At 60.1% G+C, this 229,840-nt stretch carries 206 protein-coding genes, 1 tRNA gene and 1 pseudogene (2 of these 208 running past the window's edge); 122 read left to right on the forward strand and 86 right to left on the reverse strand.

The window, feature by feature from the left end; all coding sequences use genetic code 11:
- The 10 genes from LAB08_RS04310 to LAB08_RS04355 form a co-directional block, all read left to right on the forward strand.
- Positions 1 to 327, forward strand: partial view of an MFS transporter gene (locus tag LAB08_RS04310; protein WP_096513367.1) — the 3' portion only. Its footprint begins 774 nt before the window's first position; 327 of the gene's 1,101 nt are visible here — the last part of the coding sequence; its start codon lies beyond the left edge, outside the window; it ends in the stop codon at positions 325 to 327.
- A gap of 42 nt (positions 328 to 369) precedes the next feature.
- A complete protein-coding gene (locus LAB08_RS04315) occupies positions 370 to 1,650 on the forward strand; it encodes an ATP-grasp domain-containing protein (protein WP_096515563.1) in 1,281 nt (426 codons plus the stop codon).
- 50 nt (positions 1,651 to 1,700) lie between these two features.
- On the forward strand, positions 1,701 to 2,195 hold the full coding sequence (locus tag LAB08_RS04320; protein WP_096513366.1) for a RidA family protein: 495 nt from the start codon (positions 1,701 to 1,703) through the stop codon (positions 2,193 to 2,195).
- Between the two features lie 71 nt (positions 2,196 to 2,266).
- Positions 2,267 to 2,734, forward strand: coding sequence for a cupin domain-containing protein (locus LAB08_RS04325; RefSeq protein WP_096513365.1), 468 nt, complete (start codon positions 2,267 to 2,269; stop codon positions 2,732 to 2,734).
- A gap of 279 nt (positions 2,735 to 3,013) precedes the next feature.
- Positions 3,014 to 3,658, forward strand: coding sequence for a glutathione transferase (gene yfcF, locus LAB08_RS04330; RefSeq protein ID WP_096513364.1), 645 nt, complete (start codon positions 3,014 to 3,016; stop codon positions 3,656 to 3,658).
- A gap of 30 nt (positions 3,659 to 3,688) precedes the next feature.
- Entirely contained in the window at positions 3,689 to 5,041 is a 1,353-nt protein-coding gene (locus LAB08_RS04335) for a KamA family radical SAM protein (RefSeq protein ID WP_096513363.1), read from the forward strand.
- A gap of 44 nt (positions 5,042 to 5,085) precedes the next feature.
- Positions 5,086 to 5,958, forward strand: a complete 873-nt coding sequence (locus LAB08_RS04340) for a branched-chain amino acid aminotransferase (protein WP_096513362.1) — start codon at positions 5,086 to 5,088, stop codon at positions 5,956 to 5,958.
- 21 nt (positions 5,959 to 5,979) lie between these two features.
- Positions 5,980 to 6,738 (forward strand): TauD/TfdA family dioxygenase, encoded by a 759-nt coding sequence (locus LAB08_RS04345; protein ID WP_096513361.1) that lies wholly within the window; start codon positions 5,980 to 5,982, stop codon positions 6,736 to 6,738.
- 56 nt (positions 6,739 to 6,794) lie between these two features.
- Positions 6,795 to 7,754, forward strand: coding sequence for a diiron oxygenase (locus tag LAB08_RS04350; RefSeq protein WP_096513360.1), 960 nt, complete (start codon positions 6,795 to 6,797; stop codon positions 7,752 to 7,754).
- Between the two features lie 14 nt (positions 7,755 to 7,768).
- Entirely contained in the window at positions 7,769 to 8,569 is an 801-nt protein-coding gene (locus tag LAB08_RS04355) for an N-acyl homoserine lactonase family protein (RefSeq protein WP_096513359.1), read from the forward strand.
- 110 nt (positions 8,570 to 8,679) lie between these two features.
- On the opposite strand, the gene LAB08_RS04360 is transcribed toward LAB08_RS04355, so the two are convergent.
- The 8 genes from LAB08_RS04360 to LAB08_RS04395 all read right to left on the reverse strand — a co-directional run bounded on the left by LAB08_RS04360 (position 8,680) and on the right by LAB08_RS04395 (position 17,151).
- The gene (locus tag LAB08_RS04360; RefSeq protein WP_096513358.1) at positions 8,680 to 10,110 is read right to left on the reverse strand and encodes an aminotransferase-like domain-containing protein; all 1,431 of its coding nucleotides are present in this window, start codon (positions 10,108 to 10,110) and stop codon (positions 8,680 to 8,682) included.
- Positions 10,111 to 10,452: 342 nt separating this feature from the next.
- Positions 10,453 to 11,157 (reverse strand): hypothetical protein, encoded by a 705-nt coding sequence (locus LAB08_RS04365; RefSeq protein ID WP_096513357.1) that lies wholly within the window; start codon positions 11,155 to 11,157, stop codon positions 10,453 to 10,455.
- Between the two features lie 152 nt (positions 11,158 to 11,309).
- Positions 11,310 to 11,810: a hypothetical protein gene (locus tag LAB08_RS04370; protein ID WP_096513356.1), complete on the reverse strand. Its 501-nt coding sequence runs from the start codon at positions 11,808 to 11,810 to the stop codon at positions 11,310 to 11,312.
- Between the two features lie 127 nt (positions 11,811 to 11,937).
- Positions 11,938 to 12,765, reverse strand: a complete 828-nt coding sequence (locus LAB08_RS04375) for an ABC transporter permease (protein WP_096513355.1) — start codon at positions 12,763 to 12,765, stop codon at positions 11,938 to 11,940.
- Between the two features lie 7 nt (positions 12,766 to 12,772).
- Positions 12,773 to 13,645: an ABC transporter permease gene (locus tag LAB08_RS04380; RefSeq protein ID WP_096513354.1), complete on the reverse strand. Its 873-nt coding sequence runs from the start codon at positions 13,643 to 13,645 to the stop codon at positions 12,773 to 12,775.
- A gap of 10 nt (positions 13,646 to 13,655) precedes the next feature.
- Positions 13,656 to 14,768: an ABC transporter substrate-binding protein gene (locus tag LAB08_RS04385; RefSeq protein ID WP_096513353.1), complete on the reverse strand. Its 1,113-nt coding sequence runs from the start codon at positions 14,766 to 14,768 to the stop codon at positions 13,656 to 13,658.
- Positions 14,769 to 14,859: 91 nt separating this feature from the next.
- Entirely contained in the window at positions 14,860 to 15,951 is a 1,092-nt protein-coding gene (locus LAB08_RS04390; protein ID WP_096513352.1) for an ABC transporter ATP-binding protein, read from the reverse strand.
- Positions 15,952 to 16,245: 294 nt separating this feature from the next.
- Entirely contained in the window at positions 16,246 to 17,151 is a 906-nt protein-coding gene (locus tag LAB08_RS04395) for a LysR substrate-binding domain-containing protein (protein ID WP_096513351.1), read from the reverse strand.
- Between the two features lie 151 nt (positions 17,152 to 17,302).
- On the opposite strand from LAB08_RS04395, the gene LAB08_RS04400 reads away from it, so the two are divergent.
- The 4 genes from LAB08_RS04400 to LAB08_RS04415 all read left to right on the forward strand — a co-directional run bounded on the left by LAB08_RS04400 (position 17,303) and on the right by LAB08_RS04415 (position 22,428).
- The gene (locus LAB08_RS04400; protein WP_096513350.1) at positions 17,303 to 18,904 is read left to right on the forward strand and encodes a 5-guanidino-2-oxopentanoate decarboxylase; all 1,602 of its coding nucleotides are present in this window, start codon (positions 17,303 to 17,305) and stop codon (positions 18,902 to 18,904) included.
- Positions 18,905 to 18,983: 79 nt separating this feature from the next.
- The gene (locus LAB08_RS04405) at positions 18,984 to 20,729 is read left to right on the forward strand and encodes an amidohydrolase (RefSeq protein ID WP_096513349.1); all 1,746 of its coding nucleotides are present in this window, start codon (positions 18,984 to 18,986) and stop codon (positions 20,727 to 20,729) included.
- On the forward strand, positions 20,729 to 21,676 hold the full coding sequence (locus LAB08_RS04410; protein ID WP_096513348.1) for a CobW family GTP-binding protein: 948 nt from the start codon (positions 20,729 to 20,731) through the stop codon (positions 21,674 to 21,676). The genes LAB08_RS04405 and LAB08_RS04410 overlap by 1 nt, the downstream gene beginning before the upstream one ends.
- Entirely contained in the window at positions 21,673 to 22,428 is a 756-nt protein-coding gene (locus LAB08_RS04415) for a class II aldolase/adducin family protein (protein ID WP_096513347.1), read from the forward strand. Before LAB08_RS04410 ends, LAB08_RS04415 begins: the two co-directional genes overlap by 4 nt.
- A gap of 253 nt (positions 22,429 to 22,681) precedes the next feature.
- Here LAB08_RS04415 and LAB08_RS04420 read toward each other — a convergent pair whose 3' ends face one another.
- Both LAB08_RS04420 and LAB08_RS04425 read right to left on the reverse strand, forming a co-directional pair.
- Positions 22,682 to 24,196: a sensor histidine kinase gene (locus tag LAB08_RS04420; protein WP_096513346.1), complete on the reverse strand. Its 1,515-nt coding sequence runs from the start codon at positions 24,194 to 24,196 to the stop codon at positions 22,682 to 22,684.
- Positions 24,193 to 24,912 carry a response regulator transcription factor gene (locus LAB08_RS04425; protein ID WP_096513345.1) on the reverse strand — a complete coding sequence of 240 codons (720 nt, stop codon included), beginning with the start codon at positions 24,910 to 24,912 and terminating at the stop codon, positions 24,193 to 24,195. Before LAB08_RS04425 ends, LAB08_RS04420 begins: the two co-directional genes overlap by 4 nt.
- 268 nt (positions 24,913 to 25,180) lie before the next feature.
- Between LAB08_RS04425 and msrB the strand changes: the two genes are divergently transcribed.
- From msrB to msrA, 3 genes are read left to right on the forward strand one after another with little or no spacing between them, the layout of a single operon-like run.
- Complete coding sequence (gene msrB / locus LAB08_RS04430; RefSeq protein ID WP_096515561.1) at positions 25,181 to 25,693, forward strand: peptide-methionine (R)-S-oxide reductase MsrB; 513 nt, start codon at positions 25,181 to 25,183, stop codon at positions 25,691 to 25,693.
- 33 nt (positions 25,694 to 25,726) lie between these two features.
- Complete coding sequence (locus LAB08_RS04435; protein WP_096513344.1) at positions 25,727 to 27,502, forward strand: cytochrome c biogenesis protein DipZ; 1,776 nt, start codon at positions 25,727 to 25,729, stop codon at positions 27,500 to 27,502.
- Between the two features lie 31 nt (positions 27,503 to 27,533).
- Entirely contained in the window at positions 27,534 to 28,241 is a 708-nt protein-coding gene (msrA, locus tag LAB08_RS04440; protein ID WP_096513343.1) for a peptide-methionine (S)-S-oxide reductase MsrA, read from the forward strand.
- A gap of 16 nt (positions 28,242 to 28,257) precedes the next feature.
- Here msrA and LAB08_RS04445 read toward each other — a convergent pair whose 3' ends face one another.
- Both LAB08_RS04445 and LAB08_RS04450 read right to left on the reverse strand, forming a co-directional pair.
- A complete protein-coding gene (locus tag LAB08_RS04445) occupies positions 28,258 to 29,271 on the reverse strand; it encodes a sensor domain-containing diguanylate cyclase (RefSeq protein WP_096513342.1) in 1,014 nt (337 codons plus the stop codon).
- A gap of 75 nt (positions 29,272 to 29,346) precedes the next feature.
- Complete coding sequence (locus LAB08_RS04450) at positions 29,347 to 30,252, reverse strand: LysR family transcriptional regulator (protein WP_096513341.1); 906 nt, start codon at positions 30,250 to 30,252, stop codon at positions 29,347 to 29,349.
- A 102-nt stretch (positions 30,253 to 30,354) separates the two neighbouring features.
- On the opposite strand from LAB08_RS04450, the gene LAB08_RS04455 reads away from it, so the two are divergent.
- The gene (locus tag LAB08_RS04455) at positions 30,355 to 31,530 is read left to right on the forward strand and encodes an aspartate aminotransferase family protein (RefSeq protein WP_096513340.1); all 1,176 of its coding nucleotides are present in this window, start codon (positions 30,355 to 30,357) and stop codon (positions 31,528 to 31,530) included.
- A 106-nt stretch (positions 31,531 to 31,636) separates the two neighbouring features.
- Here the strand turns inward: LAB08_RS04455 and LAB08_RS04460 are convergent, their stop codons facing one another.
- The 4 genes and pseudogenes from LAB08_RS04460 to LAB08_RS04475 form a co-directional block, all read right to left on the reverse strand.
- Positions 31,637 to 32,128 (reverse strand): P-loop NTPase family protein, encoded by a 492-nt coding sequence (locus LAB08_RS04460; RefSeq protein ID WP_096513339.1) that lies wholly within the window; start codon positions 32,126 to 32,128, stop codon positions 31,637 to 31,639.
- A gap of 125 nt (positions 32,129 to 32,253) precedes the next feature.
- Positions 32,254 to 32,454 (reverse strand): annotated as a pseudogene (locus LAB08_RS04465) (alkaline phosphatase family protein); the annotation flags it as partial.
- Positions 32,455 to 32,768: 314 nt separating this feature from the next.
- Positions 32,769 to 33,026, reverse strand: a complete 258-nt coding sequence (locus LAB08_RS04470) for a hypothetical protein (RefSeq protein ID WP_096513338.1) — start codon at positions 33,024 to 33,026, stop codon at positions 32,769 to 32,771.
- Positions 33,016 to 33,807: an MlaA family lipoprotein gene (locus tag LAB08_RS04475; protein WP_096513337.1), complete on the reverse strand. Its 792-nt coding sequence runs from the start codon at positions 33,805 to 33,807 to the stop codon at positions 33,016 to 33,018. Before LAB08_RS04475 ends, LAB08_RS04470 begins: the two co-directional genes overlap by 11 nt.
- 166 nt (positions 33,808 to 33,973) lie before the next feature.
- Here LAB08_RS04475 and LAB08_RS04480 point away from each other — a divergent pair, with 166 nt between their 5' ends.
- From LAB08_RS04480 to LAB08_RS04495, 4 genes are read left to right on the forward strand one after another with little or no spacing between them, the layout of a single operon-like run.
- Positions 33,974 to 34,684, forward strand: a complete 711-nt coding sequence (locus LAB08_RS04480; RefSeq protein WP_096513336.1) for a response regulator — start codon at positions 33,974 to 33,976, stop codon at positions 34,682 to 34,684.
- Positions 34,681 to 36,042: an ATP-binding protein gene (locus LAB08_RS04485; protein ID WP_096513335.1), complete on the forward strand. Its 1,362-nt coding sequence runs from the start codon at positions 34,681 to 34,683 to the stop codon at positions 36,040 to 36,042. The genes LAB08_RS04480 and LAB08_RS04485 overlap by 4 nt, the downstream gene beginning before the upstream one ends.
- A gap of 55 nt (positions 36,043 to 36,097) precedes the next feature.
- The gene (locus tag LAB08_RS04490) at positions 36,098 to 36,238 is read left to right on the forward strand and encodes a hypothetical protein (RefSeq protein ID WP_157755745.1); all 141 of its coding nucleotides are present in this window, start codon (positions 36,098 to 36,100) and stop codon (positions 36,236 to 36,238) included.
- A 38-nt stretch (positions 36,239 to 36,276) separates the two neighbouring features.
- Complete coding sequence (locus LAB08_RS04495; protein ID WP_096513334.1) at positions 36,277 to 36,618, forward strand: potassium channel family protein; 342 nt, start codon at positions 36,277 to 36,279, stop codon at positions 36,616 to 36,618.
- Positions 36,619 to 36,755: 137 nt separating this feature from the next.
- On the opposite strand, the gene LAB08_RS04500 is transcribed toward LAB08_RS04495, so the two are convergent.
- The 8 genes from LAB08_RS04500 to LAB08_RS04535 all read right to left on the reverse strand — a co-directional run bounded on the left by LAB08_RS04500 (position 36,756) and on the right by LAB08_RS04535 (position 44,400).
- Entirely contained in the window at positions 36,756 to 36,974 is a 219-nt protein-coding gene (locus tag LAB08_RS04500; protein WP_096513333.1) for a formate dehydrogenase subunit delta, read from the reverse strand.
- Entirely contained in the window at positions 36,971 to 39,847 is a 2,877-nt protein-coding gene (gene fdhF / locus LAB08_RS04505) for a formate dehydrogenase subunit alpha (RefSeq protein WP_096513332.1), read from the reverse strand. The genes LAB08_RS04500 and fdhF overlap by 4 nt, the downstream gene beginning before the upstream one ends.
- Positions 39,844 to 41,400, reverse strand: coding sequence for a formate dehydrogenase beta subunit (locus LAB08_RS04510; RefSeq protein WP_096513331.1), 1,557 nt, complete (start codon positions 41,398 to 41,400; stop codon positions 39,844 to 39,846). The genes fdhF and LAB08_RS04510 overlap by 4 nt, the downstream gene beginning before the upstream one ends.
- On the reverse strand, positions 41,400 to 41,876 hold the full coding sequence (locus LAB08_RS04515; RefSeq protein WP_096513330.1) for a formate dehydrogenase subunit gamma: 477 nt from the start codon (positions 41,874 to 41,876) through the stop codon (positions 41,400 to 41,402). The genes LAB08_RS04510 and LAB08_RS04515 overlap by 1 nt, the downstream gene beginning before the upstream one ends.
- Positions 41,877 to 42,360: 484 nt before the next feature.
- Positions 42,361 to 42,801, reverse strand: coding sequence for a hypothetical protein (locus tag LAB08_RS04520; RefSeq protein WP_096513329.1), 441 nt, complete (start codon positions 42,799 to 42,801; stop codon positions 42,361 to 42,363).
- Between the two features lie 385 nt (positions 42,802 to 43,186).
- Positions 43,187 to 43,687 (reverse strand): DUF3916 domain-containing protein, encoded by a 501-nt coding sequence (locus LAB08_RS04525; RefSeq protein WP_096513328.1) that lies wholly within the window; start codon positions 43,685 to 43,687, stop codon positions 43,187 to 43,189.
- A 146-nt stretch (positions 43,688 to 43,833) separates the two neighbouring features.
- Positions 43,834 to 44,163: a hypothetical protein gene (locus LAB08_RS04530; RefSeq protein ID WP_096513327.1), complete on the reverse strand. Its 330-nt coding sequence runs from the start codon at positions 44,161 to 44,163 to the stop codon at positions 43,834 to 43,836.
- Positions 44,164 to 44,315: 152 nt separating this feature from the next.
- A tRNA-Leu gene (locus LAB08_RS04535) sits at positions 44,316 to 44,400 on the reverse strand.
- A gap of 107 nt (positions 44,401 to 44,507) precedes the next feature.
- On the opposite strand from LAB08_RS04535, the gene queA reads away from it, so the two are divergent.
- The 6 genes from queA (at position 44,508) to LAB08_RS04565 (ending at position 50,610) form a co-directional block, all read left to right on the forward strand.
- Positions 44,508 to 45,557: a tRNA preQ1(34) S-adenosylmethionine ribosyltransferase-isomerase QueA gene (gene queA / locus LAB08_RS04540; protein WP_096513326.1), complete on the forward strand. Its 1,050-nt coding sequence runs from the start codon at positions 44,508 to 44,510 to the stop codon at positions 45,555 to 45,557.
- A gap of 14 nt (positions 45,558 to 45,571) precedes the next feature.
- Positions 45,572 to 46,687, forward strand: coding sequence for a tRNA guanosine(34) transglycosylase Tgt (gene tgt, locus LAB08_RS04545; protein WP_172901690.1), 1,116 nt, complete (start codon positions 45,572 to 45,574; stop codon positions 46,685 to 46,687).
- A 43-nt stretch (positions 46,688 to 46,730) separates the two neighbouring features.
- Entirely contained in the window at positions 46,731 to 47,069 is a 339-nt protein-coding gene (gene yajC, locus LAB08_RS04550; protein ID WP_007916913.1) for a preprotein translocase subunit YajC, read from the forward strand.
- A gap of 63 nt (positions 47,070 to 47,132) precedes the next feature.
- Positions 47,133 to 49,001 (forward strand): protein translocase subunit SecD, encoded by a 1,869-nt coding sequence (secD, locus tag LAB08_RS04555; protein ID WP_096513324.1) that lies wholly within the window; start codon positions 47,133 to 47,135, stop codon positions 48,999 to 49,001.
- Between the two features lie 9 nt (positions 49,002 to 49,010).
- Positions 49,011 to 49,925, forward strand: coding sequence for a protein translocase subunit SecF (secF, locus tag LAB08_RS04560; RefSeq protein WP_096513323.1), 915 nt, complete (start codon positions 49,011 to 49,013; stop codon positions 49,923 to 49,925).
- A gap of 133 nt (positions 49,926 to 50,058) precedes the next feature.
- Positions 50,059 to 50,610, forward strand: a complete 552-nt coding sequence (locus tag LAB08_RS04565) for a glycine zipper 2TM domain-containing protein (protein ID WP_096513322.1) — start codon at positions 50,059 to 50,061, stop codon at positions 50,608 to 50,610.
- A gap of 271 nt (positions 50,611 to 50,881) precedes the next feature.
- Here LAB08_RS04565 and suhB read toward each other — a convergent pair whose 3' ends face one another.
- Entirely contained in the window at positions 50,882 to 51,700 is an 819-nt protein-coding gene (gene suhB / locus LAB08_RS04570) for a type III secretion system regulator SuhB (RefSeq protein WP_007982736.1), read from the reverse strand.
- Between the two features lie 146 nt (positions 51,701 to 51,846).
- On the opposite strand from suhB, the gene trmJ reads away from it, so the two are divergent.
- From trmJ to LAB08_RS04675, 21 genes are all read left to right on the forward strand, one after another.
- Entirely contained in the window at positions 51,847 to 52,617 is a 771-nt protein-coding gene (gene trmJ / locus LAB08_RS04575; protein ID WP_096513321.1) for a tRNA (cytosine(32)/uridine(32)-2'-O)-methyltransferase TrmJ, read from the forward strand.
- 2 nt (positions 52,618 to 52,619) lie between these two features.
- Entirely contained in the window at positions 52,620 to 53,396 is a 777-nt protein-coding gene (gene cysE / locus LAB08_RS04580) for a serine O-acetyltransferase (RefSeq protein WP_096513320.1), read from the forward strand.
- A 195-nt stretch (positions 53,397 to 53,591) separates the two neighbouring features.
- Positions 53,592 to 54,083 (forward strand): Fe-S cluster assembly transcriptional regulator IscR, encoded by a 492-nt coding sequence (gene iscR / locus LAB08_RS04585; protein WP_003227911.1) that lies wholly within the window; start codon positions 53,592 to 53,594, stop codon positions 54,081 to 54,083.
- Between the two features lie 50 nt (positions 54,084 to 54,133).
- On the forward strand, positions 54,134 to 55,348 hold the full coding sequence (locus LAB08_RS04590) for an IscS subfamily cysteine desulfurase (RefSeq protein ID WP_096513319.1): 1,215 nt from the start codon (positions 54,134 to 54,136) through the stop codon (positions 55,346 to 55,348).
- An 83-nt stretch (positions 55,349 to 55,431) separates the two neighbouring features.
- Positions 55,432 to 55,818 (forward strand): Fe-S cluster assembly scaffold IscU, encoded by a 387-nt coding sequence (iscU, locus tag LAB08_RS04595; RefSeq protein WP_007974006.1) that lies wholly within the window; start codon positions 55,432 to 55,434, stop codon positions 55,816 to 55,818.
- Between the two features lie 34 nt (positions 55,819 to 55,852).
- Complete coding sequence (iscA, locus tag LAB08_RS04600) at positions 55,853 to 56,176, forward strand: iron-sulfur cluster assembly protein IscA (protein ID WP_003227904.1); 324 nt, start codon at positions 55,853 to 55,855, stop codon at positions 56,174 to 56,176.
- An 8-nt stretch (positions 56,177 to 56,184) separates the two neighbouring features.
- Complete coding sequence (hscB, locus tag LAB08_RS04605; protein WP_096513318.1) at positions 56,185 to 56,706, forward strand: co-chaperone HscB; 522 nt, start codon at positions 56,185 to 56,187, stop codon at positions 56,704 to 56,706.
- A 51-nt stretch (positions 56,707 to 56,757) separates the two neighbouring features.
- The gene (gene hscA, locus LAB08_RS04610) at positions 56,758 to 58,620 is read left to right on the forward strand and encodes a Fe-S protein assembly chaperone HscA (RefSeq protein ID WP_096513317.1); all 1,863 of its coding nucleotides are present in this window, start codon (positions 56,758 to 56,760) and stop codon (positions 58,618 to 58,620) included.
- Between the two features lie 2 nt (positions 58,621 to 58,622).
- Positions 58,623 to 58,964 carry an ISC system 2Fe-2S type ferredoxin gene (gene fdx, locus LAB08_RS04615; protein ID WP_085715824.1) on the forward strand — a complete coding sequence of 114 codons (342 nt, stop codon included), beginning with the start codon at positions 58,623 to 58,625 and terminating at the stop codon, positions 58,962 to 58,964.
- Between the two features lie 14 nt (positions 58,965 to 58,978).
- Complete coding sequence (iscX, locus tag LAB08_RS04620) at positions 58,979 to 59,179, forward strand: Fe-S cluster assembly protein IscX (RefSeq protein ID WP_096513316.1); 201 nt, start codon at positions 58,979 to 58,981, stop codon at positions 59,177 to 59,179.
- An 88-nt stretch (positions 59,180 to 59,267) separates the two neighbouring features.
- Complete coding sequence (gene ndk / locus LAB08_RS04625; protein WP_007903599.1) at positions 59,268 to 59,693, forward strand: nucleoside-diphosphate kinase; 426 nt, start codon at positions 59,268 to 59,270, stop codon at positions 59,691 to 59,693.
- 28 nt (positions 59,694 to 59,721) lie between these two features.
- A complete protein-coding gene (gene rlmN, locus LAB08_RS04630) occupies positions 59,722 to 60,867 on the forward strand; it encodes a dual-specificity RNA methyltransferase RlmN (RefSeq protein WP_096513315.1) in 1,146 nt (381 codons plus the stop codon).
- Between the two features lie 16 nt (positions 60,868 to 60,883).
- Positions 60,884 to 61,642, forward strand: a complete 759-nt coding sequence (pilW, locus tag LAB08_RS04635; protein ID WP_096513314.1) for a type IV pilus biogenesis/stability protein PilW — start codon at positions 60,884 to 60,886, stop codon at positions 61,640 to 61,642.
- Complete coding sequence (locus LAB08_RS04640; protein WP_096513313.1) at positions 61,642 to 62,673, forward strand: RodZ domain-containing protein; 1,032 nt, start codon at positions 61,642 to 61,644, stop codon at positions 62,671 to 62,673. The genes pilW and LAB08_RS04640 overlap by 1 nt, the downstream gene beginning before the upstream one ends.
- Positions 62,674 to 62,676: 3 nt before the next feature.
- Positions 62,677 to 63,786 carry a flavodoxin-dependent (E)-4-hydroxy-3-methylbut-2-enyl-diphosphate synthase gene (ispG, locus tag LAB08_RS04645; RefSeq protein ID WP_003185136.1) on the forward strand — a complete coding sequence of 370 codons (1,110 nt, stop codon included), beginning with the start codon at positions 62,677 to 62,679 and terminating at the stop codon, positions 63,784 to 63,786.
- Positions 63,787 to 63,808: 22 nt separating this feature from the next.
- The gene (gene hisS / locus LAB08_RS04650) at positions 63,809 to 65,098 is read left to right on the forward strand and encodes a histidine--tRNA ligase (protein ID WP_096513312.1); all 1,290 of its coding nucleotides are present in this window, start codon (positions 63,809 to 63,811) and stop codon (positions 65,096 to 65,098) included.
- 42 nt (positions 65,099 to 65,140) lie between these two features.
- Positions 65,141 to 65,782, forward strand: coding sequence for a tetratricopeptide repeat protein (locus LAB08_RS04655; RefSeq protein ID WP_096513311.1), 642 nt, complete (start codon positions 65,141 to 65,143; stop codon positions 65,780 to 65,782).
- A complete protein-coding gene (bamB, locus tag LAB08_RS04660) occupies positions 65,775 to 66,926 on the forward strand; it encodes an outer membrane protein assembly factor BamB (protein ID WP_096513310.1) in 1,152 nt (383 codons plus the stop codon). Before LAB08_RS04655 ends, bamB begins: the two co-directional genes overlap by 8 nt.
- Before the next feature lie 139 nt (positions 66,927 to 67,065).
- Positions 67,066 to 68,535 (forward strand): ribosome biogenesis GTPase Der, encoded by a 1,470-nt coding sequence (gene der / locus LAB08_RS04665; RefSeq protein WP_095193769.1) that lies wholly within the window; start codon positions 67,066 to 67,068, stop codon positions 68,533 to 68,535.
- 224 nt (positions 68,536 to 68,759) lie between these two features.
- Positions 68,760 to 69,908 (forward strand): pyridoxal phosphate-dependent aminotransferase, encoded by a 1,149-nt coding sequence (locus LAB08_RS04670; protein ID WP_096513308.1) that lies wholly within the window; start codon positions 68,760 to 68,762, stop codon positions 69,906 to 69,908.
- Positions 69,896 to 70,687, forward strand: a complete 792-nt coding sequence (locus LAB08_RS04675; RefSeq protein ID WP_096513307.1) for an amidohydrolase — start codon at positions 69,896 to 69,898, stop codon at positions 70,685 to 70,687. The genes LAB08_RS04670 and LAB08_RS04675 overlap by 13 nt, the downstream gene beginning before the upstream one ends.
- Before the next feature lie 202 nt (positions 70,688 to 70,889).
- On the opposite strand, the gene leuA is transcribed toward LAB08_RS04675, so the two are convergent.
- Entirely contained in the window at positions 70,890 to 72,569 is a 1,680-nt protein-coding gene (gene leuA / locus LAB08_RS04680; protein WP_096513306.1) for a 2-isopropylmalate synthase, read from the reverse strand.
- 164 nt (positions 72,570 to 72,733) lie between these two features.
- Between leuA and LAB08_RS04685 the strand changes: the two genes are divergently transcribed.
- Together LAB08_RS04685 and LAB08_RS04690 are read left to right on the forward strand one after the other, a co-directional pair.
- Complete coding sequence (locus LAB08_RS04685; protein ID WP_096513304.1) at positions 72,734 to 72,931, forward strand: hypothetical protein; 198 nt, start codon at positions 72,734 to 72,736, stop codon at positions 72,929 to 72,931.
- Positions 72,932 to 72,959: 28 nt separating this feature from the next.
- Complete coding sequence (locus tag LAB08_RS04690; protein WP_096513303.1) at positions 72,960 to 73,316, forward strand: hypothetical protein; 357 nt, start codon at positions 72,960 to 72,962, stop codon at positions 73,314 to 73,316.
- 107 nt (positions 73,317 to 73,423) lie between these two features.
- Here the strand turns inward: LAB08_RS04690 and LAB08_RS04695 are convergent, their stop codons facing one another.
- A complete protein-coding gene (locus LAB08_RS04695; protein ID WP_096513302.1) occupies positions 73,424 to 74,245 on the reverse strand; it encodes a peptidoglycan DD-metalloendopeptidase family protein in 822 nt (273 codons plus the stop codon).
- 3 nt (positions 74,246 to 74,248) lie between these two features.
- Positions 74,249 to 75,628 carry an exodeoxyribonuclease VII large subunit gene (gene xseA / locus LAB08_RS04700; RefSeq protein WP_096513301.1) on the reverse strand — a complete coding sequence of 460 codons (1,380 nt, stop codon included), beginning with the start codon at positions 75,626 to 75,628 and terminating at the stop codon, positions 74,249 to 74,251.
- A gap of 189 nt (positions 75,629 to 75,817) precedes the next feature.
- On the opposite strand from xseA, the gene LAB08_RS04705 reads away from it, so the two are divergent.
- Entirely contained in the window at positions 75,818 to 76,579 is a 762-nt protein-coding gene (locus LAB08_RS04705) for a sulfite exporter TauE/SafE family protein (protein ID WP_096513300.1), read from the forward strand.
- A 69-nt stretch (positions 76,580 to 76,648) separates the two neighbouring features.
- On the opposite strand, the gene LAB08_RS04710 is transcribed toward LAB08_RS04705, so the two are convergent.
- The 3 genes from LAB08_RS04710 to LAB08_RS04720 are packed head-to-tail and all read right to left on the reverse strand — an operon-like array spanning position 76,649 to position 79,026.
- On the reverse strand, positions 76,649 to 77,038 hold the full coding sequence (locus LAB08_RS04710) for a DNA polymerase III subunit chi (RefSeq protein WP_096513299.1): 390 nt from the start codon (positions 77,036 to 77,038) through the stop codon (positions 76,649 to 76,651).
- Positions 77,039 to 77,046: 8 nt separating this feature from the next.
- Positions 77,047 to 77,475: a DNA polymerase III subunit chi gene (locus LAB08_RS04715; protein WP_096513298.1), complete on the reverse strand. Its 429-nt coding sequence runs from the start codon at positions 77,473 to 77,475 to the stop codon at positions 77,047 to 77,049.
- Positions 77,476 to 77,535: 60 nt separating this feature from the next.
- A complete protein-coding gene (locus LAB08_RS04720; RefSeq protein WP_096513297.1) occupies positions 77,536 to 79,026 on the reverse strand; it encodes a leucyl aminopeptidase in 1,491 nt (496 codons plus the stop codon).
- Positions 79,027 to 79,422: 396 nt separating this feature from the next.
- Here LAB08_RS04720 and lptF (LAB08_RS04725) point away from each other — a divergent pair, with 396 nt between their 5' ends.
- From lptF (LAB08_RS04725) to pdxJ, 8 genes are all read left to right on the forward strand, one after another.
- On the forward strand, positions 79,423 to 80,541 hold the full coding sequence (gene lptF, locus LAB08_RS04725; RefSeq protein ID WP_096513296.1) for an LPS export ABC transporter permease LptF: 1,119 nt from the start codon (positions 79,423 to 79,425) through the stop codon (positions 80,539 to 80,541).
- Entirely contained in the window at positions 80,534 to 81,595 is a 1,062-nt protein-coding gene (gene lptG, locus LAB08_RS04730; RefSeq protein WP_096513295.1) for an LPS export ABC transporter permease LptG, read from the forward strand. Before lptF (LAB08_RS04725) ends, lptG begins: the two co-directional genes overlap by 8 nt.
- A 171-nt stretch (positions 81,596 to 81,766) precedes the next feature.
- Positions 81,767 to 83,566 (forward strand): translation elongation factor 4, encoded by a 1,800-nt coding sequence (gene lepA, locus LAB08_RS04735; protein WP_008020289.1) that lies wholly within the window; start codon positions 81,767 to 81,769, stop codon positions 83,564 to 83,566.
- 5 nt (positions 83,567 to 83,571) lie between these two features.
- Positions 83,572 to 84,426 (forward strand): signal peptidase I, encoded by an 855-nt coding sequence (gene lepB, locus LAB08_RS04740; protein ID WP_096513294.1) that lies wholly within the window; start codon positions 83,572 to 83,574, stop codon positions 84,424 to 84,426.
- 184 nt (positions 84,427 to 84,610) lie between these two features.
- On the forward strand, positions 84,611 to 85,300 hold the full coding sequence (rnc, locus tag LAB08_RS04745; RefSeq protein WP_018927089.1) for a ribonuclease III: 690 nt from the start codon (positions 84,611 to 84,613) through the stop codon (positions 85,298 to 85,300).
- Positions 85,293 to 86,195, forward strand: coding sequence for a GTPase Era (era, locus tag LAB08_RS04750; RefSeq protein WP_053162286.1), 903 nt, complete (start codon positions 85,293 to 85,295; stop codon positions 86,193 to 86,195). The genes rnc and era overlap by 8 nt, the downstream gene beginning before the upstream one ends.
- 153 nt (positions 86,196 to 86,348) lie before the next feature.
- Positions 86,349 to 87,032, forward strand: coding sequence for a DNA repair protein RecO (recO, locus tag LAB08_RS04755; protein WP_096513293.1), 684 nt, complete (start codon positions 86,349 to 86,351; stop codon positions 87,030 to 87,032).
- 49 nt (positions 87,033 to 87,081) lie between these two features.
- Positions 87,082 to 87,828, forward strand: a complete 747-nt coding sequence (gene pdxJ, locus LAB08_RS04760) for a pyridoxine 5'-phosphate synthase (protein ID WP_096513292.1) — start codon at positions 87,082 to 87,084, stop codon at positions 87,826 to 87,828.
- A gap of 126 nt (positions 87,829 to 87,954) precedes the next feature.
- Here the strand turns inward: pdxJ and mltF are convergent, their stop codons facing one another.
- Positions 87,955 to 89,415 (reverse strand): membrane-bound lytic murein transglycosylase MltF, encoded by a 1,461-nt coding sequence (gene mltF / locus LAB08_RS04765; RefSeq protein ID WP_096513291.1) that lies wholly within the window; start codon positions 89,413 to 89,415, stop codon positions 87,955 to 87,957.
- 285 nt (positions 89,416 to 89,700) lie between these two features.
- Here mltF and purL point away from each other — a divergent pair, with 285 nt between their 5' ends.
- On the forward strand, positions 89,701 to 93,597 hold the full coding sequence (gene purL, locus LAB08_RS04770) for a phosphoribosylformylglycinamidine synthase (RefSeq protein WP_096513290.1): 3,897 nt from the start codon (positions 89,701 to 89,703) through the stop codon (positions 93,595 to 93,597).
- A 5-nt stretch (positions 93,598 to 93,602) separates the two neighbouring features.
- Positions 93,603 to 93,914, forward strand: a complete 312-nt coding sequence (locus LAB08_RS04775; RefSeq protein WP_096513289.1) for a YqfO family protein — start codon at positions 93,603 to 93,605, stop codon at positions 93,912 to 93,914.
- 226 nt (positions 93,915 to 94,140) lie between these two features.
- On the opposite strand, the gene LAB08_RS04780 is transcribed toward LAB08_RS04775, so the two are convergent.
- Together LAB08_RS04780 and LAB08_RS04785 are read right to left on the reverse strand one after the other, a co-directional pair.
- On the reverse strand, positions 94,141 to 94,644 hold the full coding sequence (locus tag LAB08_RS04780) for a L,D-transpeptidase family protein (protein WP_096513288.1): 504 nt from the start codon (positions 94,642 to 94,644) through the stop codon (positions 94,141 to 94,143).
- 49 nt (positions 94,645 to 94,693) lie between these two features.
- Complete coding sequence (locus LAB08_RS04785; RefSeq protein WP_096513287.1) at positions 94,694 to 95,242, reverse strand: NUDIX hydrolase; 549 nt, start codon at positions 95,240 to 95,242, stop codon at positions 94,694 to 94,696.
- Positions 95,243 to 95,389: 147 nt separating this feature from the next.
- Between LAB08_RS04785 and LAB08_RS04790 the strand changes: the two genes are divergently transcribed.
- The 8 genes from LAB08_RS04790 to guaA all read left to right on the forward strand — a co-directional run bounded on the left by LAB08_RS04790 (position 95,390) and on the right by guaA (position 102,794).
- Positions 95,390 to 95,989, forward strand: coding sequence for a CoA pyrophosphatase (locus tag LAB08_RS04790; RefSeq protein ID WP_096513286.1), 600 nt, complete (start codon positions 95,390 to 95,392; stop codon positions 95,987 to 95,989).
- Positions 95,990 to 96,037: 48 nt separating this feature from the next.
- Entirely contained in the window at positions 96,038 to 96,562 is a 525-nt protein-coding gene (locus LAB08_RS04795; protein ID WP_007954617.1) for a gamma carbonic anhydrase family protein, read from the forward strand.
- The gene (locus LAB08_RS04800; protein ID WP_096513285.1) at positions 96,559 to 96,774 is read left to right on the forward strand and encodes a DUF1289 domain-containing protein; all 216 of its coding nucleotides are present in this window, start codon (positions 96,559 to 96,561) and stop codon (positions 96,772 to 96,774) included. The genes LAB08_RS04795 and LAB08_RS04800 overlap by 4 nt, the downstream gene beginning before the upstream one ends.
- A 151-nt stretch (positions 96,775 to 96,925) precedes the next feature.
- A complete protein-coding gene (locus LAB08_RS04805) occupies positions 96,926 to 97,393 on the forward strand; it encodes a VUT family protein (protein ID WP_096513284.1) in 468 nt (155 codons plus the stop codon).
- A 99-nt stretch (positions 97,394 to 97,492) separates the two neighbouring features.
- Entirely contained in the window at positions 97,493 to 98,674 is a 1,182-nt protein-coding gene (purT, locus tag LAB08_RS04810) for a formate-dependent phosphoribosylglycinamide formyltransferase (protein ID WP_096513283.1), read from the forward strand.
- A 217-nt stretch (positions 98,675 to 98,891) separates the two neighbouring features.
- The gene (locus LAB08_RS04815) at positions 98,892 to 99,440 is read left to right on the forward strand and encodes a sugar ABC transporter ATPase (protein ID WP_096513282.1); all 549 of its coding nucleotides are present in this window, start codon (positions 98,892 to 98,894) and stop codon (positions 99,438 to 99,440) included.
- 207 nt (positions 99,441 to 99,647) lie between these two features.
- On the forward strand, positions 99,648 to 101,117 hold the full coding sequence (guaB, locus tag LAB08_RS04820; protein ID WP_077047833.1) for an IMP dehydrogenase: 1,470 nt from the start codon (positions 99,648 to 99,650) through the stop codon (positions 101,115 to 101,117).
- Between the two features lie 99 nt (positions 101,118 to 101,216).
- On the forward strand, positions 101,217 to 102,794 hold the full coding sequence (gene guaA, locus LAB08_RS04825; RefSeq protein WP_096513281.1) for a glutamine-hydrolyzing GMP synthase: 1,578 nt from the start codon (positions 101,217 to 101,219) through the stop codon (positions 102,792 to 102,794).
- A 125-nt stretch (positions 102,795 to 102,919) separates the two neighbouring features.
- Here guaA and LAB08_RS04830 read toward each other — a convergent pair whose 3' ends face one another.
- The gene (locus LAB08_RS04830) at positions 102,920 to 106,027 is read right to left on the reverse strand and encodes a membrane-targeted effector domain-containing toxin (protein ID WP_096513280.1); all 3,108 of its coding nucleotides are present in this window, start codon (positions 106,025 to 106,027) and stop codon (positions 102,920 to 102,922) included.
- Between the two features lie 218 nt (positions 106,028 to 106,245).
- On the opposite strand from LAB08_RS04830, the gene LAB08_RS04835 reads away from it, so the two are divergent.
- Together LAB08_RS04835 and tadA are read left to right on the forward strand one after the other, a co-directional pair.
- Positions 106,246 to 107,622, forward strand: a complete 1,377-nt coding sequence (locus LAB08_RS04835) for a multicopper oxidase family protein (RefSeq protein ID WP_096513279.1) — start codon at positions 106,246 to 106,248, stop codon at positions 107,620 to 107,622.
- Positions 107,622 to 108,119, forward strand: coding sequence for a tRNA adenosine(34) deaminase TadA (gene tadA / locus LAB08_RS04840; protein ID WP_096515558.1), 498 nt, complete (start codon positions 107,622 to 107,624; stop codon positions 108,117 to 108,119). The genes LAB08_RS04835 and tadA overlap by 1 nt, the downstream gene beginning before the upstream one ends.
- A 135-nt stretch (positions 108,120 to 108,254) precedes the next feature.
- Here tadA and cmoB read toward each other — a convergent pair whose 3' ends face one another.
- From cmoB to LAB08_RS04875, 7 genes are all read right to left on the reverse strand, one after another.
- Complete coding sequence (gene cmoB / locus LAB08_RS04845) at positions 108,255 to 109,211, reverse strand: tRNA 5-methoxyuridine(34)/uridine 5-oxyacetic acid(34) synthase CmoB (protein ID WP_096513278.1); 957 nt, start codon at positions 109,209 to 109,211, stop codon at positions 108,255 to 108,257.
- On the reverse strand, positions 109,208 to 109,987 hold the full coding sequence (gene cmoA / locus LAB08_RS04850; protein WP_172901630.1) for a carboxy-S-adenosyl-L-methionine synthase CmoA: 780 nt from the start codon (positions 109,985 to 109,987) through the stop codon (positions 109,208 to 109,210). The genes cmoB and cmoA overlap by 4 nt, the downstream gene beginning before the upstream one ends.
- Before the next feature lie 153 nt (positions 109,988 to 110,140).
- The gene (locus LAB08_RS04855; protein ID WP_096513276.1) at positions 110,141 to 110,776 is read right to left on the reverse strand and encodes a lysoplasmalogenase; all 636 of its coding nucleotides are present in this window, start codon (positions 110,774 to 110,776) and stop codon (positions 110,141 to 110,143) included.
- 2 nt (positions 110,777 to 110,778) lie between these two features.
- Positions 110,779 to 111,171, reverse strand: a complete 393-nt coding sequence (locus tag LAB08_RS04860; protein WP_096513275.1) for a protease inhibitor I42 family protein — start codon at positions 111,169 to 111,171, stop codon at positions 110,779 to 110,781.
- 949 nt (positions 111,172 to 112,120) lie between these two features.
- Complete coding sequence (gene lon, locus LAB08_RS04865) at positions 112,121 to 114,538, reverse strand: endopeptidase La (protein WP_096513274.1); 2,418 nt, start codon at positions 114,536 to 114,538, stop codon at positions 112,121 to 112,123.
- Positions 114,539 to 114,852: 314 nt separating this feature from the next.
- On the reverse strand, positions 114,853 to 117,261 hold the full coding sequence (locus tag LAB08_RS04870; RefSeq protein ID WP_096513273.1) for a glucose/quinate/shikimate family membrane-bound PQQ-dependent dehydrogenase: 2,409 nt from the start codon (positions 117,259 to 117,261) through the stop codon (positions 114,853 to 114,855).
- A 212-nt stretch (positions 117,262 to 117,473) separates the two neighbouring features.
- Positions 117,474 to 118,856 carry a carbohydrate porin gene (locus LAB08_RS04875; RefSeq protein WP_096513272.1) on the reverse strand — a complete coding sequence of 461 codons (1,383 nt, stop codon included), beginning with the start codon at positions 118,854 to 118,856 and terminating at the stop codon, positions 117,474 to 117,476.
- Between the two features lie 277 nt (positions 118,857 to 119,133).
- Here LAB08_RS04875 and LAB08_RS04880 point away from each other — a divergent pair, with 277 nt between their 5' ends.
- Entirely contained in the window at positions 119,134 to 119,364 is a 231-nt protein-coding gene (locus LAB08_RS04880) for a VF530 family protein (RefSeq protein WP_095193720.1), read from the forward strand.
- Between the two features lie 2 nt (positions 119,365 to 119,366).
- Positions 119,367 to 120,011, forward strand: coding sequence for a Pr6Pr family membrane protein (locus LAB08_RS04885; protein ID WP_096513271.1), 645 nt, complete (start codon positions 119,367 to 119,369; stop codon positions 120,009 to 120,011).
- 110 nt (positions 120,012 to 120,121) lie between these two features.
- On the opposite strand, the gene LAB08_RS04890 is transcribed toward LAB08_RS04885, so the two are convergent.
- The gene (locus tag LAB08_RS04890) at positions 120,122 to 120,913 is read right to left on the reverse strand and encodes a siderophore-interacting protein (RefSeq protein WP_096513270.1); all 792 of its coding nucleotides are present in this window, start codon (positions 120,911 to 120,913) and stop codon (positions 120,122 to 120,124) included.
- Positions 120,910 to 121,485: a PadR family transcriptional regulator gene (locus tag LAB08_RS04895; protein ID WP_096513269.1), complete on the reverse strand. Its 576-nt coding sequence runs from the start codon at positions 121,483 to 121,485 to the stop codon at positions 120,910 to 120,912. Before LAB08_RS04895 ends, LAB08_RS04890 begins: the two co-directional genes overlap by 4 nt.
- Before the next feature lie 505 nt (positions 121,486 to 121,990).
- Here LAB08_RS04895 and LAB08_RS04900 point away from each other — a divergent pair.
- From LAB08_RS04900 to LAB08_RS04925, 6 genes are all read left to right on the forward strand, one after another.
- Complete coding sequence (locus tag LAB08_RS04900; RefSeq protein ID WP_096513268.1) at positions 121,991 to 122,494, forward strand: CS1 type fimbrial major subunit; 504 nt, start codon at positions 121,991 to 121,993, stop codon at positions 122,492 to 122,494.
- A 121-nt stretch (positions 122,495 to 122,615) separates the two neighbouring features.
- The gene (locus tag LAB08_RS04905) at positions 122,616 to 125,138 is read left to right on the forward strand and encodes a TcfC E-set like domain-containing protein (protein ID WP_096513267.1); all 2,523 of its coding nucleotides are present in this window, start codon (positions 122,616 to 122,618) and stop codon (positions 125,136 to 125,138) included.
- A 27-nt stretch (positions 125,139 to 125,165) separates the two neighbouring features.
- Positions 125,166 to 126,413, forward strand: a complete 1,248-nt coding sequence (locus LAB08_RS04910) for a hypothetical protein (RefSeq protein WP_096513266.1) — start codon at positions 125,166 to 125,168, stop codon at positions 126,411 to 126,413.
- Positions 126,414 to 126,471: 58 nt separating this feature from the next.
- Positions 126,472 to 127,212, forward strand: coding sequence for a pilus assembly protein (locus LAB08_RS04915; RefSeq protein ID WP_096513265.1), 741 nt, complete (start codon positions 126,472 to 126,474; stop codon positions 127,210 to 127,212).
- Positions 127,213 to 127,270: 58 nt separating this feature from the next.
- Positions 127,271 to 127,759 carry a CS1 type fimbrial major subunit gene (locus tag LAB08_RS04920; protein ID WP_096513264.1) on the forward strand — a complete coding sequence of 163 codons (489 nt, stop codon included), beginning with the start codon at positions 127,271 to 127,273 and terminating at the stop codon, positions 127,757 to 127,759.
- Positions 127,760 to 127,806: 47 nt separating this feature from the next.
- Entirely contained in the window at positions 127,807 to 129,063 is a 1,257-nt protein-coding gene (locus LAB08_RS04925) for a hypothetical protein (RefSeq protein ID WP_096513263.1), read from the forward strand.
- A 27-nt stretch (positions 129,064 to 129,090) separates the two neighbouring features.
- On the opposite strand, the gene LAB08_RS04930 is transcribed toward LAB08_RS04925, so the two are convergent.
- Together LAB08_RS04930 and LAB08_RS04935 are read right to left on the reverse strand one after the other, a co-directional pair.
- Positions 129,091 to 132,204: a transglycosylase domain-containing protein gene (locus tag LAB08_RS04930; RefSeq protein ID WP_096513262.1), complete on the reverse strand. Its 3,114-nt coding sequence runs from the start codon at positions 132,202 to 132,204 to the stop codon at positions 129,091 to 129,093.
- 323 nt (positions 132,205 to 132,527) lie between these two features.
- On the reverse strand, positions 132,528 to 132,986 hold the full coding sequence (locus LAB08_RS04935) for an REP-associated tyrosine transposase (RefSeq protein WP_096513261.1): 459 nt from the start codon (positions 132,984 to 132,986) through the stop codon (positions 132,528 to 132,530).
- Between the two features lie 655 nt (positions 132,987 to 133,641).
- Between LAB08_RS04935 and LAB08_RS04940 the strand changes: the two genes are divergently transcribed.
- On the forward strand, positions 133,642 to 135,063 hold the full coding sequence (locus LAB08_RS04940) for an amino acid permease (RefSeq protein ID WP_096513260.1): 1,422 nt from the start codon (positions 133,642 to 133,644) through the stop codon (positions 135,061 to 135,063).
- A 63-nt stretch (positions 135,064 to 135,126) separates the two neighbouring features.
- On the opposite strand, the gene LAB08_RS04945 is transcribed toward LAB08_RS04940, so the two are convergent.
- Positions 135,127 to 136,251 (reverse strand): OpgC family protein, encoded by a 1,125-nt coding sequence (locus tag LAB08_RS04945; RefSeq protein ID WP_096513259.1) that lies wholly within the window; start codon positions 136,249 to 136,251, stop codon positions 135,127 to 135,129.
- 242 nt (positions 136,252 to 136,493) lie between these two features.
- On the opposite strand from LAB08_RS04945, the gene LAB08_RS04950 reads away from it, so the two are divergent.
- Genes LAB08_RS04950 through LAB08_RS04960 form a run of 3 tightly spaced genes read left to right on the forward strand, consistent with a single transcriptional unit; the run spans position 136,494 to position 139,316 of the window.
- On the forward strand, positions 136,494 to 136,868 hold the full coding sequence (locus LAB08_RS04950) for a GtrA family protein (RefSeq protein ID WP_096513258.1): 375 nt from the start codon (positions 136,494 to 136,496) through the stop codon (positions 136,866 to 136,868).
- Positions 136,865 to 137,806 carry a glycosyltransferase family 2 protein gene (locus tag LAB08_RS04955; RefSeq protein WP_096513257.1) on the forward strand — a complete coding sequence of 314 codons (942 nt, stop codon included), beginning with the start codon at positions 136,865 to 136,867 and terminating at the stop codon, positions 137,804 to 137,806. Before LAB08_RS04950 ends, LAB08_RS04955 begins: the two co-directional genes overlap by 4 nt.
- Before the next feature lies 1 nt (position 137,807).
- The gene (locus LAB08_RS04960) at positions 137,808 to 139,316 is read left to right on the forward strand and encodes a glucosyltransferase domain-containing protein (RefSeq protein ID WP_096513256.1); all 1,509 of its coding nucleotides are present in this window, start codon (positions 137,808 to 137,810) and stop codon (positions 139,314 to 139,316) included.
- 24 nt (positions 139,317 to 139,340) lie between these two features.
- Here LAB08_RS04960 and LAB08_RS04965 read toward each other — a convergent pair whose 3' ends face one another.
- Together LAB08_RS04965 and LAB08_RS04970 are read right to left on the reverse strand one after the other, a co-directional pair.
- Complete coding sequence (locus LAB08_RS04965) at positions 139,341 to 140,960, reverse strand: FMN-binding glutamate synthase family protein (protein WP_096513255.1); 1,620 nt, start codon at positions 140,958 to 140,960, stop codon at positions 139,341 to 139,343.
- A gap of 158 nt (positions 140,961 to 141,118) precedes the next feature.
- On the reverse strand, positions 141,119 to 141,919 hold the full coding sequence (locus LAB08_RS04970; RefSeq protein ID WP_096513254.1) for a helix-turn-helix transcriptional regulator: 801 nt from the start codon (positions 141,917 to 141,919) through the stop codon (positions 141,119 to 141,121).
- 119 nt (positions 141,920 to 142,038) lie between these two features.
- On the opposite strand from LAB08_RS04970, the gene LAB08_RS04975 reads away from it, so the two are divergent.
- The 5 genes from LAB08_RS04975 to LAB08_RS04995 all read left to right on the forward strand — a co-directional run bounded on the left by LAB08_RS04975 (position 142,039) and on the right by LAB08_RS04995 (position 146,286).
- Complete coding sequence (locus LAB08_RS04975; protein ID WP_096513253.1) at positions 142,039 to 142,860, forward strand: carbon-nitrogen hydrolase family protein; 822 nt, start codon at positions 142,039 to 142,041, stop codon at positions 142,858 to 142,860.
- 277 nt (positions 142,861 to 143,137) lie between these two features.
- Positions 143,138 to 144,463 (forward strand): APC family permease, encoded by a 1,326-nt coding sequence (locus LAB08_RS04980; protein ID WP_096513252.1) that lies wholly within the window; start codon positions 143,138 to 143,140, stop codon positions 144,461 to 144,463.
- A gap of 213 nt (positions 144,464 to 144,676) precedes the next feature.
- On the forward strand, positions 144,677 to 145,111 hold the full coding sequence (locus tag LAB08_RS04985) for an NUDIX hydrolase (RefSeq protein ID WP_096513251.1): 435 nt from the start codon (positions 144,677 to 144,679) through the stop codon (positions 145,109 to 145,111).
- Between the two features lie 36 nt (positions 145,112 to 145,147).
- Positions 145,148 to 145,786, forward strand: coding sequence for a LysE family translocator (locus tag LAB08_RS04990; RefSeq protein ID WP_096513250.1), 639 nt, complete (start codon positions 145,148 to 145,150; stop codon positions 145,784 to 145,786).
- A gap of 2 nt (positions 145,787 to 145,788) precedes the next feature.
- A complete protein-coding gene (locus LAB08_RS04995) occupies positions 145,789 to 146,286 on the forward strand; it encodes a GNAT family N-acetyltransferase (RefSeq protein ID WP_096513249.1) in 498 nt (165 codons plus the stop codon).
- A gap of 119 nt (positions 146,287 to 146,405) precedes the next feature.
- Here the strand turns inward: LAB08_RS04995 and metR are convergent, their stop codons facing one another.
- The gene (gene metR / locus LAB08_RS05000; protein WP_096513248.1) at positions 146,406 to 147,323 is read right to left on the reverse strand and encodes a transcriptional regulator MetR; all 918 of its coding nucleotides are present in this window, start codon (positions 147,321 to 147,323) and stop codon (positions 146,406 to 146,408) included.
- A gap of 110 nt (positions 147,324 to 147,433) precedes the next feature.
- Here metR and metE point away from each other — a divergent pair, with 110 nt between their 5' ends.
- Positions 147,434 to 149,746: a 5-methyltetrahydropteroyltriglutamate--homocysteine S-methyltransferase gene (metE, locus tag LAB08_RS05005; protein WP_096513247.1), complete on the forward strand. Its 2,313-nt coding sequence runs from the start codon at positions 147,434 to 147,436 to the stop codon at positions 149,744 to 149,746.
- 117 nt (positions 149,747 to 149,863) lie between these two features.
- Here the strand turns inward: metE and LAB08_RS05010 are convergent, their stop codons facing one another.
- The gene (locus tag LAB08_RS05010; protein ID WP_096513246.1) at positions 149,864 to 155,434 is read right to left on the reverse strand and encodes a dermonecrotic toxin domain-containing protein; all 5,571 of its coding nucleotides are present in this window, start codon (positions 155,432 to 155,434) and stop codon (positions 149,864 to 149,866) included.
- A 207-nt stretch (positions 155,435 to 155,641) separates the two neighbouring features.
- On the opposite strand from LAB08_RS05010, the gene LAB08_RS05015 reads away from it, so the two are divergent.
- Positions 155,642 to 156,673, forward strand: coding sequence for an alpha/beta fold hydrolase (locus LAB08_RS05015; RefSeq protein ID WP_096513245.1), 1,032 nt, complete (start codon positions 155,642 to 155,644; stop codon positions 156,671 to 156,673).
- 179 nt (positions 156,674 to 156,852) lie between these two features.
- Positions 156,853 to 157,521, forward strand: a complete 669-nt coding sequence (locus tag LAB08_RS05020) for a DsbA family oxidoreductase (RefSeq protein ID WP_096513244.1) — start codon at positions 156,853 to 156,855, stop codon at positions 157,519 to 157,521.
- A gap of 138 nt (positions 157,522 to 157,659) precedes the next feature.
- On the opposite strand, the gene LAB08_RS05025 is transcribed toward LAB08_RS05020, so the two are convergent.
- The 6 genes from LAB08_RS05025 to LAB08_RS05050 all read right to left on the reverse strand — a co-directional run bounded on the left by LAB08_RS05025 (position 157,660) and on the right by LAB08_RS05050 (position 165,098).
- Complete coding sequence (locus tag LAB08_RS05025; protein WP_096513243.1) at positions 157,660 to 159,051, reverse strand: sigma-54-dependent transcriptional regulator; 1,392 nt, start codon at positions 159,049 to 159,051, stop codon at positions 157,660 to 157,662.
- Positions 159,041 to 160,813 carry a sensor histidine kinase gene (locus LAB08_RS05030; protein WP_436799354.1) on the reverse strand — a complete coding sequence of 591 codons (1,773 nt, stop codon included), beginning with the start codon at positions 160,811 to 160,813 and terminating at the stop codon, positions 159,041 to 159,043. The genes LAB08_RS05025 and LAB08_RS05030 overlap by 11 nt, the downstream gene beginning before the upstream one ends.
- Before the next feature lie 10 nt (positions 160,814 to 160,823).
- Complete coding sequence (locus LAB08_RS05035) at positions 160,824 to 161,951, reverse strand: GNAT family N-acetyltransferase (protein WP_096513241.1); 1,128 nt, start codon at positions 161,949 to 161,951, stop codon at positions 160,824 to 160,826.
- Between the two features lie 174 nt (positions 161,952 to 162,125).
- Complete coding sequence (locus LAB08_RS05040) at positions 162,126 to 163,016, reverse strand: alpha/beta hydrolase (RefSeq protein WP_096513240.1); 891 nt, start codon at positions 163,014 to 163,016, stop codon at positions 162,126 to 162,128.
- Positions 163,013 to 164,407, reverse strand: coding sequence for an aspartate aminotransferase family protein (locus tag LAB08_RS05045; protein ID WP_096513239.1), 1,395 nt, complete (start codon positions 164,405 to 164,407; stop codon positions 163,013 to 163,015). The genes LAB08_RS05040 and LAB08_RS05045 overlap by 4 nt, the downstream gene beginning before the upstream one ends.
- Positions 164,400 to 165,098, reverse strand: coding sequence for an HAD-IB family phosphatase (locus LAB08_RS05050; RefSeq protein ID WP_096513238.1), 699 nt, complete (start codon positions 165,096 to 165,098; stop codon positions 164,400 to 164,402). The genes LAB08_RS05045 and LAB08_RS05050 overlap by 8 nt, the downstream gene beginning before the upstream one ends.
- A 217-nt stretch (positions 165,099 to 165,315) precedes the next feature.
- On the opposite strand from LAB08_RS05050, the gene LAB08_RS05055 reads away from it, so the two are divergent.
- A complete protein-coding gene (locus LAB08_RS05055; RefSeq protein WP_096513237.1) occupies positions 165,316 to 166,077 on the forward strand; it encodes a MipA/OmpV family protein in 762 nt (253 codons plus the stop codon).
- Between the two features lie 67 nt (positions 166,078 to 166,144).
- On the forward strand, positions 166,145 to 167,011 hold the full coding sequence (locus tag LAB08_RS05060; RefSeq protein WP_096513236.1) for a fatty acid desaturase family protein: 867 nt from the start codon (positions 166,145 to 166,147) through the stop codon (positions 167,009 to 167,011).
- Between the two features lie 45 nt (positions 167,012 to 167,056).
- On the opposite strand, the gene LAB08_RS05065 is transcribed toward LAB08_RS05060, so the two are convergent.
- From LAB08_RS05065 to LAB08_RS05115, 11 genes are all read right to left on the reverse strand, one after another.
- The gene (locus LAB08_RS05065; RefSeq protein ID WP_372237720.1) at positions 167,057 to 167,440 is read right to left on the reverse strand and encodes a DMT family transporter; all 384 of its coding nucleotides are present in this window, start codon (positions 167,438 to 167,440) and stop codon (positions 167,057 to 167,059) included.
- A 31-nt stretch (positions 167,441 to 167,471) separates the two neighbouring features.
- A complete protein-coding gene (locus LAB08_RS05070; protein WP_096513234.1) occupies positions 167,472 to 167,846 on the reverse strand; it encodes a DMT family transporter in 375 nt (124 codons plus the stop codon).
- Positions 167,843 to 168,763, reverse strand: coding sequence for an arginase family protein (locus LAB08_RS05075; protein ID WP_096513233.1), 921 nt, complete (start codon positions 168,761 to 168,763; stop codon positions 167,843 to 167,845). The genes LAB08_RS05070 and LAB08_RS05075 overlap by 4 nt, the downstream gene beginning before the upstream one ends.
- Before the next feature lie 225 nt (positions 168,764 to 168,988).
- A complete protein-coding gene (locus LAB08_RS05080) occupies positions 168,989 to 169,318 on the reverse strand; it encodes a GlpM family protein (RefSeq protein WP_172901689.1) in 330 nt (109 codons plus the stop codon).
- A gap of 8 nt (positions 169,319 to 169,326) precedes the next feature.
- Positions 169,327 to 170,655 (reverse strand): two-component response regulator AauR, encoded by a 1,329-nt coding sequence (gene aauR / locus LAB08_RS05085; protein ID WP_096513230.1) that lies wholly within the window; start codon positions 170,653 to 170,655, stop codon positions 169,327 to 169,329.
- A complete protein-coding gene (gene aauS / locus LAB08_RS05090; RefSeq protein WP_096513229.1) occupies positions 170,652 to 172,553 on the reverse strand; it encodes a two-component sensor histidine kinase AauS in 1,902 nt (633 codons plus the stop codon). Before aauS ends, aauR begins: the two co-directional genes overlap by 4 nt.
- 145 nt (positions 172,554 to 172,698) lie before the next feature.
- Positions 172,699 to 173,433 carry an amino acid ABC transporter ATP-binding protein gene (locus tag LAB08_RS05095; RefSeq protein WP_096513228.1) on the reverse strand — a complete coding sequence of 245 codons (735 nt, stop codon included), beginning with the start codon at positions 173,431 to 173,433 and terminating at the stop codon, positions 172,699 to 172,701.
- Positions 173,430 to 174,101: an amino acid ABC transporter permease gene (locus tag LAB08_RS05100; protein WP_096513227.1), complete on the reverse strand. Its 672-nt coding sequence runs from the start codon at positions 174,099 to 174,101 to the stop codon at positions 173,430 to 173,432. The genes LAB08_RS05095 and LAB08_RS05100 overlap by 4 nt, the downstream gene beginning before the upstream one ends.
- Positions 174,101 to 174,847 carry an amino acid ABC transporter permease gene (locus LAB08_RS05105; RefSeq protein WP_096513226.1) on the reverse strand — a complete coding sequence of 249 codons (747 nt, stop codon included), beginning with the start codon at positions 174,845 to 174,847 and terminating at the stop codon, positions 174,101 to 174,103. Before LAB08_RS05105 ends, LAB08_RS05100 begins: the two co-directional genes overlap by 1 nt.
- Before the next feature lie 191 nt (positions 174,848 to 175,038).
- The gene (locus tag LAB08_RS05110) at positions 175,039 to 175,953 is read right to left on the reverse strand and encodes a glutamate/aspartate ABC transporter substrate-binding protein (protein ID WP_096515557.1); all 915 of its coding nucleotides are present in this window, start codon (positions 175,951 to 175,953) and stop codon (positions 175,039 to 175,041) included.
- 277 nt (positions 175,954 to 176,230) lie between these two features.
- Positions 176,231 to 177,856, reverse strand: coding sequence for a glucan biosynthesis protein D (locus tag LAB08_RS05115; protein WP_096513225.1), 1,626 nt, complete (start codon positions 177,854 to 177,856; stop codon positions 176,231 to 176,233).
- Between the two features lie 414 nt (positions 177,857 to 178,270).
- Here LAB08_RS05115 and LAB08_RS05120 point away from each other — a divergent pair, with 414 nt between their 5' ends.
- On the forward strand, positions 178,271 to 178,456 hold the full coding sequence (locus tag LAB08_RS05120) for a hypothetical protein (RefSeq protein WP_096513224.1): 186 nt from the start codon (positions 178,271 to 178,273) through the stop codon (positions 178,454 to 178,456).
- 203 nt (positions 178,457 to 178,659) lie between these two features.
- Here the strand turns inward: LAB08_RS05120 and LAB08_RS05125 are convergent, their stop codons facing one another.
- The gene (locus LAB08_RS05125) at positions 178,660 to 179,172 is read right to left on the reverse strand and encodes a BRO-N domain-containing protein (RefSeq protein ID WP_096513223.1); all 513 of its coding nucleotides are present in this window, start codon (positions 179,170 to 179,172) and stop codon (positions 178,660 to 178,662) included.
- A 441-nt stretch (positions 179,173 to 179,613) separates the two neighbouring features.
- On the opposite strand from LAB08_RS05125, the gene LAB08_RS05130 reads away from it, so the two are divergent.
- Both LAB08_RS05130 and LAB08_RS05135 read left to right on the forward strand, forming a co-directional pair.
- Positions 179,614 to 180,867, forward strand: a complete 1,254-nt coding sequence (locus tag LAB08_RS05130) for an AAA family ATPase (RefSeq protein WP_096513221.1) — start codon at positions 179,614 to 179,616, stop codon at positions 180,865 to 180,867.
- Between the two features lie 2 nt (positions 180,868 to 180,869).
- Complete coding sequence (locus LAB08_RS05135; protein WP_096513220.1) at positions 180,870 to 181,496, forward strand: RloB family protein; 627 nt, start codon at positions 180,870 to 180,872, stop codon at positions 181,494 to 181,496.
- 58 nt (positions 181,497 to 181,554) lie between these two features.
- On the opposite strand, the gene LAB08_RS05140 is transcribed toward LAB08_RS05135, so the two are convergent.
- The 8 genes from LAB08_RS05140 to LAB08_RS05175 form a co-directional block, all read right to left on the reverse strand.
- Complete coding sequence (locus tag LAB08_RS05140) at positions 181,555 to 183,039, reverse strand: APC family permease (protein WP_096513219.1); 1,485 nt, start codon at positions 183,037 to 183,039, stop codon at positions 181,555 to 181,557.
- Between the two features lie 251 nt (positions 183,040 to 183,290).
- Positions 183,291 to 184,715, reverse strand: coding sequence for a gamma-aminobutyraldehyde dehydrogenase (locus LAB08_RS05145; RefSeq protein ID WP_096513218.1), 1,425 nt, complete (start codon positions 184,713 to 184,715; stop codon positions 183,291 to 183,293).
- A gap of 181 nt (positions 184,716 to 184,896) precedes the next feature.
- The gene (locus LAB08_RS05150; protein WP_096513217.1) at positions 184,897 to 185,706 is read right to left on the reverse strand and encodes an ABC transporter permease; all 810 of its coding nucleotides are present in this window, start codon (positions 185,704 to 185,706) and stop codon (positions 184,897 to 184,899) included.
- A complete protein-coding gene (locus LAB08_RS05155; protein WP_096513216.1) occupies positions 185,696 to 186,643 on the reverse strand; it encodes an ABC transporter permease in 948 nt (315 codons plus the stop codon). The genes LAB08_RS05150 and LAB08_RS05155 overlap by 11 nt, the downstream gene beginning before the upstream one ends.
- Position 186,644: 1 nt before the next feature.
- On the reverse strand, positions 186,645 to 187,682 hold the full coding sequence (locus LAB08_RS05160) for an ABC transporter ATP-binding protein (RefSeq protein WP_096513215.1): 1,038 nt from the start codon (positions 187,680 to 187,682) through the stop codon (positions 186,645 to 186,647).
- 214 nt (positions 187,683 to 187,896) lie between these two features.
- Entirely contained in the window at positions 187,897 to 189,048 is a 1,152-nt protein-coding gene (ydcS, locus tag LAB08_RS05165) for a putative ABC transporter substrate-binding protein YdcS (protein ID WP_096513214.1), read from the reverse strand.
- An 83-nt stretch (positions 189,049 to 189,131) separates the two neighbouring features.
- Positions 189,132 to 190,619: a gamma-aminobutyraldehyde dehydrogenase gene (locus LAB08_RS05170; protein ID WP_096513213.1), complete on the reverse strand. Its 1,488-nt coding sequence runs from the start codon at positions 190,617 to 190,619 to the stop codon at positions 189,132 to 189,134.
- 102 nt (positions 190,620 to 190,721) lie between these two features.
- Complete coding sequence (locus LAB08_RS05175) at positions 190,722 to 191,636, reverse strand: LysR family transcriptional regulator (protein WP_096513212.1); 915 nt, start codon at positions 191,634 to 191,636, stop codon at positions 190,722 to 190,724.
- Between the two features lie 258 nt (positions 191,637 to 191,894).
- Here LAB08_RS05175 and LAB08_RS05180 point away from each other — a divergent pair, with 258 nt between their 5' ends.
- The 15 genes from LAB08_RS05180 (at position 191,895) to LAB08_RS05250 (ending at position 208,179) form a co-directional block, all read left to right on the forward strand.
- A complete protein-coding gene (locus tag LAB08_RS05180) occupies positions 191,895 to 192,332 on the forward strand; it encodes an acyl-CoA thioesterase (protein WP_096513211.1) in 438 nt (145 codons plus the stop codon).
- Between the two features lie 204 nt (positions 192,333 to 192,536).
- Complete coding sequence (locus LAB08_RS05185; RefSeq protein ID WP_096513210.1) at positions 192,537 to 194,159, forward strand: methyl-accepting chemotaxis protein; 1,623 nt, start codon at positions 192,537 to 192,539, stop codon at positions 194,157 to 194,159.
- The gene (locus LAB08_RS05190; protein WP_096513209.1) at positions 194,159 to 194,695 is read left to right on the forward strand and encodes a chemotaxis protein CheW; all 537 of its coding nucleotides are present in this window, start codon (positions 194,159 to 194,161) and stop codon (positions 194,693 to 194,695) included. The genes LAB08_RS05185 and LAB08_RS05190 overlap by 1 nt, the downstream gene beginning before the upstream one ends.
- Entirely contained in the window at positions 194,692 to 195,987 is a 1,296-nt protein-coding gene (locus LAB08_RS05195) for a CheR family methyltransferase (protein ID WP_096513208.1), read from the forward strand. The genes LAB08_RS05190 and LAB08_RS05195 overlap by 4 nt, the downstream gene beginning before the upstream one ends.
- Positions 195,984 to 196,667: a chemotaxis protein CheW gene (locus LAB08_RS05200; RefSeq protein ID WP_096513207.1), complete on the forward strand. Its 684-nt coding sequence runs from the start codon at positions 195,984 to 195,986 to the stop codon at positions 196,665 to 196,667. The genes LAB08_RS05195 and LAB08_RS05200 overlap by 4 nt, the downstream gene beginning before the upstream one ends.
- Positions 196,664 to 198,958 carry a hybrid sensor histidine kinase/response regulator gene (locus tag LAB08_RS05205; RefSeq protein WP_096513206.1) on the forward strand — a complete coding sequence of 765 codons (2,295 nt, stop codon included), beginning with the start codon at positions 196,664 to 196,666 and terminating at the stop codon, positions 198,956 to 198,958. Before LAB08_RS05200 ends, LAB08_RS05205 begins: the two co-directional genes overlap by 4 nt.
- The gene (locus tag LAB08_RS05210) at positions 198,955 to 199,965 is read left to right on the forward strand and encodes a chemotaxis response regulator protein-glutamate methylesterase (RefSeq protein ID WP_096513205.1); all 1,011 of its coding nucleotides are present in this window, start codon (positions 198,955 to 198,957) and stop codon (positions 199,963 to 199,965) included. The genes LAB08_RS05205 and LAB08_RS05210 overlap by 4 nt, the downstream gene beginning before the upstream one ends.
- A 48-nt stretch (positions 199,966 to 200,013) precedes the next feature.
- Positions 200,014 to 201,015 (forward strand): response regulator, encoded by a 1,002-nt coding sequence (locus tag LAB08_RS05215; protein ID WP_096513204.1) that lies wholly within the window; start codon positions 200,014 to 200,016, stop codon positions 201,013 to 201,015.
- Between the two features lie 230 nt (positions 201,016 to 201,245).
- A protein-coding gene (prfB, locus tag LAB08_RS05220; RefSeq protein ID WP_121103560.1) for a peptide chain release factor 2 occupies positions 201,246 to 202,341 on the forward strand; the annotation gives its coding sequence in 2 pieces (ribosomal slippage) (positions 201,246 to 201,317 and positions 201,319 to 202,341; 1,095 coding nt in all).
- Between the two features lie 109 nt (positions 202,342 to 202,450).
- A complete protein-coding gene (lysS, locus tag LAB08_RS05225; protein WP_096513202.1) occupies positions 202,451 to 203,953 on the forward strand; it encodes a lysine--tRNA ligase in 1,503 nt (500 codons plus the stop codon).
- A gap of 117 nt (positions 203,954 to 204,070) precedes the next feature.
- Entirely contained in the window at positions 204,071 to 204,775 is a 705-nt protein-coding gene (locus tag LAB08_RS05230; RefSeq protein WP_096515555.1) for a TetR/AcrR family transcriptional regulator, read from the forward strand.
- A 160-nt stretch (positions 204,776 to 204,935) separates the two neighbouring features.
- A complete protein-coding gene (locus LAB08_RS05235) occupies positions 204,936 to 205,490 on the forward strand; it encodes a hypothetical protein (RefSeq protein ID WP_096513201.1) in 555 nt (184 codons plus the stop codon).
- 25 nt (positions 205,491 to 205,515) lie between these two features.
- Complete coding sequence (locus LAB08_RS05240) at positions 205,516 to 206,793, forward strand: flavohemoglobin expression-modulating QEGLA motif protein (protein ID WP_096513200.1); 1,278 nt, start codon at positions 205,516 to 205,518, stop codon at positions 206,791 to 206,793.
- A gap of 145 nt (positions 206,794 to 206,938) precedes the next feature.
- Positions 206,939 to 207,853 carry an alpha/beta hydrolase gene (locus LAB08_RS05245; protein WP_096513199.1) on the forward strand — a complete coding sequence of 305 codons (915 nt, stop codon included), beginning with the start codon at positions 206,939 to 206,941 and terminating at the stop codon, positions 207,851 to 207,853.
- Positions 207,850 to 208,179, forward strand: a complete 330-nt coding sequence (locus tag LAB08_RS05250; RefSeq protein WP_096513198.1) for a PA3694 family proteiin — start codon at positions 207,850 to 207,852, stop codon at positions 208,177 to 208,179. Before LAB08_RS05245 ends, LAB08_RS05250 begins: the two co-directional genes overlap by 4 nt.
- A gap of 97 nt (positions 208,180 to 208,276) precedes the next feature.
- Here the strand turns inward: LAB08_RS05250 and LAB08_RS05255 are convergent, their stop codons facing one another.
- The 4 genes from LAB08_RS05255 to LAB08_RS05270 form a co-directional block, all read right to left on the reverse strand.
- Positions 208,277 to 209,452: a metallopeptidase domain-containing protein gene (locus LAB08_RS05255; RefSeq protein ID WP_157755744.1), complete on the reverse strand. Its 1,176-nt coding sequence runs from the start codon at positions 209,450 to 209,452 to the stop codon at positions 208,277 to 208,279.
- 170 nt (positions 209,453 to 209,622) lie between these two features.
- Positions 209,623 to 210,414, reverse strand: coding sequence for a lipotoxin F family OmpA-related lipoprotein LptF (gene lptF / locus LAB08_RS05260; RefSeq protein WP_096513197.1), 792 nt, complete (start codon positions 210,412 to 210,414; stop codon positions 209,623 to 209,625).
- A 48-nt stretch (positions 210,415 to 210,462) separates the two neighbouring features.
- A complete protein-coding gene (locus LAB08_RS05265; RefSeq protein WP_096513196.1) occupies positions 210,463 to 210,876 on the reverse strand; it encodes a DUF4398 domain-containing protein in 414 nt (137 codons plus the stop codon).
- A gap of 303 nt (positions 210,877 to 211,179) precedes the next feature.
- On the reverse strand, positions 211,180 to 211,524 hold the full coding sequence (locus LAB08_RS05270) for a pilin assembly protein (RefSeq protein WP_096513195.1): 345 nt from the start codon (positions 211,522 to 211,524) through the stop codon (positions 211,180 to 211,182).
- A gap of 200 nt (positions 211,525 to 211,724) precedes the next feature.
- Here LAB08_RS05270 and ppc point away from each other — a divergent pair, with 200 nt between their 5' ends.
- From ppc to LAB08_RS05300, 6 genes are all read left to right on the forward strand, one after another.
- Entirely contained in the window at positions 211,725 to 214,355 is a 2,631-nt protein-coding gene (gene ppc, locus LAB08_RS05275; protein WP_096515553.1) for a phosphoenolpyruvate carboxylase, read from the forward strand.
- 289 nt (positions 214,356 to 214,644) lie between these two features.
- On the forward strand, positions 214,645 to 215,292 hold the full coding sequence (gene adk, locus LAB08_RS05280; RefSeq protein WP_096513194.1) for an adenylate kinase: 648 nt from the start codon (positions 214,645 to 214,647) through the stop codon (positions 215,290 to 215,292).
- 108 nt (positions 215,293 to 215,400) lie between these two features.
- Complete coding sequence (gene tsaB, locus LAB08_RS05285; RefSeq protein ID WP_096513193.1) at positions 215,401 to 216,075, forward strand: tRNA (adenosine(37)-N6)-threonylcarbamoyltransferase complex dimerization subunit type 1 TsaB; 675 nt, start codon at positions 215,401 to 215,403, stop codon at positions 216,073 to 216,075.
- Positions 216,076 to 216,307: 232 nt separating this feature from the next.
- Positions 216,308 to 216,610: a hypothetical protein gene (locus tag LAB08_RS05290; protein ID WP_096513192.1), complete on the forward strand. Its 303-nt coding sequence runs from the start codon at positions 216,308 to 216,310 to the stop codon at positions 216,608 to 216,610.
- Complete coding sequence (locus tag LAB08_RS05295; protein WP_096513191.1) at positions 216,610 to 217,470, forward strand: DUF72 domain-containing protein; 861 nt, start codon at positions 216,610 to 216,612, stop codon at positions 217,468 to 217,470. The genes LAB08_RS05290 and LAB08_RS05295 overlap by 1 nt, the downstream gene beginning before the upstream one ends.
- Before the next feature lie 34 nt (positions 217,471 to 217,504).
- Positions 217,505 to 218,326, forward strand: a complete 822-nt coding sequence (locus LAB08_RS05300) for an isocitrate lyase/PEP mutase family protein (protein WP_096513190.1) — start codon at positions 217,505 to 217,507, stop codon at positions 218,324 to 218,326.
- A gap of 3 nt (positions 218,327 to 218,329) precedes the next feature.
- Here the strand turns inward: LAB08_RS05300 and LAB08_RS05305 are convergent, their stop codons facing one another.
- The gene (locus LAB08_RS05305) at positions 218,330 to 218,953 is read right to left on the reverse strand and encodes an energy transducer TonB (RefSeq protein WP_096513189.1); all 624 of its coding nucleotides are present in this window, start codon (positions 218,951 to 218,953) and stop codon (positions 218,330 to 218,332) included.
- 93 nt (positions 218,954 to 219,046) lie between these two features.
- Between LAB08_RS05305 and LAB08_RS05310 the strand changes: the two genes are divergently transcribed.
- On the forward strand, positions 219,047 to 219,829 hold the full coding sequence (locus LAB08_RS05310; RefSeq protein ID WP_096513188.1) for a class I SAM-dependent methyltransferase: 783 nt from the start codon (positions 219,047 to 219,049) through the stop codon (positions 219,827 to 219,829).
- 148 nt (positions 219,830 to 219,977) lie between these two features.
- Here the strand turns inward: LAB08_RS05310 and LAB08_RS05315 are convergent, their stop codons facing one another.
- Complete coding sequence (locus LAB08_RS05315; RefSeq protein ID WP_096513187.1) at positions 219,978 to 220,622, reverse strand: TetR/AcrR family transcriptional regulator; 645 nt, start codon at positions 220,620 to 220,622, stop codon at positions 219,978 to 219,980.
- 93 nt (positions 220,623 to 220,715) lie between these two features.
- Here LAB08_RS05315 and LAB08_RS05320 point away from each other — a divergent pair, with 93 nt between their 5' ends.
- From LAB08_RS05320 to LAB08_RS05330, 3 genes are all read left to right on the forward strand, one after another.
- Entirely contained in the window at positions 220,716 to 221,816 is a 1,101-nt protein-coding gene (locus tag LAB08_RS05320; RefSeq protein WP_096513186.1) for an efflux RND transporter periplasmic adaptor subunit, read from the forward strand.
- 6 nt (positions 221,817 to 221,822) lie between these two features.
- A complete protein-coding gene (locus LAB08_RS05325) occupies positions 221,823 to 224,888 on the forward strand; it encodes an efflux RND transporter permease subunit (protein WP_096513185.1) in 3,066 nt (1,021 codons plus the stop codon).
- Positions 224,889 to 225,877: 989 nt separating this feature from the next.
- Positions 225,878 to 226,063: a DUF6124 family protein gene (locus tag LAB08_RS05330; RefSeq protein WP_254007537.1), complete on the forward strand. Its 186-nt coding sequence runs from the start codon at positions 225,878 to 225,880 to the stop codon at positions 226,061 to 226,063.
- A 129-nt stretch (positions 226,064 to 226,192) separates the two neighbouring features.
- Here the strand turns inward: LAB08_RS05330 and LAB08_RS05335 are convergent, their stop codons facing one another.
- The 3 genes in view from LAB08_RS05335 to plsB are tightly spaced (at most 52 nt apart) and all read right to left on the reverse strand, a layout consistent with a single transcriptional unit that may run on beyond the window.
- Entirely contained in the window at positions 226,193 to 226,882 is a 690-nt protein-coding gene (locus LAB08_RS05335; RefSeq protein WP_096513184.1) for a DUF4197 domain-containing protein, read from the reverse strand.
- Positions 226,883 to 226,908: 26 nt separating this feature from the next.
- Entirely contained in the window at positions 226,909 to 227,307 is a 399-nt protein-coding gene (locus LAB08_RS05340) for a YbaY family lipoprotein (protein ID WP_096513183.1), read from the reverse strand.
- A 52-nt stretch (positions 227,308 to 227,359) separates the two neighbouring features.
- A protein-coding gene (gene plsB, locus LAB08_RS05345; protein ID WP_096513182.1) for a glycerol-3-phosphate 1-O-acyltransferase PlsB crosses the window boundary here: on the reverse strand, positions 227,360 to 229,840 show its 3' portion. Its footprint extends 15 nt past the window's final position; the window shows 2,481 of its 2,496 coding nt (coding positions 16-2,496); its start codon lies off the right edge, out of view; the stop codon is at positions 227,360 to 227,362.

The following is a 229,840-nucleotide window of genomic DNA, read 5'->3' on the forward strand; positions in this document are numbered from 1 at the left end:
GCGGTGATCGGGATTATCGTCGGTGGTTTTGCAGTGTTGTCGTCACCGGCCGCGTTCCATGTCGAAACCCTGGTCGGCGCGCTGATCTGGGTGGCGCTGCTGTCCCTCGCCGAATGCGCGTTCAGCTACCTCGATTACTTCTCGGTCAAGCAGAACAACATGTTCGTCAAGGAAGTATCCCTGGGCGTCGGTGCCGGGTTGACGGTGCTGGTCATGCGGGTCGTGCCGGCGCCTTACAACGCCCTGGTGCTGGCGGTCATCGGTGCCGGCGGGATCCTGGCCTGGTACTGGTTCAACCGTAAATCCAGTGCGTCGTTGCACGACTGAGTCATCGCGGCTTGGGTTTTCACTTTGCAGGTCGAGGGCATCATGAATACGACTTCATGTGTAGTAGTAGTCGGGTACAACGGCAATCGGGTTCACGACATCCAGAAATTGCGCGACCTGTGCAAGTCGCTCTACAACGCGCGGCTGATTTTGCTGGTCGAGCAGATTCAGCCCCATGACGAGCAGGTGGCCGATCACGTCTGCAGCACATCGCTGGCCGAAAAGGACGTGGCGGCCTCCCTTGAACTGGTGGTCGGCTGCTTGAGCGGCGACCGCTGGAAACTGATCGGCGTGCTGCCGTTTTCCGATCGCGGTGTATTGCTCGGTGCGGCCCTGGCCGGCCACTTCGGTTTGCCCGGCATCACCCGCGCCGAGGCGCGGGCAGGGTTGGACAAGCAGGTATTTCGCCATCTCGAAGCGACGGCTGAAACGTCGCCGGAAGATTATCGCCCTGTGTTTTCCGGGCGGGTCGAGAGCCTGCCGGAACTGCGCCAGCGGGTGGTTGAACTGGGTGGCAAGGCCTTCATCAAACCGGCCTGCGAAGGTGCCAGCCGCGGCTGCCGCGTGATCCATCACCCGTCTGAATGCGATGAGGCCTGGCACGCGCTCAAGCCTTACCGCGAGGGCGGCATTGTCCTCGAAGAGTTGATCCAGGACGCCCGGGAATACAGTTGGGACTGCGTGGCCGGCAGCACCTGGGTCACCGAAAAAACCACCACCGAAGGCGCCTATCGCGCCGAGATCCAGCAAGTGGTGCCCGCGCCGTTGCCGGCGGATGTGCAGACCCGATTGATGGCTGCCGGTCGGCATATGGCCGGCCTGGTCTCCCAGAACAACGGCGCGTGGCACAACGAAGTGTTCCACAGGGCCGACCAGTTGACCTCGGCCGTGGAAACCAACATGCGCCCCGGTGGCATGCACATCTGGGACCTGGCCAAGCGCGCCTTCGTCGATTTCAACCCGTGGGAGCGCTGGGTGCGCTGGGCCGTGGAAGGCCGGATCGAGCACCACGAGCCGGTACCGCGCGGCTATTGCGGCATTCGTCTGCTGAGGGCGCCGGCGGGTGGAATCCTGCGCTCCACGCCCGATATCGAAGCCCTGGCCCGGGCGCTGGACATCGAAGTGGTGGAAGCCACGTTCGCCAAGCGCGTCGGTGATTCGGTCAGTGCACTGGTGAAAGACAACTTCTCGTTTATCGGCCACATCGTGTTGTTCAACGAACACTACGGGCAGCTCAGCAATGACTTGTTACGCCTGGCCGATGCCATCGAAACAAAGGTCGGGATCACCAGCCTGGCACCGCCCGTGAGGGCTGTGGGTTAAGCCCCGGGGATCGATGTTTTTTTGCAGTATTGATCAAGAGGATTTGGAAAATGATTGAACACATGACCTGTGATGAACGCTTCATCGCCCTGGCCAGGGAATTCGGTTATGACATTTACGGCGAGAACACCGCTGGCGGTCATTACGCCCCCCTGATTCGCCATCACGACGAACTGTATATCAGCGGCATGGTGCCGCGCATGAACGGCAAGATTCACTACCCCGGTCGGGTCGGGCTCGACCTCAGCCTGGCGGATGCGCAAGCGGCGGCCAGCATCAGCGCGATGCGCGGCCTGGCACTGATGGTCGATGCCATTGGCTCACTGGATAAAATCAAATCGCTGATCCGGGTCACTGTCTACGTGAAATCCACGGCAGACTTTGTCGATCTCAGTGAGGTGGCCAACGGTGCCTCGGATGTCTTCAGTCATGTGTTGGGCGATGCCGGGAAACATACAAGAACCACCGTGGGTGTTTATCAGTTACCGAAAAATGCTGCCGTGGAAGTTGATATGATCGCGGCGTTGCGGCCTTCGGTTCTGTAAGTGGCTTTACAGGGGGTTATTGTTTATCTAGTGTCTGCTTACTTAAATCGCCGGTAAGTCAGGATTCGCGGATGAATAATACTAAAGGTGAGTTTTTTTCTTATAAGGATTTTCGCGAGAGTTTGCAGCCCCCGCCTGTCAGTGCGCGGGTGTGGAAACAAGGTGAACTTGCCGACATGCGCCAGAGCCTTGCGCAAAGTGAGGTCGATATTGTCGCGCTGGCCCACGACAACAGCCTCGAAGGGTGCAGGTTGACGCCGGGAATGGCAGTGTCCATGCAATGGTTGATACCCGGCGCGGAGCTCAATGGCCATGCTCATTCCTGGTGGCACCTGTTCATCATTCAGTCCGGCATCGGCGCATTGACCCTGGGCGATGCCGATGCCGTGAATGTTGGCCCAGGCGACGTGTTGCTGGTGCCGGCCTGGACCCGGCATGGCTTCGTCAACACCAGCGCCACGGAGCCGCTGGCCATGCTGAACATGAGCAACATGCCGCAAATGGCGATGCTCTCCAACCTGGCAACCGCCACGGGCTGACCCTCCCCAAATTTCCCCCACCCCTGTAGGAGCGAGCTCTGCTCGCGATGAAATCGAAGACGCCGCGGGCTGTCAGGCTTCCCGCGTTATCGTTGGCGACCATCGTCGGAACGCCGCCCGGAGCCGAGCTCGCTCCTACAGGGGCGCAGATTTCCCTGCGTCATCAACTTTCTGTATCCGTAGAAACAGATAATTTCTGTATCTGTTCAGCGTTTATTCAACTTAATACGATCGCTTCCAATGCAACGGATTCATGTGGTTAGTGCAAGGGAGCGTTCTATGGAAAGTACGAAACTGCAATTGTATGTTGGCGCGGATTTTGTCAGTGCTTTTGCGATGTCGGCATTTGTGGCATTGAAAGAAAAGCAACTTTCATTCGAGTTGGTCACGGTGGATTTGAAAACACGGGAGAATTATAAAGCGACTTATCATGATCTTTCCCTGACCAATAAAATTCCAACGTTAGTTCATGAAGGTTTTGCCCTGTCGGAATCTTCCGCCATCGCCGAATACCTGGATGAACTATCACCAGGGTCCAAAAAGCTGCTCCCCCATGACATCAGGCAGCGCGCCCGTGCCCGTCAGCTTCAGGCCTGGTTGCGCAGCGATCTGTTGGTGGTGCGCAAAGAGCGCCCGTTTGACCTGGTGTACTTCGGCAAGAAAGACAACCCGCTCTCCGACGAAGCCCGTGCCGCGGTCGACCGTTTGTTCTTCGTGGCGGACCGCTTGCTGCAAGAGGGTGCCGAGCATCTGTTCGGTGACTGGAGCATCGCCGATACCGACCTGGCAATCATGCTCAACCGACTGGTCGCCAATGGTGATCCGGTGCCTTCGCGACTCGTGGCCTATGTGCACCGCCAGTGGGATCGCGACAGCGTTCGGGCATGGATGGACATAGAGCGCGTAGCGCCAGCCATCCAGTGACAACTGCCAGCCAACACCAGGAGCGCTGCCATGCAGGGAATGTCGGAGCAGGAAAGATACAAACCCTATAACTCACGCACCATCCGCGACACGCCGTACTGGCACAAGCTGACGCCGGCCTTGCAGGAAGCCATGACCGTCGTGGCGCGTGTCATGCCGTTTCGCACCAACGAATACGTACTGGGGACGCTGATCGACTGGAACAACATTCCGGACGATCCGATTTTCCGCATGACCTTTCCCCACAAGGACATGTTGCTGCCGGACGAATATGCGTCGCTCATGCAATTGATCGAGCAGGATGACGCCGTTGCCATCAAGCGGCGGATCGAGGCGATCTGGCTGCGCATGAACCCCCATCCGGCCGGGCAGCTGACACACAACAACGCCACCCTCGACGGAAAAGTCCTACCGGGCATTCAGCACAAATACCGCGAGACCGTGCTGTTTTTTCCCGGTGCCGGTCAGACCTGTCATGCGTACTGCACCTTCTGTTTCCGCTGGGCACAGTTCATCGGTGAGGAAGAACTCAAGTTCAACGCACGGGAATCCCAGGCGCTAGTGAGTTACCTGCGGGTGCACACGCAAGTGACCGATGTGCTGATCACCGGGGGCGATCCGCTGATCATGAACACCCGTTCGCTGGCCGGATACATCGAGCCGTTGCTGGAACTGCCGCATCTGAAAAGCATCCGCATCGGCACCAAGTCCGTGGCGTATTGGCCGCAGCGCTTTGTCAGCGACAAGGACGCACCCGAGTTGCTCGATCTGTTCCGGCGGATCGTCGCGGCCGGGAAAAACCTGTCGATCATGGGCCACTACAACCACCCGGTGGAGATCCGCCAGGACATCGCCCGGCAAGCCGTCGAACGTATTCGTTCCACCGGCGCCACCCTGCGCATGCAGGCGCCGGTGATCCGCCACATCAATGAAAACCCCGCGGATTGGGCCGAGCTGTGGACCGAAGGCGTGCGGCTTGGGGCCGTGCCGTACTACATGTTCGTCGAGCGCGATACCGGCCCCAGCCATTACTTCGCGATGCCGCTGGCGCGGGCGTTCGAGATCTTTCAGGCGGCGTATCGCACGGTGTCCGGGTTGGCGCGCACGGTACGCGGGCCCTCCATGAGCACCTTCTACGGCAAGGTGTTGATCAACGGCATCGAGACCGTCGCCGGGGAAAAAGTCTTCGTGCTGCAGTTCCTCCAGGCCCGGGACCCGCAGTGGGTCTTGCGTACCTTCTATGCGCGCTTCGATCCACAGGCGACCTGGTTCGACGAGTTGCGCCCGGCGTTTGGCGAGCGCGCCTTTTTCTTTCAGAACGAGCCTGAGTTGTTGCTGGCACCTAAGCCGGAATTGATACCGGTGCTGCTGCAAACGGCGTAGGACCGTTCTTGCATAAAGCGCTTGAATACTGGGGAGACAAGGACATGAGCGGTATCCCGTTTGATCAACGCGAAGGATGGATCTGGTTCGACGGCGAGTTCGTCGAATGGTCCCAGGCGCGCCTGCATGTGCTGAGCCACGGCTTGCATTACGCGAGCACGGTGTATGAAGGGGAGCGCGTGTACAACGGCAAGGTCTTCAAGCTGCGCGAGCACACCGAGCGACTGTATCGCTCGGCGCAGCTGATGGATTTTGCCATCCCGTTCGAACCCGCCGAACTGGAAGCGGCCAGCCACCAATTGCTGCAACGCAACCAGGTGGTCGAGGGTTATCTGCGGCCGGTGGCCTGGCGTGGCAGCGAGATGATTTCCACCTCGGCACGTTTCAACCGCGTGCATGTGGCGATCGCCTGTTGGCAATGGCCGAGCTATTTCGACCCGGCGGCACGCATGGCCGGCATTCGCCTGAAGACGGCAACCTGGCGCCGTCCGCCACCGAGCAGCAGCCCCTTCGAAGCCAAGGCGTCGGGGCATTATCAGATCGCCACGCTGAGCAAGCACGACGCGGAAAACAACGGCTATCACGATGCACTGATGCTCGACTGGCGCGGCCACGTCGCCGAAGCCACCAGCGCCAACGTGTTCTTCGCCAAAGGTCGGACCTTGTACACGCCGGTGCCGGATTGTTTCCTCGACGGCATTACCCGTCAGACCGTCATCGAACTGGCCAGGGCCCTGGATTACCAGGTGATCGAGACGACGATTTTGCCTACGCAACTGGGCGACTTCGACGAGTGTTTTCTGACCGGCACCGCCGCCGAAATCACTCCCGTGCAGAGCATCGATGAACAGCACTACCGACCGGGCACCGCTTGCCGCGAATTGATTGCCGCTTACACCTCAACCGTCAACGCCTGATAAACAGCCAGGAACCTCACCATGTCAGATCAAGGGATTGTTGCGTCCAAACCTTATGTTTCGCTGGGCCATCGCCATGAGGAATTGTCGAGCCGTGGCTGGACGGTGCTGACGTCGGGGGAGTTTGCCCACGACGTTGTTGGCACCCTGCACGAGTTCGGCCCGGTCATTCCGCAGTTCAACGGGCAGACGGCTTTCGCCATCACCCGCAAACCAGGCTACGAAGACCTGCCGTACTCCCAGAGCATGAACGGCATCGGCCCGCACACCGAAGCGCCGGTGTATGGCCCGCCGCCACGTTACCTGGCATTGCATTGCCATCGGCAGGCAACCTGCGGTGGCGGGCACACTGGCTTGGTGGATGGCTATGAGTTTCTGAAGTCGCTGGAGCGCACCGAGCCTGAGTTGCGCGAATGGCTGGATGATACCCCGGTGGAGTTCGTCGCCACCGCCAAACCCGGCGAACCTGCGCAGACTCGGGTCAAGGAATACATCCTGACGCCTACAGAGGACGGCGACATTTTCCGCTTCAGTTACAACCAGTTTCACTACGGCGATGTGAACCCGTCCAAGGAAGCCTTGCAGCAGTCCCAGGTCGCCAACAACGACTCGCCGCTGGCCAGATTTGCCGTGCTCGGCGAAGCGTATTTCGTCGAGCACAATGTTCCGGTGCTGATTCCCGACGGCTGCCTGCTGATTTGGGACAACTGGCGCATGATCCACGCCCGCAGCCGATACACTGACCCGGCGCGCCACCTGACCCGCTACTGGCTGGCCTGAACTCTCATTCCATCGGCGTACCCGTGAGCGGGTACGCGTCCTACAGGTATCGCGTCATGCAAACAGCAATCGAGATCGCCAAGGTCGATCATCAACTGATCGTGCGGCTCAATCAGGCCTGGACCCGGCGTGCCACGGTGTGCTCGCCGGAGAAGATGTCGGTCGACGAAGTGTTCGACCCGTCGCGCCCGGACTACCCGGAGCGCATGGTGCCGTTTTTTCACCACCCGAAATTCCAGGCCTTGAGCGAGACGCTCAAGAGCAGCGTGGTGACCTGGGGCTGGATCGGCTACAACCTGCGCACCGTGACCGCCGAGGAGCACGTGGTGAACCCGGCGCTGAGCGTCATTGCCAATCAATACCTGGGCAAGGATGACTGGCATTTTCGCGAGGCCATGCAGCAGACCTTGATCGACGAGCACTACCACACGCTCATGCACCTGCGGGCCATCGAGCGGACCAAACTGGAGCGCGCGCTCGATCAGGATCTGGACTTGCCGCCGTCAGTCACCTATCTGCGGCTGTTGGCCTTGCGAGAAATGCTGGCCGAGCAATGGCAGAAAGACCTGGCGGCAATCACCTTTGCAGTGGTGGCCGAGATCAGCGTCAACGCTTACCTGGATCTGTTGGCGGACGACCAGAGTATCCAGCCGCAAAACCGCCGCGTGGCTGAAATGCATAACCGCGACGAATATGCCCACAGCAAGGTGCTCGCCGAAGTCGCCAAGGTCATGTACGCCAACATGCAGCCCGTGCAGCGGGAATTTTTCGCACGCACCTTGTCTGTAGCGCTGAGTGCGTTTGTCGCCCAGGACTACTCGATGTGGGAGGCGATTCTGACCCAGCTCGGGGTTGATGAGGCCGAGTCGATCATTGCCGACACCCGTGAGAGCAACAAGAACGCGACGATCATGCGCGACTACAGTGGCCTGCATAAATTGGCGCAGGACCTGGGCATCAGCGATCAGATCGATTTCGATTTTCGTCCGACCTTGAAAGCCACTGCGGCGGCCTGAATCAGGAGGTGTGCATGTCTGTTCCTGTGTACGAAGTGTTCGCCATCCGTGTGGGCGCCAACGCCCAGCGCACCGCCAGGGAGAATTTTCTCTACGACGCCTGCTGCGGTGATCCGAATGCGCCGATGCCGCTGGATTACTACTTCTGGGTGATCCGTAACGAGCAGCAAGTGATCGTGGTCGATACCTGTTTTCAACCGGCCACGGCGGACCGGCGCAATCGTCAGATGTATCGCCTGCCAGAAGAATCCCTGCGGCAACTGGACATCGATCCGGCACAGGTCGAGCAGCTGATTCTCACTCATTTGCACTGGGACCATGCCGGCAACCTGGGGCTGTTTCCCAATGCCACGGTGCATTTGCAGGAAGCGGAGCTGCGCTTCTGCACCGGGCCGAAAATGGCCCATCGCACGGTGAACAAAACCTACGAGGTCGAGGACGTGATGTCGGCGCTGCCGCCTCTGTTCGAAGGGCGCATGCGCTTGCACAGTGGCACGGCCCAAGTGCTGCCCGGTGTCACTGTGCATGCGGTGGGGGGGCATACGCCCGGCAGCCAGGTGGTGCGGGTGAACACCGGGCGTGGCTGGATCGTGTTGGCGTCGGATGCCGCGCACCTGTGGGTCAACATCCGTCAGCGCAGCCCGTTTCCGATCCTCGATGACCTGGCACAAACCCTTGAAGCCTTCAGCGAAATCGACCGTCTGGCCGATAGCGAAGACCACGTCATCCCGGGCCACGATCCATTGATCGCCGAGCGCTTCCCGCACTGGAATGATGATCCGCATATCATCTGCCTGCACCAGAACCCAAGTTGACCAGTTCCCCCCTGTGGGAGCGAGCCTGCTCGCGAAGACGCCAGCACATTCAATATTCATGTGCCTGATACATCGCCTTCGCGAGCAGGCTCGCTCCCACAGGGTATATGTCAGCTCGGCCTTTTGAGCATTTGGCCAAGGGTTCGCAGGGCCTCGTCGATACGAGGCGAATACGGCGCGCCGCACCCAATCCGCACAAAGTGACCGAAACGCCTGGCATTGGAAAAGATATCCCCAGGGGAAATCAGGATGCCGACCTTCAGGGCCTCGTGAAACAACGCCATGGACGAATATTCACGGGGCAATTCCACCCACAGCAATGTCCCGCCTCGTGGGTTGGTCACGCTCGTGCCTTGGGGAAAGTAACGCTGGATTGCCTCGCTCATGTGCTGGCGCTGTAGCGTCAGGGTTTTGCGCAAACGACGCAGGTAGCGTTCGTAGGACGGTGTCCCCATGTAGGCACTGACCGCCAGTTGCGACAGGGCTTCGCAACCATGGGACTGGGTGTGCTTGAGCATCTCGACGCGCTCGTGCCATTTGCCGGCGCTGATCCAGCCCAGGCGCACGCCCGGTGCCAGGGTTTTGTTCAATGAAGCGCAATAGATCAGGCTATCGGTGCGGTCCCAGTGCTTGAGTGTGGACAAGGGGTGTTCGGTTTCCACCAGATCGCCATAGGTGTCGTCCTCGATCAGCACGGTGTCGTGCCCGGCGCACAGTTGTACCAGTCGCGCCTTGTTGGCGTCGGGCATGATGCTGCCCAACGGGTTGTGCAGGTTGGGAATGACGATCAACGCCTTGATCCGCTCGGGGCCTAGCAACAATTGTTCGAGGGCCAGCAGATTGATCCCGCTGTGGGGCGAGGCCGGGACTTCCAGTACCCGCAGGTTGAGGCTTTCGAGAATCTGCAGCAAACCGTAGAAGGTCGGCGACTCCACCGCCACGGTATCGCCTGGGCGGGTCACCGCGCGCAACGCCAGATTGATCGCTTCGGTTGCGCCGTTGGTGATCACGATGCGCTCGGCGGTGAGGTGGGTTTTGGTCGTCAACGCCCGGCGCGCCAGGATGTTGCGCAGCGCGATGTGGCCGCAGGTCGAGCCCGCGGTATCGAGCAAATGCGGGTCCTGGCGCAACGTCCTGAGCATGTTGTCCTGCAGGGTCTTGAGCGGATAAAGCTGCGGCGCGCAGTAGGCGCTGGCGAAGTTGACCTTGATCGTCGCCCGCTGACTGGCCTTGAGCACCGATGACACCTGTTGGTGGATGCCCACATAGGCCTCGGCATCCAGCGGCGGGGGCAGGGCGAGCGGTGCCGGTCTGGCCGGCGTGTCGGGTTGGCGAATGTAGTTGCCGGAGCGTGGTCGCGCTTCCAGCACACCATAGTCTTCAAGTTCCCGGCATATCTGCACCGCGGTCGACAGGCTGACGGCATGTTTTTCCATCATCAGGCGAATCGAAGGGAAGCGCTCACCGGTTTTCAGGGTGCCGCTGCGAATGGCGTCCAGGTAATGGTTCGCCAACTGACGGTATAAAGGAGTCGTGTTCATGATGACCTCAGCAGTCGCACCACTGAGGTCTCTGGCTGGAAAGTGAGGTTGACGCTCCACGACCTTCATCAGAGCAGGCGGACCCGTGGTGCTGAAGGGTTAAGGGAAGGATGTTTCTGGCGTCGATACTGGAAGAGTAATCGCGGATTTGCCCGAATCACGGGCAATAAAAAGCCCCGCTCGGGGGCGGGGCTCTTAAGTGAGGCTGTGAGGTACCTGTGGCGAGGGAGCTTGCTCCCGCTTGAGTGCAGAGCACTCACCAAAATCTGCAATTGCTGTCAGATTTTTGGGGCCGCTGCGCAGCCCAGCGCGAGCAAGCTCACTCGCCACAGGGTTTCACGGTTACTGCGCGGCGATGCTGTAGCCGTCGAACGCGGTCTGCTGTTGCAGGGCGGTGATGATGTTCTTGCGGTTGGCGGCTTGTTCGGCGCCGGTGTTGTCCAGGAAGGTCTCGCTTTGCAGCTCGGCTTCTTCGCCTTCGCCAACAAAAGTGAAGCCAAGGAATTCCAGGGCTTCGCGGTCGACGTTCAGGCGCGAGCGCGGCGTGCGCAGCGGCAGGGTGACGCTCATGCCGTCCTTGCTGATGGTGAACACTTCGGCTTCTTTCTTGACCCGCGCAGCCTTGCTCTTGCCGCCGCTCGGGTTGCTGATCGCCTGATGCGTCTGGTTCAGCACCTTCAATGCCAGACCGTAGACGATTTCCTGAAACGCCGGGTCGTCCTTGAAGCTGGAGAGAATGCGGCTGATCGGGAACTTGCTGCTCAAGTCCTCCAGGGCGGCAATGTCGGCGGCCTCGGCATCCTTGAGCTGCTTGAGCTGGCCCATCAGTTCATAGGCTTTGTCGTCGTCGAAGCTGTCATGTGCCTGGCGGATCGCGGTGCGCAGTTCGCGGATCTGGTCGCTTTCGCGGCTCGACTGGAAAGCGTCCAGCACCATCTCGCTGATGGTTTTGGCCTGTGGCACGTGCTGTGAAAGATTGATGGAGTTTTCGTATTCCGCTTTGGACGACAAGGTGACTACGGATTCAGCGGTGTTGGAATCGGACATTGAAATTTCACTACTTCTTTAAACTTGAATTGAGGCGAGAAAGCACGGGGGCCTTTTCAGGCCGACTAATCTATTGGACCGGGACGGCATTGTCACGGTCCAACGGGCGGATGGGCAAAATCCTTGTGGGGTAGGAGCTGGCAAGCCAGCTCCTACAAAGGCGCGGCCTTGAGGAATCGGAACACCTGATAAAACCTGATCGCCCGTCCACAAAACAGGCCGCTGGCAAAGCCTGATGCACACGCCTTGAGCAAAACCATCGGCAGCGTCGCCGAGTATTGCGGATGCACTTCGGCCTGATAGGCAAAGTAATAGTTGATGAAAAAAAACAGCAGGTAGAGCGCCAGGGTCTTGGCTGTTCCCCGCAATATCAACCCGGATCCCCGTTCGTCCAGCACAACGCCCTGGCGTGAAAAGATCACCTGTGCCGCGACACTCGCCACGATCACAGCGGTTACCCAATAGCCCAAGGTCAGCAGTGGATGGTCCGTCAAATCCAGCGAATACAACGACCAGACCAGCAGAATCGGCGGGGTGAGCATCAACGAGATTTTGCTTTCGCGGGTCGGGAAGAGGGCTTTGATGCCCAGGTAACAGAGCAACAGAAAAACCGCGTACACCCATAACGGTGTGTTTTGCAGGGTATTGATCATCAGGCAGTATCCTTTGCCAACAATGTGTGTCCGGATTTTACCCATTTCACTGAGAACCGCCGCAAAAAAATGCCCCGTGTTTGTAACAAACACGGGGCATTTTCCATTCGGTCGCGAGATAGCGCGTTTAGGGGGGCAACAGCTTCTGCGCCCGTTTGTCCGCCAGGTGCTGAACCACCAGCCGCCCGATCAGCACCATCAGGGTCAGGGTGATCAGCAGCACCGAAATGGCCGCAACGCTCGGATCGACGTTATCGCGCAGGCCGCTCCAGATGCGTTTGGGCAGTGTGTCGACGTCGACGCTGGTGATGAACAGCGTCACCGCGACCTCTTCCCACGACAGGGCAAAGCCCAATAGTGCAGTGGAGGCCAGGCCCAGTTTCAGGTTCGGCAGGATCACCATGAAGGTGGTCTGCATCAGGCTGGCGCCGAGGTTGCGCGAGGCCAGTTCGATGCGTCGGTCAATCTGGCTGAGGGCGACCAGCATGGTCACCACGCCGTAAGGGACGACCATGATCACATGGGCAATCACCACGCCGGGCAGGGTGTCATAACCCATGCCCGGAGCGAATCGGCCGAGCTTGGTTTCCATGAAGTACAGGACCAGCGCGGAAATCACCGGCGGAATCGCCATCGGCAACAACACCAGGCCGATCAGCGCCGTGGCCAGTTTCGAACGCATGTACCAGATGCCGAGGCTGAAGCTGGCCGCCAGCAAGGTAGCGATCACGCTGGTGGCGAAGGCGATGGTCAGGCTCTGGCTGATGGCGTGGAACCAGTCAGGATTGCTGACCAGCGCTTCGTAGTGCCGTAGCGACCAGTTGCCTTCCGGCATCGACAGAAACCGCTTGCTGGTGAACGACACCGGAATGACCGTCAGCAGCGGGAACAGCATGAAGGCCATGGCGACCACGGCCAGCAGCCGAGTGCTCAGGCTAGTGCGATGAGTGTTCATAGTTGTCTCAGCCTACCAGTCGGTTCACGCGGGTCATTTTCAGCAGCACCCAGATCAACGCGCTGACCAGGGCCAGCAGTACCACGCTCAGTGCAGCCCCCAGGCCCCAGTTGCTGGTCTGGAACATTTGCAGGAACACATACTCAGCGATCATCACCGTTTGCCCGCCGCCCAACAGCACCGGGGTGATGAAGAAGCCCAGGCAGAACACGAACACCATGATGAACGCCCCCAGCATGCCCGGCAGGGTCTGCGGCAGCAGCACTTGCCAGAAGGTGCGCAAGGCACCGGCGCCCAGGCCGCGCGAGGCCATGAGCACCCGTTGATCCAGTTGACGCATGGTCGACAGCAGCGGGAACACCGCGTACGGGATCATCACATGGAGCATGCCGATAACCACGCCGATTTCATTGCGGCTCAGTTGCAGCGGTTGATCGATCAGGCCCATGCCCATCAGGCCGTTGTTGAGCACGCCGTTGCTGCGCAGGGCGATCAGCCAGCCGAAGGCCCGGACCAGCACGGAAATCCAGAAGGGAATGAAGATGCAGATCTCCACCACCCGCTGCCAGAACGGCGGGCTGAACACCCAGCAGTAAGCCAGCAAGTAACCGATCACCAAGGCCAGGCAGCTGACCGTCATGCACAGGCGCAAGGTGCGCCAGAGCATTTCGTGGATCGCGGGGTCGGTGGCGATGCGCTGGTACTGTTCGATGCCCGGCGTCGGCAGCGAGAAACTCCAGCCGACCACACCGAGAAACGGCAACACATAGAAAATCAGCAGCAACACGGGCAGCGGGAACAGCAGCAAGCCACGCTCCAGGCCCGGCGAGCTGAAGCGGGGCTTGGGGGCGCTAAGGGTAGTGGTCAGGGTCGTCGTCATGGTCGATGGCTCACTTGGACAACCGCGTCAGATACTCTTCGAGGGCTTTGGAGTAGTTGTCGGCGTACCACTGGGCATTGAGGGCGATCTGTTTTTTCAGGTTCGCTTCGGAGGCGCAGTTGGCTTCCAGCTGCTTGGCCGACATCAGTTTTTCGGTGGCGCTGTTCGACGGCCCGTTGCCCAGCAGTTCGAACAGTTTGAGCTGGCCTTCAGGCGCAAACGCATTCTGGATGAACTGCATGGCCGGTTGCGTGCCCGCCGGGTTGCCTTGCAACACGGCCCAGCTGCTGGAGTTGATGAAGCCATTGTCGAAACTCCAGCGCACGCGGTTGTCGGTGTCTTCGCTGAGCAGCTTGGCGCGGGTATGCCAGATCGCCCCCACCGAGACTTCGCCATCGACCATCAGTTGCTGGCTCTCGGCGCCCGAGCTCCAGAACGACAGCACGTGGGGTTTGATCTCGTCGATCTTCTTCATCGCCCGCGGTACGTCCAGCGGGTAGAGCTGATCGGCCGGAACACCGTCGGCCAGCAACGCCGCTTCGAGCATCCCGTTCATCCATTTGTACAACGTGCGCTTGCCGGGGAATTTCTTCACGTCCCAGAAATCGGCCCAGGTCTTGGGTCCGTTGTCGCCGAATTTGGCGCTGTCCCAGGCCATCACGTAGCTGAATTGATAGCTGGCGATACCGAAGTCCGAGGCGAGCGCCGGGGCCACCTGATCGCGCTTGATAACGTTGTAGTCCAGTGGTTGCAGGATCTTTTCGCGGCCCAGCACGAGGGCGCTGTAGCTCTCGACATCGACCACGTCCCAGCTCGGTTGACCGCTGGCCAGTTGCGAGCGGATCGCGCCTTCGGTGGGGCCGGCGCCGTCGATGCGCACTTGAATGCCGGTGTTCTTGGTAAAGGTGTCGGTCCAGGCCGAGCGGAAGGCATTCAGGGCATCGCCACCCCAGTTGACCACCACCAGCGGCTTGTCGGCCGACCAACTGATGCCACTGCGCAGCGCCAGTGGTACCGCGGCCAGCAGGCCCATGGCCTGGATGAAGGTGCGACGGTTGATCTGACCGTCACGGGCCTTTTCGATCAGCACTTCAATGCAGTCTTGTTGGTGATTCTGGCGCATGGGCAAGTCCTCGTTTGGCGGGTGTCGCGGCGGACACCAGCCTTTATTGTTGTCAGGGGAAGAGCGCTATTTCAGGCAAGTTCTTGCGGCTTCAGGCCGGCAGCAGGAAGCTCTGCTGCACCGGCCAGCTCAGCCACACGGGGGCGCCGCCGGGCATCAGGGCACCCGGGTGATTGCCGGGCACGGACAGGTTGATCGGCAGGGTATCGCCACCGACCTTGAGCGCCAGATGGGTGCTTGAACCCTGGTAGACCTTGTCCGTGAGTTGCGCGGGCATCACGTTGTAGCCGTCGCGGGTCGGGCATTCGCTGTGCAATTCCATGTGCTCGGGACGCACGGCCAGCACAATAGGCTCCCTGCCCAAGGGCGCGGGGGCGAGGGCGTGCAGAACGCTGGTGCCGCAGCGCCCGCTGGCGGTCGGACCATTGCGGGACAAGTCGGCCAGCGGGAACAGGTTCATCTTGCCGAGGAACTCGGCGACGAAACGGCTCTCGGGGCGGTTGTAGATGTTTTCCGGGGTGTCGACCTGGGTCAGCTTGCCATGGTTGAAAATCGCGATGCGCGACGACAGCGCCAGGGCTTCGTTCTGGTCGTGGGTGACGAACACGAAGCTGGTGCCGACCTGACGGTGGATGCGTTGCAACTCGGTTTGCAGTTGTTCGCGCAGGTTCTTGTCCAGTGCCGACAGCGGTTCATCGAGCAACAGCAGTTCCGGTTCGAACACCAGCGCCCGGGCAATCGCCACACGCTGTTGCTGGCCACCGGACAGTTCGGCGGGCTTTTTGTGCATGTGTGCACCAAGGCCGACCACTTCCAGAATGCGCTTGACCCGGCGCTGGCGTTCTTCGGCTGCGACTTTTCGGATGCGCAGCGGATAGGCCACGTTGTCCTCCACGCTCATGTGCGGGAACAGCGCATAGCCCTGGAACACCATGCCGAAATTCCGCTTCTCGGCTGGGCGCCTGATGATGTCGACGCCTTGTTCCATCAGTTTGCCCGCGGTCGGGCTGAGGAAGCCGGCCAGGATCATCAGCAAGGTGGTTTTGCCCGAACCGGAAGGGCCCAGCAAGGTAAGGAATTCGCCTTGGCGAACGTCGAGGTCGACGTTATCCAGCGCTGCGAAACGACCGTAATACTGGCTGATACCTTGTGCGCTGAGCTGAATCGCTGAACGGCTGGACACAATGAGGTTCCTCTTTTTATTGCCCACATGACGTACGAGGACGGATGTAAATCCGACATGGGCTTTGGGCTCATTATTGTTAAAAATATCGCTACATCAATGGAATTATTTTGCTCGTATTGGTTAGTTTTATTACTCAATCTCCCGCCTTCATTAAACCAACGCGACCTGTGGGGAAACCGTGAACCTGTGGGAGCGAGCCTGCTCGCGAAAGCAATTTTTCAGACGACATCAATGTTGAATGTAAGGGCCCCTTCGCGAGCAGGCTCGTTCCCACAGGGGATGCTGTGAGTGTCAGAGGGGGTCCTGCCAGGTCTGGTGCGACGATTGCAGCTGGGTCTTGACCCAGTTACTGAACGCCTGGACCACCGCGCGCTCGGCCTTCTGCGGGTCTGCCGCCAGGTAATAGCCGCGGTGCAGGTCGATGCTGATGTCGAACGGGCGCACCAGCAAACCCTTGGACAAGGCATCGCCGCTGATCAGGTTGTCGCCAATGGCGATGCCCTGGCCGGCAATGCAGGCGGATTGCGCGCAGTGCGCATCGGAGAACAAAATTCCGCTCGCCGCGTTGACCCCCGAGGCGCCGGCTGCGGTCAGCCAGACACGCCAGTCCGAATAGTCGGTCATGTGCAGCAGCGGGAAGTGACTGAGTTCCTGCGGGCTCTTCAAGCCGCTCAACGCATTGATCAAGCGCGGGCTGCACACCGGAAAGAAGCGCAGCGCGACGACCTCTTCAACCCTCATTTCCGGCCAGTCGCCAATTCCGTAGGCGATGAACAGATCCACGCCGGGGTTGTTGATGTCGTCCGGCGTGCGCGGGGAAATCAGCTGCAACTGCACCTGCGGGTATTGACGCAAGAACGCGCCGATGTGGTGGCACAACCAATAGGTGGCGAACCCCGGCGCGCAACTGACGCACAGGCGACCGGAGATTTCCTGGTCGTCGATGAGCTGCCCGGCGTCGAGCAGGTCCAACAAAATCCCATGCACCTCGCGCGCATAGCGTTCGCCTTGATACGTCAGGCCGATCCCCCGGCCGATGCGCTCGGTGAGGGCGAAGCCGACACATTCCTCAAGCTTGCTGATCTGGTGGCTGATGGCGCTGCGAGTCAGGTTCAGTTCACGGGCGGCGACCGACACGCTGCCCAAGCGGGCAACCGCGTCCAGCGCGCGAAGGGCTGTCATCGAAGGAAAACGCATAACTCATTCCGCTGTGAGTGGAGGGTGGGCTATATGGTGATGGAAATTGAACAGTCAGGCCAAAAAAAATCGATTGTTGTATCGGTTGATTCAACAATACTAACCCAGCTTGTCATCGGGCCGGTCCGGCCCATCTTCAAAGAGGTGCTGCATGACCCGTTGTGCCCAGGCGCTCGTTCAGTTGCTCGAAGGCTATGGCGTCGAACACGTCTTCGGCATTCCCGGCGTGCACACCGTCGAGCTTTATCGTGGCCTGCACGGCAGCCGCCTGACGCACGTCAGCCCGCGTCACGAACAGGGTGCCGGGTTCATGGCCGACGGTTATGCCCGTGCCAGTGGCAAGCCCGGGGTGTGCTTCATCATCACCGGCCCCGGCATGACCAACATTCTCACCGCCATGGGCCAGGCCTACGCGGATTCGGTGCCGATGCTGGTGATCTCCACCTGCAACCGGCGTGAACACCTGTGTCTGGGCCATGGTCACTTGCATGAACTGCCCGATCAGCGTGCGCTGGTCGCCGGGGTTTGTGCCTTCAGCCACACCGTGCAGCACCCCGACCAGTTGCCGGAAGTGCTGGCACGAGCCTTTGCCTTGTTTCGCTGCACACGGCCACGACCGGTGCATATCGAGATTCCGCTGGATGTGCTGGAAATGTCCGCAGACGGCCTGGACTTAAGTCCTCGCCCGTTGCCGGCCGCACCGGCCCCGGCGCCAGAGGCCATTGAAGCGGCGCTCGCCCTGATCAATGCCGCGCAACGTCCCTTGATCCTCGCCGGTGGCGGCACCCGCCGCAGCGCCGAAGCCCTCACATTGCTTGCCGAACGCTTGCAGGCCCCCGTCGCACTGACCACCAACGCCCGAGGCTTGCTGGCGCCGGACCATCCCTTGCTGCTCGATGGCGTGCAGTCGTCAGCTCATGGTCGCGAACTGTTCGCCGAGGCGGACGTGGTGCTGGCCATCGGCACGGAACTGGGTGAAACCGACTACGACTTTTTTGGCCTCGGTCCCTTGGCGTTCAAGGCGCCATTGATCCGTCTCGACATTGACCCGATGCAAGTGCTGGGCGCCCAACCGGCCCGGGTCGGTTTGCTGGGTGATGCCGAACACGGTTTGCGTGCATTGCTGGCGCGACTGCCACAACGTCAGGCCGATCCTGCCTGGGCGAGTGAGCGGGTGACGCGGGTAAACGCGCTGGAACACGCCGGCTGGAACGCGAAGCAAGGGCGCCTTCAGGCGCTGCTCGACACGGTTCGCGACGCCTTGCCGCAGCCGCTGATCGTTGGCGACTCGACTCAACCGGTGTACCAGGGCGCCCTGGGTTATCGCGCGCCAACACCCAACAGTTGGTTCAACGCCGGCAGTGGCTACGGAACCCTGGGTTACGGGTTGCCCGCTGCCATCGGTGCCAAACTGGCCCGTCCGCAGCGTCCGGTGGTGGCGTTGGTAGGGGACGGTGGCCTGCAGTTTTCCAGCGCCGAACTGATCGCCGCCAAAGAGGCGGGCGCCGGTGTGATCCTGCTGTTGTGGAACAACGCCAGCTACGCCGAAATCCGCGATTACATGAACGCCCGGTCGGTGCCGTTGCTGGGGGTGGACATCCTTACGCCGGACTTCGCTGCCCTGGCGCAAAGTTGCCACGTGGCCCATCACCGGGCGCGCGATCTGGACAGCCTGCGCGAGTTGCTTGGCCGACTCGACAGCGGTGGCGAGCCGGTGATGATCGAGCTGGATGCCGCGGATTTCCTCGAATAGAACAACAAAAATTTTCAGGTCCTCCAGCTGCGCAAAGCGCGAGGGACCTTTCTACTGCCCTGAACTCAAGGTGGCTTACATGGCTGAGTCCGACAACTTTTCCTCGACCCATTCCACACAAGGAACCCATGCCGATCTGATCCTCGGCAACGGTCGCATCTACACCCAGGATCCGGCGAACCCCTGGGCCGAGGCCGTGGCGATCCGCGACGGCAAGTTGATCGGTGTCGCCAGCCTCGGCGAGCTTGAGGTATTCAAGGGACCGAACACCCGGGTGCATGACTTACAGGGCGCGTTCTGCATGCCGGGCCTGCACGACATGCACACCCATCCCGACCTGGCCCTGGCGCCGCGCTACAGCGACGACCTGGACGTGGGTATCGAAGACCCGACCCCGGAGCAACTGCGCGCAAGCATCCTCGCCTACGCCGACAGCCATCCGGGCGACGGCTGGATCTACGGTCAGTACTGGGTGCGCTACACCTTCCGCGAAGCCGGCCTGACCCCGGGCCGGGCGTGGCTCGACAGCGTCATGCCGGACCGCCCCGTGGCACTGCTCGACCGCATGTGGGGCACCATGATGGTCAACTCCAAGGCCCTTGAACTGGCCGGCATCGATCGCCACACGTCCGACCCGCGCAACGGGTATTTCGAACGTGACGAACTGACCGGCGAGCCCACGGGCCTGATGATCGATGGCGCCTACGCGATGATTCACGCCGCGATGCCGCCGACCCCGGTCAGCGTGTTGCGTCGCGCCTATCGCGATGGCGTGCACTTCCAGAGTTCGCGCGGCGTCACGGCGAGCAAGTACGTGCACGTGTGTGAACAGCGCTTGCAAGCCTTGAAGGAACTCGACGACAGCGGCGAACTGACGGTACGGATCGAAGCCGCGATCAGTTGGCAGGACGATATCTTTCCGGTGCGTCGTCGCTGGGAACTGTTGGCAGGTGAACGTCACTACTATCGCAGTGCACGGCTGAGTGCCAACGCGGTGAAATTCCACTTCGACGGCACGGTCGAGCCGAAGTCTTCGTACCTGCTGACCCCATGGCCGCAGGAGTCGAGCTGGCGCGGCAAGCTCAACCTGACCCCCGAGCACATCACCGACATGGTGGTGGACATGGACCGCAAAGGCATCCGCGTGATCGCCCACTGCACCGGTGATGGCGCGTCCGACGTGTTCCTCGATGCCGTGGCCGAGGCCCGTCGTCGCAACGGTTTCAGTGGCGTGCGCCACCAGTGTGCGCACAGCACCTTGCTGCATCCGGGCAACCTGCCGCGCTTCAAGGAATTGAACGTCATCGCCGAATTTTCCCCGGCCGCCTGGTATCCGACGCCGTTCGCCAGCGGTGCGCGTTCGGGCTATGGCCAGGAGCGACTCAAGCGCATCTACGACTTCAAAGGCGTGCTGGAAGCGGGCGGTACTGCTGTCATGGGCACCGACTGGCCGGTGGCGTCCATCGACCCATGGCTGGCGCTGGAAACCATGGTCACCCGCCAGAATCCCTGGAACGACGACCCGGCGTGCTTCGGCGAGCCGATCAGCCTCGAACAGGCACTGAACGTGGTCACCCGCAACGGTGCCGTGGCCATGGGTCTGGAAAAATCCACGGGCAGCCTGGAAGTCGGCAAGTCGGCGGACCTGATCGTGATCGACCGCGACCTGTTCGCCGAACCTGCGCGCAATTACATCCATCAGACCCAAGTGCTGCTGACGTTCGTTGAAGGGCAACTGGTTTACGACCGCCATTCGACACTGGCGTCGGCAGGGTTGAAAGCAGTCTGGCAGGGAGAACCGCCGGTGCTGGAGGGCAAGGCGTAATGGACACACAACGCATCGCAGTCACCGTGGTATCCGGATTTCTCGGTGCCGGCAAAACCACCTTGCTCAATCGCATGGTGCGCCGCGCCGAAGGCAGTCGGCTGGCGGTGATCGTCAACGATTTCGGCGAGCTGAACATCGATGCCGCCATCGTTTCCGAAGTCACCGATGCGGTGTACAGCCTGCAAAACGGCTGCATCTGCTGCACGGTGCAGGAAGACCTGCTGGCGCAGCTCGGCAGCCTGGCGCAGTTGCAGCCGCGGCTGGAGCGCATCGTTATCGAGTGCAGCGGCGTGTCCGATCCGCAGCGCATCGTGCAAACCCTGGCCTACCCGCAATTGCGCAGCCAGATGCAGCTGGACATGGTCATCACCGTGGTCGACGCCACCCGTCATCTGCAACTGGAAGGCGAGTATGCGCGACTGGCTCGGGCGCAGGTGGCCGCTGCCGATCTGCTGTTGTTGAACAAGACCGATCTGGTTGACGAGCAACAATTGCGGGCGCTGCGCGAGGCATTGGGGTTGAGGACCCGGGTGCACGAAAGTGTGCAGGCCGAGTTGCCCGATGCGCTGTGGCTGGACACGGAGCTGGAGCTTGAACATCGGGCGGTGAAGCCGTTGACGCGGGTGTCGCTGGACGATCACAGCGAGATGTTCAGCAGTTGGCTGTGGCAGAGCACTGCGGCGCTGGATGTCGAGGGGTTGCGAGGCTGGTTGCAGGCGCTGCCCAGCGATGTGTTTCGGGTCAAGGGGCTGGTGGTCCTGGCTCAAGGCAACAAGGCCCACTGGTTGCAACACGTCGGCACCCGCAGTCAGTTCTCCCCGGCAACCGATGAGGCGCAGGCCAGTGCGACGCGGTTAGTGTTTATCGCTCGCCGTGGTTTTGAGGGATGGGATGCATTGGGGCGTGGGTTGGATGCCTGCCTGACGGAGAGCGGGAGAACATGAACCCGACCGAACAACGGTTACGTGAAGAGCTGGCAGCCTGTTATCGACTGGTTGCGCACTTTCGCATGACCGACCTCATCTTCACCCATATCTCGGTGCGCCTGCCGGGGCCGGAGCATCACTTCCTGATCAACCCTTATGGGCTGATGTTCGACGAGATTACCGCATCGAATCTGGTGAAGATCGACTTGAAGGGGCAGGCGGTCGAGCCGTCACCTTATCCCGTCAATCCAGCGGGGTTCGTGATTCACAGCGCGATCCACGGCGCCCGGGAAGACGCGCAATGCGTATTGCACACCCACACCAAATCCGGCTGCGCGGTGGCTGCGTTGAAGTGCGGGTTGTTACCAGTGAATCAGATTTCCATGGAGTTCTATGGACGGGTCGCTTACCACGACTACGAAGGCGTGGCGCTGGACATGGGCGAGCAACAACGGTTGGTGCAGGACCTCGGCGACAAGCCTGTTTTGATGTTGCGTAACCATGGCTTGCTGACGGTGGGCGAGACGGTGAGCCAGGCGTTCATGCGCATGTACTACCTGGAAAAGGCTTGCGACATTCAGCTGGCCGCGCAAGCCGCCGGAGAGCTGGTGCTGCCGCCTGCCGAGGTGTGTGAACACACGGAGCGGCAGTTCAATGATCCCGGGCGGCCGCTGGATGATGGGGAACTCAGTGATCCGGATGCGATGCAGTTGGCCTGGGCGGCGCTGTTGAGGATGCTGGAGCGGGTGGCACCGGGGTATCGGGACTGATCCGGGCCCTGTGTTGTAAGGGCTGACGCCATCGCGGGCAAGCCTTGCTCCCACAGGGATTGTGTCGTTGTACAGATTCATGCCCGACACTGATTCCCTGTGGGAGCAGGGCTTGCCCGCGATGGCGGTGTGTCAGGCAGTGCTGATGTTGAGGCTGCCGGCCTCTTCGCGAGCAGGCTCGCTCCCACAGTTGAAATGCATTCCATTGTGGGAGTGAGCCTGCTCGCGATGGGCGCGCCACGGTCTGTCAGGCCTACCCCGGTGTATTGAGGTTCATCGAACGCTCGGCCAGTGCCGAAGCCGTGGCTTCATCCACCGCCAGCGAGAAACGGAAAGTCGCCCCCCGCCCAGGCACGTCGATCAACTGAATCTCGCGACCATGCAATTGCAAAATGCGGTGCACAATCCTTAATCCCAACCCGCCATCACGCCGCGCGCCGCCAATGTTGAACGGGCGCAGGAACAGCCCTTCGCGCAGTTCGGGGGCGATGCCGGGGCCGGTGTCGCTGACGGTCACTTCGATAAACGATCCCTGGGGCCGCAGGCTGAGTTCCACCTCTCCACCTGGCGGGGTATGGCGCAGGGCGTTGTCGAATAAATTGGTCAGCACCCGCTCGATCAACCCCAAATCAGCACAGGCCGCCGATACGTTGGGCGCGAACGTGGCCTTGAGTTCGACCTGCCGCGCTTCGGCGGTGAGTTCGAATTTCTGGAAAATGTCCTGGGCCAGGTCGGTCAGGGAAAATCGCTCCAGCACCGGTTGCACGAAGCCGTGTTCCAGGCGAACCAGTTCCAGCAACGACTGCGCCAGCCCACCGACCTTGCGGCTTTGATCCAGCGCGATGCCCAGGTAGCGGCGGCGGTCGGCGGGGGACAGCGTGGCGTCCTTGAGCGACAGGGTTTCCAGATAACCGTGCAAGGACGCCAGCGGCGTGCGCAGGTCGTGGGAAATATTCGCCACCAGCTCGCGGCGTTCCTGGTCCTGACGGGTCAACGAACGCCACTGCTCGCCGAGGCGCACCTGCATCTGCCGGAACGTGGCATCGAGGATGGCGATTTCATCGTGGCTGGCGGCTTTTTCCACCAGTGTGGTGGCGGGTGGCGCGACCGGCACGCCGTCAATGTCGAAGTGGCTGACGGAGTCGGTCAGGCGTCGCAACGGCCGGGTGATCAGGGCAAACGCCGTGAGACCGGCAATCAGGCACAGCAGCGCCACCAGGCCGATTGATAGCAGGGCGGTATTGAGCGCGGCGCTGGTGGCGCCGCGTTCGGCGATGCGGTCATGGTCTTCCCCGAGCAGGACCACGTAGAGATAACCGGCCGGCTTGCCATCGACCTTCAGCGGTGCGGCGCTGAACACCTTGCGCGCATCGACGCTACGCGGATCGTCGCCGAGAATCGGCAAGGCATCGCCCTTGAGCAGGCGCCGGACCGGTGCCAGGTCGACCTGTTCCCGACGTATGCGCCCCTCGGGCGCGGCGCTGCCGACGATCTTGCCCTCGGTGTCCAGCAGGTACACCTCGACGCTGGGGTTGACTAGCATCAGTTGGCTGAACAGGTCACGCACTGCATTGGGCATCAGGCCCTGGGTGTCCATCAGCACCGTGTCGCGGGCGATGTGTTGCGCCAGATCCCGCGACAGCCCCTGCACCACTTCCTGTTCATGCATCTGGTTGGAGCGCACCTGCATCCACGCCGAGGTGCCGCAGCACACCAGCAGCAGCACGGCGAATACCAGCGACAGGCGTTGTGTGAGGGTCAACCTCATGGTTGCGGCTCCTCGCTGGCGGCGAACTTGTAGCCGCGGCCCCAGACCGTGAGGATGCGCACCGGTTGCGCCGGATCGGTCTCGATTTTCGCGCGCAGGCGATTGATGTGGGTATTGACCGTGTGTTCGTAGCCTTCGTGGCTGTAGCCCCAGACGGCATTGAGCAGGTCCATGCGCGAAAACACCTTGCCGGGCTGGCGCGCGAAAAAGTACAGCAGGTCGAACTCCCTTGGTGTGAGGTCCAGGCGGCGACCGTCTAGGGTCACTTCGCGGGTGATCGGGTCGATGGCCAGGCCATCGATGTTCAGGCTGCCGGCGTCCATCTTCAGGTTGCGCGCCATGGCATCGACCCGGCGCAGCAGCGCCTTGACCCTGGCGACCAGTTCGAGCATGGAAAACGGTTTGGCCAGGTAGTCGTCGGCGCCGAGTTCGAGGCCGAGAATCCGGTGCACTTCGCTGGAGCGGGCACTGGTAATGATGATCGGGGTATAGCGGGCCATGGCGCGGGCGCGCCGGCAGATTTCCAGGCCGTCGACGCCTGGCAGCATCAGGTCGAGAATCAGTGCATCCCAGCTTCCTTGCTGCAGCAGACGCATGCCCTCGTTGCCATCGGCGCAATGCACCACCTCGAACTGCTCATCGCGCAGATGCAGGCAGATAAGGTCGGCGATATGCAGGTCGTCCTCGACCACGAGGACGCGTTTGTTCTGTTCCATCCACTCATCCTTTGGCTATTGCGATTGCGCTGTAGCTCTTTACCTGTAGGAGCGAGCCTGCTCGCGATGAGCTCAAGAGCGCCGCGTTCAGTCCGGTAGCCACGCGTCATCGTTAACGACCATCGCGAGCAGGCTCGCTCCTACAGGCATTGTGCGGTGTTTTCAGGCGTCGAGTTATCACGAATTGTTTAACTTCCCGTGAGGATTTGGCGATCACCCCAAGCTTAGGCTGAGTTCCATGAAAGGCCTCAGGACTTCGGAGATGACCATGTTCTCAAGACGACAATTTCTATGGGCGAGCGGCGGGCTGGGGGTTGCAGCCCTGGCGATGGGTGTATTGCCAAAATTTGCCGCAAGGACTGCGCTGATCAGCGATGCCGACGCGGCGGAGGTTTTCGAAGTGACCCACAGCGACAGCGAATGGCACACCATCCTCAGCGATGAGCAGTATGAAATTCTCCGGGAAGAGGGCACCGAGCGGGCCTACAGCAGCCCGCTGAACAACGAGCACCGGGACGGTACGTTCGCCTGTGCCGGCTGTGACCTGCCGCTGTTTTCCTCGGCGACCAAGTTCGACAGCCGCACCGGCTGGCCGAGTTTCTGGGCGCCGCTGGACAAGGCCGTGGCCACCCGCCAGGACCGTTCCTTCGGTGTAGTACGTGAAGAAGTGCACTGCCGACGCTGCGGCGGCCATCTGGGCCATGTCTTCGACGACGGCCCGAAACCGACCGGGCTGCGCTACTGCATGAACGGCTTGGCGATGAAGTTCCAGCCGGTCTGATTCCTTTCACTCACTTTTTTGCAGGTAACCACCATGTGGCTTCTGGTCCTCGCCTATCTCGGCGGTGTTCTGACAATTGTCAGCCCGTGCATTTTGCCGGTACTGCCCTTTGTCTTCGCCCGCACCGGGCAGCCGTTCGTGAAGAGCGGCTTGCCGTTGCTCGCGGGCATGGCACTGACCTTCGCTTTTGTCGCCACGCTGGCGGCGGTGGGCGGTGGCTGGGTGGTGCAACTCAATCAGTACGGGCGCTGGCTGGCGCTGGTATTCGTGGCGCTGTTCGGTCTCACGCTGCTGTTGCCGCAATTGGCCGAGCGCCTGACCCGACCGCTGGTCGCGGCGGGCAGTCGTTTGTCCGAGGCAGCAGGTGCCGATGCCCGGCCACGTCCCGGCGCTTCGTTTTTGATCGGGGTCGCCACTGGGCTGTTGTGGGCACCCTGCGCCGGTCCGATTCTGGGCCTGTTGTTGACTGGCGCGGCGCTGCAAGGCGCCAGCATCGCGACCACGTTGTTACTGCTGGCGTATGCCGCTGGTGCCGCGACCTCGCTGGCGGTGGCGTTGCTGCTGGGCGGCAAGGTCTTCGCCGCGATGAAGCGTTCGATTGGTGCCGGGGAGTGGCTGCGTCGCGGCCTCGGCGCGGCGATGCTGGCCGGCGTGGCAGCCATTGCCCTGGGGCTGGATACCGGGGTTTTGGCGCGATTTTCGACGGCGTCTACCGGAGGCATCGAGCAGGCCTTGGTGGAGCAATTGGCCGGCAAATCACCCCGCAATAGTGCGGCGATGATGGCGCAAAACCCGTCGCCCGAAGGCGCGGTACAAGTGGCCGAAAAAACGCCAGGCACCTTGCCAGTCGAAGGCAACCTTCCACCGCTGGAGGGTGCCGTGCAATGGCTCAACTCACCACCGCTCGATGCCCAGGCACTGAAGGGCAAAGTGGTACTGGTGGACTTCTGGACCTACTCCTGCATCAACTGCCTGCGTTCGCTGCCCTATGTGAAAGCCTGGGCCGAGAAATACCGCGACCAGGGCCTGGTAGTGATCGGCGTGCATGCGCCGGAGTTTGCCTTCGAGCGCAATGTCGACAACGTCACCAAGGCCATGAAAGACCTGGGCATCCATTACCCGGTGGCTATCGATAACGAGTTCAAGATCTGGCGCGCATTCAACAACGAATACTGGCCGGCGCACTATTTTGCCGACGCCCAGGGCCGCATTCGTTATCACCACTTTGGCGAAGGCGAGTACGCCGAATCGGAGCGGGTCATCCAGCAGCTGCTGCGCGAAGCCGGTGCCGGCAAAGTGTCGGATGGCCTGATCAACGCCAGGGCCGAAGGCGTGCAAATGGCGCCGGACAACAATGAAGTGCAATCGCCGGAAACCTATGTCGGCTATCAGCGTGCCGAGCATTTTGTACCCGAAACCGCATTGGTGCCGGACAAGGTGGCGGCCTACAGCCCGCCGGCGCAATTGGCCCTCAACGACTGGAGCCTTGGCGGGCAGTGGCACGTCGGTTCGGAGCGGGCCACGGCCAGTGCGCCGGCCAGTCGCATCGTCTACCGCTTCCACGCTCGCGATCTGCATCTGGTGCTTGGCCCTGGCGCGGACGGCAAACCGGTGCGCTTCAAGGTGCTGATCGACGGCAAGGCTCCCGGGAATGATCACGGCATGGACGTGGCGCCCGACGGCAGTGGCACGGTGACTGACCAGCGCCTGTATCAGCTGGTGCGCCAGAATGGCGGCGTGCAGGACCGGACCTTCAGCATCGAATTTCTTGATCCGGGTGCATCGGCCTACGCCTTTACCTTCGGCTGATCATCCCTTCAATCATTCAGGAGTGCGCACCATGAAAACCCTGTTCACCTGGCGCCGTACGTTGTTGGGGCTGATGGCTGCCGGCGTCATCGGCCAATGCACGGCATTCTCTTTCGGCCGAGCCGAAGAAGCGGTCATCATTCCGCCGCCAACCCTTGACGAAACCACCCAGGCCCACAGCGAAACCGCCGTCTTTGCCGGCGGCTGTTTCTGGGGCGTTCAAGGTGTGTTCCAGCATGTCAAAGGCGTGAAAAATGCCGTCTCCGGATATGCGGGCGGTGCGGCCAATACCGCCCAATACGAGCGTGTCAGCAATGGCGATACCGGCCATGCGGAGTCCGTGGAAGTCACGTTCGACCCGAGCCGGGTCAGCTACGGCACCTTGCTGCAAATCTACTTTTCGGTGGCCCATGACCCGACCGAACTCAATCGTCAGGGACCGGACACCGGCACCCAGTATCGTTCGGCCATTTTCACCAAAAGCAGCGAGCAGCAACGGGTCGCACAGGCGTACATCGCCCAGCTCGACGCCGCCCATTCGTTTAACAAACCGATTGTGACCAAACTGGAAACCTACAACGGTTTCTACCCGGCGGAGGAGGAACATCAGGACTTTCTGACCGAGCACCCGAACTATCCCTACATCGTGATCAACGATTTGCCGAAGGTGGCGCAGCTCAAGCAGCTGTATCCGGATCGCTATCAGGAAAAACCGGTGTTGGTGAAGGCGGGGATGTAAGTGTGGGGGATGGCGGTTATACGGAGATCACATTCTTGCCGGCGATCTTGGAGCGATACAGCGCCTGATCGGCACGGGCCATCAGGCCGGTCTGTTGTTCTTCATCAAAGCGCTGGACCACGCCAAAACTCATGGTCACCTGGAAGTCGCCCACAGGCAGCAAGTCCGCCAGGCCATGGCGGATGGCCTCGGCGAGGGTCCGGGCGTCGGCCAATGGGGTGTTGGCCAGGATCATGATGAATTCGTCGCCACCCCAACGGGCCAACAGATCGCCTTCGCGCACGAAACGTTTGATGTTTTCAACCACGTGCACCAATGCCGCGTCACCCAGTGCATGGCCGTAGTGATCGTTGATGTTCTTGAAGTCATCGACGTCCATGGCGATCAACGACAGGGGTTCGCGGAAACGCTGGGCGCGTTCGCAGGCCTGGGGCAGCACCTGTTCCAGGCGATAACGATTGGCGATGTCCGTCAGGGTGTCGGTGTGCGCCAGTTTGCGGTTTTCTTCGAGCTGGAGTTGCAGCTGCTGATTGACCCTGGACAGTTCCCGCGTACGCTCTTCGATCATCGCTTCCAGCGAGTGATTGCGCCGTTCGAGTTCTTCAACCAGGCGTCGCTTGTCTTCGATGCTTCGGTGAACGCCGACCATGCGCGCCACCGAGCCGTCGGCATTGCGTACCAGCACCTGACCGCGGTCTTCGATCCAGACGTAACTGCCGTCCTGTGTCCGACAGCGATACTCGACCTGATAAACAGGACTGCGCCCGCTCAGGTGATCATCGATCCGGGCCATGACCCGTGGATAATCTTCGGGGTGAATGACGTTTTCCCAGGCCAGCACCGTGTTGTCCAGGGCGTGGGGCGAATAGCCGAGCATTTCGTACCAGCGGGCGTTGCGGTAAACGAAACCGGTGTTGGCGTTCCAGTCCCAGATACCGTCGCTGACCAATTCGAGGAGGGTGTGCAGCATGCTGTCGTTCATGTCCGACACATTGAACTTCACTGGTTCGATGTTCGATGCGTCGCCCATCGCTGCTCTCCCTGCTGCCCTGATATCAAAATGACTTAACTGCCACGGAGATTAGATCATGGCGCATCCGCCCGGCTAGTGCTTGCCCCACATCCCCATGGCGAAATCGACGAAACGACGCAGTTTCGGCAGGCGGTAGCGATCCTGGGCATACACAAGGTGCATCGGTCGGCTCGGCAGTTGATAACGCTGCAACAGAGGCACCAGTGTGCCGTTCTTGAGATCCTGCTCTACCAGCGCATCGGGCACCATCACGATACCCATTCCGGTTCGGGCTGCTTGATGCAGGCCGGCTGAGCTGTTGATCACCATCGGACCGCTGACCGCCACCACGATTTCGCTCTCGGGACCATTGAGGCGCCATTGCCGTGCCACCGATTGCCAGTCGTCGCCGGCCGGATAGGCAAACGCCAGGCAGTCGTGCTGTTGCAGGTCTTCAGGTTTTTCCGGGGTACCCCGGCGCGCCAGGTAATCCTTTGAGGCGCACATGGTCAGGGTGTAGTCGATCAGCGGGCGTGCGATCAGGTTGGAGGGTTCGAGTGCGCCCAGGCGAAAGGCCACGTCGAAACCATGATCCAGCAGGTCCGGACGCCGATTGGTCAGTACCACGTCCAGTTTCACCCGCGGATTTTTCAGGCTGAACTCACTCAGGGCCGGCGCCAGGCGTTCGGTGCCGAAGGTCAGTGGCGCGGTGATGCGCAGGGTGCCGCTCGGCTCATCCAGGGTCTGCTCCGCCAGGCGTTCCGAGTCCGCCACCAGCCCCAGCACTTCCAGGCAACGCTGGTAATACGCGCTGCCGAATTCCGTGAGGCGCTGGCGCCGCGTCGTACGGTTGAGCAGGCGTACACCCAGACGCTGCTCCAGCGCCTTGAGGTGATTGCCGACCATGGTCGTGGACATTTCGCACTGCTGCGCGGCGGCGGTCATGCTGCCGGCTTCCACCACCCTGACGTACACAGTCATTGCTTGGAACAGATCCATTATCAAGCCTGGCTTTTAAATGATCGAAGTTTTGCGCAGTTTATCCAGTTCAGGTGGCTAACCATACTGCCAAAACACCGACAATTGATGGAGCCTGATGTCATGACCGCCGCCTGCCTGATGAGCACTTACCAACCCCTGGCCTTGAGTTTCGACAGAGGCCTGGGCACGCGCCTGTGGGACCTGGCCGGTCGTGAATACCTGGATGCGGTGGCGGGGGTGGCGGTGACCAACGTCGGTCATTCCCATCCGAAAATCGTCGCCGCCATCAGTGCGCAGGCCGGGCTGCTGCTGCACACGTCCAACCTCTACAGCATCGACTGGCAGCAGCGGCTGGCGCACAGACTCACTCAGCTCTCCGGCATGGGCCGGGCGTTTTTCAACAATTCCGGTGCCGAGGCCAACGAAACGGCGCTGAAAATCGCACGCCTGTATGGCTGGCACAAAGGCATCGAACAACCGCTGGTGGTGGTCATGGAAAACGCCTTTCACGGGCGGACCCTCGGCACCTTGTCCGCCAGCGATGGCCCGGCGGTGCGGTTAGGTTTCAACAAGCTGCCGGGGGATTTCATCAAGGTGCCGTTCGGCGATCTCAAGGCGCTGGAGAGGGTGCAGCAGGCCCACGGCCCGCGCATTGTGGCGATTCTGATGGAGCCGATCCAGGGCGAAAGCGGCGTTCAACTGGCACCACCCGGCTATCTGAAAGCCGTGCGCGAACTGTGCACCCGGCGTGCCTGGCTACTGATGCTCGACGAAATCCAGACCGGCATCGGCCGTACCGGCCAGTGGTTCGCCTGCCAGCATGAAGGCATCGTCCCCGACGTCATGACCCTGGCCAAAGGCCTGGGCAATGGCATCCCGATCGGCGCCTGCCTGGCTCGCGGTAAAGCCGCCGAGCTTTTCACCCCCGGCAGCCACGGCAGCACCTTCGGCGGCAACCCTTTGGCGTGCCGCGTCGCCTGCACCGTGCTGGAAATCATCGAAGAACAGGGCCTGCGCGATAATGCCCGGCGCCAGGGCGAACGGCTGCTCGACCGGTTGCGCACGGAATTGGCCAACCAACCGAACGTCCTGGCGATCCGCGGCCAGGGCCTGATGATTGGCATCGAACTCAAACAACCCATCCGCGACCTGACCCTGATCGCCGCGCGGGATCATGGCTTGCTGATCAATGTGACCAGGGGCCAGACCATCCGCTTGCTGCCGCCGCTCACGATTGATGAGGGGGAGGTGGAGATGATTGTGAGAGGGGTGAGTCGGGCGATTGCAGCAGCTTGAAATGCATCCCCTGTAGGAGCTGGCTTGCCAGCGATGATCGTTAACGATGTCGCGTTTCAACCGGGTAAACGCGGCGCTTTCGAATCCATCGCTGGCAAGCCAGCTCCTACAGGTGCCTGATGAAAGCTGTGATTTCAGGCTGCGCGATCAATTGGAGCTTCGAGCCGCCAAACGCATCGAACAGCCGCTGATGCGCCGCAAACCCACTAGCCCCGTCACGCGTGCGATAACTGCCGGCCCATTCCAGCAAGGCAACCAACAACTCATCGTTCTCGTCCCGTTTCGCCTCGCGTTGGCGAATGTTGGCAATGCATTCCTCATCCTCAACAGTCAGCCAGATCAATGCAGTCGCCCGGGGTAAGAGCTCGCTGACGATCCAGTCGTAAACACCCTCGATCACCCAACGCTCTTCACTGGCCGCAATGCGCGCCATGGCCAATGCTTCGTTTCGGGGACGGGCGATGCTGTGTTCGTCGGATAGCCAGTGGATTTGATCAAGATCGATCCAGGGAGCCTGCAACTGCTCGGACAGCCGTCGGGCCAGCCAGCTTTTGCCGGAGCCGGAGTTGCCGATGATCAGGGTTCGGGTGAGATCCATGGATGACACCAATCAACTGTGGGAGCGAGCCTGCTCGCGATGGCGGTATGACAGTCACCACTGCAGGGACGGACAGATAGCATTCGCGAGCAGGCTCGCTCCCACAGGTTTTGCGGGTCATGCCCTTAATCCGATTGCTCCGGCGCCACCATTCGCGTCCTCGGCGCACCGTTGGCATTGTGCTGGAAGATATCCCGCGGTTGCCCTTTTTCATTAAAGAACACCTGCCCGATCCCCGCCGAATTCCACAACCGCTCACCCGCCTCGGCATGTTCAGGGATGTGCGGCACGATGCGCATGCGTCGGCGTTTGGTCAGCCAGTTGAGCGTAATAACCGATCTGACTGAGTTTGCGTTCGGCGCGAGCAACGTCAGTGATTTCCATGCCTCGACGGGCGAGCAATGCGGACAGGTCGCAGTAGGATCGAAATGGCTTCGGCGGGGCTAATTGCTGCAACAGTCCATGTCCCAGAAAAAAGAAGGCCCAAACATAATGCCGGACTGAGCCAGCACCAGAGGTTCGGGCGCGATTGCGGTGATTGTCTGTGATGGGTACAGCCGAGTCAACACGACCGACACTATGTACACCCGCGTGAATGCTCCGATTATGTAACCGCGCTTCTATTCCCCCTTTTCCGACATCAAGACAGCGACCGACTGTCGGATTTCATGACGACTGCCTCTCCATTGGCCATCAACCAGCGAAGCAAATCACTCACCGACACCGTGTGATTGTGCTCGATCCAACTCTGCGCCGCCGGGCCGTAGTGCTCGGTATAGCTGCTGAGCACCAGTTGGCGACAGTCTTCTGACAGTCGCAGGGTAGTTTCCTGGCAGTGCAGATTGGTTGCGTCGTCCCGGCTCACCCATTGCTGCAAAATCAAGCCATCAGAAGCCATCGGTCGGCGTTCCTGTGCATTGAGGGTTGGACTTCTGCGTCGAGCCTTGCTTGCCATCGGCCACGTAAGCGGCGCGGCGCGCGGCGACTACATCGCGCAACGCGCTGTAATAATCCGGCAGTTGTTGCAGGCTGTCGGTCAGCGGCAAGGCTTGCGCGCGACCATCGACAACGCCGCCGACGGTATTGACGGTGGACAGTGTGTCCACGGTATCGCTGTTGTCGCCGAACGGATCGACCATGAAGCTCAGCACGCGACCGGTGGCGTCCCGGCTGTTGGACGTGCCGAGCAATGGCAGCTCGACAGTCGGGCCGTTGCCAATGCCCCATACGCCAAAGGTCTGGCCGAAGTCCGCGTTGTGACGGGGGACCCCGGCCTTGCCGGAAACATCAATCAGGCCCGCTACACCGAGCGTGGTGTTGAGCAGGAAACGCCCCATTGTATTGGCCGAGCGTCCCGGATTGCCCTGCAACAGGTCATTGATAAAGACCTTGGGTTCGCCGAAGTTCGCCACGAAGTTATGCACACCGGTCTGGAAAAAATCCGGGGTGTAGCGATAACCGCGAGCGACCGGCGCCAGGGCATAGTCGTCGACCACCCGGTTAAAGGCGAAGACACCACGGTTGAACGGTTCCGCAGGGTCGTACACCGAGTAGTCGGTGTCGGCGCAGGTCAGGGTAGTCGCGGGCGTTGGCTGGCTGCTGCAACCCGCGAGCCCAACGGCCAGCATGGCAATCGAGGTACGACGGGCCAGCCAGGGGGCACACTTCAAAGGCAACATGGACGCAAGTCTCGGGAAGAATTTGCCAGGATGCTGAGCCCCGAGCCTTGCGCAAAGATGTCTGGTTTATTGCGGCGCTGACGCTTTATTGCAGGATTGAAATAAATGACGCGCTGCCGCGAATGGTTTTAGATAACGGTTCCATTCGCCCCGTAAGTGACCTTTGGTGAACAGCCTTTTAATAGTCGACGACGACGTTGAAGTCCTCGATCTCCTGAAAAAATTCTTCGTGCAGCACGGCTACAGCGTCGAGGTCGCCACCGACGGCGCATCGCTGTGGGCAGCCATCGAGCGCCAGGCGCCCGACCTGATTATTCTCGACGTGATGTTGCCCGGCGACAGCGGCTTGATCCTCTGCCAGCAACTGCGGATTCGTTACACCATCCCGGTGATCATGCTCACGGCCATGGGCGAACTCAGCGACCGGGTAGTCGGCCTCGAACTGGGCGCCGACGATTACCTGACCAAACCCTTCGACGCCCGCGAGCTGCTGGCGCGGGTGCGCGCCGTGCTGCGCCGCGTGGACGACCGCCGTCCGCTGGCGCAGGAACGGCCACGACCGCTGATCGACTTCGCCGACTGGCACCTGGACGTCACCCGCCGTGAACTGCGCTCGCCGGACAACGTGATGATCCCGCTCTCGGCCGGCGAATTCGACCTGCTGCTGGTCTTCGTCGAACACCCGCAACGCGTCCTCACCCGCGAACAGTTACTGGACCTGGCGCGTGGGCATTGCCATGACGCTTTCGATCGCAGCATCGACGTGCAGGTCAGCCGCCTGCGGCGCAAACTCGAATCCGACACCAAGCGCCCGGCGATGATTCGCACCGTGCGCAATGGTGGGTACCTGTTCACCCCCAGCGTGACCCGGCGATGAGCTGGCTGACGCGGTTTCGCCGGGACACGGTGGGGCGCTGGATCGCGCTGACGATCATCCTGGCGATGCTCATTTCACTGGCGCTCAACGGCCTGTTTATCCAGGTGGCCGGCGTCTGGGCGCGCCCGCCGCTGACCGAAACCGGCCTGCTGGAAAAAGCCGCTGCCATCACCCGCGTCATCGAAGCCGCCCCGGTGCCATTGCGCAACCAACTGGCGCAAGCCGCCGGCGAGAATGGCTTCATCGTCAGCTGGCACCCTGACCGGCGGAATCTCGACTTGCCGGCGGTGGACGATGCCAAGTCGGAAATCGGCTCGTCCATCCTGCAACCCATGCTCAAAGCCCCTGATCGGCGCATCGAGGCTTATGAACCGGCTGACTGGACCGAGCACAAGGCAGACGCCCATTACGCGCTATTGATCGAGTTGGCCGACGGCTCATGGGTGATGTTCTCCGCGCCCTCGCGCAGTTGGGGGCTCGACGAGGCGCCACGCTACCTGATCGTCATCCTGCTGGTGTTGATCTCAACCGCCCTGGTCGCCCTGATCGCCACCCGCCGCCTCGCCACGCCGCTGCAACGCTTCACCGAAGGCGCCCGACGCTTCGGCACCGACTTCCGGGCACCGCCCATCGAACCCCTCGGCCCCCAGGAAATTCGCCAGGCCATCCTCGCCTTCAACGCCATGCAGGCCCAGTTGCAACACTTCATTCGCGACCGCACGCAAATGCTCGCCGCCATCTCCCACGACCTGCGCGCGCCCCTGACGCGGATGCGCCTGCGTGGTGAATTCATCGAAGATGCCCAGCAGCAGCAACGGTTGTTTCGTGACGTGGATGAAATGCAGGCAATGATCAACTCGGCGCTGGAATTCTTCCGTGACGACGCCCGGCTGGAACCCGCGACCCAGTTTGACCTGGCGGAACTGCTGCACACCTTGCTGGATGATTACCGGGATCAGGGGGTCGAGATTGCCTACAGCGGGCCATTGCGGCTGGTGTATTTCGGGCGGCCGTTGGGACTCAAGCGAGTGATGACCAACTTGCTGGAGAACGCGATCAAGTACGGTGCCGAGCCGGCGGTGGAGCTGATGGCCGATGCCGGGCAGGTGCGGATCAGGATGCTGGACCGTGGGCCGGGGATTCCCGAGTCGAATCTGGAGCAAGTGTTCACGCCGTTCTTCCGTCTGGAAGGCTCGCGCAACAAAAGCACGGGCGGGGTTGGCCTGGGGTTGTCGGCGGCGCGGGCGATTGTGCTGGAGCATGGCGGGGAGTTGACGTTGCGCAACCGGTCGACGGGCGGACTGGAAGCGTTGGTGGAGTTGCCGGTGCATTCGAGTACGGGATTCGGACTACAGTAAGTGATCCATGCACCTTGCGGGCACTCGGCAAGGTACTGACCAGAGGATAGAAATAATGACCAGGATCATCCTGCCGGCACTGGCCATTTTTATCGCTACTCAATTGCCGGCCTACGCCATCAACGACAAGTACCGCAAACAGCTTGAGCAGTCTTGCCTGGTCCGTCTTCATATTCCAGAGCTTGTGCCAAGCTGATGGGGCGCCAATTCGCCGGTCGTTCAGGAAGCCATGACATGAAGCACGCCCATCCGTCGCACATCCGTCGAGAGTTCTACAAATCCGTCGGCTTCTACCTTCGACTGGCTTGGCCGATCTTTTCCACGATGCTGATAATTATCGTTACGGTTGGCTTGATCATCAGTTATCTGGAGGGCTGGGATCCGTTTGACGGCATCTACTTTGGCTTCGTGACCGGCTTGACCATTGGCTATGGCGAACTCGTGCCGAAACTGCCGCTTTCGCGGATATTGGCGATATTGCTTGGATTTAATGGCGTGTTGCTGACGGCGATCTTTGCGGCGATCAGCGTGCGGGCGATCGAGACGGCTGTGCGGGTGACAGAGGGAGATAAATAAGGCGGGCAAACACTACACACAACCCGTGTGGGAGCGAGCCTGCTCGCGAATGCAGAGTGTCAGCCAACATAATTGTGACTGACACACCGCTTTCGCGAGCAGGCTCGCTCCCACAGGTTTTCCACAGTTCCTCTTATCTAAGCCTCCCACCCCGCCCCACTGACCGCCGCTTGCGCCAGCGGATGCAAGTCCGCCGGGTGCTCCGTTTGCCAGGCCAGCAATTCCTTGCGCATGCCGGGCGTCCAGTACAGCTGCAGATGATTTCGCACCCCGAGCACGGCCTGTTGCTGGTCCGGCTCGCTGGCGAAGTACTGGGCGATCTGGTTGGCCATTTTGATCAGGTTGGCAGTGCTCATCGGCGTACCTCCGCTTTGGCAGTTTGACGGCGTTCCTTGAGCAAACGGTGCTGTTCTTCCGTGAACGCCTGGAAGCGTTTTTGCCACTCCGAAGGGTGGTAGACACGACTGACTTCCACGGCGGTGACCTTGTATTCCGGACAGTTGGTGGCCCAGTCGGAGTTATCCGTGGTGATCACGTTGGCCCCCGATTCCGGGAAGTGGAACGTGGTGTACACCACGCCTGGCGCAACCCGTTCGGTGACCCGCGCACGCAATACGGTCTGGCCGGCGCGGCTGCCGATGCCGACCCAGTCGCCTTCGTTGATGCCACGGCTTTCGGCGTCGGTTGGATGGATTTCCAGGCGGTCTTCGTCATGCCAGGCGACGTTGTCGGTACGCCGGGTCTGGGCACCGACGTTGTACTGGCTGAGGATGCGCCCGGTGGTCAGCAGCAGCGGATAGCGGCTGTTGACCTTTTCCTCTGTGGGCACGTAGCCGGTGAGCATGAAGCGCCCCTTGCCGCGCACGAACTGCTCGATGTGCATGGTCGGCGTGCCGTCCGGTGCGGCGGCGTTGCACGGCCATTGCAGGCTGCCGTGGCGATCCAGTTCGGCGTAACTGACGTTGGTGAAGGTCGGCGTCAGGCTGGCGATTTCATCCATGATTTCCGATGGGTGTTTGTAATCCATCCGATAGCCCAGCGCATTGGCCAGGGCCACGGTGCCTTCCCAGTCGGCCTTGCCGCCCAGCGGCTCCATGACCTTGCGAACCCGCGAGATACGCCGCTCGGCGTTGGTGAAGGTGCCGTCCTTTTCCAGGAACGAAGCGCCGGGCAGGAACACGTGGGCGAACTTCGCCGTTTCGTTGAGGAAGATGTCCTGCACCACCACGCATTCCATGGCCGACAGGGCCGCGGTGACGTGTTGGGTATTCGGATCGCTCTGGGCGATGTCTTCGCCCTGGCAATACAGGCCCTTGAAGGTGCCGGCCAGCGCCGACTCGAACATGTTGGGAATGCGCAGGCCCGGGTCGGGTTGCAGAGTGACGTTCCACGCCTGTTCGAACTCGGTCCGCACCGCCACATTGGAGATGTGCCGGTATCCGGGCAACTCATGAGGGAAGGAGCCCATGTCGCAGGAGCCCTGAACGTTGTTCTGCCCCCGCAGCGGATTCACGCCCACGCCTTCGCGGCCGATGTTGCCGGTGGCCATGGCGAGGTTGGCGATGCCCATCACCGAGGTGCTGCCCTGGCTGTGTTCGGTGACGCCCAGGCCGTAGTAGATCGCTGCGTTGCCGCCGGTGGCATACAAACGTGCGGCGGCACGGATGTCGGCAGCGGCCACACCGCAGATAGGGCTGATGGCTTCCGGCGAGTTTTCCGCGCGGCTGACGAATTCGCTCCAACGGGCGAAATCGTTGCCCTCGCAACGGGCGTCGATAAAGGCCTGGTCTTGCAGGCCTTCGGTGATGATCACGTGGGCCAATGCGTTGAGCATGGCCACGTTGGTGCCGGGGCGCAGGGCCAAGTGATAGTCGGCACGGGCGTGCACCGTGTCCACCAGATCGATGCGTCGTGGATCGATGACGATCAGCCGCGCGCCTTCACGCAGGCGGCGCTTGAGCTGCGAAGCGAACACCGGGTGGGCATCGCTGGGGTTGGCACCCATCACCAGCACCACGTCGGCCTGCATCACCGAGTCGAAACTCTGGGTGCCGGCGGATTCGCCCAGGGTTTGCTTCAGGCCATAACCAGTCGGCGAATGGCAGACCCGGGCACAGGTGTCGACGTTGTTGTTGCCGAACGCGGCGCGTACCAGTTTCTGCACCAGATAGGTTTCTTCGTTGGTGCAGCGACTGGAGGTGATGCCACCGATGGAGTCGCGACCGTACTTTTGCTGCAGCCGACGGAATTCGCTGGCGGCGTAGGTCACCGCTTCGTCCCAGCTGACCTCTTGCCACGGGTCGCTGATGTGTTTGCGGATCATCGGCTTGGTGATGCGATCCGGGTGGGTGGCGTAGCCCCAGGCAAAGCGCCCCTTGACGCAGGAGTGGCCGTGGTTGGCTTGGCCGTTCTTGTCCGGAACCATGCGCACCAACTGGTTGCCTTTCATCTCGGCGCGGAACGAACAGCCCACGCCGCAATAGGCGCAGGTGGTGATCACGCTGCGTTCCGGCTGGCCCATTTCGACCACGTTTTTTTCCATCAAGGTCGCGGTGGGGCAGGCCTGCACGCAGGCGCCGCAGGACACGCACTCCGAGTCGAGGAAGTTCTCGCCACCGGCAGCGGCCACGCGGGATTCAAAACCGCGCCCGGTAATGGTCAGGGCAAAGGTGCCCTGGGTTTCTTCGCAGGCGCGCACGCAGCGGTTGCAGACGATGCACTTGCTCGGGTCGTAGTCGAAGTAGGGGTTGGAGGTGTCCTTCACGTCGGCCAGATGGTTCTCGCCTTCATAGCCATAACGCACTTCCCGCAGGCCGACCTGACCGGCCACGGTTTGCAGCTCGCAGTTGCCGTTGGCCGAGCAGGTCAGGCAATCCAGCGGGTGATCGGAGATGTACAACTCCATGACATTGCGACGCAGGGTCGCGAGCTTCGGCGTCTGGGTGTGCACCGTCATGCCTTCGGTGACCGGCGTGGTGCAGGACGCGGGGTAGCCGCGCATGCCGTCGATCTCCACCAGGCACATGCGGCAGGAGCCAAAGGCTTCCAGGCTGTCGGTGGCACAGAGTTTGGGAATGGTGGTGCCCATCAATGCAGCGGCGCGCATCACCGAAGTGCCTTCGGGCACGGTGATGCTGCGGCCGTCGATGTTCAGGGTGACTTGCACATCGCTTTCGCGGGCAGGAGTGCCAAGATCGATGTCGGTTTTCGGATCGAATACAGTGATCATTGCTCGGCCTCCGAGGCTTGCAGACCGAAGTCGGCGGGGAAGTACTTGAGGGCACTGGCGACCGGATAGGAGGTCATGCCGCCCAACGCGCACAGCGAACCGTATTGCAGCGTGTCGCACAGGTCCTTGAGGATGATCACCTGCTCATCACGACTGGCCTGATCCGGCGCGGCCAGCAGGCGGTCGATCACCTCTACGCCGCGGGTCGAGCCGATGCGGCAAGGGGTGCATTTGCCACAGGATTCCTCGGCGCAGAACTGCATGGCAAAACGGGCCATTTGGGCCATGTCGAGGCTGTCGTCAGCCACCACCACGCCACCGTGACCGAGCATCGCGCCGATGGCGGCGAAGGCCTCGTAATCCAGTGGCGTATCGAATTGCGACGGCGGCACCCAGGCACCGAGGGGGCCGCCAACTTGCGCGGCCTTCAGCGGACGACCACTGGCGGTCCCGCCGCCGTAGTCTTCCACCAGTTCGCGCAGGGTCAGGCCAAAGGCCCGTTCCACCAGACCGCCGTGGCGAATATTGCCCGCGAGCTGGAAGGGCATGGTGCCCAGTGAGCGGCCCATGCCGTAATCGCGATAGAACTGCGCACCCTTGGCCAGAATCAGCGGCACCGAGGCCAGGGTCAGCACGTTGTGCACCAGGGTTGGTTGGCCGAACAGGCCCTGCAGCGCGGGGATCGGCGGCTTGGCGCGGACGATCCCGCGTTTGCCTTCCAGCGAGTCCAGCAGGGCGGTTTCTTCACCGCAGATGTAGGCGCCGGCACCGACGCGCACTTCCATGTCGAAAGCCTGGCCGCAGCCGCCGACATTGGCGCCCAGATATCCGGCCTCACGGGCGATGTTCAGCGCTGCGCGCAGGGTGGCAACGGCGTCGGGGTATTCCGAGCGTACATAGATGTAGCCGAAGGTGGCGCCGACGGTAATGCCGGCAATGACCATGCCTTCGATCAGCAGGAAAGGGTCGCCTTCCATCAACATGCGGTCGGCGAAGGTACCGGAGTCGCCTTCGTCGGCGTTGCAAACAATGTACTTCTGCGCAGCCTGAGTGCCGCGCACCGTGCGCCATTTGATCCCGGCAGGGAAGGCCGCGCCGCCACGGCCACGCAGGCCTGAATCGAAGACTTCTGTTGCGGTCTGTTCACCACCAACGGTGATGGCCCTTTTCAGACCCTCGAAACCGCCGTGGGCTTGGTAATCCTCAAGCGACAGCGGCCGGGTAATGCCGGCGCGGGCGAACAGCAGGCGTTGTTGGGATTTGAGATAAGGCAGCTCTTCCACCAGACCCAGGGCCAGGGGATGACTGGAGTCTTTTTGCAGCGCATCGAGCACTGAAGGCACATCGTCTGCGGTCAGCGGGCCGAAGCCAATCCGGCCTTGCGGGCTGTCCACTTCCAGCAGCGGTTCCAGCCAGTACAACCCGCGCGAACTGGTGCGCTGTATCTCCAGCGGCAGATTAAGCGCTTTGGCCTGAGTGATCAGGGCCACGGATACCTCATCGGCACCTACGGCACGGGCAATGGAATCACAGGGCAGATAGAGAGTCGGCATCACACGTCCTCCCGGCAAGCGTCGAGCAGGGCATCTAGACGCTCAGCGCTCAGCCGCGCATGCACCCGTCCATCCAGCTCCAGGGCAGGCGAACAGGCGCAGGCACCGAGGCAATACACCGGACGCAAACTGATGCTGCCATCGGCACTGCTGCCGTGGTCATCCAGTTGCAGACGCTCGCGCAACTGCGCGGCCAACTGCTCGGCACCACGGCTCTGGCACGACTCGGCGCGGCACAAACGCAGAATATGGCGGGCCGGCGGCGAGGTACGGAAGTCATGGTAAAAACTGATCACCCCGCGAACCTCCGCCTGACTCAGGTTCAGCACATGGGCAATCTCGGGGACGGCCGCATCGGGGACGTAACCGATGCGTTCCTGAATATCATGAAGAATGGGCAACAGCGCGCCCGGAGTACCCTTATGGCGCTCCAGCAGACTGTTGACCACAGGCAGGTGCAAACTCTCATCAGGCATTCAGCAATCCTCACGGTCACGGACACACCAGAAGGTCGTCGGTCGTCCGAAAGTGTCGGCTGCGGCATTCACACCACGTCACGGTATCGTGGCATTTTCAGGCCGTTGGCCAGGGCACCCTGAATGGGCATCTTGTTGTGCCCGGCGCGGTCTTTGCCGCACATCGGTAAGGGCATAAAAGCCAGATTGCCACGCCGCCTTTGATTTATCCGCACCAGAGCGACGTGTTTGGTTCTGTCTACGACCTTGTATTGAGTCTAGAAGAACGCGGCATCAGGCGCCGTGCTTGAGGGGAGGTTGCTGGAGTTATGCACAGCGGATTGCCTGTGGAGAAGGTAACGATCAAGCCCACTGTAGGAGCGAGCCTGCTCGCGAAAAACGCAGGTAATCAACATCTGCTGTTGAATGAGCACCGTCATACTGCAAACAGCCTGAGAGGGATAATCCCCCGCTCCCACGTTATGCATGGAAGCGGGGAAAACCCTTAACCAAGCTCACCACAGAAAATATCGGGATTCCCGTCGGCCGGGCTTGTCCGCATCACCAGCGCGTATCCGCCGGACCGCAGCGAGTCATAAGCCAAAGGCACGCTCTTCCAGAGTTGGATGCCCGCCTGCTCGTTGAAGTTGTCAGTCACGATGCGATTGAGTGAATAGACCGGCTTGGGCTCGTGCCTGGCGCAGCTTCCCGAGTAGATATAGGTATACAAGTGCGCCGGAATTGCAGTGCCATTGGGTACACCGCCGACGAACAACGAGAGCGCCGTTTCACTACTGCTCAAGGGGGTCAGAATGGCCTGAGCGATATGCCCGGCATTGTAAGTAGTTGCATTCAAGGGAACGGCAACGATTTGCTTCGGGGCTGCACCAACCACTGAGATCCATCCTGCCGCTACCAGCAACGCCAGCGAAGTTACGACCTTCATCGTAAAACCTCCCGCCTTGTAAGGGCTCGTTGAAGAGATCCCCCACTGAATTTTAGTCAGCGGTCGGTCCAATCGCCATTGGGTTGTAGCAAACCCACTGTAGGAGCGAGCTCGCTCGCGAAAAACGCAAGACATCCACAAATCCCGCTGAATACCCCGGCCACCGCAACCAAGCCCGCTCTCACAGCGTCACGTCTGACTTTTGAAACCAAAAACCATTCTGGCGCCTCGCCCACTGCCCAGGCGTGGCGGTCGGTGTCTGTGGCGTAGGCAGCATCTTCAGTGAGAAGGGAAAAGGGGACGGATTTATTTTCACGCACTCGAGCCAAGCGATGCTTGTCGGATCATCACAATCTCTATGGGGCTAGCCTGCTCGCCAAAGCCGTCAGACCGGTTCCCCAATGCACCACCATTGTACTGCGACCTCATCATCAGGTTGAGTTACGTCATGCCCATGCTCGATGAAGTGCGATGGCTTTTGCAGTGCAAGAGCGTGGCTGATCCGCTCTGGCTTGAGCGTGTTGGTTTCTCCGAGAAAACCCAAATAGTAATTCCGGTCGTAGAAAATGGTGATCTCGCTCTGATGAACCCATGGCCACACCAGCAGGCAAGCGACGCGATAGTAACCCTGTGAGTGGTCAGCAGCGTTGGACAGGTGGCTAGCGGCTTCGAGCAGTTGTTGAATGCAGAAGGCTTGAACTTCAATCCTGGCTCGAGGGCCTTCGACCAGGGCCTCGTGCACCGGGATCTTCCAGTTTGTATAGCGCTCCATGCGCTCGGTTCGCGGGTGAAATTCGTCGCGAAAAGTGGAGGCCCAGTGTTCCAGAGCGCGGAGGCGGCGGGGAATGCCTCTGAGTGGTTTGTTGCTGAGGGCGATTTGCCGCATTGATACGTCCTTGTGAGCTGAAAGGGTCTTTCGTTGCTGTCTGCTGACGCAATTGAAAAGTGGGCAGATATACTTCCATATCAGCCAAAACCCTAGCCAGTATCAGTCGGTGTAAAGAGTTACCAAACGTTCCCTAACACGATCATTCACTGAATATCTTTCAAGTAATCCTTAAGTGCAATGAGCGGAGTATCGAGCTGCTCCAGCGTCTGCGCAGCACTGAAATCAGCTGACAATCTATTCAACTCTCGTCCCAATGGCTTACCGGCTCCACCTATGGCCTCAAGCGCCAGCCCCACGCATTCAGCTACTTTGCCCTTGATAGTCGCGACATCATCTCTGCGCACCAGCAACTCAAACACATCCCGCTGGTAATCCCCCATCACCAAGTCATCCCGCAAAATCGGACTCTGATCTTCCGTCTCATAAGCCAGCTTAAGAGAGAAGAGGGCGACGGTTTCCAGTTGCGATTCCATGGGTGAAGTCCTTGATGAGTGTCTGACTGACCGAGGGTGGGGAAAATCAAAAAAGCATCGCCAGCAGGCTGGCTCCTACAGGGCCGCGGGGTGTCAGGTGCTTTTCTGCAGGCGAAAAAAAAGGCCTTGCTAAGCAAGACCTTTCTTAATTTTGGTGCCCCGAGGGAGACTCGAACTCCCACTCCTTTCGAAAACGGATTTTGAATCCGCCGCGTCTACCAATTCCGCCATCAGGGCTCAATGGCGGCGAAGTATAGAGATGAGATAACCGTCGGTCAATCAGGTACATGGAGAATTTTTGATATTTCCGCTAGACTTCCCGGCCCTGCTAGACGAACCCCATCATGCGCGTTGCTGACTTTACTTTCGAGCTCCCTGATTCGCTGATCGCCCGCCATCCTTTGGCCGAGCGTCGCGGTAGTCGCCTGTTGACCCTGGATGGGGTTAGCGGCGCCCTGGCACACCGTCAATTCACTGATTTGCTGGAGCATTTGCGCCCCGGCGATTTGATGGTGTTCAACAATACCCGGGTGATTCCGGCGCGGCTGTTTGGCCAGAAGGCTTCCGGCGGCAAGCTGGAAATCCTGGTGGAGCGGGTGCTGGACAGTCATCGCGTGCTGGCCCATGTGCGCTCCAGCAAGTCGCCGAAGCCGGGGTCGAAGATCCTGATCGATGGCGGTGGCGAAGCCGAGATGCTGGCGCGTCACGATGCGTTGTTCGAGCTTGGGTTTGCCGAAGAGGTGTTGCCACTGCTCGACCGTGTCGGGCACATGCCGTTGCCTCCTTATATAGACCGCCCGGATGAAGGCGCGGACCGCGAGCGTTATCAGACCGTCTACGCCGAGCGTTTGGGCGCGGTGGCGGCGCCGACGGCGGGGCTGCATTTCGATCAGGTACTGATGGAGACGATTGCCGCCAAGGGTGTCGAGACGGCGTTCGTGACCCTGCACGTTGGCGCTGGCACGTTCCAGCCGGTGCGCGTCGAGAAAATCGAAGACCACCATATGCACAGCGAATGGCTGGAAGTCGGCCAGGACGTGGTGGATGCGGTTGCCGCCTGTCGCGCGCGCGGCGGTCGGGTGGTGGCGGTGGGGACCACCAGCGTTCGTTCCCTGGAAAGCGCTGCCCGTGATGGCGTGCTCAAGCCGTTCAGTGGCGATACCGACATCTTTATCTACCCGGGCCGGCCGTTTCATGTGGTCGATGCCCTGGTCACCAACTTCCATTTGCCTGAATCCACGTTGTTGATGCTGGTCTCGGCGTTCGCCGGTTATCCCGAGACCATGGCCGCCTATAAAGCCGCCGTCGACAACGAATACCGTTTTTTCAGCTACGGTGATGCGATGTTTATCACCCGTAACCCCGCACCACGTGGCCCTGAGGACAAAGAATGAGTCGCCAATGTCGTATGTCGTTTGAGTTACTTGCTACTGACGGCAAGGCTCGTCGTGGTCGCCTGACCTTCCCGCGCGGTACCGTCGAGACCCCGGCCTTCATGCCCGTGGGCACCTACGGCACGGTCAAGGGCATGTTGCCGCGGGATATCGAGGCCACTGGCGCTGAAATCATTCTGGGCAACACCTTCCATCTGTGGCTGCGTCCGGGCACGGAAGTGATCAAGAAGCACGGCGACCTGCACGATTTCATGAAGTGGAAAGGCCCGATCCTGACCGACTCCGGTGGTTTCCAGGTGTTCAGCCTGGGCGCCATGCGCAAGATCAAGGAGGAGGGTGTGACCTTCGCCTCGCCGGTCGACGGTGCCAAGGTGTTCATGGGGCCGGAAGAGTCGATGCAGGTTCAGCGTGACCTGGGCTCGGACATCGTGATGATTTTCGACGAATGCACGCCGTACCCGGCTGACGAAGACGTCGCTCGCGTATCCATGGAGTTGTCGCTGCGTTGGGCCCAGCGCTCGAAAAACGCTCATGGCGACAATACGGCGGCGCTGTTCGGCATCGTTCAGGGCGGTATGCACCAGGACCTGCGCATGCGCTCCCTGGAAGGCCTCGATAAGATCGGTTTTGACGGCCTGGCCATCGGTGGTCTGTCGGTGGGCGAGCCCAAGCATGAAATGATCAAGGTGCTGGATTACCTGCCGGGCCAGATGCCGGCTGACAAACCTCGTTACCTTATGGGCGTTGGCAAACCGGAAGATCTGGTGGAGGGTGTGCGCCGCGGTGTGGACATGTTCGATTGCGTGATGCCAACCCGTAATGCCCGCAATGGGCATCTGTTCATTGACACTGGCGTGATCAAGATCCGTAACGCGTTCCATCGCCATGATGATTCGCCGCTGGATCCGACCTGCGATTGCTATACCTGCCAGAACTTCTCCCGCGCTTATCTGCATCACCTGGACAAGTGCGGCGAAATGCTCGGGAGCATGCTCAATACCATCCATAACTTGCGCCATTATCAAGTGCTTATGGCTGGTTTGCGCGAGGCTATTCAACAGGGTACATTGGCCGCCTTTGTCGATGCCTTCTACGCCAAACGCGGGCTTCCCGTTCCGCCTTTGGACTGAGTTTTCTGACCCCAAGATTCAACATTTGCAACTGGAGTGCTAAATGAGCTTTTTTATCTCTAATGCCATGGCCGACGCTGCTGCACCGGCAGCTGCTGGCCCTATGGGCGGCGGCTTCGAGTGGATTTTCCTGGTCGGCTTCCTGGTCATCTTCTACCTGATGATCTGGCGTCCACAGGCCAAACGCGCCAAAGAGCAGAAGAACCTGCTGAGCAGCCTGCAAAAAGGCGACGAAGTTGTGACCACCGGCGGCATCGCTGGCAAGATCACCAAAGTGGCTGATGATTTCGTTGTTCTGGAAGTTTCCGACACTGTCGAAATGAAGTTCCAGAAAGGCGCTATCGCCGCCACGCTGCCCAAGGGCACGCTGAAAGCGATCTAAGTTTCAACTTCTACTCAATCGACGGGGCGCGCAAGGCGCCCCGCGTCATAAGCGGGCGGCGTGATGCTGAACAAATACCCTCTGTGGAAATACATTCTGATCCTGGCGGTGCTGGCGATCGGTCTGATTTATTCCGCTCCCAATCTTTATCCTGATGACCCGGCCATCCAGGTCAGCGGTGCAAGCACTGCGCTGCAGGTCAATCAGGCTGATCTGGACCGTGTGAGCGCTGCGCTCAAGGAATCCGGGATCGACGTCAAGGCCGCCACCCTGGCTGCCGGCGGCAAGGGCGGTCTGATTCGCCTGGTCAAGGCTGAAGACCAGTTGCCTGCCAAGGACGTCGTGCGCAAGACCCTGGGTGATGACTACGTCGTTGCCTTGAACCTGGCACAAACCACCCCGCAATGGCTGCGCAGCGTTGCCGCGCACCCGATGAAGCTGGGTCTGGACTTGTCCGGTGGTGTGCACTTCCTGCTTGAAGTGGACATGGAAAAAGCCCTCGATGCGCGCCTGAAAGTCTACGAAGGCGACGTCAAGAGCCTGTTGCGTAAAGAGAAACTGCGCTATCGCAGCCTGCCGCAACTGGGCGGTGCCATTCAGTTGGGCTTCTCCGATGAAGCGTCCCGCGAACAGGCCCGTACGATCATCCGCAAGAACTTCAACGATTTCGACATTGTTCCGGCCGACCTCAATGGTCAACCGGTGCTGCGTCTGGCGATGACCCCGGCCAAGCTGGCGGAAATCCGCGAATACTCCATCAAGCAGAACTTGACCACGGTACGTAACCGAGTCAACGAGCTGGGTGTTGCCGAACCGATTGTCCAGCGTCAGGGCGCCAACCGTATCGTGGTTGAGCTGCCGGGCGTGCAGGACACCGCGGAAGCCAAGCGTATCCTCGGCAAGACGGCCAACCTCGAGTTCCGTCTGGCGGCCGAGCCTGGCGCTTCGAAAGCCACTTCCGAAACCTTCGAGTTCCGTGAGGGCAAGCGTCCGCCGGCACAGATCGAGCGTGGCCTGATCATCACCGGTGACCAGGTGACTGACGCCAAGGCTGGCTTCGGCGAGCACGGCACGCCGGAAGTGAACATTCGCCTGGACGGTCACGGCGGCGAGCTGATGAGCCGTGCGACCCGTTCGAACGTGGGTCGCAGCATGGCGGTGATCTTCATCGAGCAGCGTCCGGTCACCACTTACACCAAGCAAGTGGTCGACGGCGTCGAGAAAGAAGTGGCGGTGCAGTCGTTCAAGGAAGAGAAGAAGATCATCAGCCTGGCGACCATTCAGTCGCCATTGGGCGCGCAGTTCCGCATCACTGGCCTGAATGGCCAGGGCGAATCGTCCGAACTGGCGCTGCTGCTGCGTGCCGGTGGTCTGGCGGCACCGATGTACTTCGCTGAAGAGCGCACCATCGGCCCAAGCCTGGGTGCGGACAACATCACCAAAGGTATCGATGCATCGCTGTGGGGCATGTTGTTCGTCTCGCTGTTCATCATCGCCATCTACCGCTTCTTCGGCATCATCGCCACCGTCGCGCTGGCGGTGAACATGGTCTTGCTGCTGGCCGTGATGTCGCTGCTGGGTGCCACGCTGACCCTGCCGGGTATCGCCGGTATCGTATTGACCATGGGTATGGCGGTCGACGCCAACGTACTGATCTTCTCGCGGATTCGTGAAGAGATCGCGGCGGGCATGAGTGTGCAGCGGGCAATCAACGAAGGTTTCGGTCGCGCATTCACTGCGATTCTCGACGCCAACCTGACCACCTTGCTGGTGGGCGGGATCCTGTTTGCCATGGGTACAGGTCCGGTCAAGGGCTTCGCAGTGACCATGTCCCTCGGGGTCTTGACCTCGATGTTCACGGCCATCATGGTCACCCGCGCGATGGTCAACCTGATCTTCGGCGGTCGTGACTTCAAGAAGTTGTGGATTTAAGGGGCTGCCATGTTACGTACAATCAACTTCATGGGCGTTCGCAACTTCGCGTTCGGCGTCACATTGTTCCTTACGGCACTGGCCATTTTCAGTGTCTTCCACAAGGGCATGAACTGGGGCCTGGACTTCACCGGCGGTACGCTCATCGAGCTGACCTACGAGCGTCCGGCCGACGTGACCAAGGTGCGCGAGCAGCTGGTTTCGGCCGGTTATCACGAAGCCGTGGTGCAGAACTTCGGCGCCACCACCGATCTGCTGGTGCGCATGCCTGGCGAAGACCCGCAACTGGGTCACCAGGTGGCTGGCGCGCTGCAGAAGGTCGGCGGCGACAACCCGGCGACGGTCAAGCGTGTCGAGTTCGTCGGCCCGCAGGTGGGTGAAGAGCTGCGCGACCAAGGCGGCCTCGGCATGCTGATGGCGCTGGGCGGCATCCTGATCTACCTGGCGTTCCGTTTTCAGTGGAAATTCGCTGTTGGTGCAATCGTTTCGCTGATCCACGACGTGATCGTGACCATCGGTATCCTGTCGTTCTTCCAGATCACCTTCGACCTGACGGTGCTGGCGGCGGTACTGGCGATCATCGGTTACTCGCTCAACGACACCATCGTGGTATTCGACCGGGTTCGCGAGAACTTCCGCGTACTGCGCAAGGCCAGCCTGATCGAGAACATCAACATCTCGACCACGCAAACGCTGCTGCGGACCATCGCGACTTCGGTCTCCACCTTGCTGGCGATCGCGGCACTGCTGTTCTTCGGTGGCGACAACCTGCACGGCTTCTCCCTGGCGCTGCTGGTGGGGGTTCTGGCGGGTACTTATTCGTCGATCTACATCGCCAACGTGGTGCTGATCTGGCTGAACCTGAGCTCCGAAGACCTGATTCCTACGGTGAGTGCCGAGAAGGAAGTCGACGACCGTCCTTGAAGGCTCTCTAATCCAGAGCAGCTCTTCCAGAGATGTAGTCCAAAAAGGCGCGAGTTGAACTCGCGCCTTTTTTTGTGCTCCAAGGCTGGGAGAAGCGCGGGTTTATCCCGCATTTGATGGTCAGGAGGTTCATGTGAACAAGTCGATGCTGGTTGGTGCTGTACTGGGTGCTGTCGGTGTGACTGCCGGGGGTGCTTTGGCCACCTACAGCCTGGTTAAGAAAAGCGGCCCTGAGTATGCGCAAGTACTCGCCGTTGAGCCGGTCAAGACGCAAATCAAGACTCCACGTGAAGTGTGCAAGGATGTCGCGGTAACCCGGCAAGCGCCGGTTAAAGATCAACACCAGATCGCCGGTACGGTGGTCGGTGCAGTGGCAGGTGGTTTGCTGGGCAACATGGTTGGCGGTGGTAATGGCAAGAAGCTGGCCACTGTCGCGGGTGCGGTTGGCGGCGGTTACGCCGGCAACAAGGTGCAGGAAGGCATGCAGGAGCGTGACACCTACACCACGACCCAAACCCGTTGTAATACGGTGAACGACATCAGTGACAAGGTCGTGGGTTACGACGTGCGGTACTCGCTGGACGGCAAGGAAGGCAAGGTGCGCATGGATCGTGATCCGGGGAATCAGATTCCTGTGGATAAAGAGGGCAAGTTGATCTTGTCGGAGAATCAGCAGGCTCATTGATCCGCTGAAGGCAGATTCAAAAAAAAGCACCCTGCGGGGTGCTTTTTTTGTGCCTGAAATACAGCTTCGAAAACACTGTAAAAACCTGTGGGAGCGGGCTTGCCCGCGATGACGGTATCACTTGCGCCCTATGCGGCGACTGATCCACCGCTATCGCGGGCAAGTCGAATCGTCGCACCGCCGCTCCCACAGGGATCTACGGTGTTATTGAGGGCGAATCGCAGGCATAAAAAAAGCACCCCGAAGGGTGCTTTTTTCTGTCGCTGGAAGCTTAGCGCTTCAGCGAGGCCGGCAGGTGCGGCTGGATCGCCGTCAGCACTGCCTTGAAGCATTTGGTGTTGCCGGCAACGACGTGGCCTTTTTCAAGGAAGTCGTGACCACCGGTGAAGTCGCTCACCAGGCCGCCTGCTTCTTGAATCAGCAGGGCGCCTGCAGCCATGTCCCACTCGGACAGGCCCGATTCCCAGAACGCATCGAAACGACCGGCGGCCACGTAGGCCAGGTCCAGGCTCGCGGAACCTGCGCGACGGATGCCAGCTGTCTGGCCAACCAGGGCGCGGAACATGCCCAGGTAGTTGTCGAGGTTGTCCATCTGGTCGTCACGGAACGGGAAGCCGGTACCCAGCAGGGCGCCGTCCAGGCTGGTGCGGCCGCTGACGCGCAGGCGACGACCGTTCAGTTGGGCGCCGCGACCACGGCTGGCGGTGAATTCTTCCTGGCGAACCGGATCCAGAACAACGGCGTGTTCCAGGCGACCGCGGTATTTGCAGGCGATGCTGACAGCGAAGTGAGGAATGCCGCGCAGGAAGTTGGTGGTGCCGTCCAGTGGATCGATGATCCACAGGTACTCTTCGCCTTCGATGCCGGTGCCGGCGTGCATGCCGGTTTCTTCACCCATGATCGAGTGATTCGGGTAAGCCTTGCGCAGGGCGTCGATGATTTTCTGTTCGGCGGCGCGGTCCACCTCGGATACGTAATCCTTGGCGTCTTTTTCGTCGACCTTGATGGTATCCAGGCGCTCGATGGAGCGGAAGATCAATTCACTGGCGCTGCGGGCGGCGCGCAGCGCGATATTCAGCATGGGCTGCATGGATGTGTCACCTAAGGTTGTTAAAGAAAGCCGGGCATTCTATCAGAAAGTTTCTACAGGAGAAGGACGACGTTCGCTTTCATGGCTTAACGGTAGTTTGAGCTGTAAGATTCTGCTCCCCCTGTCTATGTTCGAGAGCGCCTCCCTTGCTGCAAAACATTCGTGTCGTCCTGGTCAATACCAGCCATCCGGGCAATATCGGCGGGACCGCGCGCGCCATGAAAAACATGGGGCTGTCGCGGCTGGTGCTGGTCGAGCCACGCTTGTTCCCGCACCACGAGGCCGACGCACGTGCTTCCGGCGCCGGTGACATCCTTGAAAAAGCGCAAGTCGTCGCCACCTTGGAAGATGCCTTGGTCGGTTGCAATCTGGTGCTGGGCACCAGTGCTCGCGATCGTCGGATTCCCTGGCCGCTGCTCGATCCCCGCGAATGCGGTGCGAAGGTGGTCGAGGAAGCGGCGCAGGGCGCCGAAATCGCCCTGGTGTTCGGTCGCGAAGATTCCGGCCTGACCAATGAAGAGCTGCAGCGATGTCATTATCACGTGCACATCCCATCCGACCCTGAGTTCAGTTCGCTGAACCTTGGGGCGGCGGTGCAGGTGTTGAGTTATGAAGTGCGCATGTCCTGGCTGGCGGCTGAAGGTCAGCCGAGCAAGGTCGAGAAGGAAGAGGTGGCATCGGTCAAAAGCGCTGAGCTGGCGACCATGGACGAACTCGAACGATTCTACGAGCACCTGGAGCAAACCCTGGTGGCGATTGAATTCCTCGATCCGGAAAAGCCACGGCACTTGATGGCGCGCCTGCGCCGGTTGTACGGACGCAGCTCGGTCAGCCGGGCGGAAATGAATATATTGCGTGGCATCCTCACGGAAACCCAGAAAGCGGCCCGTGGTGAGCTTCTAAAGCGGAAGGATTAATGATGTTTGAGCGTTTGCGTGAAGATATCCAAAGCGTATTTCATCGAGACCCGGCGGCGCGTAACGCTTTTGAAGTCCTGACGTGCTACCCGGGCATGCACGCCATCTGGATTCACCGTTTGTCGGCGGCCCTGTGGCGCGCAGACCTGAAATGGCTGGCGCGCCTGGTGTCGAACTTCGGTCGCTGGTTGACCGGGATCGAGATTCATCCAGGCGCCAAGGTCGGTCGCCGTTTCTTTATTGACCATGGCATGGGCATTGTCATCGGCGAAACCGCAGAGATCGGCAATGACGTCACTCTCTATCAGGGTGTGACCCTGGGTGGCACCAGCTGGAACAAGGGCAAGCGTCACCCGACCCTTGAGGATGGCGTAGTAGTTGGGGCAGGCGCGAAGGTGCTGGGCCCGTTCACCGTCGGTGCCGGGGCCAAGGTCGGTTCCAATGCCGTGGTCACCAAGGCGGTTCCGGCGGGTGCGACTGTTGTCGGTATCCCGGGGCGGATCATCGTCAAGTCCGACGAAGAGCAGGACGCCAAGCGCAAGGCCATGGCCGAGAAAATCGGTTTTGATGCCTATGGTGTCAGCGAAGACATGCCTGACCCGGTGGCGCGCGCCATCAATCAACTGCTCGATCATCTGCAGGCGGTCGATGGTCGCCTGGAGGGCATGTGCGGGGCGTTGAAGGATCTGGGCAGTAATTACTGTGCCAAGGATCTGCCTGAGCTGCGCGAAGAAGACTTTGCGTGTGTGAAGGACAAGGATCAATCCCGGGCCAGCTGATGCCTTTGTAGGAGCTGCCGCAGGTCGTATTCAGGCAATGGCACAGCGCTAAGCGGTGTGCCATTAAGCCGCAGACCCTGATATCATGCGCCCGCTCTTCGCGGGTAAACCCGACTAAAGCACTAGGTCTTATAGTTGACTTAAATACTCGGGAATTGCATACTCGCCTCATTCCGAACTCCGTGGTAATTGTCCATGCGACTGACTACAAAAGGCCGATACGCCGTGACCGCCATGCTCGATCTGGCGTTGCACGCGCAGCACGGGCCCGTGTCCCTGGCCGATATCTCCGAGCGCCAAGGCATCTCCCTGTCCTACCTCGAGCAGCTTTTCGCCAAGCTGCGCCGCAGCAATCTGGTGTCCAGTGTTCGTGGTCCAGGCGGCGGCTACCAGCTGTCTCGCGACATGCAGGGTATCCAGGTCGCCCAGGTGATCGATGCGGTGAACGAATCGGTCGATGCCACCAAATGCCAGGGGCAGGGTGATTGCCATTCGGGCGACACCTGTCTGACCCACCACTTGTGGTGCGATCTGAGCCTGCAGATACACGAATTTCTGAGCGGTATCAGCTTGGCTGACCTTGTGACTCGCCGTGAGGTGCAAGAAGTAGCCCAGCGTCAGGATCAACGCCGTTGCAACAGCAAGGCGCCACGCCTGGACAAGATTGAAGCGTCCGCCGTCGAATGACAGCCATAGAGCTAACGGCGCGCCAGCCAGCCTGATTTAGGAGATAGTCCATGAAATTGCCGATTTACCTTGATTACTCTGCGACGACCCCGGTTGATCCGCGTGTCGCGCAAAAAATGAGTGAATGCCTGCTGGTCGACGGAAACTTCGGTAACCCGGCGTCCCGTTCCCACGTGTTCGGCTGGAAAGCTGAAGAGTCCGTCGAAAACGCCCGTCGTCAGGTGGCCGACCTGGTCAATGCCGACCCGCGTGAAATCGTCTGGACCTCCGGTGCCACCGAATCCGACAACCTGGCAATCAAGGGTGCGGCACATTTCTACGCCACCAAAGGCAAGCACCTGATCACCACCAAGATCGAGCACAAGGCTGTCCTGGACACCATGCGCCAGCTGGAGCGTGAAGGTTTCGAAGTCACCTACATCGAGCCTCGTACCGATGGCCTGGTCACTCCGGAAATGGTCGAAGCCGAACTGCGTGACGACACCATCCTGGTTTCGGTCATGCACGTGAACAACGAAATCGGTACCGTGAACGACATCGCCGCCATCGGCGAACTGACTCGTTCCCGGGGCATCCTGTTCCACGTTGACGCCGCTCAGTCCACCGGCAAGGTCGACATCGACCTGCAGAAACTGAAAGTCGACCTGATGTCGTTCTCCGCCCACAAGACCTATGGCCCTAAAGGCATCGGCGCCCTGTACGTGAGCCGCAAGCCGCGTGTTCGCATCGAAGCGACCATGCACGGCGGCGGTCACGAGCGCGGCATGCGTTCCGGTACCCTGGCGACCCACCAGATCGTCGGCATGGGTGAAGCCTTCCGCGTGGCCAAGGAAGACATGGCTGCCGAGAACGTGCGCATCAAGGCCCTGAGCGACCGCTTCTACAAGCAGGTCGAGCATCTGGAAGAGCTGTACGTCAACGGCAGCCTGACCGCCCGCGTTCCGCACAACCTGAACCTGAGCTTCAACTACGTTGAAGGCGAGTCGCTGATCATGGCGCTCAAGGATCTGGCGGTGTCGTCCGGTTCGGCCTGCACCTCGGCTTCGCTTGAGCCTTCGTATGTGCTGCGCGCCCTGGGCCGCAACGACGAACTGGCACACAGCTCGATCCGTTTCACCTTCGGCCGTTTCACCACCGAAGAAGAAATCGACTACGCCGCGCAGAAAGTCTGCGAGGCCGTTACCAAGCTGCGCGCTCTGTCGCCGCTGTGGGACATGTACAAAGACGGTGTCGACATTTCGAAAATCGAGTGGGCGGCACACTGATTTCAAGTCGCCGCGAACCGGCCCCGTGGACTCAGGTTCCGGGGCTCAAAGAGCGACTCTCTGATGAGTGAGGATTAAGCATCATGGCTTACAGCGAAAAGGTCATCGACCACTACGAAAACCCGCGCAACGTCGGCAAGATGGACGCGGAAGATCCTGATGTCGGCACCGGCATGGTCGGCGCTCCGGCGTGCGGCGACGTGATGCGCCTGCAGATCAAGGTCAACGACGCCGGCATCATCGAAGATGCCAAGTTCAAGACTTACGGCTGCGGTTCGGCTATCGCCTCCAGCTCCCTCGCCACCGAGTGGATGAAGGGCAAGACCCTGGACGAAGCAGAAACCATCAAGAACACCCAGCTGGCCGAAGAACTGGCCCTGCCGCCAGTGAAAATTCACTGCTCGGTACTCGCTGAAGACGCCATCAAGGCCGCCGTTCGCGATTACAAGCAGAAGAAAGGCTTGATCTGACTTTCAGGATTTGGCGACGAGTAAGGAGTCACCGATGGCTATCAGCATGACAGAAGCGGCTGCTCGACACGTGCGACGCTCCCTCGACGGGCGCGGCAAAGGTGAGGGGATTCGCCTGGGTGTTCGCACCACAGGCTGCTCCGGCCTTGCCTACGTGCTGGAGTTTGTCGACGAGGTGGTTGCAGAGGATCAGGTGTTCGAAAGTCACGGCGAGAAAGTGATCATCGACCCGAAAAGCCTGGCCTACCTGGACGGCACCGAACTCGATTTCGTCAAGGAAGGGTTGAACGAAGGCTTCAAGTTCAACAACCCCAACGTACGCGGTGAATGTGGCTGCGGCGAAAGCTTCAACATCTGAGGCTGCTCGTGGGTACTCCTTGTCATTTCGCTTTATTTGAGCTGCAACCGAGTTTCAACCTGGATCTCGATCAGTTGGCTTCGCGTTACCGCGAGCTGGCGCGCAGCGTTCATCCGGACCGCTTTGCTGACGCCTCCGAGCGTGAGCAGCGGCTGGCGCTAGAGCAATCCGCGAGCCTCAACGAGGCCTACCAGACGCTCAAGAGTCCCCCCAAGCGCGCGCGTTACCTGCTCGCCTTGAGTGGTGGCGAGCTGCCGCTGGAGGTTACGGTGCATGATCCGGAATTTCTTCTGCAACAGATGGAGTTGCGCGAAGAGCTCGAGGACCTGCAGGACAGCGCCGACTTGTCGGGTGTTGCTGCGTTCAAGCGCCGCCTCAAGTCTGCTCAGGATGAACTGAACCAAAGCTTCGCAGCTTGCTGGAACGATGTCGCGCAACGTGAACGGGCCGAACGCCTGATGCGGCGCATGCAGTTTCTCGACAAGCTCACCTACGAAGTGCGCCAGTTAGAAGAGCGCCTCGACGATTAACCCAGTGCCGCTCCGGTCGCACGCCTGATATACAGATAAGTCCTGATAACGATGGCCCTACTGCAGATCGCCGAACCCGGCCAAAGTCCTCAACCGCACCAGCGTCGTCTGGCTGTGGGGATCGACTTGGGCACTACCAATTCGCTGGTCGCTGCATTGCGCAGTGGTCTTTCCGAGCCTCTGGCTGACGCAGAAGGGCGGGTCATCCTGCCGTCTGCCGTGCGCTACCACGCCGATCGCGTTGAGGTCGGCGAGTCGGCCAAGCTGGCTGCCGCCACCGATCCCTTGAACACCGTGCTGTCGGTCAAGCGCTTGATGGGTCGTGGTCTGTCCGACGTCAAGCAATTGGGCGACCAGTTGCCCTACCGTTTTGTCGGTGGCGAATCGCACATGCCGTTCATCGACACGATCCAGGGTCCGAAAAGCCCGGTCGAAGTCTCTGCCGATATTCTCAAGGTCCTGCGCCAGCGCGCGGAAGCGACCTTGGGCGGTGAATTGGTAGGTGCGGTCATCACCGTTCCGGCCTATTTCGACGACGCTCAGCGTCAAGCCACCAAGGATGCGGCCAAGCTGGCCGGCCTCAACGTGCTGCGTTTGCTTAATGAGCCGACCGCGGCAGCGGTGGCTTACGGCCTGGACCAGCACGCCGAAGGCCTGGTCGCCATTTATGACCTGGGTGGCGGCACCTTCGATATTTCGATTCTGCGCCTGACCGGCGGTGTCTTCGAAGTGCTGGCCACTGGCGGCGACAGTGCATTGGGCGGCGATGACTTCGATCACGCGATCGCTGGCTGGATTATCGAGGGCGCCGGCCTGTCCGCCGACCTCGATCCAGGCGTGCAACGCAACTTGCTGCAAATCGCCTGTGCCGCCAAGGAAGCCCTGACCAACGCCGCGTCGGTAGAGGTCGCTTATGGCGCCTGGAAGGCCGAGCTGAGCCGTGAAGCCTTCAATGCGCTGATCGAGCCGATGGTCGCCCGCAGTCTGAAAGCCTGCCGTCGTGCGGTGCGTGATTCCGGAATCGAACTGGAAGACGTGCATGCCGTGGTCATGGTCGGTGGTTCGACTCGCGTTCCTCGCGTTCGCGAAGCCGTCGCCGAAGCCTTCGGTCGCCAGCCGCTGACTGAAATCGACCCGGATCAAGTGGTGGCCATTGGTGCTGCGATCCAGGCCGATACCCTGGCCGGCAACAAGCGTGACGGCAGTGAGCTGCTGTTGCTGGACGTGATTCCGCTGTCCCTGGGGCTGGAGACCATGGGCGGCCTGATGGAGAAGGTGATTCCGCGTAACACCACCATCCCTGTCGCCCGCGCCCAGGACTTCACCACTTATAAAGACGGCCAGTCGGCCATGGCCATTCATGTCTTGCAGGGCGAGCGCGAGCTGATCAGTGACTGCCGCTCCCTGGCGCGCTTCGAATTGCGCGGTATCCCGGCGATGGTGGCGGGTGCGGCGAAGATTCGCGTGACCTTCCAGGTCGATGCCGACGGTCTGCTGAGCGTCTCCGCTCGTGAGCTGGGTTCGGGCGTTGAGGCCAGCATCCAGGTCAAGCCGTCCTACGGTCTGACCGATGGCGAAATCGCCAAAATGCTCAAGGATTCGTTCCAGCACGCCAATGACGACAAGGTGGCCCGCGTACTGCGCGAGCAGCAGGTCGATGCCCAGCGTCTGATCGAAGCGGTGCAGGCTGCCCTGGAAGCCGACGGCGAGCGCCTGCTCGATGCCGATGAACGCATGGTCATTGACATGCAGGTGCAGGAACTGGCCGAACTGATGAAAGGTACCGATGGCTACGCCATCGAGCAGCAGACCAAGCGTCTGTCGCAAGTGACCGATGCCTTTGCTGCCCGCCGCCTGGATTCGACGGTGAAAGCCGCGCTGGCGGGGCGCAACCTGAATGAGATTGAGGAATAACGATGCCGCAGGTCATTTTTCTGCCACACGAAAAGTTTTGCCCGGAAGGCATGGTCGTGGAGGCTGAGACCGGTACGTCCATCCTCGAACTGGCTCATGAGCACCATATCGAGATGGAAAGTGCCTGTGGCGGCGTCTGCGCCTGCACCACCTGCCACTGCATCATCCGCGAGGGTTTTGACTCGCTGGAAGAGGCCGATGAGCTGGAAGAAGACTATCTTGACAAGGCTTGGGGGCTGGAAGCTCAGTCGCGCCTGGGCTGTCAGGCAAAGGTCGGTACTGAAGACCTGACCGTCGAAATTCCGAAGTATTCGCTCAACCACGCAGCCGAAGCACCGCACTGATTCAAGGAATTGTCATGAAACTCAAGTGGACTGATGTGCTGGAGATCGCGATCCAGCTGGCAGAAAGCAAGCCCGACGTGGACCCTATGTCGGTCAATTTCGTCGATCTGCGTAAATGGGTGATGGAATTGCCCGAGTTCGACGACCACCCTGAGCATTGTGGCGAAAAGATCCTGGAGGCCATTCAGGCCCACTGGATCGAAGAACGCGACTGAGCCACGCCGCAGGTTAGGCAATACCCGAGAACCCGCGTATAATTCGCGGGTTTAATTTTTCGTAAATTACCGTTTCTGGAGTTACACCATGGCTGTTCAACGTACTTTCTCCATCATCAAGCCTGACGCCGTTGCTAAAAACGTGATCGGCGAGATCACCACTCGTTTCGAAAAAGCAGGCCTGCGCGTTGTAGCTTCGAAACTGAAGCAACTGTCCAAAGCCGAAGCCGAAGGCTTCTACGCTGAGCACAGCGCTCGTGGTTTCTTCAACGACCTGGTTGCTTTCATGATCTCCGGTCCGGTTGTCGTTCAGGTTCTGGAAGGCGAAAACGCTATCGCTCTGAACCGTGAGCTGATGGGCGCTACCAACCCTAAAGAAGCTGCTGCCGGCACCATCCGTGCTGACTTCGCTGACTCCATCGACGCCAACGCCGTACACGGTTCGGACTCCGAAGCCGCTGCTGCTCGCGAAATCTCGTACTTCTTCGCAGCTACTGAAGTAACCACTCGCTAAGCATTGGCTTAAGAGTGAAGGTGAATCCATGACTACATCGACTGTTAAAACCAACCTGCTGGGTCTCACCCAGCCGGAAATGGAAAAATTCTTCGACTCAATCGGGGAGAAGCGTTTCCGTGCCGGTCAGGTAATGAAATGGATTCACCACTTTGGCGTGGATGATTTCGACGCCATGACGAACGTCAGCAAGGCCTTGCGCGAAAAGCTCAAGGCTGTTGCTGAAGTTCGCGGTCCGGAAGTGGTCAGCGAGGACATCTCCAGCGACGGCACCCGCAAGTGGGTGGTGCGCGTGGCGTCCGGCAGCTGCGTCGAGACCGTGTACATTCCCCAGGGCAAACGCGGCACCTTGTGCGTTTCGTCCCAGGCAGGCTGTGCCCTGGACTGCAGTTTCTGCTCCACCGGCAAGCAAGGCTTCAATAGCAACCTCACCGCCGCCGAAGTGATCGGCCAGGTGTGGATTGCCAACAAATCCTTTGGCAGCGTCCCGGCAACCGTCGACCGTGCCATCACCAACGTGGTGATGATGGGCATGGGTGAGCCGCTGCTGAACTTCGACAACGTCATTGCCGCCATGCATCTGATGATGGATGACCTGGGCTACGGCATTTCCAAGCGCCGCGTGACCCTGTCCACCTCGGGCGTGGTACCGATGATCGATGAGCTGTCCAAGCACATCGACGTCTCCCTGGCGTTGTCCCTGCACGCACCGAACGACGCATTGCGTAACCAATTGGTGCCGATCAACAAGAAGTATCCGCTTAAGATGCTGCTCGAGTCGTGTCAGCGCTACATGTCGTCCCTGGGCGAAAAGCGCGTGCTGACCATCGAGTACACCTTGCTCAAGGACGTGAACGACAAGGTCGAGCACGCCGTTGAAATGATCGAGCTGCTCAAGAACATCCCGTGCAAGATCAACCTGATTCCATTCAACCCGTTCCCGCACTCCGGGTACGAGCGGCCGAGCAACAACGCCATTCGTCGGTTCCAGGATCAGCTTCATCATGCCGGTTTCAACGTCACTGTCCGCACCACCCGTGGTGAAGACATCGACGCAGCCTGTGGTCAACTGGTAGGGCAGGTGCTGGATCGCACCCGTCGCAGCGAACGTTATATCGCCGTGCGTGAGTTGAACGCCGACAGCGATCTGGCGCAGAACGCCGCGAACAAGTAATCAAGAGAGGATCTCTATGTCCCTGCGCTTTGCGCTGCTTTTGCTATTGGCCAGCCTCTGTGCTGGCTGTGTGCTTTCGGGCGATTACAACCCGATGAAGACCAGCAAGGGCCGCGACGAAGCGCGTGAGGCGTATGTGCAACTGGGCATCGGCTATCTGCAACAGGGCATGACCGAACGGGCAAAAGTGCCGTTGAAAAAAGCGCTGGAGCTGGATGATGCGGACCCGGACGCCAACGCGGCACTGGGGCTGGTGTTCCAGGCCGAGATGGAGCCGGAACTGGCTGACCAGCACTTTCGCAAGGCGTTGTCTTCCCGTCCCGCCGATGCACGGATCCTCAACAACTACGGCAGTTTTCTTTTCGAGCAAAAACGTTACAAGGAAGCCTACGAGCGCTTTGAGCAGGCCGCCGCCGATACCCTGTATCCTGAGCGTTCGCGAGTGTTCGAGAACCTGGGCATGACCGCTTCGATGCTCGGCCAGCGCGACCTGGCCCGGCAGCAACTGGAAAAAGCCCTGCGTTTGAATCGCCAACAACCACGTGCATTGCTGGAAATGGCTGAGTTGTCTTACGAAGACAGGCATTATGTGCCCGCGCGTGACTACTACGATCGTTTTAGCCTGCTCGCCGAGCAAAATGCACGTAGTCTATTGCTCGGCGTTCGGCTGGCAAAAGTGTTTGAAGATCGCGACAAGGCCGCCAGTTTTGGCCTGCAATTAAAACGACTCTATCCCGGTACACCGGAATATCAGCAATACCTGTCGGAGCAATGATGAAAGCGGCGCATCCCGAAGTTGTAGCAGCGAATCGCGTTAACCCCGGTGAGACCTTGCGCCAGGCCCGCGAAAGCAATGGCTGGTCGCTGGCCGAAGTGGCCCTCAAGCTCAACCTCACCGTCAGTTCCCTGAGCAATCTGGAAGCCGGCGATTTCGACAAGCTGCCCGGGCACACCTTTGCTCGCGGCTATATTCGTGCCTATGCCAAATTGCTCGGCATGGACCAGGCCGTTCTGGTCCAGCAGTTCGACCAATCCACCGGCACCGACTCCCAGGGTAGCAGCGTGCATAGCCTGGGTCGTATCGAAGAGCCGGTCCGGGTTTCCCACACTATCCTGCGCATTGTCAGCCTGTTGCTGCTGGTGGCGGTGATTGGCGGTGGTTTTGTCTGGTGGCAGGATCAAACCTCGCTGCGCACCAAGGACCTGGTCAGCCTGAGCCCTGAACACGTGGAAGTCGAAGGCGCGGACGGCACTACCCAGATTCATCCGCTGGACGAGCCGGAAGACCAGGCTGTCGCGGAAGGTCAGGCTGAAAGTTCCACTGCCCTGGCATTGCCACAGGCCGAGACTTCGGCTGAAGCACCGGCTGAAACTCAAGTTTCGGCACCTGCGGCTTCGGTGCCAACAGCACCGGTGCACAGCCCTGCTCCGGTTGTCGCGACGCCTGCGACTCCAGCCCCGGCTGTTCCCGCCGTACCGGCACCGACTGTGACAGCACCGATTGCCCCGAGCATTCCCGCACAAGCCGCTGCCACACCGGCTCCGGCAGCTGCTCCGGTTGCCGGCCAGGGTCAGGTTAAATTGCAATTCACCGCCGATTGCTGGACACAAGTGACCGACGGCGGTGGCAAGGTGCTATTTAGTGGTCTCAAGCGTAAAGGCGACAGCCTTTCCGTCAGCGGCAAGCCACCGTTTGCCGTACGCCTGGGCTTCGCCCGTGGCGCGCAGGTCAGCTACAACGGCCAGGCGGTCGATGTAGCTCCGTTCACCAGTGGCGAGACTGCTCGCCTGAAGTTGGGTCAATAACTCATGCACGGCGAATCTCCAATCAAACGTCGCGAGTCCCGCAAGATCTGGGTCGGTAACGTGCCTGTTGGCGGCGATGCACCTATCGCTGTACAGAGCATGACCAACAGCGACACCAATGATGTCGCTGCCACCGTGGCGCAGATCAATCGTCTGGAAGCGGCTGGTGTCGATATCGTGCGGGTATCCGTACCGGACATGGATGCCGCCGAGGCCTTCGGCAAGATCAAGCAACTGGTCAAGGTGCCGTTGGTGGCCGATATCCATTTCGACTACCGCATTGCGTTGCGCGTCGCCGAATTGGGTGTCGACTGCCTGCGAATCAATCCGGGCAACATCGGTCGTGAAGATCGCGTACGCGCCGTGGTCGATGCCGCCCGTGATCGCGGGATTCCGATTCGCATCGGCGTCAACGCCGGTTCCCTGGAAAAAGACCTGCAAAAGAAATACGGCGAGCCGACCCCGGCCGCGCTGGTCGAGTCGGCCCTGCGCCACGTCGAGCACCTTGAACGCCTGAACTTCCAGGACTTCAAGGTCAGTGTGAAAGCCTCCGACGTGTTCATGGCCGTCGAAGCCTATCGCCTGCTGGCCAAGGAAATCGTCCAGCCGTTGCACCTGGGCATCACCGAAGCCGGTGGTTTGCGTTCTGGCACGGTGAAATCCGCCGTGGGCCTCGGTATGCTGCTCGCCGAAGGGATTGGCGATACTATCCGCATCTCGTTGGCGGCTGATCCGGTCGAGGAAGTGAAAGTCGGCTACGACATTCTCAAATCCCTGCACCTGCGTTCCCGTGGCATCAACTTCATCGCCTGCCCGAGTTGTTCGCGGCAGAACTTCGATGTGGTCAAGACCATGAACGAGCTGGAAGGGCGCCTTGAAGACCTGCTGGTGCCGCTGGATGTTGCGGTCATCGGTTGCGTGGTCAACGGGCCGGGTGAAGCCAAGGAAGCCCATATCGGCTTGACCGGCGGCACGCCAAACCTGATTTACATCGACGGCAAGCCGTCGCAGAAACTGACGAATGACAATCTGGTGGATGAGCTTGAACGCTTGATCCGCCAGAAAGCGGCCGAAAAGGTCGAAGCTGACGCTGCCGTCATCGCGCGCGGCTGATCGAACGAATTAAGGAAATTTTGTGAGCAAGTCTCTGCAAGCCATTCGTGGCATGAACGACATCCTGCCCGAACAGACCCCGCTGTGGCGTCATTTCGAAGGCAAAGTTTCGCGCCTGCTGGATAACTACGGTTACAAGCAGATTCGTATGCCGATCGTCGAGTTCACCGAGCTGTTCAAGCGCTCCATCGGTGAAGTGACCGACATCGTCGAAAAAGAGATGTACACCTTCGAAGACCGCAACGGTGATTCCCTGACCCTGCGTCCGGAAGGTACCGCGGCCTGTGTGCGTGCTGTGCTGGAACACGGCATCACCGGCGGTGGCCAGGTGCAGAAGCTTTGGTACATCGGTCCGATGTTTCGCCACGAGCGTCCACAGAAAGGCCGTTACCGCCAGTTCCACCAGATTGGCGTCGAAGTGTTCAACCTCGACGGTCCGGACATCGATGCCGAACTGATCGTGCTGACCTGGCGCCTGTGGGGCGAGCTGGGCATCCGCGATGCGGTCAAGCTTGAACTCAACAGCCTGGGCACCAGCGAATCCCGTGGCCGTTATCGTGAAGCCCTGGTCGAGTTCCTGTCCGGGCATCTGGACAAGCTGGACGAAGACAGCCAGCGTCGCCTGAAAACCAACCCGCTGCGGGTACTGGACACCAAGAACGCCGACACTCAGGCGATCCTGGTCGATGCACCGAAAATGGCCGACTACCTCGACGAAGAGTCCCGCGTGCACTTCGAGGGCCTCAAGGCTCGTCTGGACGCCGCCGGTATTCCTTACGTGATCAACCCGAAGCTGGTTCGCGGGCTGGATTACTACAGCAAGACCGTTTTCGAATGGGTCACCGACAAACTGGGTGCCCAGGGCACCGTGTGTGCCGGTGGTCGCTACGACGGCCTGGTCGAGCAGATGGGTGGCAAGCCGACCACCGGTGTCGGTTTCGCCATGGGCATCGAGCGCCTCGTCCTGCTGCTGGAAACCCTGGAGCAGATCCCGGAAGAGATCTCCCGTCAGGTGGATGTCTACCTCTGCGCCTTCGGTGAAGAAGCCGAGCTGGCCGGTCTGGCCCTGGCCGAGCGTGTGCGTGACCAATTGCCCAACCTGCGCCTGCAAGTGAATGCCGGCGCGGGCAGCTTCAAAAGCCAGTTCAAGAAAGCCGACAAGAGCGGTGCGCTGTATGCACTGATCCTCGGTGACGACGAGATGGCCCAGCAAGTGGTAGGTTTCAAACCCCTGCGTGGCCAGGGCGAACAACAAAGTATTGCCTGGGATGCGCTTGCTGCACACCTGGCCACCTGCGTCGTGCAGGGTTGAAGCTGTCATAAACAGCCGAATTAGCGATTAAGGAGTATTGGGGTGTCGAGTACCGAAGAGGAACAGCTGGCGGATTTGAAGGACTGGTGGTCACGCAACGGCAAGCCCCTGGTCACTGGCGGCCTGTTGGCGCTGGTCATCGTGTTCGGCTGGCAAGCCTTTCACAAGTATCAGAGCAATCAGTCGCAAGGCGCCTCGATGCTCTATCAGCAATTGCTGGAAACCACGCTGACGCCTAGTGGCAAGCCTGATGCGGCCCGTGTTTCGGACCTGGCGGCCAAGCTCAATAGCGAGTTCGGCGGTAGCGCCTATGCGCAATACGGCAGCCTGTTCGTAGCGAAAGTCGCCGTCGACAGCGGCAAGCTCGATGACGCAGCCAGCGAGCTGAAAGCCATCGTTGCCAAGCCAGCCAATCCGGCGCTGGGCGAAATCGCCCGTCAGCGCCTGGCACAGGTGCTGGCCGCGCAGAACAAGGCCGACGAAGCCCTGAAACTGCTCGAAGGCGATGCCGACAAGGCCTTCCTGGCTACTCGCGAAGAACTCAAGGGCGACCTGCTTGTGCAGTTGGGTCGTACCGATGAAGCGCACGCGGCGTATCAAAAAGCCAAGGCGGCACTGTCGGATGAAGCGGCGGTCGGTGGCCTACAAATCAAGCTGGACGACCTGGCCAAAGGGGATGCGTGACGTGATTCGTTGGAAACATGCAGCATTGCTGGCTCTGGCCATTCTGGCCGCGGGTTGCAGCAGCAACAGCAAGAAAGAACTGCCACCGGCCGAGTTGACCGATTTCAAGGAAGAAGTGGTTCTGAAGAAACAATGGAGTCGTTCGATCGGTGACGGTCAGGGCGAAACCTACAACATGCTGGTACCGGCCATCGATGGCGATACCATCTATGCCGCCGATGTGACCGGTGTGGTGATGGCGCTGAATCGCAGCAACGGCGACGTCAAGTGGAAGAAAGATCTCGAACTGCCTGTTTCCGGTGCCGTTGGCGTTGGTTACGGTCTGCTGACGATTGGTACGCTCAAGGGTGAAATCGTTGCCCTGGACGCCATCAACGGTGAAGAGAAATGGCGCGCTCGCGTGTCCAGCGAAGTCCTCGCACCACCCGCCAACAATGGTGATGTGGTCGTGGTCCAGACCCAGGACGACCGTCTGATCGGCCTGGATGCCGCGACCGGCAACCAGCGTTGGTTGTACGACAGCACGCCTGCGGTACTGACTCTGCGCGGCACCAGTGCGCCGATCGTCACCAACCGCCTCGCGGTGGCTGGCTTGTCGACCGGTAAAGTGGTCGCTCTCGACATTTCCAACGGCGTGCCGGTGTGGGAACAGCGTGTAGCGATCCCGCAAGGTCGTTCGGAGCTGGAGCGCGTCGTCGATATCGACGGCGGCCTGCTGCTGTCCGGCGACAAGATTTATGTCGCGAGCTATCAGGGTCGCGTTGCGGCACTGGACCTGCAAAGCGGTCGTCAGCTGTGGCAGCGTGATGCTTCCAGCTACGCTGGCGTCGCCCAGGGTTTCGGCAGCGTCTATGTGAGCCTGTCTTCGGGCACCGTTGAAGGCGTCGACGAGCGTTCCACCACTGCCCTGTGGAGCAACGATTCGCTGGCCCGCCGTCAACTGTCGGCACCGGAAGTGTTCTCCAGCTACGTTGCAGTCGGTGACCTGGAAGGTTACCTGCACCTGCTGAGTCAGGTGGACGGTCGTTTCGTCGGCCGCGAACGCATCGACAGCGACGGCCTGCGTGCCCGTCCGCTGGTGGTGGGTGACACGATTTATGTATATGGCAACAGCGGCAAACTGGAAGCCCTGACCATTAAGTAAAGGTTTGACTATGCTTGGGGTTAACCCCCAAGCGGCCCCGATATACGGGGTTTGCAGCGTTTGCATACGCTGCCCCGAGCACCAGCCGCTGCCTCGCAGCGGCTTTTGTATTTTCTGAAATAACGAAGTGGAGAGCCGCATGGTTCCCGTAATCGCCCTGGTGGGCCGACCGAACGTCGGCAAGTCCACCTTGTTCAACCGCCTGACCAGGACTCGCGACGCCATTGTCGGCGACTTGTCCGGTCTGACCCGTGATCGCCAGTACGGTGAGGCCAAGTGGCAAGGGCGTTCCTACATTCTGATCGACACCGGCGGTATCTCCGGTGACGAACACGGTATGGACGAAAAAATGGCCGAGCAGTCGCTGCTGGCCATTGAAGAAGCGGATGTTGTTCTGTTCCTGGTAGATGCCAAGGCCGGTTTCACCGCCGCCGACCAGATGATCGCCGAGCACTTGCGCAAACGTAACAAGCGTTCCCATGTGGTCGCCAACAAGGTCGACAACATCGACCCTGAAATGGCCCGCGCAGAATTCGCCCCGTTGGGCATGGGCCACGCGATTCCGATTGCCGGCGCCCATGGTCGTGGCATCACCCAGTTGCTGGAAGCGGCACTGAGTGAATTCCCGAAAGACGAAGACGAGCTGGAAGAAGGCGAGGAAGAGGATGTTGCCGAAGGCGAAGAAGCCAAGCGCATTCCTGGTCCGAGCGAAAAAGACGGGATCAAGATCGCCATCATCGGCCGGCCGAACGTAGGCAAGTCGACTCTGGTCAACCGCATGCTCGGTGAAGACCGGGTGATCGTTTATGACCAGCCCGGCACCACCCGCGACAGTATTTACATCCCGTTCGAGCGTAACGACGAGAAGTACACGCTGATCGACACCGCCGGTGTGCGCAAGCGCGGCAAGATCCACGAAGAAGTCGAAAAATTCTCCGTGGTCAAAACCCTGCAGGCCATCAAAGACGCCAACGTGGTGATCTTCGTGATGGACGCCCGCGAAGGCGTGGTGGACCACGACCTCAACCTGCTGGGCTTTGCCATTGAGTCGGGTCGTGCGCTGGTCATCGCGATCAACAAGTGGGACGGCATGACGCCGAGCGAGCGTGACTTCGTGAAGGTCGAGCTGCAACGTCGACTGTTCTTCGTTGACTACGCCGACATCCACTTCATCTCGGCACTGCACGGCACGGGCGTGGGCAACCTCTACGCTTCGGTGCAGAACTCGTTCAAGTCCGCGGTCACCCGCTGGCCGACCAACCGCCTGACCCAGATTCTGGAAGATGCGGTCGGTGAGCACGCGCCACCGATGGTCAACAATCGTCGGATCAAACTGCGTTATGCCCACTTGGGTGGCGCGAACCCGCCGATCATCGTGATTCACGGTAACCAGATCGAGAAGGTGCCGAAGTCTTACGTTCGTTACCTTGAAAACACCTATCGCCGTGTCCTGAAGCTGGTTGGTACGCCGATCCGCATCGAATTCAAGGGCGGCGAGAACCCGTACGAAGGCAACAAGAACTCGCTCACCGACCGTCAGGTCAACAAGAAGCGTCGCTTGATGTCGCACCACAAGAAGGCCGACAAGAAGCGTCGCGACAAACGCTGATTCAAGGCTTGCCTGCTTTCTGTGGGAGCAAGGCTTGCCCGCGATGAACGATAACGCGGTGTGTCAGAACAACCGCGGTGTGGCAATCGCGGGCAAGCCTTGCTCCCACAGGGTCAGGGTGAAAAAAGGGTGCCTCCGGCGCCCTTTTTTTATGGGCGCCGGATGGGCTATCCTCGGGCTCTCCCGCGCCGCCGTAGAGCCGGGTGTAGAGCAGGGAACCACCGATGATCACCAGTAAGCTGCCGAATGTCGGCATCACTATCTTCACTCAGATGTCTCAGCTCGCGGCTCAGACCGGCGCGCTCAATTTGTCCCAGGGCTTTCCGGATTTTGCTGCCCCGCAGGCCCTGTGCGATGCGGTCGGTCGGCATATCGCCAGCGGCCATAACCAGTACTCGCCAATGACCGGGCTGCCGGTGTTGCGTCAGCAAATCGCGGCGAAGATCGCCCGCAGTTACGGTGCGCAGGTGGATGTGGATACTGAAGTCACGGTCACCCCAGGCGCGACCGAAGCGATTTTCTGTGCCATTCAGGCGGTTATCCACAGCGGCGACGAAGTCATCGTGTTTGACCCGGCATACGACAGCTACGAGCCCTCGGTAGAGCTGGCCGGCGGTCGTTGCGTGCACGTGCAACTGGGCCTGAACGATTTCAGTATCGACTTCGAGAAGCTTGCCCAGGCACTGAGCCCGCGCACGCGGATGATCATTCTCAACTCCCCGCACAACCCCAGTGGTGCGCTGATCAGTCGTGCCGAACTCGATCAGTTGGCAGCGTTGATCCGTGATCGCGATATCTATGTGATCAGCGACGAAGTCTACGAACACCTGGTATATGACGGCGTGCCCCACGTCAGCGTGCTGGCTCATGAAGAGCTGTATCAGCGTGCCTTCGTGGTCAGCTCCTTCGGCAAGACTTACCATGTCACCGGCTGGAAAACCGGCTATGTGGTCGCGCCACCGGTACTGACGGCGGAATTGCGCAAGGTGCACCAGTACGTCAATTTCTGTGGTGTGACACCGCTGCAATATGCCTTGGCCGATTACATGGCCGAGCACCCTGAGCACGTCGAAGAGTTGCCGGGCTTCTATCAGGCCAAGCGCGATTTGTTCTGCGATCTGCTGGCGCCGTCGCGCTTCAGCTTCACCCGAGTGACAGGCACCTACTTCCAGTTGGTGGATTACTCGCAGATACGCCCGGATCTCAATGATGTCGAGATGGCGCTGTGGATGACCCGCGAACATGGCGTCGCGAGCATTCCAATCTCTGTGTTCTACCAGAAGCCGCCTGAAGGCCAGCGCCTGGTGCGGTTATGTTTTGCCAAGCGTGAGGAGACCCTGCGTGAAGCGGCGGAAAAACTATGCGTGATTTAAGTGCGTTGCCGAAGCTGACCGTTGCGCTGGTTCAGACTTCCCTGGCCTGGCATGACCGCCAGGCCAACCTGGAACATTTCGAGCCGTTGCTGGAACAGGCCCGTGGCGCCGATCTGATCATCTTGCCGGAAATGTTCACCACCGGTTTCTCCATGGAGTCGGAAACGCTGGCCGAGGCGGAAAACGGCCCCACCAGCAAATGGCTGCGGGCTCAGGCGTTGAGTCTCGATGCGGTGATCACCGGTAGCGTTATCGTTCAGGCTGCGGATGGCAGCCATCGCAATCGCCTGTTGTGGGCGCGGCCGGACGGCGAAGTGTTGCACTACGATAAGCGCCATCTGTTTCGCATGGCTGGCGAGCACCACCACTACACCCCCGGCGAGCGTCAGGTGCAGTTCGAACTCAAGGGCTGGCGGGTGCGACCGCTGATTTGCTACGACCTGCGCTTCCCGGTGTGGAGCCGCGACGCACAGGACACGGACCTTCTGCTGTACACCGCCAACTGGCCCGGTGCGCGGCGCCAGCACTGGAATCGTTTGTTGCCGGCCCGGGCGATCGAGAATCTGTGTTATGTGGCGGCGGTGAACCGTATTGGCACTGACGGCAAAGGCTTTGCCTATACCGGTGACAGCCAGGTACTGGATTTCCAGGGCGAGACATTGCTCAGCGCAGGGGAGGCGGACGGGGTGTTCAAGGTCGTGCTGGATGCGGCGGAATTGGCGGCTTATCGCACAAGGTTTCCGGCGAATCTGGATGCGGATACCTTCGAGCTCACCTGAGGTTTTCGGCGTCTGAAGCGGCCCCATCGCGGGCAAGCCCGCTCCCAGAGGTTCTCTGGTGTACAAAAAACTTGAGTACACACTGATCATTGTGGGAGCGGGCTTGCCCGCGAAGGGGGCGGAGCAGGTAACACAAAAACTGCAGGCAAACAAAAAGGCCCCGAGGTTCGCACCCCGGGGCCTTTTGCATTGCAGCGAAGGTTTACGCCGCTTTCGCTTCCGGCTGGCTCAACGAGCGGTTCAGCGCGCTGAACAGGGCCTTGAAGCTGGCAGTGGTGATGTTTTCATCGATGCCCACGCCGTGCACCGCGCGCTCGCCATTCACCCGCAGTTCAATGTAGGCCGCTGCCTTGGCGTTGGTGCCCGCGCCGATGGCGTGTTCGTTGTAGTCCATGATTTCCACCGGAATCGGCAGACCGGCCACCAGGGCTTCCAGGGCGCCGTTGCCCTTGCCGCGCCAGTGCAGGTTGGTCTCGCCCTGGCCTTTGCTGGCGACTTCCACTTCGACGGCGCTGTGACCGTTTTCTTCCTGCAGGCGATGGCTGACCAGCGCGTACGGGGTGTTCGCTTGCAGGTATTCGCTGATCAACAGCGAGTGAATCTGCTTGGCGGTCATTTCCAGGCCCAGGCGATCGGTTTCACGCTGCACGACCTGGCTGAACTCGATCTGCATGCGACGCGGCAGGCTGATGCCGTATTCCTGTTCCAGCAAGTAGGCGATACCACCCTTGCCCGACTGGCTGTTGACGCGGATGACCGCCTCGTAGCTGCGGCCGATGTCGGCCGGGTCGATCGGCAGGTACGGCACTTCCCACAGGGCGTCCGGTTTCTGCTGGGCGAAGCCCTTGCGGATCGCATCCTGGTGCGAGCCGGAGAATGCGGTGTGTACCAGGTCGCCGACGTACGGGTGACGCGGGTGAACCTGGATTTGGTTGCACTCTTCGACGACCTTGCGTACGCCGTCGATGTCGGAGAAGTCCAATTGCGGGTCAAGACCCTGGGTGTACATGTTCAGGGCCACGGTCACCAGATCGACGTTACCGGTGCGCTCGCCGTTGCCGAACAGGCAGCCTTCGACACGGTCGGCGCCGGCCATCAGGCCCAGTTCGGTGGCGGCAACGCCGGTGCCACGGTCGTTGTGGGTGTGCAGGCTGATGATCACGCTGTCACGACGGTTGATGTGACGGCCGAACCATTCGATCTGGTCGGCATAGATGTTCGGGGTCGCGCATTCGACGGTGGCCGGCAGATTGAGGATCATCTTGTGCTCGGGCGTCGGGTTCCAGACTTCGATCACCGCGTCGCAGACTTCCTTGGCGAACTCAAGCTCGGTGGCGCTGAAGGTTTCCGGCGAGTACTCGAAGGTCCATTCGGTTTCCGGTTGCATGGCAGCGTATTTGACGAACAGCTTGGCCGCGCTCACGGCGATTTCCTTGATCCCGTCCTTGTCCTGGTTGAAGACAATGCGGCGGAAGGAAGGGGAGGTCGCGTTGTACAGGTGAACGATGGCTTTTTTCGCCCCGCGCAGGGATTCGAAGGTGCGGGCGATCAGGTCTTCACGGCCTTGGGTCAGCACCTGGATGGTGGTGTCGTCCGGGATGTGGCCGCCTTCGATCAGGGTGCGCACGAAGTCGAAGTCGGTTTGCGAAGCGGCCGGGAAGGAGGCTTCGATTTCTTTCACGCCCACCTGCACCAGGGTTTTCCAGAAGCGCAGCTTCTTGACGGCGTCCATCGGCTCGATCAGCGACTGGTTACCGTCACGCAGGTCGGAACTGCACCAGATCGGGGCGGCGGTGATGGTTTTCGACGGCCAGGTGCGGTCCGGGATGTCGATGGTCGGGAAGGCGCGGTATTTGGAAGACGGGTCTTTGAGCATGCTCATCGGGAAATCCTTATTGTGTGGGCCGAAAAAAGGCGGCCTGCCGGTGGATCGAATGTACTGGGTAAAGCGTAGGACGAGGCGCCGCGATTCAGCCCGGCAGTCGTGCGCTGACAAGGCACAGGCTGCGGTGCTGGCGGAGCTGAATGAGGGTGTGAGAGGTTTTCATGCCTTCAACCCTAACCGCGGGGGGGAAGGATGGCAAGCAGTCGAAAAAAATTGAGAGGAATACTCGTCATGGCGCATTTATCGAGATTTTATTGCTTGGGATTTGTTTAAGGTTCAAGTTGTTTGCGCAAGGTTTGAGCGATGCGCAATCGGTTGTTTTAGCGCCTGATCCCCGCAGCGGGGCTATTCTTCTTTAAAGCCTCGACTGGCAAGCGGGAGTCGGCGATGAACGAGTCCGATTGGAAACAGTATTGCGTATTGCGTCCGGTGGCCCATGAGCGGATGTGTGCCCGGATCATGGCGGATGTCGAAAAGATCGTACTGGACAAGAGTATCGAGCCCTACGAACGGATCGAAGCCAGCGAGGAATTGCTTAAAGGCGGGCAAAAAGAGCTGTATTGGGCGTTTGGTGTTTTCAGGTTTTCGCGCCATGAAGCCCGCTCGCACTTGCTGGGTTTGTGTGCGCGGGAGTTGATTACGGCCGAGGAATTGACCTGGTTTTCAGCGGAGACGCAGGAGTGGGTCAGGCACTGTCTGGCGGACCGGGAAGTCCACGGGATTGAGGATCTGGAGGCAGAATAGGTGGTGTCTGTGATGCCGCTTTCGCGAGCAGGCTCGCTCCCACAAGGATCACCGAAAACCTGTGGGAGCGAGCCTGTTCGCGAAGAGGTCGGCAGCCAAACCGAAAACTAAGGCTGAAACGCCCCGATAAAAATCGCCGGATCCACCCGCGCATCATTCAGGCTGACATTCCAGTGCATGTGCGGCCCCGTCGCCCGCCCGGTAGCACCAACCTTGCCGACCACGCCACCGCGAGCCAGCTGCTGGCCAACCTTCACGTCAATCTTCGACATGTGGCAGAACATGCTGATGAAGCCCTGGCCGTGGTCGACAAACACGGTGTTGCCGTTGAAGAAATAGTTGCCGATCAGGATCACCTTGCCCGCAGCCGGCGTCTTGATCGGTGTGCCAGCGGGCACGGCGAAATCAAGGCCCGAATGGGGATTGCGTTCTTCGCCATTGAAGAAGCGGCGCACGCCGAACTTGCTCGACAGCGGGCCGTTGACCGGCTTGTCCAGCAGCAGGTTGCTCGGCGTATTCGGGCTGAACGTGCGGTAGGCAGCGATCTGCTCGGCCAGTTCGCGCTCGATGCGCTTGAGGTTTTCCGGGTCTGGATTGACCTGTTGGGTGTTTTTCAGGGTGATGTGCTGTTCCGGGTATTTCTTGTTGCCGACGGTGAAACCCAGGTTACGGCCGCTGCTGTTGATGGACTGGGCACCGGGCTTGACCGTCAGTGGTACGCCGACAATGGCCAGCCAGTTGTTCTGCTCCTTGACCACCAGCACCGGTTTACCCTGATAACTGGCTTTCGGCGTTTGTGCGGAAGTGCCCAGGTCCACCACGGCGACGCCGCCGGGCACTGGTTTGTTCAACAGACGCGTAATGTAGCTGTCTGCGTGGGCATTGAAGGTCAGGCACAACAACAGACACGAAGCAAAAAAACGCGGCATGGATCAATCCAGTAAAGAAAGGGTGACGGGTGTCAGTTGATTGTCTTCGACCCGCACTTGCAGTTCGCCTTCACCCAGTTTGGCCTTCAGGCGCTGGCCGGTATGGGTTTGCCCGGCGCTGCGGATCGCGTTGCCGCGCTCGTCGAGCAAAATGCTGTAGCCGCGGCCGAGGGTCGCCAGGGGGCTGACCACATGCAGTGTCTGCATCTGGCTTTGCAGTTGCAGGCGACGGCTTTTCAATCCCTCGCGCATGGCGCGGGGCAAACGTTCGGCGAGGCTGTCGAGCCGTTGACGCAGCATCGCCAGTTGCCGGCCGGGATGCTGCGCGGCCAGGCGGGTTTCCAGACGGATCAGCCGTTCGCGGCGAGTATTGAGGCTGCGCTCGAAGGCCCGGCGCATACGCATGTCCAGATCGTCCAGCCGTTGCGCTTGCTGACGCAGGCGTTCGCCAGGATGACGCAATCGGCGGGAGATACCCTCCAGGCGCAGCCGATCACGCATCAGGCGGTCGCGCATGCGCATCACCAACCGGCGGTGCAGGCTCTCGACCCGACGCAGCAAGTCGCTGGAGTCCGGCGCCAGCAGTTCGGCGGCCGCCGAAGGCGTGGGTGCGCGAACATCGGCCACGAAATCACTGATCGACACATCGGTTTCATGGCCGACGGCGCTGACAATCGGTGTCACGCAGGCATCCACGGCGCGGGCCACGGCTTCTTCGTTGAAGCACCAGAGGTCTTCCAGAGAGCCGCCGCCACGGGCCAGGATCAAGGCATCGAAGCCCCGGGCGTCCGCCAGTTTCAGTGCGCGGACAATCTGCGCGGTGGCCTCGCGGCCCTGCACGGCGGTGGGGATCAGCGTCAGTTGCACCTGCGGCGCGCGGCGGCGAAACACGCTGATGATGTCGCGAATCACTGCGCCGGTGGGCGAACTGATGATGCCGATGCGTTGCGGATGCGCCGGCAGCGGCACCTTGCGTTCGGCACTGAACAGGCCTTCGGCGCTGAGTTTTTCCTTCAAGGCATCGAAGGCCAGGCGCAACGCACCGTCGCCGGCGGGCTCCACGGTGTCGAGGATCAGCTGATAATCGCCGCGTCCCTCGAACAAGGAGACTTTGCCTCGCACCTTGACTGCCAGACCGTCCTTCAACGCCTGGCGTACCCGAGCGGCGTTCTGCCGGAAGAGTGCGCAACGTACTTGGGCGCCGCTGTCCTTGAGGGTGAAATACACGTGGCCGGACGCCGGGCGGGCGAGGTTGGAGATTTCGCCTTCGACCCAGATATTGCTGAACACGTCTTCGAGCAACACCCGCGCGCGGCCGTTGAGCTGGCTGACGGTCAGGACTTCGCGGTCCAGGCCGAGTCTTGCAAAGGGATCTTTAATCATGGGGCGCAGTTTAAAGGCATTCGGTGAACAATCTCCATGAGTCCGCATAAATCCCTTGTGGGAGCGAGCCTGCTCGCGAATGCATAGTGTCAGTCAACGAATGTGTTGAATGGAAAATCGCATTCGCGAGCAGGCTCGCTCCACAGGGGTTAGAGTCGTCAGTGATATTCAAGGAAGAAGGGGAAGTGTGTGTTTGATTTGTTGAGTCAGTGGCCATTCGGCGCAGTGGATTGGCTGGTGATCGGGACAGGCGTCGCCCTGGCCTACATCGTGTTCGGCATCGCCGGGTTCGGCACGGCATTGGTGGCGGGGCCGATTCTGATCCTGTTCATGCCGTTGTCCAAAATCGTGCCGCTGCTGGTGCTGCTGGATTTCGTCGCGGCGTTCGGCAATCTGTTGCCTTCGCGACGAAATGTGGCCAGGCCGGAGTTGCTGCGATTACTGCCGTGCATGGCCGTGGGTTGCACCCTGGGGGTGATTTTCCTGCTGAACCTGAAATCCGACCTGTTGCTGCTGTTGATGGGACTGTTCATCAGTGCCTATGCGGTCTACAGCCTGTGGATAAAGTCCCGTCCGGAACAATTGTCCGCCGTTTGGGCGCTGCCGATGGGCACTGTGGGCGGGATGTTTGGCGCATTGTTTGGTAGTGGCGGCTTTTTGTATGCGATCTATCTGAACAGTCGGCTATCCAAGGACGAAGCGCGGGCGACGCAAAGCGCGCTGATCAGTTGCAGCACGGTGGTGCGTTTGAGTCTGTTTGCGGTCGCGGGGGTGTATGCCGAACTGCCCTTGCTGGTACTGGCGCTGTGCCTGTTGCCGGCCATGGCGCTGGGGCTGTGGATTGGCCGGCGGTTGACCATGCGCTTGTCGCGCGAAGCCTTTGTGCGGCTGGTGACGTGGTTGGTGCTGGCGAGCGGGATTGCGCTGATTGGGCGTTATCTCAACACCTGACCATGGCCTGGCCGGTTTTTCTGTAGGAGCAAGCCTTGCTCCCACAGAAGAATCGCACGCTGTAACAGTTCAATCGTTGTACTGACTCAACAACCGCTCCAGCCGCGCGCTGAGGCGGCGTTTGATTTCGGTTTCGATGTGCGGCGCGAAGTCGTCGATCACGTCTTGCATGATTAATTGCGCGGCGGCACGCAGTTCGCTGTCGAGGTATAGCAAGGCGTCGGCGTTCTTGCTGGCGCTGGGCGCCGGTTCGGCGGCAGGCTCGGGAGGTGTCGGCTCGACGGTCGGCGCGGGTTCGCTGACAGTGTCGAACAGCATGGGAATCTGTTCCTGGTCACCTTCTTCGACCGTGTCGGTCAGCAGCGGTGGTTGCAGGTTGTCATCGCCGAGCAATTGGCGGATCGACTCAAGGTCGTCCAACAGGTGCGCGGACTTTTGCAGCGGTTTTGGAGTGTCCATCGGAAGGCTCAGAGTCGCTGTAAACGGTGATCTTGCAGAGGATAGCCCTGTTCGCGGTAGAAACGGAAACTCTCCCGCGCAGCCTGGCGAATCACCGGATCTTCGACCACCACTTCCGCCACGCGGGCGAAGCGTTGGGCAAAGGCCGGGACCTTCAGGTCGAGGTTGACCAGCAAATCCTGGTGCTGGCCGCAATCATCGCCAAACCCCAGCACGATCAGGCTGTCCGGTTCGCTTTCAGCGGGGCCGTGGGGCACGAAGCTTTCGCCCTTGAAGGCCCATAGGCGTGCGTCGAGATCATCGCGCTGGGTGGCGTCGCTGCAATGCAGATAGACGCGGTGGCCCATGCGCCAGGCTTTTTCGGTGAGCTTGCAGGCGAAATCCAGCCGTGCCGAAGGATCGGCGCTGGGCAGGATATAGAAGTCGACTTTGGTCATTGCGGTTCCTGAGCTTCAGGCGGCGTCACCCGAGAGTGACGCCGCCTGAAGTCATCGGTTTCAGGCTTTGGCGCGGTCCAGCAGGTATTGGGTCAGCAGGGGAACCGGACGGCCAGTGGCGCCCTTGTCCTTGCCGCCGCTGGTCCAGGCGGTGCCGGCGATGTCCAGGTGCGCCCAGTTCAGGTTCTTGGTGAAGCGCGACAGGAAGCAGGCAGCGGTGATGGTGCCGGCTTTCGGACCGCCGATGTTGGCGATGTCGGCGAACGGGCTGTCCAACTGTTCCTGGTATTCATCGAACAGCGGCAGTTGCCAGGCGCGGTCGTCGGCGGCCTTGCCAGCGCTCAGCAGTTGGCCGATCAGTTCGTCGTTGTTGCCCAGCAGGCCCGAAGTGTGGGAACCCAGGGCAACCACGCAGGCACCGGTCAGGGTGGCGATGTCGATGACCGCTTGCGGCTTGAAGCGCTCGGAGTAGGTCAGGGCGTCGCACAGCACCAGACGGCCTTCGGCGTCGGTGTTGAGGATTTCCACGGTCTGGCCGCTCATGGTGGTGACGATGTCGCCAGGGCGCGAAGCGTTGCCGCTCGGCATGTTCTCGGCGCAAGCCAGGATGCACACCAGGTTGATCGGCAGCTTCAGTTCGAGCACGGCACGCAGCGTACCGAACACGCTGGCGGCGCCGCCCATGTCGTATTTCATTTCATCCATGCCGGCGCCAGGCTTGAGGCTGATGCCGCCGGTGTCGAAGGTGATGCCCTTGCCGACCAGTGCGTATGGCTTCTCGGATTTCTTGCCGCCGTTGTATTGCATGACGATCAGGCGCGGCGGCTGGGCGCTGCCCTGGCCGACGGCGTAGAACGAGCCCATGCCCAGTGCCTTGATCTTCTTCTCGTCGAGGACTTCGACTTTCAGATCCTTGAATTCTTTGCCGAGGTCTTTGGCTTGCTCGCCGAGGAACGTCGGGTGGCAGATGTTCGGCGGCAGGTTACCCAGGTTGCGGGTAAAGGCCATGCCGTTGGCGATTGCGGTGGCATGGGTCACGGCGCGTTGCACTTCAGCCTGGGCGGCCTTGATGGTCAGCAGGGTGATTTTCTTCAGGGTGCGGGGTTCGGCTTTCTGGCTCTTGAACTGGTCGAACTGGTACTCGCCGTCGACCAGGGTTTCGGCCAGCAGGCGGGTCTTGCCGTAGCTGTCACGGCCCTTGACCACGATTTCGTCCAGGGCCAGTACCGCGTCGCTGCCACCCAGGCCTTTCAGGGTGTTGAGCAGGCCGGCGATGATTTTACGGAACGGGCCATCGCCCAGTTCTTCATCCTTGCCCACGCCTACCAACAGTACGCGCTCGGCTTTCAGGTTCGGCAGGCTGTGCAGCAGCAGGCTCTGGCCAACTTTGCCGGCCAAATCGCCGCGCTTGAGAACGGCGCTGATTGCGCCGCCGCTGAGCTCATCGAGTTGCTTGGCGGCAGCGCCGAGCTTGCGGCCTTCGGCGACGGAGACCACCAGCGTGGCGGTCTTCAACGTTTCCGGGTTTACGCTTTTTACAACCAGTTCCATGTCCGGGTCCCTGAATTGATGGTCAACTCGCAAGCGCTCGACTGCGGGTGCGCGTCGCTTGCGTGCATTTAAATAGAAAGGCGCCGATACCGATCGGCGACGAAGGCCGCAGTTTGAACCTCGCCGGAGGCGCCTGACAACCCTCGACAACATTAATGTAGGTGCGAGCCTGCTCGCGATAGACGTCCAGGCAACGCTGGCTTTCAGACAGTCCGCGACATTGTTGACGGCTATCGCGAGCAGGCTCGCTCCTGCATGGGGGAGATGCATTGCGCAGTGACAGGCGCACCCAATCACAGGATAATGCGCCATCTTTTTTCAGCGGCTCTGCTAGCGAGCTGTCTGATACGTTTGCTTGTTTGGCCGCCCTAGCCTGACAACCCTGGAGTGTCTGGTTTGATTGTCTTCCGTTATCTTTCCCGCGAAGTCTTGTTGACCTTGAGCGCCGTCAGTGCCGTGCTGCTGGTCATCATCATGAGCGGTCGTTTCATCAAATACCTCGCGCAAGCGGCCTCGGGTCTGCTGGATCCGGGCTCACTGTTCCTGATCATGGGCTTTCGCCTGCCCGGGTTTCTCCAGCTGATCCTGCCGCTGGGGCTGTTTCTCGGAATCCTGCTGTCCTATGGTCGCCTGTACCTCGAAAGCGAAATGACCGTACTCTCGGCCACTGGCATGAGTCAGGAGCGTCTGTTTTGCATGACGCTGTTTCCGGCCACGCTGGTCGCACTCGTGGTGGCCTGGTTGAGCCTGAGCCTGGCACCACAGGGGGCCAATCAATTCCAGTTATTGCTGAACAAACAAGACGCCCTGACCGAATTCGATACCCTTGAGCCAGGTCGTTTCCAGGCCCTGCGCGACGGCACCCGGGTCACCTACACCGAGCGCATGTCGGACGATCGCGTCAATCTGGGCGGCGTGTTCATCTCGCAGAAAAACATCAGTTCCAACAACAAGGATCGCGGGATTTCAGTGCTGGTGGCCGAAAAGGGGCGCCAGGAAATCCGTCCGGATGGCAACCGCTACCTGATCCTCGATAACGGCTATCGCTATGACGGTAATCCGGGGCAGGCCGATTACCGGGCGATCAAGTACGACGAGTACGGTGTATTGCTGCCAAAGCCGGACGTCAGCGACGAAGTTACCGACCGCGATGCGATGACAACCCGCGCCTTGATGGGCAGTGATGACATTCGTCTGCGTGCCGAACTGCAATGGCGTATATCGTTGCCGTTGCTGGTGTTTGTCGTGACCTTGATGGCGGTGCCGCTGTCGCGGGTTAACCCGCGCCAGGGCCGGTTCCTCAAATTGCTGCCGGCGATTCTTCTTTACATGGCATACCTGACCATCCTGATTGCTGCTCGCGGTGCCCTCGATAAAGGCAAGATCCCGGCGGTGATGGGCTTGTGGTGGGTGCACGGGATATTCCTGGCCATTGGTCTGGGCCTGCTTTATTGGGAACCTTTGCGTTTGAAGAGGGCGAGTCGCCGCAGCGCGCTGGAGGTGGCCCGTGGTTAAGCTGGATCGCTACATCGGTAGCAGCGTACTCATATCAATTCTGGCCGTCCTGGGGATCATTCTCGGTCTGGCGACCCTGTTCGCATTCATCGACGAGATGGGTGAAGTCAGTGATACCTACACCCTGCTCGATGTCCTGAGCTATGTGACGCTGACCGCGCCGCGCCGTCTCTACGACATGCTGCCGATGGCGGCGCTGATCGGGTGCCTGATCGGTCTGGGTACACTGGCCAGTAACAGTGAGTTGACCATCATGCGCGCCGCCGGCGTGTCCATCGGTCGAATCGTCTGGGCGGTCATGAAGCCAATGCTGGTGTTGATGCTTGCCGGCGTACTGATTGGCGAGTACGTCGCCCCGCCTACCGAAAACATGGCTCAGGCCAATCGCTCGCTGGCTCAGGGTGGCGGCGATGCACAAAGCTCCAAGCACGGAATATGGCACCGCCAGGGTGATGAGTTCATCCACATCAACTCGGTACAACCAAACGGTATCTTGTACGGTGTGACCCGTTATCGCTTCGACAACGAGCGGCATATGCTCTCGGCGAGTTTTGCCAAGCGTGCGGACTTCGATAAGGATCACTGGCAGTTGACGGACGTCACCACGACGTTGTTCCACGACAAGAGCACTGAAGTGGTGTCTGCCCCGGTCGAGCGCTGGAACGTGGCGTTGAGCCCGCAATTGCTAAGCACCGTTGTGCTGACGCCGGAGTCGCTGTCGATAAGTGGCCTGTGGGGTTACATCCACTACCTGGCGGATCAGGGGCTGAGCAATGGCCGGTACTGGCTGGCATTCTGGGTCAAGGTTTTGCAACCCGTGGTGACGGCAGCCTTGGTGCTGATGGCCATTTCCTTCATTTTCGGCCCATTGCGTTCGGTGACCCTCGGCCAGCGAGTATTTACCGGCGTGCTGGTGGGCTTCACATTCCGTATTGTTCAGGATCTGCTGGGGCCTTCGAGCTTGGTATTTGGCTTTTCACCATTGTTTTCGGTACTGGTGCCAACCGGTGTTTGTGCCTTGGCAGGGCTCTGGTTACTGCGTCGAGCAGGTTGATGACGGGTTTTTCCCGACCTTGCTCATGATGAAAAACGCCTCTGTCGCAAGACCGGGGCGTTTTTGTACGCGCCGTCTGACCTGTGAACGTGACGCTTGCGCCGTGGATCAGGTACAATTCCCGGCTATTTTTCGGCGGGCTATGCCTGCAGCCTTTTTGAGTGTTGATCCGTGAGTGATTTGAGTCATATCCGCAATTTCTCCATCATCGCCCACATTGACCATGGCAAGTCGACGCTGGCCGATCGCTTCATCCAGATGTGCGGCGGCCTGGCCGAGCGTGAAATGGAAGCCCAGGTACTGGACTCCATGGACCTTGAGCGTGAGCGCGGAATCACCATCAAGGCGCATAGCGTCACCCTGTATTACAAAGCCAAAGATGGTATCAACTACCAGCTGAACTTCATTGACACCCCCGGCCACGTTGACTTCACCTACGAAGTCAGCCGTTCGTTGGCGGCCTGTGAAGGCGCGCTGCTGGTGGTCGATGCCGGTCAGGGCGTGGAAGCACAGTCGGTTGCCAACTGCTATACGGCAATCGAGCAGGGCCTGGAAGTGATGCCGGTGCTGAACAAGATCGACCTGCCACAGGCCGATCCGGAGCGCGTCAAGGAAGAAATCGAAAAAATCATCGGCATCGATGCCACCGACGCGGTCACCTGCTCTGCCAAGACCGGTCTGGGCGTCGATGAGGTGCTCGAACGCCTGGTGACCACCATTCCGGCACCGACCGGCAACATCGAAGATCCGCTGCAAGCGTTGATCATCGACTCCTGGTTCGACAATTACCTGGGCGTTGTGTCTCTGGTTCGCGTGCGCCATGGCCGCGTGAAGAAAGGCGACAAGATCCTGGTCAAGTCCACCGGCAAGATCCACCTGGTGGACAGCGTCGGTGTCTTCAACCCGAAACACACCCCTACCGCCGACCTGAAGGCCGGTGAAGTGGGTTTCATCATCGCCAGCATCAAGGACATTCACGGGGCGCCAGTGGGCGACACCCTGACCTTGAGCTCGACGCCGGACGTCGACGTGCTGCCGGGGTTCAAACGCATCCAGCCGCAGGTCTACGCGGGCCTGTTTCCGGTCAGCTCCGACGACTTCGAAGACTTCCGCGAGGCGCTGCAAAAGCTCACCCTCAACGATTCGTCGCTGCAATACACCCCGGAAAGCTCCGACGCACTGGGCTTCGGCTTCCGTTGCGGCTTCCTCGGCATGCTGCACATGGAAATCATCCAGGAGCGCCTCGAGCGCGAGTACAACCTGGACCTGATCACCACGGCACCGACGGTAATCTTCGAACTGCTGCTCAAGACCGGCGAGACGATCTACGTCGATAACCCGTCCAAGCTGCCGGACCTGTCCGCCATCGAAGACATGCGCGAGCCGATCGTGCGCGCCAACATTCTTGTGCCGCAAGAGCACCTGGGTAACGTCATCACCCTGTGCATCGAAAAGCGCGGTGTGCAAGTAGACATGCTGTTCCTCGGCTCCCAGGTACAAGTGACCTACGACCTGCCGATGAACGAAGTGGTGCTGGACTTCTTCGACCGTCTGAAATCCACCAGTCGCGGCTATGCTTCTCTGGACTACCATTTCGATCGTTACCAATCGGCCAGCCTGGTGAAACTGGACGTGCTGATCAACGGCGACAAGGTCGACGCCCTGGCGCTGATCGTGCACCGTGACAATTCGCACTACAAAGGTCGCCAGTTGACCGAGAAGATGAAGGATCTGATTCCGCGGCAGATGTTCGACGTGGCAATCCAGGCCGCCATTGGCGGGCAGATTGTGGCGCGGACAACCGTCAAGGCGCTCAGAAAGAACGTATTGGCCAAATGCTACGGTGGTGACGTCAGCCGTAAGAAAAAGCTGCTGGAAAAGCAAAAGGCCGGTAAAAAACGCATGAAGCAGGTCGGTAACGTGGAAATTCCACAAGAAGCCTTCCTTGCGGTGCTCAGGTTGGATAGCTAGGTCCTATGTCACTAAATTTCCCGCTGTTGCTGGTCATCGCCGTGTTCGTTTGCGGCCTGTTGGCGTTGCTCGATGTGCTGTTCCTGGCGCCGCGTCGTCGGTCTGCCATTGCCTCCTATCAGGGCAGCGTCAGTCAACCTGATAGTGTGGTGGTCGAGAAGCTGAACAAGGAGCCGCTGCTGGTCGAGTACGGCAAATCGTTCTTCCCGGTGTTGTTCATCGTGCTGGTGCTGCGTTCGTTCCTGGTGGAGCCGTTCCAGATTCCGTCCGGTTCGATGAAGCCAACCCTGGATGTCGGTGACTTCATTCTGGTAAGCAAGTTTTCCTACGGGATCCGCTTGCCGGTGATCGACAAGAAAGTCATCGAAGTTGGTGATCCGCAGCGCGGCGATGTCATGGTGTTCCGTTACCCGAGCGATCCGAACGTCAACTACATCAAGCGTGTGGTTGGTTTGCCGGGCGACACGGTTCGTTACACCGCCGACAAGCGTCTGTTCGTCAACGGTCAATCGATTGCCGAGCAATTGGTCGGCTCCGAGCCGGGCACGCTGGGCAGCGCTGAGCTGTACAAGGAAAAACTCGGTGCGGTTGAGCACATGATCCGCAAGGAAATGAGTCGCTACCGCGCAATGCCGGACCATTCGTGGACCGTGCCTGCCGGGCATTACTTCATGATGGGCGACAACCGCGACAACTCGAACGACAGTCGCTATTGGGATGACCCAAACATTCCCAAGGATCTGCTGGGCATGGTTCCCGACAAGAATATCGTCGGCAAGGCCTTTGCAGTCTGGATGAGCTGGCCGGAACCAAAACTCAGTCACCTGCCGAATTTCTCGCGGGTTGGCCTGATCCAGTAATCAAACACGGCGCTGTTGAACACAGCGCCGAATGCATTTCTGGAGCCGGCACAATCGGCGACAGAAGCATGAAGCCAATGATATTCAGGACGTTATTTTTGAACACAGCGTTAATTGTCCCAAGCCTGCGTCGACTCCCGGCGATGGCGGTGGAATCCAACCACGAACTCAGCGTGGGTAAACCGTGAGCGTCTCCTTAAGCCGTCTCGAGCGTCAGCTCGGCTACACCTTCAAGGATCAGGAACTGATGGTCCTGGCCCTGACTCACCGCAGTTTTGCCGGGCGCAACAACGAACGCCTGGAGTTCCTCGGTGACGCCATCCTCAACTTTGTCGCCGGCGAGGCGCTGTTCGATCGCTTCCCGTTGGCGCGTGAAGGCCAGTTGTCGCGTTTACGCGCACGCCTGGTGAAAGGTGAGACCCTGGCCGTGCTGGCCCGTGGCTTCGATCTGGGCGAATACCTGCGCCTGGGGTCGGGCGAACTGAAAAGCGGCGGTTTTCGCCGCGAATCGATTCTGGCCGATGCCCTGGAAGCGTTGATTGGTGCGATCTACCTGGACGCTGGCATGGAAGTGGCACGCGAGCGCGTACTGGCCTGGCTGGCCGGCGAGTTCGAAGGCCTGACGCTGGTCGACACCAACAAAGATCCGAAAACCCGTCTGCAGGAGTTTCTGCAGTCCCGTGGTTGTGAGCTGCCGCGTTACGAAGTGGTGGATATCCAGGGTGAACCGCATTGCCGGACGTTTTTCGTCGAATGCGAGATCATCTTACTGAATGAAAAAAGCCGAGGTCAGGGTGTGAGCCGTCGTATTGCCGAACAGGTAGCGGCCGCCGCAGCACTGATTGCCCTGGGTGTGGAGAATGGCAATGACTGATACAAACGCAACTCGCTGTGGCTATGTTGCCATCGTCGGCCGTCCGAACGTGGGCAAGTCCACGTTGTTGAACCACATCCTGGGTCAGAAGTTGGCGATCACCTCGCGCAAGCCGCAAACCACCCGTCACAACATGCTCGGCATCAAGACCGAAGGCGATGTGCAGGCGATCTACGTCGACACGCCTGGCATGCACAAGGGTGGCGAGAAGGCACTGAACCGCTACATGAACAAGACCGCTTCGGCGGCGTTGAAAGACGTCGACGTGGTGATCTTCGTGGTTGACCGCACCAAGTGGACCGAAGAGGACCAGATGGTCCTCGAGCGCGTGCAATACGTGACCGGCCCGCTGATTGTCGCGCTGAACAAGACCGACCGCATCGAGGACAAGGCCGAGCTGATGCCGCACCTGTCCTGGTTGCAGGAACAGTTGCCGAACGCACAGATCATCCCGATTTCGGCTCAGCACGGGCACAACCTCGATGCGCTGGAGCGAGTGATCGCTGATCATCTGCCGGAAAACGATCACTTCTTCCCGGAAGACCAGATCACTGACCGCAGCAGTCGCTTCCTGGCCGCTGAATTGGTGCGTGAAAAAATCATGCGCCAGATGGGCGCCGAGCTGCCGTACCAGATCACCGTTGAAATCGAAGAGTTCAAGCAGCAGGGGAAAACCCTGCACATTCATGCCCTGATTCTCGTCGAGCGTGACGGCCAGAAGAAAATCATCATTGGCGACAAGGGCGAGCGCATCAAGCGCATCGGCACCGAGGCGCGCAAGGACATGGAGTTGCTGTTCGACTCCAAGATCATGCTTAACCTCTGGGTGAAGGTTAAGGGTGGCTGGTCCGACGATGAGCGTGCTTTGCGCTCGTTGGGTTATGGCGACCTGTAAGCCAACATAGATCTACTGTGGGAGCGAGCCTGCTCGCGAAGAGGGTGTAGCATTCAGCATTGATGTTGACTGTCACACCGCTTTCGCGAGCAGGCTCGCTCCCACAGTGGTTTTTGGCTGTTTGAAAAATTGCGTTCTGTCATTGAGAGCTCCATGTCCCAGCCAATCGGCCAACCCGCCTACGTCCTCCATAGTCGCGCCTACCGCGAAAGCAGTGCTCTGGTGGACTTCCTCACGCCGCAAGGTCGGCTGCGGGCGGTGTTGCGCAGTGCGCGGGGCAAGGCCGGGACACTGGCGCGGCCGTTCGTGCCGCTGGAAGTGGAGTTTCGCGGGCGAGGCGAGTTGAAGAATGTCGGGCGCATGGAAAGCGCCGGCGTTTCCACCTGGCTCAATGGCGAGGCGCTGTTCAGTGGCCTGTATCTCAACGAACTGCTGATTCGCCTGTTGCCCGCCGAAGACCCTCTTCCCGGCGTATTCGATCACTACGCTGCGACTTTGCTGGCCCTGGCCGAAGGTCGTCCGCTGGAGCCGTTGTTACGCTCCTTCGAATGGCGATTGCTCAGCGACCTCGGCTACGGCTTTGCCCTTGATACCGACATGCATGGCGAGCCCATCGCCCCGGATGGTCTCTATCGCCTGCAAGTGGATGCCGGGCTGGAGCGGGTCTACCTGCTGCAACCGGGGCTGTTCAATGGCATCGAGCTGCTGGCCATGGCCGATGCGGACTGGTCTGCCCCCGGTGCATTGTCTGCAGCCAAGCGTTTGATGCGTCAGGCGCTGGCAGTTCATTTGGGCGGTCGGCCACTTGTCAGTCGTGAGCTGTTTCGCAAGCCCTGATCACCCCGTATGCTGTGCACCGAACTTTCTCTTCTTCTGGAGCGCTTCCGTGACCACCAGCACCCGCATTCTTCTTGGCGTGAACATCGACCACGTTGCCACCCTGCGTCAGGCACGGGGCACACGCTACCCGGACCCGGTCAAGGCAGCACTGGATGCGGAAGAGGCGGGCGCTGACGGCATCACCGTGCATCTGCGTGAAGACCGCCGGCACATCCAGGAGCGCGACGTGCTGCTGCTCAAGGATGTGCTGCAAACCCGCATGAACTTCGAAATGGGCGTCACCGAAGAAATGATGGCGTTCGCCGAGCGCATCCGGCCGGCGCACATTTGCCTGGTGCCGGAAACCCGTCAGGAGTTGACGACTGAAGGTGGTCTGGACGTGGCAGGGCAGGAAGCGCGGATCAAGGCTGCTGTGGAGCGCTTGTCGAAGATCGGCTCTGAAGTGTCGCTGTTCATCGATGCCGATGAGCGGCAGATCGAGGCCTCGCGTCGTGTCGGTGCGCCGGCCATCGAGCTGCACACCGGCCGATACGCCGATGCCGAGACGCCGACTGAAGTGGCTGAAGAGCTCAAGCGTGTCGCGGACGGCGTGGCGTTCGGTCTGGCCCAGGGTCTGATCGTCAATGCCGGCCATGGCCTGCACTATCACAACGTCGAGGCCGTGGCGGCGATCAAGGGCATCAACGAACTGAACATCGGCCATGCGCTGGTGGCCCATGCGTTGTTTGTCGGGTTCAAATCGGCGGTGTCGGAGATGAAGGCGCTGATTCTGGCGGCTGCCGCCAAAGCCTAAGCGACAATACAAAACCAATGTGGGAGCGAGCCTGCTCGCGATTGCGGTCTGACATCCGGCATTGATGTCGACTGACACTCAGCCATCGCGAGCAGGCTCGCTCCCACAGTTTTGATTGGGGCGGCTTTAGAGCGGCGGGTTTTCCTGAGCGGGCTTGGTCTTGTCGATCCCCGGAACATGCAGGTTGCCCTCGGCGACCTGATCGCCTTCAAGCTGCGGCTGCGTGACCCAGGTCAGGATGTCGTAGTAGCGACGGATGTTCGCCACAAAGTGCACAGGCTCGCCGCCACGGGCGTAGCCGTAACGGGTTTTGCTGTACCACTTCTTCTCGGACAGGCGCGGCAGGATCTTTTTTACGTCAAGCCACCTGTCGGGATTGAGCCCTTCCTTGGCCGCCAGTTTGCGTGCGTCATCCAGGTGTCCGCTGCCAACGTTGTAGGCTGCCAGGGCAAACCAGGTGCGGTCAGGTTCCTGGATCGACTCGTCGAGCTGATCTTTCATGTAGGCCAGGTACTTGGCGCCGCCCATGATGCTCTGCTTGGGGTCGAGACGGTTGGACACGCCCATGGCTTGCGCGGTGTTCTGGGTCAGCATCATCAAGCCGCGTACGCCGGTCTTGGACGTCACGGCCGGTTGCCACAGGGATTCCTGGTAACCGATCGCCGCCAGCAGGCGCCAATCGACTTTTTCCTTTTTGGCGTACGCCTTGAAGTGCTGTTCATACTTGGGCAGGCGCTGCTGCAAGTGCTGGGCGAACGTGGTGGCGCCCATGTAGCCGAGGACATCGACATGCCCGTAATAGCGGTCTTTGAGGCGTTGCAGGGTGCCGTTTTTCTTGACCTTGTCGAGGTAGTCGTTGATTTCGTTGAGCAGGCTGTTGTCATCGCCGGCCGCCACCGCCCAGCTCTGTTCACTGGCGTCACCCAGGTCAAAGGCGACCCGGATGTTGGTGAAATACACCTGGTTCATCGCGACTTCGTTGGAATCGACCAGTGTCAGGTCGATCTGACCTTCGTCCACCATGCGCAGGAGATCGACGACCTCGACCGCGTCGGATTCTTCGTACTCGATGCCGGGAAACTTCTTTTTCAACTGCGCCAGTTGTTCGGCGTGGGTGCTGCCCTTGAGCACTATGATCTTCTTGCCCACCAGATCCTTCGCCTCGGTAGGGCGCGACTGGCCGTTGCGGTAGATGATCTGCGGAGTGACTTCCAGGTAGGAGTGGGAAAACCGCACCTGCTTCTTGCGTTCTTCGCTGCTGACCAGGCCGGCAGCCGCCAGCACCGGGCCATTTGGCTTGCCCACCTGATTGAATAGATCGTCCAGGTTGTCGGCGGTCTCGATCTTGAGCTCCACCCCCAGATCGTCGGCGAAGCGCTTCACCAGCTCGTATTCGAAGCCGGTTTCACCGTTGCGATCCTGAAAGTAGGTGGCGGGGCTGTTACGGGTAACCACCCGCAGCACACCATCCTCCTTTACGCGCTCGAGTGTGTTGGGTTTATCAACACAGCCACCGAGCATCAGGAAGAGTCCGGTTGCGATCAGCCATTTGGCGTACCGCGGACGTAAAGCCGTTGGGGAAAACATCTGCGCAGTATACGCAAAGGACCACGGGCGCCATATCTCGACAGCGAAGGGCTAGTCTGCTAGCGATCACAAAACCGACCGAAACCCCGCAGGAATGGGCCTTTTCTACATTTTGTTACGGTAAAAATAAGCTGTCGTCACACGCCCGGTTAACCTGACTTTCGAGGCAGAAACACAGATTGGCACCCGAGTGCAACCGTGCGTAGCGTTTCGGGTGATGTCGCGGGCTGTTTAGGCTAGAATGCACGGCCTCAAAGCACACCCCTTCCCGAGGCTGTCCCGAAGATGTTGATCCTGCGCGGCGCTCCTGCCCTTTCTGCCTTTCGCCACAGCAAGCTCCTTGAGCAACTGAGCCAAAAGGTTCCGGCTGTCAGTGGCCTGTATGCTGAATTCGCTCACTTCGCCGAAGTTACCGGCGTCCTGACCGGCGACGAACAGCAGGTGCTTGCGCGCCTTCTGAAATACGGTCCAAGCGTTCCGGTACAAGAACCGACCGGTCGTCTGTTCCTGGTGTTGCCGCGTTTCGGCACCATCTCGCCATGGTCGAGCAAGGCCAGTGACATCGCCCGCAACTGTGGCCTGGCGAAAATCCAGCGCCTGGAACGCGGCATTGCGTTCTACGTGGCCGGCCAGTTCAGTGACGCTGAAGCTCAGCTGATCGCTGACGGTCTGCACGACCGCATGACCCAGATCGTCCTGGGCAACCTGGAGCAGGCTGCCGGCCTGTTCAGCCACGCCGAACCCAAGCCCCTGACCGCCATCGACGTGTTGGGTGGCGGCCGCGCCGCGCTGGAAAAAGCCAACACCGAGCTGGGCCTGGCCCTGGCTGAAGACGAGATCGACTACCTGGTCAACGCCTTCGTCGGCTTGAAGCGCAACCCGCACGACATCGAACTGATGATGTTCGCCCAGGCGAACTCCGAGCACTGCCGTCACAAGATCTTCAACGCCAGTTGGGACATCGACGGCCAGAGCCAGGAAAAAAGCCTGTTCGGCATGATCAAGAACACCTATCAGATGCACAACGAAGGTGTCCTGTCGGCGTACAAGGACAACGCTTCGGTGATCGTCGGCTCCGTGGCCGGACGCTTCTTCCCGGACCCTGAAACCCGCCAGTACGGCGCGGTGCAGGAGCCGGTGCACATCCTGATGAAGGTTGAAACCCACAACCACCCGACCGCGATTGCCCCGTTCCCGGGCGCGTCCACCGGTTCCGGTGGCGAAATCCGCGACGAAGGCGCGACCGGTCGTGGCGCCAAGCCGAAAGCCGGCCTGACCGGTTTCACCGTGTCCAACCTGCAGATCCCGGGCTTCGAACAGCCGTGGGAAGTGCCGTACGGCAAACCCGAGCGCATCGTCACTGCGCTGGACATCATGATCGAAGGCCCATTGGGCGGCGCGGCGTTCAACAACGAGTTCGGCCGTCCGGCGCTGACCGGTTACTTCCGTACCTTCGAACAATCGATCTCCACCCCTCATGGTGATGAAGTTCGCGGTTACCACAAGCCGATCATGTTGGCCGGCGGCATGGGCAACATCCGTGAAGAACACGTCAAGAAAGGCGAGATCGTCGTCGGCTCCAAGCTGATCGTGCTCGGCGGCCCGGCGATGCTGATCGGCCTGGGTGGCGGTGCCGCTTCCTCCATGGCCACCGGCACCAGCTCGGCAGACCTGGACTTCGCATCGGTACAGCGCGAAAACCCGGAAATGGAACGTCGCTGCCAGGAAGTCATCGACCGTTGCTGGCAACTGGGTGACAAGAACCCGATCAGCTTCATCCACGACGTGGGTGCGGGCGGTCTGTCCAACGCCTTCCCGGAACTGGTCAACGACGGCGACCGCGGTGGCCGTTTCGAACTGCGCAACATTCCAAACGACGAGCCGGGCATGGCCCCGCACGAAATCTGGTCCAACGAATCCCAGGAACGTTACGTTCTGGCGGTCGGTCCGGCTGACTTCGAGCGCTTCAAGGCGATCTGCGAACGCGAGCGTTGCCCGTTCGCCGTGGTCGGCGAAGCCACTGCCGAGCCGCAATTGACTGTCACCGACAGCCACTTCGGCAACAGCCCGGTGGACATGCCGCTGGAAGTGCTGCTGGGTAAAGCGCCGCGCATGCACCGTTCGGTGGTGCGTGAAGCCGAACTGGGTGATGACTTCGATCCGTCGACCCTGAACATCGCCGACTGCGTCGAGCGCGTTCTGCATCACCCGGCCGTGGCCAGCAAAAGCTTCCTGATCACCATCGGCGACCGCACCATCACCGGCCTCGTGGCCCGTGACCAGATGGTCGGCCCGTGGCAGGTGCCGGTGGCCGACGTTGCCGTCACCGCCACCAGCTTCGACGTCTATACCGGTGAAGCCATGGCCATGGGCGAGCGCACTCCGCTGGCGCTGCTGGACGCTCCGGCGTCGGGCCGCATGGCCATCGGCGAAACCCTGACCAACATCGCGGCTTCGCGCATCGGCAAGATTTCCGACATCAAACTGTCGGCGAACTGGATGTCCGCCGCCGGTCACCCGGGTGAAGACGCGCGTCTGTACGACACTGTGAAAGCGGTCGGCATGGAACTGTGCCCTGAGCTGGGCATCACCATTCCGGTGGGCAAGGACTCGATGTCCATGGCCACCCGCTGGAGCGACGAAGGCGTGGACAAGTCCGTCACCTCGCCGATGTCGCTGATCGTGACCGGTTTCGCGCCAGTGACTGACATCCGTCAGACCCTGACCCCGCAACTGCGCATGGACAAGGGCACCACCGACCTGATTCTGATTGACCTGGGCCGTGGCCAGAACCGCATGGGCGCCTCGATCCTGGCCCAGGTTCACGGCAAGCTCGGCAAGCAGGCTCCGGACGTCGATGACGCCGAAGACCTGAAAGCCTTCTTCGCTGTGATCCAGGGCCTCAACGCCGATGGTCATCTGCTGGCTTACCACGACCGTTCCGACGGTGGTCTGCTGACCAGCGTGGTGGAAATGGCCTTCGCCGGTCACTGCGGCCTGAGCCTGAACCTCGACGGTCTGGCCGAAACCTCTGCCGACATCGCCGCGATCCTGTTCAACGAGGAACTGGGCGCCGTGATCCAGGTTCGCCAGGACTCCACCGCAGACATCCTCGCGCAGTTCAGCGCCGCAGGCTTGGGCGAGTGCGTGTCGGTGGTCGGTCAGCCAATCAACAACGGCGAGATCAGCATCACCTTCAACGGCGACACCGTGTTCGAAGGCCAGCGTCGCCTGCTGCAACGCCAGTGGGCCGAGACCAGCTACCAGATCCAGCGTCTGCGCGACAACGCCGACTGCGCCGATCAGGAATTCGACGTGCTGCTGGAAGAAGACAACCCGGGTCTGAGCGTCAAGCTCAGCTACGACGTCAACCAGGACGTCGCCGCGCCTTACATCAAGAAAGGCATTCGTCCACAGGTTGCCGTACTGCGTGAGCAGGGCGTCAACGGTCAGGTGGAAATGGCGGCGGCGTTCGACCGCGCCGGTTTCAATGCGATCGACGTGCACATGAGCGACATTCTGGCCGGCCGTGTCGACCTGAACGAGTTCAAGGGTCTGGTTGCCTGTGGTGGTTTCTCCTACGGCGACGTGCTGGGTGCCGGTGAAGGCTGGGCCAAGTCGGCGCTGTTCAACAGCCGCGCCCGCGATGCGTTCCAGGGCTTCTTCGAGCGTAATGACAGCTTCGCCCTCGGCGTGTGCAACGGTTGCCAGATGATGTCCAACCTGCATGAGCTGATCCCGGGCAGCGAGCTCTGGCCGCACTTCGTGCGTAACCGTTCCGAGCAGTTCGAAGCCCGTGTGGCCATGGTGCAGATCCAGGAGTCGAACTCGATCTTCCTGCAAGGCATGGCCGGTTCGCGTATGCCGATCGCCATTGCCCACGGTGAAGGTCATGCGGAATTCGCCAGCGAAGAAGCGTTGCTGGAAGCCGATCTGTCCGGTTGCGTGGCGATGCGTTTCGTCGACAACCACGGCAAGGTCACCGAAAGCTACCCGGCCAACCCGAACGGCTCGCCGCGCGGGATCACCGGTTTGACCAGCCGCGACGGTCGCGTGACCATCATGATGCCGCACCCGGAACGTGTGTTCCGCGCCGTGCAGAACTCGTGGCGTTCGGATGACTGGAACGAAGATGCGCCGCTGATGCGCATGTTCCGTAATGCTCGCGTGTGGGTGAACTAAGAGCCGTGTACAAGCTCAGTTTTTTCGTTCCCGACAGTCATGTCGAGCTGGTCAAAAGTGCCGTATTCGCCGCCGGTGGCGGACGGATCGGTGCTTACGACCACTGTGCATGGCAAGTGCTGGGGCTTGGCCAGTTTCGACCATTGGACGGCAGTCAGCCGTTCATTGGCGAGGCGGGGCAGGTCGAGCAGGTCGAGGAGTGGAAGGTTGAGCTGGTGGTGGCCGATGAGTTGATTCGCTCGGTAGTGGCGGCTCTGAAACAGAGCCATCCCTACGAGACGCCGGCTTATGAGGTGTGGCGCTTGGAGGATTTCTGATCCTTCTGCTGCTGAAATGAAAAACCCGCTGAAGTGATTTCAGCGGGTTTTTTAATGCCCAGGATTTGCGTTGATGATCAGGGTCTCATCGCTGGCAAGCCAGCTCCTACAGTGTTTTATGCCGTACACAAATGCTGTGTACATCCGAGAACCCTGTGGGAGCTGGCTTGCCAGCGAAGGCCGCGATCTTTTGATTCATTTTTTCGAGGGCGACGAAAGGTCGTCGTTACGGGCGAATCTCGATCATCGTGCCGTCCGGCACCAGGTTCCAGAGTTCGCGCATGTCCATGTTGCGCATGGCGACGCAACCGTCGGTCCAGTCCAGGGTGTGGAACAGGTCCTCAGGATTGTCTTCGGTGTCTGGTGTGCCATGGATCATGATCATGCCGCCAGGGTCGACACCTTCGCGACGGGCGCGGGCGGAGTCGCTGATGTTCGGGTAAGAGATGTGCATCGCCAGGTTGAAGCGGTCACTGGTCTTGCGCCAGTCGATCCAATAGAAACCTTCCGGCGTGCGTTTATCGCCCTCCATCAGTTTCGGCCCTTTGGGGCGTTTGCCCAGGGAAATGCGATAGGTCTTGAGCGGCTTGCCGTCATTGATCAATTGCAATTGGTGGGCAGACTTGAGAACCAGGATTTTCTCGATGACCTTGCCGTCCAGCGGCTCCACGGCAGAAGCCTGGGACACAGCGACGAAGGACAGGCAAAACAGGGCAAGCAACCAGCGCATTGAAACGATTCCCCAGGAGGTGTCGCGACTATTTATTTATAGATGTTTTTTAGTTGGCAGGCTGAGCAAGCGGCGGGATCGATTCGGACCTTACGGGGTAGACCTCGGCCCGCCGGTCAGCGAAGAAACATTCTAAGGTACGGCCCACTGTGCGGAAAGCCAGCTCGTCCCAAGGGATGTCCGCTTCGTCGAATAATTGCACTTCGAGGCTCTCGGGACCGGCGGCAAAGTCCAGATCCGCCAGTTCGGCGCGGAAAAACACATGCACCTGGCTGATATGTGGCACATCGATCAGCGTATAGATGCTCAGGTTGCGCACCCGGGCGCAGGCTTCCTCGGCGGTTTCGCGAATGGCGGCCTGTTCGATGGTTTCGCCGTTTTCCATGAAACCGGCGGGCAGGGTCCAGTAACCCCGGCGCGGCTCGATGGCGCGCCGGCACAACAAGACCCTGGTGCCCCAGGTCGCTACGCAACCGGCGACAATATTGGGGTTCTGGTAATGGATGGCGTGACAACTGTCGCAGACAAAACGCAGGCGCGAATCGCCTTCGGGGATGCGCTGGGTCACCGGGTTGCCGCACTGGCTGCAAAATTTCATGCTTGGGTTCCTGAATGCTGCGCCTATCTTGGCGTGCGACGGTGTCTGTCGGCAAGTTGTCGTTTAGCGACACGCCGCTGTCCGGGGGGTTGGGCGACCGAAGCGATTGGTGCATGATGCGGGGTAAGGCACAGATCGAGAACACTCATGCTGGACGAGCTACTGCATCGGGTAAGTAACCACACACCGCGAACGCTGGAGACAGACCGACGTTTCCCGGAGGCCGCCGTACTGGTACCCATTACCCGCAGTGACGAGCCGGAACTGGTACTGACATTGCGTGCCAGCGGGCTCTCGACCCATGGCGGCGAAGTCGCCTTCCCCGGTGGCCGGCGTGACCCCGAAGACCCGGACCTGATTTTCACCGCCCTGCGCGAAGCCGAGGAAGAGATCGGCCTGCCGCCGGGACTGGTCGAAGTGATCGGGCCGCTGAGTCCACTGATCTCCCTGCACGGCATCAAGGTCACACCCTATGTCGGGGTGATCCCGGATTTCGTCGAATACCAGGCCAATGATGCTGAAATCGCCGCGGTGTTCAGCGTCCCTCTGGAGTTCTTCCGCAAGGACCCGCGCGAACACACCCATCGCATCGATTACCAGGGCCGCAGTTGGTACGTGCCGAGTTATCGCTATGGCGAGTACAAGATCTGGGGCCTGACGGCGATCATGGTCGTCGAGTTGATCAACTTGCTTTATGACGCCAACATCAGCCTGCACCAACCGCCGAAAAGTTTTATCAATACCTGAAGCCATCACCCGAATGGCCTGAACACGCGATGCCTTGAGGACAACACCATGAAATACCGCCTGGGCGACGCCCGTGTCGAGACCCACCCACAGAGCTGGGTCGCACCTAACGCCGTGCTGGTGGGCAAGGTCAAGCTGGAAGAGGGCGCCAACGTCTGGTTCAACGCCGTGCTGCGCGGCGACAACGAGTTGATCCTGATCGGCAAGAACAGCAACGTCCAGGACGGCACCGTGATGCACACCGACATGGGCTACCCACTGACTATCGGCACCGGCGTGACCATCGGCCACAACGCCATGCTGCATGGTTGCACCGTGGGCGACTACAGCCTGATCGGTATCAACGCGGTGATTCTCAATGGCGCGAAAATCGGCAAGAACTGCATCATCGGCGCCAATTCGCTGATCGGCGAAGGCAAGGAAATCCCCGACGGTTCGCTGGTGATGGGCTCACCGGGCAAAGTGGTGCGCGAACTGACCGAACCGCAAAAGAAGATGCTGGAAGCCAGTGCCGCCCACTATGTGCACAACTCGCAGCGTTACGCCCGCGATCTGGTCGAGCAGGAAGAATGAGCACGCCAGAACGCCCCGTGTTATCGCCCTGCGTGAACATCTGTGCACTGGATGACGATGATATTTGCACAGGTTGCCAGCGCACGGTGGAAGAAATCACCCGCTGGAGCCGGATGGACAACACAGAACGCCGCAAGGTGCTGGAGTTGTGTCATGAGCGGGCCAAGTCCAGTGGGTTGGTGTGGATGATCGGGGCAAAACCGCAAAATTGAGGCTGGACCATTGTAGGAGCGAGCCTGCTCGCGATGGACTCAAGAACAGCGCGGAGAGCCAGACTCCCCGCGTTAGCGTTGACGACCATCGCGAGCAAACGCGCTCCTACAGTATCCTGTGCGGCAAAATTGACAGGTATTCCTACGCCCCATGCTCTTCCTCATCGCCTACATCAGCAGCGTCGTACTGATCAACTACGCCTTTTCCACCGCCCCGCACCTGGACATCATCTGGTCGGCCTGGGGCGGACTGGTGTTCATCTTGCGCGATATGGTGCAAACCCGCTTCGGCCACGGTGCGATGGCGGCGATGCTGGCGGCGCTGGTGTTGTCCTACGTCACGTCCGATCCGTCCATCGCCCTGGCCAGCGCCACGGCGTTCGCGGTGTCCGAGTGCATCGACTGGCTGGTGTTCAGCGTCACCAAACGTCCATTGCATGATCGCCTGTGGATAAGTTCGGCCCTGAGCATTCCCCTCGATACCTTTATCTTCTTCGGCATGATCGATGCGTTGACCCCCGGCGTGATTCTCACCGCCCTGGGCTCGAAGTTCGCCGGTGTGACCGCCGTATGGCTGATCATGGCCTGGCGCCTGCGCAAACAGGCTGTCGTCAGCTGAAGCCAAACCACGCGGTTCATGTAAAATGCCGCGCTTTCTCCCCATGGATCGCGCCTATCGCGCCGTATCCTCGATGATCCGCTGCTTGAGGACCTTCAGATGACCCGTATCGGAACTCCATTGTCGCCCACCGCGACCCGCGTATTGATGTGTGGCTGTGGCGAGTTGGGCAAGGAAGTGGTGATCGAGCTACAACGCCTGGGCGTTGAAGTGATTGCCGTGGATCGCTACGCCAACGCGCCAGCGATGCAGGTTGCCCATCGCAGTCACGTGATCAACATGCTCGATGGCGCGGCCCTGCGTGCGGTGATCGAAGCCGAGAAGCCGCACTTCATCGTGCCGGAAATCGAAGCCATCGCCACGGCGACCCTGGTGGAGCTGGAGTCCGAAGGTTTCACTGTGATCCCGACTGCCCGCGCCGCGCAGTTGACCATGAACCGCGAAGGTATCCGTCGCCTGGCCGCCGAAGAGCTGGACCTGCCAACTTCGCCGTACCACTTCGCCGACACCTTCGAGGATTACAGCAAGGCCGTTGAAGACCTCGGGTTCCCGTGCGTGGTCAAGCCGGTCATGAGCTCCTCGGGCAAAGGCCAGAGCCTGCTGCGCAGCGTCGATGACGTGCAGAAGGCCTGGGACTACGCGCAGGAAGGCGGCCGTGCCGGCAAAGGTCGGGTAATCATCGAAGGCTTCATCGATTTCGACTACGAAATCACCCTGCTGACCGTGCGTCACGTCGGCGGCACGACGTTCCTGGCGCCGGTTGGCCACCGTCAGGAGAAGGGCGACTACCAGGAATCCTGGCAACCGCAAGCCATGAGTCCGATTGCCCTGGCGGAATCCGAGCGCGTAGCCAAGGCCGTTACCGAAGCCTTGGGCGGTCGTGGCCTGTTTGGCGTCGAACTGTTCATCAAGGGCGATCAGGTGTGGTTCAGCGAGGTCTCGCCGCGCCCGCACGACACTGGCATGGTCACGATGATTTCCCAGGACCTGTCGCAGTTCGCCCTGCATGCACGGGCGATCCTCGGCCTGCCGATCCCGGTGGTGCGCCAATTCGGGCCTTCGGCTTCGGCGGTGATCCTGGTGGAAGGGCAGTCTACCCAGACGGCTTTCGCCAATCTCGGCGCTGCATTGAGCGAGCCGGATACCGCATTGCGTCTGTTCGGAAAGCCTGAAGTCAACGGCCAGCGCCGCATGGGTGTGGCGCTGGCGCGCGACGAGTCGATCGAAGCCGCCCGGGCCAAAGCGACCCGTGCCTCTCAGGCTGTTGTCGTCGAGCTGTAATAAATGCTCTGGCGGGCCTATACCTTCTAGGTGTGGGCTCGCCCCAATACCAATCTATTGCAACTGAACTGTGGGAGCGAGCCTGCTCGCGAATGCTATTTCACATTCAACCCCCAATGTTGATGCGAACTCCGCTTTCGCGAGCAGGCTCGCTCCCACAGGGATTGCGCTGGATTGGCCGGCAAGCCCCTTCATCAATGCTCCAGGCCTGTACCTCATGAATTCGCAAAGCATCATCGTCCCGAAAATCTCCACATTGCCGGTGCACGAGCCCCGGGCCCGGGCGATCGTGCGTTGGCTGGTGCGCAAAAACATCGTCAAGGAAGAACTCACCACGTGCGGCCGCACGGGCAACCGCATGGCCCACGCCATCGGCGAAGGCGCGCGGGACGTGGTCCTGCACCCGGATGCCCTGCCGTTCGGCGAGCCGATCAATGGCCTGGAGATCATCACCAAGCGCTGTATCTATACGCCGGCCAAGGGGTTTCTGGGCGAGGCGGGTTGCGCCGAGTGCCGCAAGGAAATCGGTGAAGCCTTGTTTGAAAGCCTGGAAGACTGGATGCCGGCGCGCACCGACAACTTCACCTGCCCCGAATGCGGGCATGAAGATGACATCAACGGCTTCCTGTTCCTGCAGGAATGCGGCTTTTCCAACTTGGGGTTCATCTTCAATAATTGGGCCGAGGCCGGGTTCAAGCAGGCATTTCTCGACGAATTCGCCGATTGGCTGGATCAGCCGGTCAGTTGGGTCAAAGTCGAGTTGTAATACGGCTGGATGACCGCGTTATCGTTTATCGCTGGCAAGCCAGCTCCCACAGGAGCGCACCGAATCTGTGGGAGCTGGCTTGCCAGCGATGCTCTTCAAAACACCCGTCGATCACTGCGTCGATAATAGACAGAGTTTTACATTGAACCCGAAGGGGTGTCTGACTATAATGGCGCGCTTCCATTTTCCCGCTCGGGAGCCCCCGCGATGCTGCGTATCAGCCAAGAAGCTCTGACATTCGACGACATTCTCTTAGTGCCCGGTTATTCCGAGGTGCTTCCTAACGAAGTCAGTCTCAAAACCCGCCTTACCCGTGGCATCGAGCTGAACATTCCTCTGGTTTCTGCCGCCATGGACACCGTCACTGAAGCCCGTCTGGCAATCGCCATGGCTCAGGAAGGTGGCATCGGCATCATCCACAAGAACATGACCATCGAGCAGCAAGCTGCCGAAGTCCGCAAGGTCAAGAAGTTCGAAGCCGGTGTCGTAAAAGACCCGATCACCATCGAGGCTGACGCCACGGTCCGTGACCTGTTCGAACTGACCCGCCTGCACAACATTTCCGGCGTTCCGGTGCTGCACGATGGCGACCTGGTCGGCATCGTCACTTCCCGTGACGTGCGTTTCGAAAACCGTCTGGACGCCAGCGTCCGTGAAGTGATGACGCCTAAAGAGCGTCTGGTCACGGTCAAGGAAGGCGCCGACAAGAACGACGTTCGCGAGTTGCTGCACAAGCACCGCATCGAACGCGTGCTGATCGTCGACGACAAGTTCGCCCTCAAAGGCATGATGACCGTCAACGACATCGAAAAAGCCAAGGCTTACCCGCTGGCCAGCAAGGACGATCAAGGTCGTCTGCGTGTCGGCGCTGCCGTCGGTACCGGTAAAGACACCGGTGACCGCGTTGCAGCCCTGGTCAATGCCGGTGTTGACGTGGTGGTGGTCGACACCGCCCACGGTCACTCCAAAGGCGTGATCGACCGCGTTCGCTGGGTCAAGCAGAACTTCCCTGAAGTGCAGGTCATCGGCGGCAACATCGCCACCGGCGCTGCCGCCAAGGCCCTGGCCGAAGCCGGCGCTGACGCCGTCAAGGTCGGTATCGGCCCTGGCTCGATCTGCACCACCCGTATCGTCGCCGGTGTCGGCGTCCCGCAAATCAGTGCCATCGCCAACGTCGCCGCTGCCCTTGAAGGCACGGGCGTTCCGTTGATCGCCGACGGCGGCATCCGTTTCTCCGGTGACCTGTCCAAGGCCATCGTTGCCGGTGCTTCCTGCGTGATGATGGGCTCGATGTTCGCCGGTACTGAAGAAGCGCCGGGCGAGATCGAACTGTTCCAGGGGCGTTCGTACAAGGCTTATCGCGGCATGGGTTCGCTGGGTGCCATGTCCCAGGCTCAAGGTTCCTCCGACCGTTACTTCCAGGACTCTTCGGCAGGCGCCGAGAAGCTGGTTCCGGAAGGCATCGAAGGGCGTGTTCCGTACAAGGGCACCCTGAGCGCGATCATCCATCAACTGATGGGCGGCCTGCGTTCTTCCATGGGCTACACCGGTAGCGCCAATATCGAAGAAATGCGCACCAAGCCTGAGTTCGTGCGGATCACCGGTGCCGGCATGGCCGAATCCCACGTTCACGACGTGCAGATCACCAAGGAAGCGCCAAACTACCGCGTAGGTTGAGCCTTCAAGCAAATCGTTAAGCAACCGGGGCTGTTTTATTCAGCCCCGAGTTGTTTCTGAATCACGCCTGTTACTGAATGACTTAGACGAGACTGAATCATGGCCCTCGATATTCACGCTCACCGCATCCTGATCCTCGACTTCGGTTCCCAGTACACCCAACTGATCGCCCGCCGCGTGCGTGAAATCGGTGTGTACTGCGAACTGCACCCGTTCGACATGGATGACGAAGCGATTCGCGAATTCGCACCGAAGGGGATCATCCTCGCCGGCGGCCCCGAGTCCGTGCACGTGGCTGACAGCCCGCGCGCGCCGCAAGCCGTCTGGGACCTGGGCGTACCGGTCTTCGGTATCTGCTACGGCATGCAGACCATGGCCGAGCAACTGGGCGGCAAGGTAGAAGGGTCCGAGCTGCGTGAGTTCGGTTACGCCCGTGTCGACGTGGTCGGCAAGAGCCGTCTGCTGGACGGCATCGAAGACCACATCGACGCCGACGGCCTGTTCGGCCTCGACGTGTGGATGAGCCACGGTGACAAGGTCACCAAAATGCCGTCTGACTTCCACATCCTGGCCAGCACCCCGAGCTGCCCGATCGCCGGCATGTTCAGCGACGAGCGCGCCTACTACGGCGTGCAGTTCCACCCGGAAGTGACCCACACCAAACAGGGCGGCCGCATCCTGTCGCGCTTCATTCTCGACATCTGCGGCTGCGAAGCGCTGTGGACCCCGTCGAAAATTGCCGAAGACGCCATCGCCCAGGTGCGTGCCCAGGTCGGCACCGACAACGTGCTGCTTGGCCTGTCCGGCGGTGTTGACTCTTCCGTGGTTGCCGCGCTGCTGCACAAGGCCATTGGCGACCAGCTGACCTGCGTCTTCGTCGACAACGGCCTGCTGCGTCTGCACGAAGGCGAGCAAGTGATGGCCATGTTCGCCGAGAACATGGGCGTCAAGGTAATCCGCGCCAATGCCGAGGATCAGTTCCTCAACAACCTGGCCGGCGAGTCCGACCCTGAGAAGAAGCGCAAGATCATCGGCCGTACCTTCATCGACGTGTTCGATGCCGAATCCTGCAAACTGGACAACATCAAGTACCTGGCCCAGGGCACCATCTACCCGGACGTGATCGAGTCGGCTGGCGCGAAAAGCGGCAAGGCCCACGTGATCAAGTCGCACCACAACGTGGGCGGCCTGCCGGAAGAAATGAACCTCAAGCTGGTTGAACCCCTGCGCGAGCTGTTCAAGGACGAAGTCCGTCGTCTGGGCCTGGAACTGGGCCTGCCGTACGACATGGTCTACCGTCACCCGTTCCCGGGTCCGGGCCTGGGCGTGCGGATCCTCGGTGAAGTGAAGAAGGAATACGCCGACCTGCTGCGTCGCGCCGACCACATCTTCATTGAAGAACTGCGCAAAGCCGACTGGTACCACAAGGTCAGCCAGGCGTTCGTGGTGTTCCAGCCAGTGAAATCGGTGGGCGTGGTCGGTGATGGCCGTCGCTACGCCTGGGTCGTGGCCCTGCGTGCCGTGGAAACCATCGACTTCATGACCGCGCGTTGGGCACACCTGCCTTACGAACTGCTGGAAACTGTCAGCGGCCGCATCATCAATGAAATCGAAGGCATCTCCCGCGTCACCTACGACGTGTCGAGCAAGCCGCCGGCGACCATTGAGTGGGAATGATCCCACGCGAGCCTTGATGGCTTGAGTGCAGGCAATATCAAAGGCCGTGTGAAACGTTGTTTCACACGGCCTTTGTGTTTCTCTGAATCCAAATGACCCTGAGGCGCCTGTTTCAGGTTTCGGGTCTAAGCGGGGATGCGGCTTTGCAAAATCATTCCCATCCGATTAAGACCTCGGGACAACTGCTCCACGCTCGAGAAAGGAACACCGCTGACCTGAGGCCATGAAGGGCGATTGATAGTGCATTGGCCACCGGCCAGAGCCTCTACGGTGGTGCGGACAATTTCACTCTGATTGTTGCGGTGAACCAGGGTGTAGACACCGTCGGACTTCTCGAACAGGTACATCCCCGGACGATAAAGCAGCTTTGCAGTCTGTTGCTCGGTTCTGCTGACCGAGGCGGCTTCCAGTTGCAGGCGCAGGTCGGCGTGAAAGATCTCGACAGTCCCACGTGATACGTCGTTTGGGGCTGCGAGGAAGGGGCCTCTTTCGATTTCAATACCGGGATCAACTGCGACACTCTGTCCTTCTCCCGGATTGACTTCTTCAACCCGTAAGCCAATGCCACCTTCCAGTTCGCTGAGCCCCGCGAGCCCTTTGAAAGTGTTGGTGTTTTCAACCCCGGTCAACACCACCCATTTGCCTGGGGCGTTCAGTGTTCTATCCGCGAACATGATATCGCTCGTCAGGTGGTTCGCCATCATCTGCTCATCCACCGGCAACAAGGCTGATGGCCTTTTGTAGAACGCGGCACAGTCGGTTGCCTGAACACGAATACCGTTTTGCCTGGCAGTCTTGATCAACGCCAGCTCATTGAATTGACCGGCAGGATCTGTACCCAAACGGGTCAGGTACTCCTGCAGGTCATCGGACATGACGCCCGTGTTGAAGTAATCGTTCAGATCCGTCTGGGCAAAATCGCTGAGCAGGCGACGCACATAAATGGTTTTAACGCCTTGTTCAGCAAAGGACGGCATGTTCTCGATCATCAAACGCATGCTGGTGATCCGGTCCAGCGTTTCACCGATGACCAGGCCGGGAGCAGAACTGAAAATACGTTCAATCAGTGTATTGAGCGTTGTTGAACTGTTTACTGTCGGGATCGGCGGGCGCGGCGGCAGGTTGGCCCAGGGAAGATTTTGGTAGAAGCGCCGGGAAGATAACTGGAGTGTATTGGCTTTCTCGGCGAAATTCAGTGCATACCGATCCGGGGCAATCAGTCCTCCTTCCGGGCCAATGTGAAACTCAACATGAGTTTCGCGTATGCCCAACGCCCATTTTTTAAGCCCTCCCCTGGCTTGCGGTGCAACCTCATAGGAGGTTGTGACCAGTCGCGGCGCCGTCGATCTCGATGTGGAGGGTTGTGGTTCGGCTTCAGGCGCAGGCAGTTCGTCCACCACCACCTCAGGCTGCTGCGACCCACCTATCGCCCCCCTTTCCAGTTCAACCGGACATCCCTTGCCCAGGCATTGCCCACCTGCCTGTAACCGCAGTTTCACCATGCGCTCCCAAGTGCCTTCGGCATTCAGGCGAACCGGCAAAGCGTGGATGAACTGATTTGGTCTGACCGGATCGACGATCGCCCAATATCCGCCACCCTGTGAGTCGGGGAAGTAGCGCACGTAATAAGCGGTGTCATTCATCAAGATGGCGTAGGGCGGATCGGAATCGAGCCGGTAAATGCCCTGGAATTTCCCCGGTTCGGCGATCGGCGTTTCTCCCTCCAGCAGTTCATTGCATTGGTACTTTTGTGGTATTTCAGGTGACTGAATGGAGGTGGGGTCCATTTCCGGAAGAGGGGGTAACCGCGGCTCTGCCTCTTCAGGGACGGTTGCCGGCTCTTGCGGTGCTTCCACCGGTTTTTCCACTGGCGACAACTCGGCCATCTCAGCCGCTTCGGCGGCTTCGACTTCTGCACCGACCTCAGCCATCGACCCCACACCCGGCAGGAATGGCAAATTGAACAGCGCATCGATACCGCTGAAAATCGCCCCGATCACGCCTTGCTTGCGTTCTTCTGCGGTCTTGGCATTGACTGCCTGATCGATATTGAGCCCCATGTTGATCAGGCTGGCACCGATGACCGGCAACGCCACCGGCCAGCCCACGGCCGCCATCGGACCAAACACTTTCAGTCCCGCGCTCAGGTAACCGATCCACAATTTTTTCCGCAGATCACCATTGGAGGTCAGCGACAGGTCCGCTTCGGCGAACATCGCGGACCGGGTCGAATCCCTCAGCCAATTGAAGGCATCGCCGGTCACGTTCAGGTCTTTCTGATTGATCATGTGATGGTCGGCATGACCCCAGGTACTGACCAGGCGGTTCATCAGGTCAGTAATGTTCTCATTGATTGCCTGACGTTCGGCCAAGGGGAAATGATTCAAAAATGCGCGACGAGGGGCCTCGAAGTTCATCTGATTCAAGACCCACAAATGCATGTCCAGCGGCGTTTCGATGACCTGAAAGGCCAAGGCTTCACCGGGTACGTAAAGGATTTGCCGGCCCTTTGGGTCAAGGATGCGCAAGATGTTTGTCGCTACGTGGCCATCGATATCCAGGGAGCAAACCCGTAGATCAGAACCCAGCGACGTTTCGCGTTGCAGCATTTTCAATGTGACCGGCCAGGTCAGTGGGCCAATGACAGCGTTTACCGCTGTCTGAAAATCGACATCGCTCAGTTTTCCATTGTCCCGAGCCTCCACGGCCTTGCTCAGAAAATTGCATTTGGCCAAGGTGCGAAACTCGCTGGAGTAGTCATCCCAAAACCCTTGCAGCTTATTGCGGTAAAGCTCGCTGAAATTGATGTTCCAGAAGTCTTTCAATACCTCGTTGCCATGTAGATGCACTTCATTGGTGGCATCGAAGTTTTTTTCATCCGGCCCTGCGGTGTAGAAGCCGCCGTACAGGTTCAACAGGTCGGCATTATCTTGATCGGTGGCGCGGAATCGGTGAATGACCAGCTGTGTCAGGGTCAGGGATTCATAGGGCTTCTCGTCGTAATGCTGCCAACCGGTAAACGACGTCCCCACGCTCTGGGCGGTCTTGAACCGGTGGAAATAAACCTGGTCGGGGTCTAGATCGACGATGCCGTGCTTTACCAGCAGATTCGTCGCGACCTCGTGGGCGGTGTCCTGCAAACTCGGGCAGGCTTTGACCACATGGGCTGCGATGACCTTGAGCGCAGCCTTGTCCTCTGCGTTGGGCAGTGGACGGATTTCGATCGTGTTCATGGGCTCTCTATCCTTGAGAAATGAGGGCCGAGAATGACCCGATCACACAGCAACAGTGCACTGCATATGTAGCCCCCGACTTGATTCGATCTCGTGTAGCGAGTGGCCTGAGTGTGACCATCCGCCACGCCGCCCTTACCGTTTCTCAATCGCAGGTGTATCGTATTCGCCTTTTTCAGGCCCGGTGCCTGTCGCTGATTCGTGAGGTAGTTGAGTTCATGTCCTTTACCCGTCGCCAAATACTCGGTGGTCTGGCCGGCCTTGTTGTCGTTGGCGTGGGGGCAGGTGGCGCGTCGCGTTACTGGCTGGGCAAGAGGGCTGATGCCAATGCGGGGCACGACTATGAACTGATTGCTGCGCCGTTGGACGTCGAGTTGGTGGCCGGGCACAAAACTGAAGCCTGGGCGTTCGGCCCATCGGCGCCGGGCACCGAGTTGCGCGTGCGTCAGGGTGAATGGTTGCGGGTGCGGTTCATCAACCACCTGCCGGTGGCGACCACCATTCACTGGCACGGCATTCGCCTGCCGCTGGAAATGGATGGCGTGCCTTACGTCTCGCAATTGCCGGTGCTGCCCGGTGAGTACTTCGACTATAAATTCCGCGTGCCGGATGCCGGCAGCTTTTGGTATCACCCCCACGTGAACAGCAGCGAAGAGCTTGGTCGTGGTCTGGTGGGGCCGCTGATCGTCGAAGAACGCGAGCCGACCGGTTTCAAGTACGAAAAGACCTTGAGCCTCAAGAGCTGGCATGTTGACGACGTGGGCAACTTCGTCGAGTTCAGCATTCCCCGTGAAGCGGCCCGTGGCGGTACGGCGGGGCGCCTGGCGACGATCAATGGCGTGGCGCAAGCGGTCATCGATTTGTCGGCCGGGCAGATTACCCGGGTGCGTCTGCTCAATCTCGACAGCACGCTGACCTACCGCCTGAACATTCCTGGCGTGGAAGCTCAGATCTATGCCATTGACGGCAACCCCATCGAGCCACGGCCTTTGGGCAAGGAATACTGGCTCGGTCCCGGCATGCGCATTTGCCTGGCGATCAAGGCCCCGCCGGCCGGCGAAGAGTTGTCCCTGCGCAACGGTCCGGTACGTCTGGGCACGTTGCGCTCGGTGGCCAACAGTGACGCGCCGAGCGAGTGGCCGCCCGCGCTGCCCGCCAACCCGGTGGCCGAACCGGACCTGGCCAATGCCGAAAAACTCAACTTCAATTTCGAATGGGTGGGCTCGGTGTCGGTCAACGTCGACAACGGCAAGCCGCCCAGCCTGTGGCAAATCAATGGCAAGGCCTGGGACATTACCGACAAGACCTGCGCCGACCGCCCGATTGCCAAACTCGAGAAGGGCAAGAGCTACATTTTCGAATTGAAGAACATGACTCAGTACCAGCACCCGGTTCACCTGCACGGCATGAGCTTCAAGGTCATCGCCTCGAACCGGCACAAGATCATTCCCTATTTCACCGACACTTACCTGCTGGGCAAGAACGAGCGCGCGCAAGTGGCGCTGGTGGCGGATAACCCCGGTGTGTGGATGTTCCATTGCCATGTAATCGACCACATGGAAACCGGCCTGATGGCCGCCATCGAGGTGGCATGATGCGTCAGATTCGACCCGCCGCGATCATCGACCGCAGCCGTGACCGCGACTTCATGCGCGAAGCCCTGGCCCTGGCCGCCCAAGGTGCCGCGCTCGGCGAAGTGCCGGTGGGCGCGGTGCTGGTGCAGGATGGGGAAATCATCGGCCGCGGCTTCAATTGCCCGATCAGCAGCAGCGACCCCAGCGCCCACGCCGAAATGGTCGCGATCCGCGCCGCCGCCCAGGCCGTGAGCAATTATCGTCTGCCCGGCAGCACGCTGTACGTGACACTGGAGCCGTGCAGCATGTGCGCCGGGCTGATCGTGCACTCGCGGATTGCGCGGGTGGTGTACGGCGCGCTGGAGCCCAAGGCCGGGATCGTGCAGAGCCAGGGACAGTTTTTTACCCAGGGCTTTCTCAACCATCGGGTGTTGTACGAAGGCGGAGTACTGGCGGAAGAGTGTGGGGCGGTTCTGAGCGAGTTCTTCAAGGCTCGACGAGCCAAGCCTGCCATCTAAGAAAACAACATCAACCCCTGTGGGAGCTGGCTTGCCAGCGATGGCGTCGTCACTTCAAATATTGAAGTCGACTGATTCTCCGCTATCGCTGGCAAGCCAGCTCCCACAGGGTTATTCGATGTCAGGAGGATTGGGTTACTTACGGGCGACGATCACCGCCCGCATCGGTGCCGGCAGGCCTTCGATGGTCTTGCTGTGGTCCTCGGGATCGAGGAAGTCGCTCAACGACTGATACTTCATCCACTCCGTCCCACGCTGTTCATCGACGGTTGTCACGCTCACATCCACGCATTTCACATCCGTGAACCCGGCACGGCGCAGCCACAATTCCAGCGCAGGCACCGAGGGCAGGAACCATACGTTGCGCATCTGTGCATAACGGTCCTCCGGCACCAGCACCTGATGTTTGTCGCCTTCGACCACCAGGGTTTCGAGCACCAGTTCACCGCCCTTGACCAGGCAGTCCTTCAACGCCAGCAAATGCTCGATCGGCGAGCGGCGGTGGTAGAACACGCCCATGGAAAACACGGTGTCGAAACCTTCCAGATTCGGCGGCAGGTCTTCGAAGGGGAAGGGCAAGTGCCAGGCATTCGGTTCTGACAGATAGCGCTGAACGGCCTGGAACTGGCAGAAAAACAACCAGTTCGGATCGACCCCGATCACGCTGTCCGCACCGGCGCCGAGCATGCGCCACATGTAGTAGCCGTTGCCGCAACCGACATCGAGGATGCGTTTGCCTTTGAGATCCAGGTGCGGGGCGACCCGCGACCATTTCCAGTCCGAGCGCCATTCGGTGTCGACGTGCACGCCGAACAGATCGAACGGTCCCTTGCGCCACGGCGACAGGCCCATCAACGCCGTGCGCATTTGCGCGCGGGTTGTGTCGTCGCAATCGGTGTCCAGCTTCAAGCCATTGAGCAGATCGACTTCACTGGGCTGGATCTTCGGCAGGGCATCCAGCGCGCTTTGCCAGCGCTCCAGATCGCCATGACCCTTCTCCATTTTCTTGTCGAGTTGCGCTTGCAGGGTCTTGGCCCAATCGGCCAAAGGTGTGCCGGCCAGACGGCGGGCGAGGGGGGACAAATCAATCATGGCAGGGCAATCAACGAGGCAAAGTTAAGACACTGGAACCACGGCACGACTTTCGAGAACCCGGCGGCCAGCAGGCGCTCGCGGTGTTCTTCGAGGCTGTCGGGCTTCATGACGTTTTCGATGGCGCTACGCTTCTGGGCGATTTCCAGTTCGCTGTAACCGTTGGCGCGCTTGAAGGCGATGTGCAGGTCGGTGAGCAGCGCATGTTCTTCAGGGTCGTTGAAGCGCAGTTTCTCCGACAGAATCAGCGCGCCACCGGGTAGCAGCGATTGGCGGATACGGCTCAACAACGCTGTACGCTGGTCAGGGGCGATAAATTGCAGAGTAAAGTTCAGCGCTACTACCGAGGCAGGCTGGAAATCGAGGGCAAGGATGTCACCCTCGATCACTTCCACCGGCAGTAATTCCTGGAACATCGAATCCTGGCCGTTGAGGTATTCGCGGCAGCGTTCGACCATGGCCGCTGAGTTATCCACAGCGATGACGCGGCAACCATCGGTGCGCACGTGCCGGCGCAGGGCCTGGGTCACGGCACCCAAGGATGAGCCGAGGTCATAGAGCACACTGTTGGGCTGGGCGAACTGCGCGGCGAGCACGCCGAGGTTTTCCACGATGGTCGGATAGCCCGGCACCGAGCGCTTGATCATGTCCGGGAACACCCGCACCACATCCTCGTTAAAGGCGAAGTCAGGCACCTGGGCCAAAGGCTGGGCGAAAAGGCGATCGGATTCTTTGCTCACGGCGGTTCCGGCGGTATCGGGGGAAAAGGCCGGCATTTTAGCCAAGTTGGCGCGGAGATGCGCGGATTGTCTGATAAAGCGGTGGGCAGGCCCCGGATTTTTCGTCGCCTGTGATATTGCTTTCGCGAGCAGGCTCGCTCCCACAGGTACAGTGCAATCCCTGTGGGAGCGAGCCTGCTCGCGAAGAATTCAGCGCGGTTTGGTGCCGAACGCCGAAGCGGTGATACCCCATTGCCCCAGCCAGTAGCTGAGGATGATCACATAAGGCGCGGCATCGAACGGCACCACAAACCGGCTGATACCAATCACGCTGTCCGAGAACACGAATGCCACCGCGCCCGCCGCCGCCAATAGCGCCGAGCGCTTGGGTACATCGGTGCCCAGCCGGGCCAACGCGCGCCAGAGCATCGCGCTGATCGCCAGGCCATAGACGATCACCGGGATCAGCAGCGGCCCCAAGCCGTGGGAAATCAGAATCCCAAGCAACACCGCACCCACCCCCAAGGCGATGATCAGTGGCAACAGCGCCAACCGCCGGCAATCGCTCAAGTAAGCTTTCAGATAGGCCAGATGCGCGACCAGAAACGCCCCCAAGCCAAACACGAACAAATCTTCCGGCCACGCCAGCAATACATCGCCGAGCAGGGAGAAAATCAGGCCGAGGCTGATCCAGCGCCGATAGTCGCTGGGTGGCGCGTCGTGCAGCCAGCCGAGCAAGGCCAGTACCGGCAACGGTTTCACCAACAGGCAAAGCAGTGCGGCATGCACGCTCAGGCCGTAGAGAAACGTCACCGCGCCCATCAGCGCCAGAATCAGCCAGCCCACGGTCAGTTAACCGATATCGCGCAGTCGAAGGACTCCACCGGCAAAACCTCCGGGGCCCAAGGCTGTTGCGAGGTCAGGCGCAAGCGCCCGGTACCGGGGGCGAACGCCTGGAAACGCCAGGTCGAGATTCCGGCGGCACCGACTACGCCTGCGTCTTCGGGGTTGCTGTAGACCTCGGGGCTCAGAGCCCGCAACACGCCACCGGCCGAATCCTGAATGGCCCAGCGGTAGCCCGTGGTCGGGTTGCTTGGCAAGGTCAGGATCAGGTTTTGCCCATTGGTGAGTTTCACCGGGCATTCGCTTTGTTTTTCCACGGTCACGTTCTGTTTCGGTTGCGTGGCGCAAGCGGCCAGCAGCGCGAGGGCGAGGGGGACAAACAGGCGGGTGGGGGACATAAGGTCAGTGGCTCCGGCGTTCACGACGAACGGCGAGCATAACCGAGATAAGACAAATTGTGACAGTTGCCTGAAGTGGGCGTTGTGAGTGCCGACGCCTTCGCGAGCAGGCTCGCTCCCACAGGGATTTGCAGTGAACACACATTTTGTGAGCACCACCCACCACTGTGGGAGACAAATTGTGACAGTTGCCGGAAGTGGGCGTTGTGAGTGCCGACGCCTTCGCGAGCAGGCTCGCTCCCACAGGGATTTGCAGTGAACACACATTTTGTGAGCACCATCCACCACTGTGGGAGACAAATTGTGACAGTTGCCGGAAGTGGGCGTTGTGAGTGCCGACGCCTTCGCGAGCAGGCTCGCTCCCACAGGGATTTGCAGTGAACACATATTTTGTGAACACCACCCACCACTGTGGGAGACAAATTGTGACAGTTGCCGGAAGTGGGCGTTGTGAGTGCCGACGCCTTCGCGAGCAGGCTCGCTCCCACAGGGATTTGCAGTGAACACACATTTTGTGAGCACCACCCACCACTGTGGGAGACAAATTGTGACAGTTGCCGGAAGTGGGCGTTGTGAGTGCCGACGCCTTCGCGAGCAGGCTCGCTCCCACAGGGATTTGCAGTGAACACACATTTTGTGAGCACCACCCACCACTGTGGGAGACAAATTGTGACAGTTGCCGGAGGTGGGCGTTGTGAGTGCCGACGCCTTCGCGAGCAGGCTCGCTCCCACAGGGATTTGCAGTGAACACATATTTTGTGAACACCACCCACCACTGTGGGAGACAAATTGTGACAGTTGCCGGAAGTGGGCGTTGTGAGTGCCGACGCCTTCGCGAGCAGGCTCGCTCCCACAGGGATTTGCAGTGAACACACATTTTGTGAGCACCACTCACCACTGTGGGAGCGAGCCTGCTCGCGAAAGCGATCGCACAGACGCTACATGAGGGTCAGAACAGAACTTTCGCCACATCCGCAAACCGCTTGGCGAAGTGCACCGTAATGCCTTCCTTCAGATACTCCGGCAATTCCTCGAAATTCCCCCGGTTCGGCTCCGGCAGGATCAGTTCGAAAATCTTCTGCCGCCGCGCCGCAATGACCTTTTCCCGTACGCCGCCAATCGGCAGCACGTGCCCGGTCAACGTCAGTTCGCCGGTCATCGCCACGCCTTTTTTCGGGGGCTGGTTGCGTGCCAGCGAAAGCAGAGCGCTGGCCATGGTCACACCGGCGCTCGGACCGTCTTTCGGCGTCGCGCCTTCCGGCACATGCAGATGCACGAAGGCTTCGTCGAAGAACTTCGGATCGCCACCAAACGACTTCAGATTTGAGCTGACGTAGCTGTAGGCGATTTCCGCGGATTCCTTCATCACATCGCCCAATTGCCCGGTGAGTTTGAAGCCACGGTTCAACGTATGAATCCGCGTGGCTTCGATCGGCAAGGTCGCGCCGCCCATGCTGGTCCAGGCCAACCCGGTGATCACGCCGGTGCCGGACAGCACTTGCTCGTTACGGAACACCGGTTTGCCCAGCGAGGTTTCGAGGTCTTTCGGGCCGAGCTTGATCACCGCGTTCGGTTCGTCGAGCAGTTTCATCACCGCCTTGCGTACCAGTTTCCCAAGGTTTTTTTCCAGCTGGCGCACACCCGCTTCACGGGCATAACCGTCGATTAAAGCCTTGAGAGCATTGTCGCTGATGCTCAAGCTGCCTTTCGACACCCCGGCTTTCTCGAGCTGCTTCGGCCACAGGTGGCGCTTGGCGATGGCGACTTTTTCTTCGGTGATATAACCCGACAGGCGAATCACTTCCATGCGGTCGAGCAGCGGGCCCGGGATCGAATCCAGGGTGTTGGCAGTGCAGACGAACAGCACTTTCGACAGGTCCATCCGCAGATCCAGATAGTGGTCGAGGAACTCGACGTTCTGCTCAGGATCCAGGGTTTCCAGCAGCGCCGAGGCCGGGTCACCCTGGTAGCTTTGGCCCATCTTGTCGATTTCATCGAGCATGATCACGGGGTTCATCACTTCGACGTCTTTCAACGCCTGCACCAGCTTGCCCGGCTGCGCGCCAATGTACGTGCGGCGGTGACCCTTGATCTCGGCTTCGTCGCGCATGCCGCCAACGCTGAAGCGGTAGAACGGCCGGCCCAGGGATTCGGCGATGGATTTGCCGACGCTGGTCTTGCCCACGCCCGGTGGCCCCACCAACAGCACGATGGAACCGCTGATCTCGCCTTTGTAAGCGCCGACCGCGAGGAATTCGAGAATGCGGTCCTTGATGTCATCAAGGCCGGCGTGGTGTTTATCCAGTACCTTGCGCGCGTGCTTGAGGTCCAGTTTGTCCTCGCCGTACACGCCCCACGGCACCGAGGTAGCCCAGTCGATGTAATTGCGGGTCACCGCATATTCTGGCGAACCGGTTTCGAGAATCGACAGCTTGTTCATTTCTTCTTCAAGGCGTTTCTGCACCTGCGCCGGCAGGACTTTGCCCATCAGCCGCTGCTCGAACTGTTCGAGGTCGGCGCTGCGGTCGTCCTTGGTCAGCCCCAGCTCCTGCTGGATGACCTTGAGTTGTTCCTTGAGGAAGAATTCGCGCTGGTGCTCGCCGATCTTGCGGTTCACTTCGGCGGAAATTTCTTTTTGCAGGCGCGCGACTTCGACTTCCTTGCGCAGCATCGGCAGGACTTTTTCCATGCGCTTGAGCATCGGCACGCAGTCGAGCACTTCCTGCAGTTCACTGCCGGTGGCGGAGGTGAGCGCGGCGGCGAAGTCGGTCAGTGGCGAGGGGTCGTTGGGGCTGAAGCGGTTGAGGTAATTCTTCAGCTCTTCGCTGTATAGCGGGTTGAGCGGCAGCAGCTCCTTGATCGCATTGATCAGCGCCATGCCATAGGCCTTGACCTCGTCGGTCGGCTCGGTGGGCTGATGCGGGTATTCGACTTCCACCAGGTACGGCGGGCGATGGTGCTTGAGCCAGGTCTTGAGGCGTACGCGGGTCAGGCCCTGGGCGACGAATTGCAACTTGCCGTTTTCGCGGCTGGCGTGGTGCACCTTGACCAGCGTGCCGTACAGCGGCAGGGCCGAAGTGTCGAAGTGGCGCGGATTGTCCTGGGGCGTGTCCATGTAGAACAGGGCCAGGGAATGGTGTTCGGATTTGGCCACCAGGTCGAGGGTTTCGGCCCAGGGTTCTTCATTGACGATGACCGGCAGCACCTGGGCCGGGAAGAACGGTCGGTTGTGAATCGGGATGATATAGACCTTGTCCGGCAGGTTCTGGCCGGGCAGGGCGAGGCCTTTGCCGGTGGAGTGGTGCGGGGCGTTTTCCGGATCGGCGTACTCGCTGGGGTCTTCGGGGAATTCTTGCTGGTCGCTCATGGGGGCACCTGCGCAATGGGTATGGGTCTTAGATGGGGCAGGTTGGCGGTGGTTTCAATGATGCCTGGAGGTTAGTGGATCATTCGAAGGTGTATTCAGCAGGGATTCAGGTTAGCTGGATTTCAGGGCGACACCGCCCCCTGTAGGAGTGAGCCTGCTCGCGATGGACGTCAACGATAACGCTGGAAGCCTGGTACCCCGCGGTGTCCTTGCTACCATCGCGAGCAGGCTCGCTCCTACAGGGGGACGGTGGTGTGCAAAGAAAAAGGCGACTCCTGTTGGGGAGCCGCCTTTGATTTTACTGCCGCTGAAAACTATTCGGACAGTTTGTACGCAATCACATAGTCACCCTGCTTGGTGCCCAGCGAACCGTGTCCGCCGGCGACGACGAGCACGTATTGCTTGCCATCCTTGCCGGCGTAGGTCATTGGCGTGGTTTGCGCGCCGGCCGGCAGGCGTCCTTCCCACAATTGCTTGCCGTTTTTCACGTCGTAGGCACGCAGGTACTGGTCGAGGGTACCGCTCAGGAAAGCCACGCCACCGGCGGTGGTGAAGGTGCCGCCCAGGCTTGGTACGCCCATGCTCAGTGGAATCGGAACCGGCGAGCTGTCGCGCACGGTGCCGTTCTTGTGCATCCAGATTTTCTCATGGGTGGTCAGGTCAACGGCGGCCATGTAGCCCCAGGCAGGTGCCTGGCACGGCAGCCCCATGGGCGACAGCAGGGGTTCGAGCACCACGCCGTATGGCGCGCCTTTGTTTGGCTGCACGCCTTCGGTTTCGCTTTTGCGCGGGCCTTGGGCGGCGATTTCCGCGGCCGGGATCAGTTTGGATTTGAAGGCCATCCAGTCCGGGTTCACGAAAGCGATCTGGCGCACCGGATCAACCGAGATACCGCCCCAGTCGAATACACCGAAGTTGCCTGGATAAACAATCGAACCTTGCAGCGATGGCGGCGTGAACGGGCCGTCGTAGCGCATGGATTTGAAGGTGATCCGGCAAACCAGTTGGTCGAACGGGGTGACGCCCCACATGTCGCGCTCTTTCAACGGAGGCGGCATGAAATTGAGGTCGGATTTCGGTTGGGTCGGCGACGTGTGGTCGCCTTCCACCGCGCCTTGCGGCACTGGCACTTCGTTGATCGGCACGATGGCCTGGCCGGTGCTGCGGTCCAGTACGTAGATGCTGCCTTGCTTGGTAGAGGCCAATACCGCCGGCTTCACACCGCCCGCGGTTTTCAGGTCCATCAGGGTTGGCTGGCCGCCGACGTCCATGTCCCACAGGTCATGGTGGGTGAACTGGAAGTGCCAGCGCACTTTACCGGTGGCGATGTCCAGGGCGGTCAGGCCGGCGGCATGCAGTTCCGATTCAGGCGTGCGTGCGCCACCGAACTGGTCCGGGGTCTGGTTGCCCATCGGCAAGTAGAGCATGCCGAGTTTTTCATCGACCGCGAACATGGACCACATGTTCGGCGAGTTGCGGGTGTAGGTCTTGCCCTCGGCAATCGGCGTCGTATCGTCCGGTTTGCCGCTGTCCCAGTTCCACACCAGTTTGCCGGTGTGCACGTCGAAGGCACGGATCACGCCGCTTGGCTCGTCGGTGGAGACGTTGTCGGTGACGTGACCGCCAATCACCACCAGGTCCTTGGTGACCGCTGGTGGCGAGGTGGAGTAGTAACCACCGGCGGTGAAGCCGCCGATGTTGGCACGCAGGTCGACCTGGCCTTTGTCGCCGAAGTCTTCGCACATCTTGCCGGTGTCGGCGTTGAGGGCGATCAGGCGGGTGTCGGCGGTGGGCAGGAAGATCCGGCGCGGGCAGGCGCTGGTCACCGCTGCGCTGGCGCTGCCGGTCGGGCTTTTTTCCGAGGCGTACACGGCGTCATCGTGATAGGTCACGCCACGGCAAGTCATGTGCGCCCAACCCTTGAAGTTCGCCGCGTTCTGCGTGGAGAGCTTCGGATCGAAACGCCAGATTTCCTTGCCGGTGTCCGGGTCCAGGGCGATCACCTGGCTGTGCGGCGTGCAGACGTAAAGCATGCCGTTGACTTTCAGCGGAGTGTTTTCGGCGGTGGTTTCACCCGGGTCGTTCGGTCCTGGCAGATCGCCGGTGCGATAGGTCCAGGCCGGCACCAGTTTGTGCGCGTTCTGCGGGGTGATCTGCGCCAATGGCGAGTAACGGTCGCCGTGGGCGCTGCGGCCGTAGGAGTTCCAGTCGCCGTCCGGCATGGCCGGTGCGGTATTGGCCATGCCAGGCACGCTGTCGCGGTCCAGTTGACCCTTGATTTCACCGGGATTGGTGAACTGGCTGGCCAGCGCGGCAACACCGGCGATGACCACGGCCACGCTCAGCGCGCCGGTGCCCATGGGGGCGGCGCCTTCGCGCAGCAGCGGACGACGGAACCACGGCAGCAACAAGACGATGCCCAGTGCAAACAACATCGCCAGGCGCGGCACCAGTTGCCACCAGTCGAGGCCGACTTCCCACAGCGCCCACAGGGTGCTGGCGAACAGCACCAGTGCGTACAGGCCCAGCGCAGCGCGACGGGCGGCGATCAGCAGGACGCCGGTCAGTGCCAGGCCGATACCGGCCAACAGGTAATACAGCGAGCCGCCCAGCATGCTCAGCTTGATTCCCCCGGCCAGCATGGCCAGGCCCATCAGCAGAAGCAGGATACCGAGCAGGCTCGGCAGCAGACGGCTTCGACTCAAAGCACCATCAGTGCTCATAGTGTGGTTCTCCGTGACGTTTGATTAGTCCCGCGCAAGTTCACTGTAGATGATGATCCTGTGCGGGCAGGGTTCAGATAAAAGGTGTTCAGTCGATACGATTCGTTGTGGGAGCGAGCCTGCTCGCGAAAGCGGTGTGTCATCCGACGCTAATGTTGGATGTGATGGCCTCTTCGCGAGCAGGCTCGCTCCCACAGGTTTTTGCGTGATTCTTAGAACGAAGACTGGATCTTGATCCCGCCAATCAGCGCGTCGTCGACCTGGTCCACGCCACCGGGGTGGCGGATGTATTGCAGGTTGGGGCGCACGGTCAGCCAATTCGTGACGTGCACGCCGTAATAGAGCTCGGCGCTGTATTCGGTGTCCTGGGGCGGCAGGAACGTCGGATCGTCGAAGTCGAAAACCCCGTGGGCCTGATTGGTCGCCTCGGCGTTTTTGCGAAACGCGGGGTTGACGTGGACCCGGGCCAGGGCGAAGCCGATGTCGTCCTTGGCGCGGGCGTCGAACAGGCCTTTGTAGACGACACCGGCCTGGACATAGTTGTCGATGGCGTTGGTTTTCTTGTCGTGCATCGTCCCGTTGGCGAACACACTCAAACCCCGGCTGTTATCGCTGGCAACGCGGGTGATTTGCTGTTGGATGCCGAGCCACACACCGTGTTTGCTCGAGGCGCTGCGATAAGCCTCGCCACTCAGGGCGGCGGGCTGGCCATTGCTGTCCTTGTAGACATCGGTGGCATTGGCGCTGCTGTAGTAGTAACCGGCGCGGTATTCGCCCGGCAGGCCGTTGAGCTTCGGCGTCCACACCAGCTCCACCGGCAGAATCGCGCCCTGGGTGCCGCTGCCGCTGAGCTTGAAGCCGTTGTTGCGATCCAGGTTCGACGGGTTCTGCTCGTAGGCGCCGACCTGCGCGTACAGCTCAGGCGTCAGGTGATATTTGACCCGCAGCGCCCATTGGCTGACCGGCCAGTTGTACCAGATGTCGCCGACCCAGTTGCCGACCTGGGAGCCGCAGAACGCCAGGTTCTGGAAGTCGCAGGGGAAGCTGTTGAAGTCTTCGCCCTCACCGAAGCGACCGACCTTGATGTCGAGTTTCTGGTCGAAGAATTTCTGTTGGTACCACATCTGCGTCAACCGCCAGGTCTGCCCGCGCCCCCAGACTTCCTGGGCCGAGGTGAAGCCGCCGACCCGCGGATCATTGATGCGGTCGTTGCTGATGTTGTTGCCGTTGCGCTCGGTGATGGTCAGCTGAAATTCCGCGTCGTCCCAGCCGAGGATCTTCTGCAAATCCAGATGTGTGCCGAAGCCGAACTGGTCGCTGTAGCGTGCCGTCCGGTCATGGTCGTAACCACCGTGCAGATTGCTGCCCATTTCGCCGGTGTAATCGACCTTGAAGTCATAGCCTTTTTCCGCAAGCTCAGTGCGCGTGCCGTTCCAGTCGCCGAGCATCCACGGTGAGCCGCTATCAAAGGCCGGGGCGGCCTGGACACAGGTGGCGAGGCTGAATGCGGTGAATCCGCCGATCAGGTTCAGGGATTTGTGGCCAATGGCAGGCATAAAGACAGCGCTGTCTTTTGAGGTTTGTAAATCAGGCATTCTTGATCTTTTTCTGGGAAATGAACGGAAGCAGCAAAACTGAAGGGGATTGCGGAAGCGTTTCAGCAGAGGCGTGCGCAAGGATAATGTTCTGTTACAAATAGAGAAAGGGCTTTTACAGACATGCATCGTTTCGGATTTGGTAACAGTGCGCCTTCACACGCCTTGCTCCCACAGGTAATGCGCGTTTGACCTACATTAAACAGACCGCTTCCCCCCGACGTAGCCCTCGGCTAAGGTGCGCGGCTTCCCATTCCTACATCACTGAAGGCCCTGCATGACCGAACAGACCCACGACCCGCTGCACGGCGTGACCCTGGAGCAAATCCTCAACGCCCTGGTTGAACACTACGAATGGTCGGGGTTGGCCGAGCGCATTGACATTCGCTGCTTCAAGAGTGACCCGAGCATCAAGTCGAGCCTGACGTTCCTGCGCAAAACCCCGTGGGCGCGGGAGAAGGTCGAGCGTTTGTACGTGAAGTTGATGCGCACCAAGCGTCCGCTCTGAGCATGGCTATCCAGTCAGTCGCGCGGCGTCGTTTTGTCGCCGTGGCCGCCATTCTTGGCTGGGCCGGATTGAGCATTCAGATGTACCTGATTTTCCATTCACGCTGGACACTGGCGGCCAGCCTGTTGGGCGGGCTGGTGAGCTTCTTCAGCTATTTCACCGTGCTCAGCAATACGCTGGTGGCGACTGTCCTGACCTGTGAACTGACGGCCCGCGAATCGGCCGCGCGGCGCTGGTTTTTACAACCGTGGGTCAGCAGTGGCATCGCCGTGAGCATCGCGGTGGTGGGCCTGGTCTACAGCCTGTTGCTGCGCCATCTATGGCATCCCGAAGGCTGGCAGTGGCTGGCGGATGAGCTTCTGCACGACGTCATGCCGTTGCTGTTTCTGGTCTATTGGTGGTGCTGGGTGCGAAAAGGCACGCTGCGACTGCGGCACATCGCGCTGTGGATGATTTATCCGCTGGTGTATTTCGCATACTCGATGCTGCGCGGGCATTTACTCGCGACTTATCCCTACCCGTTCATTGATGTGGGGAAGCTGGGTTATCCACAGGTGTTCGTGAATGCGGCGGGGCTGTTGGCGGGGTTTGTGCTGATTGGCTTGATAGCGGTTGGACTGGATCGTCACCGCTCACGCGATTTGTAGGAGCGGCCGGGCGGCGTTCCGTTTGCCAGCGAAGGCGGTGGATCAGTCAACATCTTGATTGGCTGAAAGGCCGTCTTCGCTGGCAAGCCAGCTCCTACAGGGGGGGGCGTTTATTCTTCGCTGGTGTCATCCAGTCGCCAATAGCCGACGGCTTTCACGAATTGATCGTTCAAGCCATGTTCATCCAACAGTACCCGGCGAATCTGCCGCGACACTTTGCTCTCGGTCGCGACCCAGGCATACAGGCTGCCGGCAGGGACCTTGACCTGGCGTACGGTGGTCAGCAAATGGTCCTTGCCCCCTTCGCGCAATACCCAGATCACATTGACCTGGGCAGCACTCTCCAGCACCTGCTGCTCCTTGCCGTTTTCCACTTCGATTATCACCAACGCACGGCGGTTGGCCGCCAGGCCTTCCAGGCGCCGGGCGATGGCGGGCAGGGCGGTTTCGTCGCCGATCAACAGGTAGCTGTCGAAGATGTCCGGCACGATCATCGAACCCCGTGGCCCGCCGATGTGCAGAAACTGGCCCGGTCTGGCCTGTTCGGCCCAGGTTGATGCCGGGCCGTCGCCGTGGAGCACGAAGTCGATGTCCAGCTCCAGCGTGTTCAGGTCATAGCGACGAGGTGTGTAGTCGCGCATCGCGGGCATTGGACCATCGTTTTTACCGGCACCGAGCACCAGGGTTTCCAGCGCCGCTTGTTCCTCTGCATTCTGCGCGAACAGCAGTTTGACGTGATCATCCGTGCCAAGGCTGACAAAGCCCGCGAGTTCCGGTCCGCCCAAGGTAATCCGGCGCATGCGCGGCGTCAGATCGACCACCCGCAGCACTTGCAGGCGGCGACGTTTGATTTCATGCATGACGCGGTGAATGGTTTGCGATGGATCGATGACATCGGTCATTCGGCGGTCTCCCGGGCAGGCGCAACGGCAGGGCCGTCGACAATGGCTTTGGCGGTGTTATTGAGCAGGTCGCGCACCCGCAGGATTTCTTCCGGGCTCCAGCGCCCGTGGTGCATTTGCAAGGCATGACGCAGGTTATGCACCGCTTCATGAATCTCGGGCGGACGGTCATGGCCGCGCAACGATCGTTTGCTGACCTCGATGCGCATGCGCACGCCATCCAGTGCAATCGCCTGCTCGCTTAGGGAAAGACGTCCGGCGTCGGTCACGCTGTAACGTTTTTTTCCGCCTTCGGCATCGCCCGCAATCATTTCGCTTTCTTCCAGAAACGTCAGGGTCGGGTAGATCACGCCGGGGCTGGGGCTGTAGGCGCCGTCGAACATGCTTTCGATCTGGCGAATCAAGTCATAGCCGTGGCATGGCTGCTCGGCGATCAATGCCAGCAGCAACAATTTCAGGTCGCCGGGGGCGAATACACGGGGGCCGCGACCGCCGCGTTCACGACCGGGGCGTTTTTCGAAGCCGTCGCGGCCGTCACTGTGTTCGCGGTGGGGGGAATGATGGTCTCTCATTGGGATGCGTTCTCTTGTCGTGTTAGATACAACTTAAGATATATCTTGTGGCGAGGCAAGGCGTTTTCCCGGACCACGGCTGTCGACGACCAGCGGTAGGTGGTGCGGAAAAATGCTGTGGAGAAAACCTGCCAATGACATTTATTTTCCCTGTCCGAAAGTAACTTTAAAGTTAGAGTTAGCGCTCTATTGTACTTGGGCGTATTTTGAAAGCAGTCTTATCCCCGTATTTGCTAGTTGAAGTCGCTGTAATCTTTTTCATTGAAAACTGTATGTAGTCTAAAGATTACAGTTGACACTTCTAGCTGCGTGTTTTTCTCGTTTTTGCGTTCTTGATATGCACCTGACTGACTACAGGAACAGCAGAAACGTCCTACTTACTTTCCAGAGGCGTTGGCAGATCATGCTCGGCGTTGAAAGTTGATGGTCCTATGCCAAGTGCGAATAGCCATAAATGGTTTTTACTTTCAATAAGCCACTTTCTTTTAAAAACAGGTATTAAGTAATGTTCAAGAAAATCGCAATCGCTGCTCCAATGGCCATCCTGGCACTGAGTTCCTCCATGGCCTTTGCTGAAGGTGAGGCGCGTCATTCCATTAATCTGGTGGCATCGATTCCAACCAATGTTTTCCACGTATTGCCGGTAGACCCGGATTTGATCGTCAAGGATCAACGCTTGAGCTACGACCCGATTGCCGATCAGTTGAGCACTTTGCGTGCGCAGTTCGACACCAAAAATACCAACGGCTCGATTCACGCGATGCTTGAAGACGAAGCCTACCTGTCCAACGGTGTCGTCGCCGACAAGATTCCTTTGGCCGTGACGTTCAACGGCAAGGCGCTGAACAATTCCACAGCGGTGGAAGTGGTCGGTGAGGCCGAGTCCACCCCGGGCAAGCGTGTTGAACTGGTGGTCGCTCCTACCAAGCCTGCGACTGGTGGCTATAAGGCAGGTGAGTACAGCGGCGTCGTCGCCATGCGCTTCGACGCAGTTCTTCCTACACCTTGATGCTGCTTGACGCCTGATGAGAGCAAGTCTCATCGGGTATGGTTTACCGGTCGGCGGGTCATAGCACCTGTCGACCGGGATTTTTACTGGATTGATCGTTCAAACACAGAGTATCCCGTTCATGTTCCCGATGACTCCCATCGCGGCAGCGCTCGCACTTTTTTTCTGCGCAGGTGCATTAGCAGCGCCCACTAACAACGGCACGACCCCCCGAAGTTTGCTCGCTCAGGCAAAAGGTTTGCCGGCGGACTTCGAAGAGCACTTCTTCGATGTGCCATTGGCTGTTCGGGTGGAACTTGACCAACAACTTTTAGGTGAGGCGATGATCGTGTTATCCCGCGATGATCGAATCACCCTGCTCGAATTTTCGGATGTTGGCGACAGTAATATTTCTGCCAGCGAACGTGAAACCTGGGCCACTTATTTAAAAAAGGGCGTGGCTTTAGGCGCCTGCCAGGGCAGTTGCCCGGAACAGATGCTGGCCGTGCATTACAACTTGCAGAATTCCCTGGTATCGATTGCCACCGAAAACGCCGAACGCAACACCGATGCCAAGCGGTATTACGACCTGCCCGAGGGCGGCAGCAGCGGCTTGATCGTACGCAACCAGTTGAACCTCAACGGTGGCCAGGAGCAGGACCTCGGTGGCCGTTACGGCCTGGAAGCCAGCAGCAGCCTGGGCAACTGGACCCAGAGCGCGAATATGCAATTGGCCCGTTTGGGCGGCCCTGACGACAAGCTCTACCACGCGGTGCACGAGCTTTACACCCAGCGCGAACTCGAAGGCAGCTTCCTGCGCCTGGGCTATTTCACCCCCAACTCCGAAGGCTTGAGCCGTCAGCCGCGCTCGTTCGGCGCCAGCCCCGACACGGCGGCGGGCCTGATGTACGGCAGTTCCGACAGCCTCGCCATCAACAGCCCCAAACCCAGCGTTTACCCGATCTACGTCACCGCCAACCGTCAGGCGTCGGTGGAGATCTTTCGCAACGGCTTGCTGATCAATACCCAACCGGTGGATGCCGGCCTGCAAACGCTCGATACGCGCCCCTTGCCGGGCGGGATCTACGAAGTGGAAGTGCGCCTGATCGAAGACGGTCAGATCACCTCCACCACCCAGGAGCTGGTGTACAAACCCACCAACTGGCGCAACCAGGACAGCCGCTGGCGCTACAACCTCTTCGCCGGGCAGGAAAGCAAGCTGCTCAGCAACTGGGACGAGCAAGCCTACGGCGACATCACCGCGGGCGCTGCCGTCAACTTCCTGCTGCACCCTCGGGTGATTCTCGGCGTATCGGGGCGCCAGGTGCGGGACAAGATGCAATACGGCACGTCGGTCGACTGGACCCTGGCCAACAACACCAGCCTGTTCGCCAACGTCTATGAGACCGAAGACCACGGCACCGGCATGGACCTGCAAGCGATGTACAACTATGGCGCCGGCAGCGTGTTTGCCACCCATAGCCGCAGTTGGCTGGACACCACCAACACCTATGAAACCCTGCCCGATGGCACGCGGGTGCGTCAGCGCAACGTCTTCATCGGTCAGACCAGCACTTCGTCGTTGTCGGTCAATCATCGGGTCAGCAGCAGAAGCTCGATCAATGGGCGGGTGTCCCACAGCGATGGCAATACTGAAGGCGTAGGTGTCGACCTGGGCTGGACCCAGCGCGGCAATCTGTTCGGCAGCGATGCCAACTGGCGTTTTTCGGTGTTCGACCGGCCCGGTAGTTTCAGCAGCGGCGACCAGCGCAATCGCGGCATCGATCTGAGCGTCAGCCTGGCACTCGGCGGGCCGGGTGAGCAGTGGTCCGGCAGCATCGGTACACGCACCTCCCGAGACGGTGGCCGCGACAACAATGCCTCGCTGACTTACCGCAAGGATTTGCAGGACCATGTACTGCAAAACGTATCGGCCACGGCGATTACCGATACGTACGGCGTCGGCCTGTCCGGAACCGCGAATTTCCGCAACGACGCCATCAATGGCGATGCCTTCGTCCAGCGTTCCTCATTCAATGACAACCTCACCGGTGGTTTGAACTTCGACAGCACCGTAGCCGTGGGCGGCGAGCGAATCGTCATGACCAGCCAGCATCACGGGTCTGGCGCCGGAATGATTGTCGATGTCGAGTCCGACATCGATGACATCGCCCTGCGCGCCGACGACCTCAGCGGCGGTAGCGCCAGCCTGCGGCCGGGACGCAACTTCATTCCAATCACCGCCTACAAGAACAGCTCGGTGAGCTTCGACTTCGAAGGCAACCACCCACCGGCCGCCAGCATCCAGCCGCCACGCACCCGTTATCACCTGAACAAGGGCGGCGTGGACTACCGCAAGATCACCGTCAGCAAAACCCTGACCGTTCTTGGCCGCTTGGTCGACCCCCAGGGCAAGCCACTCAAGGGCCACCACGTCATCAATCACGCCAGCCGAGGCGTGAGCGAAGTCGACGGGTTCTTCTCGATGGAAATGAAGGCCAGCTCACCCACTTTGGAAGTGCGTCAGGGTAATCAGCTGTTGTGTCAATTCCGACTTGATACCGCCAATGCGCGTAGTGAAAACAATGTGCTGATGATTGGGGATTTGCGCTGCACGCCGGATACGTTGGCGGGTGCAAATTACACGGATGAAAGTGCGGGTTGATGTGCTCTTATAGTGAGTTGATGTGAGATGAAAAAGACATTCTTGTTCATTGCATTTGGGCGTTTAACGCTGGCTGCGATAGTGAGTGCGGTTGGTAGCGTGTCGGCATGGGGTGCTAGCAAGACAGTGACTGCGGAGTTCAATCCGGATCCTGCAAACCCCATGAGAAATGAGTTTAAAAATACAACGCCTAGTAGTGGGTATTGCGTCCCTTTTCCTGGTGTTTGCGCCTCTAACGGGTTTTTCAGTCTCGCTATGGGCATTAATGCCAATGCGAATGCCACTATTCAGGCGAATCACACTGACCCGCGTAAGGGCGCTATGTTCAAGATTCCAACGGACTGGCGCACTGTAGAGGTTACCCACACCGCTACGGGAGAAAAGGAATCGCTTGATGTCAGAATCTCCGGACTCTCCGTTTACCATCGATTCCCTGTGCCCGCGGGAGATATTAGTGGGCCAGGCGGGCATGAAACGATGTGGACGAACCGCTCCTGGCGGTATTCGCCGCCGCCATGCACGGGCAACTATACCCAGCAAAACTGGGCTAATAGATACCAATCCTATTGGCACTTTCCCGAGAATGTCGGTGTCTGTGCGAAACAGGCCGCCTTTAATATTCCTGATTTCGAGTACATAGAACAAAGTTTTACCTATGAGCTCCGAACACCTAAACCTTTAAGTATGGCTACCGGCGATTATACCGGGGCTATCACTTACACCGTGGGCCCAGGCGCCGATTTTGACTGGGGCGATATCATGATGCCCACGGATACGTTGTTCACGATTAACTTTAATTTGAAAGTGCAGCATCAACTGAAAGTAGAAATACCTCCCGGTGGCAATAAAATCGAACTGCTTCCCCAGGGTGGCTGGCAGGCCTGGCTGAATCAGGGGCGTAAACCGACTCGGTTATTTCGCGACCAAATCTTCAATATTTCGTCATCGGGTCGCTTCAAGATGGAGCTTGGATGCCAAAACCCGAACGGTAATACCTGCGCGCTGCGGGAGCCAACGTCGGGCCATGAAGTGCCGTTGAATATCAGTGTCACATTACCCAATGGCCTGACGAATGCCGCGGGTCAGCCGGTCATTCGTCTTCCGTTGCTGCAGGACGGTATCGGTACCGAACTGTTCAAGCCCGGGTTTTATGTGGATCGAAAATCCGGAGCCTTGCACTTCGAAATCACCCGGGAGCATGTCGAAAACATGCTGACAGGGGACGAAAAGACCTATTCGGGTAATGTCACGGTGATCTGGAACTCTGAAGTATAAGCCGCCATGTTGGTGTGATGGCCGGGTGCGGTTGTATTTAATTATTGAGGTTTTTTTCATGAAACGATTACTGATTTTTTTGTGTTTTGCTGTGTTCTCTCACACCAGCCTGGGTGGGCCGCAAATTAATGTCGGTGTGGTTTACGACTATCTGGATGGAGACAAAAGTACTTTTTTGAAACGGGTATTCAATGGCGGTGACAGTACGGCTTTTGTGAAGGTCAACATTCTTGAAATTGTCTACGACGCCGACGGGACGTCCCGGGAAATCCCGCTCTCCACTCAGGCTGACGCCAACGCCCGTGACGGCCTGATGGCCAGCCCGGCCCGGTTGATCGTACCGGCCAACGGCATGCAGGGCACACGCCTGTTGTACATGGGCGAGAGGGAAAGAGAGCGGTATTTTCGCGTGCGTTTCGTACCGGTGGTTCCAGAGAAAGAAGATGAATTCGCGGTGTCCGCAGAGGAGCGGGAAGACTACAAAAAGGGCCTGTCTGCCGGGGTCAACGTATTGGCCGGGTACGGTACGGTGTTTTTCGTGCGGCCTAAAGAAACGCGTTACGACAGCGTGATCAATGACGTCCCGGGCCAGTATGCGATTCGCAACAACGGCAATAGCGTGGTGGTGATTGACGAGTTCAAGGACTGTTCGGTGAAAAACGAAGCCGAGTGCCAACCCACCACGAAGCATCACATCCTGGCAGGTCGCACCTTCAAGTTCGATAAACAGGCTGGACGCGAATACCGATTCACCCTGATTGAAGGTTCCGCCACCAAGAAATTCGAGATAAAGGGATGAAGAGTGTTTTACGTACTCTTCGAGGCGGACTTCGATCTGCACGCGACAGGTGAATAACATGTTTAAAACGATATCGACTGTAACTTCAATGATGATGCTGACGCTGGCCAGTCCCAGCGTATATGCAATCAGGGTGAGCGAGACCTTCGATGTTTCGGTCACCATTCCCACCGCCGCGTTTCATGTAATACCGACTGATCCCGACTGGATTCACCTGGAACAACGCCTGAACTGGAATCCTGTCACGTCCGAATTAAGCCCCTTGCGTAAACAGTTTGATGTCAAAAATGAAAATGGTGCCATTTCTGCACGCCTGTTTTTTGAACCGTACCTGAGCAACGGCCGGGACACTGACAATATTCCATTGATTGTCAAATTCAACAACAAAAGACTCACTCTCGATCCTGACGAAGTCATCTCCGAAATGGATGGCCGGACGGGGAAGCGCGTAGGACTGGAGATCGCTGCTGTAAAACCCGGGGATGGTTATAAGTCCGGCGATTACTACGGCAGCGTGCACATGATTTTTGAAGCCATTGCGCCTTGATGATTTTGGTCAACGTCGTTGGGCGCATATAGGTTTAATGACAATACATGGATACTTCAAAAAGCTTCACACATCGGTTGTTCCATTTGTTCAGTGCCTCCGCTCTGTTGTTGCTATCGACAAGTGCTAGTGCTCTCGTGCAGGACATTACCGCGAAGTTCACTCCGGACCCGGCTAATCCGCTGAATAACGAGTTCGTTAATACAACCCCAGAAACCGGAATCTGCGCTTGGCATGCGCCTGCGACACCCACTTGCAAGGCCTTGGGTATTTTCACGATTCGTGCTCCATTCATTGCAAACTCCAACGGACCTATTCTGGCTAATCATGAAGATCCCCGACAGGGTGCGATGTGGAAGATGCCCTCCGAGTGGCGGGAGGTGGACGTCATTCACCGCGAGACCGGGGAAGTAGAGACGGTGCAAGTGCGCATTGCCGGCGTCGGGCACCGATGGGGCCTGGATCGGCCACCTGGCGTTAGCGCCTGGGAAAGGCCAGGCATCATTTCCTGGTCCAATCAGTGGCGCCAGGCGCCTAGTCCTTGTGCAGGCATTAATTACCTCGCGGCAAGCACTAGCTTTGCCTTGTTCTTTTGGATCGTTCCTGAAAATGCGGGAGTCTGTAGCCGGCAACCGGGAATGGACATTCCAAGATTTTGGTATGACACCCTTGAATACGCCTATGCAATCAAAACTCCAAAACCCTTGACGATGTCCACCGGGCAATACACCGGCAGTATCAACTACACCATGGGACCTGGAGGGGATTTTGATTTCGGCGACGTCATGATCCCGACAGACAATCTCTTCACGTTCAACTTCACGCTGGACGTGCAACATGCACTCAAAGTTGAAATTCCACCCGGAGGCAATCGAGTGGAATTGTTGCCTCAGGGTGGCTGGCAAGCTTGGCTGAACCAGGGGCGCAAACCCACACGGCTGTTTCGCGATCAGACGTTTAATATTTCATCTTCGAGTCGGTTCAAGATGGGCCTTGAATGTGAGATCGCGGGCGGCGGCAATACGTGTTTGGTGCGTGACACGACGTCAGGTCATGAGGTCCCACTGAACGTCAGTGTCAGTCTACCCAATGGTCTTACGGACGCCGCCGGACAAGCGGTCAATCGCCGACCTTTGTTGCGTGACGGCAGTGGAACCGAACTGTTCCAGCCCGGTTTTTACGTCGACCGAAAACCCGGAACCCTGCATTTCGATATCGACCGGGAACATGTGGAACAGATGCTGACCGGTGGCGCAAAGACCTATTCGGGCAACGTCACGGTGGTCTGGGATTCGGAGGTCTAGAGCCCAAGCCCTGAAAGGCGGCGCCGGTCAGCGCCGCACCATTTCAACCGGTAGACACTGCGTATGGCTACCCGGTTGCAGATAAGGGTTGAGGATCGGCGCCATCCCCTTGAGCACCTGCACAGGCAATGCCGAGGTAAAGGTGAAGCTCTCGGCGCTACGCCCCGGCACGAACGCGGTGAGGGTGCCGAAGTGGGTGTCGCCGATGTAGAACACAAAGGTGGCCGTGCGGTTGATCGATTTCGAGCTCAGGATGCGTCCGCCCGAGCCGAACGCTTCAATCCGGTTATCGCCCGTACCGGTCTTGCCGCCCATGGCGAGCGGGGTGCCATCGGGCAGTTTGAATGTGCCGGCCACCCGTTTCGCGGTACCGGCATCCACCACGTGTGACAGGGCTTCGCGCATTGCCGCGGCGACTTCGGAAGGCATGACCCGTTTGCCGACATCCGGGTCATTGATGAGTTTGGTTTCATACGGCGTATTCGCCGCGAAGTGCAGGCTGTCGATGCGCAGCGTCGGCATGCGCACGCCGTCGTTGAGAATGGTGCCGATCAGCTCGGCGAGGGCGGCGGGGCGGTCGCCGGAGCTGCCGATGGCGGTCGCCAGCGACGGCACCAAGTGGTCGAACGGGTAGCCGACTTTCTGCCAGCGTTGGTGAATGTCGAGGAACGCCTCGATTTCCAGCATGGTGCGGATACGGTTGTCGCGGGCGCCCTTGTGCCGGCTCTTGAACAGCCAGCTGTAGACTTCCTGGCGTTCGAACTGGCTGGCTTTGACGATGTCCTTGAACGTGGCATCCGGGTGGGTCAGCAAGTAGCCCATCATCCACAGGTCCAGCGGGTGCACCTTGGCGATGAATCCCTGGTCCGGCAAGTCGTAGGTGCCGGGGCCATAGGACTCATAAAGGCGCTGCAGGCGCTCGTCGGTGAGTTTTTCGGTGAGCTTGGTCTCCGCGAGGTGCGAGCGCACGAAGTTGTTGAAGCTTTGCTGACTGGCCTGGGGCAGCAGGTAACGGTGCACGGCGGCCAAGCGGATCGGCGTCGGGTGCATGGCGTCGAGGAAGGTCTCGAGCCGTGCCTGGGTGTCCTTGTTCTTGTACTTCTTCCAGAATTTCAGCAGGAACGACGTGCCCTCGCGATCGGCGAACTCGGCCAGGTACTCCTGACGCCGGGGATCGCGGTCGTCCTTGAGCAGTTCGGCGCTGCTGTTGGGGCCGGAATAAGTGGTGTAGCGCACCAGGTCGCGCATCAGGCGGATGAACGGCAGGTTGATCGACTCCCGAATGGCATCGCGCAGGGTCGGCATGCGGCCGTTGTCTTCCTTGCGGAAGTTGTGGAACACATGCAACCCGCCACCGGTGAAAAACGCCTCGCCGGGGCTGGCCGAGTATTTGCGGTCCAGTGCGGCACTGAGCATGGGCGACAGGCTGCGGTCCTTGTTCTGAATCAGGTAATCGACCACCCAGCGGCTCAGGTGATCCTGCTCCGGCACCTCGACTTTTTTCAGTTCCGGCACGGTCATCCCGGCATATTTGTCGTGCAGCTCGGAGATGATTTGCAGGTAGGTGGTGAGCACGCGCATTTTTGCGGTGGAGCCCAACTCCAGTTTGCTGCCTTCGTTGATGTCGAATGGCTGATCGGTGCTGTCGGTCTGCACCCGCACCCGTGAGCCGTCCGGGGTCAACTCGAACAAGGTGAAGCTGTAGCGCACCTGGGTGGTGCTGGTGGGGGTCAGAAGGCGTTCGCCCATCAGGCCGATTTCTTTCGCATATTCCGGATCGGCGAGTCTTTTCAGGTACGCGGTTGCCTGGGTTTGCAGATCGCCTTGCAGGGTGCTGGTGGCCGAGAGGTCCAGGCGGTCGAGGTCATACAGCGGACGGTTGAGCAACCCGGCCAGCCGGCTGCGCGCCACGCTGATGCCCTTGTTGGTTTCGATCGGTTGAATGGTCGGCTGGGTCGCCCAGTCGCGGTACGTGACCTTGCTGGCCAATGCCGCGGCGGCGAAAGGTGCATCGATCACATTGTTCTGCGCCAGCAAGCGAATGTGGCTGTCGGTAAGGTCCGCCAGTTCATCACGGCCCTTGGTCAAATAGTGGGAAGGGCGGCGCTGGGCAATCATCAATGAAAGCATTTCGCGCAGTGCCAGGCCTTTTTCCGCCAGGCTTTGCGGATCCTTCGCGTCGCTGGCCAGGATTTCGTTGGCCTTGGCGAAATCGGCGCCGTACCACACGCGCAACCCTTCGGCCATGCCATGTACTTCACCGTGGCCGGGTACCGCCGACAGGGGCACGCTATTGAGGTAATCGCGCACCACGTTCTGCCGGACCTTGAGCGTTTCCGGCCCATCCTGATAGGCGCGTACGCTGGCGGAAATCATCTGGCGGATTTTCTCCCCGCCCGACACGGTCAAGCCATCGGGCGAGTGCCGGTACTTCTCCAATTGCGTCGCCAGGGTACTGCCGCCCGCCGACTGGCCGGGCAAGTGCAGCATCTTGGCGACCTGGGTATAGGCCGCCATGCCGAACCGCGGCCAGTCCACCGCCGGGTTGGCCAGGGGCTGGCGCGGGTCGAGCAGGAAACGGTTTTCGATAAACAGCAAGCTGTTGACCACCACCGGCGGAATCGATTCGAAGCTGGAATAGAGCTGTTGCGGGTAGTTGAACTGGTACAGCGGTGCCGCCTTGCAATCGGTGATCGACAAACCGGCCTGGATTTTTTCCGAATAGGGCACGAACAAGCCCTTGTCGCTGTAGTTCATCAGCGCCGGAGAAAAGCGGGTCTGGGCGGTAATGACGTAATCACGCTTGAGCAGGCGCGGCAGGAACTCGCCCAGGGAGCTATAGCCCAGGCGCAGATCGAACGGGCCGGCCCCCGGATAATGAATCGCATCGCTGGGACCGGGTTTGAGCTCATAGCTCAGGGTTTTGGCAAATTTGCTGACCTCCCGGGCCTGAAACCTCGAGGTGCGCATCTCCTTGGACGCCGCCAGGCCTACCACGATTGCAATAATCAGCATCAACAACCAGAAAGCCTTCCAGCCGTGCCGGGAACGGCGGGGTTTTTCAGGTAAAGGCGCTTCGTCATCCACTCGTTCAGTCGGGACCACAGTTTTACTCGAATCGGTTTGCCATAACGCGCCCATAGTCGACTGATCCATTCACGCAGATTGATCGGACTTGTCTGAAGCTTAGACGGTGGATGGCAATGGTGAAAAAATTGTGACCCTCCAAATATCGTGGATCCACTTTGAGCTTGTGGCAGAAGATTTGCTGTGGGGGGCGTGTTGTGGCGAGGGAGCTTGCTCCCGTTCGACTGCGCAGCAGTCGCAATACCAGACAACCAGTTCTTTCAGGCAATCCACGATCGCCGTATTTGGGGCCGCTTCGCAGCCCAGCGGGAGCAAGCTCCCTCGCCACAAGCAAGCTCTTTTACCCTACAGGTAATGTATACAAGAGTAGGTCGGAGCTAGAGCCAACAGGCATCCCAGAGCGGGTAATCACCGATTTTTTCTACAAGCCCTGCGCGTAAAGGGTTGGCAACGATGTAGCGAGCGAACGGCAGGAGATCTTCGCCATCCCGAATGGCCCTGTCGTGATAGCCGGTTTGCCAGAAGGCCCCTTCACGGTTCAGTTTTCGGTTGATGGTCAGCGTGCTGCGAGACTTGATGGATTGCATGAGTCGCGCCAAGGTGCATTGTTCCAGTTGTACCAGCCAATGAAAGTGGTCTGGCATGATCACCCAGGCAATCGAATTCACCCAGCCATGCTCATGGGCGCGCTTGAGTTCCGCAACCAGCAAACGTCCTACCTTCCAATCGTTGAATATCGGTTGTCTCTGATGCACGACCGCTGTGATGAGATAGGCCCGACCTGTTTGCGAGAAACGCCCATGGCGCAGTAAGTGTGAGTTTGGTTGTGGCTGCATTCCTTGCGACCCTTTGCAGTTGGTTCCCTTTAACCCTAGCCACCCACCTGCCTACACGTAGCTGCAATTTCTGAGTGAAAAATCCGAGAGCCATGAAGGACCTCTGGACCGGGATGTTTCAACTTCCAGGTGCATTTGTGGCGAGTGAGTTTGCTGTGGTGAGGGAGATTGTTGTGGCGAGGGAGCTTGCTCCCGTTCGACTGCGCAGCAGTCGCAATACCATACAACCAGTTCTTTCAGGCAATCCACGATCGCCGTATTTGGGGCCGCTTCGCAGCCCAGCGGGAGCAAGCTCCCTCGCCACAGGGGCCGCGCAAGCTGTAAGGCTTGTGCTAGACACTTCGGTTGGAAATGACGCTGCACCCATACCGTGCAATACTCGGCGGCGCTTTAATAGCGAAAAATCCTACAAAATTCAGTCAATTTATCTCTGTAAATCGCAGTTTTATCGTGATGTACGCCTGATTTTTGTGATTTATAGAGTGAAAATCTCTGCTTCCAGCTTTTTATACTGCATACCCCGCTGATCTCGCAGGTTTCGTCCTGTCAGACGGTTCTGCCCACGAAGCAGCGCCGGTTACGGGAAGCACTGGCTTATCAGCCGGTACTTCAACACTCGGTGGTCATATCCAATAACAAGACGAGGTTGCACCCTATGCCCGTTGGCAATCACCTGCCCCATGGCGAGACCGCTCAGGGCGGTCCGCTCAAACGTGAACTCGGCGAGCGGCATATCCGCCTGATGGCGCTCGGTGCCTGTATCGGCGTCGGTCTGTTTCTGGGGTCTGCCAAGGCCATTGAAATGGCTGGCCCGGCCATCATGCTGTCCTACATCATCGGCGGTCTGGCGATCCTGGTGATCATGCGCGCCCTCGGCGAGATGGCCGTGCACAACCCGGTTGCCGGTTCGTTCAGCCGTTATGCCCAGGACTATCTCGGCCCGCTGGCGGGCTTTCTCACCGGCTGGAATTACTGGTTCCTGTGGCTGGTGACCTGTGTCGCGGAGATCACCGCTGTGGCGGTGTACATGGGCGTCTGGTTTCCCGATGTACCGCGCTGGATCTGGGCGTTGTCGGCCTTGATCAGCATGGGCACGATCAACCTGATTGCGGTCAAGGCCTTCGGTGAATTCGAATTCTGGTTCGCCCTGATCAAGATCGTCACCATCATTGCCATGGTGTTCGGTGGTATCGGCATCATTGCCTTTGGCTTGGGCAACGACGGTGTGGCGTTGGGCATTTCCAATCTCTGGACCCATGGCGGCTTCATGCCCAATGGTGTGCAAGGCGTTCTGATGTCCCTGCAAATGGTCATGTTCGCCTACCTCGGAGTCGAGATGATCGGCCTGACCGCCGGCGAAGCGAAGAACCCGCAGAAGACCATTCCCGATGCCATCGGCTCGGTGTTTTGGCGGATTCTGCTGTTTTACGTCGGCGCGCTGTTCGTGATTCTCTCGATCTATCCGTGGAACGAAATCGGCACCCAGGGCAGTCCGTTCGTGATGACCTTCGAGCGCCTGGGCATCAAGACCGCCGCCGGCATCATCAACTTCGTGGTGATCACCGCCGCGCTGTCGTCGTGCAACGGCGGCATCTTCAGTACCGGGCGCATGCTCTACAGCCTGGCTCAGAATGGCCAGGCCCCGGCAGGTTTCGCCAAGACCTCGAATAACGGCGTGCCGCGTCGCGCACTGTTGCTGTCGATCGGTGCCTTGTTGCTGGGCGTGCTGCTCAACTACCTGGTGCCCGAGAAAGTCTTTGTCTGGGTGACGGCGATTGCCACCTTCGGCGCGATCTGGACCTGGGTGATGATCCTGCTGGCCCAGCTCAAGTTCCGCAAAGGCCTAAGCGCCAGCGAGCGTGCCGGCCTGAAATACCGCATGTGGCTATACCCGGTCAGCTCGTATCTGGCGCTGGCATTTCTGGTGCTGGTGGTCGGCTTGATGGCGTACTTCCCGGATACCCGCGTGGCGCTATATGTAGGCCCGGCGTTCCTGATTCTGCTGACGGTGCTGTTCTATGTGTTCAAGCTGCAACCGACGAATGCCTCGCAGGGTGCAGTGCGTTCGGTCCCGTAGGCTGAAAAAGCTGTTGTGGCGAGCGAGCTTGCTCGCCACAAGACTTCATAAGGTTTACTTCTATCAAGCGGGTGCGGCTTGAAGTGGTCGATTCAAGCGCTTGTTGAATTCCAGCCACGCCCCCAGCAACGCCATCAACCCGGCGCCCAGCAGCGCCGTGAAGATCTGCATGGCAAAAGCATCGTCGGTCATGGCGTTGAGCATGTCCGCCAAGGGCGCCAGCAGCACGCCAAGGCAGAAAATCTCCAATGAGAAACGCCCCATGCGACAGCTTTGCTGCGCCAGCCAGTTCTGTGTCCAGCCGGTGTCGGGCAGCACTTTCGCCGTGACGTAGGCCAGGGCCAGGAAGTGCAGCAGGCGCGGGGGCGACAGGTTGGTCTTGCTGATCGGGTACAACAGATTGCCCAAACTGGCCGGCATCAACGCGTCGTGAATGTGTGGCCAGCGCCATGCGAGGGTCAGCACCCCGGCAACGGCCACGTACAGCGCCGCGGACATGAACAGCGGTTGGCGCAGCAATGGCCGGGTGTCCGGCACGCGTGGGCGCTGTGCATGAATCGCCGCGGCGCCGCCCAGCACGAACAACAGTTGCCAGGCGACGGGGTTGAAGTACCACACGCCGTCCTTGATCGCAGCCAGGTTCCAGCCAAACAACGGCACCGTCAGGTACACCGCCAGCGACATCGCCACCACCACCCAGGCCTTGCGCACCAGCATCGGCAGCACCAGCGGCAACCCGGCCAGCAGCACGATGTACAGCGGCAGCGGGTCCATCAGGTTCGGTTTGAAGCGCAGCAACAGTTCATCGATCAGCGCCTGCTGAGGGTCGCTGATGAAGTGGTGCATGCCCATTTCCTCCACCAGGTCGCGGGTTTCCACGTGGCTGTTGGCGAAGAACACGATGCCCATCAGCATCGCCAACAGGAAGATGTGCACCACATAGAGCACCCACGCACGCCGCAGGATCTTCACGCAGGCGATCAGGTAGCCATCGCGGGCGAGGATCTTGCCGTAGGCCAGCACGGCTGCGAAACCTGCCAGGAACACGAAGACTTCGGCGGCATCGCTGAAGCCGAAGTTGCGCAGGGTGATCTGGCCCAAAGGGTTGTGGGGCACGTGATCCCAAAAGATGAAGATCAGTGCCAGACCACGAAAAAAGTCGATCCGGTGATCGCGTGCTAGCGTCATGACGGCAGGCTCGTAAACGGGTGTTGAACAAAGGAGTCGCCAACGCGCGAAAGCTTGCGTGCCGCACATTGGCGGCGCGCAGGGTGGACCGATTCACCGGCAATTGCAAAGTCGGGGTATTTCGGGATGTTGATGCGGTGTTTAACCACTGGTCTGAAAGGTCGTCATACCTGCGATTTCTGACAGTAGACAGGCTCAAATGATTGAGGAAATGTGCAGCGTGCTCAGCCAGGGATTTCATCATGAGACGTTTGTGGAAAGGCTTTTCCAGCTACACGGTGATCGGGGTCGCCAACACACTCATTCATTGGCAGATTTTCTTCCTGCTGAGCGTGGCAGCGGGTCTGCGTCAGGCTGCCAGCAATCTGGCGGCCTTCTGCGTTGCCGCTTCGTTTTCCTTCTACATGAATGCGCTTTATACCTTCGACAGAAAGGTATCGGTCGGCGGCTATCTGCTGTTCATGGCCGCGATGGGGGCGTTGAGTTATGGCGTCGGCCATGCCGGTGACCTGTGGCGGTTGCACGGCTTGCTGACCGTGGCGCTGTTTTCGGCGTTGAGTCTGGTGTTGGGCTTCCTGTTTTCCAAGTACGTGGTGTTTCGCGGGCGCAATGCATGAAGATCTCGCTCATCGTTCCGGTGTTCAACGAAGAACAGGCGATCGAGCTGTTCTATGGTGCCGTGCGACGCGAGTTGAAGCTTGACGATGCCGAGGTGGAAATCGTCTTCATCAATGACGGCAGCACGGATGGCACGGCCGAACGTGCCACAGCGCTGGCGCAGGCGGACGATCAGGTCATGTTGGTCAATTTCTCCCGCAACTTCGGCAAGGAGCCGGCGCTGTTCGCCGGGCTGGAATACGCCACCGGCGACGCGGTGATCCCGATGGATGTCGACCTGCAGGACCCGATCAACGTGATCCCGTTGCTGATCGAGCAATGGCTCAAAGGCGCAGACGTAGTGCTGGCGAAACGCCGGGACCGCAATTCCGACAGCTATCTGAAACGGCGCAGTGCGTCGTTGTTCTACCATCTGTTGAATCGGATTTCGTACACCCCGATCGAAGAGAACGTCGGGGATTTCCGCCTCATGGACCGCAAGGTGGTCAACGTGATCCGCACCCTGCCGGAGCATCAATTGTTCATGAAAGGCGTGCTGTCCTGGGCCGGGTTCAACACCGTGGTGGTGGAGTACGAGCGAGCGCCGCGTGTGGCGGGGAACAGCAAGTTCAACGGCTGGAAACTGTGGAACCTGGCGCTGGAGGGCGTGACGTCGTTCAGCACCGTGCCCTTGCGCTTGTGGACGTATATCGGTGGCGGGATATCGATCTTCGCCGTGCTGTATGCGGTGTACATGGTGCTGGACAAGATTTTCAACGGCAACAACGTGCCCGGCTATCCCTCGTTGATGACCGCCATTCTCTTTCTCGGTGGCGTGCAATTGATCGGTATCGGCATCCTGGGCGAGTACATCGGACGGATCTACATCGAGGCCAAGCATCGGCCCCGGTATGTGGTCAAAGACATCGTCGGCGGCAAAGCGCAGCGCGGGCCGTAGCATGGGCAGGTTCAGCGATTTTTTCGTCAAGGAGCTCGGCAGACGCCAGGTCTGGCTGTTTTTTCTGCTCGCGACCTTTGTATATGTCGTGCCGCTGATCCTCGCGGACTATCCCTACATTGATGATAACTGGCGCTCGCTTTCGGCCGGCATGGCCTGGACAGAGCAGGGGCGAGTGTTTGCCGAGCTGTTCTATAACGCACTGACCTTCAGCAATGGCGCGCCGAATATCTTTCCATTGCCGTTGTTGATCGCCACCCTGGCCATGTCCTCGGCATTGACCAGCCTGACGTTTCATTACTATCGCCAGCCAACCGTCGCGTGCTGCCTGGTGCTGTTGCCACTCTGGTACAACCCGTTTTTTCTGCAAAACCTGTCCTACCAATACGACGGCGCGCCCATGGCCTTGAGCCTGGTGGCGGTGATCTACGCCATCACCTTTCGCCACCCTTCGCGCAACGTGCAATGGCTGGTGCCTTCGTTGCTGATTGCGCTGGCGCTGGGGCTGTATCAGATCAGTCTGAACGTGTTTCTCGGGCTTTGTTGTCTTGAGCTGCTCAGGGCTGTGGACGACAAAATGCCTTGGCCGCAGTGGGGCGCCCTGATTGGCTGGAAGTTTGCCCAGGTGGCGCTGGGCTGGCTGATTTATGGCGTTACGGCCTATCCGTTCATGGGGAACAACCGCACCTTATTGCTCAACTGGTCGGCGCAACCCTTGCTGCAAATCGACGTCAACATTGGCCGGGTGCTGGAAAAAGTCGTGCTGCTGTTCCATGGTGGATTTGCCTGGGTGTTCGCCGGGTTATTGCTGTGTGCCATTGCGGGGGCGGTTCACCTGGGGAGGAACGTCGCCCGACGCCAGGAGAGCGGGCCGAAGCGAGTGTTGATCGGCTTGCTGTGTGTGCTGACAGTGCCGATGGTGATGCTGCTGGTATCGGGTGTGGCACTGATCTTTCGCGACTTCAACGAAGGTGCCAGAATCCTGATGGGGTTTGCGGTGTTGCTGGTGCTGCTGTTCTACCTGAGCCATCTGGCGCTGGCGTCCTTGCATGAGCGATTGCCGCTAATGTTGCTGGTGCCGCTGCTGGCAATGCTCTCGCTGTCGTTTGCCTATGGCCGGGTGCTGACGATGCAGAAGACCTTCGCCACCAGCGCGCTGTACAGCCTTGAGCGCGATATCAGCAGCCATCCTGCCTTGCGCGAGGCCAAGCGCATTTACATGTCGGTGACCTATTCAGATCACTGGTTACTGGGGGCCGCCGGCTCATTCAAGCAGATGCCGGTGTTGCACTATCTGCTGAACATCGACTTTTACATGCTGGCGGAAAACCTGCCCAAGGTGGGCATTTCCAACGTAGTCGCGGAGCGGGAGCGGCGCAATGCGACGCGGGTGGGGTATCAGCATTTCTCGCCGCTGGTGGAGAGCCCGTATTACCGGATTTACCTCCTGGGCGATTACGGTTTTATCGTCATGAAAGAACCGGCCCCGATCAAATCGCTTTCCTGGTAAAGCGTTATGCCGGGGCCGTCAGCGTCAGGCAGCCGCTACTTCGTTAGGCTCGAAATTGTCCGCACGTGCCATCTGCCACATCCGCGAATAGAACTCGCCGTTCACTTCCCCGGTCAGCAGTTCTCCCGGTTTCAGGAACACGTGCAGCTGCGAGAACAGTTTGATCTCGGTCGCCGACATGCGCCGTACCAGGTGTTTGGCTGACAGCTGCGACGGATGTTCAAGGCCGGCGGCAGCGAGCATTTCGGCCAGGCCCTTGAGGGTGTTGCGGTGGAAGTTGTAGACACGCTGGGCCTTGTCCGGCACCACCAGCGCTCGCTGGCGCAGGGTGTCCTGGGTGGCGACACCGGTCGGGCATTTGTTGGTGTGGCAGCTCTGCGACTGAATGCAGCCGATGGCGAACATGAAGCCCCGCGCCGAGTTGGCCCAGTCGGCACCGATGGCCAGTACGCTGGCGATGTCGAAGGCACTGACGATCTTGCCGCTGGCGCCGAGTTTGATTTTGTCCCGCAGGTTCAGGCCCACCAGGGTGTTGTGCACGAACAGCAAACCTTCGCGCATCGGCACGCCGATGTGGTCGGTGAACTCCACGGGCGCAGCACCGGTGCCGCCTTCCTTGCCATCGACCACGATAAAGTCCGGGAGGATGCCGGTTTCCAGCATGGCCTTGGCGATACCCATGAATTCCCATGGATGACCGAGGCAGAATTTGAAGCCCACCGGTTTGCCACCGGACAGCTCACGCAGCTGCTGGATGAAATGCATCATCTCGATCGGCGTGGAAAACGCGGTATGGCGTGACGGCGAGATACAGTCCTCGCCCATGCTGATACCACGGGTATCGGCGATTTCCTGGGTGACCTTGTGTTTAGGTAGGATGCCGCCATGGCCAGGTTTGGCGCCCTGGCTCATCTTGATTTCGATCATTCGCACTTGCGGCGTTCGGGCCTGCGCGGCGAAGCGTTCCGGGTCGAAGCGACCGTCGGCGGTGCGGCAGCCGAAATAGCCGCTGCCCAGTTCCCAGGTCAGGTCGCCACCGTGTTCCCGGTGATAGGGGCTGATGCTGCCTTCGCCGGTGTCGTGGGCGAAGTTGCCGAGCTTGGCGCCCTGGTTCAACGCGCGGATGGCGTTGGCGCTGAGCGAGCCGAAACTCATGGCGGAGATGTTGAACACCGACGCGGAATACGGCTGGGTGCATTGCGGGCCACCGACCGTGACCCGGAAGCCACTGGGGTCACTCAATGGCGCCGGGCGCATCGAATGGCCGATGAATTCGAAACCTGACTGATACACGTCGATCAAGGTGCCGAACGGCTTGTCGGCGCTTTCATTCTTGGCTCGGGAGTAGACCAGCGAACGCTGGGCCCGGGAGAAGGGCAGGGCATCGCTGTCGGATTCGAGCAGGTACTGACGGATTTCCGGGCGAATGGCTTCGACCAGATAGCGAATGTTGCCCAGGATCGGGTAGTTGCGCCGCACCGCGTGGGGGCTTTGCAACAAGTCTCCAATGCCGATCAGGCTGAGGACGCCGGTGACGGCGGTGATCGGCCACAGCCAGTCGTGTTCGAGGAAGGGCAGGCTGGCGAGGGTGAATATTACGCAGACGGCAAAGAAGGCGTAGCGGCTCAGGAGTGACAGGCTCATACGGTTTCCTTGGGTTCGGACTCAAATGTTGGCGAAACGCAAATCACTGTAGGAGCGAGCCTGCTCGCGAAGGCGTCGGTTCAGTCGACATCGATGTTGAGTGAAATACCGCATTCGCGAGCAGGCTCGCTCCCACAGAAAAGCGCATCAGCGCTATATCAGGCATTTTGTGCCTGGAGAAAAATCGAAAACAGCTCGGACTGGGACTTGATCCCCAGCTTGCTGTACATGTGTTTCTTATGGACTTTCACGGTTTCGATGGAGATTTCCAGCTTGCGGGCGATTTCCTTGCTCGAGCAGCCGCTGAGCATCAAACGCCCGACATCCAGCTCCCGGGCGGTCAACTGCGCGCCTTTGAGTTGTTGCACCGACGCTTCCAGTTGCACCCGCCAATCCCCTTGCACCGGGGCGGGCGCCAGGGCCACCACTTCATTGATCTCGTAGGGCAAACGCTGGCGCAACAAGCCCAGCACCCACGGCGCAATCAGCGACAGCAAGGCAATCTGCCCGGCACTGAAGCGCTGTTTGCTGCCCAATGACAGGCACAGCGTGCGGTCGCCTTCGAGCTGACAATTAAACTGGATTTCATCGGCCACGACATTCACACGAAAGTATCGTTGATAGTATTCCGTGAGTTCGAAATGTTCCGGGGCCACTTCCGATAAACGGTACAGACCGGTGCGCGATTGCTCGCGGCAGGCGATGTAGAAGGGGTCGAGCAGGTACAACCCGCGCAGGTAGTCCTGGAACAACGGGTCGGGGCCACCGTCAATGCCGGGGCATTCGGCGAACACTTGCGGGTGCTGGTCGGCGCTGAACAGCAGCGCCACCCAGCTGTCGCAGGGCACGTACTGGTCCAGCAGGCGCACCAGCTGCGTCCAGAAATTGGGCTTGTCCAGGGCATCGATCAATTGCCCGACCGAACGGTGCCAGGCGATGTCGTCCAACGAGAGTGTCATGCATCTACCCCTATCGTGTTACCCCAGCGGCGTGATTTCCCGGCCGCTGGCTTGCTGCGCATACTGGCGCACAGACAGCGACCGGGCAATCTTTCCGGCGTTCAGAACAAGGACTCCCCATGAAAGTCGAACTCGCCCAATTGGCGGGCCGTGACAACGACACGGCTTACAACCTCGAATGCGCCCTGGCAGCGATCAACGCCTGTGCTGCCGATACGCAGCTGATCATGTTCCCCGAAAGCCACTTGATGGGTTTCCCGTCGGCCGAGTCCGTGGCCGACGTCGCCGAACCACTGGACGGCCCGACCGTCAGCGCGATTGTCGCCGCCGCCCGTGAGCGCGGGATTGCCGTGGTCATCGGCACCGCCGAGAACGACAACGGCCGTTTCTACAACACCACGCTGCTGATCACCCCCGAAGGAATTGCGCTGAAATACCGCAAGACCCACCTGTGGGCCTCGGATCGCGGCGTCTATGAAGCCGGTGATCGCTACGCCACTTGCCTGTGGAACGGCGTACGCGTCGGCCTGCTGATTTGCTACGACATCGAATTTCCCGAGACCGCCCGCGCCCTGGCGCAATTGGGCGCCGAGTTGCTGCTGGTGACCAACGGCAACATGGACCCCTACGGCCCGACCCACCGCACCGCAATCATGGCCCGTGCCCAGGAAAACCAGGCGTTTGCGCTGATGGTCAACCGGGTGGAAGAGGGCGACGGCGGGCTGCTGTTCGCTGGCGGCAGTGCGCTGGTCGATCCGCTGGGCGCGCTGTTGTTCGAAGCCGGTCGCTATGAAGGGCAGTTTGAGGTGGAGCTGGACCTGAACCGGCTGACGGCGGCGCGCCAGGATTATCGGTATCTGGATGATCAGCGGCTGAAGTTGCCGGGGGAGCTCGTTGAACATGCCGGTGGATTGCGGGAGCTGATGATTCCTGCGCGCTGATCCTGATTCTGTGTTGGCCGGGCTGACGCTATCGCTGGCAAGCCAGCTCCCACAGGGATCTCAGGCCTTCACAAAACCAATGTGGGAGCTGGCAAGCCAGCTCCCACAGGGATCTCAAGGCCTTTACAAAACCAATGTGGGAGCTGGCTTGCCAGCGATGAGGCCCTGACAGGCAACACACCTGTTTGATCTACCCAAGAACAACAAAGCAACACCCGAAAACCCTGCGCCGAACTCGGCTCTGCCATAAATCCAATAACAACCGGAGTAGTCGCTCATGGCTCGTTTGCAACGCACCCTGTCATTAGGGTCGGTGGTGCTGTTCGGCATCGCCTATATGACGCCGATCATTGTGCTCGGCACCTTTGGCATCCTCGCCCAATCCACTGCCGGCATGGTGCCCGCCGCTTATCTGGCGGCGCTGGTGGCGATGTTCTTCACGGCCATGAGCTACGGGCGCATGGCCTCGGCCTTCCCGGTCGCCGGTTCCGCCTACAGCTATGTGCGCAAGGCCATCAGCCCGAAACTCGGCTTCATCGCCGGCTGGGCGGTGCTGCTCGATTACCTGTTCCTGCCGATGGCGATCTGGCTGATCGGCGCGGCCTACCTCAACTCGGCATTTCCGGCAGTACCGCAGTGGGTCTGGGTGCTGGCGTTCATTGGCATCACCAGCGCCATCAACATCGTCGGCCTGAAACTGGCCAACGGCATCAACGCCCTGCTGATGCTGGTGCAGTTCCTGGTGTTGATCGCCTTCGTGGCGCTGTGCGTGCACTACGTTGCCGGCGATGCGAGTACGCCGCTGTGGTCGGTCAAACCGTTCTTCAACGGCGACATGCAGATGCCGTTGATCATGAGCGGCGCGGCCATCGCCTGTTACTCATTCCTGGGTTTTGACGCGGTCAGCACCCTGACCGAAGAAACCCGCGACCCACGCCGCACCATTCCACGGGCAATCATGCTGATCACCCTGATCGGCGGGCTGATTTTCGTTGGCGTGTCGTACTTCGTGCAGATCGCTCATCCGTCGTTCCAGTTCGACAATGTTGACTCGGCGGCCTATGAAATTGCCCGCAACATCGGCGGCGACCTGTTCGTCTCGATCTTCCTGATCGGTCTGATCGTCGGTCAGTTCGCCTCGGGCCTGTCGGCCCAGGCCAGCGGTTCCCGCCTGCTGTATGCCATGGGTCGCGACGGTGTATTGCCGAAGTCGTTTTTCGGTACTTTGCACGAACGCTTCGGCACGCCGATCAACAGCATCCTGCTGTGCGCCGTGGTGGCCTTGCTGGCACTGAAACTCGATGTCACCACCTCGACCTCATTCATCAACTTCGGCGCGTTCCTGGCCTTCAGCCTGGTGAACCTGTCGGTCATCTTCCATTACTGGATCGGCGGCAAAAAGAAAGGACTGCGCGAGCTGGTGCTGTTCCTGGTTTTCCCGTTCATCGGACTGGTGGCGGACCTGTGGCTGATGGTCAGTCTCGATCACCTGGCGATCTACCTCGGCCTGAGCTGGCTGACGATTGGCGTGGTGTACCTGGCGGTGCTGACCAGCGGTTTCCGTCGCCAGCCGCCGGAGATGGATTTCCAGGAAGCGGCATAATCGAGCGAGGCTGCGATCTACTTGTGGGAGCGAGCCTGCTCGCGAAAGCGGTGTATCAGGCGACATCATCATTGACTGACTGGGCCCCTTCGCGAGCAGGCCGCTCCCACCGGGGATCAGCAGCATCTGCAAAAGTCGGGTCAGCTGTCAGGCCTTTGATCGAGAGCGGTGGACATGTGATCCTTGCCGCTTTTGAGTCAAAGGCCTTTGTTCATGTCGACGTTTGCTGCCCAACCCACCGGACTTATCCACATTGCCGCCGCCCTGCTGATCGGTCCTGACGGCCGAACCCTGCTGGTGCGCAAACGCGGCACCCAGGCATTCATGCAACCGGGGGGCAAGATCGAAGCCCATGAACAACCGGTCAATGCGTTGGCCCGGGAGCTGGAGGAAGAGCTGGGGCTGGTCATCGATCCGGCACACGCCACCTTCCTTGGTCAATTCTCGGCGCCCGCCGCCAACGAGCCGGGGTTTGTCGTAAAGGCCGAGATTTTTCTGCTGAACATCGATGTGGATGTCACCCCGGCAGCCGAGATCGAAGAGGTGATCTGGATCGACCCGGCCACCAACGGTGATCTCACGCTGGCGCCATTGACACGAGACCTGATCCTGCCGTTTTATCGGGATTCGCTGACCGCGACCGCCTGATCATTTACGCCCGATCATCCATAGCAAGGACTCGCCATGATCCCGCTTCAAGACTTGTTGATATTCGCTGCCGCCGCGTTGCTGATGGTCCTGACACCGGGGCCGAACATGATCTACCTGATCTCCCGTTCGATCTGCCAGGGCCGCAAGGCCGGCGTCACCTCGTTGCTGGGGGTGGTCGCCGGGTTTTTCGTCCATCTGTTCGCCGCCGCTGCCGGTTTGACCGCGGTGTTCCTGGCGGTGCCGATGGCCTATGAAGTGCTGAAGTGGGTTGGCGCGCTGTACCTGTTGTGGCTGGCCTGGCAGGCGGTCAAGCCCGGTGCGCGTTCGCCGTTCGAGGCCCAGCAATTGCCGCCGGACTCGTCGCGCAAGCTGATCACCATGGGGTTTCTCACCAGCGCCCTGAACCCCAAGATTGCGGTGTTCTATTTGTCAGTATTTCCGCAGTTCATCACGCCCGAGCACGGTTCGGTGTTCACCCAAAGCATCGTGCTGGGCCTGACCCAGATCAGCGTCAGTTTCAGCGTCAATTTGCTGATCGCGCTATTTGCCGCGGGCATTGCCTCGTGGTTCGTCAATAACCCGACCTGGCTGGCGCTGCAGCGCTATTTCATGGGCTTCGTGCTGTCGGCGCTGGCGCTGCGGCTGATGCTTGAACAACGCCGGATGGCCTGAACATGTGGATCGAGCGGCTGGACGCCAGCCATGCCCTGGACTACCGGGCGCTGATGCTCGAGGCCTATGACCGGCATCCGCAGGCGTTCACCTCCAGCGTACGCGAGCGCGCGTCCATGCCGCTCCACTGGTGGGAGTCGCGCCTGACCGGCAAGCTCGATGTGGTGTTCGGCGCGTTCGAGGAAGGCCGGTTGGCGGGCATTGCCGGGCTGGCCTTCGAGCCCCGGGAAAAGGCCCGGCACAAGGCGACGCTGTTTGGCATGTACGTGTCCGCCCACGTGCGCCAGCGGGGCCTCGGTCATCAACTGGTGCAGGCGGTGCTGGCCGAGGCGCGGACGCATACGGAATTGCGGCTGATCAAATTGACCGTCACTGCCGGCAACGATGCCGCGTTCAATCTGTACCGGCGCTGCGGCTTCATCCAGTTCGGCCTGGAGCCGATGGCAGTGCGGGTGGGCGAGGACTACTTCGACAAGATTCACATGTGGCGCGAGATTTAAGGGGCGTCCCAGTCCCCTGTGGGAGCAAGGCTTGCCCGCGATGAACGATAACGCGGTCTGTCTGATTGACTGCAGTGTGCCCATCGCGAGCAAGCTTTGCTCCCACAGGGGATGTGTGTCTATCGAACGGCGCTGACGCCATCCAAAGTAGAAAACGACGTGTCCTTCGCTGTCAGCAGAAAATCGCGCATGTACGGCGCATCCAGCATGTCGGCCCGGATCGCCGCGTACAGCGTCGCGAACAACCCTTTCTCGCCCAGGCGCTTGGCCTTCACATAGCCACGTGAGCTGTACTCATGCAGCGCCCAATGGGGCATGCCGCACACGCCGCGGCCGCTGGCCACCAGTTGCATCATCATCACCGTCAGTTCCGAGGTGCGCACCTGGGCCGGTTCGACGTCGGCGGGCTCCAGGAAGCGGGTGAAGATGTCCAGTCGATCGCGTTCCACGGGGTAGGTAATCAGCGTCTCTGTGAGCAAGTCTTCCGGCACGATGTAGGCCTTGCCCGCCAAGCGGTGCTGGTTGGCCACGGCGAGCATCGCTTCATAGGTAAACAGCGGCACATAGGTGATGCCCACCAGATCCACCGGGTCGGACGTCACCACCAGGTCCAGATCACCACGGGCCAGGGCCGGCAACGGCGCGAAAGAGAAACCCGAGGCCAGGTCCAGCTCGACTTCCGGCCAGGCATCGCGGAACTGGTCGATGGTCGGCATCAGCCACTGGAAGCAACTGTGGCACTCGATGGCCATGTGCAGACGTCCGGCAGTGCCACCAGCCAGGCGACCGATGTCGCGTTCGGCGGCGCGCAACAGCGGCAGGGTGGCGTCCGCCAGTTGCAGCAGGCGCAACCCGGCGCTGGTGAAACGCACCGGTTTGGTCTTGCGCACAAACAACGGCATCCCCATCCGTTCCTCAAGCTCCTTGAACTGATGGGACAGCGCCGATTGGGTCAGATGCAGGCGGTCGGCCGCATCCACCAGGCTGTCGGCTTCACGCAAGGCGTGCAGGGTCTTCAAGTGACGGATTTCAAGCACCGTGGGGCTCCATGAGGAAAACTTGTGATCAACACGAAAAGGTTGAGTTTGTCTCATGTTGGGTTGGCTGTCGACAATAGCGCCATCTTTTACACAGGAGCACATTCGACATGGCCGTGGCCCACACCTTAGGTTTCCCGCGCATCGGCGCCGACCGCGAACTGAAAAAAGCCCTCGAAGCCTACTGGAAAGGCGACCTCGACCAGAGCGCATTGAAAAGCGTCGGCCGCCAGTTGCGCGCCACCCACTGGCAATTGCAGAAAGACGCCGGCATCGACCTGCTGCCGGTCGGCGATTTCGCCTGGTACGACCAGGTGCTGACCCATTCCCTGACGTTCGGTGTAATCCCCGAGCGTTTCGACAACACCAAGGACGCACGCGGCCTGCCGACTCTCGATACCTTGTTCGCCATGGCCCGTGGCGCCACTGCGAGCTGCTGCGGCGGCGAACATGGCCAGGCGCAATATGCCCAGGAATTGACCAAGTGGTTCGACACCAACTACCACTACCTGGTCCCGGAATTCACTGCGGATCAGCCGTTCAAACTGAGCTGGGAACAGCTGTTCGATGAAGTCGAAGAAGCCAAGGCCCTCGGTCACACCATCAAACCGGTGATCATCGGTCCACTGACGTACCTGTGGCTGGGCAAGGCGAAAGGCAACGACTTCGACAAGCTCGACTTGCTGGAGCGCCTGCTGCCGGTCTACGGCGAAATCCTCGGGCGCCTCGCTGCCCAAGGCGTGGAATGGGTGCAGATCGATGAACCGATCCTGACGCTCGACCTGCCTCAGGAATGGAAAAACGCCTTCGAACGCGCTTACCACATCCTGCAATATTCACCGTTGAAAAAGCTGGTGGCGACCTACTTCAGCGGCCTGCAGGACAACCTCGGCCTGGCCGTCGGCTTGCCGGTGCAAGGCCTGCACATCGACGCGGTGCGCGCGCCGGACCAACTGCTGCACGTGCTCGATCGCCTGCCGATCTACAAGATTCTCTCGGTGGGGCTGGTCAATGGTCGCAACGTCTGGCGCTGTGAGCTGGAACCGGTACTCGAACAGCTGCGATTTGCCCAGGAGCGTTTTGGCGACAACCTGTGGGTCAGCAGTTCCTGCTCGCTGCTGCACAGTCCGGTGGACCTGGAGCGCGAAGACAAGCTCGATCCGGAATTGAAAAGCTGGCTGGCGTTTGCCGTGCAAAAGTGTGGCGAAATCGCCGTGCTGCGCGATGCACTCAACGATCCGCAAGCGCCGAAAGTGCAAGCCGCGCTGGCCGAAAGCCGCGTCATCGCCGCCAGCCGCGTCGAGTCGCCGCGTATTCATAAGGCCGAGGTGCAGGCACGTATCAATGCCATCGACGCAACCGACAGCCAGCGCCGTTCGCCGTTTGCCAAACGCATCGAGCAACAGCGTGCACGCTTGAAACTGCCTGCGTTCCCGACCACCACCATCGGCTCGTTCCCGCAAACCGGATCTATTCGTCTGGCGCGGCAGGCTTACAAACAAGGCAAGCTGTCGGCCAACGATTACACCGACGCCATGCACCACGAAATCCGCCATGCGGTGCAGGTACAGGAACGCCTGGGGCTGGACGTGCTGGTGCACGGTGAAGCCGAGCGCAACGACATGGTCGAATACTTCGCCGAGCAGCTCGATGGTTATGCCTTCACCCGTTTCGGCTGGGTGCAGAGCTACGGCTCGCGCTGTGTGAAGCCGGCGATCATCTACGGCGACCTGAGCCGTCCGAAGGCCATGACGGTGGACTGGATCAGCTACGCACAGAGCCAGACCGACAAGGTCATGAAAGGCATGCTCACCGGTCCCGTGACCATGCTGATGTGGTCGTTCCCCCGTGAAGACGTGTCGCGCAAAGTCCAGGCGCAGCAATTGGCGTTGGCCCTGCGCGACGAAGTGGTGGACCTGGAAGCCGCCGGCATCAAGATTGTGCAGATCGACGAAGCCGCGTTCCGCGAAGGCCTGCCGCTGCGTCGTGAACAATGGAAGGAATACCTGGACTGGGCCGTGGACGCGTTCCGCCTGAGCGCCAGCGGTGTGCGCGACGAAACCCAGATCCATACCCACATGTGCTACAGCGAATTCAACGACGTGATCGAGGCCATCGCGGCGATGGACGCCGACGTGATCACCATTGAAACCTCGCGTTCGGACATGGAATTGCTCGACGCCTTCGAAGCGTTCGATTACCCGAATGACATCGGTCCGGGTGTCTACGACATCCACTCGCCACGGGTGCCGGACACGTCCGAGATGGTCAAGTTGATGAGCAAGGCTGTGCAGCGCATTCCGGCTGAACGGCTGTGGGTCAACCCCGATTGTGGTTTGAAAACCCGGGCGTGGCCGGAGACCGAGGCGGCGCTGGTCAACATGGTGGCGGCGGCGCGGCAGTTGCGCAGTCAGTTGGCGTAATACAAAACCCTTGTAGGAGCGAGCCTGCTCGCGATGGCCTCACACGCGCCGCGTTGAAACAGACAATACGCGCTATCGTTAACGTCCATCGCGAGCAGGCTCGCTCCTACAGACCTGTCACAGGTTTTCGAAATGCGGTAACGCCGCCGATCGCTTGCCGATGTCGGCGTAGGGCAGCTCGGCGTTGTCCGCGTGGGTCATGAACCGGTGTTCCGGTAACTTGAGATGAGCTTTCTCAAAACCGCTGAATTCGGGTTTCGCTTTGGCGTAATGAAAGTGCGCGTACCACAGCACCTTCGGTGGTGTTTGCGTCACATCCCAGACTTCATATTCCTGCATATAGTCCATGCGACCATCCCGACGCTTGCCCAGGTTTTTGATCGGGTTGGTTTTGCGGATTTCCACTGCGTTGTGACTGACCAGATCGTCGAGCATGCCGTCGGTTGGTTTTTTGCTCAGCAGCGACTGGCGGGTACGTAGTGTGCGGCCGGTGCCAATCAGTTCGTTGGCCTTGTCGCGCAGTTGCTGGACAAGAGCATTGCGTGGGGCAATTTCCTCGATGCCGAGGGCGCGGCGAGTGAGTTCGTTCGCCTCGCTGAGCATCAGGTGCTCCAGGTCCACCGGGAGCATGTCTTGATCGGCATAGGCCTGCACTCTGGCCTGATAGGTGTCCAGGGATTGCAACCGGCGGCGAGCATCTGCCAGCAACGAGTCGAGGTCTTTGTGAGCGCTGTGAGACGGCGACGACGGCGGATTCAATAGACGAAATTTGCCGTTACTTCCCTGTTCCCAAATTTCCTCGTACCCACCTTGCCCGGTCAGGGTGTATTGGCGCTTTTGCGTGGTGGGTTCCCAATGCTCCACGCCGATCAGCAATTGATCGGATTCGGTGGTGAAGACCTTTTTGCTGATTTGCCCCGCCGGGACCGCAGGGGCGGGTAGATCAATCGCCTTGCGTGCCCTCTCGGTCATCTTCTCGATACCGTCCATCAACAGCGGTACGGTTTCCAGATGGAAGTGCTGCGGATAGCTGGCGGTCCAGGCATTCATGTCGCGACGGAACTGGGTGTAATCCTCGATGCACGCTTGAAGGATCTGATTGCGCTGAGTCTTGGTCGTACTGACTTCCGGCAGACTATGTTGCGTGAACAGACTGCGATCGACCCGGTCCCTGATGGCTCGGGCCTGGTTTTGCAGGAAGAACCAGGATAAGTCATTGCTCGTGTCATAACGGGTGACCATCTCCAGCAAATTGCCCGTCCTCAAGTAAAGGATGTTGGCCTCGTTCAGACGTGCGTTCAGCAGGGTGACTTCCTGAGTCAATTCGGCCTTTTGTGCGTTGACCGTGATGCGTTGATACCAGTGGTTGAGGTCTCGCAGATGGGCATTGACCCTGTCGAACTCCTTCACCATCTCGAGTCGCAGTTTCCTGATGTCCTCCAGCGTCTTCAGTCGGTGCGAAAGTTCCGTTGCAGGAGTCGAATCAAGCCTTTGGATGCTCGCATCGATGCTGTCCATCATGGGAATGGTGCGGTGGTTGGCAACGAACAGCCGATGCTTGTAACGGTCTGCCAGTAGGAGGGCGGCGTTGCTTCGGAAGTCCACCAGCGTGCGCCTTTTGTTGCCATGCGTGAGTGGGAGCAGATCTGTCAGCGTCTGGAAATACCTTTCGGCCAGTTCGATATCGGTGATGCAGGCTGTCTCGACTTGCTGGAGCAGCGCCGCGGAGCGATTCGCTGGAGGGGTGGTGTTGTAGGTGTTCAGTACCTGGTCCGTGTGCTTGACCCGTTGCGCGATTTGATCGGAGAGGTTATCGGCACCTTCGGTCAAGGCATGCTGGCGACGGAAGGCTTCGTCGACCCACCAGCGCGGCAACCGCTCGCGGATGGCTCGCGGCCAAATCGGGTCCAGGGTATCGGCCAGATGCCCCAGCAGGTTGCCGCCACCGAGTCCTCCCCCTTCGAACGCCACACCATGCACGCCGAAGTACGTGTCCCAGTGTCCGGTCTCATCCAGTGCGATGGGCTGTTTGTAGGTTTTTTGCGCCGTACCTTTCAAACGCCAGTTGCGCGAATCCGTGCTCAGCTCCACCTGGAATATGCGTCCCTGGCGTTCGATGAAGTCACCGTCGGCATGGCGATAAATACCTCGATAAAGGCCGTGAGTGGCTGGCTGCAGGTCGTACAAGGCGATCGGTTTTTCGTATTCGTAGCCGGCGAAGCGTTGCACCAGATGGCGAGCCTGGCGCTGTGAGGCTTGATGCAGGGTGGCGACGTTACTGGTCAGGTCGTGAAGCTGGCGAGTGCGCGTCAGGCTTCGGGCCGTTCGGGACAGCGCAGATGTGCTGGCTTCCCCGGGGATCAGATCCATTGCCGCGTCGATCAACGACATCAACACCGATTGGAGTTCCGTCAGGCCGTCTCCAGCGTCGCCGCGTAAAAAAGCTGCCACCGCACGGTTTGCAGCGGTCCAGGCATCGTAGAGAGCAATCGCCGTACCGACAAAAGGTACCACCCCCAGTGCCATCTTCATGTAGTTGAAGGCGCGGGGACCTTCAAGTGCATGACGCTCCAGGTACAGCGCATCATTGGAGCGGGAAGTGTTGCGATGGGCTTCGATCAGGCGCCCCATATGGACGTTGAGCAGATAAGTGGCCAGTGAAGTGGTCGCCGGCCATTGCACGCCAACACCGATCAGCGCATCGAAGTGCTTGACCAAGGCTTGTTTAATGCGGTTCTCATGGCCCCGCACGTTGCCCTCCAGAGCCCTGCCGGCCAAGTAGCTCACCCACTTGTCGTTCATGCACAGGTTGTAGAGGGCCGTGCGCGCTGATTCCAGACTGTCGTATCGGCGCAGGAATTGCCCGTCCGGGCTGTCGGGAAGGTACAGCAGTGTGATCCCGCTGATTTGCTCCTGGATGAAGGACACACCGGCCAGGTCGACGGGGCCCTCGTTGGGGGTGTCCTTGCCCCCCACGGTCAGCTTGGCCGGCAGCAAGACAACGCGTTTGCCATCGGTACGCCAGGCTTCAGGCGTGTCGGCGTTGATCGCGATGTTCAGTATTTTCAGTTCGTCGTTGCTGATCTGTGTTTGCAGGCGCGAGCATTCTCCCTGCAACTTGAGCATCAGGCGCCATGGCTCGATCAGGCTTTCACGGCGATGTTCCTTGACGAAAACCGGCTCATCGGGCGTTCCCAAAAAAGCGTCGAGGATCAGTTTTTCGTAGGCTTTGGGCAGGTCGAGTTCCGGGAGTGTTTTGCGCAGATAGGGCAGCTTGACTCCGTTCAATAGACGGATACGTTCTGCCGCATCCGCAGCGGTGACTTCCAGCTGCATGAACACCAGACGCTGCGACAGCGAATCCTGTTGGACCGATTGAACGTTGTCGATGTTGAGCTGTGCCAGTTCTACCAGTGACATTGTGCTGCGCTTGGCGCCGGGCACCATGACCGACGTTTCCATTTTCCCGGCGGGTGTTGCGGAGTAGCGCTTTTCCCACGTGACAGAGTCAGGCAGGTTCAGTCGCACTTCGAAATGACCCTTGAGTGAAAAATCCTTTCTCAGGCGTGCATGCAAATGTTTGCGGGTGAAATCGTCTCGCGGTTCCAAGGCGTTTGTCATGAGTCTGTGGCTTTGGCGCATCGCCAGGATGTAGGCCTCGATCAGTCTTTTGAGTCGGGTACGATCGGGCTGTTTCAGCGTGCGCAACCAGTCAGGCAAACTGGACGCTAGCGTGCCGCTGCGGTGTTGCTCGAGCATTTGTGCAGACGCCAGGCTTCTGGCAGCGTTCACCGGAACCTGCAGGGTGGCGAGGGCGCGCTTGCGCAAGATGTCCAGTTTCTCGGTGACCTGCGCGGCTTGTTCAGGCTCGGGGTGAGATTGGCGAACGGTGTCGGCTTGGGTTTCAAAGTCCTGGGTCAACTGATTCAAGCTGTACTGCAGCGCATCGTCGTTGATTTTGTTCAGTTGCAGCCTCATTCCGTTTTTTCGGTCCTGAATCTTCAATAGCTGGCGTTCCAGTTCGCGAAGATTGTCGAATCGTTGCAAGCCACCGCCATTGCCCATCCAGTAGAGCAGCACACTGTGCGGGAGGTCAGCGTCGGTCAGCACGGGGGCTTGGGTCACAATGAATGCACCGTTGACTGCAGTGGCGGTGACCGTGGATTTGTCGCCATCCGTTTCGGTCATCGATAGCGTCAGGCTGGCCGCTACCGAGGTGCCCGGATCGTCGGGCGTATCCAGCAGCGCCTTGATCGAGCTGCCTTCATCATCACTCAGTTGTCCAAGGGCCAGTTGCAAAGCGACCTCGGCGTGCAGCCCTGCTTTATGAGCGCTGTGCAGGGCTGTGAGCTCATTCTGGAAGCGGGTCGAGTCCTGGCTTCGCGACAGATTCAACAGCACAGTGGCCGCGGTGTCGGCAGTTTGTTCGGCAGTTTCCAACGTGTTGATCAAGGTCTGGAAAGATTGCAGATCCTGGTTTTCATCCAGCGATTGCACCCAGGTTTCGAGCGCATCGCGCTGTTTGCTCAGGGCAGCCTGGCGCCGGGACCAGGGGATGTCGGCATACAGGCTGCCGAACAATGACGATTCATCTGTATCGCCAGTGGCACTGGCGCCTTCCAGTTTGGGCGGTGAGGCAAAAAAGAACGCCGTTTTCTGACGATCAACCATGTCGGCCTGGGCGAGAGATTGTGCGCCGTGTTGCGCCAGTCCGGTCTTGCCGCGGGTGCCGGCGCGTAACAGGGTGATCTGGGACTGATGGTGAGCCGCAAACAGATCGCTTGCACCTACCGTCAACGGGTCGGTTTTGGCGGTGTACTCAAAGTTCAAGTTGTCCGGGGGCAAACCGGCCGGGACGAGAGACTGCCGGGACAGCCAGTCTTCCATGTCGCTGCGCTGATTGAATCGCTGGATGGCGAGGGGGCGGCTGGGCAAATACAACCATTGGCCGCTTTTGACCGCATCGCCCGTGGAAATGACCCACGCCCCGGTCAGTTTGACTTTGCTCCGGTTTTTCAACACAAGGGCCAATTGCTCGGTGTTGACGGGCTGGTCGTCCAGGGTCAGCGCCCCGGCGGGTAGGTCGAGGAGCAACAATAGGGGCTTGAGTTGGTCGGCGGTCAGGATTTTCTGAGCGTATGCCATGTGGGCAGCCGCTTCGAAATGATCACGGTAAAGCTGTATGACGCGTTGTTGTCGCGACACCGCCATATCGGGCGCTCGCGAATTCCAGAAAGATATCCAGCGCTCACCGTGTGATTGTTCCGGTTCCAGCGTCTTGAGGCGAGCAAGCAGTTGCAAGGGTGTCAGGGACGAGAGGGCGTGTGCCTGATCCAGGCCATCCACCCGACAGCGCTGATCGAGGGTTGTTTCCAGTACCGGGTGCTGCAGGACAAAGGCGCAGGCATCGGTGAGGCTGACGAAGTGCTCAGGCTGTGCATCCGTTGCGGCGAAGCGCAAACCGACCCGTTTGCCGTCCAGATCCATTTTTTGTCTCAGCAATTGGTCAATCGAATCGCGCACCGATGGCGACGCGGCAAGCAACTCGCGCAGGCCTTCGCGGCTTTCGCGCCAGCGAGCCGAGGCGCGCAAAAACAGGCTTTCGTCGAGGGGTAATGGCAACGGCGTCTGGGCGGGTAGCGCCAGCGATGAAAGGGTGCTCAGGTCGGAAAAAAATCGTGTGGTCATGACGATAGAGGCTCGATGGGAAGGTGCGGTGTCTCCGCCCCTTGAACGAGCCATTTAAGGGACGTGCCGCGGTAGATTGGCACTACATAGTTATCGCGATGACCGCTCGGCACTCTTCATCAAACTGTCACAGAACTGTGGCAGCGCGCTTGAACAAACTTCATCAGACTCGCGCTCTACTGGGGTTCTGCGTTTTGGTGTTTTTTCATGCGTGCTTTGTTTTTTTCGGCGGCCATTTTCCTGGCCTCATTGTTCAGCCTGCCGTCCCTGGCAGCGTCTCGTTGTGATGTGAATGTTCCAACCGAACACGTCGATCTGGCGCAGGTGAGCCTGGCGTACCAGAGCATCGGCCGTGCTTCGGACCCGGCGTTATTGCTGGTGATGGGGCTGGGCGGGCAGTTGATTCACTGGCCGGACGAGGTGGTAGTCGCATTGTGTCAGCAGGGTTTCCGGGTCATTCGTTATGACAATCGCGATGTCGGCCTGTCGACCTGGCGGCAGCCGCCTGTCGAGGCCAACCTGACTTTCGAGGTGTTGCGCTACAAGCTGGGTTTGCCGGTGTCAGCCCCGTACTCGCTGACCGACATGGCGGACGACGGTCTGGGCCTGATGGATGCGTTGCACATCGAGCAGTTCCACGTACTGGGCGCCAGTATGGGCGGGATGATCGCCCAGCACATGGCGGCGATGGCGCCACAGCGGGTCGAGAGCCTGACGTTGATCATGACCACTTCCGGTGCCGAAGGCCTGCCTGCGCCGAGCGCCGCACTGGTGCAGTTGCTCGCCCGTCGTGGCGCGCCGAATCGCGAGGTGGCGCTGGAGCAACAAGCCGATCTGCTCGCCGCGCTGGGCAGCCCGACGGTGAGCGATGATCGCCAGGCGTTGCTGCATCAGGCGGCGTTGTCCTATGACCGGGCATTCAACCCCGAAGGCGTGAAACGCCAGATCATGGCGATCCTGGCCGAGCCAAGCCGGGTGGCGCTGCTCAATCAATTGCGGGTGCCAGCGCTGGTGGTGCATGGCACCGCGGACCCGTTGCTGCCGGTGATGCATGGCGTGCACCTGGCGGCGCATCTGCGCGGCAGCCAGTTGAAGCTGATTCCAGGCCTGGCCCATCGATTCCAGGAAGCGTTCAAGGCGCCGTTGCTGGCAGCGGTGTTGCCGTACCTGCGGGCTCATCGTGAGGACACCTCGCACTGGGCGCAGATCGAACCGGTGGCCGAACCCAACCTCCTCTAACACTGGGTTCCCCTGTGGGAGCGAGCCTGCTCGCGAAGGCGTCGTGTCAGTCGACATCAATGTTGAATGATCATCTGCTTTCGCGAGCAGGCTCGCTCCCACAAGGGATCTGCTGCGCATTCAAGTCTGGCGGGTGTATCGTTCGAGCTTTAAGGCGCGTTCAGCCAGCGAGGTGAATGATGAGTGCTCCATTGAAAATCGATTTCGTCAGCGACGTATCCTGCCCCTGGTGCGTCGTCGGTCTGTACGGCCTGACCAAAGCCCTGGACATCCTGCGCGACGAGGTCCGCGCCGAGATCCGTTTCCAGCCGTTCGAATTGAACCCGAAGATGGGCCCCGAAGGGCAGAACATCACCGAGCACATTACCGAGAAGTACGGCTCGACGCCGGAGCAGTCGCAAAAAAATCGCGAGATGATCCGCGCGCGTGGCGCCGAAGTCGGGTTTGCCTTTCGTACCGATGGCAACAGCCGCATCTACAACACCTTCGATGCTCATCGCTTGCTGTACTGGGCGGGGCTCGAAGGGCTGCAACTGCAACTGAAGGAAGCATTGTTCAAGGCGTATTTCACTGACGGCGGCAACCCCTCCGACACCACTCAACTGGCGCGGATTGCCGAAAGCGTCGGGCTGGATCGCCAGCGTGCCGAGGCGATTCTGGCGTCGGATGAATTCGCCACGGAGGTTCGCCAGGAAGAACAGTTGTGGCTGTCGCGCGGGGTCAGTTCGGTGCCGACTGTGGTGTTCAACGGCCAATACGCCGTCACGGGAGGACAACCGGTGGAAAGCTTCGTGGGGGCGATTCGCCAGATCATGAGTGAGGCGAAGGGCGGAACCGTCAACGGCTAAAACCCAACTCCTGTAGGAGCGAGCCTGCTCGCGATGGACTTCAACGATAACGCGCCCTGTCTGGATGATCGCGTTGTTCGGGCGTTCTTCGCGAGCAGGCTCGCTCCCACAGTTGAAAGTCGTCCGTCTGTGGGGTTTTCAGCGGATTATTTTGTCCACATGAATCCCCAGTTTTTTCAGCCGGTACCAGAAGCTGCGCTCGGAGATTCCGATCAACTGCGCAGCGGCGGCCTGCACGCCATTGCTCTGGGCCAGGGCGGCGAGAATGTAGGCCTTTTCGACTTCGGCCAGCGCGGCTTCCAGGTCCGGTGGCACGCGGGTGCCTTCGCTGAGAATGGCATTGCCGGCGGCCGGCGCTGAAGCAAACAGGTACGCCGGCAAATCATGGTCTTCGATCACCGCCCCTGAGGCGACGATGGTCGCGCGTTCCACGCAGTTCTGCAGTTCGCGGATGTTGCCCGGCCACGAATAACGGGCCATGGCCTGCAACGCCTCCGGGCTGAATCCCGTGATGCGTTTGCCTGCGGTGGCGCCCAGGGTGTGGGCGAAATGGCGGGCCAGCGGCGCGATGTCCTCGATCCGCTCGCGCAGGGCGGGCAAGGGGATCGGAAACACATTGAGGCGGTAGTAGAGGTCTTCGCGAAACTCTTTGTTGGCCACGGCCTCCAGCAGGTTTTTGTTGGTGGCGGCGATGACCCGCACATCAACCTTGCGTTCGCGGGGATCGCCCACCGGTTCGATGATGCGTTCTTGCAGGGCGCGAAGGATTTTCGCCTGCAACGGCAGCGGCATTTCACCGATTTCATCGAGAAACAGCGTGCCCTTGTCGGCCTGCATGAACCGTCCGACCCGGTCGGCCACGGCCCCGGTGAACGCGCCCTTGCGATGGCCGAACATTTCGCTTTCCAGCAATCCTTCAGGGATGGCCGCACAGTTCACCGCGACGAAGGGTTTGTCGGCGCGATTGCCATGCTTGTGGATCGCCCGGGCGACCATTTCCTTGCCGGTGCCGCTCTCGCCGGTCAGCAGGATCGTCGCGTTGCTTTCGCGCACCGAGTCGATGGCGTGCAGCACCCGCCGGAAACTCTGGCTGTCACCGATCAGGCTGTCGATCTGCCGGTGTTCGTCGAGTTCGGCGCGCATGCGCTGGTTGTCTTTGAGGATGTCGCGAAATTGCAGGGCCTTGCTGACGGTGATGTCCAGTTCATCAATGTCGAACGGTTTGGCGATGTAGTCGAAGGCGCCGTTGCGCATCGACTGCACGGCGTTTTTCACCGTGCTGTAGGCGGTCATGACGATGACCGGCAACTGCGGGAAACGGCTCTTTATTTCCGCCAGCAATTGCGGGCCGTCCATGCCGGGCATGCGCCAGTCGGTGATCACCAGGTCGATGTCTTCGACCTCCAGCACCTTGAGGGCATGCAGGCCATTGCCGGCGGTGAACACGGTAATGCCGTTCTGACTCAAGGCCGAGGCCAGCAGGTCGCAGAGTTTTGGCTCGTCATCGACCACCAGTACGTTATGTGTCATCACTGCCCTCGTCGAAGTCTTCGCCATTGGCCGGAATGTACAGGCTGAACGTGGCCCCGGCATCTTTTTCACTGGTGCATTCGATGCGTCCGTCATGACTTTCCATGATCGAGAACACCTTCGCCAGACCCAGGCCGGTGCCGGAGGCCTTGGTGGTGACGAACGGCGTGAAGATGCGTTCGAGCATGTCCGGTTCGATGCCCTGGCCGGTGTCGCCGATGCTGATCACGGTGTACGGCCCGTCGCTGCTGATGCCCAGGGTCAGGCGGCCCCCGCCGGGCATGGCGTCGATGGCGTTGACGATCAGGTTCAGCCCGGCCTGCTTGAGTTGCCGGGCGTCGGCGTAAAGCGTGGCGTCGGGAGCCTGATCGTCGATTTGCACATCGATGTTGTGGCTGGCCAGTTCCGGGGCGCAAAAACCCGCCAGTTCATCCACCAATGGCCGCGCCGGTTGGGTCGAGCGCATCGGTGTGCTGGGCTTGGCGAAGTCGAGGAATTCGGTGATCAGGTCGTTGATGCGGCTGACTTCGCTGACCACGTATTCCAGATGTCGTTTGTCGCTCTCGGGCAGATCGGCGCGCCGATGCAACAGCTGCGTGGCGGTTTTGATGATACCCAGCGGGTTGCGGATTTCATGGGCCAGGCCCATGGCGACTTCCCCCAGCGCATGCAAACGGTCGCGGCGACGCAGTTGCGACTCCAGATGCTGCAACTCACCCAGGCGTTCGCTCATGTGGTTGAACGTGCTGCTCAGTTCGGCCAGCTCATCACCGCCGGTCACTGGCAAGCGTTGGCGATAGTCCCCGGCAATCACCGCTTGAACGCCCTGGGAGAGACCGCGCAAGGGCTTGGTCAGCCGCTGGGAAACCAGCCAGCCGACCGTCAGGGATGCCGCCGAGCTGAGCAGGAAAATCAGGATGAACAGGTTGCTCTGGTTGACCAGCCCCAACAGGCTGCTGTGACGCAGCAGGCCGCTGAAGATCACGCCTTGCAGTTCACCGCTTTCGTTGAGAATCGGACGGTAGATGCCGCTGTAGCGGTTGGTGAATTGCTCGATCGGCTGCTTGGTGTTGCGCAGGAACTGTTCGATGTCTTCCGGCACCGCCGCGGGATGATCTTCAAAACGTTGGGTGGCAAAAATCTCCGAGAAGTCATCGGCCTTGGCCAGGTACAGCCGCAGATCAAGGGAATGCACATCGGCCACGCTGGTGAGGAAGCTGCTGTCCAGGTAAGTGGCGATCACCAGCTTGTAGCCGACACCCTCCTGCTCGGTCTCGAAGGTCGAGACTACCGTGCCGGTCGCCACGCCACCGACTTGCAGGGTTTGCAGCACGGCCTTGGGGGCGATGCTGATCTGCCGGACGATGTCATCGGCGACCGTACTGAACATCACCTTGTTATCACTGTTGCGCACCAGTGCCACCACGTCGATGCCCATGGACTCGGCAATGTCGCTGGTCAGCTTGTCGTTTCGGGTTGACTGTCGATCGGTGGGCGGGCGCGTATAGCGCAGGAACAATTGCGCGGCCCGGGCATTGTCCCGCAGGATTTCGGTGATCTCGTCTTCGACAATCTTGGTCGATTCCTGCAGCCAGATGCGTACGTTGCTGTCGAAAATCTGCGACAGCGTGGTCGCCGCCAGTTCGGCGGCAATCATGGTCGGGATCACGCTGACCAGCCAGAACGCCAGCACCAGTTTGCGTTGCAGGCTCCAGCCGGAGAGGGCGAAAGGTCGGGGGGCGGGGTGTCGGTTTTTGATCATCATGCTTCGCTTATTGCAGCTCGCTTATCGCAGCCGCCATGGCAGGGTCGGACCGGTCCGGACGGATAAACATTTTCACCAACCGCAACAGGCTGTCGAGCAGGCGGTTGCGATGGCGGAAAAACACGGTGTTGCCGGTAAACGAGCAACCCAGGCGCCGCTTGTTGGCATAGCCGGCCTGGCCACACGCATAGATCGTAACGCCGTGCTCAATACAGTAGTCGACATTGGCCAGCCAGCTGCGCACGTACAAGTTGTGCTCACGGGTTTGGCTCAGATCGTGGGCAAAGAACTTGTCCACTAGGCGCTGTTCGTCCAGCAGCACCAGATTGAACGCCACCAGTTCCTCGCCGAGCCAATAGAGCACACAAGCGGCACGATTATCGAGGTGTTCCAGCACTTGACGGAAATAGCCCGGTGGCAGGCGTTCGAAGGTCAGGTCGCTGCGCTCGAGCGTGGCTTCGTAAAGCTGCATCATTCGCGGGAGCTGGTCATCCACCGAACGCCGCCATTCGATGCGCGGGCCTTGGCCACGCAGGGTGCGGCGCAAATCCTTGCGGGTGGACTTACCGAGCGTACCGAGGTAAGCGTCGACGGATCCGAAGGTAATCGGCAGTTCGGCACTGGGCAGACCGGGCATGCTGTGCAGACCTGCGTCATGGCAGGCCTGCAACCATTGAGGGTCGCGGTGCGAGGCGTCCTTGACCGCCAATAGACCGATGCCGGACTGATCGGCATCCTTGCGCGCCAGATTCAATAGGTGTTCGAGCAAGGCCGGGCGTCGGCTCACGGCAATATGCCGGGCCGTGCCGACATGGCACTGCTCGGCCACCGGCGAGCCAAGGGCGTAGAGGCGCACATCGAACAGCCCCGGCCAGCATCGCCGCAATCCTTGGCTGATGCGTTTGCCCAGGCCCTGAACCGTAGTGTCCAGCGAGTAAGCGGTGGTGAACGCCACCGCAGCCGCAATCAATACATCGTCTTCGAACAGCGCCAGATAGCGCCACTGAAAATCGACGATGTCCGAGCGTTCAACGGCCCGGTAGTAATCCCAATCCTCCAGTTCGTCGGGGAAACAGTCATTCCAGGCACCGCGTTCAATGGCTTCGATCGTTGAAAAGGCGAGGGCAGTAATCACTTGGTTTCCTTAACATTTACCCACGTTGGGCCTCACCCGATCCCTTGTAGGAGCGAGCCTGCTCGCGATGGACTCCAGAGCGCCGCGTTTATCCTGTTACCCCGCGTTATCGTTAACGACTTTCGCGAGCAGGCTCGCTCCTACAGGGGGGCGTGCATAGGTTCGTCGATGTGTTCAGGCCAGCTGCCGATAGTCCTGGCGCGGGGGGTGCGCGGTGGTTCCTTGTTGCGTGAAACGGTGCTGGATAAAGTCCGCGCTCAGCTCCACCACGCGACGGTATTGCAGATCGACAGTGATCATGTGGTAGCAGTCGTCCAGCAGGATTTTCACCACGGGCCCACCGAGCTTGCGTTCCACATAGTCGGCGTTCCAGCGACTGGTGATGTCGTCTTCCCGCGAGTGCAGGACCAACGCCTGGGTGGTGATCCGTGGCATGCGTTTTTTTACCGCCGCCACCAGCCGGTGCAGCTCTCGAACACTGACCCCGGACATGGTCAGCAGCCCGGCATTGCCGCTTTCGCCGGCCTTCATCTGTCGCTCGACGATCGCTCGCAGGCGTTCGTCCTTGATTCCGTACGGTGGTTTTTCGTTGAAGCGGCACAGGTGCACGCCAAACGGAATCGACATTGCCAGACTGCTCAACTTAGCGATCCAGGGCATGTTCCAGCCGTCGTATCGCAGTGTTGTCGAGTACAGCAACAGCCCTTCGATCTGCCCCGGATGCTCGGCCGCCAGATACATCGACAGCACCGCACCCATGGACAAACCGCCGACGAACACGTGCTCGTGTTTGCGCCGTACACCGACGAAGGTGTTGCGCGCGCTCTCGTACCAGTCGCGCCAACCCGTGGCTTGCAGGTCGGCGTTATCACCGCAATGGCCGGCCAGGGTCGGCACGTAGACCGTATACCCGGCCTTGGCCAGCCCCATGGCGACCCGGCGCAGTTCCGTCGGGGTGCCGGTGAGGCCGTGGATCAACAGCACCGCGACCTCCCCGCTGCCGAGAACGAAGCCGGCGCTGCCTTCACCCATGTCTATCGCATCCGGTGAAAACGCGGCGTTCATCGTTGCATCGCCCGGTGCAGCAGACGATCGAGCAGGGCGATGCCGAGGTCGATTTCCGGGTAGCTGATCTCCAGCGATGGCGCCAGGGTGATCACGTTCTTGTAGTAACCGCCGACATCGAGGATCAGGCCCAGGCGCTGGCCGTCGATTTCGATGTCGCCCTTCATGCCTTCTTCGACCATGAAATCCAGGGTCGCCTTGTCCGGGGTGAACCCGTCCGGAGCACAGATTTCGCAGCGCAGGGCCAGGCCCAGACCGTCGACATCGCCGATGATCGGGTAGCGCTTCTGCAAGTCTTTCAGACCTTCAAGGAAGTATTTGCCCTTGTTCATGACCATTGCGCCGTAATCGACTTCGCTGGTCATCTTGAACATTTCCAGGCCCACCGCCGTGCCGAGCGGGTTGGAGGCGAAGGTCGAGTGGGTCGAGCCTGGCGGGAAGACGGTGGGGTTGATCAGCTCTTCCCGGGCCCAGATGCCGCCCAGTGGATTGAGGCCGTTGGTCAAGGCTTTGCCGAAGACAATCACGTCCGGCTTGACGTCGAAGTGCTCGATCGACCACAGCTTGCCGGTGCGATAGAAGCCCATCTGGATTTCGTCGACCACCATCAGGATGCCGTGCTGGTCCAGCACATGCTTGAGTTCGCTGTAGAAGTTCATCGGCGGAATCACGTAGCCGCCGGTGCCCTGGATCGGCTCGACGTAGAACGCGGCGTATTCGCTCTGGCCGACTTTCGGGTCCCAGACGCCGTTGTATTCGGTCTCGAACAAGCGGGCGAACTGCTGCACGCAATGGCTGCCGTACTCTTCCTTGGTCATGCCTTTGGGGCCACGGAAGTGGTACGGGAACGGGATGAAGTTGGCGCGCTCGCCGAAGTGGCCGTAGCGGCGGCGATAGCGGTAGCTGGAGGTGATCGACGACGCGCCCAGGGTGCGCCCGTGGTAGCCCCCCTCGAAGGCGAACATCAGGCTCTTGCCGTTGCTGGCGTTACGCACCACTTTCAACGAGTCCTCGATCGACTGCGAACCACCGACGTTGAAATGCACGCGACCGTCGAGACCGAATTTATTCTTCGCGTCCACGGCGATCATTTCCGAGAGCTCGATCTTGCCCTTGTGCAGGTACTGGCTGGCGATTTGCGGCAGGGTGTCGATCTGCTGTTTCAGCGCGTTGTTCAGGCGCGGGTTGGCGTAGCCGAAGTTGACGGCCGAGTACCACATTTGCAAATCGAGGTAGGCCTGGTCTTCGGTGTCCCAGACGTAGGAGCCTTCGCAGCGGCTGAAGATACGCGGCGGCTCGATGTAGTGAACGGTGTCGCCGTAGGAGCAGTACTTGGCTTCTTTTTCCAGAAGGATCCGGTCTTCCAGGGTAGCGATTCGAATATCAGACATGGTGGAAGAGTTCCTGTGTTTCTACATTGAAAGAGGTGGCGTTGGCGGCGCTGGCTTTTGGCAGCAGGGCCAGCAAAGCCGGGAGTTCGGCGAAGCTGTCGAAGCGGGCGTGAGGGATCGCGTTGCGTTCGCAGTATTCGGCGAGGCGCCCCTTGGCGAAGACGAAGTCGGCGGTGGACGACACGCACATGTCGGACTGGCCGTCGCCGATCACCAGCACCCGTTTGTTGCCGGGCGTGGATTTGCATTTGCAGTTGCCGGATGCCGCGCGGCAGGCGTCGCTGGAATGCGGAAAGTCGATGCGCCAGCTTTCGTGATCCCGCTGTCGCAGGCGGTTGGCGAGGATCGGCAACAGGGTCACGTAGTTGCGCGCCAGAATTCGCGCGATGCCTTGTTCGATGCCGTCGCTGACCACTTCGAACGAAGCGCCCAGGCCGATGGCGTGGTCGACGAAGTCGGGGAAGTCCGGATCGATCTCGATGCTGTCGAAGAACGCCAGCAATTGGCCGGGCGTGGCCTTGACCAGCGAGAGCTGGCGGCTGAGGCATTCACGGGAACCGATATCACCGGCCAGCCACTGGTTTTCGATCACTTCCCAACTCGGGTCGGCGAAGCGTTCGAGGATGCTGTCGATCACGTCGGTGCGGGTGATGGTCCCGTCGAAATCACACACGATATGCCAGTCAATCATCTGCATTACCTATTGGTCAGAGCGCGCTGTGTGCGCTTGCCGAGGGGTAGAGCAGGGACTGTGCCAAGTGCCGGGAGCCCTGTTTTGCCGGGCTGGTAAGGGCTTTTTATAAACTGAAGCTACAATTTTTGTAGCTTGCTACAAACAACATGAGTGCTTGCGCGGTGGGTGCCATCCGGGGATTGATGCGCGCATATTCGGAACAAGGAACGGCCTCATGAATAGGAAGACATTGCTTTTACTGGCGGCGTTGGCGGGCTTTTCGGCGAACGCTATGGCGAACGGCATCACCGGGGAGGCGGGGGTGGGCCTGGGTTATCAGCCTCACGATCCCAGCGGCAGCCGTTATGAAACCCAACCGTTGCCGTATCTCGATCTGGACTGGGGCGATGTCAGCCTCAGTACCGACGACGGACTGACCTGGAGCGCCTTGAAAACCAACGGTTTCAGCGCCGGGCCCTATGTGAATTACCTGCCGGGCCGCACCTCGAACGGTGAGTTGCGCGGGTTGCGCGATGTGCCTGACATGGCGGAGGCCGGTGGTTTCGTGCAGTACGCTCCGGCCGATTTCTGGCGGGTGTTCGCGTCCGTCGGCCAAGCCATCGGCGGTGGCGGCGGACAGGGCGGCGTGCTCGGCCGGGTCGGTGGCGAGATCGGTTATCCACTGGGCGGGGGCGTGATCGGCAGCAGCAATCTGACCGCGCATTTCGCCAATGCCCGACAGAACAACACCTTCTTCGGTGTCAGCGACAAGGAAGCCCAGGCGTCCGGTTTCCGTGCATACAACGCCGGCGGCGGTTTGCAGAACATTGAGCTGACCCAGAGTTTCGAGTTCCCGCTTGGGCCGCAGTGGTCGCTGGTGACCAGCGCCAGCTGGATTCACCTGACAGGCTCGGCGGCCGACAGCAGCATTGTCAAAAGCGTCGGCGATACCAATCAGGGCGAGGTGCAGATGGCGATCGCCTATAAATTCAAGTGAGCCTGGCGGGAACTGGTCTGGCCTTTGCAAACAGTCGTGTCGAACCCATTGTTTCAGGATGTTCTTCATGGCTCGCCCTGTTTATCGTCTGCTGGCCCATTCGCTGTGGGACCTGATTCCCATCGCCCTCGGCCTGGCCCATTTCGCATTTGTCGTGTGGCTGGTCACAGCCTTTCATGCGCTGTCCTGGTGGGCGTTGGTGCCTTTGGCGCTGGGCTATGCGGTGAGCCTGTCGTGGAGCATCAACAGCATTTCCCACAACCAGATCCACAACGCCTACTTCACGCCGGCGTGGCTCAACCGCGCCTTTGACCTGCTGCTGTCGCTCACTATCGGTTTCTCCCAGACCCTCTACCGCGACATCCACAACCGGCATCACCGGGGCAACTCGGACCGGCCGGGGGCGGATGGCAAGACCATTGATCCGCTGTCGATTTACCAGCGGGGCAAGGACGGGCAGCCCGAGAACCCCTGGGCTTACACCTTCCTGAGTTTCTTTCGCGACGACCCCAAGCCGATCTACGACCAGATGCGTCGCAAGCGTCCCGACGATGCGCGCTGGGTCAAAGTGGAGATCGGCGTGACGCTGGCGTTCTACCTGGGGCTGGCAGCCTATGATTGGCGGGCGGTGCTGGTGTTGTTGCCGTTCTGGTATCTGGGCCAGGCTCTGTCATCGCTCAACGGCTACTACGAGCATTTTGGCGGTAATCCGGATTCGCCGATTGCCTGGGGCGTCAGCGCCTACAGCCCGCTCTACAACCTGCTGTGGATGAACAACGGCTACCATGCCGAACACCACTATCGGCCGAAAATGCACTGGACCCGGGTCAAGGCCTTTCACCGGGAGATCGCCGGGCAGCAGCGGGAGGCGGGCGTGAAGGACATTCCGGTGGCCCATGGCCTCGGGTTTCTGGTGGCTCATCGCAAGGATTGAACCGTATAAAACGTGGGAGCCAGCAGGCTCCCACAGTCGATTTCCTCAGGTTTCCTCGCCCTCGGCCAGCAGCGCAATGCCGCCCATGATCACGGCCACGCCCACCCAGTGCAGCACGCTGATCTGCTCTCCCAGCCCCAGCCACGACCCCAGCAGCACACCGACGAACACCAGCGAACTGAGCGGGAACGCGAGGGACAGGCTGCTGCGCCGCAGAATCAGCATCCAGACAAAGAACGCGCCGATGTAGCAGGCAATCGCGATCAACACGCCCGGTGCCTGGGCGACGTTGAGCAGCCATTGCAGGCTGAAGTCCATTTGCCCCAGTTGATTGCCGCCGACCTTGGTCGCGATCTGCCCGCCACTTTCCAGAATAATCAGCAACGCCCAGAGCACCACGGTGCCCAGGCGGCCGTGAAGCCAATCCATCGAGCCATTCCTTTTGAGTATCAGTTGAGAATCAGGCATGGCCGACACACACGAGCATCACGCCCGCCGTAATCACCAGTGTGCCCAGCCAGCGACGGCGGCTGACGGTTTCGCCGAGGAACAGCTTGCCGGCCAGCACCACGCCGCAATACGCCAGCGCGGCGGCGGGAAACAACAGGCTCAGCGGCGCCCGGGACAGGGCTTCGAGCCAGACGAAAAACTCGATCACATAAGCGCCGATCCCGCACCACAACAGCGGCGCATTGAACACCTGGCCCCAGAACGCATTCAGGCGAAACCCGCCTTCCAGTTCCGGCAAGCGGTCCAGGCCGAGCTTGAAACAGAGCTGGCCGATGACGTCGAGCACAATGGAAAACGCCACCAGGAGAATCACGGTCAAGGTCATGGGAACAGTTCCTCGAACAACTCGATCAGGGCCTGATTGGTCGTGGCGTTGCGCAGCAGATCGGCTTCGCTCCAGCGCTCTGCCGGAGGCTGGTCGGAGCGGGCTTCCCAGCGTTTGAAGGCGTTGCTGAACGCCGGGCGGGCGTACTCGCCACAGATGTCGATGCCGAGGACGCGTTTACCGGCCGCCAGCACGCGAATCGCCTGCAACAGGTGACTCAAGCGCATGCCGCCCTGATCCCAATTGGTCGCGGCGTCTTCGCTGGCCAGCACATCCTTGTCGATAGTGATCCACACCGCTTCGGTGGGCAGGCTGGCGACCAGTTGTCGGAGAAATTGCGTCCAGTCCAGGCCGGACAGGTTGCGCCAGTGCAGCAGGTTTTCCTGCTGCCGATGCCCGGCCCCGTCACCGATCATGCCCCAGATTTTCGAGGGCGGACGCTCCCAGGGGTACATCTCCAGGACACCGCGTTTGAGCGCACGCAGATTGCCGCCCTTGAACTGCGGATTTTGCAGGTCGTCGCTGCACGGGCCGAGGGTGACGATGCGCCGGATGTTCGGCAGTTTCAGCGCCTGATTGACCCACGAGCCGCAATGTCGACGAGGAGCGAATCGGACCCAGTCGGGATGGTTGTCGAAGTGGATCAGGCTGGTCGGCTCCGGCAAGTCAGCGAGAAAGGCCGGGGTCAAATGGTGATAGTCGCCGGAACCGACGAAGAAGATTTCCGGCTGCGGGCCCGTGTGTCGGGGCCGTTGTTGCAGGCGTTCGGTAAAGCGACGCCAGGTGCGCTCGCTGGACCACAGCCGCAGTTTCGGCCCGAGATCGAGCAGGTCAAGGCGTTTGGCGCGGCCGCTGTCGAGTAACTGCGCGATGGGGGCCTGGGCAGTCAGGCTGTGGTCGAGATCTAAAATGTTCAAGGTCAGGATTCACCCTTGGCAGACCCGCCCAGACACCGGCTTCATCGATCATGAAGGCCAGCCGGGGGGCTTTTGGGGGTAAATGCAAGGGATGGGCCAGCAGGCCAGTAGAGCACCTTTGTGGGAGCGAGCCTGCTCGCGAAGGCGTCGTGTCGGCCGACATCAATGCTGAATGTACCGACCTCTTCGCGAGCAGGCTCGCTCCCACAAGGGGGGATGGGGTGTTCAGGTGTGGAGGCGCACCCAAATGCTGACGAGTACGGTCGCCGCCATCAACCACGCCACCGCCGCCACGGCGAGGGAGGCTTCCAGGCGCATCTTGTCGACCATCACGTACAAAGTCGCCAGGTAGACGAAATACGGAATGATCGACCACATGCCAAACACGATGGTGGTCTTGAGGTCATCGATCGAACGCCCCTTGCCGACGATGTAATGGGCAATCAGCGCAAAGGTGGGAAACAGTGGCACGAGGCCGGCGATGTAATAGTTTCGGGTCTTGGCCAGGGCGGCGAGGATCACCACCACCGCCGCGCCCAGGGTTGCCTTGAGAATCAGGTCCATCAGTGGTTCAGCCCGTACTTCTTCACTTTGTCGAACAGGGTGGTTTTGGCCATGCCCAGTTCCTGGCTGGCCTGGGTCAGGTTGCCGCCGCTGCGTTGCAGGGCATCGCGCAGCAGATTGCGTTCGAAGGCTTCCACCGCTTCGGCGAAGGCCAGGCCCTGGGTGCTGCCGCCCGCGCCGGGTTTCTTGAACGCCGGAAGACCAAGGGCGAAGCGTTCGGCGACGTTGCGCAATTCGCGCACGTTGCCCGGCCAGTCGTGGCTCATCAGGTGCGACACCGTCTGGTTATCCAGTTCCGGCGCGGCGCGGTCGAAGCGCAGGGAGGACTGCTGCAGGAAGTATTCGAACAGTTGCAGGATGTCTTCGCGGCGTTCGCGCAGCGGCGGCAGTTCCAGGGTCACCACGTTGAGGCGGTAATACAGGTCACTGCGGAACTCGCCGGCCTTGCTCGATTCGTCGAGGTCGGACTTGGTCGCGGCGATCACCCGGCAATCCACCGCCACGCTCTGGTTCGAGCCGAGGCGTTCAAGGGTGCGCTCCTGCAACACTCGTAGCAGTTTGATTTGCAGGGGCAGAGGCATGCTTTCCACTTCGTCGAGGAACAGCGTGCCGCCATCAGCATGCTCGATCTTGCCGATCCGCCGTTTGCCGGCACCGGTGAAGGCGTTGGCTTCGTGGCCGAAGATTTCGCTTTCGAACAGGTTCTCCGGCAGGCCACCGCAGTTCAGCGCCACGAATTGTTTGGTGTGTCGGCGACTGAAGTCATGCAGGCAGCGCGCGACCAGTTCCTTGCCGGTGCCGGTTTCGCCTTCGATCAGCACGTTGGCCGAAGTATCGGCGACGTTGGCAATCAGTTCGCGTAATTTCTGCATGGCCGGCGATCGGCCGATGATCCGGCCCTCGAGGGAATCCCGCTCCGCCAGTTGCCGGCGCAACGACGAGACTTCCCGCGCCAGGCTGCGTTGCTCCAGGGCACGCCGGGCCACGTCCACCAGGCGTTCGGGGGAGAAAGGTTTCTCCATGAAGTCATAGGCGCCTTTCTGCATCGCGCCCACGGCCATGGAAATGTCGCCGTGACCGGTAATCAGCACCACCGGCAAGCTGCGGTCACGGGCCTTGAGCCGGGTCAGCAGTTCCAGGCCATCGATACCCGGCAGGCGAATGTCGCTGATGACGATGCCGGCATAGTTGTCGCCGACACGCTCCAGGGCTTCTTCGGCACTGCCAACGCCGATGCAGGGAATGTCTTCCAGGGTCAGCGCCTGCTGGCAGCCGAGCAGCACATGGGGGTCATCTTCGACGATCAATACACTAAGGTCGTTGTTCATATTGGCTCGGCGGGAGTGGGGCTTACCAACGGTAAACTGAGGACGAATGCGGTACCACCGCTGGCCGGGTGCTCGACACCCAGGTGACCGCCGGTGGCGGCGGCCAGGCTCGCGGAAAGGGTCAGGCCAAGGCCCAGGCCCTGTTCGCCGGGTTTGGTGGTGAAAAAGGGTTCGAACAGGTGTTTGCGCGCTTCGGCGTCGATGCCATGGCCGTTGTCCCGCACCCGCAGGCGGTACTTGCCATCGATCACATCGCCTTCGAGCCACAATGCTGGCTGCGGTTGCGCCTGCATCGCATCGAGGGCGTTACCGATGAGGTTGACCAGGATCTGCTCCAGGCGAGTCTGGTCGATCTGCACCTGCACCGATTCGAAATGGCGGTGCAGTTGCAAATGGGCGTTTTCTACCCGTGCGCCGAGCAACTGCAAGGCCGCGTCCACGGCTTTGCCGAGACAGGCCTGGCCCTTGTCGTCACCGCGCCGGGCGAAGGAGCGCAGGCTGGCGGTGATCCGGCCCATGCGGTCGATCAATTCGTTGATGGTCTTGAGGTTGGTGCTGGCCACGTCGAGTTGCCCGCGCTCGAGAAAGCGCACGGTATTACCGGACAGGGTGCGCAGCGCGGCCAGCGGCTGGTTCAATTCGTGGGCGATGCTGGTGGACATCTGGCCGATGGCCGCGAGCTTTCCGGCCTGCACCAGTTCATCCTGAGCGCGGCGCAAGGTCTCTTCGGCGTGACGCCGTTCGCGGATCTGGCCCTTGAGCCGTTCGTTGCTGGCGCGCAGGTCGACGGTGCGTTCGGTAATCCGACGCTCCAGTTGATTGTTGGCTTCCTGCAAGGCTTCCCGGGCCGCGAGGCGAGTGGCGATCACTTTGCGCCGCTCGTTCCAGGCAATCAGCAGGAACGCCACGAGGGCGAATGCCACCGCCACCAGGATGCCCTGATTGATCGCTTCCCGGCGCAGGTCCTGCAACGGCGTGAGCAGGGTGAAATTCCACGGCGTATCGCTCAAGGGCCGGGTTTGCGACAGATAGCTGATGTTTTCTTCGTCGGAAACCAGCTCACTGTTGGCCGGAAAAGTCAGCTTTTCCACACCCTCGGACAGGGTTTCCCGGGCCAGCGGTTGCAGTTCGTTGAGTGGGAACCAGTAGTACTGAAGGCTGCGGGCGAGTTTTTCCTTGGTCTCGTCGCTCAGGGGAATCACGGACTTCAAGCGCCGCGCCGGATCGCTGGACAGAATGATGATGCCGTTTTCGTCGCTGACGAAGGCTTCCAGGCGCGCGCGCTGCCAGCGTTCTTCCATGGCTTCGAGGCGCACCTTGACCACGGCGACGCCGATGATCTTGCCGTGTTCTTCCAGGCCATGGGCCAGGTAGTAACCAGGTTCGCCGTTGGTGCTGCCGATGCCATAGAAGCGCCCCGGCTGGCCACGCACGGCGTTCTGGAAATAGGCGCGGAAGGACAGGTCTTCACCCAGGTAACTGTCGACATCGCGCCAGTTGCTGGTGGCCATGACCCGACCGGTGGTGTCCATCACGTAAATGGCCCGACTGCGGCTGCGCCGGTTCAGGCCTTCGAGGTAATCGTTGACCGTTTGCCGGTGTTCCGGGGTCGGGTCGGCCAGCAGTGTCGAAACACTGGTTTCGAGTTCCAGCAGGCTGGGCAGGTAGGTGTATTTGCTGATTTCGCTTTCGACGGCGCGGGCGTGCAGTTCCAGCTGGCGCTGGCCGTTTTCGCTGAGGCTGCGGATGCCGTAGTGCTCACTGACCCAGAAGCCGATATAACCCAGCCCGATCATCAGGGCGATGATCAGGGGCGGCAGGAACAGATGGCGAATCAGACGGGGTTTCACGGCGAGTGATGGCGACGTGGCGCGATAGAGATTGGGGTCGCATTTCATCACAGATGCCTTGGGTCAACCACAACACAAATCTTCAGACCTCTGCCGGCCCCTGTAGGCGCCGGCTTGCTGGCGAAGCAGGCGACACGGTGTGTCTGACAGATTGCTTTCGCTGGCAAGCCAGCTCCTACAGGGGCGGCTGGTATCAGTGCTGCAGAATCTTGTTGAGGAAGTGCTGAGTGCGGTCGGCGCGATGGCTGATGTCACCGAAGAACTCTTCTTTCTTGCAGTCTTCGATGATTTTGCCGGCATCCATGAAAATCACGCGGTCGGCCACTTTACGGGCGAAGCCCATTTCGTGGGTGACGCACATCATGGTCATGCCTTCGTGAGCCAGCTGCACCATCACGTCCAGCACTTCGTTGACCATTTCCGGGTCCAGCGCCGAGGTCGGTTCGTCGAACAGCATGACGATCGGGTCCATCGCCAGCGCACGGGCAATCGCCACACGCTGCTGCTGGCCACCGGACAGTTGGCCAGGGTGCTTGTGGGCGTGGGCCGAGAGGCCGACGCGCTCCAGCAATTGCAGGCCTTTCTTGGTGGCTTCGGCCTTGCTGCGCCCCAGCACCTTGATCTGCGCGATGGTCAGGTTTTCGGTGATGGTCAGGTGCGGGAACAGTTCGAAATGCTGGAACACCATGCCCACGCGCGAGCGCAGCTTGGGCAGGTTGGTCTTCGGATCGGCGATGGACGTGCCGTCGACCACGATGTCACCTTTCTGGAACGGTTCCAGGGCGTTGACGCATTTGATCAGGGTCGACTTGCCGGAACCGGACGGCCCGCACACCACGATCACTTCGCCTTTTTTGACCTCGGTGCTGCAATCAGTCAGCACCTGGAAGTCCCCATACCACTTGTTGATGTTTTTGATAGAGATCATACGGCGAACCTTTTTTGCAGACGCTTGACCAGCTGCGAGGCGGCAAAGCTGATGATGAAGTACACGAGACCTGCGAAGACCAGGAACTCATTGGAGCGGCCAATGATGTCGCCACTGGCGCGCGAAGCATTGAGGAAATCCACCAGGCCGACGGCGTAGACCAGCGAGGTGTCCTGAAACAGAATTATGCTCTGTTGCAGCAACAGCGGGGTCATCTTGCGAAACGCCTGCGGCAGGATGATCAGGCGCATCATCTGCCCGTAGGACATGCCCAGCGCCTGCGCGGCACCCATCTGGCCCTTGGGGATCGACTGCACGCCGGCCCGGACGATTTCGCAGAAGTACGCCGCTTCGAACATCATGAACGCCACGATGCACGAGGTGAACGCACCGATCGGGGTGTCTTCGCCGGTGATCCAGCGCAGCACGAATGGCACCGCCAGGTAGAACCAGGTGATGACCAGCAGCAACGGAATCGAACGGAAATAGTTAACGTAGGCGCCGGCGAGGTTCGACAGCAGTTTGCTGTGGGACAGACGGCACAGCGCCAGGATGGTGCCGAGAATGATCCCGCCGGTCACGCCCAGGGCCATCAGCTTGAGGGTCATGACCATGCCGTTCCACAAGCCCGGCAGGGACGGGATGATGCCCGAGAAGTCGAATTCCATCATTTACCCCCTACGGAAATCAGGCCCGGTACGGCGACTTTTTTCTCGACCATGCGCATCAGCAGCATCAGGCTCATGTTCAGGGTGAAGTAGATCAGCGTGGCCAGGGTGAACGCTTCGAACAGGTTGGCGGAGAACTCGGCGGTCTGTTTGGTCTGCGCGAGCAACTCCATCAGTCCGATCAACGAGGCCACGGACGAGTTCTTGAAAACGTTGAGAAACTCCGAGGTAAGCGGCGGAATGATGATCCGGTACGCCTGGGGCAGCAGCACGTTCCAGTAGATCTGCGGCAGCTTGAAGCCCATGGCGCGGGCAGCGGATTCCTGGCCTTTGGGCAGCGCCTGAATACCGGTACGCACTTGTTCGCAAACGCGGGCGGTGGTGAACAGGCCCAGGCACACGACAACGCTGAGGAAGGCCGAGGTGGTCGGGTTCAGGTCCTGCTTGTACCACTCTTGCAGATCCGGCGGCAGCAGGTCGGGCACCAGGAAGTACCAGATGAACAGCTGAACCAGCAGCGGCACGTTACGGAAGAGTTCGACGTAGCAGGTGGCGATACCCGATACGATGCGGTTCGGCACGGTGCGCATGACACCCAGGATCGAGCCCAGTGTCAGGGCGATGATCCAGGCCGCGACGGCAATGCCAATGGTCCAGCCCAGACCGGAGATGAACCAGTCGAGATACGTCTCGCTGCCCACGCCGGTGGACTTGAAGAACACGCCCCAGTCCCAGTTGTAATTCATTAGGGTCTCCCCTCAGATCAATCGATGTACAAGTACCCGCTTGGGGAAGCTCCGTTCCCGCCTGACCTCGAAGATCAGGCACACGCGATCGGCTCGACAGCCACCGGTTCGAGTGTTTCCAGAAATGCCAGCAGGGAGTGACTATCTCCTGAAAGGGCAGGGCCCCGTCAGGAGATAAGGTTAGTCAGAAATCAGGACTTCTTGTCGTCAGCCGCTTTATCGGTCGGTTTGGCGATCAGGGCCTTGAGCTCGTCGCTCATCGGGAAGTTCAGGTTCAGGCCTTTTGGCGGGATTGGCTGCATGAACCATTTGTCGTAGATCTTGTTGATCTCGCCCGATGCGTAGGTGGCCTTGATGGCGTCATCCACAGCCTTTTTGAACGGCTCGTCGCCTTTGCGCACCATGCAACCATAGATTTCATAGGACTGAGGGGTACCGGTCACAGCCCAGTCTTTCGCGTTCTTGGCCTTGGCTGCTTCACCCGCCAGCAGGGCGTCGTCCATCATGAAGGCAACGGCACGGCCGGTTTCCAGCATCTGGAAGGACTCACCATGGTCCTTGGCGGAGATGACGTTCATGCCCATCTGCTTGTCGGCATTCATCGACTTCAGGATGCGCTCGGACGTGGTGCCAGCGGTGGTCACGACGTTTTTACCGGCCAGATCCGGGAAGTCCTTGTACTTGGAGTCTGCCTTGGTCAGCAGGCGAGTACCGATTTCGAAGATGCCGACGGAGAAGTCAACCTGCTGCTGACGCTCGACGTTGTTGGTGGTGGAACCGCACTCCAGGTCCACGGTGCCGTTCTGCACCAGCGGGATACGGGTTTGCGAGGTCACCAGGTTGTACTTGACCTGGAGGTTCGGCATGTCCAGGTCTTTTTTCAGGGCTTCGACGACTTTCAGCTGGATGTCGTGGGAGTAGCCGACCGGCTTGCCGGAAGCGTCCGCGATGTAGGAAAACGGAATGGAAGCGTCACGGTGCCCGAGGGTGATGACGCCGGACTCTTTGATTTTCTTCAGGGTGCCGGTGAGTTCGGCGGCGAAAACTGGCGTGCTGATCAGAGCGGCAGCAATGGCTGCGCCCAGGATATGGGGAACGATGCGCATCAAATTTTCCTCGACATTGTTTTTTTTATGGAGCCAGTTCATCGGCCCTTTTGTGCTTCGAATGCCTGACGGCTCCTGAAGTGTTGGCGCAACAGGCATTCGTCGAAGAAGTGTAGAGCATGACCCGTGCCAGGCCAGGCTGAATGAATCAAAGTATTGATTTATAAGGAGATTAAATATTTTAGACGGGTTTTTTAGCGCTAAATGATCCGGTTATCCGAACCGACCGGCAGGTCGCGTTCGGAAAACCGAATGGGAGTTGGGGCGCAACCCTGGCTCAGGTGTATTTGCGCTTGTCCGGTGCCGGCGGGAAATACTGGTACAACCAGGTTTCACTCAGCGTGCGTTCATTGGTCCGGATGAACAGACGCAATTCGACCGGATCTACACTGTCGTTGGTCGGGTACCAGTCGAACAGGATCCGATAGCCCTTGATGTCATCGAGCACCAGCACGCTGAAATCCTTCACCTGCCCGTTCGAGCACGTCACCACCGGTTCGATGCCGGCACCCTCGGGCAGGCGATCCAGACCGCCGCCGGTGAAATCCACGGCGAAGCGACGGGCCCAGACTTCCGGGTAGTGCTCGCCCGGTGCCCAGCCTTCGGTGAAACCGCCCATTCCGGAACGGGTCGCATGGACCCGCGCCAGCGGTGTGCCGACCGGCGGCAGTGCGCTCCAGTACAGTTTGTAGCCGTAGTTCAGCGAGTCGCCGGCCGCCACCGGTTTCTTCGGTGTCCAGAACGCGACGATGTTATCGAGGGTCTCGCCGGTCGTAGGGATTTCCAGCAGATCAACGGAGCCTTCGCCCCACGCCGTTGTAGGTTCGACCCATAGGCTCGGGCGTCGGCTGTACCAATCGACGGTGTCCTGATAATTGGCAAATTCGTGGTCGGTCTGCACCAGGCCGAAACCCTTCGGATCCGTGTCGGCGAAGGCGTTGAATTGCAGGGTCGCGGGGTTATTCAGCGGGCGGCAGATCCACTCGCCGTTGCCACGCCACATGGCCAGGCGGTCGGAGTCGTGGATTTGTGGGTGAATGGTGTCGCACATCCGACGTTCGTGTTTGCCGCAGCTGAACATGCTGGTCATCGGCGCGATGCCCAGTTGTTCGATGGCGGTGCGCGCGTTCACGTGGGCATCGACCTCCATCACCACGCGCTCGGCCTGGCAATCGATGTCAAAACGATAGGCACCGGTGGCACTCGGGGAGTCGAGCAAGGCGTAGACCACGAAGCGGGTGCTGTCCTTGTCCGGGGTTTCGAACCAGAACTTGGTGAAATCGGGGAATTCCTCGCGCTTCTTGGCGTAGGTGTCGATCGCCAGGCCGCGGGCCGACAAGCCGTACTGGCCGGTGGCGTCCACCGCGCGGAAGTAGCTGGCGCCGAGGAAGGACACCACGTCGTGCTTGTCCAGCTCCGGCGCCTTGAACAGCTTGAAGCCGGAAAACCCCAGGTCGCCGGTGAGCTGTTGGGTGTCGACAGTGGTTTTTTCATAGTTGAACAGCGACGGGCGGAAATGCACCTCGCGGGCCATGCGCGTCTTGGGATCGACGCTGTACATGCGCACCGGCTGCTTGAACCCCATGCCGACGTGGAAAAACTGCACATCCAGTTGACCCTTGTTTTCTTTCCACAACGAATGATCGCCGTCGTAGCGAATCGCGTTGAAATTCTGCGGGGTCATGGTCGCCAGGGTGGGCGGCAACACTTGCTTGGTGTCCTGATAGCGATTGCTGGCGAGCTGTTTGGCCTGGATTTTCAAGGCTTCGAAGTCGAAGGGCTGGGCTTCGCCATCGGCGGTCCCGGGAGCGGCCCAGGCACGAGCAGCGAGCAGGCCGGTGGCGGACAAGCCGGTGTAGGCAGCGATGGCCATGGAGGCTTTGAGCAAATTCCTGCGGTGCATAAGTACAACCTGTCGTGAACAATCCCGCGCCGTTCCTGGCACGTGCTGGATCAGAAATAACGGTTCGGACATGCCTTCGGCCAAACGCATCGGTCTTTAAACAGATGCCCGATAGCATAAACCGTTCGATGCAAGCGCAAAATTGATTGATGGCATTGCGATGGCGGGCGAGTGAAACAAGACATGTCGGGAAACATTTCCGACAGGGACTTCTGATTTAGAGGGCATTTCTGCTTTTTTCGACTAATTACTCTAAAAACCGCTTTTCAGCGCCGGGAATATTTCTATTCTGTGCTCATGACCGGTTTATGCCCTTCGGGCCGGTGCGGTTCCGTTGGTACAAGGCGCTGCTGAAAAAGGAATAGGGCGATGCGGTTACTGAAGTTTTCTTTGACGTAGAGAAGGACATCGTCCATGTCGAAAGTACAAGGCATCACCGAAATGTTGGGAATCTTTCCGTGCCTATCCAGTGGCCGGCGAAGACGTCGTCTCAATTCCGAGGAAATGAAGCTGGTGGAGCGCTATCGCGAACTGTCGGAGAGTGACCGGATAGCCATGAGGTGTCTGGTGGATGCGATGAGGAGTGTTTCGCGGTTCTGATGGGACCTGGCTACCGTGAAAGCCACTTGGCTTTTACAGTGGCCAGGCTGGTCAAGAGAACGAACTATTCGAATGTGGTCCTTTGTAGGAGCGAGCCTGCTCGCGATGGTCGTCAACGATGACGCGTACTTTCTGGCTGTACGCGGCGTTCTTGAGTCCATCGCGAGCAGGCTCGCTCCTACAGGAGGGCCGGATTTATCTCTTTAGTTGCCAGTGCCAACAACTGAGAACGGTCGCTGTACCTGCATCAAATCAGGCATGTCCCGCCATTTGATCCACGCGTGATGCTGGTAATGCAGCAACGGCACCGTGATACCGGCCCAATTCAGCGAACTCAGGCTCGGCAGGTTTTCCAACGGCGCTGTCTGCGCATTTCGCAACATCGGAACAACCTCATGACTCAACCATTGCCTCAAATTGCGGTTTTCCGGGATGAAGTGGTGAACCAGCAATGCGTATACCCCCGATTCACTGACCATCAGCGATTCGAGGGTTTTGCCGTTTTTCAACAGCCAGACATGGCGACGCTGATCGGGATCGAGCTTTTGGATGAGCCGTTCGTTCAGCGGTGTGCCCATCAGGCGGCCTAGATCCTGGACGCAGAACCAGGCTTGATGGTCTTGCATGAAGGCGTGGAGGAAGCGGTTGTGGCGGCTGAAGGCGGTGGGGGTGAAGCAGGTATGAGTGTCTGACGGATTTGATGCGAGCTTGTGCATATTTCGACTCCATGTTGAAAAAGGAGCCGCCACTAATCCTTCGACAGATTTGGGTGGCGGACCGTGTGGCGTTCGAAGTCGGGACATTCTCGTTCAACATGGAAGCCATGAGAGGCCCGCGCCACACGGCCCACCATAGAGTGAAACTGAAAGGCAAAAAAATGCCCCAGTTCCTATGGGGGCGCGGATGCGCCATGTTGATGAGTTACCGGCTTCGACTCCGGATCGCTGATTTGGCAGCGACGGGACAAAGCCTATCGGTCAGGCGCTCGCGGCGCCAAGTCTACTCCGGCGACGCTTGTCGTAGGAATGAGAGTCTTCGTTGGAAGGCATGATCTGTAGGAATTTCCTGTTTTTGCACGGCGCGCAGTCAAACGACACCCAAGCCGCCGTTTTTCCTTTATCTATTCGAAACCAAGGAATGAACTGCAGGTTTTCTCCATGCTGATCGAATTTTCAGTTTCCAATTACCGCTCTTTCCGTGACAGGCAAACCCTGTCCATGGCGGCGACTCCTCGTCTGAGCAAGACGCGCAACCTATTCAAATCTTCTACGAACTCCGAGAAGCTGCCAGACCTACTGAAGGTGGCGGCGATTTACGGCCCGAACGCCTCCGGCAAGTCTTCGTTGATCCGGGCGATGGGAATAGTCGGCCGCTTGTTGGCCACGACTTCAGGTTCGAATGGCGAACCACTGCCGGTTTCGCCCTTTCGATTTGATCGCGCATTGAAGGATGAACCCAGTGTTTTTGAGTACAACTTCATTCAAGCGGGGCTGCGATATCGGTTTGTGCTCGGGTTGACGGGGCAACGGATTGTTAAAGAACAACTGGTCGTCTACCCGAGAGGGAAAGAAACGCTCCTTTATGATCGCCTCTTCGACGCTGAAGGCGAACACTATGTCTTTGGCAAAACGCTGGAGGGTGGCGAAGAGGTGCATTGTGCGTGGCGGCGTTTGACGAGCCCGAAAATGCTATTTCTCGCGCAAGCCGTGACCAACAGCAGTGAAGAGTTGCGCCAGTTGCGAACGCCATTCAGCTGGTTTCAAACTGGCTTTCTCGTCGTCGAGCAGAACAACATGATGGGGTTATCCACGGCATCGATCAGGTTTCTTCAGATGGTGTCTGACCACACACATGATCTTCGTGATTTTCTTAATGCGTTGGATATTCCGGTATCTGCCATTGCGCTCAGTTCTGACGAGTCTGCTTCGATTCAGAGCAATAAGAAACTCACTCTGAAAGACTTCTTTGCCGCGGCTCAGAAGGACAAATTGACGCTGACGCACTCGAGTGTTTCCGGCGATGCGGATTTCGATTTTTCCGAAGAGTCGTGCGGGACGAAGAACCTGATTGGCTTCTGGTTGCCCTGGTTCATGATGAATCAGGCAGGTGGCAGCGGAGTCCTTTGTGTCGATGAGCTGGACAGTAGCCTGCATCCGGAAATCGTTGCTGATTTGATTGGTAAGCATTTGGATAGTGGGCTGGATACCCAGTTGATATTTACCACCCACGATACGCATCTCATGAACGAAAAGATTTTGCGTCGCGATCAGTTCTGGATTACTGAGCGCGATGCTCATGGCGCCACGAACCTCTTTTCCATTCATGACTTTGCAGGTCGGGAGAGTGAGGATGTAGAGAAACGCTACTTTGAAGGCCGCTATCGCGGATTTCCGTTGCTAAGGCAGGGATGAGTATGGCGAGTTCGAACAAGTCCTTTGATCGCAAGGCATCACGATTCAAGCCTCAGCCTAAAGTGCTGGTGCTTTGCGAGGACAGCAAGTCAGGGAAGCGATATCTGGAAGAGGCCGCGCGTCATTTTCGTGCCAGGGCACAAGTTGAAATTGTTCACTGCGGAGTAACGCACCCGAGCGGTATCGTTGAGCGAGCCGTCATCCGGCAAAAAGGCTTCGACAAAGTGTTTTGTGTTCTGGATCGTGATACGCACCTCTGCTTTCAGCGTGCGATGAACGTTGCCAAGTCCCATCCAAAGATCAGGGTCATTGCGTCGTATCCCTGCTTTGAGTTTTGGCTTCTTTTGCACTTCGGTTTCAATCGAAAGCCTTTCAGAGCTGTCGGGAAGTATTCGCCAGGTGATCTGGTGGTCAGGAGCCTGAGAAAGAAGCCCAACATGGATCAGTACGACAAGGGCGAAGAGAGCAGCTATTTTGCTCAACTGTTGGGTGAGCCGTTTCTGAAGGCGAGAACGTTGGCACCAAAGATTCTTGAGGACGTCGCCATCAGTGGCGAGCCTAACCCTAGTACCGAAATCCATTTGTTAATGGATGAATTCGAAATCCTCGCCAAACCGCAACCCATATAACGTCATCAACCTTGCCCGCATCTCTGCAGGCAAGGTGCCCTAACGAAAGGCGAAAACGTTACCGACTAACCTTCCACGCATCCCCGGCAGGCGCCGTGCCATGGTCATACGGCTTGCCAATCCACATGTAGATCAGGCCCAAACCAATCACGATGGCAGTGCTCAACACCATGGCGTAGTTGATGTACCACGCCGCATCCGGCGTACGCGGCCAGGCCATGTTGATGATGGCGCCGATGCCGTAGGCCAGCGCGCCGATGTTGACCAGCCAGCCCCAGGCACCGAGGGTGAATTTGCCGCTCGGTTTCCAGCCTTTCATGCGTGCGTACAGCGCGCCGAGCACGATCATCTGGAACGCCAGGTAGATGCCGATGGCGGCGAAGCTGACGATGGTGGCGACCGCGTCCTGCAGGAAGAAGCCGAGGATGATGATCAGCGCCGGCAGGACACCGGACACAAACAGTGCGGCAACCGGAACCTGGGTCGCAGGAGAAATCTTTTTCAGCAGTCGGCTGCCGATGACCATTTCATCCCGTGCGTAGGAGTACAGCAGACGGCTCGCCGCCGCTTGCAGGCTGATGACGCAGGAGATGAAGGAAATCATCACCACGCCCATCACCACTTTCGAGCCCACCGGGCCGAAGGCGTTGTTGAGGATGGTCGTGACCGGGTCCTTGTCGGTGCCGTTGATCACTGCTTGCATGTCCGGCACGGCGAGGATCAGGGCCAGGCAGGCGAACATCGCCGCGATGCCGCCGATGTAGATGGTCATGCGCATGGCCACCGGGATTTTCTTGCTCGGGTTCGGGGTTTCTTCGGCCACGTCGCCGCAGGCCTCGAAGCCGTAGTACAGGAACATCCCCGCCAGCGAGGCGGTGAGGAAAGCCGGCAGGTACGAGCCGTCGACGCTGATGTCGAAGGTGTTGAACAGCACACTGATCGGCTGATGGCGCTCGAAAACCAGCAGGTAAACGCCGACGATCACCGCACCCACCAGTTCGCAGAGGAAGCCGAACATGGCGATGCGTGCCAGCACCTTGGTGCCGCTGAGGTTGACCAGGGTGGCGAACAGCGTCAGCACCAGGGCGATGACGATGTTGGTGTTGTTGCTCGGTTCAAAACCCAGCATCGCCGCGAGGTAAGGACCGGCACCGACCGCCACGGCGGCGATGGTCACGCACAGGGCGATGGAGTAGATCCAGCCGACCATCCACGCCCAGCGCTTGCCCACCAAACGACGGGCCCATGGGTAGACGCCACCGGAAATCGGGAATTGCGAAACCACTTCACCGAAGATCAGGCACACCAGCAACTGGCCGCAACCGACCAGCAGATAGGCCCAGAACATCGGTGGCCCGCCAGCGGCGAGACACAGCCCGAAGAGGGTATAAACCCCTACGACCGGGGAAAGATAAGTGAAGCCCAGGGCGAAGTTTTCCCACAGGCTCATGCTGCGATTGAAGTTGGAGGTGTACCCCAGTTTGCGTAGTTGCTCGGCATCGCTGTCGGCAATGGCAACAGAGAGATCGGGTGATGCACTCATATGTATTTGCTCCGGAAAATCGGCAGATTTCGGATGTCCGACACCGTGACGGGGCCTTGGGGGCGCCGCCCGGATCGGTGGTTATTGTTGTGTTTGAAACCTGGTGGTGCGTAATGCCGGTTTCGACCTTGAAACCGTAGTGACTCCATCGCGGGCAAGCCTTGCTCCCACAGGTTTTGTGGCGCACCCCAGTGATGTGAACGACACAAAACCTGTGGGAGCAAAGCTTGCTCGCGATGCTTTTAAAGCGGTTAGTGCTTGAACATCACATGCCGAACGACGGTGTAGTCCTCCAACCCGTACATCGACATGTCCTTCCCGTACCCGGACAGTTTCTGACCGCCATGGGGCATTTCGCTGACCAGCATGAAGTGGGTGTTGACCCAGGTGCAGCCATACTGCAATCGGGCCGACAGGCGATGGGCGCGGCCGACATCGGCAGTCCACACGGACGAGGCCAGGCCGTAGTCCGAATCGTTGGCCCAGCCCAGTACCTGAGCTTCATCGGTGAATTGGGTCACCGACACCACCGGCCCGAACACTTCGCGGCGGACGATTTCGTCATCCTGTCGGGCGTCTGCCAACACTGTCGGCTCGAAGAAGAAACCGTTGCCTTCCACGGCTTTGCCACCCGTGATCAGGCGGATGTGCGGCTGGGCCACGGCGCGCTCGACGAAGCCGGCCACGCGGTCGCGGTGTTGCGCCGTGATCAGCGGGCCGAGCTCGGTGGACGGATCATCCTGCAAGCCGTACTTGATGCTGCTGACCGCAGCGCCGAGTTTCTCGACGAACTTCTCGTAGATGCCTGCTTGCGCATAGACACGGCAGGCGGCGGTGCAGTCCTGGCCGGCGTTGTAGAAGCCGAAGGTACGGATGCCTTCGACGGCGGCGTCGATGTCCGCGTCGTCGAAGATGATCACCGGGGCCTTGCCGCCCAGTTCCATGTGCATGCGTTTGACGCTGTCGGCGGTGCTGGAAATGATGTTCGAACCGGTGGCGATCGAGCCGGTCAGCGACACCATGCGCACTTTCGGGTGAGTGACCAGCGGACTGCCAACCGTAGGGCCACGGCCGAACACCAGGTTGAGCACGCCGGCCGGGAAAATCTCCGACGCCAGTTGCGCCAGGCGCAGGGCCGTCAGCGGCGTTTGTTCCGATGGCTTGAGTACCACGGTATTGCCAGCGGCGAGGGCCGGGGCGATTTTCCAGGCGACCATCATCAGCGGGTAGTTCCACGGCGCGATGGACGCGATCACGCCCACCGGGTCGCGGCGGATCATCGAGGTGTGGCCGGGCAGGTATTCGCCACCGGCCGAACCGCTCATGCAGCGGCTGGCGCCGGCGAAGAAGCGGAACACGTCGGCAATCGCCGGGATTTCATCGTTCAGCGCGGCGCTGTAGGGCTTGCCGCAATTGTCCGATTCCAGCTTGGCCAGCTCTTCGCCATGGGCTTCGATGGCGTCGGCGAGTTTGAGCAGCAACAACGAGCGTTCTTTGGGCGGAGTGTGCGACCAGCTGTCGAACGCGGCATCGGCGGCGCGCACGGCGGCATCGACCTGGGCTTCGCTGGCTTCATTGATTTCCACCAGCACGCGGCCCAGCGCCGGGTTGAACACCGGTTGGGCGGGGCCTTCGCCGTCGAGCAGTTGGCCGTTGATCAAGAGTTGGGTTTGCATGACATCGTCCTCTTCAGAACTGTTGTTATTTCCCCCCTGAGGGAACCGGGTCCCTGTGGGAGCAAGGCTTGCCCGCGATGAGGCCATCACATTCAACATGGATGTCGACTGACACACCGCCATCGCGGGCAAGCCTTGCTCCCACAGGATTCGGTTCCTTCAGTGGGTATTGAGTTGTTCGTTATTTCCCGCCACTCCCCGCCACGCTTTCACCGCCACGGGTCAGGTAATAGGCGCCGAGAATCGGCAGCATGGTCACGATCATCACCAGCATCGCGACGACGTTGGTCACCGGCACGTCCCGAGGGCGGCTGAGCTGGTTGAGCAGCCACAGCGGCAGGGTGCGTTCATGGCCGGCGGTGAAGGTGGTGACGATGATTTCGTCGAACGACAGCGCGAACGCGAGCATGCCGCCAGCCAGTAACGCCGAGGCGAGGTTCGGCATGATGATGTAACGGAAGGTCTGCCAGCCGTCGGCGCCCAGGTCCATCGACGCCTCGATCAGGCTGTGGGAGGTGCGGCGCAGCCGGGCGATGACGTTGTTGTAGACGATCACCACGCAGAAGGTCGCGTGGCCGACGATGATGGTGAACATCCCCGGCTCGATGCCCAGCGTCTTGAAGGTCGCCAGCAGCGCGATCCCGGTGATGATGCCCGGGAGGGCGATCGGCAGGATCAGCATCAGCGAGATGCCTTGCTTGCCGAAGAAATCACGCCGGTACAGCGCCGCCGAGGCCAGGGTGCCAAGGACCAGCGCGATCAACGTGGCAATCGAAGCGATCTGCAGCGACAGCTTGATCGCTTCCAGCACGTCCGGCCGCGAGAACGCCACGCTGATCCACTTCAGGGTGAAGCCCTTGGGCGGAAAGCTGAATGCCGCGTCTTCGGTGTTGAAGGCGTACATGAAGATGATCAGGATCGGGAAGTGCAGGAACACCAACCCGCCCCAGGCCGCGATTTTAAGGCCTAAAGAAGCTTTCTCAGAGTGCATCGAAGGCCCCCAGTCGTTTGACAATGGACAGGTAAATGGCGATCAGCACGATCGGCACCAGCGTGAAAGCCGCGGCCATCGGCATGTTGCCGATCGCACCTTGCTGGGCATACACCATGCTGCCCACGAAGTAGCCCGGCGGACCCACCAGTTGCGGCACGATGAAGTCGCCCAGGGTCAGCGAGAAGGTGAAGATGGAGCCGGCGGCAATGCCCGGCACCGACAGCGGCAGGATCACCTGCATGAAAGTCTGGCTCGGTCTGGCGCCGAGGTCGGCCGAGGCTTGCAGCAGCGACGGCGGCAGGCGTTCCAGCGAGGCCTGGATCGGCAGGATCATGAACGGCAGCCAGATGTAGACGAACACCATGAAACGCCCCAAATGCGAGGTCGACAAGGTACTGCCGCCCACGCCCGGGATCTCCAGCACGAGCTGCAACAGTGACTCCAGCCCCAGGTGCTGGACGAACCACTGCGCCACGCCACCCTTGGCCAGCAGCAGTGTCCAGGCATAGGCCTTGACGATGTAGCTGGCCCACATCGGCATCATCACTGCGATGTAGAAAAACGCCTTGGTCTTGCCGGTGGTGTAGCGCGCCATGTAGTAGGCAATGGGGAACGCGACGATGGCACTGGCGATGGACACGACAATCGCCATGCTCAGGGTGCGCAGGATGATGTCGAAGTTCGACGACTGGAACAGCGCGGCGAAATTCGCCAGGGTCAGCTCGGGCGTGACCGTCATGGTGAAGTCGTCGAAGGTGTAGAAACCTTGCCACAACAACGTCAACAGCGAGCCCAGGTAGATCGCACCGAACCACAGCAGTGGCGGCACCAGCAGCATCGACAGGTACAGGTTCGGCCGGCGATACAACAGGTTGGAAAACCTGCGCAGCGGCGAGCCGCCGGCCGGGGTTTGAGAGATAGCCAAGGTGCTCATTTCACACCCCGCTCACAAGGGTGTCGTGCAACGGAATCATGGCTTCCCGGGCCCAGCGCGCGCTCATGCGTTGCCCGGTCTGGTGCTGGGCGCTGGTATCGAGCCATTGATTGTTGGCCTGGCTGATGTTCAGGGTCTGGCCGTTTTCCAGCTTCAACTCATAACGGGTGGCGCTGCCCTGGTACTGGATGTCGTGCAGCAGGCCGCTGACTTCGATTTCATGGCTGGCCAGCGGGCCCTCAGCAAAACGCACGTGTTCCGGGCGAATCGAAAAGGGTTGTGGATTGCCGCTCAACTGCTTCGCCAGGTCGCCGCGAATCACGTTGGAGGTGCCGACGAATTCGGCGACGAAGGTGGTTGCCGGTTTCATGTACAGGTTGCGCGGTGAATCGACCTGTTCGATGCGTCCCTTGTTGAACACGGCGACGCGATCGGACATCGACAGCGCTTCGGTCTGGTCGTGGGTGACGAAAATGAAGGTGATGCCGAGCTGGCGTTGCAGCTTCTTCAATTCGCCTTGCATCTGCTCGCGCAGTTTCAGGTCCAGCGCGCCCAGGGGTTCGTCGAGCAGCAGCACCCGCGGGCGATTGACCAGGGCACGGGCCAGGGCCACACGCTGGCGCTGGCCGCCGGAGAGCTGGACCGGCTTGCGCTCGCCATAGCCGCCGAGGGCAACCATGTCGAGGGCTTCCTCGGCGCGTTTCAAGCGTTCGGCTTTGCCGACGCCTTTGACTTTCAAGCCGTAGGCAACGTTGTCGCGAACGTTCATGTGCGGGAACAGCGCGTAATCCTGGAATACCGTGTTCACGTCACGCTGATACGGCGGCAGCCCGGCGGCTTCCTCGCCATGAATGCGGATCGAACCCGCGCTCGGCTGTTCGAAACCGGCGATCAGGCGCAGACAAGTGGTTTTGCCCGAGCCGGAAGGCCCCAGCATGGAGAAAAACTCGCCGTCCTGGATGTCGATGGAAACCCGGTCAACGGCTTTCACTTCGCCGAACTGACGGGAAACGTTGGTGAACTGGACTGCAAGCGTCATGGTGCGGTGCTCCAAAAAGGCGAAGGCCGTCGCAGCGGCCCTGCCTGGACTTCTGAAAAACGGGTATCTGTCGTCTCTAAGCCGAGCACGTCAGTGGCTGCGGCGGTGATCAACTGTGGGAGCGAGCCTGCTCGCGAAGGCGGTGTGTCAGCCACCATCAACATTGAGTGTGATGGCCTCTTCGCGAGCAGGCTCGCTCCCACAAGGGCCAGGCTTAGCGGCCGCCCATGATCGCGATGTAATCCTGGGTCCAGCGGCTGTACGGCACGAACTTGCCGCCTTCGGCCTGCGGGGTTTTCCAGAAGGCGATCTTGTCGAAGTTGTCGAAACCGTTGGTCTTGCAGCCTTCGGCGCCAAGCAATTCGCTCTCTTTGCATGCCGCCGGAACCGCCGGCAGCGAACCGAACCACGCTGCTACGTCACCCTGGACTTTCGGTTGCAGCGACCAGTCCATCCACTTGTAGGCGCAGTTCGGGTGTTTGGCATCGGTGTGCATCATGGTGGTGTCGGCCCAACCGGTGGCGCCTTCTTTCGGGATGGTCGAGGCGATCGGCTGTTTATCCGTCACCAGTCCGTTGACCTGATAGGGCCAGGAGCTGCCTGCGACCACACCTTCGTTCTTGAAGTCGCTCATTTGCACGGTGGTGTCGTGCCAGTAGCGGTGGATCAGCGGCTGTTGGGCGCGCAACAGGTCGAGCACGGCCTTGTACTGGGCTTCAGTCAGTTCATAGGGGTTCTGGATGCCCAGTTCCGGCTTTGCGGTTTTCAGGTACAGCGCCGCGTCGGCGATGTAGATCGGGCCGTCATAGGCCTGCACGCGGCCCTTGTTCGATTTGCCGTCCGGCAGGTCTTGTGCGTTGAACAACACGCCCCAACTGGTCGGCGGGGTCTTGAACACATTGGTGTTGTACATCAGCACGTTCGGGCCCCACTGATACGGGGTGCCGTAGGTCTGTTTGTTGACTACGTACCACGGGCCATCCTTGAGGCGTGGGTCGAGGTTCTTCCAGTTCGGGATCAGCGCGGTGTTGATCGGCTGCACACGCTTGCCGACAATCAGGCGCAGGGAGGCATCGCCGGATGCCGTGACCAGATCGTAACCACCCTTGGCCATCAGACTGACCATCTCATCGGAGGTGGCTGCAGTTTTCACATTGACCTTGCAGCCGGTTTCCTTCTCGAAACCGGTCACCCAGTCGTAGGCCTTGTCGCTTTCGCCACGTTCGATGTAGCCGGGCCAGGCCACGATATCCAGTTGCCCTTCGCCGGCACCGACGGCCTTCAGCGGCTCGGCGGCCTGGACACTGGCACTGGCCAGCAGCGCTGTGGTGATTGCACTGAGCAGTGCGGTCTTGTGCACGAACATGGGGTTTCCCTCTTCTTTAAATTATGGTCGGGGCAGTTTTGAACGTGGTGAAGCATGCCGTTGACGGCTTCTTATTAGCGTAGTCAGAGATGCTGTCCGTGGCGCGCCATGATGTGGCGCACCACGCTGTAATCCTGGAGCGAGTCGCTGGACAGGTCCTTGCCGTAGCCTGAACGCTTGAGGCCACCGTGGGGCATTTCGCTGACCAGCATGAAATGGCTGTTGATCCAGGTGCAGCCGTACTGCAACCGCGCGGCGACCTGCATCGCCTTGTCCAGGTTCTGGGTCCAGACCGAGGACGCCAGGCCGTATTCCGAGTCGTTGGCCCAGTCCACCGCTTGCTCCAGGTCATCGAAACGGGTCACGGTCACCACCGGCCCGAACACTTCGCGCTGGACGATTTCGTCGCTCTGTTTGCAACCGGCCAGCAGCGTCGGCTGGTAGAAGAAGCCTGCGCCGGAATGCACTGCTGCGCCGGTCACCCGTTCGATGTGCGGTTGGCCGAGGGCGCGTTCGACGAAACTGGCCACGCGGTCGCGCTGGCGGGTGCTGATCAGCGGGCCGATTTCATTGTCGGCATCGCGCTTGCCGGCGAAGCGCAGACTGCTCACCGCAGCGCCGAGTTCGGCCACCAGACGGTCGTGAATACCGGCCTGGGCATACACCCGGCAGGCCGCCGTGCAATCCTGGCCAGCGTTGTAGTAGCCGTAGGTGCGCACGCCTTCGACCACGGCCTGGATGTCGGCATCGTTGCAGACGATCACCGGAGCTTTGCCGCCCAGTTCAAGATGGGTGCGCTTGAGGGTTTTGGCGGCGGCCTGAAGGATTTTCTGGCCGGTGACGATATCGCCGGTCAGCGACACCATGCGTACTTTGGGATGGCTGACCAGGTGGCTGCCGACCCCTTCGCCGCCACCGCAGACAATGTTGATCACGCCGCGCGGGAGGATCTCGGCCAGTGCCGGCGCCAAGGCCAGGATCGACAACGGTGTGTGCTCCGATGGCTTGAACACCAGGGTGTTGCCGGCAGCCAGGGCCGGGGCGATTTTCCACGCGGCCATCATGATCGGGTAGTTCCAGGGCGCAATCGATGCCACCACGCCAATCGGATCGCGGCGCACCATGCTGGTGTAGCCCGGCAGGTATTCGCCGCTGAGCTGGCCAGTCTGGCAACGCACGGCGCCGGCGAAGAAACGGAACACATCGACGGTGGCGCTCAGGTCGTCCTGACGAGCCAGGTGCAACGGCTTGCCGCAGTTCAGGGCTTCGAGGCGGGCGAGCAAGTCGGCGTTTTTTTCGATGGCGTTGGCGATGTCCAGCAGCAGGTTCGAGCGTTGCTGCGGCGTGGTTCGCGACCAACTGCCGAAGGCGCGGTGAGCGGCGAGGATGGCGGCTTCGACTTGTTCGCTGCTGGCTTCGGCGATCTGCGTCAGCACTTCGCCGGTGGCCGGGTTGAGAATGGGTTCGACAAAACCCTGGCCCGCGACCAATTCGCCATCGATCAACAACGCGGTGAACAGCGGGGTCTGCGCGCCAGCCATTTTTCGGGTTCTCTTTTCTTGTGTGGCCATGCTGCTCCCTGTGACTGGGGGCCGGCCGTCTTTATTAGATGAACCTAGACTAGTGCGCGGACCCGAGGTCGACAAATACTAAATACTGAAGGTGGCGTTCGATTAAATAGATGGCTTGCGTCCGCCGTGGGGTTGCTCCCGGGCGACTGTCAGGAATGGGTCCACCAAGGCCGGCCGCGCGGTACCGCGACGCCAGGCCAGGCCGACGTCGAGGGTCTGGCTCAGGTCCGCAATCGGTCGCGCTTCAATGATGTCGCCCTCCAGTGACCATGGGCGATAGGTCATGTCGGGCTGGATCGACACCCCGAGGCCGGCGGCCACCAGGCTTCGCACCGCTTCGGTCGAGGCGGTGCGCAAGGTGATGCGCGGTTGCAGGGAGGCCGCCGTCCACATGCGCTGGGCATTGCGGTCCATTTCATCGACGTTCAACTGAATCAACGGCTCGCGGGCCACGTCGGCGAGGTTGATGCTGTCGTGTTCCAGCAGCGGATGCTGGGCCGGCAGCCATAGCCGATGGGGCGAGTGAGTCAGTACTTCGGTCTGCAAGGCGTGGCGGTCTTCGAGGTTGGAAAGGATCAGCACGCCGACATCGATTTCGCCGCTGACCAGCAAATGCTCGATGTAAGGGCGTTCATCCTCCATCACGCGGATTTCGACGTTGGGGTAGGCGCGTTGGAAACGGGTGAGCAAGTCCGCCAGGTAGTAACCGGCCACCAGGCTGGTCACCCCGACGATCAACTGCCCGGCCACCTGGTCGGTGCTCTGTTGCAGGCTGCGTTTGGCGTTGTCGACGGTGGCGAGAATCAAGTGTGCCTGGCGCAGGAACTGATGCCCCTGGTGGGTCAGGGTCATGCCCTTGGCATGGCGGTTGAACAGGCCGACGCCGATTTCCTGCTCAAGTTGCTGGATCGCCAGGGTCAGCGTGGACTGGGAAATGAACGCGGCTTGCGCGGCAGCGGAGATCGATCCGGTCTCGGCCACGGCGATGAAGTGACGGATCTGACGCAAGGTCATCATGGGAAGCGTACCCGGTGGGCTGTTTTTATCGATTTATCCGAGTGTATATCTAATTTTCTGAATGCGGTCGAAAGCCGCGTCGGTCTGATGGGCATTGTCCTCCATCCTTCATGCCCCCCCCGAAGAGGGAGGACAGCAACGGATAGCCAGCCGGTACTTTGAAAAAAAACCAGCCTGCACAACACATGTGCCAAGGCTGTCGAAGCCATTTGATTGAGGATTTCCAATGAGCGTGCGAGCCATTCACACGGAGTCACCATGAGCGAGAAGACCTACCGCCCGCGCCGCGAGGATTTTCGGCGCTTCTACACCATCGGCACGCGGTGGGGTGACCACGACTCCTATGGTCATGTGCAGAACGTTGTCTACTATTCGTTCTTCGATTCGGCGATCAGCCATTTCCTGGTGGAGCAGGGCACCCTGGATATCGACAGCAGTCCGGTCATCGGATTGATCGTCGAGTCGAGTTGCACCTTCTTTTCGCCGATCACCTTTCCCGATCAAGTGACGGTCGGTTTGCGTATCGCACACCTGGGCACCAGCAGTGCCCGTTATGAACTGGGCATCTTTTGCAATGACGAGCCCACGGTTTCCGCGCTGGGGTACGTTGTTTACGTCTACGTGGACCGGGCCAGCAATAAGCCGGTTGCCATACCCCGGTTGGTGCGCGACGAGTTGCTCACCCTGACGGACTGAACCCTGTGGAATACCGAGACCGTCCAACATTTTGGGGGGGAGTTCACATTGTAGGAGCCGGCTTGCTGGCGAAAGCGGTGTTTCAGGCACCCCATCCCGGCCTTTTAATGGGCGGGATGAGAAGTGGTGCGCACCCGTCTTATAAATGAAACACCGCCCTCGGCTATACTCCCCGCATTTCGAAACAGCCCCCGAGGACAGCCTGTGAAGAACTGGACGTTGCGCCAACGCATTTTGGCGAGTTTTGCAGTCATCATCGCCATCATGTTGCTGATGGTGGTCGTCTCGTATTCGCGGCTGCTGAAGATCGAAACCAGCGAAGCCAGCGTGCGTGAGGATGCGCTGCCGGGGCTGTATTACAGCTCGATGATTCGCGGCGCCTGGTCCGACAGTTACCTGCGGATGCTGGACATGCTGGGCCTCGAAGAAGGGCAGGACTTCAGTGCTGAAGATGTCGCGGACTTCAAGGGTTATGCGGCGCGCCTGCAAGAGCAGATGGAGTTGTATAAAGGGACGGTCACGACTGACGAAGACAAGGTCGAGTACGCCGCGTTTGAGAAAGCCCATGCCGATTACCACCGGATTCTCGGTGCCGTGATCGAGTTGTATAAGCGCAAACAGAACGCCGATGCCATCAAGATGTTCAAGGAAGAGTTGACCCCGGCCTGGACGGCGGGGCGCATGAAGCTCAATGACATCCTGCGCGAGAACAAAGTCGTTGCCGACAACGATATTGCCGCCATCGATGATGCGGTGCTCACCGCCAAAGTCATCATGGGCATTTCCCTGGTGGTCGCGGTACTGGCCGCCGGGCTCTGCGGCCTGTTGCTGATGCGCGCCATCATGGCGCCCATGAACCGCATCGTGAATATTCTCGAAATCATGCGCACCGGTGACCTCAGCAGTCGCCTGAATCTGGAGCGCAAAGATGAATTCGGCGCCGTGGAAACCGGCTTCAACGACATGATGACCGAGCTGACCTCGCTGGTGTCCCAGGCCCAGCGCTCGTCCGTACAGGTCACCACGTCGGTCACCGAGATTGCGGCCACCTCCAAGCAGCAACAGGCCACCGCCACCGAAACCGCTGCCACCACCACCGAAATCGGTGCGACGTCCCGGGAAATCGCGGCCACCTCGCGGGATCTGGTGCGCACCATGACTGAAGTGTCCACCGCCGCCGATCAGGCCTCGGTCGCCGCCGGTTCCGGGCAACAGGGCCTGGCCCGCATGGAAGAAACCATGCATTCGGTGATGGGCGCGGCCGATCTGGTCAACGCCAAGCTGGCGATCCTCAACGAGAAGGCCGGCAACATCAATCAGGTGGTGGTGACCATCGTCAAGGTCGCCGACCAGACCAACCTGCTCTCGCTCAATGCCGCCATCGAGGCCGAGAAGGCCGGTGAGTACGGTCGCGGATTTGCCGTGGTCGCCACCGAAGTCCGGCGCCTGGCGGACCAGACTGCCGTCGCCACCTACGACATCGAACAAATGGTGCGCGAGATCCAGTCGGCGGTGTCGGCCGGGGTGATGGGCATGGACAAGTTTTCCGAAGAAGTACGCCGTGGCATGTCCGAGGTGCAGCAGGTCGGCGAGCAGTTGTCGCAGATCATCCATCAGGTCCAGGCGCTGGCGCCTCGGGTATTGATGGTCAACGAGGGCATGCAGGCCCAGGCCACCGGTGCGGAGCAGATCAACCATGCCCTGGTGCAATTGGGCGACGCCAGCAGCCAGACCGTCGAGTCCTTGCGCCAGGCCAGTTTCGCCATCGACGAACTGAGCCAGGTCGCCGTAGGGCTGCGTAGCGGCGTCTCGCGATTCAAAGTCTGATGAGCGAACTGACCGCCAAACGCACTGCGGTGAAGCAGGCGTTGCACGCGTTGTTTCTGGTGTTCCGCATCGGCAGCGAGCGTTACGCCTTGCAGGCGATTGAAGTGGCGGAAGTGCTGCCGCGCCTGCCCTTGAAGCCCATTGCCCACGCGCCGCACTGGGTGGCAGGCGTGTTCGCCTGGCGCGGCGCGGTGGTGCCGGTGATCGACCTCAGTGCGCTGACCTTCGGCACGCCGGCCCAGGCCCGTACCAGCACTCGACTGGTGCTGGTGCTTTACCGGCCGGATGACAACGCAAAGGCTCAATTGCTCGGGCTGATTCTGGAACAGGCCACCGATACCTTGCGCTGCAATCCCGCTGAATTTCAGCCCTATGGCCTGGACAATCGCCAGGCGCCATACCTGGGACCTGTCCGCGAAGATGCGCAAGGCTTGCTGCAATGGGTACGGGTCGCCGACTTGCTGGATGAGCGGGTTCGCGCGCTGTTGTTTCCAACACCGCCACTGGACCTGGCGCTGCTCGGGGAGCGGCCATGAGCAGCGATCAGCGTTTTTTCGATTTTCTCAAGGAGCGTATCGGCCTCGACGTGAACTCGGTGGGCCCGGCAATCATTGAGCGTGCAGTGCGTCAGCGCAGCGCGGTATCCCTGGCAGAGACGGCTGACGAATACTGGCGCACGCTGCAGGGTTCAAGGGACGAGCAACAGGCGTTGATCGAAGCAGTGGTCGTCCCGGAGACCTGGTTTTTCCGTTATCCGGAATCCTTCGCTGCCCTGGCGAAACTGGCGGCCAAGCGCCTGGCCGATATCAACAACCTGCGCGCCCTGCGGATTCTCAGCTTGCCGTGTTCCACCGGCGAAGAGCCGTACTCGATTGCCATGTCGCTGCTGGATGCCGGATTCAAGCCGCACCAGTTCAAGGTCGAAGGCATGGACGTCAGCCCACTGTCGGTGGAAAAGGCCCGGCATGCGCTGTACGGCAAAAATTCCTTTCGTGGGCAGGACCTGGCCTTCCGTGACCGCTATTTCACGGCTGAGAATGACGGCTATCGCCTCGACGGCCGGGTGCTGGAGCAAGTACGCCTGCAAGTCGGTAATCTGCTCGATCCAGACTTGCTCGCCAATGAGCCACCCTATGACTTCGTGTTCTGCCGCAATCTGCTGATCTACTTCGACCAACCGACGCAAAAGCAGGTGTTCGAAGTCCTCAAGCGCCTGACCCACGTCGATGGCGTGCTGTTTATCGGCCCGGCCGAAGGCAGTCTGCTGGGGCGTCTGGGCATGCGTTCGATCGGTATCGCGCAGTCCTTTGCCTTCAACCGCCAGAGCGCTGTGGACCCTGAGCCTGGGCCGGCATTCGTTGCCACGCACATGTCTACGCCAAGACCTGGGCCTTTGCCGGTACCGCAACCGGTCCGCAACATCGTGCCGCCACCGGTCGCCAGGCGCCCGTTCACCAGCGTTGCGCGGCCAGCACTGCCAGTGAAACCGGACCCTTGCGATGCCGCCACGCTGCTGGCGAACATCGCCGCGCTGGCCAACGAAGGCAAAAGCGCCGAGGCCCGTGCCGCTTGCGAAAGCTACCTGCGCAGCCATGAACCCGTGGCCCAGGTGTTCTATTGGCTGGGGTTGCTCAGCGATGTCGCCGGCAGTGTCCTGGAAGCCCAGGGTTTTTATCGCAAGGCGTTGTACCTCGAACCGCAACATCCCGACGCGTTGATGCACCTGGCTGCGTTGCTGCAGTCCCAGGGCGACACCGTGGGTGCCAGACGATTGCAGGACCGTGCCGCCCGCAGCGAGCGCGCCGCCGACAGTGAGCGTAAACGATGATCGCCTCCGACACCTTTAGCGTCACCCATGAAGATGCCCAGGCCATCGACGATTGCTGGAACCGCATCGGCATCCATGGCGACAAGTCGTGCCCGCTGCTGATCGAACACATTCATTGCCGCAATTGCGCGGTGTATTCGGCCGCCGCGACGCGCCTGCTGGATCGTTATGCGTTGCAGCAGGAAGATCGCGAACACGTGTCCGCCACCGTGCAGAGCGAGGTGAAAACCCGCTCGCTGCTGATGTTCCGCCTCGGCGAAGAATGGTTGGGCCTGACTACCCGCAGTCTGGTGGAAGTGGCGCCGCAGCAAGCCATTCACTCACTGCCGCACCAGCGCTCCAGGGCCTTGCTCGGAGTGGCGAATGTTCGCGGCGCGCTGGTGGCGTGCCTGTCGCTGGTGGAGTTGCTGGGGCTCGACAGCGTCAACAACGCGGCCGCAGGCACTCGGGTCATGCCGCGCATGTTGATCATTGCTGCCCATGGCGGGCCGGTGGTGGTGCCGGTGGACGAGGTGGACGGCATTCACGCCATCGATGAACGCATCCTTGACGCGGCGTCGCGTTCCGGCACCCAGGCCAGTGCCAAATACACCCGCGGCGTGTTGCCATTCAAAGGTCGCAGCCTGCGCTGGCTGGATGAAGAACAGCTGTTGTCCGCCGTGACCCGGAGCCTTTCATGACCCCCGAGCAGATGCGCGACACTTCTTTGCTGGAGCTGTTCAGCCTGGAAGCCGAAGCCCAGACCCAGATACTGAGCGCAGGGCTGCTGGCGCTGGAACGCGACCCGACCCAGGCCGATCAACTCGAATCGTGCATGCGGGCGGCACACTCGCTCAAGGGCGCGGCGCGGATTGTCGGTGTCGATGCCGGGGTCAGCGTTGCCCATGTCATGGAGGATTGCCTGGTCAGCGCCCAGGAAGGGCGGCTGTACCTGCGCGCCGAGCACATCGATGCGCTGCTGCAAGGCACCGACCTGCTGATGCGCATTGCAACGCCGAACAACACGCCGGGGTTTGCGGAAATCGAGGCGTATGTTGCCTTGATGACACGCTTGCTCGACCCTGGAGCCGTTGCCATGCCCGCCGTGGCACCTGCCGTGTCGGTGATGGCGGCGCTTCAACTCGAAGCGCCCGCACCCGGGGTCGAAGAACCGACCCCGGTCGTCGAGCTGCCTGCCGAGTCGGTGGCCGCGCCGAAACAGACCCGGCGCACCAATGAAAATGGCGAGCGCGTGTTGCGGGTCACCGCCGAGCGCCTGAACAGCCTGCTCGATCTGTCGAGCAAATCCCTGGTGGAGACCCTGCGCCTCAAGCCGCACCTGGCCACCATGCAGCGGCTCAAACGCACGCAGAGCAACGGGCTACGGGCGCTGGAAAACCTCAACGTTCATCTCAAGGACCATGCCCTGAGCCTTGAAGCCCGGGAAGCCCTCGATGATGCGCGCCGTTTGTTGGCCGAGTCCCAGCGATTGCTGGTGGAGAAAAATGCCGAGCTGGACGAGTTCGCCTGGCAAGCCAGCCAGCGTGCGCAGGTGTTGTACGACACCGCCCTGGCCTGTCGCATGCGGCCGTTCGCCGATGTGTTGACCGGTCAGGTGCGGATGGTCCGCGATCTTGGGCGCAGCCTCGGCAAGCAGGTGCGGCTGGAGATCGAGGGCGAGAAAACCCAGGTCGACCGCGACGTCCTGGAGAAGCTCGAAGCACCGCTGACACACTTGCTGCGCAACGCGGTCGATCACGGGATCGAAACCCCGGAGCAGCGGTTGTTGGCCGGCAAACCGCAAGAAGGGGTGATTCGCTTGCGCGCCTCCCACCAGGCCGGGTTGCTGGTGCTGGAGCTCAGTGATGACGGCAACGGTGTCGATCTGGAAAAAGTCCGTCGCAGCATCATCGAGCGTCAGTTGTCGCCACCAGAAACGGCCGCGCAGTTGAGCGAAGAAGAACTGCTGACGTTCCTGTTCCTGCCGGGTTTCAGCCTGCGCGATACCGTCACCGAAGTCTCCGGGCGTGGCGTCGGCCTGGACGCGGTGCAGCATATGGTCCGTCAGTTGCGCGGTGCGGTGGTGCTGGAACAGACAGCGGGCGAGGGCAGTCGTTTCCACCTCGAGGTGCCGCTGACCCTGTCGGTGGTGCGCAGCCTGGTGGTGGAAGTCGGCGACGAGGCCTATGCCTTCCCGCTGGCCCACATCGAACGCATGCGCGATCTGGAACCGACGGACATCGTACAGGTCGAGGGCCGGCAGCACTTCTGGCATGAAGGCCGGCACGTGGGGCTGGTCGCCGCCAGCCAGTTACTGCAGCGCCCCGCGAGCCAGGGCAGCCAGCAGACCTTGAAAGTCGTGGTCATCCGCGAGCGCGATGCGATTTATGGGGTGGCGGTCGAGCGCTTTATCGGCGAGCGGACCCTGGTGGTGCTGCCGCTGGATGAGCGCCTGGGCAAGATCCAGGACATTTCCGCCGGGGCCTTGCTCGACGACGGTTCGGTGGTGCTAATCGTCGACGTCGAGGACATGCTGCGTTCGGTGGACAAACTGCTCAATACTGGGCGTCTGGAGCGCATTGCCCGACACAGCCATCAGGCCGCCGAAGCGGCCCGCAAGCGGATTCTGGTGGTGGACGACTCCCTGACCGTACGCGAGCTGCAACGCAAGCTGCTGATTAATCGCGGCTACGACGTGGCGGTGGCGGTCGACGGCATGGATGGCTGGAACGCCCTGCGTTCGGAGGATTTCGATCTGTTGATCACCGACATTGATATGCCGCGCATGGACGGTATCGAACTGGTGTCGCTGTTGCGTCGGGACAACCGCCTGCAATCGCTGCCGGTGATGGTGGTGTCCTACAAGGACCGTGAGGAGGACCGCCGTCGTGGACTGGACGCCGGAGCCGACTATTATCTAGCCAAAGCCAGTTTTCATGACGACGCCCTGCTCGATGCAGTCGTTGAGCTCATAGGAGGAGCAAGGGCATGAAAATCGCCATCGTCAACGACATGCCAATGGCCGTGGAGGCCTTGCGCCGCGCACTGGCTTTCGAACCTGCGCATCAGGTGATCTGGGTGGCCGGCAATGGCAAGGAGGCCGTGCAAAAGTGCGCTCAACAGACGCCGGACCTGATCCTCATGGACCTGATCATGCCGGTGATGGACGGGGTGGAAGCGACCCGGCGGATCATGGCCGAAACGCCCTGCGCCATCGTCATCGTCACCGTGGATCGGCAACAAAACGTACACCGCGTATTCGAAGCCATGGGCCATGGCGCGCTGGATGTGGTCGACACCCCGGCCCTCGGTGCCGGCAATGCCCAGGAAGCCGCGGCGCCCTTGCTGCGCAAGATCATGAACATCGGCTGGCTGATTGGCGAGAAGAGCAAGCCGGCGCCTGGCGCACCGAGCCCGCTGCGCAGTTCCGCCTCGCGTCAGCGCCTGATCGCCATCGGCTCCTCCGCGGGCGGGCCGGCGGCGCTGGAGGTGTTGCTCAAGGGGCTGCCACGGGATTTTTCCGCGGCCATTGTGCTGGTGCAGCATGTTGATCAGGTGTTTGCCGCCGGCATGGCCGAATGGCTCGGCAGCGCCAGTGGCCTGAACGTGCGCCTGGCCCGGGAGGGCGAGTCGCCACAACGCGGCACGGTGTTGCTGGCCGGCACCAATCACCATATTCGATTATTGAAAAACGGGACCCTGGCTTACACCGCCGAACCGGTCAATGAGATTTATCGGCCCTCGATCGATGTGTTTTTCGAGAGCGTGGCCAGTTACTGGAACGGCGATGCGGTCGGGGTTTTGCTCACCGGCATGGGGCGTGATGGCGCGCAGGGGCTTAAACTCATGCGCCAGCAGGGCTACCTGACCATCGCACAAGACCAAAACAGCAGCGCGGTGTACGGTATGCCGAAAGCGGCTGCGGCCATCGACGCCGCCGTGGAAATACGCCCGCTGGAAAAGATAGCGCCACGATTGCTGGAGATCTTTCCCAAATGACTACTATTAGCAGCAATCCTGGCCGAGGCAGTTTTCAGGTGAACGCACATGAATGATTTACAGCTCGACGACTTCAAGACTGACGAATATGCCGCCATGGTGTTGTTGGTGGATGATCAGGCGATGATCGGCGAGGCGGTGCGGCGTGGGCTGTCGAACGAAGAGAACATCGACTTCCATTTTTGCGCCGATCCGCACCAGGCCATTGCCCATGCGGTCCGCATCAAGCCGACGGTGATCCTGCAGGACCTGGTCATGCCCGGTCTGGACGGCTTGAGCCTGGTGCGTGAATACCGCAATCATCCGGCGACCAAGGACATTCCGATCATCGTCCTGTCGACCAAGGAAGACCCGCTGATCAAGAGCGCGGCGTTCGCGGCCGGGGCCAACGATTACCTGGTCAAACTGCCGGACAACATCGAACTGGTCGCGCGTATCCGGTATCACTCGCGCTCCTACATGACGCTGTTGCAGCGTGACGCGGCGTACCGCGCGTTGCGGGTCAGCCAGCAGCAGTTGCTCGATACCAACCTGGTGCTGCAACGGCTGATGAACTCGGACGGCCTGACCGGGTTGTCGAACCGCCGGCATTTCGACGAGTACATGGAGCTTGAATGGCGCCGCTCACTGCGTGAGCAAAGCCAATTGTCGCTGCTGATGATCGACGTGGATTACTTCAAGACCTACAACGACACCTTCGGCCATCTGGAAGGCGACGAGGCCCTGCGCAAGGTCGCCACGGCGATCCGCGACGCCAGTGCCCGGCCTTCCGACCTGCCGGCCCGTTACGGCGGTGAAGAGTTTGCCCTGGTGCTGCCCAACACCTCCCAGGGCGGCGCGCGTCTGGTGGCGGAAAAACTGCGCATGACCGTAGAAGCCTTGAAGATCCCGCACAGTTCTCCGACCGAGGGATCGAACCTGACCATCAGCATCGGCCTGGCGACCATCACCCCGACGGCTGGCAGTCATTGCCGGGAATTGATCTCGGCGGCGGACAAGGGGCTGTACCTGGCGAAGAACAACGGGCGCAATCAGGTGGGAATCGGATAAGCGACGCAGAACACTGTGGGAGCGGGCTTGCCCGCGATGACGGTGTGTCAGGCGACGAATATATCGACTGTCAGGCCCCCATCGCGGGCAAGCCCGGCTCCCACCGTGATCTCCATCGTTGCAAAGATCGCCTGCGAGGCATGGCTTTTCAGCCAAGCGGACTGCCGTTTGCGGCCGTTTGCCGTTATACTCGCCGGCTTTCAAAAGTTCGCCAACGAGTGCTGCCCGCCATGGAAATCAACCCGATCCTGAACACCATCAAGGACCTGTCCGAGCGCTCCGAAACTATTCGGGGGTATCTTTGACTACGATCAAAAGCATGAGCGTCTGACCGAAGTCAACCGCGAGCTTGAAGATCCGAGTGTCTGGAACAAACCTGAATACGCCCAGGAGTTGGGTCGCGAGCGCGCTGCGCTGGCGCAAATCGTCGATACCCTGGACGAGCTGAACACCGGTCTGGCCGATTGCCGTGACCTGCTGGACATGGCCGTCGAAGAAAACGACGAAGGCGCAGTGGGCGATGTCGTCGCCGAGCTGGCCCGTCTTGAGGAAAGTCTGGCCAAGCTGGAATTCCGCCGCATGTTCAGCCACGAAATGGACCCGAACAACGCCTACCTGGACATCCAGGCCGGCTCCGGCGGTACCGAAGCCCAGGACTGGGCCAACATCCTGCTGCGCATGTACCTGCGCTGGGCTGACAAACGCGGCTTCGACGCGACCATCATGGAACTGTCGGCCGGTGAAGTCGCCGGGATCAAGGGTGCTACCGTGCACATCAAGGGCGAATACGCCTTTGGCTGGCTGCGTACCGAGATCGGCGTACACCGCCTGGTGCGCAAGAGCCCGTTCGACTCCGGCAACCGTCGCCACACGTCGTTCTCCGCCGTGTTCGTCTCGCCAGAGATCGATGACAAGGTGGAAATCGAGATCAACCCGGCGGACCTGCGGATCGACACCTATCGTTCCTCCGGTGCCGGTGGTCAGCACGTAAACACCACCGACTCGGCCGTACGTATCACCCACGTACCGACCAACACCGTGGTCAGCTGCCAGAACGAACGTTCCCAGCACGCCAACAAGGACACCGCCATGAAAATGCTGCGGGCCAAGTTGTACGAGCAGGAAATGCAGAAGCGCAATGCCGCTTCCCAGGCGCTGGAAGACACCAAGTCGGATATCGGCTGGGGTCACCAGATCCGTTCGTACGTGCTCGATGCGTCGCGGATCAAGGATCTGCGCACCAACATCGAACGCAGCGATTGCGACAAGGTGCTCGACGGCGATATCGACGAATACCTGATGGCCAGCCTGAAATCTGGCATTTAAGGCACGCAATACGGGATCGGCGTACACCTGATCCCTGTAGGAGCTGGCTTGCCAGCGATCCCCGGCCGCAGGCCGGGGGCAACGAACCCGTGATGGAATATTTAAAGACATGAGCGACCTAGAACTCGACCCGCAAGCCCTGCAACAGGAAGAAAACTCCCTGATCGCCCTGCGCAAGGAAAAGCTTGCTGCCGAGCGCGCCAAGGGCAATGCCTTCCCCAACGACTTCCGCCGCGAAAACTACTGCGAGCAATTGCAGAAACAGTACGCGGACAAGACCAAGGAAGAGCTGGCAGAGGCTGCGATCCCGGTCAAGGTTGCCGGTCGCATCATGCTCAACCGTGGCTCGTTCATGGTGATCCAGGACATGACCGGGCGCATCCAGGTCTACGTCAACCGCAAGACCCTGTCCGAAGAAACCCTGGCCGCGGTGAAAACCTGGGACATGGGCGACATCATCGCTGCTGAAGGGACCCTGGCCCGTTCCGGCAAGGGCGACCTGTATGTGGAAATGACCAGCGTGCGCCTGCTGACCAAATCCCTGCGCCCGTTGCCGGACAAGCACCACGGCCTGACCGACACCGAGCAACGCTACCGCCAGCGCTACGTTGACCTGATCGTCAACGAAGACGTGCGCCAGACGTTCCGCGTGCGTTCGCAAGTCATCGCCCACATCCGCAGCTTCCTGATGAAGCGTGACTTCCTGGAAGTGGAAACGCCGATGCTGCAAACCATTCCGGGCGGCGCGGCAGCCAAGCCATTCGAAACCCACCACAATGCGCTGGACATGGGCATGTTCCTGCGTATCGCCCCGGAGCTGTACCTGAAGCGGCTTGTTGTTGGCGGATTTGAAAAGGTGTTCGAGATCAACCGCAACTTCCGTAACGAAGGCGTTTCGACCCGTCACAACCCTGAATTCACCATGTTGGAGTTCTACCAGGCTTACGCCGACTACGAAGACAACATGGACCTGACCGAAGAACTGTTCCGCGAACTGGCGCAGCTGGTTCTGGGCAGCACCGACGTGCCGTACGGCGACAAGGTGTTCCACTTCGGCGAGCCGTTCGTGCGTCTGTCGGTGTTCGACTCGATCCTCAAGTACAACCCCGAGCTGACCGCTGACGACCTGAACGACATCGACAAGGCCCGTGACATCGCCAAGAAGGCCGGTGCCAAGGTGCTGGGCTTCGAAGGCCTGGGCAAGCTGCAGGTGATGATTTTCGAAGAGCTGGTCGAGCACAAGCTGGAACAGCCGCACTTCATCACCCAGTATCCGTTCGAAGTGTCGCCACTAGCCCGTCGTAACGACGAGAACCCGAACGTCACCGACCGTTTCGAACTGTTCATCGGTGGTCGTGAAATCGCCAACGCCTATTCCGAGTTGAACGACGCGGAAGACCAGGCCGAGCGTTTCATGGCGCAGGTGGCCGACAAGGACGCCGGCGACGACGAAGCCATGCACTACGACGCCGACTTCGTTCGCGCGCTGGAGTACGGCATGCCGCCAACGGCGGGTGAGGGTATCGGCATCGACCGCCTGGTGATGTTGCTGACCAACTCACCGTCGATCCGCGACGTGATCCTGTTCCCGCACATGCGGCCGCAAGCGTAAGTGTTTCAACTAAAAAGCCGCCTGACATGGGCGGCTTTTTATTGCCTGTCTGGTACAAACGTATCAATTGGTTACTTTTGAAGTAGAGAGAGAGGAATTCCCGTCGTGAAGCATGCATTGGCTCAAGAAGGTGCAGCGGGTATCGCCACTGCGGTCGCTGAGAGTGTTCAGTACCAGGGTCGCAAGGCCAGCCGACAGGGCAGCGAGCAGCGGCGACAGGAGATTCTCGATGCCGCGATGCGCATTGTCGTGCGCGACGGCGTGCGTGCCGTGCGCCATCGGGCCGTGGCAGCCGAGGCCAATGTGCCGCTGTCGGCGACCACCTACTACTTCAAGGACATCGATGACCTGCTCACCGATACCTTCGCCCAGTATGTCGAACGCAGCGCGGCCTACATGGCCAAACTGTGGGTGAACAATGAGGGTCTGTTGCGGGACATGATCGCCAGCGGCGACGGCAGCCCGCAGGCGCGCTCGCACCTGGCCGACCAGATTGCACGGCTGATGACCGACTATGTTCACCGGCAACTGGTCACCCGTCGCGAGCACTTGATGGCCGAGCAGGCATTCCGCCAGGAGGCGCTGCTGAACCCGCGCCTGGCCAGGCTGGTGCGTTCGCACCAGCAAATTCTCCTGCAGGGGTCCTGCCAGCTTTTTCAGGTATTGGGTTCCCGCGAGCCACAACAGGATGCCAAAGTGTTGACGGCTATAATCGGACGGATGGAATATCAGGGCCTGCTCAACGACACCGAGCCGGCCGCCGAAGAGGAAATGCTCGGCATACTGACGCGTTATATGCATTTGGTGCTGGCTTCGGTCTAATCCCGATGTGAACGCTAACCTCTGTGGGAGCGAGCCTGCTCGCGATGGCGGCCTGACATTCAGCATACCTGTTGCCTGACACTCCGCCATCGCGAGCAGGCTCGCTCCCACAGGGGCCGGTGTTTAATTGAGGGCAGTGCGTGTTCAAAGGGAGTGTTGAATGAAAGCCTGGCGTGTCGTAGTGATCGCCTTGTCGATCCTGCTGCTCAGTGGCTGCCTGGTGACCTTCAAGGAACCGTTGCCCACGAGCGAGCGGGCGCCCAAGGGGTTGCTCGGCAAATGGACCAGTACCAACGCCTGGGGTGAGCCACTCAACCTGGAACTGACGCGCGTCGGCGACAATCGCTATCAGGCGGTCAGCTACTTCAGGGCCAAACCCAGGGAGCGCGAGGCTTATCCGTTCACGGTGTCGCGCCACGGCAGCCGCTGGTATCTCTCGGCGAAGGTGCCGGCGCAGTTCGGTGGGCATTTCACCATTGCCGGGTTCGAGCTCACCGACAAGCATGAGCTGGTGGTGTACAACCTCGACCTCGAGCAGATCAAACAGGCACTTGGGCAGCAAGCGCTCAGTGGCCAAGGCTTCCAGACCGACGACGGCGACGGCGTGTTGATCGACAGCCGGATTGACCAGGTGTCCGCTTATCTGGACGACCCGGCCAATTCCGATGTGTTCGTCGAAGCGGTACGCTATCAGCGCCAGGCTAAAGCCAAATAATCAGCATGTTTTTCAGGAGTTTCCGGTGGACGATTACCAGCAGTCGATACGCATTCTGTCTGATCGCATTGTGCTGGCGCAGACACCGATCCGCGTCCTCGATGCGGTCAAGTGGGACGACACCATCCGCAAGGGCTTCCTCAAGGCCAAGGGCAAGGAAATGCCGGCGGTGGACCGCGACTACTACCTCAACCGGCCGTTGACCTTCGACTCCAGCAAAGTGAAGCTGGAATTCCAGAATATCGAACGTGACATCACCCGCCAGCTCGGTCAGTTCAACCCGGTCGGCCAGATCATGCGCCGCATGTGCAAGGAATACCGGATGGTGGTGCGCATGCTTGAAGCGCGCGGCACCGAGGATTTCGGCCTGATTTCCCAGGAGCTGTACGGTGCCGCCTCCGACGCATTCCACGCCGGAGACCCGACCCTGTCCGACCTGGGCATGATGCTGTCCGAATACCTGAACAACATCGACGGTCGTGGCGATCTGAAGGATGAGCCGAAGACGTTGACTGCCAAGGATGCGGTCGAGATGTTGCAGCATCGCTTGAACAAGGTGTTTGGCGAAGCCGAGGAAACCATCCGGGTGTTCGAGTCCGACGGGATCGTCGCCGATGCGGCGGCCGGCGCCGACTACATCAAGATCCGCACCGACGCGATGTTCAACCAGCGTGACGTGCGCGCCCTGGAGGTTCATGAGGGGTTGGTGCACGTCGGCACCACCCTCAATGGCCTGAACCAGCCAATCTGCACCTTCCTGGCCAAGGGCCCGCCCTCGTCGACGGTGACCCAGGAAGGCCTGGCGATCCTGATGGAGATCATCACCTTTGCCTCTTATCCCAGTCGCCTGCGCAAACTGACCAACCGCACCCGTGCTATTCATATGGTGGAGGAGGGCGCGGATTTCCTGCAGGTGTTCGAGTTCTTCCGCGAACAAGGCTTCGAGATGCCCGAGAGCTACAGCAACGCCAGCCGCGTGTTCCGCGGCTCGGTGCCGACAGGTCTGCCCTTTACCAAAGACTTGTCCTACCTCAAGGGCTTCATCATGATTTACAACTACATTCAACTGGCCGTGCGCAAAGGCAAGCTGGAGCAGATACCGCTGTTGTTCTGTGGCAAGACCACACTTGAGGACATGCGCACCTTGCGCCAGTTGGTGGACGAAGGAATGGTGGTGCCGCCCAAGTATCTGCCGGAACAGTTCCGCGACATGAACGCGTTGTCGGCATGGATGTGCTTCTCCAACTTCCTCAACCACCTGAGCCTGGACCGGATCGAGGCGGATTACTCCAACATTTTGTGAACAACGTCTCCCTGTAGGAGCAAAGCTTGCTCGCGATGACGGCGCTACATTCAACGTATGTATTGCCGGATATACCGCCATCGCGAGCAAGCTTTGCTCCTACAGGTACAGTGTTTCAGCCCCATTTCTTGCGAGGTTTCAACGGATGAGAATCCTCGGCATCATCTGCCTTCTCCTGGCCTTGAACGGTTGCAGCTCGCTGCTGTTCTACCCCGAGCCCGGTCAGTTGTTCACCCCGGAAAAAGCCAAGCTTGAATACCGCGATGTCACCCTGACCACCGCCGACGGCGTCAGGCTACATGGCTGGTGGTTGCCGGCGAAAAAAGGCGTCGAGGTCAAGGGGACCGTGCTGCACCTGCACGGCAACGGCGGCAACTTGCCGATGCATCTGGGCGGGAGCTGGTGGCTGCCCAAGCAAGGCTATCAAGTGCTGCTGGTGGACTATCGCGGCTACGGTCTGTCCGAGGGCGAGCCGAGCCTGCCGGCGATCTACCAGGACATCGACGCGGCGTTCAAATGGCTCGACGAGGCACCCGAGGTCAAAGGCAAACCCTTGATTCTGCTCGGTCAGAGCCTCGGCGGCTCGATGGCCGTGCACTACCTCGTTCAACACCCCGAGCGACAGAAACAACTCAAGGCGCTGGTCCTCGATGGCGTGCCTGCCAGCTATCGCGATGTCGGACGTTTTGCCCTGAGCAATTCCTGGGTGTTCTGGGCGTTCCAGGTGCCCCTGTCGTGGCTGGTGCCGGACGGCGACAGTGCGATCAACTCCATCGCACAGCTCAACGGTGTGCCGAAACTGATCTACCACAGCATCGACGATCCGATCGTGCCCCTTTCCAACGGCATCCGTCTGTATCAAGCTGCGCCGCCGCCGCGCGTGCTGCAACTGACCCGTGGCGGTCACGTGCAGACGTTCGCCGACCCGGTCTGGCGCAAAGTCATGCTGCGTTTTCTCGAAGACCCGCAGCATTTCAACGGCCTGCGCCGCCTGGGGGAAATCCCCAATTACCCGGCACCCCAGAATTCAGAAGATGAACCACCAGAGAGTCCGCAATGAGTGAAGAACGTAACGCCATCCCGCTGATCATCACCGGTATCTGCAGCATCCTCGGCACCGTCGGTGCCCTGTGGTGGTACGGCTACCTGCACTTCGCCAAGCCCGAGGATGCGTTGCTGCTCAATGAATTCACCATGCTCAAGACCGTGCCGGGGGAAGACTACAAAGTCTCCCTGGAGCCGGCGGCGCAAGTGGCGCAGTGCATTGATGGGGTGTTGGTGTTGTTTGATACCGAGCAGAAAGGGCTAACGGGCGTTCTGGTCAATGACAAGAAAAAAGCGGTGCGGTGCATGGGGCAGGAAACGCCGCAGAAGCTTGAGCAGTAAGGCCGGTTATAGCTTTGTATTACCCTTCCTTTATCCATCAGGCGCAACAAGGACAAAGGAAGGGGGCTTATGTAAAAAACAAATGCTTAAATTTATGCTAGTTGCAGTTGGGGATCGGTTCATCGTTTAGCGATATCGCGAGTGATGCGTGTGCACCAGCATAGCCACAAAATTTCACGTTAATTTTTTTATCTGAGTCTCTTAGCGTTTCCCCTGGCTGGAGGGTAGGGTCCTCGATAGAGGCAGTTTTTGGTGTTGCGTCGAGTTGGTAGTTTTTTAAGGTGTTTTCCATATCAGTAAATCTGATCCATACACCCGTTAGTCGGTTATCACCGGGCGGGAACGTGTCGAACATCATGTTCTCCCGAAACTCCAGCGCTATTTGTCTAGGGGGCGAGTTGCGGTTAATTAATAGAAGTACCGGTGGAGTAATAGGGCTGGGCGAAGAGCCGGATCTAGCTAATACGTACTTGCCAGTTTTATTTACCGTTTCTATTTGCGAATTATCCAACCAGCCAGAGTACCAACGATTGTTGACGGGGTAGAGCGCTGCACCACCCCCGACTGGATCACCGGTGTCGCCAAATGCAATTGGAGAACAGGAATTGGGGGCCCATACTGTGTCTAAATGAAACTGGCATTTGGTATAGGTTTCTGGGTGGGCGTAGCCTAAGCTGTGGCCGAATTCATGTTTGTACACATGAGGGCTGCCAGCTTGTCCGTAAACACCTATAAGTCTTCCTGGCATATATGCGGATGCATTCCCGCCGCAGTCAATCACATTGATCAAATAGTCAAAGCTTGCTGGATCAAGTCCGTTTGCGCGCGCAGCCTTTTCACCCTCTGCGGTTGCCAGGCTCAAAGGCATCGGTGGTTTATAGGGGTCAATATTTTTGCATATTTCCGGGCGTGGTCCGGATGTGTGCTCGATTACCTGGCCCTGCAGCGTAAGTTTTCCCTTGGATGCAACTTCTATGTAATTTTTTAGGTTGTCGTTGCCGCTCAGAGGGAATGTATGACTCTCGATCAAAGATTTATCAAGAGTACGTTCTCCCTGCCACTGCACAACACTGACCAGTACTTTTTTTGTTCCCACAACGGGACGCTGGTTAATCCCCGGTTTAGGCAACGGAACGTCATTGGGTATGGCATCCCTTTCGTCATAAACAAATTCATGAACAGGTGAGTTATTTGAGGATTGTTTGTCCGGTTGCGCACAACCTGCCAAGGTTAGCGCCGTACACAGCGTCGAAAGAAAGATCAGTGCTCGCATGGTTACGCTCCTTCATGCCCAAAATTTGGGTTAGAGCACTAGTGATACTTTGAAAGCTTCGAGCCGCCTACTGACAGAAATGACAGGTGGCGACGAATGGTCGAAGTCTCCCGTAAACAAAAAAAGCCCCGCTTGGCCAGATAAGTCGGGGCTTTGGCGTTACGGCGTGTTTAGTTTGCGCTCACCGCCGAACGCGGAATCACCGGTTGATTGTCATTGGAAATCGTCACTTCCACCCGACGGTTCTGCGCCCGTCCCGACACACTGGTGTTGTCCGCCACCGGGTACTCCTTGCCATAACCCTGGGCGACGATGCGCGCCGGATCGACGCCCATCTTCACCAGCGCCATGCGCACGGAACCAGCGCGACGTTCCGACAGTGACTGGTTGTGCGACGCCGTACCGGTGCTGTCGGTATAGCCCTCGACGATCACTTTGCGGTCGGGATTTTGCTGGAGGTACTGCGCCAGTTTGTTGATGTTCATCAGGCCGTTGGATTTCAGCTCCGCCTTATCGGTGGCGAACAGCACGTCACCGAAAGTCACCAGCGTGCCGCGATCGGTCTGCTTGGCATTGAGACTGGCCTGCAGCTGTCTGATCTGCTGGTCACGCGCATCCAGCCGCGCCTGGGCCCTTTGCGCGGAGGCGTTTTTCAGCTGGGCCTCGGCGGTGCGCAGGGCGATGGTCTGTTTCGCCACTTCCACGCGCTGGTTGGTCAAATACGCAAGTTGATCGACCTTGGCCGGGTCTTCTTTATCCAGATACGCCTTGCCGGCCTTGTCCAGGTAATCGCTGGCTTCCTTGGTTTCCAGTGCCGCGACTTTGCTCGCCTGCGGGTTGGCTTGCAGGCCGCTGTAGTTGGTGCGGGCCTGTTCAAGGTTGGCATTGGGCGGTGTGGAACAGGCAGCCACTGCAACACTGGCGGCCAACAGGGCAGGGATCATCAAGTGTTTGGAATTCATGGTCTTCGTCCTTTTAGTCGAGTAAAGAAATACGTCGAGCCACGCCGTTTACTGAACGGTGCGCTGGCTTTCCTGACGCAGTTCCTGAACCCCTTGTCGAGAGTCCTTCACAGCCTGTTCGGCTTTCATTGCCTGGGCCTTGCGCTCGGCCACGCGAGCGTCCCATTCAGCCTGTTCGGCGAGGGTTCTGGCCTGGTCGTACTTTTTGTCGTGCATGGCGATTTCGGCTTGTTTGAGCTTGTCCTGGGCCGTCTTCATTTCCACCGCGGCGAATTCAGTACCGCCAGCGCTCACGGCGTTGTTGACCGCTGATTCGGTCACGGCGAACTGTTCGGTGGGTGGGTGGCCGGCACAACCGGCCAGCACGAGACTGCCGCCGATGGCCAAGGCAGCCATTTTCAGGTGGTGCAGAGGGGGGAACGAGGATTTGCCTGTGCGGGTCTTCATGATTTTCAACTCCATTGGGCTTACTCCTGAACAACTGAAAATCCATCCTGGGCATGGAGCCGCAACCTTCGATTTCGGGTGTTTTGAAACGGCCGTCCCAGGCATGGTTACTGGGTTGACCGGGGGCGTTTTTTAAAAGTTCAGAGAAATTGGCGTGGCGTTGGAAAACTGTTGGCCGAATGGACAGGGCTCTAGAGCGGGGATTTGACCCCTGTGGGAGCGAGCCTGCTCGCGAAGGCGTACTGTCGGCCGGCATTGATATTGACTGACACGACGCCTTCGCGAGCAGGCTCGCTCCCACAGGTTCATATGGGTGAATCAGTGTTTCTGCTTACCGTCAGCTGCTGACAAATCGTGCAAATGACGACGGGACAACGCCAGAAAACGCGGGGTCGGACCGATGTCTTCATACAGCGGATCGCCTTCTTCATCGGTGGCCACCACCGTCGAGCCTTTCACATAGGGGAAGCTTTTTTCCAATTCCTCCAGGGCGGCGCCGATCAGTTCGCCGAGCAGTTCTTCGGGTTGCCGTTTGGGGTACATCTCGATGATCGCCGCCAAGCGTGCGGCAGCCTCAACGTCCAGATGAATCGAGTAGCCAGTGTCAGTCAGGCGACCCTTGGCGTTTTCTTCCCAGTGATGGGCAAGCTCGCGGATTTTCATAATGACCTCATGACACGCCTGCTCGTGGCAGGTCGGAAGATGTCCGGCATAGGCCGGCTTAAGCCGTTGTACGGCTCAATGTTCAGACTAGCTTCTGCCTTGGAGGTGTGAAGACCCTTCGTCGTCTGACTTGTAAGAACCGGCCTGGAGCGGCACTCTTGGGTTTCCTGGCCGCCGGATTCTTTGCTGGAGAACTGCTGATGACCGATATTGATGCACGCTTGCGCGAGGACGTTCACCTGCTGGGTGAGCTGTTGGGCAACACCATTCGTGAACAGTACGGGGACGGCTTCCTCGACAAGATCGAGCAGATCCGCAAGGGCGCCAAGGCTGACCGCCGCGGTTCCATGGACGCCGAGCTGAGCGCCAGCCTCAACCAGTTGACCGAAGACGAGTTGCTGCCGGTGGCGCGGGCGTTCAACCAGTTTCTCAACCTGGCCAACATCGCCGAGCAATATCAGCTGATTCACCGACGGGAAGAGTCGCAGCCCGCACCGTTCGAGTCGCGAGTCCTGCCGGAGCTGCTCGCTCGCTTGCGCGCTGAAGGGCATGGGGCCGAATCACTGGCCCGGCAATTGGGGCGGCTTGAAATCGAGCTTGTTCTCACGGCTCACCCGACCGAAGTCGCGCGCCGCACCTTGATCCAGAAATACGACGCCATCGCCGCGCAACTGGCGGCACTGGATCATCGCGACCTGACTGGCGCCGAGCGCGAGCAGATCAAATCGAAACTGCAACGCCTGATCGCCGAGGCCTGGCACACCGAAGAAATCCGCCGCACACGTCCGACACCGGTTGATGAAGCCAAATGGGGCTTCGCAGTGATCGAGCATTCGTTGTGGCAGGCGATTCCGAATTACATGCGCAAAGCCGATCAGGCGTTGTACGCTGCCACCGGCCTGCGCTTGCCGCTGGAAGCCGCGCCGATTCGCTTTGCTTCGTGGATGGGCGGCGACCGCGATGGCAACCCCAACGTCACAGCGTCCGTCACCCGCGAAGTGTTGCTGCTGGCGCGCTGGATGGCGGCCGATCTGTACCTGCGCGATGTCGATCACCTTGCGGCCGATCTGTCGATGCAACAGGCCAGTGAAGCGCTCAAAGCCAAGGCCGGAGACAGCGCGGAGCCGTATCGTGCGGTTCTCAAACAATTGCGCGAGCGTCTGCGCGCCACGCGCAATTGGGCTCACGCCGCGTTGACGACACCCACCCCTGCGCCCGCCGACGTGCTGCAAGACAACCGTGACCTGCTCGATCCGCTGGAGCTGTGCTACCACTCGCTGCATGAGTGCGGCATGGGCGTGATTGCTGACGGCCCGTTGCTCGATTGCCTGCGTCGGGCGGTCACGTTTGGTTTGTTCCTGGTGCGTCTGGATGTGCGTCAGGACTCGTCGCGGCACAGCGCGGCCATGACCGAAATCACCGATTACCTTGGCCTCGGTCGCTACGAAGACTGGAGCGAAGACGAGCGCATCACGTTCCTGACGCGCGAACTGAACAACCGCCGACCCTTGCTGCCGGCCCACTACAAGCCGTCCGCCGATACCGCCGAAGTGTTGGCGACTTGCCGGGAAATCGCCGCTGCGCCCGCGGCATCCCTCGGTTCCTATGTGATCTCCATGGCCGGTGCCGCTTCCGATGTGCTGGCCGTGCAACTGCTGCTCAAAGAGTCCGGCGTGTTGCGGCCGATGCGCGTGGTGCCATTGTTCGAAACCCTGGTCGACCTCGACAACGCCGGGCCTGTGATCGAAAAGCTGTTGCTGTTGCCGGGCTATCGCTCGCGCCTGCAAGGGCCGCAGGAAGTAATGATCGGCTATTCCGACTCGGCCAAGGATGCCGGCACCACGGCGGCGGCCTGGGCACAGTACCGGGCGCAGGAGCGTCTGGTGGACATCTGCCGCGAGCAGCAGGTGGAACTGCTGTTGTTCCACGGTCGTGGCGGCACCGTGGGCCGTGGCGGTGGCCCGGCCCACGCGGCGATTCTGTCGCAGCCGCCGGGCTCGGTGGCGGGGCGTTTCCGTACCACCGAGCAGGGAGAGATGATTCGATTCAAATTCGGCCTGCCGGACATCGCCGAGCAAAACCTCAATCTGTATCTGGCCGCGGTACTTGAAGCGACCCTGCTGCCACCGCCACCACCGACGCCTGAATGGCGTCACCTGATGGATGAATTGGCCGCCGACGGGGTCAAGGCTTACCGCGCCGTGGTGCGGGAGAATCCGCAATTCGTCGAGTACTTCCGTCAGTCGACCCCGGAACAGGAACTCGGACGTTTGCCGCTGGGCAGTCGCCCGGCCAAGCGCCGTGCCGGCGGCATCGAAAGCCTGCGGGCGATCCCGTGGATCTTCGGCTGGACCCAAACCCGCCTGATGTTGCCGGCCTGGCTGGGCTGGGAGGCGGCACTGAGCAAGGCGCTGGAACGGGGCGAGGGCGAGTTGCTGGGGCAGATGCGCGAGCAGTGGCCGTTCTTCCGCACTCGCATCGATATGCTGGAGATGGTGCTGGCCAAGGCCGACGCTGAAATCGCCCAGTCCTACGACGAGCGTCTGGTCGAGCCGGAACTGTTGCCGTTGGGCGCGCACTTACGCGACCTATTGTCGCAGGCATGCTCGATCGTACTGGGGATGACCGGTCAGTCGCAGCTGCTGGCACATAGCCCCGACACCCTGGAATTCATCCGCTTGCGCAACACTTACCTCGACCCGCTGCATCTATTACAGGCCGAGTTGCTGGCCCGTTCGCGGCAACCGGATGTGGCGCAGGACAGCCCGGTGGAACAGGCGCTGCTGGTGTCTGTAGCGGGGATTGCCGCCGGTTTGCGTAATACCGGCTAAGGTTTTTGCCGTGGGGGAACGGCGTCCGATGCGTGCATCGGACGCCAATGACTGGTCGCTATAAAAGTATGGCCAGGCGACAGTTAATGATGGGGTTGCGACTTGGGGAACCGCGCGCAAAGGTCACAAGACCCTGCGGTTTCTCCGACTTTTGGCGTCTTGTGTGGGCGCAGCCTGCTGTGTATCTTGATCAGCCTTTGGCCGTTTGGGCGGCCACGACCCTATTTTTGAGATTGGCCCCACGAGGCGAATCTGACGTTATCTATATAAAAAATTGAGGAGCACATCGATGCGCGTCATTCTGCTGGGAGCTCCCGGGGCCGGTAAAGGTACTCAGGCACAGTTCATCACCGAAAAATTCGGCATTCCGCAAATCTCCACTGGCGACATGCTGCGTGCAGCGGTCAAGGCCGGCACCGAGCTGGGCATCAAGGCCAAGAGCATCATGGATGCCGGCGGCCTGGTGTCCGATGACCTGATCATCGCCCTGGTCAAGGACCGCATCGCCCAGTCCGACTGCGCCAACGGCTTCCTGTTCGACGGTTTCCCGCGCACCATTCCTCAGGCTGAAGCCCTGGTGACTGCCGGCGTCGAGCTGGATGCGGTCGTCGAGATCGCCGTCGAAGACGAGGAAATCGTCCAGCGTATCGCCGGTCGCCGCGTTCACGAGGCCAGTGGCCGCGTGTACCACATCGTCTACAACCCGCCGAAAGTGGCCGGCAAGGACGACATCACCGGTGAAGACCTGGTACAGCGCAAGGACGACACCGAAGAAACCGTGCGTCATCGCCTGTCGGTCTACCACTCGCAGACCAAGCCGCTGGTGGATTTCTACCAGAAGCTGTCGGCTGCCAATGGCAAGCCGAAGTACAGCCATATCGAAGGCGTCGGCTCGGTTGAAGCAATCACCGCCAAGGTGCTTGCGGCCCTGAGCTGAAAAGACTGATCCGCTGCATCATCAACGGCCCGCTTGCGGGCCGTAGTTGTTTATACTGACGCACTTTTTCAGATCCCTCTTTTTACCAACCCTCTTGTGGAAACATCGATGAGCACCTTGCTGGCCCTGGACACCGCGACTGAAGCTTGCTCCGTTGCCTTGCTGCATGACGGCAAAGTGACGAGCCATTACGAGGTGATCCCGCGCCTGCATGCGCAGAAGTTGCTGCCGATGATCCAGCAATTGCTGGCTGACGCCGGCACCACCCTGCAAGCCGTGGACGCCATCGCTTTCGGTCGCGGGCCTGGCGCGTTCACTGGCGTGCGCATCGCTATCGGTGTCGTGCAAGGCCTGGCGTTTGCCCTGGACCGTCCGGTATTGCCGGTGTCGAACCTCGCGGTGCTGGCCCAGCGTGCTTTTCGCGAGCACGGCGCCAGCCAGGTCGCGGCCGCCATCGATGCGCGCATGGACGAGGTGTACTGGGGCTGCTACCGCGAGACGGCGGGGGAGATGCGACTGGTCGGCCAGGAAGCGGTGCTGCCACCGGAAGTGGCTGCATTGCCGGCCGATGCCAGCGGCGAATGGTTCGGTGCGGGGACCGGTTGGGGTTACGCCGAACGCATCGCCGTCAGCCTGAGCGGGCAGGATGCGGGCATGCTGCCCCACGCTGAAGACCTGCTGACATTGGCGCGGTTTGCCTGGGAACGCGGCGAGGCGATTGTGGCGGATGAGGCGCAGCCGGTTTATCTGCGCGATAAAGTGGCGACGCCCAAAGCGCGTTAATCCCGAGACCGAGTTGTCCCATTCGCGAGCAGGCTCGCTCCCACAGGAGTTAATCTATTCCTTGTGGGAGCGAGCCTGCTCGCGAAGGCGATCTCACATACACAGCCAATCGTCGATTTCTAACCCCGGCTTTTAAACCTTTTGTCTTTTATGTGTTCTAGTTATCACTCGGCGGTTTGCGAAGTGGATTATGCGCCACTAAACTGCCATCACTGATACCGAGCATGCACTTATGCGTATAGACGGCATTTCCTCTCAGTCCTACCCCATCAAACGCAATCCGCGCAAAGGCCGGGTGGTGGAAGACGAGTCCGTCGATATCGAAGGCGAGCTGGAGTTTCCGTCCGAAGAGCAACTGGCCGCCCGTGCCAAAGCCGCTGCGCAACGCCTGAGCAATCTCCCCGCCCGTCAGCAGGACATGCTTTATCACCGCGCCATGAGCAAGAGCGTGGCGATGGCCCTGGCCAGCTACCTCAGCACCGCCGGTTTCGTCGACTGGGAAGCGCAAGTCATGGGTCTTGACCTGTACATCTGATGTTGTTGCCTTACTACCTCGGCTGCCCATCCTGGAGTGAAAACGCCTGGCGCGACTACCTGTATCCGCCAGACGCCAAACCCGCCGAGTTCCTCACTCTCTATTCCCAAGTATTCAACGCCGTGGAAGGCAATACGACCTTCTACGCGAGTCCGGCCGCCAGCACCGTGCAGCGCTGGGCACAAACCCTTCCCGAACACTTTCGCTTTACCGCCAAGTTTCCCGGCGACATCAGCCATGGCGGTGACCTGCGCGAACAACTGACCGCTGCCGAGACCTTTACCCAATTGCTCGGCCCCCTCGGCGAGCGGGTGTCGCCGCTGTGGTTGCAGTTGTCGAAAAGTTTCACGCCACAGCGCTTGCCCGAGCTGGCGGGATTCATTGATGCCCTGCAGCGGCCCTTGGCGGTGGAAGTGCGGCATGACGACTTCTTTGCCAGGGGCGACAGTGAACGGCTGCTCAATCGCCTGTTGCTGGATCGTGGCGTCGAGCGCATTTGCCTTGATCCGCGCGCGCTGTTCAGCTGCACCTCGACCGATCCTTCAGTGCTCCACGCCCAGTCGAAAAAGCCCAGGGTTCCGCCGCGTCCGGCAGCGTTCACCCAGTTCCCTCAGGTCCGCTTCATCGGCCATCCGCAGCTTGAAGCCAACGATCCGTTTCTGCTGCCGTGGGTGGAGAAAATCGCTCTGTGGATCGAAGAGGGCCGCACGCCATATATCTTCCTGCACACTGCCGACAACGTGCTGGCGGCGAAACTGGCGCAGCGTTTCCACGGGAAGTTGATGGCGCGTTTGCCTGGCTTGCCGGCGCTGCCTGAGCTATACAGAGAGCCCGCCGCCGAGCAACTTGGCCTGCTCTGAAGGCGGATTCATTCCCCTTTTCAGGAGCCTGCCAATGGATGCGCAAACCCTTCGAGCCCAAGCGTTCAAAGCCTTGCACGAACGCGACGGGGCTTTTGTGATTCCCAACCCGTGGGATGCCGGCTCGGCAAAAATGCTCGCCAGCCTGGGCTTCGAGGCGCTGGCAACCACCAGCGCCGGTTTCGCTTTTTCCCAAGGGCGCCCCGATGGCGGACTGACCCTGGACGACACCCTGGCCAACGTTCGGGCGATAGTCGCTGCCACCGACTTGCCGGTTGCGGTCGATCTGGAAAACGGTTTTGCCGACGATCCTGTCGAGTGCGCCCAAAGCATTCTGCGAGCTGCTGAAGCAGGTGCCGTGGGGGGTTCGATCGAAGACGCCACTGGCCGCGAGGGCGCTCCAATCTATTGCTTCGAACATGCCGTGGCACGCGTCGAGGCCGCCGTCGCCGCCGCTCGCAGCTTGCCTTTTCCCTTCACGCTGGCTGCCCGGGCCGAGAACTTTCTTCACGGCAATCCGGATCTCGATGACACGATTCGCCGCTTGCAGGCCTTCGCCGAGGCCGGTGCCGATGTGCTTTATGCGCCGGGGCTGCGCAACGCTGAAGAGGTACTGGCGGTGGTCCGCGCCGTGGCGCCGAAGCCGGTCAACGTGTTGATGTCCGGCGGCTTGAAGCTGACGGTCCAGGAACTGAGCGAAATGGGCGTCAAGCGCATCAGTGTCGGCTCGGCACTGGCCCTGGCGGCGCTGGGTGAGTTCTATCGCGCCGCCGAAGAGATCAAGACGTCGGGCACCTTCGGGTTTACGTCGCGGTCCATGCCGTACGCCAAGGCCAATCAGTTTTTTAAAGGCTGACCATCAGGCGGCGAGGCGCAGGTTCTGCAGGATGATCGGGCGCGCCCAGCCGTTATCGAAATCGAGTTGTTTTTGTTGCTCCACCAGTTCTTCCGGCGAGAACGGCGGGAAGGGCTTGTCCAGCAGATCGAGTTCGAACTCGGCGATCGGCAGGTGCAGTGGACGCGGTTGCGGCGCCGGGCCGGCTTCCGGCAACGGCTGACCGGCGGTCAACACGATCGGACGCACCCAGCCGCTTTCGAAGTCCTGCTGTTTTTGCTGGGCGACGATTTCTTCCGGGGGGAATGGTGGGAACGGCTTGTCGGCCAGGTCCATTTCGAACTCGGCAATCGGCAGGAACAGCGGCTCGGGCGGGCGAACCTCGTTGTCCTTCACGTCGCATTCGCGCTGGGAAACGATGTGCGCCAGCAGGTCGCTGCCAACGGTAGGTTCGACGGGGCTTTCGAGATCGACCGGTGGAAAATTGAGCGATGGCGGCAGTACATCCTCACCCGACTGTTCAGCCAGCGCACGGGCAAAGAAATCCTGCCAGATGTGGCTGACGCCGCTCAGTGCCTGGGTGTTTCGCAGGTTGTAGTCGCCATAGGGCGAGATAAAACCTGTGATGGTGGGTTGAATGTCTGACATTTCTCTCGGTCGACGCTCAGCTCTGGCAAAATGCTCGATAGTTTTGTTATCGGCCGTTTTTGCCGATCATTAATTTTTTGAGCGTTTTTTCCCATGATTGAGCAACCGGCGGCGTGCCGCATCCATGTCGAAGCCTTGGGCGCGACCTTTCAGACACAGGCCGAGCATTGGGCCGAGCGCCTGGGGCTGCCGTTGCAGGTGGATAACGGTGAGTTCGCGTTGCAGGTAGGCGAGCAGGGCTTGCAGCTGCAGCAGCTCGGCGCGGACGCGCCTGGCCCGGTGCGGGTGGACTTCGTCGAGGGTGGCGCGGCCCATCGCCGGTTGTACGGCGGCGGCAGCGGGCAGATGATCGCCAAGGCCGTTGGCATCGCTCAGGGCGTGCGTCCGCGGGTGCTGGATGCCACGGCGGGGCTGGGCAAGGATGCGTTCGTGCTGGCCAGCCTGGGCTGCGAAATGAGCCTGATCGAGCGCCAGCCGTTGATTGGGGCCTTGCTCGAGGATGGTCTGGCCCGTGGCGCCGAAGATTTCGACGTGGCGCCGATCGTGGCGCGCATGCGCTTGCTCAAGGGCAATTCGATCGAGGTGATGCGCAACTGGGAAGGTGAACCGCCGCAGGTGATCTATCTCGACCCGATGTTCCCGCACCGTGAGAAAACCGCGTTGGTGAAGAAGGAAATGCGCCTGTTCCGGCCGCTGGTGGGCGATGACCCCGATGCGCCGGCCTTGCTCCAGGCCGCATTGGCTTTGGCCACCCACCGGGTCGTAGTCAAGCGCCCGCGCAAGGCGCCATGCATTGAGGGGCCCAAGCCGAGTCATGCGCTGGATGGCAAGTCCAGTCGGTATGACATCTATCCGAAGAAAGCGCTCAAGGCTTAAGACCGAGTTGCCCCAATCGCGAGCAAGCTTTGCTCCCACAGGGTTTGAGGCGTTCACAAACATTGAACCCTGGACAAAACCTGTGGGAGCAAGGCTTGTCGGATCGCCGCACCGCCGCGATGGCGTCAGCCCTGACGCCACAAATACCTCAGACTGATTCGGGCCGATAAGCCCGCATAAACAACCCCACAACTTCCCGCACATGGCTCTCCGCCGCTTCCCCGGTCAACGGCTCGCCACACCCGTACAACAACCGGAAATTCGCCGCGCCCTTGAGCAGGCAAAAAAAATGCTCCGCTGCATTACGCGGTTTATCGATGCTCAGCGCGCCACTCTGATCCACCTTGCTCAGCAGTCGCTCCATGCCATGCAGCATGCGTTCGGGACCAGCCTCGAAGAAGATCAGTGAGAGCTTCGGGTCCTGGCTGCCCAGGGTCATGATCAAACGGTGCAGGTTCACCGATTCGTCGCTGTTGATCAGGTGATGAAAGCCGCGGGCAATGTTCAGCAGCACGGTTTCCACGGCCACGCCTTCCGGCAGTTCAAAAAACAGAGGCGGCAATTGCTCCTCGCACTTGGCCACCACGGCCGCGGAGAACAGCGTCTCCTTGTCGTTGAAATGGCTGTAGACCGTGAGCTTCGATACTCCGGCCTGCGCTGCGACAGCATCCATGCTGGTGTTGGCATATCCCTTGGTCAAAAACAGCGTCTTCGCCGCGTCGAGGATCGCCTGGCGCTTGGCCAGATCCTTGGGGCGGCCAGGGCCGTTGGGTGCTGAAAGATTGTTCGGCATATGCGCTTTTATTACTGGACTGGTGAGTTTGCTATTAATAACATACCGGTCAGTATAATTATTCCAAGCACCATTAGCGAAAGGTCCTTCACCATGTTCCGCTATGCCTTGCCCCTCGCGTTGCCAGTCACCCTGGCGTTTTTTTTGACGGCGTGTGGTCACGAAGAGGCGCCCCAAACCAGCGTTCGCCCGGCCATGGTGGTTCAGCCAGAGCCTTCGGCCCAGGTGATGGAAAGCTATCCCGGCGAAGTCCGTGCCCGCTTTGAACCGGACCTGGCATTCCGCATCGGCGGCAAAGTCAGCCGACGACTGGTCGAGGAGGGTCAGCGGGTCAGGGCCGATCAACCCCTGGCGGAACTCGATCCGCAAGATGTGCGCCTGCAACTGGAGGCCACCCGTGCCCAGGTCGCGGCTGCCGAGGCCAATCTGAATATGGTGCGCGCCGAGCGTGATCGCTATAAAACATTGATGGAACGTCAGTTGGTCAGCCGTTCGCAGTACGACAACGCGGAAAACCTCTACCGCTCCGGCGAAGCGCGTCTCAAGCAGATCAAGGCCGAATTCAACGTCTCGACCAACCAGGCCAGCTACGCCGTGTTGCGTGCACCACAGGACGGTGTCGTGGCCAAACGAGCGCTGGAAGTCGGGCAAGTCGTGGCCGCCGGGCAAACGGTATTCACCCTCGCCACCGATGGCGAACGTGAAGTATTGATCAGCCTGCCGGAACAGAGCTTCGGCCGCTTCAAGGTCGGTCAACCGGTGTCGGTGGAGCTGTGGACGCAACCGGATCAGCGCTTCGCCGGGCACATCCGCGAGCTGTCGCCATCCGCCGATCCGAAGTCCCGCACCTTCGCTGCCCGTATCGCGTTTACCGGTGGCAAAGTCCCCGCCGAACTGGGCCAGAGCGCCCGGGTGTTCGTGCAAACCGCCGAGTCCGTCCCGCTGGCGGTGCCGCTGTCTGCACTGACCGCGGAAAACGGCGTGACTTACGTCTGGGTCGTCAGCGCCAACAACACCCTGAAGAAAACTCCGGTGCGGATCGGTGCCTTCGGTGAGAAAACCGTCCCGGTGCTCGAAGGTCTCAACGCCAGCGACTGGGTAGTAGCCGCCGGCGTCCATGTGCTTCTGGACGGGCAGCAGGTGCGCCCGGTGGATCGCTCCAACCGCGTGGTCAATCTGGCGGACAAGGAGTAATCCCCGATGGGTTTCAATCTTTCCGAATGGGCGCTGCGTAATCGCCAGATCGTCCTGTTCCTGATGCTGTTGCTGGCCATCGTCGGCGCGCTGTCCTACACCAAGCTCGGCCAGAGCGAAGACCCGCCGTTTACCTTCAAGGCCATGGTGGTTCGTACCAACTGGCCGGGCGCCACGGCACAAGAGGTCTCGCGCCAGGTCACCGAACGCATCGAAAAGAAGCTGATGGAAACCGGTGAGTACGAACGCATCGTGTCGTTCTCCCGCCCCGGTGAATCACAGGTGACGTTCATTGCCCGCGACTCCATGCACTCGGTGGAGATTCCCGAGCTCTGGTATCAGGTGCGCAAGAAGGTCAGCGACATCCGCCACACCCTGCCGCCAGGTATTCAGGGGCCGTTCTTCAACGATGAGTTCGGCACCACGTTCGGCAATATCTACGCCTTGACTGGCGACGGCTTCGATTACGCCGTGCTCAAGGATTATGCCGACCGCATCCAGATTCAGTTGCAACGGGTCAAGGACGTGGGCAAGGTCGATCTGCTCGGCTTGCAGGATGAAAAAATCTGGATCGAGCTGTCCAACGTCAAGCTCGCCACGCTTGGCTTGCCGCTGGCAGCGGTGCAGCAGGCGCTTGAAGAACAGAATGCCGTGTCCACCGCCGGCTTTTTCGAAACCAGCAGCGAGCGATTGCAGCTACGGGTCTCGGGGAATTTTCAGACCGTCGATGAGATAAAAAACTTTCCGATTCGGGTCGGGGATCGCACTTTCCGTATCTCTGATGTGGCCGACGTGCGCCGTGGCTTCAACGATCCACCGGCGCCTCGCATGCGTTTCATGGCGCAGGACGCTATCGGTCTGGCCGTGGCCATGAAGGACGGCGGTGACATTCTGGTGTTGGGCAAGGCTCTGGAAGTCGAGTTCGCCCGCATCCAGAAAAACCTCCCGGCCGGCATGCAACTGCGCAAGGTTTCCGATCAACCGGCGGCGGTGAAAACCGGTGTCGGCGAGTTCGTCCAGGTCCTGGTGGAAGCCCTGGCCATCGTGTTGCTGGTGAGCTTCTTCTCCCTTGGCGTGCGCACCGGCATGGTAGTCGCTTTGGCAATCCCGCTGGTGTTGGCCATGACCTTCGCCACCATGTATTACCTGGGCATCGGCCTGCACAAGATATCCCTCGGCGCGTTGGTGCTGGCACTGGGTTTGCTGGTGGACGATGCGATCATCGCCGTGGAAATGATGGCGATCAAAATGGAACAGGGCTTCGACCGGATCAAGGCGGCGAGCTATGCCTGGACCAGCACCGCGTTCCCGATGCTCACCGGTACGTTGATTACCGCGGCCGGGTTCCTGCCGATCGCCACCGCGCAATCGGGCACCGGCGAATACACCCGTTCGATCTTCCAGGTGGTGACCATCGCGCTGCTGGCATCGTGGGTAGCGGCGGTGGTTTTCGTGCCATACCTCGGGGAAAAACTCCTGCCGGACCTGGCGAAAATTCACGCGGCGAAACACAGTACTGACCAACCAGATCCCTACGGCACGCCGTTTTATCAGCGGGTGAGGCGTCTGGTGGAGTGGTGCGTGCGTCGACGCAAGACGGTGATCGCGGCGACGGTGATTCTGTTCATTGCTTCGGTGTTCCTCTTCCGTTTTGTGCCACAGCAATTTTTCCCTGCGTCGGGCCGACTGGAATTGATGGTCGATCTGAAACTGGCCGAAGGCGCTTCACTGAGCAACACCGCCGAGGAGGTCAAGCGCCTCGAAGCATTGCTCAAGGACAAGGCCGGGATCGACAATTACGTGGCCTACGTGGGCACCGGTTCGCCGCGTTTTTACCTGCCACTGGATCAGCAACTTCCCGCTGCGAGTTTCGCCCAGTTTGTCGTGCTGGCGAAAACCATCGAGGAGCGCGAAACCCTGCGTACCTGGTTGATCGCCACCCTCAACGAACAATTTCCGGCCCTGCGTTCACGGGTCACTCGCCTGGAAAACGGTCCGCCGGTTGGCTATCCGGTGCAGTTCCGGGTCACCGGCGAGCACATCGAGGAAGTCCGTGCACTGGCACGCAAAGTGGCGGCCAAGGTTCGCGAAAATCCTCATGTGGTCAACGTTCATCTGGACTGGGAAGAACCGAGCAAAGTCGTTTATCTGAATGTCGATCAGGACCGTGCGCGGGCACTCGGTGTGAGCACGGCGAACCTGTCGAGGTTCCTGCAAAGTTCGCTGACCGGTTCCAGCGTCAGCCAATATCGCGAAGACAACGAGTTGATCGAGATCCTGCTGCGCGGCACTTTGCATGAGCGCACCGAGCTGTCGTTGTTGCCAAGCCTGGCGGTGCCGACCGACAACGGTCGCAGCGTGGCCCTGTCGCAAATCGCGACCCTGGAATACGGCTTTGAAGAGGGGGTGATCTGGCACCGTAACCGCCTGCCCAACGTGACCGTACGCGCCGACATCTATGGCAAGGAACAACCGGCGACGCTGGTGCAGCAAATCATGCCGACCCTCGACCCGATCCGTGCCGAATTGCCGGACGGCTATTTGCTGGATGTCGGCGGCACCGTGGAAGACTCCGCGCGCGGGCAGAACTCGGTGAAGGCCGGTGTGCCGTTGTTCATCGTGGTCGTACTGACGTTGTTGATGTTGCAACTGCGCAGTTTCTCACGCACGGCGATGGTGTTTCTGACGGCGCCACTGGGGCTGATCGGGGTGACGCTGTTCCTGATGGTGTTCCGCCAGCCGTTTGGTTTCGTGGCCATGCTCGGAACTATCGCGTTGTCGGGGATGATCATGCGCAACTCGGTGATTCTGGTGGATCAGATCGAGCAGGACATCGCTGCCGGATTGAAGCCTTGGCAAGCGATCATCGAGGCCACGGTGCGGCGGTTTCGGCCGATTGTGTTGACGGCACTGGCGGCGGTACTGGCGATGATTCCGTTGTCGCGCAGTGTGTTTTTCGGGCCGATGGCGGTGGCGATCATGGGGGGGTTGATTGTGGCGACGGCGTTGACGCTGTTGTTCCTGCCGGCGTTGTATGCGGCGTGGTTCAGGGTCAAGAAAGAGCCGGCCTGAGTTCGTTGGACTTGGCGGCCTTCGGGCCGACCAGGTTCTTGAATGACCGAGTACATATCCGTTCCTTCGGTAACGGCGGCTGGCGGTTTCGCCCTTACGGCGAGTCACTTGGAAGAGCGCCAAGTAACCAAGCGCTCTTGCCCCTTTCGTTCGGCGCCTCGCTAAGGCTCGGCATGCCCTTGCTCCGGTCCTGCTCCGTGGGCCCGCCGCGATCGGCCATCCCTGGCCGGGCGCGGCTAAACCGGCATCCATGCCGGTTTGCCCACTGCGCAGAACCTCCACTCGGCCTCTCGATGGGGCAAGAAGATCAAAAGCAAAAGCAACGCGAGGCGGCCTGACAGCCGACCTGGCTTTGGTGGGTGTACCTCGACCCTGTAGGAGCTGGCTTGTCGGGTCGCCGCATCGCAGCGAAGGCGGCCTGAAAGCCGACCGATCTCTTGCGGATTTACCCGACCCATTGTGGGAGCTGGCTTGCCAGCGATGGCGGCCTGACAGCCGACCTGATTTTGCAGACTTCCCCCAATTCAACTGTGGGAGCGAGCCTGCTCGCGAAGAGGCCCTAACAGTCGATGATGTTTATCGCTCAATCAAACATTCAGAACCTTCCCACAAGACTTTCAGGTTGTCCCTAGGAACCACGATCTCTAGCCTTTGTCCGTTGCTGCCAATTCAGCGACCGGGACTGCAAGCCCGCCGATAATTTGTTAGGCGCCTACAGGCACACCTATAATCGCGACGCTTTTATTAGCGCTACCGATTTATGGTGGCTGTGTGCGGGAGATCTTCGGATCTGCCGAGGTTGCCTGACGACTCGGTCTTGCAGACCCGCATACAGCTGCCACCCATCATCTGCAAGTGATGCTGGCCGCTCCGACTTTCGTTAGGAGCTCCACTATGATCAAACACAGTCCACATCCCCCAGATGCAACCCCGGGTCTACAGGCGAAAACCACTTACTGCCCCTGTCCAATTTCACCATCCATCCGGGCATCAGTTCCGAAACCCTCCTTGCTCATACCCATGAAACCCTTGCTTCAGCCAATGTCATGGCCACGGAATTGTCTTCCAGCCTGATCGGCCCGACGTGCAATCTGGTGCTGGGTATTCAACAGATGATTGTGCTGGCGCAGCTGTCGGTGAACCGTGTGCTGGATCAGATCGAACCGCAGCAATAGCAAACAAAAAGCCCGCTGACTCTGGGAGAGTCAGCGGGCTTTCTTCAAACGGTGAAAGTTGTTCTATCAGTCAGGCCGAGGAGTGGCCATCGCGAGCAAGCTTTGCTCCTACAGGTTTTGTGTTGCGGGTCAGAGGGAGCCGAAGACCTTCTTCGCCAAACTGGTCGCAGCCGCCGCCGGATCCTTGCGAATGGCTTCTTCCTGTTTGCCGATCATCTCGAACAAGCCATTGAGCGCTTGCTCGGTGACGTAGTTTTCGACGTTGGCGTTTTTCGCGTCCACTACGCCCATAGTCGCCGCTTGCCCGGCGAACGAGTTGTACTGTTGGGCCAGGCCAACCTTGTCGGTAGCTTGCTTGACGATCGGCAGGAACTTGGCGCGGATCTGTTCGCGGCTGGTCTTGTTCAGGTATTGGGTGGCCGAGTCGTTGCCGCCGCTGAGGATGCCCTTGGCATCATCGACGGTCATTTTCTTCACGGCATCGACGAGGATCGGCTGGGCCTGGACAACTGCGGTTTCTGCCGCTTTGTTCATGCTGGCTTCCAGCTCATCGACCTGATCACCCATGCCGAACTGTTTCATCTTGCTCGCGACTTTGCCCAGTTTGCCAGGCAGTTCGATTTTCACGTCCGGGTTGTTGCTGAAACCGCCCGGTGTGCCGAGCTGTTTCACGGCCAGTTGAGCACCTTGGGTCAGGGCGTCTTTGAGGCCACCGGTGGCGTCTTTTTGCGACAGGTCACTCAGGGATAGCGCCAGAGCGCTCGCGGAAATCATCAGGCCTGCACACAGGCCGGCAAAACGGAGGGTAGGGCGGAGCATGGCAACTTCCTTTTTCAAAAAGACACTTAGCGGGCCGCGTCGACGCGAACCTTCAATGGCTGTGGATCGGTGCCGTCCAGCCGCACGGCGTGATTCTCAGTGGTGATGAACAGCAGTTTGCCATCGACCTCAATGCGAGCGCTCACCGAGTAACGATGGTTGGGCTCGATCTGCAATGGGTCGTAGCTGAGGTGGAACGGTAAGGGCACCTGGCCTTTGACCGGTCCGCGTTGCTCATCGATAACCTTGGCCGGGGCATCGGCGAGTGAGATGTCTTGCAGGCTGACACTCAGGACGGCGGTGGGCGGCAGCGCAATGCGTTGCAGATAGAAGACTTCACCGTTGAGGGTTGCCTTGGGCGCAGGTGTTGGGTGCTGGCAAGCTGTCAGCAGCACGGCGACTGCGATCAGGGACAGTTTTTTCATCGGACTATCTCCATGTCTGGGGGCGTCAGAACCGCCTGACGCCCTGATCAATTTAGACGGTTTGAACGGGTTGATCGGCCGCGTCTTCAACGCGATGCAACGCCACCTGCCGGATCGACAAGCGGATTTCCGCCGGCAACACCCGTTTGGCCGCACCTTCGGCCAAATCGCCGAGCAGTTCGTGATAGCCCAGCTTTCCAGCTTCGTCGCGCTTGAGTACGTCGAGATCGAGCAGGGTCTGGATGAAGTGGCGGAACAGGCTCTTGTCAAAGAATTCCGGGGCGTTCAGGCCGTGCAGGATCGACAGGCGCTGGGCCATGACCGTGCACAGGTCTTCCAGTTCTTCGGCGCTGATGCTGTTCTGGCCGCTGTTGAGCAGCAGGGAAACGGTCATGTAGAAGCGCTGCAAGGTCTGGGCGATGCTTTTCGACAGCAGCGTCAGCAGTACGAAATGCCGCGAGCTTGGGGCAGGGCGCAGGTAGACGTCGTTCTCGAAGCGCAGCAGGCCTTGTTCGACGAACGCTTCCAGCCATTGATCGATCACCGCGTCCAGCTCGTCCAGCGACCAGCGAATGAACAACTCCGCTTGCAGGTACGGGTACAGCGCGCGGGTGTAGCGCAGGATCTGTTCACGGTTCATGCGCGATGCGCTCTGGAAGAAACTCGCCAGCAGCGCCGGCAAGGCGAAGATATGCAGCACGTTGTTGCGGTAGTAGGTCATCAGGACGGCGTTCTGCTCGTCCAGATACAGAATCTTGCCCAGGGCATCGCTCTGCTCGGAGAGCAGGTCCATGTCCTTCACATGCTCGATCAGCGCTCGACCGTCACCGTCCGGCAACGTGGTATGCGGTGAGTACGGGACCTTGCGCAATAGCGCCAGGTACAGATCGAGGACTCGTGCCATGGCGCGATCGTCCAGAGCCAGACGGCTGGTGGACAGCAGCGCCAACGCCACCAGGTTGACCGGGTTGATCGCGGCCGCTTCATTCAGATGCTGCGCGACTTTATCCCCGAGGCGATTGGTGGTTTCGTTGAGCCAAGCGGGCTTGAACTGCGGGCCGAACTCCTGTTTGCGCCAGTCTGGCTGTTCGCTGTCGAGGAACTCCGCCAGTTTGATCGGCTCGCCGAAGTTCACCGCCACCTGGCCGAAACGCTGCTTGAGCGCGCCGATGACTTTGAAGATGTCGAAGATCGATTCTTTCTTCTTGCTCGCCCCGCGCAATTCGCCGAGGTAAGTGCGGCCTTCCAGCACGCGCTCATAACCGATGTACACCGGCACGAACACGATGGGCACGCGCGAGGAGCGCAGGAAGCTGCGCAGGGTGATCGCCAGCATCCCGGTTTTCGGTTGCAGCATGCGCCCGGTGCGCGAACGGCCACCCTCGACGAAGTACTCCACCGGGAAGCCCTTGGTGAACAGCGTGTGCAGGTATTCGTTGAACACCGAGGTGTACAGCGGGTTGCCCTTGAACGTGCGGCGCATGAAAAACGCACCGCCACGGCGCAGCAGGCCGCCGATGCCTGGCATGTTCAGGTTGATCCCGGCGGCGATGTGCGGCGGGGTCAGGCCGTTGCGGAACAGCAGGTAGGAGAGCAGCAGGTAGTCGATATGGCTGCGATGGCACGGCACATAGATCACTTCGTAACCCGGGGCGACCTTCTGCACGCCTTCGATGTTGTTGACCTTGATACCGTCGTAGATCTTGTTCCAGAACCAGCTCAGCACCACTTCCATAAAGCGGATCGCCGTGTAGGTGTAATCCGAGGCGATCTCGTTGCCGTAGCGCAACGCCTGGGCCTTGGCTTTCTCCGGGGAGATGTTTTCGCGCTCGGCTTCGTCGATGATCGCCTGCTTGACCAGCGGCTGATTGACCAGGCCCTTGACCAGGTTGCGCCGGTGGGAAATGTCCGGGCCAATGACGGCGGCTTTCAAATTGCGGAAATGTACCCGCAGGATGCGCTGGGCCATGCGCACGGTGCGTTCGTGGCCTTTGTTGTGCTCGATCAGCTCGCGCAGGTGGATCGGCGCGGAGAACTGCACGCGGGTCTTGCGTCCCAGCACGATGATGCTGAGTAGGCGGCGCAATCGCCCGGTGACCGCCCAACTGTCGGCAAACAGCAACTTCCACGGGCTCGACTCGCTGTCCGGCGACTGGCCCCAGAACACGCTGACCGGAATGATCTGCGCATCTTCGGCGGCATTCTGGCTCAGGGCGCTGACGAGGCGGGTCAAGGTCGGCGGTGCGCCACGCTTGTCCTGGCGACCGAGCCAGTCCGGGTCCGGTGTCAGGTAGAAGAACGCCGCCGGTTCCAGCAGGTTACCCACCGATACCGGCAGCACCGGACGCGGCAGGCCGGCCTTGCTGCATTCGGTGTCGACCACGGCGAGGTCGGTCAGCGAAGGGTTTTGCAGGACGTAGAACACCGGACGACTGCGGTCGAGGTTGAGGGTGAACGACGACTGGTTGATCGTTTCCGAGCGAACCCAGAGGTACAACAGTCGGCGCAGGGTGCCAAACACAAGACGGCGGAG

Origin of the sequence: Pseudomonas izuensis (genome assembly GCF_002356535.2) — a bacterium.
Classification (GTDB): Bacteria; Pseudomonadota; Gammaproteobacteria; order Pseudomonadales; family Pseudomonadaceae; genus Aquipseudomonas; species Aquipseudomonas izuensis.

Bases quoted from the DNA above. Each gene is read 5' to 3' on its own strand.
- LAB08_RS04315 (WP_096515563.1), top strand. From the start codon at position 370: ATGAATACGACTTCATGTGTAGTAGTAGTCGGGTACAACGGCAATCGG.
- LAB08_RS04320 (WP_096513366.1), top strand. From the start codon at position 1,701: ATGATTGAACACATGACCTGTGATGAACGCTTCATCGCCCTGGCCAGG.
- LAB08_RS04325 (WP_096513365.1), top strand. From the start codon at position 2,267: ATGAATAATACTAAAGGTGAGTTTTTTTCTTATAAGGATTTTCGCGAG.
- yfcF (WP_096513364.1), top strand. From the start codon at position 3,014: ATGGAAAGTACGAAACTGCAATTGTATGTTGGCGCGGATTTTGTCAGT.
- LAB08_RS04335 (WP_096513363.1), top strand. From the start codon at position 3,689: ATGCAGGGAATGTCGGAGCAGGAAAGATACAAACCCTATAACTCACGC.
- LAB08_RS04340 (WP_096513362.1), top strand. From the start codon at position 5,086: ATGAGCGGTATCCCGTTTGATCAACGCGAAGGATGGATCTGGTTCGAC.
- LAB08_RS04345 (WP_096513361.1), top strand. From the start codon at position 5,980: ATGTCAGATCAAGGGATTGTTGCGTCCAAACCTTATGTTTCGCTGGGC.
- LAB08_RS04350 (WP_096513360.1), top strand. From the start codon at position 6,795: ATGCAAACAGCAATCGAGATCGCCAAGGTCGATCATCAACTGATCGTG.
- LAB08_RS04355 (WP_096513359.1), top strand. From the start codon at position 7,769: ATGTCTGTTCCTGTGTACGAAGTGTTCGCCATCCGTGTGGGCGCCAAC.
- LAB08_RS04360 (WP_096513358.1), bottom strand. From the start codon at position 10,110: ATGAACACGACTCCTTTATACCGTCAGTTGGCGAACCATTACCTGGAC.
- LAB08_RS04365 (WP_096513357.1), bottom strand. From the start codon at position 11,157: ATGTCCGATTCCAACACCGCTGAATCCGTAGTCACCTTGTCGTCCAAA.
- LAB08_RS04370 (WP_096513356.1), bottom strand. From the start codon at position 11,810: ATGATCAATACCCTGCAAAACACACCGTTATGGGTGTACGCGGTTTTT.
- LAB08_RS04375 (WP_096513355.1), bottom strand. From the start codon at position 12,765: ATGAACACTCATCGCACTAGCCTGAGCACTCGGCTGCTGGCCGTGGTC.
- LAB08_RS04380 (WP_096513354.1), bottom strand. From the start codon at position 13,645: ATGACGACGACCCTGACCACTACCCTTAGCGCCCCCAAGCCCCGCTTC.
- LAB08_RS04385 (WP_096513353.1), bottom strand. From the start codon at position 14,768: ATGCGCCAGAATCACCAACAAGACTGCATTGAAGTGCTGATCGAAAAG.
- LAB08_RS04395 (WP_096513351.1), bottom strand. From the start codon at position 17,151: ATGCGTTTTCCTTCGATGACAGCCCTTCGCGCGCTGGACGCGGTTGCC.
- LAB08_RS04400 (WP_096513350.1), top strand. From the start codon at position 17,303: ATGACCCGTTGTGCCCAGGCGCTCGTTCAGTTGCTCGAAGGCTATGGC.
- LAB08_RS04405 (WP_096513349.1), top strand. From the start codon at position 18,984: ATGGCTGAGTCCGACAACTTTTCCTCGACCCATTCCACACAAGGAACC.
- LAB08_RS04410 (WP_096513348.1), top strand. From the start codon at position 20,729: ATGGACACACAACGCATCGCAGTCACCGTGGTATCCGGATTTCTCGGT.
- LAB08_RS04415 (WP_096513347.1), top strand. From the start codon at position 21,673: ATGAACCCGACCGAACAACGGTTACGTGAAGAGCTGGCAGCCTGTTAT.
- LAB08_RS04420 (WP_096513346.1), bottom strand. From the start codon at position 24,196: ATGAGGTTGACCCTCACACAACGCCTGTCGCTGGTATTCGCCGTGCTG.
- LAB08_RS04425 (WP_096513345.1), bottom strand. From the start codon at position 24,912: ATGGAACAGAACAAACGCGTCCTCGTGGTCGAGGACGACCTGCATATC.
- msrB (WP_096515561.1), top strand. From the start codon at position 25,181: ATGTTCTCAAGACGACAATTTCTATGGGCGAGCGGCGGGCTGGGGGTT.
- LAB08_RS04435 (WP_096513344.1), top strand. From the start codon at position 25,727: ATGTGGCTTCTGGTCCTCGCCTATCTCGGCGGTGTTCTGACAATTGTC.
- msrA (WP_096513343.1), top strand. From the start codon at position 27,534: ATGAAAACCCTGTTCACCTGGCGCCGTACGTTGTTGGGGCTGATGGCT.
- LAB08_RS04445 (WP_096513342.1), bottom strand. From the start codon at position 29,271: ATGGGCGACGCATCGAACATCGAACCAGTGAAGTTCAATGTGTCGGAC.
- LAB08_RS04450 (WP_096513341.1), bottom strand. From the start codon at position 30,252: ATGGATCTGTTCCAAGCAATGACTGTGTACGTCAGGGTGGTGGAAGCC.
- LAB08_RS04455 (WP_096513340.1), top strand. From the start codon at position 30,355: ATGACCGCCGCCTGCCTGATGAGCACTTACCAACCCCTGGCCTTGAGT.
- LAB08_RS04460 (WP_096513339.1), bottom strand. From the start codon at position 32,128: ATGGATCTCACCCGAACCCTGATCATCGGCAACTCCGGCTCCGGCAAA.
- LAB08_RS04470 (WP_096513338.1), bottom strand. From the start codon at position 33,026: ATGGCTTCTGATGGCTTGATTTTGCAGCAATGGGTGAGCCGGGACGAC.
- LAB08_RS04475 (WP_096513337.1), bottom strand. From the start codon at position 33,807: ATGTTGCCTTTGAAGTGTGCCCCCTGGCTGGCCCGTCGTACCTCGATT.
- LAB08_RS04485 (WP_096513335.1), top strand. From the start codon at position 34,681: ATGAGCTGGCTGACGCGGTTTCGCCGGGACACGGTGGGGCGCTGGATC.
- LAB08_RS04490 (WP_157755745.1), top strand. From the start codon at position 36,098: ATGACCAGGATCATCCTGCCGGCACTGGCCATTTTTATCGCTACTCAA.
- LAB08_RS04495 (WP_096513334.1), top strand. From the start codon at position 36,277: ATGAAGCACGCCCATCCGTCGCACATCCGTCGAGAGTTCTACAAATCC.
- LAB08_RS04500 (WP_096513333.1), bottom strand. From the start codon at position 36,974: ATGAGCACTGCCAACCTGATCAAAATGGCCAACCAGATCGCCCAGTAC.
- fdhF (WP_096513332.1), bottom strand. From the start codon at position 39,847: ATGATCACTGTATTCGATCCGAAAACCGACATCGATCTTGGCACTCCT.
- LAB08_RS04510 (WP_096513331.1), bottom strand. From the start codon at position 41,400: ATGCCGACTCTCTATCTGCCCTGTGATTCCATTGCCCGTGCCGTAGGT.
- LAB08_RS04515 (WP_096513330.1), bottom strand. From the start codon at position 41,876: ATGCCTGATGAGAGTTTGCACCTGCCTGTGGTCAACAGTCTGCTGGAG.
- LAB08_RS04520 (WP_096513329.1), bottom strand. From the start codon at position 42,801: ATGAAGGTCGTAACTTCGCTGGCGTTGCTGGTAGCGGCAGGATGGATC.
- LAB08_RS04525 (WP_096513328.1), bottom strand. From the start codon at position 43,687: ATGCGGCAAATCGCCCTCAGCAACAAACCACTCAGAGGCATTCCCCGC.
- LAB08_RS04530 (WP_096513327.1), bottom strand. From the start codon at position 44,163: ATGGAATCGCAACTGGAAACCGTCGCCCTCTTCTCTCTTAAGCTGGCT.
- queA (WP_096513326.1), top strand. From the start codon at position 44,508: ATGCGCGTTGCTGACTTTACTTTCGAGCTCCCTGATTCGCTGATCGCC.
- tgt (WP_172901690.1), top strand. From the start codon at position 45,572: ATGTCGTTTGAGTTACTTGCTACTGACGGCAAGGCTCGTCGTGGTCGC.
- yajC (WP_007916913.1), top strand. From the start codon at position 46,731: ATGAGCTTTTTTATCTCTAATGCCATGGCCGACGCTGCTGCACCGGCA.
- secD (WP_096513324.1), top strand. From the start codon at position 47,133: ATGCTGAACAAATACCCTCTGTGGAAATACATTCTGATCCTGGCGGTG.
- secF (WP_096513323.1), top strand. From the start codon at position 49,011: ATGTTACGTACAATCAACTTCATGGGCGTTCGCAACTTCGCGTTCGGC.
- suhB (WP_007982736.1), bottom strand. From the start codon at position 51,700: ATGCAGCCCATGCTGAATATCGCGCTGCGCGCCGCCCGCAGCGCCAGT.
- cysE (WP_096513320.1), top strand. From the start codon at position 52,620: ATGTTTGAGCGTTTGCGTGAAGATATCCAAAGCGTATTTCATCGAGAC.
- iscR (WP_003227911.1), top strand. From the start codon at position 53,592: ATGCGACTGACTACAAAAGGCCGATACGCCGTGACCGCCATGCTCGAT.
- LAB08_RS04590 (WP_096513319.1), top strand. From the start codon at position 54,134: ATGAAATTGCCGATTTACCTTGATTACTCTGCGACGACCCCGGTTGAT.
- iscU (WP_007974006.1), top strand. From the start codon at position 55,432: ATGGCTTACAGCGAAAAGGTCATCGACCACTACGAAAACCCGCGCAAC.
- iscA (WP_003227904.1), top strand. From the start codon at position 55,853: ATGGCTATCAGCATGACAGAAGCGGCTGCTCGACACGTGCGACGCTCC.
- hscA (WP_096513317.1), top strand. From the start codon at position 56,758: ATGGCCCTACTGCAGATCGCCGAACCCGGCCAAAGTCCTCAACCGCAC.
- fdx (WP_085715824.1), top strand. From the start codon at position 58,623: ATGCCGCAGGTCATTTTTCTGCCACACGAAAAGTTTTGCCCGGAAGGC.
- iscX (WP_096513316.1), top strand. From the start codon at position 58,979: ATGAAACTCAAGTGGACTGATGTGCTGGAGATCGCGATCCAGCTGGCA.
- ndk (WP_007903599.1), top strand. From the start codon at position 59,268: ATGGCTGTTCAACGTACTTTCTCCATCATCAAGCCTGACGCCGTTGCT.
- rlmN (WP_096513315.1), top strand. From the start codon at position 59,722: ATGACTACATCGACTGTTAAAACCAACCTGCTGGGTCTCACCCAGCCG.
- pilW (WP_096513314.1), top strand. From the start codon at position 60,884: ATGTCCCTGCGCTTTGCGCTGCTTTTGCTATTGGCCAGCCTCTGTGCT.
- LAB08_RS04640 (WP_096513313.1), top strand. From the start codon at position 61,642: ATGAAAGCGGCGCATCCCGAAGTTGTAGCAGCGAATCGCGTTAACCCC.
- ispG (WP_003185136.1), top strand. From the start codon at position 62,677: ATGCACGGCGAATCTCCAATCAAACGTCGCGAGTCCCGCAAGATCTGG.
- bamB (WP_096513310.1), top strand. From the start codon at position 65,775: ATGCGTGACGTGATTCGTTGGAAACATGCAGCATTGCTGGCTCTGGCC.
- der (WP_095193769.1), top strand. From the start codon at position 67,066: ATGGTTCCCGTAATCGCCCTGGTGGGCCGACCGAACGTCGGCAAGTCC.
- LAB08_RS04670 (WP_096513308.1), top strand. From the start codon at position 68,760: ATGATCACCAGTAAGCTGCCGAATGTCGGCATCACTATCTTCACTCAG.
- LAB08_RS04675 (WP_096513307.1), top strand. From the start codon at position 69,896: ATGCGTGATTTAAGTGCGTTGCCGAAGCTGACCGTTGCGCTGGTTCAG.
- leuA (WP_096513306.1), bottom strand. From the start codon at position 72,569: ATGAGCATGCTCAAAGACCCGTCTTCCAAATACCGCGCCTTCCCGACC.
- LAB08_RS04685 (WP_096513304.1), top strand. From the start codon at position 72,734: ATGCCTTCAACCCTAACCGCGGGGGGGAAGGATGGCAAGCAGTCGAAA.
- LAB08_RS04690 (WP_096513303.1), top strand. From the start codon at position 72,960: ATGAACGAGTCCGATTGGAAACAGTATTGCGTATTGCGTCCGGTGGCC.
- LAB08_RS04695 (WP_096513302.1), bottom strand. From the start codon at position 74,245: ATGCCGCGTTTTTTTGCTTCGTGTCTGTTGTTGTGCCTGACCTTCAAT.
- xseA (WP_096513301.1), bottom strand. From the start codon at position 75,628: ATGATTAAAGATCCCTTTGCAAGACTCGGCCTGGACCGCGAAGTCCTG.
- LAB08_RS04710 (WP_096513299.1), bottom strand. From the start codon at position 77,038: ATGGACACTCCAAAACCGCTGCAAAAGTCCGCGCACCTGTTGGACGAC.
- LAB08_RS04715 (WP_096513298.1), bottom strand. From the start codon at position 77,475: ATGACCAAAGTCGACTTCTATATCCTGCCCAGCGCCGATCCTTCGGCA.
- LAB08_RS04720 (WP_096513297.1), bottom strand. From the start codon at position 79,026: ATGGAACTGGTTGTAAAAAGCGTAAACCCGGAAACGTTGAAGACCGCC.
- lepB (WP_096513294.1), top strand. From the start codon at position 83,572: ATGTCACTAAATTTCCCGCTGTTGCTGGTCATCGCCGTGTTCGTTTGC.
- era (WP_053162286.1), top strand. From the start codon at position 85,293: ATGACTGATACAAACGCAACTCGCTGTGGCTATGTTGCCATCGTCGGC.
- recO (WP_096513293.1), top strand. From the start codon at position 86,349: ATGTCCCAGCCAATCGGCCAACCCGCCTACGTCCTCCATAGTCGCGCC.
- mltF (WP_096513291.1), bottom strand. From the start codon at position 89,415: ATGTTTTCCCCAACGGCTTTACGTCCGCGGTACGCCAAATGGCTGATC.
- purL (WP_096513290.1), top strand. From the start codon at position 89,701: ATGTTGATCCTGCGCGGCGCTCCTGCCCTTTCTGCCTTTCGCCACAGC.
- LAB08_RS04780 (WP_096513288.1), bottom strand. From the start codon at position 94,644: ATGCGCTGGTTGCTTGCCCTGTTTTGCCTGTCCTTCGTCGCTGTGTCC.
- LAB08_RS04785 (WP_096513287.1), bottom strand. From the start codon at position 95,242: ATGAAATTTTGCAGCCAGTGCGGCAACCCGGTGACCCAGCGCATCCCC.
- LAB08_RS04790 (WP_096513286.1), top strand. From the start codon at position 95,390: ATGCTGGACGAGCTACTGCATCGGGTAAGTAACCACACACCGCGAACG.
- LAB08_RS04795 (WP_007954617.1), top strand. From the start codon at position 96,038: ATGAAATACCGCCTGGGCGACGCCCGTGTCGAGACCCACCCACAGAGC.
- LAB08_RS04800 (WP_096513285.1), top strand. From the start codon at position 96,559: ATGAGCACGCCAGAACGCCCCGTGTTATCGCCCTGCGTGAACATCTGT.
- LAB08_RS04805 (WP_096513284.1), top strand. From the start codon at position 96,926: ATGCTCTTCCTCATCGCCTACATCAGCAGCGTCGTACTGATCAACTAC.
- purT (WP_096513283.1), top strand. From the start codon at position 97,493: ATGACCCGTATCGGAACTCCATTGTCGCCCACCGCGACCCGCGTATTG.
- LAB08_RS04815 (WP_096513282.1), top strand. From the start codon at position 98,892: ATGAATTCGCAAAGCATCATCGTCCCGAAAATCTCCACATTGCCGGTG.
- guaB (WP_077047833.1), top strand. From the start codon at position 99,648: ATGCTGCGTATCAGCCAAGAAGCTCTGACATTCGACGACATTCTCTTA.
- guaA (WP_096513281.1), top strand. From the start codon at position 101,217: ATGGCCCTCGATATTCACGCTCACCGCATCCTGATCCTCGACTTCGGT.
- LAB08_RS04830 (WP_096513280.1), bottom strand. From the start codon at position 106,027: ATGAACACGATCGAAATCCGTCCACTGCCCAACGCAGAGGACAAGGCT.
- LAB08_RS04835 (WP_096513279.1), top strand. From the start codon at position 106,246: ATGTCCTTTACCCGTCGCCAAATACTCGGTGGTCTGGCCGGCCTTGTT.
- tadA (WP_096515558.1), top strand. From the start codon at position 107,622: ATGCGTCAGATTCGACCCGCCGCGATCATCGACCGCAGCCGTGACCGC.
- cmoB (WP_096513278.1), bottom strand. From the start codon at position 109,211: ATGATTGATTTGTCCCCCCTCGCCCGCCGTCTGGCCGGCACACCTTTG.
- cmoA (WP_172901630.1), bottom strand. From the start codon at position 109,987: ATGCCGGCCTTTTCCCCCGATACCGCCGGAACCGCCGTGAGCAAAGAA.
- LAB08_RS04860 (WP_096513275.1), bottom strand. From the start codon at position 111,171: ATGTCCCCCACCCGCCTGTTTGTCCCCCTCGCCCTCGCGCTGCTGGCC.
- lon (WP_096513274.1), bottom strand. From the start codon at position 114,538: ATGAGCGACCAGCAAGAATTCCCCGAAGACCCCAGCGAGTACGCCGAT.
- LAB08_RS04870 (WP_096513273.1), bottom strand. From the start codon at position 117,261: ATGAGCACTGATGGTGCTTTGAGTCGAAGCCGTCTGCTGCCGAGCCTG.
- LAB08_RS04875 (WP_096513272.1), bottom strand. From the start codon at position 118,856: ATGCCTGATTTACAAACCTCAAAAGACAGCGCTGTCTTTATGCCTGCC.
- LAB08_RS04880 (WP_095193720.1), top strand. From the start codon at position 119,134: ATGACCGAACAGACCCACGACCCGCTGCACGGCGTGACCCTGGAGCAA.
- LAB08_RS04885 (WP_096513271.1), top strand. From the start codon at position 119,367: ATGGCTATCCAGTCAGTCGCGCGGCGTCGTTTTGTCGCCGTGGCCGCC.
- LAB08_RS04890 (WP_096513270.1), bottom strand. From the start codon at position 120,913: ATGACCGATGTCATCGATCCATCGCAAACCATTCACCGCGTCATGCAT.
- LAB08_RS04895 (WP_096513269.1), bottom strand. From the start codon at position 121,485: ATGAGAGACCATCATTCCCCCCACCGCGAACACAGTGACGGCCGCGAC.
- LAB08_RS04900 (WP_096513268.1), top strand. From the start codon at position 121,991: ATGTTCAAGAAAATCGCAATCGCTGCTCCAATGGCCATCCTGGCACTG.
- LAB08_RS04905 (WP_096513267.1), top strand. From the start codon at position 122,616: ATGTTCCCGATGACTCCCATCGCGGCAGCGCTCGCACTTTTTTTCTGC.
- LAB08_RS04910 (WP_096513266.1), top strand. From the start codon at position 125,166: ATGAAAAAGACATTCTTGTTCATTGCATTTGGGCGTTTAACGCTGGCT.
- LAB08_RS04915 (WP_096513265.1), top strand. From the start codon at position 126,472: ATGAAACGATTACTGATTTTTTTGTGTTTTGCTGTGTTCTCTCACACC.
- LAB08_RS04920 (WP_096513264.1), top strand. From the start codon at position 127,271: ATGTTTAAAACGATATCGACTGTAACTTCAATGATGATGCTGACGCTG.
- LAB08_RS04925 (WP_096513263.1), top strand. From the start codon at position 127,807: ATGGATACTTCAAAAAGCTTCACACATCGGTTGTTCCATTTGTTCAGT.
- LAB08_RS04930 (WP_096513262.1), bottom strand. From the start codon at position 132,204: ATGGGCGCGTTATGGCAAACCGATTCGAGTAAAACTGTGGTCCCGACT.
- LAB08_RS04935 (WP_096513261.1), bottom strand. From the start codon at position 132,986: ATGCAGCCACAACCAAACTCACACTTACTGCGCCATGGGCGTTTCTCG.
- LAB08_RS04940 (WP_096513260.1), top strand. From the start codon at position 133,642: ATGCCCGTTGGCAATCACCTGCCCCATGGCGAGACCGCTCAGGGCGGT.
- LAB08_RS04945 (WP_096513259.1), bottom strand. From the start codon at position 136,251: ATGACGCTAGCACGCGATCACCGGATCGACTTTTTTCGTGGTCTGGCA.
- LAB08_RS04950 (WP_096513258.1), top strand. From the start codon at position 136,494: ATGAGACGTTTGTGGAAAGGCTTTTCCAGCTACACGGTGATCGGGGTC.
- LAB08_RS04955 (WP_096513257.1), top strand. From the start codon at position 136,865: ATGAAGATCTCGCTCATCGTTCCGGTGTTCAACGAAGAACAGGCGATC.
- LAB08_RS04960 (WP_096513256.1), top strand. From the start codon at position 137,808: ATGGGCAGGTTCAGCGATTTTTTCGTCAAGGAGCTCGGCAGACGCCAG.
- LAB08_RS04965 (WP_096513255.1), bottom strand. From the start codon at position 140,960: ATGAGCCTGTCACTCCTGAGCCGCTACGCCTTCTTTGCCGTCTGCGTA.
- LAB08_RS04970 (WP_096513254.1), bottom strand. From the start codon at position 141,919: ATGACACTCTCGTTGGACGACATCGCCTGGCACCGTTCGGTCGGGCAA.
- LAB08_RS04975 (WP_096513253.1), top strand. From the start codon at position 142,039: ATGAAAGTCGAACTCGCCCAATTGGCGGGCCGTGACAACGACACGGCT.
- LAB08_RS04980 (WP_096513252.1), top strand. From the start codon at position 143,138: ATGGCTCGTTTGCAACGCACCCTGTCATTAGGGTCGGTGGTGCTGTTC.
- LAB08_RS04985 (WP_096513251.1), top strand. From the start codon at position 144,677: ATGTCGACGTTTGCTGCCCAACCCACCGGACTTATCCACATTGCCGCC.
- LAB08_RS04990 (WP_096513250.1), top strand. From the start codon at position 145,148: ATGATCCCGCTTCAAGACTTGTTGATATTCGCTGCCGCCGCGTTGCTG.
- LAB08_RS04995 (WP_096513249.1), top strand. From the start codon at position 145,789: ATGTGGATCGAGCGGCTGGACGCCAGCCATGCCCTGGACTACCGGGCG.
- metE (WP_096513247.1), top strand. From the start codon at position 147,434: ATGGCCGTGGCCCACACCTTAGGTTTCCCGCGCATCGGCGCCGACCGC.
- LAB08_RS05010 (WP_096513246.1), bottom strand. From the start codon at position 155,434: ATGACCACACGATTTTTTTCCGACCTGAGCACCCTTTCATCGCTGGCG.
- LAB08_RS05015 (WP_096513245.1), top strand. From the start codon at position 155,642: ATGCGTGCTTTGTTTTTTTCGGCGGCCATTTTCCTGGCCTCATTGTTC.
- LAB08_RS05020 (WP_096513244.1), top strand. From the start codon at position 156,853: ATGAGTGCTCCATTGAAAATCGATTTCGTCAGCGACGTATCCTGCCCC.
- LAB08_RS05025 (WP_096513243.1), bottom strand. From the start codon at position 159,051: ATGACACATAACGTACTGGTGGTCGATGACGAGCCAAAACTCTGCGAC.
- LAB08_RS05030 (WP_436799354.1), bottom strand. From the start codon at position 160,813: ATGATCAAAAACCGACACCCCGCCCCCCGACCTTTCGCCCTCTCCGGC.
- LAB08_RS05040 (WP_096513240.1), bottom strand. From the start codon at position 163,016: ATGAACGCCGCGTTTTCACCGGATGCGATAGACATGGGTGAAGGCAGC.
- LAB08_RS05045 (WP_096513239.1), bottom strand. From the start codon at position 164,407: ATGTCTGATATTCGAATCGCTACCCTGGAAGACCGGATCCTTCTGGAA.
- LAB08_RS05050 (WP_096513238.1), bottom strand. From the start codon at position 165,098: ATGATTGACTGGCATATCGTGTGTGATTTCGACGGGACCATCACCCGC.
- LAB08_RS05055 (WP_096513237.1), top strand. From the start codon at position 165,316: ATGAATAGGAAGACATTGCTTTTACTGGCGGCGTTGGCGGGCTTTTCG.
- LAB08_RS05060 (WP_096513236.1), top strand. From the start codon at position 166,145: ATGGCTCGCCCTGTTTATCGTCTGCTGGCCCATTCGCTGTGGGACCTG.
- LAB08_RS05065 (WP_372237720.1), bottom strand. From the start codon at position 167,440: ATGGATTGGCTTCACGGCCGCCTGGGCACCGTGGTGCTCTGGGCGTTG.
- LAB08_RS05070 (WP_096513234.1), bottom strand. From the start codon at position 167,846: ATGACCTTGACCGTGATTCTCCTGGTGGCGTTTTCCATTGTGCTCGAC.
- aauR (WP_096513230.1), bottom strand. From the start codon at position 170,655: ATGAACAACGACCTTAGTGTATTGATCGTCGAAGATGACCCCCATGTG.
- aauS (WP_096513229.1), bottom strand. From the start codon at position 172,553: ATGAAATGCGACCCCAATCTCTATCGCGCCACGTCGCCATCACTCGCC.
- LAB08_RS05095 (WP_096513228.1), bottom strand. From the start codon at position 173,433: ATGATCTCTATCAAAAACATCAACAAGTGGTATGGGGACTTCCAGGTG.
- LAB08_RS05100 (WP_096513227.1), bottom strand. From the start codon at position 174,101: ATGGAATTCGACTTCTCGGGCATCATCCCGTCCCTGCCGGGCTTGTGG.
- LAB08_RS05105 (WP_096513226.1), bottom strand. From the start codon at position 174,847: ATGAATTACAACTGGGACTGGGGCGTGTTCTTCAAGTCCACCGGCGTG.
- LAB08_RS05110 (WP_096515557.1), bottom strand. From the start codon at position 175,953: ATGCGCATCGTTCCCCATATCCTGGGCGCAGCCATTGCTGCCGCTCTG.
- LAB08_RS05115 (WP_096513225.1), bottom strand. From the start codon at position 177,856: ATGCACCGCAGGAATTTGCTCAAAGCCTCCATGGCCATCGCTGCCTAC.
- LAB08_RS05120 (WP_096513224.1), top strand. From the start codon at position 178,271: ATGTCGAAAGTACAAGGCATCACCGAAATGTTGGGAATCTTTCCGTGC.
- LAB08_RS05125 (WP_096513223.1), bottom strand. From the start codon at position 179,172: ATGCACAAGCTCGCATCAAATCCGTCAGACACTCATACCTGCTTCACC.
- LAB08_RS05130 (WP_096513221.1), top strand. From the start codon at position 179,614: ATGCTGATCGAATTTTCAGTTTCCAATTACCGCTCTTTCCGTGACAGG.
- LAB08_RS05135 (WP_096513220.1), top strand. From the start codon at position 180,870: ATGGCGAGTTCGAACAAGTCCTTTGATCGCAAGGCATCACGATTCAAG.
- LAB08_RS05140 (WP_096513219.1), bottom strand. From the start codon at position 183,039: ATGAGTGCATCACCCGATCTCTCTGTTGCCATTGCCGACAGCGATGCC.
- LAB08_RS05145 (WP_096513218.1), bottom strand. From the start codon at position 184,715: ATGCAAACCCAACTCTTGATCAACGGCCAACTGCTCGACGGCGAAGGC.
- LAB08_RS05150 (WP_096513217.1), bottom strand. From the start codon at position 185,706: ATGCACTCTGAGAAAGCTTCTTTAGGCCTTAAAATCGCGGCCTGGGGC.
- LAB08_RS05155 (WP_096513216.1), bottom strand. From the start codon at position 186,643: ATGAGCACCTTGGCTATCTCTCAAACCCCGGCCGGCGGCTCGCCGCTG.
- LAB08_RS05160 (WP_096513215.1), bottom strand. From the start codon at position 187,682: ATGACGCTTGCAGTCCAGTTCACCAACGTTTCCCGTCAGTTCGGCGAA.
- ydcS (WP_096513214.1), bottom strand. From the start codon at position 189,048: ATGTTCGTGCACAAGACCGCACTGCTCAGTGCAATCACCACAGCGCTG.
- LAB08_RS05170 (WP_096513213.1), bottom strand. From the start codon at position 190,619: ATGGCCACACAAGAAAAGAGAACCCGAAAAATGGCTGGCGCGCAGACC.
- LAB08_RS05175 (WP_096513212.1), bottom strand. From the start codon at position 191,636: ATGATGACCTTGCGTCAGATCCGTCACTTCATCGCCGTGGCCGAGACC.
- LAB08_RS05180 (WP_096513211.1), top strand. From the start codon at position 191,895: ATGAGCGAGAAGACCTACCGCCCGCGCCGCGAGGATTTTCGGCGCTTC.
- LAB08_RS05190 (WP_096513209.1), top strand. From the start codon at position 194,159: ATGAGCGAACTGACCGCCAAACGCACTGCGGTGAAGCAGGCGTTGCAC.
- LAB08_RS05195 (WP_096513208.1), top strand. From the start codon at position 194,692: ATGAGCAGCGATCAGCGTTTTTTCGATTTTCTCAAGGAGCGTATCGGC.
- LAB08_RS05200 (WP_096513207.1), top strand. From the start codon at position 195,984: ATGATCGCCTCCGACACCTTTAGCGTCACCCATGAAGATGCCCAGGCC.
- LAB08_RS05205 (WP_096513206.1), top strand. From the start codon at position 196,664: ATGACCCCCGAGCAGATGCGCGACACTTCTTTGCTGGAGCTGTTCAGC.
- LAB08_RS05210 (WP_096513205.1), top strand. From the start codon at position 198,955: ATGAAAATCGCCATCGTCAACGACATGCCAATGGCCGTGGAGGCCTTG.
- LAB08_RS05215 (WP_096513204.1), top strand. From the start codon at position 200,014: ATGAATGATTTACAGCTCGACGACTTCAAGACTGACGAATATGCCGCC.
- lysS (WP_096513202.1), top strand. From the start codon at position 202,451: ATGAGCGACCTAGAACTCGACCCGCAAGCCCTGCAACAGGAAGAAAAC.
- LAB08_RS05235 (WP_096513201.1), top strand. From the start codon at position 204,936: ATGAAAGCCTGGCGTGTCGTAGTGATCGCCTTGTCGATCCTGCTGCTC.
- LAB08_RS05245 (WP_096513199.1), top strand. From the start codon at position 206,939: ATGAGAATCCTCGGCATCATCTGCCTTCTCCTGGCCTTGAACGGTTGC.
- LAB08_RS05250 (WP_096513198.1), top strand. From the start codon at position 207,850: ATGAGTGAAGAACGTAACGCCATCCCGCTGATCATCACCGGTATCTGC.
- LAB08_RS05255 (WP_157755744.1), bottom strand. From the start codon at position 209,452: ATGCGAGCACTGATCTTTCTTTCGACGCTGTGTACGGCGCTAACCTTG.
- lptF (WP_096513197.1), bottom strand. From the start codon at position 210,414: ATGAATTCCAAACACTTGATGATCCCTGCCCTGTTGGCCGCCAGTGTT.
- LAB08_RS05265 (WP_096513196.1), bottom strand. From the start codon at position 210,876: ATGGAGTTGAAAATCATGAAGACCCGCACAGGCAAATCCTCGTTCCCC.
- LAB08_RS05270 (WP_096513195.1), bottom strand. From the start codon at position 211,524: ATGAAAATCCGCGAGCTTGCCCATCACTGGGAAGAAAACGCCAAGGGT.
- ppc (WP_096515553.1), top strand. From the start codon at position 211,725: ATGACCGATATTGATGCACGCTTGCGCGAGGACGTTCACCTGCTGGGT.
- adk (WP_096513194.1), top strand. From the start codon at position 214,645: ATGCGCGTCATTCTGCTGGGAGCTCCCGGGGCCGGTAAAGGTACTCAG.
- tsaB (WP_096513193.1), top strand. From the start codon at position 215,401: ATGAGCACCTTGCTGGCCCTGGACACCGCGACTGAAGCTTGCTCCGTT.
- LAB08_RS05290 (WP_096513192.1), top strand. From the start codon at position 216,308: ATGCGTATAGACGGCATTTCCTCTCAGTCCTACCCCATCAAACGCAAT.
- LAB08_RS05295 (WP_096513191.1), top strand. From the start codon at position 216,610: ATGTTGTTGCCTTACTACCTCGGCTGCCCATCCTGGAGTGAAAACGCC.
- LAB08_RS05300 (WP_096513190.1), top strand. From the start codon at position 217,505: ATGGATGCGCAAACCCTTCGAGCCCAAGCGTTCAAAGCCTTGCACGAA.
- LAB08_RS05305 (WP_096513189.1), bottom strand. From the start codon at position 218,953: ATGTCAGACATTCAACCCACCATCACAGGTTTTATCTCGCCCTATGGC.
- LAB08_RS05310 (WP_096513188.1), top strand. From the start codon at position 219,047: ATGATTGAGCAACCGGCGGCGTGCCGCATCCATGTCGAAGCCTTGGGC.
- LAB08_RS05315 (WP_096513187.1), bottom strand. From the start codon at position 220,622: ATGCCGAACAATCTTTCAGCACCCAACGGCCCTGGCCGCCCCAAGGAT.
- LAB08_RS05320 (WP_096513186.1), top strand. From the start codon at position 220,716: ATGTTCCGCTATGCCTTGCCCCTCGCGTTGCCAGTCACCCTGGCGTTT.
- LAB08_RS05325 (WP_096513185.1), top strand. From the start codon at position 221,823: ATGGGTTTCAATCTTTCCGAATGGGCGCTGCGTAATCGCCAGATCGTC.
- LAB08_RS05335 (WP_096513184.1), bottom strand. From the start codon at position 226,882: ATGCTCCGCCCTACCCTCCGTTTTGCCGGCCTGTGTGCAGGCCTGATG.
- LAB08_RS05340 (WP_096513183.1), bottom strand. From the start codon at position 227,307: ATGAAAAAACTGTCCCTGATCGCAGTCGCCGTGCTGCTGACAGCTTGC.